Raw genomic sequence first — 190,695 nt, 5'->3', positions numbered from 1 at the left:
GTTCATAAGATCCATAGCAATTTTGAATTTATTAGGGGTTTGCCCTTTTAAATCACGCTTGGCTTTTGTTTAGTTTTCAAGGAACATTTCTTCGTGTTGCTCTCAACAGCAACTTTTATATATTACCATGCTGTTTCGAATCTGTCAACACTTTTTTAAATCGATTATTTCCGTCGTTTTTCAGCGACAAAAATTATTATATCTCAACTAATCTACCAAGTCAAGATGTTTTTAGTTTGCCAGATTTTGTACTCGTAAAATCGCGGCAATAAATACAATAACATCTCACAAACTACTCGTCAACACTTTCTGAAAAAAATTTCATCATCTCTTAAAATGAACCTTTACCACTGTTTGTTAGATATTTCTTTGAATCTACCTAAATATCTTGTCAGATTGTTTCTCTGTTGACAATCAGACCGGACTTCTCCCTCTTTTCAAAAGAAGTTATTGCAAGAACTGTTAATTTGGCAAAACAAAGCTCCTTTAATTGTCTCATTTAAATAAGACATTACCATAATAATTAATCTATCTTCATCTATACTGACACGTCATAACGATCCTGTTGAATCGTTCCAACCACAAGGGTAAGATGAAAGCATTAAACGGGTAAAGGATGATAGAACTGATGAACAACCTAACGAAAATAAAAATAGAGAAACCAACGAGTGAGGTTTTTGAAGCGTTTGTGGATCCGTCAAAGATCGGAAACTTCTGGTTTTCATCCAGTTCAGAGCGATGGGAACAAGGAAAAACGATCACACTGATTTACGAAGAATACAACGCGCAACTGGATATTCATGTATTAAAAGTTGAGAAAGACAAAGAAATCATATTCCAATGGGGTCCAATCGATGAAAACTATATCGTGACGATTACTCTAAGTGAATTGGATCACACGACGAGCATTGTTACGGTTAATGAAGAAGGATCAAAGAAACGGACAATCATTTTGTGCAAAGACTGATCGATGACAAAGAAGGCTGGGTATTTATGCTGACCTGTTTAAAAGCGTATCTAGAGTCGGGAGTAACAGATTTGCGAACTGGTTTGGTAAAAGATTAAGGTATTTGTTCACCTATTTTTGTGAGTATCACATAATCATTAGTAGGATAAAAAGGCAAGGAAAACTGATTGAGCCAACAATGGCTCTTTTTTTATAAGGGTGACATGTGCTTCGCAGATGGCGATGTCCGAACGACAGTGTTTTCCATGTTCATGTCCTCATTTTAAATAAGCAACTCAAGTGCCAATTTGTGTATTAAAAAAGATCCTTCAAAAAACCTTTCGCAAAAAGCTTTTTTCCTTCGTCTTTTAAAACATAATACACACTGTAAAAAAGCTGTCACTTCAAATAAAGCATTAATTCATCAGATGATTAAATAATAAAGCATTTAATAGATAGAGAACCCAAACCTGGAGAAGCGCTTATTGCAGAAATAATTTCTGACCAGGAAAGAATCTGATGGTGTCCTGATGATTTAATTTCTTATATTTCCATACTGTAATACCATGTTCCGACAGTATCGCCCATAGGGAATTTGTTTGAGCGTCGTAAATGTGAGTAGATGTACCTGTAGTGCGATGTTCAACCGATCGAGAAGCATGAGTATTCTTATCGAGAACGGCCTTAATCATTAAAGTTTTCTGTACTAATGGTGTTGCACTTCGATTTTTTTGTTGAGCGTGCCCTGCGTTAAACCGCAGCACTTGTCCTGCCTTGATCAGGTCATCTGAAATTCCATTAAGTGCTCTAAGTTCAGATACGGATACATGAACACGCAGGCTGATTTCAGAAAGAGTATCACCTTGATTGACTATATAATTTGTTTTTTGGTTCACAAGTTTTGTGTTTTGAGAGGAATAGGAAGATTCAGATGGATCGCCTAGCGACATTTTTCTGTACTTTTCCATGGAATAAGTTGACGAGGAATCTGGCGTGGTCTTTGTCGTCTTTTCATAATTCTCTACACCGTCTGAAGCATTACTATCTATACGGCGTCCGGTTACAAATCTTGGTTCCCAGTAACTAGCTGAACCTCCACCGAAAATCTGTGTTTCACGAACACCAGTTTCCTCATTCTCGGAACTAATCATCCAGCCACCACCAACGTATATACCAACATGAGAAATCCTACTGCCTGAAGTATTGAAGAAAACCAAATCTCCTGGAAGCAAGTTGTTTTTGCTAACCGGAATGCCAAACCTTGCCTGCTCCACCGAGTTATGCGGTAAATCAACCCCAAATTTTGCAAACACCTTTTTTGTGAATCCCGAACAATCATTCTGTCCCCATTGATAACGCGTATGCAGTTGTTCCTTTGCAACATCAGCCGGACTTGCAGCCATAGCCACATGAGTATTCATCGTGCCTGATAAAATTACGCCACCGGCAAGTGCAATGGGTATCATTGGTTTCTTCATGAGAACTACCTCCTTGGTGTTGTGCCCCCTAATGAACATGTACTCCTCACTCGTGTAGAAACTCACCGCCCAATGGATGAATCTATATTTTAATGAAATGACATTCCCGGCCTACATATCACAATTAGAAAAAAATGTTTTTTGTTGTTAAACTTTCTAAATAAAGGACATATACGTTATATCAAGATCTCTTCAACTAGTGTAAGAACGAAATTCTGTCTTAGTCTTGTTTTTCCCTGTACCCAAAACTACAAATATTTATATAGTTACTCAGAGGATTAAAATAGCCGAAATAAATTTCTCAACCAAAAAAAACACTCCAATAATTAGCTTTTGATGGCCAACATTCGGAGTGCGCGATAAGATTTATGGTTATATTTTTATTGACCTTTCCCGGATAAAAACGATTGAGTCTTATCAATCTCAATTGGATAAAGTGCGGGCTGACCCAGAGCTTTTAGGTAAACGAGATTTAGCCGACTGCCATGATTTTTTTTATCATTTTTTAATTTCTCGTAAAATGCCGATGTACCAATCAAAGAAGAAACCAAAGGCAACCCCACCGCCTTCAATCGCTGGGTCAACATGTTTGTTGTTCCGCGCGGGGACAGTCTGTAATTTTCAAAAATCTGGGTTAATCGAACCATTCCGATGCTAATTGCCTCGCCATGAGCCAATTGTCCGTCCGCCAATAGTTCAATCGCGTGGCCGATCGTGTGGCCGAAGTTGAGAATCTGCCGGCGTCCATGTTCTTTTTCATCATCCATGACAACACCTGCTTTAAACGCAACACTTTTTTGAATCAAATCGTTGGCGTGCTCTAGTATCTCCTTTGGTCGGTTAATCTGTTCAATCACCTGCCAAAACGTGCCGCCTTCGAGTGCGGCCATCTTGACAATCTCCGCGTAACCTTCTGCTACATAACGTTGTGGCAGGGTATTTAGAGTATCTGGATCAATGAGCACTGCGTCCGGCTGATAAAAAGTACCCACCAAATTTTTGCCTGTACCTAAATTAATCGCTGTTTTGCCACCGACGCTGCTGTCCACTTGTGCTAGTAAAGACGTTGGCATTTGAATGAGCGCGAGCCCCCGCATAAATGTGGAAGCGACAAATCCTGCTAGATCGCCGACGACACCTCCGCCTAGCGCCAGCACACCATCTGAACGCGTAAAGTGATCTTCCGCTAGTTTCTCGAATAGTTGAACGGCTGTTTGCCAACTCTTTGAGGATTCTCCCGCGTCTACTTGATAAGCTGTGACTTGGAAACCTGCTGCTATGAGTTGTTTAATCACTTTCTGCTCATAAAGCGGTGCAACGTTGCGATCACTGATTACGGCAATTTTACGCGGTGTCCAAAGTTCAGCTACTAAAGTGCCTACACGGCTGATTAATCCGGACTCAATGTGTATGCGATAATGTTTCTCTGGTAAATCTACCGGAACGGTTTCCACGATCAGTCCTCCCAGGAATCCATTAACTGCTTAAGTGCAAAAACATGTTTGGTCATCGTTAAGTAGGTATCCGGTTTTAACGATTGTGCACCGTCAGAAAAAGCGTGTGCAGGGTCGTCGTGTATTTCAACAATCATGCCGCTTGCACCACTTGCCGTACCGGCGTAAGCCATTGGGGCTACAAGATCCCAAGCACCAACCGCGTGACTCGGATCTACAATAATTGGGTAATGGGTCAGCTTTTGTAGTACCGGAACGGCAGCCAAATCAAATGTATTGCGCGTGTATTTGTTATCAAATGTACGTATGCCACGCTCAATCAACATAATGTTGTGGTTGCCGCCACTGGCAATGTACTCAGCAGCGTTGAGCAGATCATCAATCGTGCCGGCCAGCCCTCGCTTCAGTGCTACCGGAATCTGTGTTTTGCCCACTGCTTTTAATAGCGAAAAGTTCTGCATGTTGCGTGCACCGATTTGGATGACATCCGTGTACTTAGCTGCCATTGGGACATGAGTTTCATCCATTATTTCAGTAATGACATCCATCCCTAGTTCATCGGCTGCTTCTCGCATAAAGCGCAAACCTTCTTCGCCTAGGCCTTGGAAAGAGTACGGTGTGGTGCGTGGTTTGAATGCCCCACCGCGTAAAAGCGTTGCGCCGCCTTCTCTGGCTACCATGGCCATACGCTTAATGTGCTCTTCAGATTCGACAGAACATGGGCCAGCCATCATCGTAAATGTATTGCCTCCGATTTCCGAATGGGGGAGTTTAATAATTGTATCTTCAGGGTGAAATAAGCGGCTGCCCAGTACATAGGTTGGCGTTTTCGTAATGACTTCATCAATCGCCGAAGATTCCTGGTCGGAAAAATCAAAGTGATCCAGATCAATAACAGCCATATGGTTATCAATCACCAGAACCTGCTTTGGTATTTGCGCAAACTTTGTTTTTAATTCTTCGAGTATTTGGTTATTGACTGGTTTTTTAAATTGAATAATCATTATGGAATTTCCTCACTTTTTATATAATTTGTTTATTTCCGTTGCGATACTTACTATCTTCCGGTATTTCAGGTGCGAATTGTTGCTCATAAGCAGCCACCAAACGTTCTACAGTGAACCCATAGGCCGGAAGAAGATCATCAGCTGCACCGCTTGCACCGAATATGTCCACGCCTAAGCTGACACCATCTAACCCGACATAGCGTTCCCAACCAAGTGTTGCACCCATCTCAATGGACATTCTCTTGCGCACCGCAGTCGGTAATACAGATTCGCGGTACGTATAGCTTTGCCGGTTAAATCGGTCAAAACTTGGCATAGATACGACGGATACATCATGACCCTTGCTGCGTAATACATGTTGTGCTTTCACGGCTAAGTGAACTTCAGAACCTGTTGCAATTAAAATGCCTTCTGGAACTGTTCCACTTTGCGGGGAAAGAACATAACCTCCGCGATTAACACCGTCCTGAGCTGATTTTACAGTATTCTGTAAAACAGTCAAATTCTGCCTTGTCAAGATTAACACGGTTGGACGATCTTGTGTTTGTAACGCAACCGTCCATGCAGCAACGGTTTCATTCGGATCTGCCGGTCTGATCACTGAAACATTAGGCATTGCCCGCAGGCTCATTAACTGTTCAATCGGTTGATGGGTTGGTCCATCTTCACCTACAGCTATTGAATCATGTGTGAAAACATAAATCACTGGAAGTTTCTGCATGGCCGCAAGACGAATGGCGGCACGCATGTAATCGGAAAAGACGAGAAATGTTCCGCCGAATACCCTGCTACCTCCATGTAGCATGATGCCGTTCATGGCTGCTCCTTCAGCAAATTCACGAACACCAAACGCAATGTTGCGGCCGGATCGGTTGCTCGGACTAAATAATCCTTCATCTTCAATACTCGTTTTATTCGAACTCGACAAATCTGCGGAACCGCCCCACAGGAACGGAACACGCCGAGCAAGTTTCTGGATCACAGAATGACTTGTCGAACGGCCGGCTTCGCTCATGCCTTCGTGATACTTTGGTAAATCGCTTTGCCAATGATCCGGTAATTGATTTTCCAAAGATTGTTTCAGCTGCTGCGCGAGCTTAGGTTGACGAGACGCTAATTTCGTAAAGCTGCGGCACCAATTTTCTTCCGCTAATGCACCACGGTGAGCAAGCGTTTCTTCGAAACGATCATAAACTTCATGGGGAACAGTAAATTCCGGAAAGGTCCAATTTAAATGATTCCTCAGTTCTGCCATCCCTGATACACCAATCGGAGTTCCATGAACCTTACTTGTGCCCTGATCTGGGGCGCCAAAACCAATCACCGTTTTAACTTCAATAAGAGTCGGCTTATTTTCTTGTTGTTTTGCTTCAGTTATCGCTGCATCGATCGCATCGAGATCATTGCCATCCGCAACACATTCATAATGCCAGCCATAACCTTTAAATCGGCTGCCTACATCATCTGAGAATGCCATAGAGGCTGGTCCATCCAATGATACAGCATTAGAATCATACAGGACTATTAATTTGTTCAAGTTCAGATGCCCCGCCAAACTCGCTGCCTCATGGGAAATGCCTTCCATCAAGTCGCCATCACCACATAACACATAGGTATAGTGGCTGACTACTTCGGTCTGCTCCTGATTATATTTTGAACCTAAGTGACCCTCAGCCATAGCCATGCCAACAGCCATGCCTAACCCTTGACCCAGTGGTCCGGTTGACGCATCGACACCACTGACTACGCCCCATTCCGGATGTCCCGGTGTTTTACTGTGCAAACGGCGAAATTGTTTTAAATCGTCAATCGACACAGGATATCCTGCCAAATGCAGTAAACTGTATAACATAGCTGAGCCGTGACCTGCCGATAAAACAAATCGATCACGGTTAAACCACTCTGGATCCTTAGGATTGATGCATAAATGGTTGCGCCATAAAACATAAGCCATCGGACCCGCACCAAGCGGCAATCCTGGATGCCCAGACCCGGCGCATTCAATACTTTCACAGCTCAGCATCCGAATTGCATTCACACTTAACTGATCGATTTCGTCAAACTTCATGATGCCCACGCCCCTTTCTCTGGTTACCTGCATTCCCTTTTACCACATGGTTACCGCCATGCTATGGGCACGAAAAAAGAGTCCCACGGTTGTCAGTAAACCGCGGGACTCTTAGAGAAACTAACCTCACAAAAATTGAGGATATAAAAAAGCCACACAGTTTATTGACAATTTTTCATTGCAACATCTATGTGGCTTCGTTTTTAATGGATATGCAAAACGACTTTGGCCAGTATAGATGCAAACAGGTTAGTGTTTGCATCTACACTGTCTGTAGCTGCAAACACTACCTAAACCAACCAAAGTAATAATATCGATTCACTTGTGAATGGAAACATTGTTTTGCAAGTACCATTTTAATAACTCCTATAATTAAGGTAAAACTAGTGTATTCATTAATCATAAAATTGTCAACCTTTTTCAAAAGGTTTAATGCGTAAAAGGATAAAAGTCTTCTTTCAAAACGCTTAAGACGTAAGGATTAAGAGCCACTTTCATAAAATATCGGAAATATTTTTGGAAGGACGATTTTATGAATCTTACTAATTATCGTTACAAATACTGATTCTGCAACTTGATTTTATGAAATGATCTTTTTTGAACGTTTTACAATCAATCTGTTTTTGCTCCGCGTTATCTTCTGTCTTTCACTTAATTTGAATACCAAAACCCCACTCATAATAACCAGTACACCAATGAATTGCTTAAGTGTAAATGGAACTTCAACCAGACCGAACCAGCCTAATGAATCCCATAATAAGGCAAAGCCAAGCTGCGAGGTCATCACAAGTAAAATTGCAAAAGTCGGGCCAAGCAGTTTGATTCCATTCATGAGACAAACGACCACACCTACACCAATAAGTCCACTGAACCAACACCAGATTTGCATATTGTGAATGATGAAGAGATTTCTCCCGTCGTTAATCAGGCCGAGCGTCAGTGATGCGAGAAATCCCAAGCCTAAAACAAGGGTTGTCGTCACCCACGATCCTGCATGTTCATTGACCTTGCTGTTAAATATATTTTGCAAACCAACCAGCGACCCTGCGATAAAAGCAAAGAATAGTCCGGCAATCATTCTTTATCCCTCTTTTTATAACGTTGTTCATTCATAGATATTATCAATAGCCAACTTGCTTAATCGTTCTCTATCCTTCACATGGATGAAGCCATTTTTCCGCTCAATCAGTCCTTCTGTGCAGAGCTTCCGGATCACCCGATTCAGGTGCCGATAACTCGTTCCAATTAAATTCGCAGCGTCTTTTAAATGGGTAGTGCTGAGCTGGCCTTTAAATTGCGTGTTGGATTCATCGAACGAAACAGACAGCAAATAACTGGCGAGACGTACATCGACCGGGTACATCAAATTAAAACTCAGTGAATTGGATTTAATGCAAAACTTGTATGTAATAATTTTCAACAAAAAGTTCAGAAGAGGTGAATGATCGCTCCCGTATTTCTTCAACCAGCGATAGTGAACGCCAATCATAAGAACCGGAGATACAGCTTCAACCGTATTAATCAGGTCGTTGCCTTGCACGTATTCAATATCCCCAACCACTTCAAGCGGCGTTTTAAAAGAGAGAATCAGTGTTTTTCCTTCGGCAGAAGTGGTATAGATTTTCAATTTTCCCTGAACAAGGACGTATAAGTATTGCGAAGGCTCGCCTTGTGAACAAACCAGCTCGCCCTGATCGAAACTATACAAGGACAGATAGGGCATAAGTTCATCATTAAATATCGATTCGATTTGATGCTGATGCAAATATGTGTTTATAGGCTCTTTTTCTGTTATTTCTTTCATTTTCTTGTCTCTCCTCAGGTAACCAAGTTGTCAAAACCTTAAAATCACGACACCCGCAATCATCAAACCGATGCCGATACACTGGGAAAGACTCATTTTTTGCTTCAAGACACCGAACCATCCCTTGATATCAATAATAAAGGTCAGACAAAGCTGAGCAATCAAGACAATAGAGATAGCAAGCGTCGCACCAATATGATGAATTGCGGTAATATTGCTGAAGATAATGAATGCGCCTAAAGCGCCTCCACTTAAGTATAATGGATTGACTTGTTTTAGCTTTGTCCAGTTTCGATCCCGAACAAAAATCAGGATCAGTAATGCCGCTATAAATCCGGTGAATTGGGTGACGGTGGCAGTTTGCCAAGTGCCAATATCCTGGCTAATCCGAGAATTAGCAACACCCTGCAATGTAATCAATGCGCCGCCAAGCAATGCGAATAGGCTCCCTTTCATCATTTCTCTCCTTAAAACGTTCTCACCTTTATTAAAAGATAAAACCTAGTCCTTTGGAAAGGACATATGTCCTCAGCTCAAACCGTTTTTCTCCGTTACCTGCGGTGATTTACCTGTTGAATAATTAATAAATCTGTTTAGATCTCACTTTTTAATTTCCAATTTTCTTCATAAATTTTCTTAATTGACGCATTCTACAACTAAATGGCAAGTTGCAAGGAAAACCAGTTAACAAAGAGTTTTTCATCTACATTTATTAAGGAGCGATGTTATGGTTTACACGTCCGTTGAAGATCCGACAAAAGAATACACATCCGGCACTTATCCGAAACAAGAACAACCTGCTCCGGGGTTGCAGAAAAGAATGACCCCTGTTCCGGACTGCGGCGAAAAAACGTATAAGGGATCCGGAAAACTGCTAGGCAGAAAAGCACTTGTTACCGGCGGCGATTCCGGCATTGCGCGTGCGGCCGCAATTGCCTATGCACGCGAAGGCGCCGATGTAGCAATCAATTATTTACCTTATGAACAGTCTGACGCGGAAGATGTAAAAGCCTTAATCGAAGAAGCAGGGCGAAAAGCACTCCTGATTCCTGGCGATTTAACCGATGAAGGTTTCTGTAAGGAAATGGTGGATAGGGCCAATCAAGAACTTGGCGGGCTGGATATCTTGGCCTTGGTTGCCGGCATGCAGCAAGCCTATAAAAGCATTGCCGAGCTGCCGACAAATGTTTTGCGCAAGACTTTTGAAACGAATGTTTTTTCGTTATACTGGACGGTCAAAGCGGCATTGCCTCATTTACCAAAGGGTGCTTCGATTATCACAACATCGTCTGTCCAAGCCTTCAGTCCGAGCCCAGAACTGCTTTCGTATTCACCAACAAAAAGTGCGATTTCTGCATTTACAAAAGGCCTGGCTAAGGAACTAGCACCAAAAGGAATTCGGGTAAACTCAGTTGCACCGGGACCAATCTGGACACCCCTGCAAGTCTGCGGTGGACAAATCAAGTCAGATATTTCTAAGTTCGGACAAAATACGCCATTCAAACGCGCCGGCCAACCGGCAGAACTTGCCGGTGTTTATGTATACCTTGCGTCAAATGATTCGAGCTATGTCACCGGCCAGATTTACGGCGTTACCGGCGGTTTGCCGACTGCTTAATCACTGGGTAACACGATTGGATAATAAAGAATCAGTCTTCCCAATGCATTCCTATTTGGGAAGCTGATTCTTTTTCTTGAGCATGCTTTTCAGTAATCAAACACGTTTACACATTTTGAAGCGCTCTCTTGAAAAAAAGCAAAGCATAAAAGAGATAAGGACAGCTACAAAAAATGATCCAAGCAGCCAGATGAACCAAAACGTGAACACATACAACAACGTAAACATAATTAAGACAAGAATTAGAATGATCGCTATGATCACATCTTTCTTAAGAACGCTCTTCCCTTTATACGCATAATCTTCCAGCATATCTTTTGTGATATAGATTTCTTTTAAAAGTGGCATATAGTACATTTTATAGAGCGCACGCCCGATGAAGTAGCTCACAATTAGTTCAAAAACCAAAATTAATATCATGAGCAACGGCTGTTTAATTGCGAGATGTGCTGTATTCAATTCTCGTAACACTACTAAAGTCAAGAAAAAAGAAATCCAATAAAACGTTTGGTTTACTTTTCGATGATAAGCCTTGTAGATTCTTCCGGACTTTTGATCTAAGAAAAGAGTATAGCCCTGATCCTCATTTCGATCATTTCGATAGATCATGATCAATCGATGAAACATCTTTTCACTTCCTGTTACAATCAAGTCCTGCTGATAGAGAAGCAAAGATAATTATCTTAAAACATTATAAAAAAGTGTCAAAATTATGAACACGGTCATTCTACCTAAAAATCCCGCATTCAATTATTCTTCGTCTTTTTCTGACAAAAACATCCCCGACTAAATACTCAGTTCATAAAATGGTACCTTGCGTTCATCTTAAAAGAAAAAAACCTTTTATTTCTGCATTCCATTCATCAATGCAGTGGTAAAAGGTTTTTGAATACCTTCGTCTCTGTTTTGTATATCTGTATTAGCCTAAATTCTCTATTCGTACCCCCATACCTCACGAAGAGAGGCAACCGGCATGTATACCGTTCTCTATATGTTGTGTCTCATTTCATCTTTCTGATCAAGAATGAATCGCCATCGACAATCGCTCACCATGCCGTTCAACGACGACGTTTCCGCCGTAGAAATTAGTCATATTTTTTGGGCTCATCAGGTCTTCAGTACGACCAGATTGATAGACTTTGCCTGCTTTCAGCAAAAGGGTGTGCTCAAAGCACGGCAGAAGTTCGCCGACATGATGGGTTACAAAGATCATGGTTGGAGAATCTGATTGGGAAGCCAGTTTCTGAACGATAGTCAGAAGCCGCTCTCGCGCGAAAATGTCGAGCCCATTGCATGGTTCATCTAAAATGAGCAATTCTGGTGAAGCCATCAGCGCCCGCGCAATAAGTACGCGCTGCTTCTCCCCTTGTGAAAGAGTCCCAAATGGTCGGTCGGCAAAGGGATGACAATCGAGTAAATCAAGCAACGCTTTGGCCTGGTGGTGATCATCATTTGTGATTGAGTCATATAACCCAATGGATGCAAACTTCCCGCTGAGGACAATTGATTCCGGTTTTTCGACCGGTCTTAATTGCTCCGCCAAGGCAGAGCTGACCCAACCGATCCTCTTTCTCAATTCACGAAGATCTGTTTGTCCAAATGACTGATCGAGAACCGACAGCGTTCCGCTTGAGGGCCAAATATACCCGTTGATCATCTTCAGCAATGTCGTTTTCCCTGAGCCATTCAAGCCGACAAGTGACCAATGCTCGCCTTTTCTCACTTGCCACGTGACATCTTTGAGTACAACTTTATTTTCACGTCGCCAGCTGATCTGATCGGCATTGATGATCATTTGTTTAAGCCCCCTAATTGTGCGGTTTTATTCTGATAATTAAGCCTATGTCAAATTCTATAATACGGCGTCATTAGAAAGAGCCATCTGTTTCAGCACTGGAAGCTGCTCCGAATCTGTATTTCCTCCACTGATGATCAGGCCGGCATGCTTGCCCCGAACCGGAACCCGGCCGGAGAGCACTGCTGCCAAAGCCGCCGCTCCTGCTCCTTCCACGAGTAGTTTGCTCCGTTCAAGCATTAAGATCATTGCTTGAGCGATCTCTTGATCAGAAACGGTAACGACATCATCTAGATATTGGTCAATAATCGGAAACGTTTTTTGACCGGGTTTTTTAACGAGAATACCTTCTGCAATTCCTGAGATATGCTCTGGTATTGAATCCTCTCTTTGATGATAGCGATTATACACAGCTGGAGCACATTCGGACTGCACACCGATGACACGAATATCTCGATTTATATTTTTAAGATATGTGGCTACACCTGCTGCAAGACCGCCGCCGCCAATTGGCACAAAAACAGTCTGTAATTCGGGGCATTGCTTCAGCATTTCAACAGCAACGGTGCCTTGTCCGGCCATCACCTGATAGTCATCAAATGCGTGGATAAAGGTTGCACCGGTTTTCTGTTGATCCATCAAAGCGGCCTCGAAAGACTCTTGATAAGATTCTCCAGTTAGAACGACTTGTGCCCCGTAATCAGAGGTTGCTTGTACTTTAGCTTTCGGTGTGTTTTCAGGCATAAAGATTTTGGCTTTTATCTTTTGCTCCGCGGCGGAAAAGGCAACACCCTGGGCATGATTTCCCGCTGAAGCTGTCACAATTCCCTGTGCCGCCTGCTGCAAACTCAAGTGAGAAATCTTATTATAAGACCCCCGCAATTTAAATGAGCCTGTCCGCTGCAAATTCTCAAGCTTAAAGTGCAGATGTGATCCAGTCAAAGCATTAAACGTTGCCGATTCAGTCATAGGTGTCTGATGCACCACAGGCGCTAGACAGCGCATAGCTTCCAGTACGTCAGCTAATTGTAAGCAATCCCCAATGTTCCTCACACTCCTAGATATCTTCTTACGGATAATGAATTAATCGTCGAATGATGACATATTCGATCGAATTTAGTAATATATAGAGTGTTCAAAAAGTCTGAGAAAAGTCAGGCAGGAACTTCTGCTGATAAGAAGAGGATCTGCCTGACCTTGTTCCTTTTATCCTTTTTGAGCAAACACTAATTGTTGTTTTGTAGTTCACTGAGCTACATTTGCTGTGATGTCTTCGCTGTCTTGCTTCCCGGCTTTGACAAAAGGCATCAGCTTACGCAGTTCTCTTCCGACCTGTTCGAGTTGAGAATTGCTTTCTTTTTCCATCAGTGCATTGAACATCGGTCTGCCTACTTTATTTTCAAGCAGCCAACCCTTAGCGAATTCACCGGATTGGATTTTTTTCAGCACATTTTTCATGCGGACTTTTGTATCTTCATTGATGACGTATGGACCTTCTGTGAAATCGCCCCATTTTGATGTGTCAGAACATGAATAGCGCATACCTGTCAGTCCGTTTTCATACATCAGATCAGTGAGCATCTTCATTTCATGGAACGTTTCAAAATAGGCATTTTCCGGTTGGTAGCCTGCTTCTACCAGTGTTTCAAATCCAGCCTGGATCAGATGAGTCAGTCCACCCATCAGAACAGCTTGTTCGCCGAACAGGTCGGTTTCCGTCTCTTCCTTAAACGTCGTTACCAGAACACCGCCGCGGGCTGCTCCAAGACCTTTTGCCCATGCAAAGGCAAGTTTTTCACTGTCGCCGGTTGCATTCTGCTGTACGGCAACAAAAGCCGGGACGCCGCCGCCTTCGAGATAAGTACGCCTGCAGAAGTGGCCTGGACCTTTCGGTGCAACCATGAAGACGTCAACAAAATCCGGCGGAACGATCTGTTTGAAATGGATGTTGAAGCCGTGTGAAAAAGCAACCGCATTGCCTGGTTCCAGTCCTTGTTCAATTTCTTTGTAATAAACCTCCGGCTGTCTTTCATCTGGTAGTAAAATCATAACGATATCTGCTTCTGCAGCGGCTTCTTTGACGGACTTAACATCAAAACCGTCACGAACTGCTTTGTCCCATGACCTGCCTGGCCTTACACCGATTGCTACTGAAAATCCGCTGTCGCGTAAATTCTGAGCCTGAGAATGTCCTTGTGAACCATAGCCGATAACAGCTATTTTCTTGTTGCGAAGTACGCTGTCGTCAATATCCTTGTCATAAAAAATTGTTGCTGTCATTTCGTCTATCCCCTTTAACTATTTTTTTCGTAATCTCTCAATCTTCTAAACACCTAACTAATGCTTAGGTCATATCCGCCACAGAAATAACATCAACCAATCGGTCTAATTGATTAACATAACGTGCTGTTTGGCGTTCGTTTTCAACATCTACCAGCATACTGATTCTCGATATGTTTTCTTGTGTGTTGGATCGTTGCATATGCAGTGATTCAATTCGAATCGCGCTTTTGGCCATTAGTGCGGTCATACGTATCAACACATTCGATCCGCTGGAAACCGTGGCGACAATCGTTCGTAACATCCTCCCTCACACTCCTGTCATTTCTTTTAACCCTTTTCCCGGAGGAACCATTGGAAGAACGTTTTCCAACTGTTTCACACGGCAGTCAATCAGCATAGGCTCACCATTTTCCATTGCAGATTCAAGAACTGTGTCGAGTTCATTTGCCTTCTCGACAAGATGGGCAGATATACCATAGCTTTCAGCTAGTCTGACAAAGTCCGGTTGAACTGGTGGAAGGGAGTGGGAATATCTTTTCCCGTAGAACGCTTCCTGCCATTGACGTACCATACCCAAAGCTCCATTGTTTAAGATCATTATCTTGATCGGCAAATTTAACTCTCGAACGACAGCGAGTTCTTGCAGAGTCATTTGAAAACCGCCATCTCCTACGATTGCCACGACTCTTTTCTTCTGCTCAGCAATCTGTGCGCCAATCGCGGCAGGAAATCCAAAACCCATGGTGCCAAGCCCTCCAGAGCTGACCCAACGATTCGGACGCTCAAAATGATAATATTGAGCGGTCCACATTTGATGCTGCCCGACATCAGTTGTAATAATTGCATCCGATCCGGCAAAATGGCAAACGCGCTCGATTACAAATTGCGGCAGAAGCGATTGATTCTCAAGTGAACATTCATAATGGAGCGGATGCTTTTCCGCATAGCCATTTAATGTGTTCAGCCACTCGAGAGTATTTGGATTAGCGTCCATTACTTTTTCTAGCTGAGCAAGAACTGATTGGGCATCACCAACGACCGGATAATCCGCTTGAACGTTTTTGCCAATCTCTGAAGGATCAATATCCACGTGGGCAACCTTTGCTTCCGGTGCAAACTTGGCAAGATTACCTGTCAGCCGATCATCGAAACGTGCCCCAATATTAATTAACAAATCGCATTCTGATAATGCCATGTTGGCCGCATAGGTGCCATGCATTCCGCCCATTCCAAGAAAAAGCGGATCGGAAGCAGGAAAGCTGCCAAGTCCCAGTAATGTGCACACTACAGGAATGTGATGGATTTGGGCAAAAGAACGAAGCTGATCACTAGCATTCGCATGAAGGACTCCTGCTCCGGCCAATAAAACCGGTCGTTTTGCGTTTTTGATCGCTTCTGCAAAACGGTGAATATCTCCCTCATTCACCTGTGTAGGCACCCGATATCCGGGCAGGTTAATCTCAGAATGATGCGGCTCATTAACCAACTGTGCAGCACATATATCTTTCGGCAAGTCAACAAGCACTGGTCCTGGCCGCCCAGTTGTAGCAATGTAAAACGCCTCTCTCACCGTTCGTGATAAATCACGGACATGTCTGACCTGAAAATTATGCTTGGTGGCTGATGCCGTTATGCCAATAATATCTGCTTCCTGAAAGGCATCTGAGTTAATCACTGCTCTTGTAACTTGTCCGGTAAAAACGACTAGGGGTAGCGAGTCTATGAACGCGTCCATCAATCCCGTGACAATATTGGTTGCCCCTGGTCCGCTTGTCACAATGACAACCCCCGGTTTCCCGGACACTCGCGCATAACCTTCCGCAGCATGTATTGCACCTTGTTCATGGCGGGTCAAGACATGGTTGACCTTTTGCCTGTAAAGCGCGTCATAGATTGGCAATACCGCACCACCCGGATAACCGAAAATCACTTCGGTTCCCTCCTGGAGTATGGATTGAATAAGAACATCAGCACCGGTCACAAGATTCATCTTTAGTTCATGCTCAGTTTTTGCCGTCACGGTCACTTTTTTTCCTCCCTTCTTTGGAACCAGAGAGTGGCTATGCCTTTCTGCTCTCTAGTGAACACTATTTTTTCTGCTCTCCCTACTTGAATCCCAATCCTCACCGGAGCGAATGGATGAGAATGAGAATTTGTGGGGATTGCCAAACATATTAATCCTCGAAAAAAATTCAGTCAACCCCCATTTTCAGATTTTTTCCAATCATTTCACTTGGCACTTATTGAAGAAACTCGACCATTTTTTTATAAAAAAAATTAAATTTTGTTCCGAAAGACGAACAAAACAGCCTCATTGCAACATCTCCGATGATATTTTTGTAATCGTCTTAATTATCGATTAGGAAACGAATTGATCTAAAAGAAAAATTGCTCTACGTGTTGACATCCAATTTGACGCGTGATATATTTGACCATACCAAATTTTCAACCGATTCATACAAGGAGATCATATTATGTCTACTCCATTCAAAGTCCGCGTCTTGATTATTAGCTAGGGCCCTGGCAACCGTTAAAATTAAACGATTGTCTGGGTCCTCATTCGCGTTGGATGGGAGTCAGACAAAAAGCTCCCATTTTAAAAAATGGGAGCTTTTTCTATGGATCTGTAAAAAAGAAAGGATGAGTAACGGTGAAAAGTAGCGAATTAAAAACAGACGTTAATCAAGTTTCTTTTGAAAATTCAAAAAGCAATGGTTCAGAAGACAACGCAAGAACGAACTCGATAACGTACACGTTTCTTATGCCATTGCTTCATCCGTTAATGGCTCTAGAGCTGTTACTTTTTCTTGTCCCGTTCTTCAGCCGTGTAATGCTGATGGTCTGCGCACACGTACTTAGATTCACTATTTTAAGTGGTGAATATACTTATTCAAATCGCTTTGCCGACACCCAAATGCTCAAGCAGCACATCTACCTCCGGATCCGGCTGCGCTTTCTGCATGTCTCGTACTGCATCCATAAAACTTTGGTGCGAATGTCCGGTATGATCAATGGTCGTCTCGGCATGCAGCAGCGAGCTCAGTACGGACTCTTTAACAACGGAAACCGTGGCACGGAACAAGCGGTCAATCTGATTTTCACTAATCGTAGTTTTTGTACTTAGTTGACGATCGGAATAATGAGCGATCCGATTGGCGGTAGAAAAGGCGAGTGCGATCTCACCACTGCCATTTCCGATAAAAGCGCCTGTACGTGTGATGCCAACACTCGCTCGTTTGCAGATCCTAGTTAGCTGACGATGATCCAAAGGCAGGTCAGTTGCGATGATCACAATGATGCTTCCTTTTTCGCTTGCCTTCTCACTTTGTGCGAATGTGGCTAGCTTGGAGCCGATACGACATCCGTAAAACTCCAAATCGGGCAACGAACCGAAGTTCGAAAGGACTAACGCTCCTAACATGAACGTTTTGTCATCGACAACAATCTGCCGTGATGCTGAACCGACACCACCTTTTAACTGATAGCAGCACATACCGGTTCCAGCACCAACCGCACCTTCTGCAAAATTTGTTTTCGTGCCAGTCAGTGCTCGCTGCACATGGTCTTCAGTTATCGCCATTGCGCGGATATCATTTATTCTCCCGTCGTTGCATTCCATGACCACCGGATTAACCGTTCCGGTTGTGTCGCCAATGTCTTTATTCTGGTTGAGCATATACTTAACCAGCGCATTGAACCCAGTGCCGACGCCAAATGTATTAGTAAGCACGATTGGCGTCTCCAATGAACCGAGTTCATTGATCTGGATCAAACCGGTACTTTTGCCAAAGCCATTAATGACATGTGCGGCAGCTGGAAGCTTATGAAGAAACAAGTTATCCTGCTGAGGCAAAATAGCTGTGACACCGGTCTTCAAAGTCTCGGTCCGGATCGTACAGTGACCGACAGTCACACCAGGCACATCTGTGATCAGATTGTTTGTTCCACTTGGCATGTCACAGATGTCATCATAAAGTGGCTTGATTAATCCCATGGCTGTTACCTTCCTTTATATAAATTTTTACAAATCCAGCTGTATCTATAAATTAAACTTAAACATTGTTCTGATTATATCAATATTAACTCAGATAGACGTAAATTTTTATCCATTCTATCAATTAAAAGTCCTCATCCTCACAGGATATTTCATTTAGAAAAACTTGAATTTCATATTTATTTTTTACAAAGATAATGTTAGTTCAATTCAAAACTTTGTTAAGTAATAGACTCTGTCTTTTGTTTCCCTGAATAATTCGGATGGGTTGTTTGGAGCAAATATTTAAATGAGGAAGTGGAGTCTAGTTTAAGGAAATGTTTGCAGTCTTGGCCTGTGATTTTCGGGCCTAAGATAAGACGGCAATCACGTAAAACGCTGATATAGACTTTAGGATCTGTATGAAAACACGTTGGACATTTCCAATTTCGGTGTAGTCAAGTCATTGGAGTATGAGTACATGGGCAAAGGACACCTTTGATCAAATCATTGGCGATTACTCTTCCTGAGCTGATGAGACCAGAGTTTTGGGGTGGTGATCATTCAACGGATGGTGCGAAACAAGCTGAATAATTTTAGGTAAGACTGCTTTTGAAGGGTGATTTTTATTAAACTCCAAGAATCTATTTTTCATATGTGGACTTCGAATTACTTTTTGCGACCTAAAATTACGATCATTCAAAAAGCGAATAAATGTGGCTGGACCTGAATGACCTATACATATAGTTTTTCTATCTAGATTCAATGATTTAACTGTATGAACCAAACCTTTAATCTCGCTACTTAATTAGGAAGTGAGCTATTCAACAGGTCAGTTATTTATTCAGCAGGTTAGTTACTTTTCATTCATTAGATTTTATAACCTGGTCGATTGTTACATTTCTCAGGCATCTTCTTGGATGTTTTCTTCCTTACCCGTTACACTAATTTCATTAATACATCAAATTCAAAAAGGAGGACTTCTGATGTCAGTCTATGACTATGCGTTTCCAAAATTAACAGGAAATCAATCAATCTCGCTGGCTGATTATAAAGATCACGTACTCTTGATTGTGAATACTGCAAGCAAATGCGGGTTTACACCTCAATACGAAGGACTCGAACGGATCTACGAAAACTATAAGGATCAAGGATTTGTTGTTCTTGGATTCCCGAGTGACAGTTTTCTTAAGCAAGAATTTGCTGATGCTGAGAAAACAGCTGAATTCTGCAAATTGAATTACGGTGTCACCTTCCCGCTCTTCAAAAAATCGAAAATGAAGGGCAAGGAGATGAATCCGCTTTTTCAAGAGCTCATAAAGGAAGCAGATGAGAAAAAGATTACCTGGAACTTCAATAAGTTTCTCGTAAATCACGATGGAACGACTATTCGTCATTATGGTTCAAAAGTAAAGCCTGAAGAAATCGAAGATGACATCCAAGTTTTATTACAAGAAAAAGGAAATGAATAATAATACTTTCATAACATTAGAAAACTTGGCTTTGCCAAGCCTACGACTAAGGTGAAGTCATAGTTGCACTTATACTATAATCCTTAAAATTATATTCTTTCCTATAGTATAAAAAAGGCTTATCCCCCATTTTCTCAGGAGATAAGCCTTTTGAATTTCTGTTGATTGGGATCAGCCCATCAATTCGCAGATATTGTTTGAGAATGCGACCGGATCTTGGACCGGCAAGCCTTCAATGAGCAGAGCCTGATTGTAAAGCAGATTTGTGTAGAGCTCAACCTTTGGCTGGTCATCTAAATCAAACGCAGCCTTCAAAGCTTTAAACACGTTGTGATTTGTATTGATTTCAAGAATTTTGTCCGCTTTGACGTTTTCGTTGTTCGGCATCGCGTTCAGTACTTTTTCCATTTCAATCGACACTTCGCCTTCGGTAGCGAAGCAAACCGGATAAGATTTCAGACGTTTGGAAGCACGTACACCTTTGACTTTATCGGTGAGCACATCCTTCATCTTGCCGAACAAGCCTTCATTAGCCTTTTCTTCAGCTTCATCCTGTTTCTTGTCCTTTTCATCTTCGATGCCGAGATCACTGCTAGACACCGACTTGAATTCTTTCTCTTTATATTTTTGAAGCATCTTGATGGCGAATTCATCGATATCTTCAGTAAAGTAGAGAATTTCATAACCTTTGTCGGCAACCAACTCGGTTTGCGGCAGCTTGTCGATTTTCTCATTGGATTCGCCAACCGCATAATAAATGTACTTCTGTTCTTCAGGCATCTTTGACACATATTCGTCAAGTGTTACCATCTTCTTCTCTTTCGAAGAGTAGAACATCAAAAGATCCTGCAAGTCGTCTTTATGCTGGCCGTAATCCATGTAGACACCGTATTTCAGCTGACGGCCGAATGCTTTATAGAAGGTTTCGTATTTTTCACGGTCTTCTTTAAGCAGTTTTTCGAGTTCTTTTTTAATTTTGTGATTGATATTCTTAGCAATCAGTTTCAGTTGCTTGTCTTGCTGGAGAATTTCACGAGATATATTTAATGACAGATCCTCAGAATCTACCATACCTTTAACAAAACTGAAATAGTCCGGCAACAGGTCGGAGCATTTTTCCATGATCATGACTCCATTGGAGTACAGTTCCAAGCCTTTTTCGTATTCCTTGGAATAATAGTCGAATGGAATGCTTTCAGGAATATAAAGAATCGCGTGATAGCGGATCATCCCATCTGCCTGAATGTTGATGTAGCGCAGCGGTTTGTCGAAACCATAGTGCTTTTCCATATAAAAGTTTTCATAGTCTTCAGGCTTGAGCTCCGACTTGTTCTTACGCCAAATCGGTACCATGCTATTGATTGTCTGGACTTCCTTGACTTCTTCAAATTCTTTATCGTTGTCTTTCTTCGGACGACTTTCCGTTACTTCCATTTTAATTGGGTAGCGGATGAAGTCGGAGTACTTCTTGATAATTGAGCGCAGTCGGTATTCTTCAAGATAATCGCTGTACTTCTCGTCTTCCGTATCTTCCTTCAAGGTCAGGATGATTTCTGTTCCGACCGAGTCCTTTTCTGCCGGAGCAATTGTATAACCGTCTGCACCCTCCGATTCCCACTTATATGCTTGATCGCTGTCAAGTGCCTTGCTGATGACCGTTACTTTATCGGCCACCATGAAGGACGAATAAAAACCAACACCGAACTGGCCGATGATGTCGTGATCATCCTTAGATTCATTTTCAGTCTTAAATTTCAATGAACCGCTTTGAGCAATCGTTCCGAGGTTATCTTCAAGTTCCTCTTCAGTCATACCAATGCCTGTGTCAGAAATCGTCAGAGTTCGCTTGTCCTTATCAGGAGTGATCTGAATATAATAGTTGTCTTTTTCAAAATTCAGGTTATCGTCTGTCAGTGCCCGATAGTAAATTTTGTCCATCGCATCACTTGCGTTGGAAATAATTTCTCTCAGGAAGATCTCTTTCTGTGAATAGATGGAGTGAATCATCATATCCAGCAATTTTTTGGATTCTGCTTTAAATTCTTTCGTAGCCATCAGTAATCCCCTTTCGCTTACTCATCTATAAAAATTATCTTTTGTACGTAATGATTAGCACTCCAACATTAAGAGTGCTAACACTATTTTTATAGCGCATGCAGACTCATTTGTCAAATCTTTGATAAGAATTTACGCCTTTCAAAGTGATTCACAATTGCTTTTTTCACTATTTAGTTAACCGTTTACATTTAGGTAGCCTCATGTTACGATGAACTCATTGAAACGACATACATATAGGGTGAAAAACATGAAAACAATTTATGTTGTCCGTCATGGGGAGACGATGTTAAATCTCCTTAATCGTTCGCAGGGGTGGGCGGATTCTCCATTGACTCAAAAAGGTATTCAGCAAGCTAGTGATCTAGGAGAAAAATTGAAGAATCAGGCGATCACTTTTGACGCGGCTTTTTCTAGTGATACCGGTAGAGCGCGACAAACCGCACAAGTCATTCTTGATCATTCTGGAAACCGCGAAACACCAATTCAAGAACTCTTTGAATTAAGAGAAGCATCATTTGGGCTCTTTGAAGGCGCGGATAACGATGTGATGTGGGAAGAGGGAGGAAAAGCGGTCGGTGAACAGGGCATGAGCCGAAAATCTCCGATCGATCAGAAAATCAAAGCGTTAACCGGAATCAAAAATCTTGATACGATTAACTACGCAGAAGATTTTCAGGATCTGAAAAAACGCATTCTCGCACTCAAGGATACGCTCCTGCAAACTGAGGCTTCAAACATCCTCGTTGTTACCCACTCTCTCTATATTTGCTGCATGCTTTATGCATTGATTGCCGAAGACTTAACTATTGGCAAGGTGCCTAACTGTAGCGTTACAAAACTGAACGTAAACGAACAAAACTTCCAGCTTGATTACATCGGGCGGACAGAAGAACTTTGATCTAATCGAACAAGAATCCTAAACTTATAGAAAAACGCTCGGAACAACCGAGCGTTTTTCTTATATCATTTTGTTGGCAGTATTGAGTAAGCAATCGTATCATGCGCTACCCCATTTTGATAGATATAGTTCCTTAGGAGACCTTCTTTTTCGAAACCCAATTTGGTTAATAATCCATTCGATGCAGTATTTTCAGTAAAAACAACAGCACCGATACGTGTTAAATGAAGGTCGTTAAATCCATAGGATATAACTTTTAAAGCAGCCTCTTTCGCAAATCCATTATGCCAGTATTGAGGATGAAGTTCGTAGCCGATTTCTGCTCTTCGATGCTTGGAAGACCAGGCGTTAAAGCCAATCGTCCCGATAAGCCCTTCCTGACCTTTTCGTTCGATGCCCCATCTAATGCCGCGCTTTTCGCTGTAGTTTTTTGTAAAAAAAGTTACAAATTGCTGTGCCTGTTCGATACTTGTTAAGCTATCCTGTCCATAATAGCGCGTCACATCATCATTTGAAAAGCAGTCAAAGATACTTTGAGCATCCTCACTAACAATTTCCCTTAACAATAGTCTTTCAGTTTCTAAGATCGGAAACATTCGTCCACTCCTTTAATGATGATATTCAAAATCTCTATATGTAAAATAACCGTTCACAGATTTAACTGGAACGGCTCTTCTTACAATTTCTCCACAAAGCGACGCATTCGTGTCATTGCTTCCTGGAGCTGTGCCATGGAAGTGGCATAGGAACAGCGAACATGACCCTCTCCGCTTGCGCCGAAGGCGTTGCCAGGAACAACAACAACACGTTCAGCTTTCAGCAATCGGGTCGCAAACGTTTCTGAGTCCATTCCGGTTGATTCAATATTCGGAAATGTGTAGAATGCGCCTTCAGGCTTATAACACTTAAGCCCCATTTCATTCAGTGACTGCACAATGTAATTGCGGCGCTGGCGATAACTTTTGCGCATCTCCGCCACATCTCGGCGGCCATTCTTTAATCCTTCAAGACCGGCATGCTGCGCCATCGTAGAAGCACACATAATCGCGTATTGATGGATTTTCAACATGCCCTCCGTAATTTCCTTTGGCGCACACACAAAGCCAAGTCGCCATCCGGTCATTGCCAGATCTTTTGAGAATCCGCTGACGAGAATGGTCCGCTCTTGCATGCCTTCGATTGCAGCGAAGCTAGTATAAAGTTCATCATAGACAAGCTCCGCATAGATCTCATCAGAAAGCACGAGCAGATCATGCTTTTTAGCAATGTCAGCAATCCGCTCCATTTCCGCTTTGCTGAGCATTGAACCGGTAGGATTGTTCGGCGAGCAAATCATGATCGCTTTTGTTCGATCGGTAACCGCTGCTTCCAATTGTTCAGGCAACACTTTAAAATCGTTGTCTTTCATTGATTCAACGATAACCGGGACTCCGCCGGCCAAGGTAACAAGCGGTGCATAAGAAACAAAGCAAGGTTCAACGACCAACACTTCATCACCAGGATCTAGAATGGCGCGCAGTGCAATGTCGATCGCTTCGCTCGCCCCAACGGTGACTGTAATTTCTGATTCAGGATCATAGTTTACACAATAGTTATTATCGATATAGTTCGAGATTTCCACACGCAGCTCGAGCAGCCCAGCGTTCGCTGTATACGATGTATAGCCATCTTCCAGCGAAAGAATGGCGGCTTCACGCACATTCCAAGGCGTCACAAAGTCAGGCTCACCGACTCCAAGAGAGATCACGTCGGTCAGTCCTGCTGTCGCGTCAAAAAATTTGCGGATACCAGAAGGCTGAAGCGTTCGAACATGTTTAGCAAGATACGACGTTTTCAGTTCCATTACGGTGACACCACAATTCGCTTATCATGATCATCATTATCATAGACTGTACCGTCATGCTTGAATTTTTTTAAGACAAAGTGTGTTGTCGTTGAAATGACGCCTTCAATCGTCGACAATTTCTGGCTCACAAAATGAGCAACATCATTTACCGATTGCCCTTCCACCTGGACAGAAAGATCGTAAGTACCTGACATCAGGTAAACAGATTTTACTTCACTGTGACGATAAATACGTTCTGCAACATCATTAAACCCAACATCTCTTTTCGGTGTTACTTTAACATCAATCATCGCAGTTACGCCCTGGTGCCCATCAATTTTCGTCCAGTCAACAAGCGACACGTAGCGAACAATTACTTTTGTTTCTTCCAACTTGCGAACGATCTGATTGATTTGATCAATGCTCAGATTCGTCATTTTGGCAAGATCTTCATTGGTTAAGCGTGCATCTTTTTCTAGAATCTCTGCAATTTCAATCTCTGTTGCTGTCAGCTTCACTTAAATCATCCCTCTCTGAACGGTCTTGCGCCATCTTTTATTACAGACATTATATAACGGTACAAGATCAGTAACCACCAATTATGTAAAAAAATGCTTTAAAGCCTATAATAACACTCCTTTACTTAATAAGTTATTCGTATCTTTCTTGTCATACAAGACGGGCTACGTTTGGAAATTTAATTTCAATAAAGTATACTATCAATTAACAAGACTTTTCAATTGTGCGTGAAAATTAACTGAATGATCGCTTCGTACGGGGGTATGAAAGATGAAACTAGTTGTTGTGCGGCACGGTGAGAGCGAATTTAATGAATCCAATTTATTCTCAGGCTGGGAAGACGTTGAACTGACCGAAAATGGCATTGAAGAAGCCAAAAATGCGGGACAGAAACTTGCTCAGCAACAGATCACTTTTGATTACGCATTTACTTCTGTATTAAAACGCTCAATCAAATCTCTCAACTATATATTGGAAGAAATGAATCAAGAGTGGCTTCCCGTTAATAAAACCTGGCGCCTGAATGAGCGCAGTTACGGTGCATTGCAGCGGTTGAACAAAGCAGAAACAGCGGATAAACTGGGAAAAGAACTTGTGAGTCGGTGGCGGAAAAGCTATGACGCGCTTCCACCAATGCTTGAACTAACCGATCCAAGGCATCCGATCCATGACCGGCGCTACAGTAATGTCGATCCAAGATTTCTTCCTGGCGGCGAAAGTTTAAAAACTACTCTCGATCGCGTGCTTCCGTGCTGGGCGGATGAGATCGCCCCATTACTACTGAATGGGAAAAATGTGCTCGTTGTCAGCCATCGAAACACACTTCGCGCGCTTGTCAAATATCTTGAACAGATTTCCGATGAAGAAATCGTTCAGTTTGATGTCCCGACGGGTGTTCCGGTTGTGTATGAATTCGATCAAGAATTGAACATTGTTTCAAAACAGGAACTAGCAGGAGAATATAACGTTTAATCATGTTATATGACTTAGTTCGGACGAAATTGGCATCAGGAATCAGGTAAGGTTGTGTTTAGCTATTGGATGCATCGTTATGGAAGAAAAGCCGTCAAGTCCTATCACTGGCGATCCCCTCAATGGTGGAGAGCTTACTGCAGACCGTTGTCGGCTTTGTTGATACACTATTTGTTGCCCGTCTTGGGCTAGCGGAAGTGACGGCGGTTGGTGTCGCAAATACCCTGCTTGCCGTCTACATCGCTGTATTCATGGCAATCGGCATCGGAACTTCGTCAATTATCGCCAAGCATATTGGGGCTGAAGATCATGAAGCCGCTCAAAACGCAGCACGGCAATCCACTTGGATCACACTGATTGCTGGGCTGCTATTTGGGTTGCTCACCTTGTTTTTCGCAGAACCGCTTCTGAAGATGATGGGGGCAGGAGATGATGTATTGAGAGAAGGCGCTTTTTACTTTCGCATTGTCGGTATCCCATCTCTCGTCATCTCACTGATGATCAACTTCGGTAATGTGCTGCGCGCCTCAGGAAATACAGTTTCACCCATGTTGATCAGTTTCTGGATGAATTTGATCCATATTGCGCTCGATTATGTCCTGATCTTCGGCATCTTTAACTTTACTGGGTATGGCGTAGGCGGAGCCGCAGTCGCAACGGTACTGACACGAACGATAGGCGCAGCGATGCTCTTTATAGCGATCCGCCGCTCATCGATCAGTTTCTCATTCTGGCAGAAGAACCGCGCGAGCAGACTGCTTACATGGGAAATTATCCGACTATCCATACCGGCGACTGGTGAACGTCTCATTATGCGTCTTGGACAAGTTGTTTATTTAGGCATGATTGTCCATATGGGAACAGAAATTTATGCAGCCAATGCGATTGCTGAGAATATTGAAACCTTCGCCTATCTGCCCGGGCTTGGACTAGGTGTCGCCGCAACGATTTTGGTCGGAAAACAGCTTGGTGCGAAAAAGATCCATGAAGCTTATCAATACGGACTCTTATCTGCACTTATATCTGTCGCAATCATGAGCATCACAGGAATCCTGCTATTTTTCTTTACTCCATTCTTTGCCGACTGGTTTACCGATCAGCAGAGCACAGCAAATATGATTACTTTAGCCATGCGTATTGATGCCTTTTTCATGCCGCCTCTGGCAATTGGGCTCGTCCTTGCTGGAGCTCTGCAAGGAGCTGGCGACACAAAAACACCGATGTACAGTACTGCGATCGGCATGTGGGGCATCCGTGTTGTTTTTATTTATCTGCTCGGCATCAAATATACTATGGGTATTGCCAGTATTTGGATTGCACAAGGCATTGATCTGACCGTTAAAGCTGTATTTCTCTTTTATTGTTATAAAAGATTGTTCAAGCGTCATAAGGTTAACGCCATTCAGAAACAGTAATCGTCTACCCTTGCTCTCACATTGCTATCTGGCACCCCTTCTCTCAATTCTCTTTTTAACAAAGAGAATTGATCGCCTCGAAGCAAGACCTTTGTCCCTATTGGCTGTGTTTCCTTTGAAAATAAGCACATAAGTCCCTTTTTTCTCCGAGATAAACAATTATAATGGAATCAAATCATTGATCCGGGGTGGATATCGATGCAGGTTCCTCAAATTCGGACCGTCATTACGACCGGGCAGTCCATTAAGAATACATATAATCAGCTTGCAGCGCTTCAACAGGAAAAAAGAACGTTAGAATATGATGTGGATCAGATGCACTTTCATTCTAGTGACCATATAAGCCGAGATTCACTGGCTCATATCGAACAGAACATTAATGGACTGAATCGGCAGATCCGGCAAATTCAGTCAGAACAATCGTTCCAAGCATCATCTTCTTCCGATCACGTTACAATCAGTGATACAGCCTATAATCTTCTCAAGAATAACTCAAAATAAATAAAAAAAATAAATCCGAAAGTCATGATCTTCTGACTTTCGGATTTTTTTATGGACTTTAGTCCGTTGAGCACGCGTAGCGTGCGAAACAAAAAACCACCCGCTATGTGATCCGAACCCCAAAAGTTGGACATTTTTATTAAGCTGCTTGCTCGGTGGTTGAAATCCGATACTCAATCGGACTTAGACCACCGAGTTTTTCTTTGATTCGAGACGTATTGTAATACTCAATCCAGTCTCGCATAGCTGTTTCCAGCTCTTTTCGTGTCGTGTCTGATAATGATGGTTCCTTACCGTTTCAGCTTTCATGATGTGAAAGAACCTTTCCATTTGGGCATTATCCAAGCAGTTCGCTTTACGGGACATACTTTGACGGACGTGATGTACTTTTAACTCTTTGCGCCAAGCAGAACTCTGATATTGGAATCCCTGATCCGTATGAATATATGTAAGATAATGATGTTCCGGTATCTTTTCCAAAGCTTCATGAAGCGGTTTAAGCACAAATTCGATCGTCGGGTGATCACTTATATTGAATGCCAGAATCTCATCAGAGTAAAGATCCATAACCGGTGAGAGATAGATCCGTTCATGAATGGTCTGATGCCCCCAGCGAAATTCGGATACATCCGTCACGATCTTCTGATAAGGGCGATCCGTCATAAACCGGCGGTTTATGTGATTTTTGGCAATTTGTCCTATAGTTCCTTTATAGGAGTTGTATTTACGGAACGTTTTCCTATATGCTCTTGACTGCAGTCCTTCCCTTCTCATGAGATGCTGGATTTTTTTATGATTGACTTTTACGCCGTGACGGTGGAGCTTTAACACGACTCGGCGATAACCGTAATCTGGATTAGCCTGTTTTATTGCCTGAATTTCAGACACCAGTTGTGCATCCTGACTCTCATTATTTTGACGCTTGATCTGGTAGTAGTAAACGCTTTTAGGTAATTTCACTACCTGAAGAATAGAAGTCAGAGAGAATTTCTGCCTTAGTTCAGTAACTACTTGCGTTTGTTTCGCTCGCGTTGCTCTCTCTGGCGAACTAAGGCGTCCAATTTTTTTAAGTACTCATTCTCAATACGAAGCAGTTCATTTTCTTTCTCAAGTTCTTTCAGACGCTCTGCATCTGTTTGTAATTGGTCTTGATTAACCTTTATGGAGTTCTTTTGAATTTTTTCGTCTATCTTCTTGTGTTTCCCCATCGGCGGACGCCCTCTCTTACTGATCAGCCCATCAACTCCCTTGGATCTATAACGCTGATTCCATTGATAAATCGTGGAAGGAGAATAAATATTGAAATGACAGGCCGTATTTTCGAGTGATGAATGATTCTCCTCCATCCACTTTAATACTTTTAATTTGAAATGTAAGGTAAAACATTCTGCCCGTTGATCACGATTTTTAAATCCAGATAAACCGTTTGTCTGATAATGATGAACCCAATTTAAGACTGTTTTCTTTGAAGGAATGTGATATTTATGGCACAACGAAGTGCTTCCCAGTCCTCGAAGATACTCATTGATTACCTTAATTTTAAAATCGATTGAATACTTGGTCATAGTAAAACCCCCTGAATTGGATTCTGATCGTCCAACTTCAGGGGGTCAGTTCATTGAAGGGTGGTTTTGATTCAACTATGGGCGTGGCAAATAATGAATCATATTCTTTACAAATACATCCAACCACTGCTTATCCTCATCCGTACCATGGAAATTTGTACTAAATGTCATTTTCTTGCGAAATGTCGTTACCGCAATCTGAAAATAAGGCGCATACTTAATTGATCCGGAAATGAAAACATCTCGAATATACAGATCAGCGAATTTAAGATTTCGTTCATCTACTATTCCAATATTGGTCATACCATTCACGGGAATACTGTAAATAGTAGGAAAAATCTGTTTGGCTTTAGCAAGTGGATGGGTTTGGTAGGCTTCTTCCAAATCCCAATACACCCGCAATGGCTCGAGACTCCCTTTCTCTTCATCCATGACTTTCTTTACGCTTGTCAAAGCTTCATCAAAGGTTGCTCCAACGTGATTCGGCACAACACAAGTGATGTTAGACGTTAGGTTGCAAAAGCCCGGTTGCGCTCCAGATGGTAAGTACGCACGCAAATTAACCGGGCAATCGAGTACGATTGGATTTGCGCTCAGCGTATCAGTCAATGCACAAATATAAGCTGCAAACAGCGCGTCATTGATCGTAGCACCTTTTTCTTTGGCGTAATCTTTGATGCGATCAAATTGCAGGGCATCAATCTGTTGTGTCAAAACAAATGGATTCCGCTCATCTCCGGTTAATGGAAGCCAATCCTTCTCACTCTGCTCATACTTTGTCAATTGCGCGCTTTTAATCTGTTTCAGCTGCTGCTCATTCATCACATCGAACACTTGATGAATGCTCCGTGCCGAGGGATCTGCAATCAGTGGAACAGGAATAGGCAGATGCTCCGCAAGCTTTGAGTAACAATCACTGAGAAGATATAAATAATCCTTGAAACCTCCGCCGTCACAAATCATGTGATTGAGCACAATTGCTAACGTATCCTGATGATTCTCCCTGATGATGGTAATGCTTAATTGCGGTCCTGTTTTTTCATCTAATTTTACAGTTAGGTTTTTTTGAATAGAGACTTCCGCATCATCCGGAATGGTGACATGCACCATATCTTTTCCGGTCCACCCCGCTTCCTCCCAATACGCCTTTTCGTCAATTTCCACATAGCGGCAGGACAACAGCGGCAGTGCTGATAAAGTTGCCTCTACTGCTTGTGTTAATAACTGTTCATTGATTTGAGAATTAAAGCGAATGACGGCATGCAAATAGTGGTCATTTTTCTTTTTTTCGCCTGAGACAAAGTGCTTGATATCCGCGCTTTCAGCTGGATACACCTTATGTTGTATCGCCATTCATGATCATCCTCCTTAAACCAAACCCTTTTACTTATGGCATTTTCCTGAACGCTCTTCGTTCTGCATAGCTACTACATGAGGGGCAAATATAAATTATTTTTCCGTGGTCATCCATGTATTTTCTCAATCCCGCTGTGTGTCGATGACAAAGTGCGCATCGTTTTCCAACAAATAAAGAACGTAAAGGCTTGCCAATAGATCTTCGCAGCCAATTCATGGATTGGACAGCTCCCTCCAGATTAATGCTGATGTAATTATTATAAAGGTTGCGTGGATAGCCAATCAAATAAAAGCCCCTGTGTGTGTTGAGCAATAATGCGTCTCACCCTGTCTCTGTCATTTTTGGCAAAAAAACGCCAGAATAACCCGTAAGTGAGTTAATCTGGCGTTTGCAAAGCACCTGTGAAATTGACCTAATTATCGGAATGAATCAGGCAAGATAAGCTTCTCGAACTTGTTCATTTTTCATTAGATCGTCACCTTTTCCTTCAAGAACAATTTGACCGGTTTGGATGACATAGCCTCTGTCAGCAATTTGTAAAGCCTGATACGCATTTTGCTCAACAAGTAAGATTGTCATGCCCTCTTTATTCATTTCTTTAATGATATCAAAGATCTGCTCAACAATTATTGGTGCGAGCCCCATTGATGGTTCATCGAGCATCAACAATTTCGGTTTCATCATCAAAGCGCGACCAATAGCAAGCATTTGCTGTTCACCGCCACTCATCGTCCCACCTTTTTGACCTAATCGTTCTTTCAAACGTGGAAAATACGTGAATACACGTTCCATCCGTTCGGCAACAACACTTTTATCTTTGACTGAGAAAGCGCCTATTTGCAGATTTTCACGGACAGAAAGTCTCGGGAAAATCCGTCTGCCTTCAGGAACCTGAGCAATACCTAATAGTGCTGTTTGATGCGCCTGATTTTTCGTTATGTCCTGCCCATCGAAAATAATTGAACCGTTTTTTGGACGAACTTGTCCGCTAATCGACTTCAATGTTGTTGATTTACCGGCACCGTTGCTTCCAATCAAGGTCACAATTTCACCTTTATCAATAAACAAGTCAATACCGTTCAGGGCTTGAATCTGGCTGTAAAAGCTATCAATTTTATTCACTTCAAGAAAGTGCTTGGCTGCTACTGTTTCAGTCATTAGCGACCGCCCCCTTACCGAGATAGGCTTCGATTACTTTTTTGTTTGTTCTTATCTCGTCAGGTTCTCCAGAAGCAATAAGCTCACCATGATCAAGAACATAAATATAATCAGAAATTTTCATGACCAGCTTCATATCGTGTTCAATGAGAATGATGGTGACATCAAGCTTTGATCGCAAGTCATAAATCAAATTCGTTAACTTCTCTGTTTCCTTTGGATTCATGCCTGCCGCCGGTTCATCAAGAAGAAGAACCTTAGGTTTTGCTGCCATTGCGCGGCCAATCTCCAAACGACGTTGTGCGCCGTAAGCAAGGTTGCCTGCGTTTTCATTGACATAATCTTCAAGGCCAACGTACTTCAGGATATCATATGCTTCAACTTTCGCCGCTTCTTCCATTTTGCGGATATGCGGAAGCTGAAGTAGAGTCCCGACCCAGTGAGCTTTCAGATTTTGGTGCATACCCACCAATACGTTTTCAAGAACGGTCATTTCATTAAACAAACGAATGTTCTGAAAAGTACGAGCAATACCAAATTGCGAAACTTGATGCGGCTTTAATCCGACAAGCGACTTCCCATTCAAAAGAATATCACCTGACGTTGGTTTGTACACTGCCGTAATCATATTGAAAAAGGTTGTCTTACCTGCACCGTTGGGTCCGATGACCGCCGTAATCGAGTTCTTTTCAATATTCATTGATATGTCTGAGGTTGCCGTTAAACCTCCGAACTGTTTTGTAAGATTCTTTACTTCCAAAATGTTCACGAATCGGCACCTCCTGATGTCGATTTTTCACGTTCTAAAGCAGCCGCAGCTGATTCCTTCTTCAGAAGCTCTACATCAACCTTCCGGTTTTTATGTGGAATCAAGCCTTGTGTGCGGTAGAGTGCAAAAATAATGAGTAGCAATCCGAAAATCAGTAACTGCATCTTCTCAGGAGAAAGTGCAGGTGGAATCGGAATACCGTAGTTCGTACTCATCTGAGAGAGCCAATCTGAAATATTGGTTAGAACTTGCGTTCTTAAGATGATTACGACTGCTGCACCGAGAATAACGCCTGGAACACTGCCCATTCCACCCAGGATAACCATAACGAGTACCATTGTTGATTCGAGATAAGTAAAACTAGTCGCATCAACAAACATTTGCTTTGCAGCAAAAACAGCACCCATCATACCTGAGAAAGAAGCCCCAATCGCAAACGCTGCAAGCTTTGTTTTTACAAGCGGAATCCCCATTGCCTGAGCCGCGATTTCATTGTCACGAACCGCTTTCCAAGATCGTCCGAGCTTAGAATTTTCCAGTTTTCGCACGACATAGATTACAACGAGGAAGATACCAAGCGCGATATAGTAAAACTGACTTGCGTTTCCGATACTGATTCCGAAGAATTTAGGTGGGGTAATCGACGCAATCCCCATAGAACCATTGGTGATGTTTAACGGATGGTCCATGTTATTTAGTAGGATGCGAATAATTTCCCCGAACCCAAGGGTAACAATTGCCAGATAGTCACCACGGACACGCAAAACCGGAATACCAAGCAAAATACCAAACAGCGCTGCAACTAGTGCTCCAACAAAGATAAATATCCAAAATGTGTCGCCAGGGAGTGGGTAATGACCAAATGGCATAAATTTAGAGGCCTGGCCACTTGCAAAAATCGCATAGGTATATGCACCCACTGCAAAAAAAGCAATAAATCCAAGGTCGAGCAGCCCGGCAAATCCGACAACAATATTCAAACCTAAAGCCATGGCGCAATAAATGCCGACAAGCGTTCCTACTTCCATGTACGTTTGGTACGAATCACTGTGGCTAGCTATTAATGGCACAAGGACTGCGAGAATCGCAATTCCAGTTACCCATTTGGCTCTAAGATTGAAATTTAAATAATACAAAACTAATATCGAGAAAAGTAACAATAAGAACGCAATCGTTGAATCAGGTAACAAAAATAGTCCTAGTCCTGTTAAAACGACGTACGCAATAAATAAAATGACCTGATTTTTTTTATTCTGGGCGATCTTATCAAACAATGCACTCAAAATTTGTCACCTACACTTTCTCTACGACGGCTTTGCCAAACAAACCTTCTGGCTTAAAGATCAGTACCAGAATCAAAATAATGAAAGCAAACACGTCTTTGTATTCAGCACCCATCGCACCATGGGTGATAATCGAAAGGTTAGCAGCAGCGAACATTTCTAGGAGACCAAGCATAACACCGCCAAACATTGCACCACGAATGTTTCCAATGCCCCCTAAAACTGCTGCGGTAAAAGCTTTGATGCCGAGAATGAATCCGATATATGGATCAATTGTTCCATATTGAATCATAAACAGAACACCGGTCGCTCCACCAAGTGCCGACCCAATAAAGAAAGTAACAGAGATGACGCGGTTCACATTGATTGTCATCAGAGAAGCTGTATCACGGTCTTGTGCAACTGCACGCATTGCCATGCCCCATTTCGTCTTATTGACAAAGAGGTCCAATGAGACAAGCATTACAATCGTCACCGCAAGCACAAGCAGGAATGAACCTTGGAACGTCGCATTATCAAAGAATGGCATAATGTGATGCAGATTAAGATTAAATCTATGGTTGAACATTGAAGGTGCCGTAACAATATAGTTACCCGTCTTTAGCTCTGCGATAAAGCGGACAGCATCTTCAAGAACAAATGAGATACCAATTGACGTAATTAGAGCAATCAGTTTGGGCGCATTTTTACGGCGTAAAGGCCGATATGCCACACGTTCGATACCGACACCTAACAATCCGGTCGCTATCCCTGCTACAACGATCACGATCAGAAAAACGATTAGGGCAGGCATTGCTGCTAAAAATCCCATACCTAACATTAGAAAGAGAACGGTCGCTCCAATAAAAGCACCTGTCATGAACACATCGCCATGGGCGAAGTTAATCAATTCAAGAATGCCGTAAACCATTGTATAGCCAATCGCAACAACTGCGTAGACAACGCCAAGAGTAAGGCCATCAATGAGTACCTGAGGCAAGTTCTGAATGATTTGTGCGAGCATTATCTCACCACTTTCCTACAAGTTGTTAAATAAGTAGTTCAAAAATTCCAGTGATTTTGATCTCTGTTTTGAACAAACTCAAAATGGATGTATTTGCAATGAATGTACTTAAACATTCTGCTCTGTATTATGTGATTTAGTTCTAAAAAAATCCTAAAAGGGTATAGCTTGTTACTCCATACCCTTTTAGTGCACATCAGTTATTCATCAATGTCCTACACCAAATTCATAAGGTAATATGAATTATTGGCTGATTTCAGCTTTTTGAACCGGCGGATATTTCGCTTGTTCAAAGTTGTAGATATAAACTTTAGCGAATGTGTTGTCACCTTTGTCGTTAAAGCTTACTTTCGTTGTCACACCATCATAATCTTTGATGCCACGGATTGCTTTCTCGACTTGTGCACGAGTTGGCTTTTTGCCGTTGTTGTCATTGATCGCGTTCATGATGCCTTTCAGGATAACAGCTGCACTGTCATAGCCATATGCTGAATAAGACTCAACATCTTTACCGAATTTTTCTTTGTATTTCTTAGCAAATGCTTGACCTTTTTCAGTCTTTGATACATCTCCGGCTACAGATGTCAGGTAAACACCTTTGACTGCATCGCCAGCGATTTGTACAGTAGATGAAGAGTCAAGACCATCGCCACCCATGATCGGGCCGTTAAATCCTTTTTGACGCGCTTGCTTAATGATCAGACCACCTTCAGCATATACACCGCCAAAATAGATCAGATCTGGTTTTTTTGCAACTGCTTGGCTAAGCACGCCGCTGAAGTCTTTTTCACCAACAGTGATACCTTCATAACCTACGATATCCGCGCCAAGTTTTTTCGCTTGATCTCTGAATTGTTCAGCAAGACCTGAGCCATAAGCTGTTTTGTCTTGGATAATAAAGATTTTTTTCGCTTTGAGTGTCTTCACAGCAAAGTTCGCACCAGCAGGACCTTGGAAGTCGTCACGAGCACAGATACGGTTTACTGATTTAAGTCCGCGGTCAGTAACAACTGTTGCTGTTGTTGCCGGGGATACCATTGCTAGATTATTCTTTTCATATACTTCAGAAGAAGGAATAGCAACACCTGAGTTCAAGTGGCCAACAAGTGCCAGAACATTTTTATCAGCGGCAAGAATCTGGGCATTTGCTACACCTTTCTTTGGATCTCCTTGATCATCCATATCCTTCAATTGGATATCAAAACCTTTTTTAGCAAATGCAGCTTTTTGATCGTCAATGGCTAATTCAGCTCCGAGACGAATCGCATCGCCAAGCGTTGCGCTACCACCGGACAGTGGGGATTGGCTTCCGATTTCGATTACAGTCTTACCTTTAGAACCACCTGATTTTGAAGAGCAACCACCGATAACACCTAGCAATAATACCAGAACTGCCAATAATGGGATGATTTTCTTTAAACTCATTTTAACCCTCCTTTTTGTAAAAACGGAACAACTCTAAAAACTCAGATAGTTTTATGTAGGACTCACCCCCGCAATTTCTTTCTATTGTTTCTCTCTTTTTAATGCGGCTCTTTAGAAATCATAATAATTTATTATGCGACTATAGTCATTATCTATGTCAGATATTCTGACACTCTATTTGCTTCATCACTTTAATCTATGTTAGCAAAAATGCTATTATACCGCCAATAATAGCGTTTTCATTTATCTGTAATTTTCGACTAAAATTATTTGTAAAAATAATGATATTAATTAGAAAAATACATAATTTTGGTAAACTAATTTCATTAACTAGTAAAAGCCGCCCATATTAAAATGAGCGGCTTTTACCATTTTTTTGAAATTCATTAAACCTTTTAAATGACGATACCAGTCTTCAGGATGTAATTCGCCAATTTTCGGATCTGTAAGATGCTCAACTTCAGCATGGCGATCCCACTCAAATAATATAACGTCTCGCGTTACGTCTCTATTGTGTGATAGTATAATAAAATCGAGTGAAAATTAAGGTCATAAAAAGCATTTAGCTTCTTTCAAAATTAGCTTATCGAATAACAATGCCTAGTTCTCATTCTCTATTTTCGACATCTTTTTATAAAAATTCAATATTTTGCTAAATAAATGATGAACTGGTAGATCTAATTAAAACAGACTATAATAGAAACACCAAGTAAACCATGAGGAGAACTGATGTTATGCCTATTAAAATTCCAAAGTTGCTTCCAGCCAGGGAGGTGCTTGAGAATGAAAATATTTTCGTTATGGATGAAGATCGTGCGATTACACAGGACATCCGGCCTTTGAAAATATTAATTCTGAATCTCATGCCTGAAAAGCAGATGGAAGAGACTCAATTGCTACGTCTTCTAGGGAACACGCCTTTGCAAGTTAATGTCTCCTTCATGCGAACGGCAACCCATCAATCAAAAAATACAAGCCATCTTCATCTCGATCAGTTTTACACCGTCTTTGATGAAGTGAAACATAAAAAGTTTGATGGCATGATTATTACAGGAGCACCTGTTGAACGTCTTCCTTTTTCAGAAGTGGATTACTGGAATGAACTAAAAGAGATTATGGACTGGTCAAACAGCCATGTAACTTCTACACTGCATATCTGTTGGGGCGCGCAGGCAGCACTTTATTATCATTTTGGCATTGATAAGGTAATGCTTCCCGAAAAATTATCCGGTGTGTTCAGTCATACACTTAATGAACCTAGGGAAAAGCTTTTACGTGGTTTTGATGAAGTATTTTATGCACCGCATTCACGTTTTACCGATGTCGATCGTGAAGCATTAACCATGCATCCGGAAATTCATCTGCTCTCCGGATCTGAGGAGGCCGGCCCATTCGTTCTGATGGCTAATCACGGAAAACAGATTATGGTTACCGGTCATTTTGAGTACGACACAGGGACATTGGCTACTGAATATCAACGTGATCTAAAAAAAGGGATGAATCCGCACATACCGAATCATTATTTTCCAAATGATGATCCCCAAAAACAGCCCCTGAATCATTGGCGTTCCCATGCGCATCTTCTTTTTTCAAACTGGTTGAATTACTATGTGTATCAGGAAACCCCTTATCAGTGGGAGTAATGATTACCTAAATAGAATCTGTATGATGAATAAAGGAAACAAAAAAACTCGGGTCTCAGCACCCGAGTTTTTCATATATTTCATTAAGCTTTACTGTTCATCCAGTCGTATTGTTTGTCATGAAACGTTTTTTCGATTGTTCCGACAACATCCTCTTCGATGAGCAGCTGTGCTTGCTTGATTGCCGTGTAAACTGCTTCACTTTTAGCCGCACCATGCACTTTGATAATCGGTGCAGCGAGCCCGAAGAGCAGAGCTCCTCCGTAAGCAGATGTATCCATATGATTCTTGATGGATTTAAGCTTTCCATACATTAGACCAGTCAGTACTTTTGTATACAAGGAGCTGCCAAGTGTTTCTTTGAGGAGCTTCATCAGTGACATCGCTGTTCCTTCAATACTTTTAAGCACCATGTTTCCTGAAAAGCCATCGGCAACAATGACGTCAGCCGGTCCTTCGAGCAATTCGCGCGACTCAACATTACCTACAAAATTAATTGGAGCGCTGCTCAACAGTTTGTAAGCCTCTTTCACAAGTTCATTGCCCTTACCGGGTTCTTCACCGATGTTCAACAGGCCGATGCGCGGGTTTGGTCGATGCATAACCTTCTCAGCATAGATTGCTCCCATAATCGCATACTGAAGCATGTTTTCCGGCTTCGTTTCCGCATTTGCACCAACATCAAGGAATAAAAAGCCTTTATTTTGATGGATTGTTGGCAGTGTTGGTGCAAGTGCCGGTCGATCAATACCTTTAATCCGCCCGACGCCAAATAATCCTGAAGCCATTAGAGCACCGGTATTGCCTGCCGAAATAGCTGCCGCACATCGCTTTTCTCGTACTTCTTGGACGGCCAAAACCATTGATGCCTGTTTTTTCCGCCGTACGGCCTGAACCGGTGCATCTGTACCTTCGATTTTCTCAGTTGTGTGCAGAATGTCAATTCGATCCTGATCACCAATCAAAGTTACCAGCTTCTCCCGATCGCCTACAAGCGTGACCTGCAGTTCCGGAAACTCCTTTAACGCCTTCAGCGTGCCCTCTACCATTGCCTCCGGTGCATGATCTCCACCCATTGCATCAATCGCTAACCTCATTTTTATTCTCTCCTTTGAATAAACAACTTGCCCTTCTGTTCAGCAACTCAGTGTATCGTTTTGTTCATTGTTTTCATTGATTCTCGATTCACTTTATCACTTATTACGTCTTCTGTCCAAACTATGTTTCAAAAAAGATGCTTATGGATCTCAGTGACTGAATCGTGCTGGACGGCTGACAAAATAGTACACGGACAGCGGCCACCAGAAAACAGCGAACGCAGGGTACACCGCCCACAGTTGCTGAGGTGATGTCATAAAATTTACTAAGGAAAAATAAAGAATTGTCAATCCTGCCCCTACAGCTGAATAATAGAATGGTTTTTTTGCCAAATACATACTGATCGGCCACCAAAGGACAGCAAAAATTGGATGTATAGCCCAAAAAACTTCTGGTGAAGAGATACGATTTACAATTACAAAGAAAACAATGATCAAACCAGCGCTCAATACAGAAAACCGTCGCGGATAGCGTCCGAATGTTGTACAGAGCGGCCACCACAACAAGGTAAAAATAGGGAAAATGCACCAGAGAAATCTTGGTTCGAAATAAATATTCAGCAGCACATAATAACTAATCAATGAAAAGCTGACTAGATATGAAAAAGAGCGTTTTAGAGCAGCCTTTCCCAAGCAGACGATAAGCGGCCAAGAAACAGCAATTGGCAAGAGGTAAACAAACCAGAAGTAATCTGGAGTCTCCACTATATTCTGTATGATACAAAACGCCAAAAATAAACCTGAAGCGATGATTGATCCTTTTTTCTTATCTGCAGTCAGCAACCAAGCTAGTGGGCAGAGTAGTGAAGCAGCAGGATAAATAGCCCAGAAGCTCGCAATACCTGTAAATAGATTGACACCTAGGAGGAAGATGCCGGTCATGATGCAGCCCATTGCAATAAATTCGCGCAGTGCTCTACTCATCCTTTCCCCTCCAGTTTTTTTCGATGTAAATAATAGAACATGGAGAGCGGCCACCATGCGACAGCGAATGCCGGATAAATAAACCAGATGACATGCGGCGTGTAATAAAAATTGATAAATACTACTAATGCGATGATCAGACCGCTTCCCCATAAAGAGTATTCCAGACTTAGGCGTGCGAGTTCCTTCTTGCGGTTGTCCGGATATTTCGGCAAATCCATTTCTTGCTTTATTTCCTCGATATCTCCAAATTCGACAATGACTTTATTAATTGCATCTTCCTGTGATTTGCCTTCTTCGACTAAATCAGCCACTTTTTCTTCTAAATCACGGATAATCTCTTCCTTAACTTTCTTTGTTTGATCGCTCTCCGGCAGATCTTCAAAAAGTTTATTAATGTAGGCTGTCAAACGCTTCATTCACCAATCTCCTCCATAAATAGATCCATAATTTCTTTGACCTCTCGCCATTCTTTGACCATTTCATGAAAATATGCTTTCCCTAGTGCGGTGATCCGATAGTATTTTCTCTTCCCGCCATGCGACCGTTCCCCATAATACGATTCAATCAATTGCTTTTTTTCCAATCTTTGAAAAACAGCATAGAGTGTGGCTTCTTTTATTTCAAATCGTCCATCAGTCTGCTGGCTGATTTTCTTCGAAAGTTCATACCCGTAAGAATCCTCGTCTTTTAGCAGGCGAAGTATAATCGAGTCTAAATGACCTCTTAGAATATCGCTGCGAATAGGACCACCCCATTTCCATCAATTCATTACTCTATCTGATATAGTAATAATAGCATCAATTACTCTATCTGTCAAAGTAATTAAGAAAGACCAGGCTACGCCTGATCCTTTACTCTCACTCTATATGCGGCTTTGAATCATCTATCTTGTGCTTAACTGCTCACTTGCCGCGAGCGATCCGTGAGCCTCCTCAAACAAGCAGTCATCTGCGGGGTCTCACTTGGCTCGCATCAACAATGGCAGTCCCGCAGGCGTCTCGCGCTTCCGTGTTTGAATCAGAATTTTTTCCGAGCATTACATCGCTAAGATGAACCCTACCTTCTTTACAATTCAACACCAAAGCTTTATCTTGACAGCAGAATCGCTTGCTTTATTTTAGTGATAAAGGAACCATTGGTATATGTAAGTACTGATCCTCGGTAAAAGCGCAAGCTAAATACAAACATACCAATCACTGTTAGAATAAGAATTGCAATTGATAGAAAAGCCTCCCACAGACCCATATCGGTTGCCCCGATACGCATCGGCATGATCATCGAAGCAGTAAACGGAATATATGAAAAGATCTTAATAATCAAGGTATCCGGATTGCTCATCCCACTGATAGCGACAAAAAAACCAATCATTAAGAGAAAAGTGACTGGCATAATCGCTTGGCCGACATCTTGCACTTTATTCACCAGTGATCCGAGCACTGCTCCAATCAGTGTGTAGAGCACACAAGCCAGGAAGAAAAAGAGTATAGCGAAAATAACATATCCTGCAGATAGTGTTGAAAAGATACCACCCAGGAGATCCCAGTATTTTCCTTCTTGAAAGTAGTGGGCCATCAAGAGTGCGGCACCGATCATGACGGCAAATTGAGTCATTGCCAGGGCAAGCACTCCAGCGACTCTTGAAAGTAAATGTACAACAGGTGACGAACTGGATATAATGATTTCCATAATTCTCGAATCTTTCTCTGCAGCAATTTCCGAGGAGATAATCGACAGATAAGATAATACAAAAATATAAATGATGAAAGCTATAGCGTACGAAACTAACGTTGCAGTCGTTTTTTCCTTACTTGTTTTTCCTTTATCTGCCGAAGGCGCGATCACTTTTTGTTTGAGGTTAATACTTTGATTCATAATTCGTGCTGCCTGCACCGGTGTGAGTTTCAACTGTTGAATCGTAAACAACTGGCTTGCCGATTGAACATCTTGTTCCAGTAGTTGCTGATCGTTCAGCTGTAACGGCTTCTTCGTGCGTAGTTCAGCATTCAACCCGCCTTCTTTTTTCATATTAAGCACGAGAGCAGCATCTGCTTTCCCCTTCAGGATCTGTTTTCCGGCTTGCTCAGGCATATCAGAAGACGATTTGAAGACTAACCTTTTTCCACTTTTAAAATAGGTACCGGCATCCGCTTTCGTTTGATCAATGACGAGAATTTTCAATGGCTTGTCTGCTGAAGAGAACCAACTGCTTATTGTCGGCCACATAAAGAAGCCAAATACTGCCAATAACATTATGATCGTCGTAATATAGAAAGATTTTGCTTTTAATTTGCTTATGTAGGATTGAGAAAAGAGCAATGCAAATTTAGACATGGTCTCCCGCCACCTTTCGCTTAAATAATTCCTCCAGCGATAAGTAATCAAGGCTGAAACGTTCAATAAACCCATTCTTAGTCACTGTCTTAAAGATCGGTTGTGCGTCCTCTTCACGGCCAAGCAGCAGGCGGTACATTTCTTTTTCTTTAGAAACGGAAACAACACCGGGTAGTTTAGACAAGTCTTCTTCTGTAAAATTACCGCGTAAGGTTAAATTAATTTTCCCATACTGACGTTTTAGATTAACAATCGCTCCAGAAAATAAAGAAGTGCCGTGCTTCAGCAAACAGATATGATCACACAATTCTTCAACATGGTCCATTCGATGACTTGAGAAAATGATCGCTGTTCCATGTTGTTTCAGTTCCAGGATCGCATCTTTTAACAATGACGCGTTCACGGGATCTAGGCCGCTGAACGGCTCATCAAGAATTAATAACCGCGGTTTATGAATCAGACTAGCAATTAGTTGAACTTTTTGCTGGTTCCCTTTAGAGAGCGTTTCTGTAAGTGATTTCCGCTTATCGGTCAACTCAAAACGATCAAGCCAGTACTGAATATCCGTTTTCAACTCACGGGTTGACTTCCCCCTTAATTTTCCAAAAAACAGCAACTGTTCTTCAACAGGCATTTTCGGATACAAACCTCTTTCTTCCGGAAGATAGCCAATTCTGTCACGGTCAAGTGCATGAACCGGTTTATCATCCCATTTTATCAAGCCGGTTGTTGGCGTCAGTAAATTTAGGATCATCCGAAACGTCGTTGTTTTGCCGGCACCATTTTGGCCGATCAATCCGAATATTTCGCCTTTCTCAGCTGTGAACTGAAGATCATTCACTGCAGTGAATGACTGAAACTTTTTTGTTAGATGATCTATGGTCAGTGTCATGTTTCCCCTCATTTCTTTGGTCTGGTACCATTACACTTCGATTCTATTTTATTCTATCAATGTCTGCATGATCGACGCAATCCCTATCCTTTTCTTATCTACAAGCTATAATAGTAGAGAGTTATACATACTTATGGAGGACTGATTCATGAAAAAACTTTATTTTGCAGCATTGATCTATATGATTACGGGACTTCTGTCCGGAATCTACTATCGAGAACTGACAAAAGCGATGTCGTTCCATGGAACGACCATGTTATCTCTTTTGCACACACATTTGCTTATTCTCGGCATGTTTTTCTTTTTAATTTTAATCGTGATGGAAAAACTCTTTTCATTCACAAATAACAAGCTGTTTCCAATGTTCTTTTGGACTTATAATGTTGGCGTGATTTGGACCGTCACACTGATGGTCATTCATGGTACTCGCGATGTTCTTGGGGCATCATCAGGACCGGCGATTGCCGGAATGGCAGGTATGGGGCATATTATTCTGTCAATTGGCCTTGTTCTCTTCTTCATTATTTTAAAGGACGCATTATTTCCTAAGCCCTCGGAAAATTCATGATATCCTATATTTTCAACGCAAAAAAGGAGAGGTTGCCCTCTCCTTTTTGTATTGCCTATTGTCTAGTAGGCAAATTCAATTATTTGTCGTAAACCGGTGTGCAATCTTCAACATATTTTGGATTTTGTCCAAGTGTCAATCCGAAGAACAGTTCTTTGATTTTCTTGCATACTTCACCTTCATGACCGGTGCCAACCGTGCGGTGGTCAACTTCAACTACCGGCGTTACTTCCATTGCGGTACCGCTGAAGAAGACTTCATCAGCTGCATACAGTTCCGTTCTGGACACACTGCGTTCAACAACTTCAAGACCTAATTCTTCCTGTGCAAGCTTGATAACAAGTTCACGGGTAATACCTTCGAGGATGTTGTCCGAAGTTGATGGGGTAACGAGTTTGCCCTTCTTAAATAGGAAGATATTTTCACCAGAGCCTTCACATACATGATTCGCGTCAGTTAGGAAGATCGCTTCATCGAAGCCTGCACGTTTTGTTTCCAGTGCAGCTAGTGCGGAGTTGAGGTAAGCAGCAGTTGCTTTAGTACGTGGTGGAAGTTGGTTATCCGACAGACGACGCCATGAGGTAACGCCTACACTCAGTTCGGATTTTCCAGCATATTTATTCAGTGGTTGTGTGTAGATAACAACCTTGACATCGGCATTATCAAGAGTTGGTCCGATATCCTGTGAATCATTATAAACGATTGGGCGAAGATAAGTGGTTTGACGGCAATTGTTCTTTTTCAGAAGTTCAACTGTACCTTTACACAGATCTTCAACAGAGAGATCAAAATCCAGGTTAACCGTCTTCGCAGATTGCTTAAGCCTTTCGTAATGATCTTTCAGTTTAAATGCATACAGTTGTTCATTCTTGTCATCCCAGTACGCGCGGATGCCTTCGAATACACCGAGGCCATAATTAAAAGCCTTGCTGCGGACGCTGATCTTTACATCGTCCTCCTTAACAAGTTCTCCCTGGTAAAACACATAATTCTCTGACACTGCAAACTCCTCCTTGTGTTTCTGATATCAACAGAAGATTCAGTCTAACTGCAATGGGCTTAAGTATAAAGCCCAAACAATTCTCTCGAATCTTCTGCCTTTTTTTGTGTACGTATATAATAACATAAATAACTAGAGATATTTTCTAAAAATGAAATATTTTGTGGAAGAATTGATACTTAAAAAGACTTTAGCTTCGCTTTGATTCAATCTCCGATGATCCAATAGATTGTCCGTTAATTTTCATATGCTTATTCTTTGAGTTTTTTAATAGAAAAGTCCCAAGCCGCAATTTGCTCCCCATCAAATGATAAATCCTTCAGACTATTTCCGATCAACTCACCCTCTGTCTCATCAATACATTGAGACAGATCGACATTAGTTGTTTCATTGGACGGGTTAAAAATAATCGCAGTATAATCAGCTTTAGTTTGAAAACGGAGAAAGCCGAATAAATTGCCGATTGAAAAAGGGTAGAATAAACCTTTTTGAAGATTTTCATCTTGTCTTCGGGTCTGAATGGCTGATCGGAATGCAGCTAGGATTGATTGGTTTTCTTTTCCCCATGGATAAAACCGGCGATTATCAGGATCCTTTCCTCCAGCGACTCCAGCCTCATCGCCATAGTATACACACGGAACCCCCGGCAACGTCATCAACATCCATATCGCCAGCAGTACTTTCTTCTCATCATCGCCAAGCATCGTTAGGATCCGCTCTGTATCATGCGTGCCGATATTGTTCATATTTGCAAAAAAAGCATCCTGTGGATAATTGGATCTCAATGTGAAGCTTGCACGCGCAACCTGACGGGCGTTTTGTTTCCCAATGAGTAAATCAATAATGATCGATCTGAAAGGATAATTCATCACGCCATGAAGCATGCCACCTTCGAGGTAATGATGCCTTTTCCCGTAAGCAATTTTATTAGAAGCATCCTCCCAAACTTCGCCAATCAGCACTTTACGTTCTCCTTTTTCTATGTGCTGATCCAGTGTATGGCGAATCCCTTCAATAAAGTCATCACTCAGCTCATCCGCCACGTCAAGTCTCCATCCGCCAATTCCAGTGGCAGACCAGGTATTGATGACACTGTCTTCCGATTCATAGATAAAATCACGATAGCTTTTCTTTTCTTTATTAACTGTCGGCAAATCATCGATATTCCACCAGCAATTGTAATGATCATGGTCACCGTGAAACGTAAACCAATCGCAATAGGGAGAGCCAGGATCCAAATAAGCGCCGCCGTTTCCATAGTTTCCAAACCGATTAAAATAAATGCTATCAGCTCCGACGTGATTAAAGACACCGTCCAGAATAACATGCATCCCTAAGCGACGCGTTTTTGCAATGAGTCTATCAAAGGTTTTTTGATCACCAAACATCGGATCAATACGCAAATAATTGCCAGTATCATATTTATGATTGCTGCTTGCCTCAAAAATTGGACTGAGGTATAGGATCGTCACACCTAACTTATAGAGATCGTTTAATCTGGCAATGATCCCGTTTAAGTTTCCGCCATAAAAATCCCAGCGGACAATGTCTCCTTTGTTATCACGAATGTAATAGGGGAGGTCATCCTCTGTGGCGTATAAAAATGAATTTTTTTTAGGATTTAAAACCATTTTGTGATGATTACCGTTATTAAAACGATCGACAAAAACATGGTAAATAACACCATCCAAATACCAGTCAGGAGCTGGGTCCTGGTGGTCAAAACATGTGATCTGATATTGTTCAACGCGTGCAGAATCATAAAGGATACGTCCTACTCCACCATAATTATCTTCAGCCTTTGCATAATACAGTGTTTTCTCCTGCTGTTCATCCCTATATGTCACCTTAAAATGATAGAAATAGAGACCGCAGTTCCCTTCAGTTGTAAATTTCAAATAATAGAAATGCTCTTTTTCGGAAGACGGCAGCATATTCAACGCTTTTATTTGTTCGCCGTCCTTTTGGATCATTAAATCAACGGCTAAAATATTTACTCCGTCAACCTTAATCGAAAAATAGACACTGTTACCGATTCTGACCGCGCCGAAAGGACGCCTATATGTTTCAGACCATGAATTAAAATAAATATCTGGAAACGTCATGAAGCAACTCCCTCTTCCTCAAGGAGAACAAACATTCAGATGTTCCGTACTTTTGAAGAGACATCCCATATTTGACTCGCATATTGTTGCACCGTATAATCTGATGAAAAAACGCCTGCTCCTGCGATATTGATCAATGCCATTTTTTGCCATTGCAGCGTATCTCTGTACAATTGATCAATATGTTTCTGTGCATCCGCATACGCTTCAAAATCTCTCAGGACAAAATACTCATCTCCATATTGCACGAGTGAGTCGAAAACTGATCTTCCTTCTGCTTCTGCACCTGGAATTGTTCCATCAATTAATCCGTTCAACACGCGGTGCAGCACCGGATTGTTTTCGTAATAACTTCGTGATTGATAACTTCCATCATGATAGTATTGATAGACTTCATCTTCACGCAATCCGAAAATTACAATGTTCTTCTCGCCTACCCGGTCTCTGATTTCAACATTGGCACCGTCAAGTGTCGCCAATGTAATCGCACCGTTAAGCATCAACTTCATGTTACTCGTTCCCGATGCTTCTTTTGAAGCAAGCGATATTTGTTCGCTGACATCGGCAGCGGGAATGATCTTTTCTGCTAGAGATACTCCATAGTTTTCAACAAACACGATTTTCAGTTTATCAGCGATTGCCGCATCATGATTGATCAGATCTGCCACTGAGTTGATTAGCTTAATAATTTGTTTGGCATAAGTATAACTTGGCGCCGCTTTCGCACCAAAGATAAACACACGTGGATGAATATCCGCCTGTGGATCATCTTTCAGCTGAAAATACAGGCTTAAAATATGGAGCAGATTCAATAATTGCCGTTTATATGCATGAAGTCTTTTGATCTGAACATCAAATATGGCATCTGGATTAATGGTTAGATCCATAGTTTTTTTTATATGCTCCGCAAAACGTTCCTTATTAAGCCGTTTAATCTGAGCAAGTTCGAGCAATGTTTTCTCATCATCTCTGAATGCCTTCAGCATCTTTAATTCTGTTGGAGTTGTTTCCCATTCGTTGCCAATTTTACGATTTATTAAATCACACAGCGGCTCATTGGCGAGCATCAGCCAGCGGCGTTGTGTAATCCCATTCGTCTTATTATTGAACTTTGATGGATAGACAAGAAAAAAGTCGTGTAAAACCTTTTCTTTAAGAATGGTTGTGTGCAGCTGAGCTACTCCGTTAACACTGTGGCTTCCAATAATTGCCATATGAGCCATTTTGACATGGCCACCTTCGATAATTCGTGTTCTTTCAACAATTTCACGCTCAAATAGCGTGCTCATTTTCATTGTAAAACGGCGATCAATTTCACATATGATCTGGTAGATACGTGGAAGCAGGGTGCTGATCATCTCAATCGGCCATTTTTCAAGTGCCTCAGACATAATGGTATGATTGGTATAGCTCATTACGTTAACAGTCACATTCCAAGCATGTTCCCAGTCCATTTTTTCCTCATCCAGCAAAATGCGCATAAGCTCAGGTACACAAAGCGCAGGATGCGTATCATTGATGTGGATCGCGACTTTTTCCGCTAAATGATTCATAGACAAATCCATTTTCTTATAATGCCGAATGATGCTCTGGATACCCGCAGAAACAAAAAAGTACTCTTGCTTCAAACGCAGCAAACGGCCTTCATAATTTGAATCATCCGGATAAAGAACTTCAGAAATACTTTCTATCTGATTTCTCTGATGAATATAGGACCAATAATCCGTGATGTCATCCTGCGGAGGCACCTCTGCAGACCAAAGCCGAAGAGTATTAATTACATCATTGTTGAAACCTACCACTGGGGTGTCATAAGGTACGGCAAGTACCTCCTGAGTATCTTCATAGTGAGGTTCAAGGACTCCTGCCGACGTTTGCTCCAGCCACACTTTCCCGTAAAAGCGTACATTGACCGCTGCATGCATTTTTCTTGTTTCCCACACATTACCGTTCTGCAACCAATTCTCAGGAAGCTCGACTTGATAGCCATTCACAAATTTTTGCTTAAACAAACCGTATTTAAAACGAATCCCGTTACCATGCGCAGGGATTTCACTTGTCGCCATAGAGTCTATAAAACATGCTGCCAAACGGCCAAGACCACCATTACCCAAACCTGGATCCGGTTCAATTTGCGCAATTTCCTCAAGATCAATGCCCAGATCACGTAACCCATCGCGAACAGTGTCCAGAATTCCCAAATTCAGTAAATTGCTCTTCAGCATTCTGCCAAGCAGGAATTCCATAGAAAAATAATAAGCCTGCTTCTTTTTCTTTTCAATGTACCTTTGATTCGTCCGTCCCCAATTCTTGGACGAATAGGAACGGATAAGATTTCCCAGAGTGACGTATTGCTCGGTTGTCTCTGATTCAGAGATGTCCATTGAATATACTTCTGTCAACATTTTCTTAAAATCTTCTTTGAATTTTCGTTTTGAGAGATCCATATAGTTACCATCCTTAGTCCATAGATATTAGTTCTTCTATTAATTTGTCGGAAGCGAAAAATGGTAGTCAAAAACAGCCGAGAAAGAACTGCCCTTACTCGCACGTATTGTTAACCAAGTTGCGGTAAGGCATTATCATTCTTGTCCGGCTGTTTCTGATGTGTTGCTTCTTGATGATTGGCGGACGCAGCGTTAATGGCCAGCTATGAAACAATCATTGCCGAGAAACGTGGGATTTATAAGCCGCACCTGCCATTAAATTATTTTATGAAAATAATGTGTTGTAATTTTCTCTATCATTGCCTTGGTTGGCAGTACGGATCTCAGGAGATTGACTGTCTTCGGAAATACGGCTGATCACCGAATTCTTCTCAATGACAATAGGCTTATTCTTTGTTCCGATCAACTTCGTATTCGGTTCAATCCGGACTTGTTTATCAAGAATGACATAATGCAATTCCGCACCGCTTCCAATTGAACTTCCCTGCATAATGACTGAACTATTGACTACTGTATTCTTTTCAATGGTAACATTACGAAATACAACCGAATGCGCAACTTCACCATAAATCAAGCACCCGTTAGCTACGAGTGAGTCCTCAACTTCCGATGAACGGGCATAATAGGTTGGCGCCTCATTTTTCACTTTCGTATGAATAGTCTGGCTTCCCTTTAACAACGCCGTTAAGTTTGAATCCTGAAGCATATCCATGTTGGCCTGATAATAAGCGCCTACTGAATTGATCGTCTTCAAATATCCGGTATATTCAAATCCATTTGAAGGCAAATTAACAATTGCTTTGTGAAGCACATCGTTTAAATTGCAATGTTCATTCTCAGCCACAACATTGCGTATCAATTTCGTCAGTAAACGGGTCTTCATAATATATATTTCCATGTTAATAAACATCTTTCCTGCATTTTTATGCAGTTCGCAAGATTTTAATCCACGCACGCGGCCATCCTCATCAATTGTAAGACAAGAGACATGTTGATCACCGTCGTCAAATTGATCCACTGATTTATAGACAACGGTAATATCCGCACCTTGCTCAATATGATTGCGCAATATTGCCTGAACATCCACATTACATAGCATGCGTGTGCCCATGATGACGGTATACTCAGATTCGGATTTCTCAAAGAACTCAATGTTATTGAAGTAGTTATAAATATCTCCTTCAAGGTTCAGTCCACCTTGATTTCCGCGTCCGGAATCCAAACTCGGCTCGGAGAAGAAGAAGAGTCCTCCGTGAATACTGTCCAACCCCCATTCCTTGCCGCTGCGAACGTGATCGTAGATTGAGCGCAAGTTATCGTGGGTAAAGATGCCGATCGTTTCGACACCCGCTGTGGTTAAATTAGTTAACGGAAAGTCAATCAAACGATATCTGCTGCAAAAAGGCAAACTTGCAACTGGTCTATTCATTGTCAATGGATAGGTGGCCAACCTCGATTCCGTTATGTTGAGTATTCCGCAAATTTTATTCCTCCTCATCATTCAACCCTCCCACAATTTCATTGTATCCAACAACTTCAATTGACTTATCACCCACGACCTGTGCGTTATCGGCGAATACCGCATGTTCGCCAACAATGGCCCGGTCTATTGTGACATTCTTTCCGATCACCGTGTTCGCCATCACGATTGAGTCTTTGATGACACTGTTAGCGCCAATCTTTACATTTTGTGAAATAATAGAGTGATTGATTTCTCCGGAAATATAGCAACCATCAACAATCAACGATTCCTTAACTTTTGCACCTGTCGCCAAATAATGTGGTGGTGCGACAGGATTTTTGGAATAAATACGCCAGCTTTTGTCACGAATATTTAATTCATGATCCGGATTTATAAAAGCCATATTTGCTTCCCAAAGACTTTCAATTGTACCGACGTCTTTCCAGTATCCATTGAAGGAGTAAGCAAAAACATTTTCACCGTTTGCCAAGAATGATGGAATGACATTTTTCCCAAAATCATCCATATTTTGTCCTGTCGCATGACTCTCTGTTAAATAACGACGGAGAACTTCCCATGTAAAAATATAAATACCCATTGAAGCTAGATTGCTTTTTGGCTTCGCAGGTTTTTCTTCGAAGTCAATAATTCGATCCGTATTGTCCGTATTCATAATGCCAAATCGAGAGGCTTCCTCTAACGGCACATGAATCACCGCAACCGTTGCTGTCGCCTTTTTCCTCTTATGAAAATGAAGCATATGCTCATAATCCATTTTATAAATATGATCACCGGAAAGAATGAGCAAATAGGTTGGGTTATGGCTGTCAATATAGCTGATATTTTGGTAAATTGCGTGAGCGGTCCCTTCAAACCACTTTTCGCCGTCAAGACTTGAATGCGGCTGCAGAATGGTGACTCCACCGTCCTTATGGTCAAGTCCCCAGTGTGAACCGTTGCCAATATGACTGTTCAGCTCAAGCGGTTGATACTGAGTCACGACACCAATTGTTCGAATGCCTGAATTTGAGCAATTACTTAACGAAAAATCTATAATTCTGTACTTTCCACCAAAAGGAACTGCCGGTTTAGCAATTGTTCTCGTCAACTTTCCTAAACGGGAGCCTTGGCCACCTGCCAAAATCATTGCGATCATTTCATTTTTCATTTTCTCTGGAAAAAGAATGGGAGACCACCCTCTTCCTCACACCTCCTTCACTCGCTCAATAAGTTCTATACTCTATCGTATGAAAAGGAACGTAAAAACATATTCAGAAAGATCGTGCAGATTAAATAAAACGAAAAATAACCGAGACAGATAAATGTAACCGCTTACTTTTACTGTTTCAACAATAATGACAAGCCTTTTAAAGCAGCAAAAAAAATTTTTTTAGGTACCTAAAAGTACCTCATGCTCTCCTTGACTTCTCTGGTCTGTTATGAGTAGTTATTCATATTCCCCATAACTATTATATAACAGATTTAAGTGATTTCGGAGCTTTTTATTGATTAATTTCTGAATTTTTATATATTAAAATTTGGCATTAATTTTTCAGAAGTGAACGATACAATTCCAAGTAATCTTTAGCCGATTGCTCCCATCCGAAATCTAATTTCATTGCACTTTCAACAAGCTGCCTCCATTTTTCTTTATTGCCCTTAAATAAGTGAACAGCCCGCTTAATTGTGAAAAGCATGTCGTGGGCATTGTAATTCGTAAAACTGAATCCATTTCCTTCATCGGTGAACTCATTATAAGAGAGCACTGTATCTTTCAGACCCCCTGTTTCGCGAACAATCGGCAGGCTTCCATAGCGCATCGCCAGTAGTTGACCGATTCCGCACGGCTCAAAGCTTGAAGGCATTAAAAACAAATCTGAACCGGCATAAATTTTTCTGGCAAGTCCGTCATCAAAGAAGATATTTGCTGATGCAGCGTCCGGGTATTGTCCGGCTAGCCAACGGAAAGTTTCTTCATCATTTCTTTCTCCGGTCCCAAGCAGTACAAACTGAACGCCCAGATTCATGATTTCATGAAAAACGCGAAGCACTAAATCAATGCCCTTCTGACTGGTCAAGCGGGTAATCATTGCAATTATCGGAACATCTGGTTTCACAGGTAAATGTAAGTATTCCTGCAAACGCCTTTTGTTTTCGAGCTTTCCATCAGAAGTACTATAGGTCGAAAACAATTGCTTATCTGTTTCAGGATTATATAGTTCGTTGTCAATACCGTTGACAATACCGTGAAGTTTAGCACTATTCCAACGGAGGAAACCATCCAGATTTTCTCCGTAGTAAGGCATTTGTATTTCATTCGCATAGCTTTTGCTGACTGTTGTCAACAAATCTGAATAGGCAAGCCCGGCTTTCATATAACTCACATTCCCATAGAATTCAAGCCCGTCTTGATGGAAATAGTGGTCATCAAGTCCAAGCAGATCGCCCAAAACAGTTCTTGGGAACACGCCTTGATACCTCAGGTTATGGATGGTAAATACCGTTCGTATGTTCTCATAAAAAACTTGGCTACGAAAATGTGCTTTAAGCATTACGCTAATTGGTCCTGTCTGCCAATCATGACAGTGAATCACATCCGGTTTTTCTGCCAAATGCGGCAGTATTTCCAAAACAGCGCGAGAAAAGAAAGCAAAGCGTTCGCCGTCATCGTCATAACCATAACAGCCGGATCGTTTGAAATAATATTCATTATCAAGAAAATAGTAATGAACCCCTGCTTCTTCCAGCATAAAAAGTCCGCAATACTGGCGTCTCCAGCCAACAGGCACAAATATATATTTGATGAATGTCATCCGATCGGTAAACAAATGATTGAGATCTTGATATTTTGGAAGCACCACGCTTACCCGTACATTCTCTTTCTGCAATGCTTTCGGTAATGCACCGACAACATCGCCGAGTCCCCCCGTTTTTATAAACGGAACACATTCAGACGCGGCAAACAAGACATTCATCTCTCTCTCCCCTTTTCATTGGAAAACAGCATTTTCAACATTTTTTCGGTTACACTTGATCATAAGGCTCACTTAATTTTCTTTTTTTTGTCTCTTTCATAAGCACACTGATACCCAGTGGCGGAACAGTTATTTCCACACTGTGCGGCTGATTGTGGTAAGGCTCGTCAATCGAAGCCAGCGGCTCACGGTTGCATTGTCCGGAACCACCAAACGCCTCGGCATCACTGTTAAACATTTCAAGATAGTTGCCGTTGGCAGGCACGCCAAGCTTAAACTTGTGATAAACCGTTGGAGTGAAGTTGCAAACAACAATGCAATAGTCACCTTTTCGTTTTCCTTTTCTTATAAAGCTAATAATACTTTGATTTGAATTGTCGGCGTCTATCCACTCAAATCCTTCCCCCTCATGATCGAGACGCCACAAGCAGGAGGTTTCCTGATAGAAATGGTTGAACGCAACTGAATAATGATGAAACGCCTTGTGTGTCGGAAAATCAAGCAATTTCCAATCTAATTGTTCAAGATCTTTCCACTCATCAAACTGAGCAAATTCACTACCCATGAAAAGCAATTTCTTTCCAGGATGAGTCATAAAATAACCGTACAGTACCCGCAGATTCGCAAATCGCTGCCATTCATCGCCAGGCATCTTATTAAGCAATGATCGTTTACCATATACAAGTTCATCATGTGAAAAAGACAAAATAAAGTTTTCCGAATAAGCATAGAGCATCGAGAACGTAATTAAATTGTGGTGATAACGCCTGTCAGAAGGGTCGAGTTTCATATAACGGAGAATGTCATGGACCCAACCCATGTTCCACTTATAATTAAAGCCAAGACCGCCGGCATCTGTCGGTCCAGAAACCATTGGATAATCGGTAGCCTCCTCGGCAATCATTAATGCTGAAGGGTACCGGCTGAAAACGGCCTCATTCAACTTTTTTATGAAATCAATAGCTTCCAGATTCTCGTAGCCGCCAAACTTATTCTTTACGTCAAGTGGAAGATCGCCATTGTGATTCAGATAAATCATCGAAGATACTGCATCGATTCTAAATCCTTCAACGTGATACACGTCCATCCAGTAGCGTGCGTTTGATATTAAGAAACTAACAACTTCATTCTTGCTGAAATCAAAATTGTACGTACCCCACTGCGGCCGATCAGCCAGCTTAGGATCATTAGGCTCATAGAGGGGAGTGCCGTCGAATTTTCCAAGGCCATGAGTATCTCTGCAAAAATGTGCAGGTGTCCAATCTAAGATGACACCGATACCCCGTGCATGGCAAGTATCAACAAAATACATGAAGTCCTCAGGGCTGCCGAATCGGCTTGTCGGCGCAAAATATCCGGTGATTTGATAGCCCCATGAACGGTCATAAGGATGCTCCATAATCGGCATAAGTTCTATATGAGTAAAATCGTTTTCAACAACATAATCAACGAGCTCGTCCGCCAGTTCTCTGTAAGTGAATAATTTACCGTCTTCTTTCTTTTTCCAGGAACCTAGATGGCATTCATAAATAGCTAATGGCTGATGATAATCATCCCTCTTCTCTCTCTTTTTCATCCACTTGCTGTCCTTCCAAAGGTACTGATCGGTCCTGAATGTCAGTGAAGCGGTGTTCGGTCTCGTTTCGGCATAAATCGCATAGGGATCAGCTTTCAAAACCACCGTACCTGAAGGTGTTTTGATTGCGTATTTGTAACGTTCGCCAATACCGATACCTTTGATAAAGCTTGTCCATACTCCAGATTGCTTGATCCGAGTCATTACATGTGTCCCGGTATCCCAGTCGTTGAAGTCACCGACAACAGAAACCGACAGTGCATTGGGTGCCCATACAGTAAAACGAAAGCCATCTTTTCCCTCAACCTGATCAAAATGAGCACCAAAAACTTTGTAACCCTCATAAAGCGTGCCTTCGTGAAATAAATACAGATCAACATCATTTGGAGACCATTGCGGCTTATTTTCTACGGTCAACATTGCGCCACGTCCTTTTTTTAATGTAATCACTGGCAACAAATTCTATTTCACTTAAGTTTTGTTTTCTTCAAAGTTATTTATTTTTTTATCATACTTCTTTTATTAAAAGATTCAACGGAAATCGTGGAAATCCTTCACCGAAATTCGTCTTATTGTGTCAAAATAGAGAAAATATAAATAGTTTATTCTAAAAAAAGGCAGTCTTTCTCTAAAAAAGACTGTCTTCTTTTTGAAACCGTTTTATACTTATTACCATTGATTTTACATACCGCTGCCAGAATGATCAAGCTCCATTTGTTTCCAGCGCAACTGAACAAGATCGTACTTCACAAGTTTCATTCCAAGTGTATTAACTTTCTCTACAAATGAATCTTGGACGCCTTGATAAGACGCTTCGTCAAAATTTAGCGTCACCGGTGCATGACAATTAATTTTGGCGAGTTTGCGCGATAAGTGAAGCATGTCTAAATCTGTGCTGATCTTCATTTTCTGTCCTTTTGGAAGCAGCTCCAGATTGTCGAGCATCAACTCGATGCTTCCGAATTGCTTAATCAGTTTCATAGCTGTTTTTTCACCAATTCCATGCACACCTGGGTAGCCGTCACTAGAATCACCCATTAATGCTTTAACATCAATAAATTGTTGTGGTGACACGCCATAATGCTGACAAAAAGCTTGTTCCGTATAACTGCGATAGTTTCCGTAACCTTTCTGGAGCAGGTCCACATTAATCCGCTGATCCAGTAACTGCAGCAGATCTCTGTCTCCGGTTACAATTGATATATCGGCTTCTTGCTGCGCATGTTTTGCTAGTGTGCCGATGCAATCATCTGCCTCAAAGCCGGCTACACCTATATTAGGAATCCCAAAGGCATCAATCATTTCTTTTGCTAAATCGAATTGAGGGACCATTTCCACTGGTGGTGCCGAGCGGTTCGCCTTGTAGCCGTCAAATAGCTTGTGGCGAAACGTTTTATTCCCCATATCCCAACATACTGCGACATGCGTTGGCTTCCTGTTCTCAATCGCAAGCAGAAGATGCCGAAGAAAGCCTTGTACACCATTTGTAGGGATACCTTGGTCGTTAAACATAAACTGGCCGGATGGCGCTGTCGCATAAAATGCTCGAAACAGCAAAGCCATACCGTCCACAAGCAATAGTTGCGGTTGGTTTGCCAAAAAAACGCCCCTCTTCATGTAATCTTACTTCATTATACCATGAACGTTTTTAACTTATAGGAGCAAGAAACAGTTTTAAAGATGTTCTTTTTGCGCTATGCTAATAACATTCACTTAATTTGGAGTGTTATTAAATGAAAACAAAACGAATGCTCATCCTTTTTGGTGCCGTCGTGCTTATTGCGATCTCTTCTTACCTATTCTTCGGCAGGGTGCATGGAGATAAGGTGAGTAAAACCAGGATCGAACCGATTACGTCTGCAGAGCATGAGAGTAAGATAGAGGATCATTCAAAGCAGCACATCCCAACTGTTTTTATACATGGGTGGAAGGGTTCTGAACGTTCATTCCGCACCATGTTTCAGCGATTATCAAGCAATTACGATGGCCCGCAACGGGGGATGGTTGTCAAAGTTGCGCCAAATGGAGCGATTACTATTTCCGGCAAACTAACCAACGAAAAAATACCTTTAATTCAAGTATTGTTTATGGATAACCATGAATCAATGGAGAAACAGGCGAGTTGGTTAATCAATGTCTTTCGTACGCTCAAAAAAGAAGAGGGCATCAAGCGTGTGAATGTTGTTTCCCATTCAATGGGTGGAAAGGCGTTTACTTGCTATCTAGAACAGATTGATCACCCGGATAAATACCCAAAGGTTGAGAAATATGTAGCCATAGCAGCACCGTTTGATTGGATCAATGGCCCGCAGAATGAAGCGGATTATACTATAGACGAATTAAAACAAAGAAGCTCACTCTATCAGAATCGAAAACGTCTTCCGAAGGATTTGGTTGTCCTTGCGATAGCTGGTGAAATACATAATCCACAAGAAGGCGACGGTGTCGTGCCGCTGCAGAGTGCATTTTTTGGACGCTACTTCTTTAATCGGGCCCATTACTCTGAGAAGATCGTTTACGGGCCAAGTGCCCAACATAGCCAGCTCCATGAAAACCCTCAGGTGGACCGGCTGATCGCCGGTTTCTTGTGGCATATCAGTCCAAAATAAAAAAAGCATCCGCGGATGCTTTTTTTATTTCTTTCTGACTTATATCAATTTTTCAAACGAGACACGACGATTGATTGCATACATGATCGGCGCGCCAACGAGCATTACTGCGCACTCGCCAATCGCGACAGTCAGCCAAGTCCACAGGAACGGCATATGGAATACGATCGCCAATTCCCAGGCTATAATACACATGGTGACCGTAAAAATCCCCGTATTGATTATCATCCGAGCCCAGATATTTGTGACAAACTTCGATACAAACATCGTGATCAATAAAGCAAGCACCGATTGCCCCGTACCAAAAATCAAGTCATAAGGAAGCATTGGCGAAAAGAATAGATTGCCAATAAAGACACCGCAAATGATTCCCCAAAAATATTTCTTATTAAAAACAATGAGATGATTAAGCATCTCTGCGATCCGGAATTGAATAGCCGAAAAACTGATGGGCTGAAGGAAGAAAGTCAGCACAATATACAGCGCCGCTAAAATGGCATTGACCGCAAGCGATCTGAGTTTCATTAAAAAACTCCTCCTTAGTTTTTTGATAAACGTGGGATGGTTTCGAACCACGTAAGCAGTATGCTCAAACTATTTTATTGTAATCTAAAAAGAATTTTTGTCAATTTATTTTCTTTACACTGTTAGAAAAACCAGGTTACGCCTGGTCCATTCCTGTCACTCTATATGCGGCTTTGAATCATGAATCTTGTGCTTGAATGACACTTCAGCTGCTCGCTTGCCGCGGGCAGTCCGGGAGCCTCCTCGATCAACTTAGCATCTGCGGGTTCCCTTTGGTCTGCGATCAACGGGATCGCTCCGCAGGCGTCTCGCACTTTCGTGTTTGAATCAGAATTTTTTCCGCATTACGCCGCTGATATGAATTCTGAATTCATTCAAAATTTTATACACTTTCTTATCTTGTGAAAAAAACCGCTCCCCTATTACGGAAAACGGTTTTTTGATCGTTCTTCTTTTTGGGCTTACCTTATTCTTCACGATTGGACATTGTAATCATCAGGATAAAACGAACAAGTTCCATCACCGATACTAAAGCTGCAGCAACATAGGTCATGGCTGCTGCAGAGAGCACTTTTCTGGCCAATTTTTGTTCATCATCCTGAACAATACCAAGTGACACAATTTGTTTTAAAGCACGACCGGATGCGTCAAATTCAACAGGCAGTGTCACCAATTGAAACAGTACGGCTGCCGCGAAAAAAATCACGCCAAGCGTTGCAAGCTGCAAGGCACCAAACAACATACCTGCAATGATCAGAATGTAAGAAAGATTTGATCCAAGGTTGGCAACAGGAACAAGAGCGCTCCTGACACGCATGAATGTATAATCATTCGCATCCTGAATCGCGTGACCGACTTCGTGCGCCGCGACAGCAGTTCCGGCAATTGAGGCGCCGTGATAAATATCAGTTGACAAATTCACAGATTTGTCCCGTGGATCATAGTGGTCGGTTAATGACCCTGCCACTTCCTTCACGGTAACATCATACAAACCATTGGCATCCAGAATCTTCCTTGCTGTCTGGGCACCGTTCATTCCGGTTGAATTACTGACCTCTGAATACTGTGAATACGTAGAACGAACTCGCATTTGCGCCCAAAGAGGGATCAGCATTAACACGGCCAAATAAATCAGGTATTGGATCATGCACATTCCTCCAAGACTGCTCATATTGAAAATGTTCAAGTTCAAAGAAAATGACTCTGAATGATATGCCCATGCTAATAAGGCATATTGTGTTCGTCTGGCCATTAACCTATTCTCGAACAGTCTCCTATATAGTCAAGTTTAGTCAAACTTCGTATTTTTGTCAAAATTTCAAGAAAATATTTTTTTGTTTTACCGTGTTCTTCTGCGCACACGTTCAGCCAAAAATCTTCTCCAGGAAGCGTACGCAAGCACTGATAGAACGAGGCCTCCAATAATCGCCGCAAGTGTTATCAGATCTTCTTGTTGATTCGATGCTTGTTCAAACACTTGATTTAGTTCAGTTTCAATCGAGTTAAGCTGGCGTATTCTCGAGCTTGCTTTCACATCGAGCAGCCGTTTATCCGTGAAACTGGTGATTCGTTTATCCACAAGATTGATCGCATCCGGCTGACCGTCAATCATCATTGCAGGATAGATCATTGCGTACTCATCCAGAAAATGATTTAATGTACTTTGAAAGCGATCGTTATCTTTATCTTTCAGCGCATTTTTCATCTTAATCACTGGAGAAAGCACTTCTGAATGCAGACTTTTCCATAGAGGTTGACCGTCCGATTGCAACGCGTCAAAACACAGACGAAGTGAGACCGCCGCATCAACCTTCTCACTTTGATCTCCATCGGAATTCAGCAATAGCTTTAGCTTTATCATCGCAGCATCCACAACGTGCTTGTCTCTCTCCGAATAGTACGGTGCAGCAGTATTCCATTGTTTGTCCAGTTCATTAATAAGACTGGCTGCTGCTGTATCTTGATTCGCATCTGTATACTGGAACACCCGGTCAGACAGATTCACCAGATTCTCAGCTTGATCTTTCACGACATTCCGGTTATTTTCTGCATATCCTTGTGCAGGGAACACTAAAAAAAGAATAAAGCAGAATAAAATGGCAAATAGCTTGGCTTTCATCGTTTGTCCTCCCTTTTACTCCTTGATGAAACTATATGAAAAGAAGGACAAGAGTAGACCGGCCGCTATTTGCCATAAATTACTTGATTATAACGTGGGATTTGAGAACAAATATATGCAACACTGTAATTAATAACATTTGGTATTGACAGAGCTAGTTATTTGAGATTATTCTTCTTTACCTCATTCAACTGCTTAGTCAACGTATAAAATAATGTTTCATCTCCATTATCAAGTGCTTCATTGATCGCCTGATTCAAGCGTTCCGTGATGAAAATTCGCTCCGCTTCATTCGTTGCATGCTCCGCCATATGGCCGTATTTTTCATGAACATCAATGGCGCTGTTCGGGTTCTCCTCCAAAACAGAGAAATATATAGGTGATCGACGTACTGCTTCAATGTCTAGTTCCAGATAAACATCTTCCTGCTGATTCATCCGCAAATCATGAAACGCTTTTTCCGGATCATTTGTTTCAACAGTAGCCTTTATATAACGGAAAACGAGCCCATCATTTCGGGGGGCTGCAATCGTGATCAATCGATTGCAACGCGCTACATCATCAACTATATGAATTATGCCCAGTAGTTGGTCATTGCTCATCAAATAATGAAGCAGCCAGATTATTTCACGGTTAGTCAGCAGATGACGATCCAAAATCCAACGAAGAAACGTTTTCTTCTGCACATTTGATACCATCTGTTCCATCCTGCGATCCCTCCCCAAAAACCATCAAATCTTGGTAGTTATGTTATTCGCCGTTCATTCGTGTTCATCCTGCCTGATTCGTTCGACAAATGCAGCAAGATCCTGATTTTCGGGACTTAACTTAGCCGCTTGCTCCAGCAAGACGAGCCCCTCTTTCATTTTTCCAATCTCTCTTAGAAATTCACCATACTCCTGAAGAAAATCCGGATTAGAAGCAAAATGTCGGTGGCAAGTTTCATACAATTCTGCAGCTTTCGTCAATTCATCGGTTTGGTTATAAGCTGTGGCAAGGAACCAGAGCAGCATTGGATCATCAATCTCTAAAGTAGATAAAAGACTGATAACTGTATCATAGTCCTCATCCTGTACATATAATTCAACAAGTTGGGTCAAAGCCGCCATGTTTTCCGGATTTCGTTCTAAGCACTTTTTGAAATATTCGACTGCTTTTTTATTCTGATGCGTTTTAGCAGCTAATCTTCCGGCACTCTCATACAATCGCTCATTATATTCATCTTGTTCAAGTCCGGCTTCCACTGTTTCCAGTGCTTGATCAAACTGGCCTTCATGTTCATAAGCCTCTGCCAGCACATGATAAAGTGTACTATACCCAGGATCCATGTTTTTTAATGTTTCCAGAGCTTTTATTGCTTTCTTGTGATCGTGAACACGCATCGCCGTTACCGCATAACCAAACAGTGCGTCAAGAGTTTTTTCCTGCTTCAGTCCTTTTTCGTATTCCTGAAGCGCCGCTTCAAAGTTTCCGCTTAGGCTAAGAGCCTCTGCAAGTTTCAGGTTTATATTCTGACCAACAAGCTCTGGATCGTCTTTAACTTCCATCAAACAGTCAACAGCCTTGCTTGCTTCGCCTGTAGCCAGATAAAGCTCGCCAAGCGCGAGAATTAACACATGTTGATGAGGTGAAAGCTTAAGCGCGGCAATGAGTTTATGTTCAGCGACTTCATTCAGACCTTCCATTTGATAGAGATCCGCAAGCATTACCTGAGCACTCAGGTAATTCTCATCCAAAGGATGGATGCGCTGCAAATAGTTTATTGCGCGTGATTCCTCATTTTTATCAATCAGCAATTCGGATAACTGCAGAATGAGTTCACTTTCATTAGGAAAGCGTTTGATCAATGCATCATAAACCTTTTCTGCCTCATCAAGAAAACCGAATTGTTGATAGATGGATGCTACGCCAAACTGTTCGTGATCGTCACCCTTTTTCAGAATGTCCTGAAGAACTTTCACTCCTTCATCGGTCTGACCACTTTCAAGTAAAGCGTTTGCTGTCTCTAAATCATGCATGTCATCTATTCCTCCCAATATAAGCCGAACATTCATCTTCTCTTGACATCATAATCAACTTAGCTGATAACTTCAAGAACGACAACTGTCATTGATAAAATGAGATGAATCACCGAACGTGATAACCCTTTGTTAAGCCCGTATCAACAAACTACTGATTTTGGAGATTAAATCACGAAAAAAACCTTGCCGTCAGTGATAACAGGCAAGGCTGATTGTCACTATTAAAATGTTAAAGTAACTAAGCACATTCTTCGCTTCTTTTACTTAGACGATCGACTTAATAAGCAGCGATTTGCAAAGCACTTGCTTGATTTCGTTCAGGGCAGAATGGCGCGATTTGGGATCTGCCAGTTGGTCTGCTCTCTGTCCGATTTGCGAAACAATGGCACTTCCAACGATAAATCCGTCGGCATGGTGTTCAAGTTCCACGACTTGTTCTCTTGATGAGATACCGAACCCGACTGCAATCGGTAGATCGCACACCTTTCTGACACGCTCCAGAAAAGGAAAAACGTCTGGGTGAAACGTTTTCCTTACTCCTGTTACGCCGAGTGACGATACACAATATACAAAGCCTTGTGCCTCAGAACAGATTGCTTGAAGCCTGCGGTCTGATGTCGTCGGGGCAACAAGTGAAATCAAACTAATCGCCTGTTCATCACAAGTTTTGGCAAGCGCTCTGCTCTCTTCGTAAGGGAGATCAGGAACAAGCAAACCGTCGATTTCGTTCTCCTTTGCCTCTTGGAAAAAAGTATCCGTTCCTAACTGCAGCAAAAGATTTGCATAAGTAAATATAATAACAGGTATTTTCAGGCCATTGTCACGCATTTCTTTTACAAGCCGCATCGCTTGGCGCAAAGTCATGCCATGTTCAAGCGCTCTTTTCGATGCTTTCTGGATCACAGGACCATCGGCGAGAGGATCAGAATACGGAATGCCAAGCTCAAGCGCGTTTGCTCCGGCAGACTCAAGCATCAGAGCTAGTTCAATTGTTGCCTCTTTGTTCGGATCGCCTGCAGTGATAAAGGGTATAAACATCATATCTTTTTTCTTATTTACGTATTCGCTCATTCTGGCTGTCATTGTGCAATCCCTCCGTTCCTATCTTCCATCACGTGAAGTATGGTCTGCACATCTTTGTCGCCACGGCCCGACAAGCAAACGAGTACAGTCTGATTCGGGTTCATGGTCTTAGTCTTCTTCATTGCCAAAGCGAGTCCGTGTGCGCTTTCCAAAGCAGGTAAAATTCCTTCTAATTCGGATAACTCAATGAGTGCATCCACAGCTTCATCGTCGGTAATTGCTTCATAAATTGCTCGTCCTGAATCAGCAAGGTAGGCATGTTCCGGTCCGATTCCCGGATAGTCCAGCCCAGCTGAAATAGAATACGGTTCTATGATCTGACCGTTCTGATCTTGAAGTAGGTAGGTTTTCATACCGTGTACAATACCGACACTACCCTTTGTTAATGTAGCCGCATGTTCATCTGTATCCGTCCCTTTTCCGCCGGCTTCAGCGCCAAAGAGCTGAACAGGATCTTTGAGAAATGCAGTGAACAGTCCCATTGCGTTACTGCCTCCTCCGACACAGGCAAAAGCGGCATCCGGTAGCTTGCCGACTTTCTGTATCATTTGTTCTCTTGCCTCATCGCCGATAATGCGCTGAAAATCACGAACAATCATTGGATAAGGGTGCGGTCCAACCACGGAACCATCAATATAAGCAGTATCTTCAACATTTGCGGCCCAGTAACGAAGCACTTCATTAACTGCATCCTTTAAAGTACCATTACCGGAGTGCACCGGAACAACTTCGGCACCGAGCAGCTTCATTCGAAAAACATTCAGTGCCTGGCGCTCCACGTCAACAGCTCCCATGAACACTTTGCATGGCATGCCAAAGTATGCCGCTACGGTCGCCGAGGCTACACCGTGCTGACCGGCGCCAGTCTCAGCAATGATCCGCTTTTTTCCCATCCTACGAGCGAGCAGCGCCTGCCCAACGGCATTGTTGATCTTGTGGGCGCCGGTATGGTTCAAGTCTTCACGTTTCAAGTAAATTTGCGCGCCTCCGATCTTCGTGCTAAGCCGCTCGCAATGGGTAACCGGAGTCGGTCGGCCTGAATAATCATGAAGGATCTGGTGATATTCATGCAAAAATGATGGATCATTGATCGCGTCTTTAAAGCCCTGCTCAAGTTCCAGGAGCGCATGCATCAATGTTTCCGGAACATATCTTCCCCCAAATTTTCCGTATCTGCATTTTTCATCTATCCTGAATTTATCCTCCAGTTGAGGTTGTCTGATCACGATTCATCCACACCTTTTCTTCAATTTTCCGAATTTGTTCACTGTCTTTGTGAAATGCCCGTTCAATACCTGAAGCAAGATCTATGCCCATGGGCTGATAGTTGAGCAGTGCATCAATATTATCAGGCGTCACTCCACCGGCGATCAGGCAGGGAACGCGCTGGCGCTTAGCCTCGCGCATATAGTCCGGAACAGCTGTCCAATCAAAGGAAACACCCGTTCCGCCAAGCTGCCCGTTTACCTTAGTGTCAATGACAAAACCGTCTGCTAAGCCATCATACCGGCGCATCTGTTGAAGTGTATCTGCTCCATGATGGAGCGCCTTCCATACAGGCAAGCCTAACGACTGTTTTATTGCCGCGGTTTGTCGCGGTGTCTCGCTTCCGTGAAGCTGCACAATGTCAAGCGGCACTGTCTTGATCACGAGTTTAACCTGTTCAAGTGAATCGTTGGCAAATACACCGACCATTTTCTTTTTGAGGACTGTTCCAAGCTGTTCAAGCCAGCCTGCTGCTTGTGCAGCTGAGACTGTCCGACGGCTCTTTTCAGTAAAAATGAAGCCAATAAAATCTGCTTTGCTTGAAGCCGTTAATTTCAGATCCTCATAGGAATGATTGCCGCAAAATTTAAGCAAGGGACGCATTGTTTCTCACAACCTCACCAAACAATTCGCGAATTTTATGCTCTGGGGAATCCGAACAAATCAATGCTTCGCCGACAAGTGCTGCTCTTGCCCGATGATTACGAAGAAAACGAACATCTTCTGCCGTATGAACACCGGATTCACTAACCATGAGCACTTCCTCAGGTATTGATTTACCGACAGCTTCCGTGACAGCCAGACGCGTTTCAAATGTGTTAAGGTTCCGGTTGTTAATGCCCATTATTTCCGGAGTGAATACCCGTAGAACCCGCTCAGCTTCATCGGTACTATGCACCTCGACCAACGATTCAAGTCCTCTTGCTTTCGCCGCCAAGTACAGGTCATGCAGTTTCTGCGGATCAAGTGCTGCGGCAATCAGCAGGATAGCATCAGCACCGCAACGATTGGCTTCTTCAATTTGCCGTTCATCAATAATGAAGTCTTTTCGGAGTACAGGCAGTTGCACGTTGTTTGTAGCTTTTATCAGGTTTTCAATCGATCCGTGAAAATAAGTGCGATCGGTCAAAACGCTGATCGCGTCAGCACCGGCTCTTTCGTAAGATTGCGCAACACTCGTTGCATTGATGCTGCGGGCGAATACACCTTTCGATGGCGAAGCCTGCTTGATTTCAGCTATTAGCCCCAATTCATGATTCGAATTATCCAGTGCTTTTTTCAGAGAATAGTGTCCTTTTTCTCTGGTTATCTCCGGCATCTTAAAAACCGCCAACTCTTCCAATTTAGTCTGCAGAATGCGATTAAGTATGGACTCAGGCATGAGCAGCTTCCTTAGTTTGGCGGCGCATCAGATTGAGCTGATCAAGTCCCGCTCCTGTATTAATCGCTTCTCTCGCTTCATGGACACCTTCAGCGATCGAGCTTGTTCTTCCGGCAACAAACAGACCAGCGCCGGCATTCAGAAGTACGGCATTTATCGCCGTCGCATTTTTCGTATTTCCAGAGAAAACAGCCTCGATTAATTCGGCACTTTCTTTTGGGTTCTCGACTTGAATATCTTCCAGTCTGCCGGAGTTTAGACCGACTTCCTCAGGGGTAATGGTGAAGGTGGTTATCTTGCCATTTTCAATCAAAAAAGCGTCCGTGCGTCCGGCGATTGTCAGTTCATCCATTCCGTCTTCTCCGGTAACGACAAGCGTCCGCTCTGTCCCGAGCTTGACGATCGCCTGAGCATATATTTCAGCAAGCGGCTTGCTGTAAACGCCCAGTAACTGCCGCTGCGCTCCAGCCGGATTGGTCAGTGGGCCAAGCATATTAAATATAGTTCTGAATCCCAAAGCTTTTCGAGGCTCGATTGCGTATTTCATTGAGGCATGGTAAAGCGGTGCAAAGAGGAAACACATATGTGTACGGTCAAGCAAAGAAGCTGCAAGTTCCGGAGTCGACTGAATATCAATTTCCAAAGCTTCCAGCACGTCAGCAGCCCCGCTAGTAGAAGACACAGAGCGGTTGCCATGCTTTGCTACATTGACGCCAAGTGCGGAAAGAAGGATAGCTGAGGCTGTTGAAATATTGAATGTCGCGGTTCCATCCCCACCGGTACCGACAATGTCAAGCACAGGAAAGGCATAATGAAGCGGTTTGGCATGTGCGCGCATACTGCGTACAGATCCCGCCAATTCTTCTACTGTTTCACCCCTCATGCTTAAAAGGGATAGAAAAGCGGCGATCTGGCTTGAAGATGCCTTTCCTTCCATAATTTCATCCATCATCGCTGCGGCTTCTTGTTCCGACAATTTTTTTCCTGCTACTAAATCTTTTAACTTTTCTTGAAACATGGGCTCCACTCCTCATTTTGAGGAATGAGCGGGTGTGAGTGTCAAAAGAGGGGATATATCTCTATAAAAGGCCAGATACACAAAAACCACAGGTGAAGTCCTGTGGGTGTAATGGCAATAATTGTGGGTAACCCTCAGCTCTTCTCAACTCTGCTCATTCACTTTTCTCATCTCTAACTTTGGCCGATCGCACCCTGCGGTGCCATCCGACCAGCCATTAGCTAACAAACTAATAGCGTATTCTCATCATAATCAAGTCTGCAACTTCTGTCAATTGCGGTTGGTTGCTTTCAACAAATAAAATGAGCTGAACCACTTATGCGTGTCACTCATTATTTGTCTTTTCATAAAAAAAAGTTTCAGTCGATCGCAAATGATAAGTGGATGCGTTAAAGATCTGCTCCGTACTCCCAACAAACAGAATCCCATTTGGCTGTAATGCATCACTAAATTTGTGATAGATTTTCTTTTTTCCATCTTCGGTAAAGTAGATTAACACATTACGGCAAACAATCAAGTCGAAAGTTCCTGGACTTGGATCACGTAGGAGATCATGCTGAAGAAACTGAATCGTTTGCTTCAGTCGCGGATTTACATAATAAAGCATGCCTTTTTGCGTAAACTGCTGCCGTTCATCCGGATTCAGCGGTTCAATCGCTTTTTCTAAGTAAGCACCCGTTCTTGCTTGATCCAGAACTCTTCGATCGATGTCAGTTGCGACAATCGAAAAATTCAATTGCGGCATGTACTTGCTGAGCAGCAAAGCCAAGGAGTAAGGTTCTTCTCCCGTTGAACACGCTGCACTCCAAACATTCAACCGTTTTCCGGACGATGCTAATTCTTGAATTTTTCCCCCTAGGATATCCCATCTTGATCGATTTCGAAAAAATTCAGTCACGTTAATCGTCATTCTGCTTAAAAACTCGTCTAGCAAATGTTTATTATCTTTCAGCTGGTGAAAATAATCTACAAATGAAGGGATCTCTTTCCTCAATCTGAGCGAATTCAGGCGGCGTTTCATTTGTTCCTCTTTATATAAAGACAAATTAATGCCGGTAAGCTGAAAGAACAGTCGTTTAAATTGTTCATAGTCTTGATCGATTGTTTCGTTCATCTGCTTTTCCCCAACCCGCTATTCATAGTCTGAATCACTTATTAATTACAAATTCGCGCTCATCGAAAAACAAATGAATTTCGCGTTCTGCATTTTCAGGAGAGTCGGAACCATGAATAACGTTGCGGTTCATCCGGGTCGCATAATCCCCGCGAATAGTTCCTGGTGCCGCTTTTTCTGGATCCGTCGAGCCCATCATAAATCTTGAGAGTTTGATAACATCTTCGCCTTCCCAAACCATCGCGAAAACCGGTCCTGACGTCATAAAGGTAGTGAGATCTTGATAGTAGGGCCTGCCTTCATGCTCGTAATAGTGTTTCTTAACCAGTTCGTCAGAAATTTGCATCAGTTTTCCGGCAACCATTTTAAATCCTTTTGCTTCAAAACGTGCGATAATACTGCCGATCAAGCCTCTTCTCACAGCATCCGGTTTGACCATCAAGAATGTTCTCTCCATCTTCATCATGCCCCCCAAAGCCATGCTGACCGTCTGTTTGCAGTAACCAGGCAAGCCTACTTTCGTGAAGAAAGTTCGCATACAGCTTATTTAATAGTTTCTTGTTCCAATATAATTTGCTATCTCCTTCAATGAACGCGTAACCCTTTGTTGCGGTAGCCGATCCAAAATTTCCTGACCCTTGCGCAGATAGGCGTCACTTAAGCGTTCAGATGCTTGAATTGCCCCGGAATCGCGTATAGATTGTATCACTTGTGCCCAAGTCTCCGCGTCCGGATGATCTGTCTCAAGCACTTGAAGAATAGATTCACGCAAGCCGAATGTATTCAAGGCAAAAAACGTTGGCAAAGTGATATTCCCGTTTTTCAAGTCCCCGCCTGCCGGCTTGCCAAGCTGCTTTTCTGTCCCGACAAAATCAAGAATGTCATCAGTAATTTGGTAACTCATACCCATATAATAACCAAAATAGAAGAGTTTCATAGCTACATATGATGAACAGCCGGATGCGAGCGCCCCCAGCTGACAGCTGAGCGCCATTAGCAGTGCTGTTTTGCGCTTAATTCTCCTCAGATAGACGCGTAAATTCTGTTTCCAGTTATAAAGTTCCTTAATCTGGTCAATCTCACCTAAGCTAAGATCGCGAATCACTTTTGAAATACTGAGATGCACTTCCGGATTCTTAAAATCTGAGATCAGTTCAATTGCTTTCGCAAAAATATAATCGCCGGTAAACATGGCTACTCTATTATCCCATTTTGCCTTAACCGTCGGCTTGCCTCGTCGTAGCTCAGAATCATCAACAACATCGTCATGAACGAGCGAAGCCATGTGAATCAATTCAAGCATGACTGCAGAATCCATGACCTCTCTTCGATCAGGATCCCCATACTGAGCACAAAGCAGTGTCAGCAGCGGTCGAATTCGCTTTCCCCCTGCTTTAAGAAGTTCTAGTGACGCTTCGCTCAGGATTGGATGTGAGGTTTTAAGCACAGATTCCAATCTTTTTTCAATCATTTTTAAGTTTCTTTTTTGTTCACTATAAATTCTGGACAGGGTCATCTCTTTCACCTTTCGTTGCCATCCGTTATAACTGTTCATTCCACCTTGTTTCATTCATGGGCTTACTTATTAATAATGACCGGTTTCCTTGCCGAATGAATGGCTGCAATACCGCCCATCAAAGAATTGACTGAAACCTGTTCAAACCCTGCATTCACGAAAAGCCCTGTTAACGTTTCCTGATCTGGAAACTTAGAAGCAGACTCGTTGAGCCAAGCGTATTCCTTGTAACTCCCCGCAAAGAGTTTGCCAAGAAGTGGCATGATGATTCGAAAATAAAAAAGATAAAGTTGGCGGTACACAGGGATTTTTGTTTGTGAGGTTTCCATACAGACAAGCGTTCCCCCTGGCCGCAGCACTCGGTTGATTTCCTTCAAAACAGTTAAGTAGTCCGGAACATTTCTCAAACCGAAACCAATGGTCGCTCGATCGAATGATCCTTCTTCATAAGGAATGCTCATCGCGTCTCCATTAACCAGAATCACGTTTTCCAGTTGAGATGCTTCCTTTTTCGAATTGGCGATTTTCAGCATATTATCACTGAAATCCAAGCCGACCACGCTTCCCTCTGGACCAACCGCTTCTGCAAGCGAAATCGTCCAATCACCAGTGCCGCAACAAACATCGATCACATGGTCGCCTTTTTCAGCTGAAACAATCTGATTCGCTTTTCGACGCCAAGCTTTATGGCGGTTGAAACTGATCAGTGAATTCATCGCGTCGTATTTTCTATAAATTTTTTGGAAAACACGATGAACCTTCTCGTGTTTTTCTTCCTGATCCATCATCCTTGAAAATCCTTTCTTTAACGCAATTCAGCAATCTGTCCCATTCTCCCATTCAGGTATTCAAGAACCTGTGAAAGCAATTCAGAGTGTTTATCCGTTTTTTTCAATACTTCAAAAAAGCGCGACACGTTCATTTTGATTTCGCTATCAAGCTTTTCTACGAAATGAACAGATGTACCATTGGTATTTCGTGAAAAGTAACCCGAGTAATCTGGGGCATCTTGAATTTTTCTTTCAACAACAAGCCTTTTAATAAGAAAAAAATCACTCAGATACGGGATAAAATGTTCATGCCCTAATTGTACGGCAATTTTTGCCACTAGAGCGCTCTCAATTTTCTTAACAGCTTCTACAGTTTGAGTCCAATCCAGACTATATTTTGAATAAGAGAAATCGCATTTTCTAGCATTAAAAACTTGAATAGCCTGTGCAACCCATTTGACAACATCCAGCTTCGATTGTCGCGCGAGTGAATAATAGTAAAGAGCACTGTAAAAGTCTCCAGACAGTACAGTCAATTGCCTTTTCTTGACTGAATCTTTCTCGTCCAGCTTACGAACAGTCATTGTTTCATGAGTGCCCAGCCCTATTTCCGCAACCATAATACTCTTTGCGCAAGCACCGGCAACAACTCTTGATTCTATATTTCGAAACATTAAGTAATAGATCATGAGTTTATCCCGATCAATCGAGGGTTTTGGTAATATTTTATGAACATATGGGTGATTCAGCTCATCCAAAAGCTGATGATAGACCAACTCCACTTCTTCATTGATCGACAATACAGTACCTCCCATGCAAATAGTCAACAATCAACTTGTCCAAAGTCATGAAACGTTTCCATGGCAGTTACAGGACAGTGTACCTTCATTCTGATGTTATCGTACCATGCTTGGTCTGAATGGTTGCTTTCCCATGTACCTTTATTGCCGAGGTGTGTTCCGTGAACTGGGCAATCATCACTTCACCTTTATCCAGCTTTTCCGTGTGAAAGAAACGTGTTTCAGATCCTCGAGTCAAGCCGATCACATTAACTCCGTCCGCTTCTGCTTTAATCACAAAATAATCGCCCAATACCTCTTCGTTTCTCAATTCCATCAACAGCTCCCCGCTTTCCGATATGGATTAATGATTAATTAATGACATCGCTTCTGCTCTTGCTGTCGAATCCTTCTGGAAGACACCTCGAACTGCCGAAGTAATGGTTTTCGCACCGGGTTTTTTGACACCACGCATCGTCATACACATATGTTCCGCTTCAACAACAACGATTACGCCGTACGGCCGCAATGTCTCAACAATGCTATCCGCTACTTCGGTCGTTAGCCGTTCCTGAAGCTGCGGCCTTTTGGCGACCGCTTCGACGGCTCGTGCCAACTTACTAAGTCCGGTCACACGTCCGCCTCTAGGTATGTATCCCACATGAGCCTTTCCAAAAAAGGGAACCAGGTGATGCTCACACATTGAGTAGAATGGAATATCTTTAACGAGCACTAGTTCCTCGTGAGCTTCATCAAAAGTCTTCGACAAATATGCTTTCGGATCCTGCCGCATTCCTTGGAAAATCTCTTCATACATTCGCGCTACACGTTGAGGTGTCTCTAGAAGCCCGTTTCGGTCAGGATTTTCTCCAATCGCTTCGAGAATCATCCTAACGGCTTTCTCTATTTTCTCGTGATCCACATTCACAGATGCTGCCTCCCAATCTATCCTGCCCGCAAGAACAAATCGTTAACACACCTTTATACAAATATCATTTGTGTGCGCATTTATTCCCATGCTTTCTTAAAATAACTATGTAATCGCTGTTCACTTGTCCTAGTAAAAAATTCTAGCATAGGCCAACATAAAAATAAAGAAAAGTTGACCTTAACCAAATATTTATTCAAAAGTTACAGTGAGAGAGCGTTGATGATCATTCAAAAAGAGCCATCCCTATGGATGGCTCCCGCTTACGTACGTCCTATGTAATTGCAGATCATTGGACGGCTTCTTTCAATGCTTTACCAGGTTTAAATGCTGGAACTTTGCTTGCGCTGATTTCGATTTCTTCGCCCGTTTGAGGATTGCGACCTTTGCGAGCAGAACGTTCGCGAACTTCAAAGTTGCCAAATCCGATTAATTGAACTTTGCTTCCGCTCTTTAAAGCGTCGGCAATCGTTGACAGGACAGAATCAACCGCTTTTGTAGCATCTTTTTTTGACAGTTCAGCAGATTCCGCAACCGCAGTAATCAATTCAGTCTTATTCAACACTTTCACCTCCTTAAAAAAGGAATAACTCCCTTTTTGCGCTGGATGAAACATCAACAACGCTTATCATATACGATGTGATGGAAGATTTCAACAGCTTTTATAAAAATATTGCCATATCTACGGCTTTTTAACCCTATTTGGCCTAAAAATAATGGTCGTTGTCTTTATCTGTTGCAAAAACACGTCAACAGATTTTCCCCTGTTAAGTTATAGCTTTCATTTTTGGTTCCTGCTATCTTCATCAACATTTAACATCAACATTTAAGCCTAAGAAAAAAGACCCCTTAAGATGGGATCTTGTTCTTCAATGGCTGGCTGTACTAGCCTTATAGAATAATGGCGATTAAGCCTCCGGAACCTTCATTGATGATGCGCTCCAATGTCTCTTTCAGCTTATATCGCGCGTTCTCAGGCATCTGCGCGAGTTTTGCTGAAATGCCTTCGCGAACGATGGAGTTGAGTGACCTTCCGAAAATATCAGAGTTCCAAATGGATAACGGATCATCCTCAAAGTCTTGCATTAAATAACGGACAAGTTCTTCACTCTGTTTTTCTGTACCGATGATTGGTGCAAATTCCGACTCGACATCAACTTTGATCATATGAATCGATGGAGCGACAGCCTTCAAGCGAACACCGAAGCGCGAACCTTGCTTGATAATCTCAGGTTCATCAAGACTCATATCACTGATTGATGGAGCTGCGATACCATAGCCAGTCTGTTTGACCATCTTGAGGGCATCGGCGACCTGGTCGTACTCTCTTTTTGCATGAGCAAATTCCTGCATCAGTTGAAGCAGATGATCTTTACCTCGAATCTCAACACCAACCACTTCTTTGAGCACTTGATCATAGAGATTATCCGGCGCGAAGAGGTCAATTTCAGCGGTTCCTTTGCCCATCTCAATACCTGAGAGCTGTGCGTTTTCGATGAAATCGTATTGGCCAAAAGTGCCAACAACCCGGTCGACATCACGGAGACGCTTAATATCTTTCACCGTTTCTTTGACTGCATCTTCGTAACTCTTCCTCAGCCAGTGCTCATCCTTCAGCACCATGACCCAACTTGGCAGGTTAACATTCACTTCAAGAACAGGAAATTCAAACAACGCTTCCCGTAATATGTTATTGATGTCATGTTCCGTCATGTTCTCCACGCTTTGCGCGAGCACCGGAATATCATACTTCTCAGACATTTCCTTTCTCAGAGCTTCAGTCTCCGGATGATAAGGATGCGTGGAATTGATGATCAGGATGAACGGTTTTCCAACCTCTTTCAGTTCATCGACAATCCGTTCCTCCGCTTCCACATAATCATCACGGCCAATTTCACCGATGGATCCGTCGGTCGTAATGACAACACCCAGCGTTGAATGCTCTTGAATGACTTTGCGAGTCCCGATTTCCGCTGCTTCCTGGAACGGAATGGGTTCATCATACCATGGAGTGTGCACCATGCGCGGGCCATTCTCATCTTCAAAACCTTTTGCTCCTTTGACGGCATAGCCGACACAATCGACCACCCGGATATTGACATCAAGCCCCTCCTCTACGGTTACTTTTACCGCGTGATTGGGAATAAATTTGGGCTCTGTCGTCATAATCTGTTTGCCCGCTGCGCTTTGAGGCAATTCATCCTTCGCACGTACGCGATCTGCCTCATCTTCAATATTCGGCAAAACTACGAGTTCCATGAATTTCTTGATAAATGTCGATTTCCCGGTTCGGACGGCCCCGACAACGCCCAAATAAATATCTCCGCCGGTTCGTTCAGCAATGTCCTTAAAAATGTCCACTCGTTCAAGTTTTTCCAAAGTTGGCACCCTCCCGCTCCTCCTTCTGCACTAAATTACCTCGGTGATCGTTCTTAACATATGACTTTGTCCATTGAATATGCCAATAAAATTGGACTTTCCAAAGCGATCTATTCAAAACTGGACCAGCAGCCGATTTTTCAACCGCCTATCCCTATTAAAATATTGTCCAATTGTTTTTTTATGCCTGTAATATAAAAAAAAGCGGGGGAAAACATAAATGTTTTCTCCCGTTTGACTAAATCCTTCCACGCCTTTCAGCTCTTGCAGAATGATTGACGCACCTATAAATTATGCTATTCCTACTTCGTTTGTCGCTGACGACGGCCCAATACTAATGTTTTGGGCCAAAAATTTTTGACAAAGATGAGAAGCTGCTTGGCATATTGCCAGAGGTAATGGCTTTCACAATTGCCTCTTCCTTTTCTTTTGAAACCGGAACCCCCGCCGTGCTCCCAATCCTGGCAATCAGGTCCCTGACCACCTTAGGATCGCTGAAATCAGCGTTTGATACTGAATTGGCTATCTCAAGGATATCCTCTTTCTTCACGTTCGTCTTCTTTTCAATGTTATCAAAAAAAGGATTATTGGAATCCAATGAACGTCCTCCTTTTCCCTGCATTCCCTACATGGTATGCAGAAAAAAGAAACGGTGTGCCAAAGCTTACTGCTCTCGAACGATTTTTTCAGCAAGACTGTGTGAAAGCGGAGCAATCTCATCTTTCTTGTCACGATCCATCAGCTCATCAACTGCGTCTTTCGGGTGTTTTCCATCGAACAGCACCTGATAAATAGCCGCGGTAATCGGCATTTCAATGTTCATTTTAAGTGCGAGTGCATTTGCGGCCTCAGCAGTCCGGACACCTTCAACAACCATGCCCATCTGTTGTAATACAGCATCCAGCTTTTCACCTTTGCCAAGTAAATTACCGGCTCTCCAGTTCCTGCTGTGGATACTGGTACAGGTGACGATCAAATCGCCCATACCCGTTAAACCTATGAACGTTAAAGGATGCGCCCCCATTTTCGTTCCAAGTCTGGATATTTCAGCGAGACCTCTCGTAATGAGCGCTGCTTTAGCGTTGTCACCGTATCCAAGGCCGTCCAATATTCCTGCACCTAGCGCAATGATATTTTTCAATGCGCCGCCAATTTCGACACCAACCGTATCTTCATTGGTATAGACACGAAAATAGTGGTTGAAGAAGAGATCCTGCGCTTTTTTCGCAGCTTCAAGATTTGAGGATGCAACAGCGACTGTTGTTGGATGCCTAAGCGAGACTTCCTCAGCGTGACTTGGCCCTGAAAGGACAACCACAGCCGTTCTCAATGTCTCAGGTATCTCTTCCTCGATCACCTCAGACATCCTTTTAAACGATCCTGGCTCGATTCCCTTTACGCCATGAATAAACAGCACAGGCTGTTTCAAACTACTTTTTATTTGACGAAGAACATCCCTCATTGCCTTAGCGGGAACAACGAGCAATATCGCCGCAGCCTGATCAAGTGCGTTACCTAATTGGCTTGTTCCTTCGATCCGGTCAGAGAGAACGACACCGGGAAGATACTTCTCGTTCGTATGCTCATTCAGAATCTCATCTGCCTGTTCTTTTCTATGGCTCCAAAGTGAAACTTTGTAACCGTTATCCGCCAGAACCATTGAAAGTGCGGTACCCCAGCTTCCTGCGCCAATAACTGCTACTTTCTTCATCGCACTGCCTCCTTCAGCAAGACTTTCAATAAGTATCATTAAGCCTGTATTTTTTTATGTCCAAGCTTGTTTTCCTTGCCGTGAATTAGACGGACGATATTTGCCCGGTGTTGGTAATAAGCAAGAATCGAAATTAAAAAAGCAATGATTAGAACTCCGGCGGAATAGTCGTTAAAGAACCAACCAAGGACAGGTGTCAGTAAAAGGAAAAATAGCGATCCTAAGGAAACAAAACGAGTAATCGCAATGATCAGGATTGTCAATACACCGGCGATAAGCGCATATAGCGGCATAATCATAAAAAATACACCGATCGTCGTTGCAACGCCCTTGCCGCCTTTAAAACCAAAATATACGGGAAAATCGTGGCCAACAATCGCGGCCAACCCGGAAAAGGCAACAGCCCATTCAGGCAGACCTATCGCTCTGGCAATCAACACACAAACGATGCCTTTTATAACATCAAGAAGCAAGACACCGACAGCCCACTTCGTACCAAGGACTCGCATTGTATTCGTTGCTCCTGCGTTACCACTCCCAGTTTTGCGAATATCAATCTTTTTGATTTTTTTTGTGATTAAATAGCTGAAGCTAATTGAGCCAATCAAATAAGAAATTATTATCGAAAGTGCGATCAGCATTGTTCGAACATCCCCTCTTACTTCTCATTCTTCTTGCGTGATAAAATCTTGATTGGCGTTCCAACGAAACCAAACGTTTCCCGAATCCGGTTTTCGACATGCCGCACATAGGAAAAGTGCAAGAGTTCCGGATCATTGACAAACAGTACAAAGACAGGCGGTCGCACCGCGACCTGGGTGGTGTAGTATATTTTAAGCCGTTTTCCTTTGTCTGACGGAGGCGGCGTCATTGCAACCGTATCCATAATACAATCGTTGAGCAAGCTTGTCTGCACACGCAAGCTATGATTTTCCGCCACTTGCTGAATCACAGGCAAAATCTGGTCAACCCGACTGCCGGTTAAAGCGGATAGAAAAACAATCGGCGCATAGTCAATAAACTGAAATTGCTCGCGGATTTTCTTTTTGAATTTGTCCATTGTCTTCCCGTCTTTTTCAACGGCGTCCCATTTATTAACGACAATGACGATTGCTCTACCCGCATCATGGGCGTAACCGGCAATTTTTTTATCCTGTTCGATAATACCTTCTTCACCATTGATTAACACAAGTACGACATCCGACTCTTCAATCGAACGCTGTGCGCGCAAAACGCTGTATTTTTCCGTTTTCTCATAGACCCTGCCGCGCCTTCTTATGCCAGCCGTATCCACAATAACAAAATTCTGCCCATCTCTTGTAAACGGGGTATCAATTGCGTCACGCGTTGTCCCGGCAATATCACTGACAATCACCCGTTCTTTGCCTAAAATCGTATTGACTAGTGAAGATTTGCCGACGTTCGGTCGCCCAATTAAAGCGAAGCGGATGGCGCCATCATCTTCATCCTCCGTTTCGATGTATGGAAATTTTGCGGTTACCGCATCGAGCAGATCACCAATACCGAGCCCATGTGCGCAAGATATCGCATAAGGTTCGCCAAGACCTAGTGAATAAAACTCATACATTTGTTCGCGTTGTTTAAAATTATCCAGCTTATTGACCCCAAGGACAACGTGCTTCTTTGAACGTCTTAAAAGATGTGCAACTGCTTCATCTGCATCCGTCACCCCTGTTTTACCATCAACAATGAATAGAATGACGTCAGACTCATCTACAGCAATTTCGGCCTGAGCGCGCATCTGTGCCAACAGAGGCTCATCACCAATTTCGATACCACCTGTGTCAATCACATGAAATTCATAATTCAGCCATGATCCGTTCCCATATAAACGGTCACGGGTCACCCCTGGTTTGTCCTCTACAATGGCCATACGACCACCGACAATACGATTGAACAGGGTCGATTTGCCGACATTCGGCCTGCCGACAATAGCTATCGTGGGTTTAGACATATTGCTCCTCCTTCAACACTAATCCTGACAAAGCAGGCGATGTCTTATCATCCATTTTACACACTCCAGTGATCGTGCAAAATGTCTAATATTTTTAATGCCCTGCCTGTCAACGCTTATTCTTAGCATAAAGAAAAACTTGGCGAATCCAAGTCTTTGACTCCGGCTGAGCCTTAGTTTTTCTTATACTAGATACCGCTAATCTCTTGTCTTTTATACATTAGTATTTGCATAAAATAAACCTTTCCTTTAACAGGAGAGGTTCAAAGATGAAATCTTACATTGCGACTACTCATCTATCTCTGTTATTCCCGGCTTTACACGACCGCATACTGCCGAATGACAAGAGATTTTGACTGTAGCCTTGAAGAAGCGGAAAAGGAAGGAAGTAGAGTAGTTCTCCCATCATTTTCCGCTTCTATAATCACCAATCATTTTGTTATTTATACTTTTTCAATTGATCGCCAATCATATCGCCAAGTGAAAATCCGGATGTTGCTTCTTCAATTTCAGGTGTTTCTTGAGGCTGTTCCGTGTGTTTTTCCACTTTTGGTTCTTCGAGCGACTTAATGCTCAGTGATACGCGCTGTTCGTCGGCATTGACATCCAGCACCTTGACTTTGATCGATTGACCTTCAGTCAGCACTTCTTCAGGAGTACCAATGTGTTCATGAGATATTTCCGAAATGTGGACTAAGCCTTCAACACCTGGAATGAGCTCAACAAATGCGCCAAATGGAACAAGTCTCTTAACTGTTCCGTCAAGAACATCTCCACCGTGAATCTTCGTTTTCGCAGTTTCCCAAGGACCTGGTTGAGTTGCTTTAATGGAAAGTGAGATTCTTTCATTTTCAGGATCAACGGCGAGAACTTTGACCTTGACTTTATCGCCTTCCGATACAACCTCAGATGGAGTCTCAACGTGATAGTGGGCAAGTTGTGAAATATGAACAAGCCCATCAACCCCGCCGATGTCTACAAAAACGCCAAAGTCTGTCAGGCGTTGAACAGTGCCTTCAAGCACGGCACCTTCTTTAATGCCCTGCAGAGTCTCCACTTTCTTCTTATCCGCTTCTTCATCCAAAACCGCACGGTGAGACAAGATCACTTTTCGCTTCTCACGATCAAGTTCAACGATTTTTACATCAAGAGGTTTTCCTTTATAATCACTGAAGTCTTCAACAAAATGGCGTTCAACCAGTGAAGCCGGAATAAATCCGCGCACGCCTAAGTCGACCACTAGTCCACCCTTAACGACATCAGCAATTTCAACAGAGAACGTTGTCTTTTCGTTAAACTTTGTTTCCAAATCGCCCCAGGATCTGTCTGCATCGACTTCTCTCTTGGACAGAACGAGTTCGTCGTCTTCCAATTTCGTTACCTTCACACTGACTTCATCGCCTTCGTGAAGCAGGTCAGAGACTTTCTCAACATGTAGGCTTGAAAGTTCGCTAATAGGCAGTATGCCGTCTACTTTATATCCAACATCAACTAACGCATGTTTTTCTTCTACTTTAGTTACTTTACCACTGACTACATCTCCAACACTTAATGCATCGAAAGACGCCATTTCGTGATTTACTTCTTCAACCATTCTCCGGGACCTCCTTTAATTAACCAAACGAGAAAATATCCTACTCATAACTTCTTACAAATAGACGCTTTTGTCAAGCAGTTGGACCTGCGTGCTCATCGAGCAATGCCTGAATCCGCCTCATGATCACCGTGCTTGCCTCAGATGATTTCAGCTTCTGATTTTTCATAGCCATTGTATCCACAGGCTTACCGAAAACAATTTTCATCTTGCTTCTGAATTTGTATCGGCCAATAATTGCGCAAGGTACCACAACAGCATCCGTTTTTAATGCAAAAAAGCCTGCACCTGAGAGCCCTTGTTTAAGCGGAGCATCCTGATTTAAATTACGATGCCCTTCCGGAAAGAGCAGTAAAGCGTGTCCTTCCCGGATCAGTTTAAGTGCCATGCGGATCGCGCCTCTGTCACCCTCGCCTCGCCTAACTGGAAAAGAATTCAGATGCCTCAGAAGCACACCTAAAACAGGGACTTTAAAAAGTTCTGATTTAGCGATAAAGCTTAGCGCCCGGGTAATCGACACCCCAATGAATGGCGGATCGAAATTGGATAAGTGATTGCTGCAGATCAGCACGCCGCCCTGCTTGGGAATATTTTCGCTTCCGATTACAGTAATTCTGAAAAACAAATGATAAAAGATTTTTACAAGCGGCTTTCCAATTGGATAGAGATTCAAGATAACTGTTTCTCCTTTACAAGCTGAAGAATTTTTTTAACGACTTCTTCAATACTTAATGAAGTTGTATCAAGTGCAATCGCATCTTCTGCTTTGACAAGTGGAGAAACCTCACGTTCCATATCTTTCTTGTCTCTAAGAGCAATAGCTTCCCTTAATGATTCAATAGACGGATGTCTTCCCTTCAGTTCCTCTTCCTTATATCTTCGGATGGCTCGTTCATCAACTGACGCGATCAAAAATATTTTCACTTGAGCTTTCGGAAGTACATGCGTGCCGATGTCTCGCCCGTCCATAACAACACTGCATGATGCGGCTAGTTTTCTCTGACGGCTGACCATTTCCATTCTGACTTCCTCGAAAGAAGAAACGAGTGACACATGTTCAGATACGTCTGGATAGCGGATGCGGTCTGTGACGTCAGTGCCGTCTACGTAGACTTTCTGACCGTTACCCTCTTGAACAAGTTCAATTTCAGTCTGATCCAACAATTGTTTAAGTTGATGACCATCATTTATGTCTGTTCCTGTCATCAAGGCTTTATATGTGAGCGAGCGGTACATCGCTCCCGTATCAATATAAACAAACCCCAAAGTCTTTGCAGCAATCTTGGCCACTGTACTTTTCCCAGCTGCGGCAGGACCGTCGATTGCTACTTGAAATAACCTCTCCATGTACGTGCATACTCCCATCTATCTTATCTATTTCTTGAAAAAAAGATCCGTTCAGATTATATTCATTCAGCTTTATAGCCGACTAGAGTCATGTTGTCTTCGTGACTCCAAATCCAACAGCTTTTTCCTAGCCTCGAGCTGTTTTTCAAAGCAGAAACGGATAATCGGCTGCCGCTCTCTTTCCGTTTGCGGTAGAAACTGAATTGATGCTCGCTTGCTTGATGTGAGCCTGTCCATAAAAATACGAACGACAATTCCTCGTATCCTGATATATTGATAAGATCCGGTTGTCATAGGCAGGCTTATCCAGGATTCCACCATATCCTCCTCACTTACTTCTGCATGGTCTGGCAAAAGGATTAGTATCCCGCCGCCGCCAACATCACTGGTCAGTGTCGTGAATGGATGAAACGCTTCATTCAAAGAATGAATGGCGATATCAACATTTGCTTCCACTCTGACAAAATTTCTGCGCTGGATCTCTACCATATTTTCCTCGCCATCGAAGCTCATCAACATTAACGGAATCTGACCGGCAATCCGGTGAACAAAAGTCGTTTGGAAACGAAACGCTTGATTATCTACAATATATGTGGCCATAAAAGCCATACCGTTGATAAAAATTGGTGTTTTTCCTGTTTTTTCATCAATTGGATAATCAATTAACAGCGCGCTCTCTTTTACTTCGGCAATCTTGCACCGAAACCGCGTGATCTGATTCTGGTCATCTTTTTGTTCGAGAATCAGTGTTTCGCCGATTTTCAATTTCATGACCATTCCCCCGAACTGATCTTAAGTATCAAATCACGAATAGCAGGCTTGGCAGTTTGTGCCAAAAGTCTCACATCTAAACCTCATTATACATTAGAAGACTTGGTTCAGCAAAGTCATGTTCAAAGATGAACCTTAGTCGTGACGGTCAGGATGACCTAATGTCGGATATGCCACAGGACGTGGCGTTTTATCCGACCACTTACACTTGTTTCCTCCTTTCTTTATTCTTTTTTCTCTAATGACGAGTGTTAGAAGACTTGGTTCAGCAAAGTCATGTTCAAGATGAACCTTACTCTCTAAGCAGCTCGATTTTTTCCTGATCGCCATTATCAGCATTAAGCATGACACGATACGTATCGTGATCTCTGGTGGCAAAAAACTCATAGCAAAGTACATTTTTGAGCAGCGGATTTTGAAACACAGCGAGATTCATCTCTTGTATCTTTAAATTTGAGTTTAACTTTTTTCTGGCTTCGCGTTCTGAAAGTTTCGGTTTAAGCGGCACATTATCGTATTTATTAAATAGATAATCGGTCTGGTCAAATGCAATAATCTCGCCATTATCAAGAGCTACTTTTATTCGCATTGATGCTGGGTAGACACGTACATTATTTTTTCTAAATACATAAGTAAGAACAGCGACCCCATTATATTTGTTTCTTTTGGTTAACTCCATATTTTTCAAATCATGCCTTTTTAAAAACACAGCTGATTTTTGAGAAGCCTCATAGAGATTCAGATGTTCTTTGCGGATTGTTCGTTCAAATAGAAACCAAATCACATGCCCGCCCTTTTTTGTCACTGACGCATTTAATGTTCTCCCATGATCTTTCAGAGTTATTTCATAGGCAGGAGTATTCGATCCTTTGCCTGTCTCATTGATCTTAATTATCTTTGCTCTTGGGAGGGCCATCCATTTTTTTAAATTGGCAACTGCCTGCTGTCGAGAGACAATCGGCCCTTTCATGGGATTAATTTTCTTCTTTTCCAGCACAACGTTTTTTGGGTTTTCCGGGCTGAAGCTCTGTGTATAATCGGTTGCCTGCACATTGATACGTTTCATGCCGTCGACGACTTGATTGTCCTGATTCTCCTTCTTGCCTTTAAGTACCCATTCTACGTCCATCCAATGCAAATGTTGGGCCATCACCTTTGCCTGCACATCTCTTAATCCATCCCGTATAGACATGGACTCTTTATAGAGTTTCTGTAGACTTTTATATTCCTTTTTGCTGAGCGGGCGATCATTTGTTGTTTTCACGCCCGTATTATAGGTGAATTCCCCAACATGGGAGAGAAATTCGTTAGTCCGGTTAAATGGTAGCAAGGTTAAAGGCAATTCGTTTGCTGCAGCATGAGCGAGCGCACTTAGTCTCCATGTTTCCACAAGCTGCGGCCTCATGGTCTCACGTGATTGCATGGCAAGTGACATTCCCAAAGATTCTTCTAGTGAATCCACATAATAAGTCAATTCGTGAAATGCTTGCTGATAGTGATTTTCCGCAGAGATCATCACCGCTTTTTTCATTTGATGCTCCTGATAGCCCCAGACACCAAGACCAATCAGAAGTGCTGCCGCCACAACCGACAGTACAACAACCCACGTTCGGCGTTTCATGCGCGTCCCCCCTTATTTACAAAATATGTGCTTTCCGATCTTGCCGATTTGCGGTCTCGACCAAATCCAAGCCGAGGTTGCTGTTTCCGGATTAAAATAATAAAGCGCGCCATTCGACGGGTCCCAGCCATTGATTGCATCCATGACTGCTCTCTTAGCCACATCATTAGGTGTTAGCCAAATTTGTCCATCGGCAACCGCTGTAAAAGCTCCTGGCTGAAAGATAACATCTGAAATATTATTCGGAAAGCGCGGATCAGCAACACGATTAATAATGACAGCAGAGACAGCAACCTGACCGATATACGGCTCACCTCGCGACTCACCATAGACAGCATTTGCCATCAGGTTGACATCTGACTTTGAATAGCCCTGCGGAAGATTATCTATCGTGTAATTTCCCTTTCCTTGTTGTGGTGGTTTGCTGGTTCCACCTCCGCTACTGGAAGGATTTTTTGCTTTCTTTTTCACCTGTTGATTCAGAGGCACGCCTCCGTAATAAGTAAACTCGTTACCCTCTCGTAAATTACGTAGAACAAATTCACGATCATACTGAGAGGCTTTTGTTAGTTTTAGTTTGGTGAGACTTCCTGCCATACCATCCACCGGCAATCCAAACTGATACTGAAAATTTCGAAGCGCCCAGTATGTCCCATACCCAAACGCCCCATCAATTTTCCCCTTATAAAAACTCGAATATTGAAGACGCGCTTGAAGCTCGACAACATCCTCTCCGGTATCACCTCTCATAATTACCCGATTTGAAAATGCATCAGCCGCTCCGGCCTGAAAAAGCAAGACAGATGCGAGAATAGCAGTGCAAAAGTCTCGAATCAGTCGTTTTCTCAATGACTTAATCCTCCCTTGAGTACGCATAAAACCACTCAATAGTACATGTGGTTACGCTAAGCTCTGAAATCAGGTTTATGTTTCCAAGAAAAGTTCGGATTATACATTCCTGATCTTTAAGTTAGGTTGATGTCAAAAAATTATTATGATCGAAGATACAATACATCAGAGATGCGAAAAAAGTTCAAGAAAAAAAACGACTATGATCAAGTCATAGCCGCTTCAAATGATTCAATTTATAAAAATTATCCCTAACATAGGGTTCTAGAACCATCCTCGAATACGTGCGGATTCTGCCATTTTGTAAACGCCCGCAATGCAGGCGGCCGCTTTCATCGAGATTTGGCGTTCTTCGGCTATCTCGTGGATTCTTAAAAAAGCATCCGCCAATATTTGTCGAACCCTCATTTCGCCTTCCTCTTTGCTCCATATAAGCCCTTGCCTGTTTTGCGCCCACTCGATATAAGAAGAAGTCATATCGCCGGAACTTGTCAGAATTTCCGGAATGAACAAAATACCGTTCTGTATCATTCGATCTGCTGCTTCGTCCGATACCGCCCCATCTGCAGCTTCAATCACAATCTTGCTCTTAATCGTTGTCACGTTCTTCTCATCAATCTGATTTTCGACTGCAGCGAGTACCATAATGTCACATGGTTTTTCAATGAGTTCCTGACTTGTCAACGTATGTTTATAGAGCTTCGTAATCGTTCCAAAACTATCACGACATTCAATAAGCGAATCCATATCAAGACCGGAAGCATTATACACTGCTCCATAGGCATCGGAAAGTCCCGTAATGGTCACACCTGAATCGGACAAGGACTTTGCGACATAGCTGCCTAATGAACCGAATCCCTGCACGATCGCAGTTGCACCATTTAAATCAATTCCTTTTTTTCGGGCGGCTTCAGATATAAACAAGACAATGCCGCGACCTGCGGAATTTTCACGGCTTTTAAGTCCCCCAAGCACGATAGGCTTTCCTGTAATAAACCCGGCAGACTGATCAGGGCAAAGCTTGCTGTATTCGTCCATCATCCAGGCCATCACTTGTGAATTGGTAAAAACATCTGGAGCAGGTATGTCTTGATAAGGTCCAATCATAGAACTAATCGCTTGTATGTAACCTCTGCTTAGCAGTTCGAGTTCCCGAAATGACAATTCTCTAGGCTCACAAATCACGCCACCTTTCGCACCGCCAAAGGGAATGTTGAGCAATCCGTTTTTCAAGCCATTCATAATGGACAGTGCTTTCATCTGTGGCTCGGATACTTCAGGATGAAAAAGTACGCCGCCCTTTGTCGGTCCGACGGAAAAACTATGCTGGACGCGATATCCCGAAAAGACCCTGACATGTCCATTATCCATTTTGACTGGTATTCTGACAGCAAGTGTGCGTTGGGGCTCGATCAAAAGCTCAAAAACATCTTCTGAATAGCCCAGTTCTGATAAAGATTGCTGAATAAGTGAGCGAACTGAAGTCAGACATTGTTCGTGTTTCATCATATAGTCCTGATGATAAACCGACACAAAAATCGTCCTTTCTATTTTCTTTCCGAATACTTTTGACCATGTATTAATCTATTTTATCTCCTATTTCATTCATGTGGAGAGATGTTCATGCATAATAATTATTAAGAACAATTTGAGCCGTGCATTCGGACTCAGCGGCTGGCAATGAAAAGCCCCGCGTGATCAGGCATGCGGAGCTTTAATAAAGTATCTGTAGATTTCTGAAATCGCATTATCCTTCATCAGGAGTTTTCCATACTCCTCTAATCTATAAATAGTAATCGTGGATGTATTGCCAAACTCGGCAAGTACGGCGACAAGCGTTTCGAGATCAAGCTCATCGCTCAGATGATTTTCATCAAAGTGGATATAATATTTATTCTCATAAAGAAACAAGCTTCCTGTCTTAATGTTCAGATCGTGAAGCGTTTTCGACAAAGCAATCACATCATCAAACTGCTCAAACTGATAAAGAACGTCCTGGCTCTCATCCAATGTGACTTGCATCTGAATAAAATCATCGTCATCTTCAAATTCTTCATCTGAATCATCGTCACGATCGTTTCTACCCTTGGAAACGATAACGACCATTCCCTGTGCCGGGAGTGAAAAGACTTCAACATCAATCGGTCCAGACGCTTCAAAACCAAGCTCATCGTCCGCTTCTAGCATCATATCGCGGAAAAGTTTCTCAACCCTCGGCAAGTCGTGCCACATATCTTCTTTTGTAATGCCGCGTTCTTTGAGATCGTCAAAAGTCAGGAATATTTTGATCCTGTCACCATTTAAACGTTCCAATCGCATCGCAAATGTCCTCCTTGCCGTCCAGCCTAATCTTTTCTTTGCACCGCCGCAGACTTTTACTATAATTATATGATCTCGGCATATTTCGGTGTCTCCTGTCTAGAGTTTGTTTATCACTCAGACCACGAAAGACAAGCCGGTTTCGCTTAACAGCCAGCGAACAAAAGACTTGAGTGTAGTATACAACGCAATGTGAAAAATGTACATGCTTTTACACTTATCAAAGGCTTTACTTCTTTGTTAACCTAAGCATCAGCGCGTCAGGCTTCGCTCCTAAACGGAGCGGAAGCTTGGTTGTTCCATAACCGCTGCTGATGATTAGTGTTCCAAATCCATGTCTTTTTACCCCAGCTTTTTCTTTCAACGTATAGCCAAACACGTTGATTTGTCCACTATGTGTGTGTCCTGAAATAACATAATCGATATCCATCGATCTATTCAACTTCTTCTGGATATCAGGGTTGTGGCTTAAAAGGATAGTTGGAGCAAATAGCCTTCTCGAAGCAAGCGTCTTGGCAAGATCATCATAATGTCTTGTAGAATCGTTAACACCCGACAAATTTAGAAAGCTGTTGTTCTCCTCTAATACATGCGTGGAGTTGTTCAAAATAGTTACCTGAAATTCTTCTAAAATACGCGCAACTTGATCAGGACCTGCATCCCAGTCATGGTTACCCCATACAAAGAAAACCGGACCGCGCTCTGTAAGTCGTTTTACATTTTCACGCACTCTTGAAAACGACACACCTCTCTCAGTGAGATCTCCGCCAATTACGATATAATCTGCCTTTTGTTCAAAGGAGTCGAGCCATTGTTCGGAAATGAGACGACGATGAATATCTGAGATAAAAAAGATGGTTTTTCCATCAAAAGGATCAGGCAAACCGCTTATTTTCAATTCCAACGGAATCAAACGGTTCATTCGTCCTTCAAGAAACATATAGGTAAGCAGCACTAATGTAATCGGTACCAATATTAAGTAGAGAAAGGACAAATGAAATCACTCCACACTTTAAATTACATTGAACGATCCCGTCCCATTAAGAGACGTCATAAACAATTCGCATGAGTGTCGGATTATAAGACATTGAGAATCAAAAATTAAACGTATTTATAAGGTTTCGGTCTATGTACAAGCAGAACTGGCATATAAAAAGATGATGAATTCACATGAATGACTGAAAGGAGGTTTCTTCTTGGCTACATCTAGAAAATGGTATTCACCTTATGTCAGTCCTATGGATCCTTGCCCGCCACTCAGTCCTGTCTCCTATGAGACACCAGTACAGCTCTATCTAGGTTTCCAACCGAGGGGTATGGAACAATTTTCGCCTTTTGAAGCGCTCGCGCATGGCACCTTATGGCCGGGGCTCTATACCCCGTATACGAATCCATATTTGCTTAAGAAAAGAGGGATTGACACAAATGGCTGAGCCAAAACAAGTGCCAGAGAGTTATTATTCCGATCTGAAATCGCTCCAGGCCATTGACTTCACGCTTGTAGAACTGACTCTTTATCTTGATACACATCCCGATGACTTAGAAGCACTTAAACAATTTAATTCAGCGGCGAAGAAAAGTGCCGAACTTCGCGAAACTTTCGAAGCAAAATACGGCCCGCTCAGACAGTTTGGCCATAGTCTTTCTGCCTATCCGTGGCAATGGATAGACACACCTTGGCCGTGGCAAGTCTAACCTCTATTCCCTGACTGATAAACGAGGAGGCGGACATTTGTGTGGTATTATGAAAAGAAACTTCAATACCCTGTCCGAGTAGGAATCTGCAACCCTAAAATGGCAAAGTTCCTGATCGAACAGTACGGAGGCGCTGATGGCGAGCTTGCCGCTGCGCTCCGTTATTTGAATCAGCGTTACACGATACCTAGTCGAGTTATGGGCTTGCTTAATGATATCGGCACAGAAGAATTCGCACACTTGGAAATGATTGCCACAATGGTTTACAAGTTAACTAAGGATGCAACACCTGAACAACTAAAAGAAGCAGGCCTTGGCGAGCATTATGTCGATCATGGAAAATCAGTTTATTACCATAACGCAGCCGGTCAAAAGTTCGACATGCCCATTCAATCCAAAGGCGATCCGATTGCCGATTTGTATGAAGACATTGCGGCTGAAGAAAAAGCACGTTCCACCTATCAATGGATTATTAATATCTCCGATGACCCGCTGATTAATGATTCCCTTGGTTTCCTTCGTGAACGTGAAATCATTCACTCGCAACGGTTTCGCGAAGCCGTTGAGCTGCTCAAGGAAGAACAAAACAAAAAGAAAGTGTTCTGATTCTGACGAAAAAACAATTAATATTTGGCTGCTTCACGTCTCATCGCGAAGCAGCCATCTTTATGAATAGCAATTACTTATAAAACAGGTTAATATCAAATTCTTTTTTCAGGTAATTCATTATTACGTAGCGAGCAGAATCACCTTTGAAATCGACCTGTTCCTTAAGCCAAAGCTCATCTGTGCGATCAATTACCTCATCACGCAGATCATCAAAATCATCTTCAGCGTCTTCTCGTTCGCCCCGGCAGAATATAAAAACTATGATAAACAAAACAGAGAGAAACAGGATCAACAAAACTCCGGGTCGACTGATCAATGTATGAAAGCCCTTCATGGAGGAGAGACTTTCCGGATGAAAAAAGAAGACATAAAGGATCAAGCTGCCGCAGCAGGCGATCAAACTTAGACTAGCCACCGCCTCTCTTCGTTTCCATGTATTTTTCTTTTGTTTGCGCTTGATGAGTTCCGTCAAAATAGTATATGTGATACTAGGAATCTGCCCATTATCACGAAATGCCTGGAGCGACATCGCCGATCACCTCTCTCATAATAAGTTATGAGCGTGATGATCAAAATAGGACAATCCATTCCTTGATCCGATTATTCACGTCCTGGGTTCCTTTGACCGTTTCCCCGGTTGCCATTCCATTTATAGATTAGCGCAGGCAACGCATTAATTATGAAGTGGGCAATAACTGGTGCCGCGAGACTGCCTGTCCGGATATACAGCCAGCCAAGACAGAAACTGAAGAGCATTACTGTAGCGAGTAATAAAGGTTTTCTGACATACCTGAAATGAATTAAAGCGAAAAGAAGGCTTGCTGCGACATAGCCAACAAAGTGTTGCATTAAGCCTCGGAAAAGCACTTCTTCAATGATTGCCACTCCGATCATGACGAAAATTAAAACCGGCAAGCGAAAAGCTTGGAACAAACGTTCATTGATACCATCATCGTCCTGCCAATTTTCTGGTATCCAACGTTCGGCAAAGTTCTGAATCCAGACCATCGCGATGCCGGCACAAATACCTATAAGACATATCTTCCCATCAATTCGATACCAATTCATTAGTGGTAGTTCTTTTCCAAAAAAGATAATCAAGCCAACTGAGATGCTGAGAAGAAGTCCTTGTGACAAATATAGGGACTTGCGAATCTCATTATTGGTCAGATCTTTGTTTGTTTCATTCAAATATCTCGCTCACTTTCTCTAAAAATCGTTGCCAGCCTCTGATGCCAATCAAGAGTTTGTTCTGGATGCACGTCAGAAGTTTGCGGACACGCTCGCTCAAAAGCCTCAAGACTAAGTCCGCATTGATCACAGCAAAGATCCAGTTTCTCGCTTTGCGATTCATTATATACAGAAAGATAAAATGCTCTTCTGCATGTTGTACTGTTCAGATAACGCTTCATCATTGATAACTCATTCAATTGGACCGATCGGCGCTCAGTAATCTTCTTCCGGCACTCCTCAAAAATGGATGAATAATTCATTCCCCGTGTAACGAAGCGAACATTTTCAAAGATAAAACGGGCCGCTGTCTCACTTGCGCCTCGATCTTGGAGCGAAGTTAGAAATGTTTCTTTCTTTTCCAATTTCAACAATCCTTGATCCAACTCTCTCAGTACTTGTCGGAGCAGCGTGTCATCAGGAAAATTTGCGTCAATAAATCCGAGCGGATAGTGTTCATCTTGTTCAGCGTAGTATAGGATGGCGAGTCCTTGCTTGCCATCTCGGGAGGCACGTCCGATTTCCTGCAGGTAGGCATTCATTGTAGCTGGGAAATGAAAGTGAACAACTAAACGGATATCCGGTTTATTTATCCCCATTCCGAACGCATTTGTACAGCATAAAAGATCCAATTGGCCGTCAAGAAACTGATTTTGAATTTTTCTCCGGTCAACAGCTTCCATCCCGCCATGGTAGAAAGCTGTGCGTAAACCGAGTTTCTGGCGAATAATATCTGCAATTTTTTCTGTCCAGTCACGCCCTGCACAATAGACGATCCCAGGCAATTGCACCTTACTTAGTAGCTTGCACAGCTCCTCAATTTTCTCCTCACTACTTTTGACCTTGTGAACCGCTAAGGCGATGTTGCGGCGATCAACACTCATCAATACATAGTTGACTGCTCTCAAATCAAGTGAACGTACAATATCCTCTCTTACTCGTTCATCCGCCGTCGCTGTAACAGCCAGACAGGCGGGGTTCCCTAAATGCGACCTGATTTCGGCAAGATAGAGATAATCAGGTCGAAAGTCATGTCCCCATTGCGACACGCAATGTGCCTCATCCACGACAAACAATGACAACTTCACCCGACTTAATGCAGTAAGTACTGAGTGTTGCCGGAGCATTTCCGGAGAAATGAACAAGAATCGTATATCTCGTAGATGCGCCAGCACTCGTGAACGTTCCTCAGGATGCATCAACCCATTCAGTGCTCGTACATTCTTCTCACCAATCTCCCTTAATTGGTTGACCTGATCCTCCATTAAGGACAGCAATGGAGAAATGATCAGCACGATCCCTTCAAGAAGATAGCCCGGAACCTCATAACAAATCGACTTTCCGCTTCCCGTTGGCATCATCGCAAAGACATCATGGCCGCTCAGCACTTCTTGAATCACCTGCTGTTGACCGCTTCGAAACTGATCGTATCCAAACTTCTTTTTCAAAATGTCCCGTGCTTGGGCAATCAAGTCTGATTCATGGTCATTCATCAGTCGTCCCATTAGGATCTTCTCCTCTACGTACAGCTTCCTTCGCCAAAGCGAGACGAATTTGAAAATAGCTTGCCCGATCCAAAAGCAACTTCTTAATCGGTTTCAGTTGCTTTGTTTTCGCTTCACTCGCCGCCTCAAGAATCTGTTTTTCCAAACGATCAGAAAGGTAATTGGACATGTCAATCGTTCGATCTTTTAGTGCAATTTCAACGAGATGGTCTTCAACCGTACTTTGGGACAAACGCCTTTTCTTTGCCACTTCGTGAAGCGACAAACCGCTCCTTATCAGTTTCAATGTTTCCTCCGCGGATAAAGACAAGGCGCTTTTTTTAACAATCAGCAAACGTCCAGTGTATGGATAATAATTCGGAAATTCAGCGATTTCTCTCATCAATCGTCGCAGTGCAGATTTAAAGAGAATGCGACATTCATACTCATCTTTTCCCGTAAGCTCAGCTATCTGTTTGACGGTCAGTCCCGACATTTTATATCCGGTTAATTGTGCGGTCAAAAGTTCTGCTTCCGACGCAGGACACCGTTGCAAGAAATAAACGAGTTCGCGATAAAAATAAGCGGCCAATTTACTGCGGCCGAGTGAAGCCTCCATGATGCAGCGGCGAACACTTTCAGTAACTGATGGCTGTCGGGTAATCGGAAGAAAAGCCCTCTGGTGGTAAAGCAGCGCTGAAAGTGTTTGAACCATAAGTTGGAGCTTCAGCCAAAAACGGCTCTCCTCATTCACTTGTTCAGTGAAGTTGAGCCCTTCCGGAGTCAAAAGATGTCCATCCAGTCTGGAAAACACACGCTCTCCCTCTGAAGAAAGGACAAAACGTTGGCTGTCTTGTTCCGGAGAGCTTATCCATCTGCGGCTCATGCATTCGTCGATCAATGCTTTGAAGTCACGGCGATCCAAATCCTCACAGGAATGGAAGAAAGGTTCAACGTGAAAGAGAAAACTATCTTGAATGCTTTGTGATGATTTTTTGCCTTTCAAAAGGTGATAGATGCCGGAAATGGTGCGTTCACCTCGGAATTGATTGACAAGATATAAGATGATTGCGTAACGGTATTCCACGAGCCATCCATCCTCTGCTTCTTAACCTTATCTTTATTTTACCTTTTTTTAAGACATGTTTCGACAAATGTTAACGACTGGCCGCTTGATCCCTATTGAAAAAAATGAGCAGCTTCATTAAAATTAGGAGGCTAAGTTCGATGAATAACAAAATCATTTATGAATGGGAAGGAAATGAACATGACAGAAAAATATACAATTGTAGATAAAGATACATGTATCGCATGTGGCGCTTGCGCGGCAACTGCCCCAGATTTGTTTGATTATGATGATGAAGGGCTAGCTTTTGCTCTTCTCGACAAAAACAAAGGAAATGTTGCAGTTCCTGATGAATTGCTTGAAGATCTTGCAGATGCTTATGATGGCTGTCCGACCGAATCAATTCGTATCTCGGAATCTCCATTTAATGGCCATGCTGACCAACCTGTAGGCATGTAAGAATCTAAATTAAACCTCAACAAAGAGGATTGAAGCTTATCAAATGGCTTCAATCCTCTTTTTGTTCTGGATGATTGTGAAAAGGTCATCTATCTGACGCTTTATCCTGCGATAGCGTAAATTGAAATGTGGTTCCTTCGCCTTTTATACTGTTGACACTTATTTCTCCACCATGTGCTTCAACAATATGCTTCGCAATTGCCAGCCCAAGCCCGGTACCGGCCTTACCTCTTGTACGCGCTTTGTCTGCTTTATAGAAGCGTTCGAATACAAATGGGATGTCCTCCTGCGCGATGCCGACACCTGAGTCACGGACAAAAATATGAAGCAGTTCATCCTCAAAGCGTGCCTCAACGGCAACAACACCGTCCTTGCGTGTATGGCGAATGGCATTATCAATCAGATTGGTCATGACTTGCTCCACTCTGTCCGGGTCTAATAGGAATGTCTTTCCATCAACCAGATCAATGTTTGCCTGCAGCCGGATACCGGCATCATTCACCAAATTACTGAATTTCGTAACCACATGACGGAAGAAATCTCCAAGTTCTATGTTACGTCGATCAAGTTGAAAATGACCGGTTTCCAATTTTGCCAGATCAAGCAGCTCATTGACAAGTCGCCCCATCCGTTGAGACTCATCTAGAATGATTTGCGCCATGTCTTTTTTCTCTTGAGCACTCTCCGCAATATCGTCAATGATCGCTTCACTATATCCTTGCATCATTGAAATTGGAGTTCTCAGTTCATGGCTGACATTAGCGACAAAACTTTTAATCATTTGGTCGTTATGCCGTTCTTCAGTCATGTCCCGCAGTACAGCCACAGCGCCTCTGATCTTATTTTGATCATAGAGCGGTTTCATAATGACTACCCATATACGCCCCTGAACACTGATTTCCCGCATTTTCTGAACACCGTCCTCAGAGACTTCAAGCAGAAGGTCACGAAGATCATCTGGTGTCTGAATTTGAGCGGGGTCATGATCATGTTCATAGTTCCAAGAGTAAACAAAGTGCTCAGCTGGTGGATTACTGGCCACGATTTTTGCTTTTGTGTCAATCAAAAGCACGCCGTCTGCCATATTTTGTAGAATTCCCGCTAGCTGCTCTTTTTCTTGATTAAGCGCGGTCATATTCGCTTTGAGTTTTTCTCTCATATTATTAAAAGCGACAGCGAGATCACCCACCTCGTCGCGTGTGATTACCGGAACCGTGATGTCAAAATTGCCTAACGCCACTTGTAGTGCTGCTTTTCTCATTCTTCGCAGCGGCGATCCAATCCTTGTGGATAGAAAAAAAGCAAAAAAGGTAGTGAGCAATATCGACAAGCCCGCACAAAGATAGATCAATTTCTTCGATTGGTCTAATGCATTCTGAGCAATTTGGACAGGCTGGATGACGTACACTGCTCCATGTTCACCTGAAGAAGTTCGGACAGGAACGCCTACAATGAGCAGTCGCTGATTCTTTTTCACATGATTGGTGGTCATCTTAAAATTGCCAATTTTATTGGCTGTTCTATTATTTGTCAGAGCCTGCCGGAGTGTCGCATCCGTTTCAAAAAAACGGCGATTTAAGCCTGCCATAGCACTCTTTTTTGGGCCACTCCAAACTTGATCGTTCACGATCAAAACGTAATCAGCATCATAGACATCTGCAATGTCAGATATTGAGAGCAGTGTATCCTCTACGTTGCTACCCTTGGCATGTTCAAGCAAAAGCCCGGCTTTAACCCCAATTTTCTCCATCTGCTGATCTGCTTGCTGTATATTACTGTTTTCAAAGAATTGGAGAAGAAAAAGCGTTAGAAACAGCAGCACAATGGTCACAATCGCAATAATTGTTGCCCAAAGCTTGCCGATAATACTTCTCCAAATCATGTCGCGGAATCAACCTCAATTTTATAACCAACGCCCCACACAGTTACAATCATCTCTGCAGCTTCTTCCGAAACTCGATTCAGTTTCTCTCTAAGTCGTTTCACATGAGTGTCAACCGTTCTTAAATCGCCAAAAAATTCATAGTTCCAGACATCCTTGAGCAACTGTTCACGAGAAAAAACTTTATCAGGATTCTGAGCAAGGTAGTAAAGCAACTCATATTCCTTTGGAGTCAAGTTGACTTCGCGCTGATCGACCTTTACGCGGTGCGCATCATGATCAATCATCAGATGTGGGAACACGATAACGTTCTTCGTTGTCGTTTCTGTTTCCAAGAACTTCGTTTTTGACGAGCGGCGGAGCAGTGCTTTCACTCTAAGCACAACTTCACGCGGGCTAAACGGTTTCACAATGTAATCATCTGTACCTACTTCAAAGCCTTGAACGCGGTTGGCTTCCTCACCTTTCGCAGTCAACATGATCACTGGTGTTGCCTTTGCCTCTCGCAATTTCTCACAAACCTCAACGCCGTCCATTCCCGGCAGCATTAAGTCAAGCAGGATTAAATCATAATCTTTATCCAAAGCCATTTGGAGAGCTGTTTCTCCGTCTCCGGCTTCATCGATCACATAGTTTTCCCTTTCAAGATACATTTTAAGAAGTTTACGAATTCTTTCTTCATCATCAACAACCAAAACCGCCGCTTTCTTCTCTTCCATCCAGATCCTCCCTTTTCCGACCAAATCCTTTATAATCTCTCTTTCATTAATTCGATCTTTCTTCAAGATAAGTGATTTCAATCTTCTTGACGATCCCGCTTGCTGAAAACAAAACGCAGCGCGATTCTAAAACAAATAATTGCGTAAGTTCATTCTTTTTACAAAAGTTGTATTCGTAGAGGTGTTAAACGGATGATTTTTGAATTAACGTGTAAAATGCGTCTCGTATGCCCAACACCATGCTTCAAGGTACACGTTTCCCATAAAGCCACATGGAGCAAGTGCTTTTTCTCTCATAGGGCTTCGTGAATCATGTTTGATGGTCAAAAATCAGTAAAATCATTTAACAAAGCCTTTACAAAATACAACTTTCTTTTTATATGTGTCAATCCTATGTCTTATTTTAAACAATTTCTTTAAAAAATACAGCATAAATTATTAAGTTGACCGTGTATTGTGCATCAACGTTTTCACTTCATGCGGTTTCAACTCACGGCTCTCGCCAGGATGCAGTCCGTTAAGGCTTAGAAATCCGTAACGTTCTCGCTTTAGTTTACGCACATGAAGATGGAGCGCGGAGAACATGCGGCGCACTTGCCTGTTCCGCCCTTCGTGAATCGTCATCTGAACAGAAGCCGTCTTCTTCTCTTTATCCGAAGCGAGTAATTGCACACGAGCTTTTGCCGTCATGCCGTCCTCAAGCCGGATACCCATGGCAAGTTGACGCAATTGGTCATTTGTTGGAATTGGTGTAACATTTGCTATGTACGTTTTGTCAAATTCAAAACTTGGATGCATCAGTCGGTTAGCAAGCTCTCCATCATTCGTCAGCAAAAGCGCTCCTGACGTGTCATAATCCAGACGTCCGACTGGAAAAATTCGTTCCGGTACATGTTTGAAGAAATCGACAACCGTCGTTCTGTTGCGATCATCCTTCACACTCGAGATTACGCCCGTTGGTTTGTAAAACAAATAATAAACAAGCGGTTCTTTATCGATCGGGACGCCATTAACCGTTACCTTATCATTGTTTGAAACCTTCGTGCCAAGCTCTTTTACCGTCTGGCCGTTAACCTGAACTTTACCATCCAAAATGAGTTGCTCAGCTTTTCTTCGTGAAGCTAGCCCTGCCCGGGCAATGACTTTCTGTAATCGTTCCATCCTTCCACCTCAAAGTTATCATACCGCGACAAAAATGTTTTCTCAAGTTTCATTTTTTATTCACTTTCTGTACACAATATTTCTTCAACGACAACAAGCCGCCGGATGTGCAGCAGCCCACTTCACTTTACTTTCACTAAACTTTTCAACCGAAAACGAGAGTTACGATCCATACGGCGCAAATGACACCGCATAAATCCGCCAACAATCCAACTTTAAGAGCGTCACCAATGCGGTGAATACCAACAGCACCAAAATAGACGGTAACCACATAGAAAGTAGTGTCTGTACTGCCTTGCATGACCGATGCAAGTCTTCCAATAAAACTATCTGCACCGTATGTGCGAATTAGGTCTGCCATCAAGCCCAGAGCTCCTGTTCCAGATATTGGTCGAAGCAGTGCTAATGGCACAACCTGTGCAGGAAAACCAACAGCAGAGAGTAATGGCTGTAAAAGATGAACGAGTGCATCCATTGCCCCGGATGCTCGAAAAACGCCGACAGCAGCCAGCATCCCCACTAGAAACGGCATAATCGATACAGCAAGCGAAAAGCCTTCTTTTCCTCCCTCGACGAATGCCTCATATGATGGCACCTTCTTAATAGTTCCATACAGCAGAATAAAGGCGATCAGGCAGGGAACCAGCCAAGTGGAAATTGTGGTGACAGCAGCCATATTATTTTCTCCCCTTTCGTTTCCGCCGATGGTAAAAATAGCGGTCGATCACAAGTGCGGCCAGTGTCGTGCAGCACGTCGCAATTAATGTCGGTCCAACAATATCTGTTGGTGAACTGGCATGGTTCTGCATGCGGATCGCGATCACAGTCGTGGGAATCAGTGTCAGTCCGGATGTATTTAAAGCTAGCAATGTGATCATTGAGCGGCTCGGTGTATTTCGTCCGCCGTTCAGCTTTTTCAGCTCTTCCATCGCTTTAATACCCATTGGCGTTGCAGCATTGCCCAGTCCGAATAAATTGGAGATCGTATTGGACAAAATATAGCCCATTGCCGGATGATCCGGAGGCACTTCGGGAAAAATCCATTTCATGACTGGTTTAAATACATTGCTTAACTTCTCGAGCAAACCTGACTTCTCCGCAATCTTCATTAACCCAAGCCAAAAAATTAAAATACTGATCAGGCCGATACAGATCTGAATGCCTGCCGATGCCGAGTCAAATAGTTCTTTATTAACTTTGTCCATCGTTCCATTCACAGCTGCATAGCCCATACCGATCAGGAACAGCGCTACCCAAATAATATTAATCATAACGTCTACCGGCTTTCTTCTCCGGTTATGATGGCGTGTAGAAAGCCATTAAACCGCGACCAGAATCCTTTTTTCTGCTTCTTTTCCGGTTGATAATAGACAGGGATTGATGAAAGTCTTTGCTGATCCAGAGTAATATCCAAACGTCCAGCCGGTGTAGCTGGTTTCCAGTTATTTTCTTTTTTCGGTTTCAGCAAGATCAGTTTTTTTCGAATCGATTTTTGCTCGTCTTTGGAAAGTGGTAGCGTAATAGAATGATGTATGAATAAATGTCCCTGATAAAATGTGTTGACCTTGGCTTTTAATTTACCTTTTCGTGCCACTTGCACTGGCCTGAAATGAGCAAATGCCCATTCAAACATGCCTTGATGATCTTTCCAGTCATCCCCATCGTTCAGAGTCACCGCTATCAAATCCAGATTATTTTTGGAAGCAGTAGAAATCAGTGTTCGTCTAGCCTTTTTCGTAAATCCTGTTTTTCCGCCGGTCGCATATTTGTACAATCTGAGCATTTTATTTTTATTTTTCCAAACACGAATGCCCTCTTTGTTGGTTGCAGATACGCGGTGAAGCTTCGTCCCAACTACTTTCCGGAACTCGGCATTTCCCATCGCATAACGCATCAAGAGCGCCATGTCATATGCGGTCGAATAATGATTTGGATTTTCAAGGCCATTTGGGTTTGTAAAATGGGAATTCGTCATTCCGAGTTCATGCGCTTTTTCATTCATCATCAGGACAAAACCAGGTTCACTGCCTGCAACCGCCTCAGCAATGGCTCGCGATGCATCATTTCCGGAACGAAGTATTAATCCATACACCAAATCCTTGAGTTTTATCTTTTCTCCAGCCTTTAGATAAATCGAGGAACCTTCTGTGCGCAATGCTTCCGGGCTGACGGTAAATGTTTTATTAAGCTTTCCCGATTCAATGGCAAGAATGGCGGTCATAACTTTCGTAATGCTGGCAATCGGAAGCTTCTCGAGGCTATTATGATCAAATAATACGCGTCCAGATAACTGATCGATAAGCACTGCAGATTGTGCAGAAACCTCTGGTTCAGCAGCTTGAGACGCGCGTGGAAAAAAAGAAAAAACAAGTAACAGGCATAACAGCAAAAATAAAGCTCTCTTTATCAAGATCCCCACGAATTCCATCCCCTGTCCTGATCCAGATCAGACTATTTTAGCTAGGGGCAAAAAAGAACCGGGAGGATCAGGCAAAGAGAGCCTGGCCACCGAAAGAGTATTAATATACGGAGATCGAAATCACTTCGTTTCCCGGACTTTTTACACACCCTTAATAACAAGTTATGCCGGGACAAGCAGAATATGATTCCTTCGATCACCGCATCGGTTTAAAAATAGAATTTAGCTATTTGAAAAATAACACACCATAGAATGAAAAAGAAACCTGAGATCACCGCCCATGATATTCTAAATTTATGAGATCGATAAACAGATAGAAAAAGAAACATGACTGGCATGACTGCGAAAAGAATAAAGAACAGGAACAGGAGCAGAAAATTAGTGATTCCCGCGACGAATGAACCATGTACCATGATCACAGCCAGCAGTGAAGGTACAGCTACAAGCAGCGGGGCGAGTAAGCCAAACACAATGACTTGCTTTCTGTTGTCTTCAATAAAAGGGTTCCAATATTTTTTCAAATGCTCGTACATGTTCGATTCCTCCAGTACGAAGCCCCTGATGATCCAACAACGCTGCACGACACGGCCTCTTTTTATAAATCGTTAATCGTTTCCTTATAGTGGTCGTAGAACAGATCATATGCATCCATTTGCTCGTTCTGATGCTTCATCATCTCAGATAGCGGCGGCAGTTCACTAAGATCGTGCAGCCCAAAATAATCAAGAAAGACAGGCGTTATCCCATAGAGAATGGCTCGTCCGCTGCCCTCGGCGCGTCCGACTTCTTTGATAAGGCCTTTCACCATTAACGTTTGTAATGCACGCTCAGATTTGACACCGCGGATCTCTTCGATAGCAATTCGTGAAACAGGTTGCTTATAAGCGATGATCGCAACCGTTTCAAGAGCCGCCTGTGATAATGGGGCAGTCTTTGGAATGACAGCGAACTTTTCCGCGTAATCAGCCATAAACGGCTTTGTCGTCAATCTAAATCCGTTTGGTTGGTCGACAATCATCAATCCGCTCTCATCATTTTCTTCATAATCTTTTCTCATTTGTTCAACAAGATTCGTAATTTCCTGCCCGGTGCATTCAGGAAGGACCTTGCCAATTTGATCAAGCGTCAGCCCTTCCTCACCCGTAAGGTAAAGAAGTCCCTCAATAATCGAATGGATCTTCGCTGGCTTCAAATTCATCTGCTCCTTCTCCAAGATTGATCAGTATGTCATCAAAATTATCGCTTTGCCTGCAAATGACAGCGTTCATTTTCATTAGCTCAAGCAAGGCAAGAAACGTGACAATGAAATGTGTCCGATCAGGGTAGGAAAAAATGGATTGAAAAGACAGTGGATGGTCCGCCCTCTTTAATTCATTCATAACCTTATTCATCTGATGGCCGATCGGCAAAATCTGCCGGTCAATTTTTGTACTTAATGGCTGCTCTAGCTTCTTTTTCAGCATTAACCTTTGGAACGCACGCAGCATATCATGAACTGTAGCCCTGCCTGAAACAGGAATCGATGTAAGATCATTATTTTCAAATGAGCTCAGATCAGAAGGCGTCTTAGCAAATAGCTGCATCCGTTCTCCTTCATTGATTTTCAGTGTTTCTGCTGCTTCCTTAAACTGTCGGTAATCAATCAATTGCTGCATCAATGCTTCACGTGCCATTTCCGGATCTTCATACGGCTCATCACCGTCTTCATCGTCAAGTTCTGGTTTGGGAAGAAGCATTCTGCTTTTCATCGCAATTAATGTTGCAGCCATGAGCAGGTATTCACTCGCTATATTTAGTTCAATTTTTTGCATGTGATGAATAAAATCCAAATACTGATCTGTTATTTCAGCAACCGGTATGTCATAAATATCAATCTCAAGCTTTTTAATCAGATGCAGAAGTAAATCAAGAGGACCTTCAAAAGCATCGATTTTTACTTTGTATTCCAAGCTTTATCCCCCTGATTCCGAACTTAATGCCATTATCATAGCATAGAACATGTATTCCGTGAATTGATCTTTTTTTCGTCCACCTACCATGGGCAGAGCAAAAAAAAGAAACCATCTTTACGGATTGGTTTCCTTTTCCTCGTCTTCTTCAAAACATTTATCAAAGTAAGACTGAATGACCTGAGACGGGTTCAGCCGGATTTTTTCTCCAAGCATTTTGCCCAGTGCCAGAATCATGCGTTTGCCAACACCTTCGGCACGATAAGAAGGATTGACACTGATATGCTCAATAACTGCTTCATCGGCAGAAGTCATCTGAATACCGATTACACCCAGTATATCTTCATCATCCTTCCACAAGAACAGCTGCCAGCTATCATCGTCTTCGTATTTTTTTATCGTTTGCAGAAGCAGCTTTATCTCTTTCTCAGACGGGACAAAAGACAGCAGACCCATGGCTATCTTTTCATAACTCTTTTTATAGCGAATCAGCATTTTGAACCCCTCATAACTATGAGATAACGAAATCTTCACATATTGCGCACTGAATGAATAGTACAGTCTATATTATAACCAAAAGTAAGAAACCGTGCATCAATTCCATAAGAATAAATGGCAAAAAGGCGCTAGAAGCGCCGTAATAACTTTTATCTTAATATGAATCACGCTGAGAAAGTTTTTCAAGTGCTACATCCTGGCGAATCAAGTCATCATAGGTTTCTCTTCTGACAGCAAGTGCTGCTTCTCCGTCTTCAATGAATACAACCGCAGCATTTGGGATACGGTTATAGTGGCTCGCCATGGAATACCCATAAGCCCCGGTTGAAAAAACAGCGATCAAGTCCCCACTTGAACATGATTCGGGCAACACTGCTTCTTTAATCAAAATATCGCCTGATTCACAGCACTTTCCAGCAAGTGCCATCTGAGTATCAGCTGAATCCAAGGCTTTATTCGCACAGATCGCTTTATACTGCGCCTGGTAGAGTGACGGTCTGATATTATCAGACATTCCTCCGTCTACAGAAAGGTATTTTCTGATTCCCGGAATTGTCTTGAATGCCCCAGAAGTATACAGGGTCGTTCCCGCTTCACCGACAATTGAGCGCCCCGGCTCTACCCACAGCGCTGGCATGTGTAAATTAAGACGTGCTATCTCATCCTGTGCCGTACGGACAATCGTTTCAACATAACGCTTGATCGGCAACGGTCGGTCACTGTCTGTATAGCGGATACCAAAACCTCCACCAACGTTCAGCACTTCCAACTGAAAGCCAAAATTACGATGCCAAGCCTCAATATGACCAACCATAATTTTTATGGCCCGAGCAAATCCTTCAGTCTCAAAAATTTGTGAACCGATATGGGAATGAATGCCCTTCAAATCAAGATGTGGCGAAGATAATGCTTGTTTAACTGCCCGTTCTGCCATTCCGTCATCTAAATTAAAGCCGAATTTAGAATCATCCTGACCTGTCATAATAAATTCATGTGTATGCGCCTCAACACCCGGCGTGACCCGAAGCAATACAGCTATTTCCTGATTGCGTTCCGCACACATCGTTTCCAGTAAATCAAGCTCATAAAAATTATCAACAATCACAGCACCGATCTTCGCATCAAGCGCCATCGCAAGCTCGCTTACAGATTTGTTGTTGCCATGAAAATGAATACGGTCCGGTGAAAGGCCAGCCTTCAAAGCAGTATACAATTCGCCACCAGACACAACATCCAAAGACAATCCCTGTTCATCAATCAACTGGATCATTGCGATTGTAGAGAAGGCCTTGCTTGCGTAAGCCACTTGCCACTCCACGTGTTCAAATTGGCTGAATGCTTCTTTGAATTGATTAATTTTATCCTTGATTAATGCGGTATCATACACATAAAGCGGTGTGCCGAATTCTTTGGCAAGATCAGTTGTATCCACGCCGCCAATGCATAAATGCCCTTTTTCATTAATTGCCTGCGTTCCGTACAAAAAAACACCCCTCCCCCTCGAACAATAAAACGACCTCCGAACGCCCTACAAGCCGTCCAGTTAGGTCATTTTCAATGCTCTGTTTCTCTCTCTAACGGTCAAAATTTAGTGCTAGTGTATCATGATTATCTATCAATGACAAGTTTCATTTTGACTTGCTCTTGGGTGGCTGCCGATATTTATCAAGCGGACGAACGATGCTGGGCCGAATAACTGAAGTCGGTAAAGCACGCCGAATCAAAATGTTGTAGAGCCCGATTGGGTTAAACGGAATAAACGGCCATAAATAAGGTGTGTTCAAATTACGAACATGGGCTAGATAGATAATAAACAAAGTTGTAGTGATCATGAAACCTGGAACATGAAAAAGACCGACCGAAAGTATGAGCAAAATCCGTACCATTTTATTAGCAAGCTGCAGCTCATAACTAGGTGTCGCGAATCCCCCGATCGCCGCTACTGCTGTATACAGGATAACCTCGTTGACAAAAATACCTGCCGCTATGGCGATTTGGCCGACCAGCACTGCAGCAATAAGTCCAAGCGCAGTTGACAGAGATGTAGGCGTGTGAATCGCAGCGAGCCGTAGCGTCTCAATCCCGACCTCAGCGATCAGTATTTGAAGAAGTAAAGGAATGTGAAAATTTTTGTTGTTGGGCCCGATAAAATTCAGAAAATCCGGCAGCAAATGATCCTGTACAAGCAGCAGCCATAATGGCACGAGGAATACAGATGATAGGATCGCAATAAATCGAAACCATCTCAGCAATGCGCCTGACGCAGTGACTTGTCGGTATTCCTCCGCATGCTGTATATGGTGGAAGAGCGTGGTCGGCAAGATCATGACACTCGGCGAAGTGTCCGTAATGATCACCACATGACCTTCAAGCAGATGGGCTGCCGACACATCCGGGCGCCCTGTATAGCGAACCATCGGAAATGGATTCCAGCCTTGTTTTAAGATGAATTCCTCAATTGCATTATCTGCCATCGGGATGCCATCAATATTAATCGACTTTAGTTCTTTTCTGATTGTCTTAATCAACCCAGGATTAGCGACATCTTTCAAATAACATATACATACATCTGTTTTCGAACGCACACCGACTTGTGTTATTTCACAACGGAAGCGCGGATCCCGAATTCGTCTCCGGATCAGGCCCGAATTTTCAATAATATTCTCAGTGAAGCCGTCTTTTGATCCGCGGACGACTTTTTCAACATCAGGCTCTTGCGGCTGCCTGCCCGGATAGTGGCGAAGGTCGATACAAAGACCTTTCGTTTCACCATCAATTAAAATCACAATTCTGCCGGTTAGTACTTTATCTACGGCATCATCAATGGTCTCTATTTCCTCAACCTGTTCATGAACAAGATGCTGTTTTATATCATGAAAAACATGGTCCTGTCCTGAATTATTATTTGAGAGACGCATGAATTCTCGCATCATCTGGACGAGGATGCTTGTATCCACCAAACTATTTGTATAGTATATTCTGCTGTCTCGTCCAAGCAAACTTAATTCACGCACGCCAATATCAAAATTATGTGGCCCGAAATCAAGGATTTGCTGCATCGCATCTGAGTTTTCGAGAATATCAGCATTGATTGCTTTTTTTTCTTTTTGATTTTCCATGCATGTGTCTCCTCAATCTGTACTTATCCCTTGGGTTTGAAGAAAAGAGCAACAAGGAAGCCGAATAAAATTGCTGATGTGATCCCCGCGGACGTCAATTTAAAGATGCCCATCGCAATCCCGAGATAGCCGTGATCATGGCCTTCAGCCATCGCGCCGTGCAACAAAGAGTGGCCAAAGCTTGTAATCGGAACCGTCGCACCGGCCCCGGCAAACTCAATAAGACGGTCATAGATGCCAAAAACATCCAGTGCTGCACCAAGCACAACAAATGTGGCAACAACATGTGCAGGTGTTAATTTAAATACATCCATCAAAATCTGACCGACAACACAAATTGCCCCACCAACAAGAAAAGCATATAGAAATATCACCTCTGTCCCTCCTTAGCTGATTCCAATACAACCGCATGGGCAATACATGGAATGGTGTCTTTTTCTTTCGGAGTAGCGCTGTTTAACAATGCGCCTGTCGCAACAACGAGCACTCTTTTCAGTGAGCCTTCAGCTAGACGGTTATAAAGATACCCATATGTAACCACTGCGGAGCAGGCGCAGCCACTGCCTCCAGCGTTAACCGGTTGATCAGGCGTGTAGATCATGGTGCCGCAGTCCTGATGGACATTTGTAATATCTAATCCCTTTTCCAATAGGAGTTCGTTAAGGATCGGTGACCCAACGCTCGAAAGATCTCCGGTTACAACCATGTCATAATCTTCCGGCTTTCTCCCTGTATCCTGAAAGTGAGTCCAAATCGTATCGGCTGCGGCAGGCGCCATCGCCGTGCCAAGATTACTTGCATCATCAATGCCCCAGTCAATGACCCTTCCTATTGTCGCTTCTTTCACTCTGACCTTCCCGGGTTCTTTAGTCACGATCGTTGCACCGGCACCTGTTACAGTAAATGTCTGAGTCAGTTTGGATGGCCCGCCATACTCTGTCGGGTAGCGAAATTGCCGTTCCGCCGTCGCATTGTGGCTGCTGACCGCACAAAGAACATTGTCAGCAAATCCACTGTCAACCAGCTGTGCACCCGCCGCCAAGGTTTCCATAGACGACGAGCAGGCGCCGAACATACCGAGAAATGGAATTCGGTTCTCCCGAGCAAGAAAGTTGGATGTTACCGTCTGATCCATCAAATCCCCGGCCAGGAATAAGTCGATATCGCCTTCAGATTTTCCAGCTTTGGCCAGACAAAACGCAATGGCGCGTCGCATCAGTGCGCGTTCTGCTTCTGTCCAGCTCTTTTCTCCGCAATTGAGATGCTGATACTCTTTGTCAAAGTTTCCGGACAGCGGTCCCTTCGATTCCAGTGGACCGACAACAGTACCTGTAGCCGCGAGGAAAATCGGATGATCAAATCGCCAAGTCTGTTTTCTTACTTTACTCATATGATCACTCCTTTTCAGAAAATCTGTTCTATAAACAGGCGAAGGATTCCGAGAACGGCAGCTGATACAACACCAAACACAATGACTTCTCCGGCAAGTTGAAACAAGTTTGTAGCAATACCAAGCACAATACCCTCGCTTTTGTGTTCCAGCGCACTGCTCGTGATCGAATTAGCAAACCCGGTAACCGGAACAATAGTTCCCGCACCAGCGAATTTGGCGACCTTGTCATAGACACCAAAGCCAGTCATTAACGCAGAAATAAGAATCAAAGTCGCCACTGTTGGATTTCCCGCCGCTTGTTTCGAGAAGTGAAAGAAATACATGTAAAAAGTTTGAATTCCTTGTCCGATCAGACTAATCAATCCCCCAACCCAAAAGGCATTCAGGCAATTCATGAAATATGGGATTTTGGGTTGATAAGCAGTTACATTTTCTTTGTAATTTTTCGGGTCATTCAGCATCCAGATAAACTCCTTTCGCTTGCTATGCTGGAGTTTAGTATTTGCCAAGTGCTGTAAATTATGCTCAGTGAACGATTTAATCGACTTGGGAATGCTATGGAGGTAAACAAATGAAGTGCAGACAATATAGAGTTTTTCATTTCGAAGAGGTTTTAAACAGGTGAGAATGAAGCTGTGCTTATATGATGTCCATAAATTTTTTATACAGAACGGCTGGTACTAGCTCTATATATATGATCTATATGTCGTACTTTTTGATTCAATAATCGTTAAGTCGGCGCCTTCTCTTCATATAACCGTCATGAGAAAAACCAGGCTACGCCTGGTCCTTGGCTGTCACTCTATATGCAGCTTTGAATCATCAATCTTGTGCTTGAACGACACTTCAGCTGCTCGCTTGCCGCGGGCAGTCCGGGAGCCTCCTCGATCAACCGAGCATCTGCGGGGTCTCCCCTGGCCTGCACTGAGGCCACTGAAAAAGTCCAACATTTTAAAATCAAAAATTTGCAGATGAAAAACGAGCTCTCAGATTCGCTTCTAAGCGACGTTTTCTATATGGGGAGACATTTTTGACCCCCAAAAAAGTTCGTTTTTTTGAGAATCGACAGTTTTTCAGTGGCCTACCTGCACTCCCGCAGGCGTCTCGCACTTCCGTGTTTGAATATGAATCTTTTTGAACGTAATGCCGCTGATCCTAGTTTTGGTGCCAGAGTTTTATGCTTTCTTATCTTGTAACAAAACAAAGCCAGATGACCGATTATTCGGCCATCTGGCTTTTTATTTCTTCGAGTATTTTTTTCTCAAGCCTGGATACTTGCACTTGCGAAATGCCGAGTCTTTCGGCGACTTCTGTTTGTGTTTGGTCCTTGAAATAGCGTAAATACACAATTAATTTTTCACGATCGCTCAGTTGTTCAACAGCTTCGCGCACAACCATTTTATCAAACCATTTGCTGCTCTCGTTATCAGAGATCTGATCTAGAATTGTAATCGGATCTCCATCATTTTCAAATACAGTTTCGTGAATAGATGAAGGCGCGCGAATAGCTTCTTGTGAAAGAACAATATCTTCAGGAGACAGGTCGAGCGCATCGGCCAGTTCACTAACCGTTGGATTTCGTCCCAAGCTTTTCGACAGTTCGTCCTTCTTTTTTCTAACTTTTATCCCGGTTTCTTTCAATGAACGGCTGACTTTAACTGCGCCATCATCGCGGATAAACCTTTGAATTTCACCAATGATCATTGGTACAGCGTAGGTTGAAAAACGCACATCATAAGACAGATCAAATTTATCGACTGATTTTAGCAAACCAATGCAACCAATCTGAAAAAGATCATCTGGTTCGTAACCTCGGTTGATAAATCGCTGCACAACTGACCAGACCAACCGCATATTCTTCTGAACAAGCCGATCACGCGCGTCATGATCTCCCGACTGGCTCATTTTGATCAGTTGCTTTACTTCTTCATCATCAAGCAACGGTTCCTTAGACGCCATTTTGCGATCAAGCTCCATCTGCATGTCTCCCTATTTGCATACTGCTCGGTTACGGGCGATTTCCTTGGTCATGATGATCGTTGTCCCCTTGCCTTCCTCCGTTTCAATCGTTACATGATCCATGAAATTTTCCATAATGGTGAATCCCATGCCGGATCTTTCCAATTCCGGTTTCGTCGTAAAGAGCGGCTGTTTCGCTTGTTCAACATCCTTAATGCCAACGCCATGATCGCGGATGGTCAATGTGATCAGTCCATCCTCAATTGAGGCGTTTATTTCAACTTTTCCTGCCCCACTATTCTCATAACCATGAATGATGCAATTCGTTACTGCTTCAGATACTACGGTTTTAATTTCAGTCAGTTCATCCAGAGTTGGATCAAGCTGTGCGACAAATGCAGCAACCGTTACCCTGGCAAAAGACTCATTTTCACTTATCGCTGAAAAATTTAGCGACATTTCATTTCTCATTCAGGCCACCCCCAGAGTGTGAAGCGCATAGTCTTCATCCGTTTCCAGACGGATAATCTTAAACATGCCGCTTAGCTCAAACAATCTGCGTACAGCAGGAGAAATGGAACAAACCACCATCTCTCCTCCCAATCCTGAAATGCGCTTGTAACGGCCAAGAATGACTCCAAGCCCAGAACTGTCCATGAATGTTAATTTTCCTAAGTTCAGCAAAATATGTTGAACCATTTCTTCTTCCATAACCGTATTGACTCTTTCACGTAACTCATCTGCGGTATGATGATCAAGTTCGCCCTCAAGCCGGATACACAGCACGCCATACTTAACTTCAAGATCCATTTTCAAACTCAATGCTGCACTCTCCCTCCCTGAACGGAATCGTTAATTTCAAGATTCGCCCCAATTGTTCATTGAATCAATTAAAATCATCGTGATCTAATGATTCATGATACTAGTTTCTCTCTTTCTTACTGTGACTCCTGCCTACTGACAGAACTAGTGCTTATTCGGCAAAAGTTCTTTTTTGTTGCCAATAATTCAAGATCAGTGTGTCAGAATTGATCCTGCACTTCGTTTAAATAATTGCCACCATGAAGCCTGTTTCACAGATTCTTTAATGATTAACGGTGTCCGGGAAATGACTCGCCCCTTCTTTTTTACAATATAATAGCCAACAACCGTCCCTGACTTAATAGGTGCCTGAAGCCTGCCACTTAATTCTACTGATTTTTTTAATCCCTTCACATTTTCTCCTTTTTTCAAAAGAAGTACCGCAGGCTTTTCAGTTACGATCGGAACTTGACTGTGGTCACCTTTATTAACTTTGACCATTGCTACCATCTTATTTTTGCTTAAAAGTGGTTTGGTTGTGTAGGCCGCAAATGCGTGATCCATAAGTGCAGCGATTTCTTTGTTTCGCTCTTTAGGTGTTGGTGCACCCATGACAACAGCAACAACTCGCATACCATTTCTCTTAGCCGTGGCAGTTAGACAATATTTTGCTTCATTTGTAAAACCGGTTTTCAAACCATCCGCACCAGGATATGTTTTGATCAGTTTATTTGTGTTGACGAGCCAGAATTTTTTATCCGTATTTTCACGCAGATAATCTTCATATTTGGATGTGTAATGAAGAACTTTCTCATATTTCAAAAGTGCGCGCGCCATCACGGCCATATCATGTGCTGTTGTGTAATGATTAGATTGAGGAAGACCGGTCGGATTTTCAAAATGTGTACGCGTCATTCCAAGTGTCTTTGCTTCCTGATTCATTTTCTGAACGAACGCCTTATCGGATCCAGCAATATGCTCAGCCATAGCAACCGAAGCATCGTTCGCTGAGGCAATACAGATTGCTTTCAACATCTCGTCCACAGTCATTGTTTCACCGGGTTCAAGAAAGACTTGCGATCCACCCATGGACGCGGCATGCTCACTAACGTTCACTTTATCTTTCAGTGAAATCTGATGGTCTTGTAACGCTTTAAAAATTAAGAGAAGCGTCATGACTTTTGTCATACTTGCAGGAGGAAGCTCTTTATTTTCATTTTCCTTATAAAGAATCTTTCCCGTCTCCTCCTCTATGACAATTGCCGATTTCAGTTTGCCAGTCTCCTTGTCTGCTTTTCCTTCCGTTTCTGCAAATGCCGATGTTGCCGGAACAAACGCAGAAAAAAGAAGAGTTGCGCAGATCGCCCATACAAAAAAAGCCTTCATGCAATAACCTCCTCACTATGATCTTTACCATTCTGTCCACGCACAACTCTTTTATACGGTACTTTAAGAGAAAAAAGGGATTCATATCCTAAATAGGCAACTGTTCCGTTAACCTACCAAATTTTATATTGACAGCCTGATAGGCCAACACTATAATACTTAATAATTTTGCAAAATTATCCATTTGATTCGTTAAATAGCGAATCAAAAAAGAGGAGCATGGCCATGCACACTCTGAATCAATGGTTGAGAAAACATGTTCGGGCTGTCTATTCGCCTTACCGCGAATTACTGACGAGCCTGCACGTCTTAATGAATCCAGAGCATCATCTTACGCGGTTGAACTGGGCACAAGATGTGCTGCAAACGATGACACCTGAAATGTATGAGTTATTATTGTTTTTTGGAAAAGTTACGGATGATTGGTTCTTTGTGATGGATTGCGAGGAAGCGTTTGGTTTCGAGAATCGATTTGTCGAAGACTCGATTGAAAAGTGGAACTGCATCGATGAACGCACATTCACTCAGTTCATTCTTGGTCCGCGATATGCTCTTGATCACGGGCAGTTGAACCGCGATGAACGGGAAATCCTTCGCCGCCCCAAAAAATATCGGAGAGCGTTCTACCGTTTTCTTTACAGCTACCATACAACATTCTTCGCGCGTGAGGTCTACCATATCGAACCTTGGCTGATTCGTTCGGTCAATGAATTTAATGATGGCATTCAGAAAGATCCTGTAGGTACTCTGAGTGCGGTTCATCCGCGGTTCATTGTCGGCGATCACTCCATTCAATTTCTGAAAGCTAGGACCTACACATACGATTATGATGACCTGAATTCAATAAGAATCGTTCCGTCAACATTTATCGCGCCGCACCTGCTGATCGATGTCGACTCACCTGACATCATTGTGGCGAAACAGCTTTTCATCCCTGCTTCCGAAAAGCAGGATGGTGTACCCAAGGATTTGCTGGATAAGCTCAAAGCGCTTTCCGACCCGACACGGCTTCAAATGGTTCAGCTTATGCTCTACAACCCTTACTGCACACAACAGCTGGCCGAACAAATCGGACTCGCCAAAGCAACAGTTTCCAAGCATCTCCGGATTCTTGAAGAATCCGGACTAATTGAAAGTCAGCGCAGCAGCCACTACGTCTTTTATGAGACAAAAGCGCGCGAACTGGAAATGGTTCGCGTCGACATGGATCAGTTTTTTGATCGTCCAAAACTTGATAAAGGGGAGAATAATTAATGTGGACCGCTTTTTCAGCAACTTTTAAACGACAGCTCGTCACCATGCGCCGAGCTTATCCATGGTCATTTTTCATTGGACATATATTAGATGGTGTCTATATCACCATTTTTGCTTTTCTTTCCTATCACTTTATTTTTCAGGGAGAGTTGAACGAGCGATTCGTCAGCTATACGGGAACTTCTGATTATCTCTCCTATGTAATTATGGGCGGTGTTTTTAATTCGTTTACTGTCTCGTTACTGATGATTGTCAGCCGCATGCTGATCACGGAAATGAGAGAAGGTACATTAGAAGCACTGCTGCTCACCCCATCTTCCAGACTTGGCTATTTTTTAGGTGCAGCTGTTCAAGGACTAATGCGCTCTGGGATTGAATGGGTAACCATTATTTGTATTGGCCTGTTCTTTGGCCTTAATCTGGTTTCCGCACATCTTGCACTTCTCATTCCAATCCTGGCCGCCTTCTGCTTTGCTATTTTTGCCCAAGCACTTGTTCTCGGCAGTTTCATGCTTGCATTTCGTGATACATACATCACTCAGAACACGCTTTTTGTCGTCATGATGCTCGTGAGTGGTGTCAGTTTCCCGCCTGAATTCCTTCCTCAGTGGATGCAGTGCCTGAGCAGAATAATGCCACTCTATTATGGACTTGATCTCATGCGGGCTGTTATGACCAAGGCTCAGCTCTCCTTTGCAATTCTACAGAATCTATTACTTTTAGTTGCTCTAGGTATTCTTTACTTTTTTATTGGCATAATTTTCATAAAACAAATGGAGAAATCTGTGTTTGAAAAACATTTTGGCTGAGGAGGAGAAACGGACATGCTTGAAGCGAAAAAATTAGTTAAATATTACACAATGAAGGAGAAAAGTGGTTGGTTCGCCAGAAAAAAACAACAAATTAAAGCGGTAAACGGGCTTGACTTGACCATCAAAAGAGGAGAAATTGTCGGACTGCTTGGTGTGAACGGGGCTGGAAAAACGACCACGATTAAAATGCTCTCAACCTTGCTCGCGCCAACCTCCGGCACACTCTCGATTGACGGAATCGATGCACTCCAGCAACCAGAAGCGATTAAGCGACGCATTAATATGATTGCCGGTGGGGAACGAATGCTTTATTGGCGGCTCAGTGCCCGTGAAAATCTGATGTATTTTGGCAGACTGTATGGCCTGCGCGGATCCGCACTCAAAAACCAATGTGATGAATTAATCAAAAAAGTAGGATTGGCTGAATCTGCAGACCGGCCGGTTGAACGCTACTCAAAAGGGATGAAACAGCGGCTGCAGATTGCTCGCGGGCTAATTAATGATCCTGACTACTTGTTTCTCGATGAACCAACACTCGGTCTAGATGCGCCTGTCGCCCGCCAATTGCGAGGCATGGTCAAGGACCTCGCAAAGAAGAAAAATAAAGGCATTCTGCTGACGAGCCACTATTTGGAAGAGGTCGAAGAATTATGTGATCACGTCTATATTATAGAAAAAGGACACCTGCTCCTGCACGATACCCCAACTCGAATTATACAGACCATCGTTAAAGACCGCATTCTGCTTGTTGTTATGGATCGGCTGACGCAAGAAGATTGGACATGGCTCCGGCAGGAACTGGATAATCGCGGCATTCATACCCAAAAAAACGAAACGGATGAAGGAACCCAATTAGATATGACTGCGCCTTTTGATCTAACTGCACAATTTATTGCGCTCACGCACCAGCGAAACTTTCATCTACTTAGGCTTGAATCAAAGAAACCCAATTTGGAGGACGCAATCATTCGACTCGCGGAGGAGCGTGAGCTTCTATGAATCTCCTTAATGTGATTTGGGCAGAGATGAAAAAAAGCCATCGTCATAATTTTAATAATCGATTGATGTACTTTTCACTCTTCGTATGGCCGGTCATCCAATTTGTTGACTCCTATTACGCGTTCAAACCGTTTAATCTAGGCCAAGATAGTCCGCTTTCACGGTTTGTACCTGTTGAAAAGCTTGGTCTATTTTTAATTACAGGATGCCTCGCCTATATCTTTTTCTGGAGTCTTGTGCAATCGGCATGGATGATGGGTTATGAACGCGAGCAAGGAACCTTAGAAATAATTCTTCTGACACCAGCACCAAGAACCTTGGTCATGTTCAGCAGAGCAGCTGCCAATCTACTCGAAGCGGTTTGGTTGTTTTCAATTTTTGCAGTGCTGACAATCCTATTTATGGGTGGTCTTCATGTCGCTCATTGGTGGCTGATTCCTATTGCTGTAGTTATTTTAATGCTTTCGGCAATTGTTTGGGGCGGATTTTTGAACACAATCTTCCTCTTTTCACGTGATGCAGGTTTCCTTTATACAATCTTTGAGGCTCCGATGGCTTTTTTTTCAGGCGTGCGTATGCCGGTCATGGCCTTTCCATTATGGGCAAAGATGATTGCATACGCCTTTCCGTTGACTTTTGTTCTGAACATATTAAGGTCAATCGTTTTGGATGGCAAAAATTTGAGCGCTATTTTCCAGCCATTGCTTGAATTGTTTCTGATTCTTCTATGTCTCATCATCGCTTCCTTCATCCTTGTGCGTTATGCTGAAAAACATGCAAAAGAAACCGGCAATCTGACTCTGTTTTAAATTCAGGTACGTCTTTTCAAGAATCAGCTCATTGCTGGAAAACACACCATACAACACCTTAACCTTAGGATAGTGTAGATCAACGTGAAATTTCGCACCTCTAAATATGGACCATAATCAACAGTAGAATTGAACAGCACCTATTCATAGAAAAAAGAGCCCTGTAGGGGCTCTTTTTTCTATGTCTATGACTCTTATATTGAACGAATGATGGATTTGATCAGCGCTGTAAAATCTGCTTTCACACGATTTGCTGTTTCAATAACTTCTTTATGATTAAGTGGTTGATCGAGTATGCCGCATGCCATGTTGGTGATACAGGAAATACCAAGTACATTGAGACCCATGTGACTAGCTGCTGTGACTTCAGGGACAGTTGACATACCGACAGCATCTGCCCCCATCACTCGCATCATCCGGATCTCGGCAGGTGTTTCGTATTGTGGTCCGTGTGTTGCAAGATAAACGCCTTGACGAACATTAATGTTGAGCGCAGAAGCAGCATCCTTTGCCTTTTGAATCAATTCTGGATCGTAAGCCCGCGACATATCCGGAAAACGCGGACCGCACTCGTCGTCATTTGGCCCGATCAGCGGACTGTCACCAAGCATATTGATATGATCGGTAATCAGCATAAGATCGCCAGGATTGAAATCAACATTGATGCCACCGCACGCATTGGTAACGATCAGCTTTTGAATACCCATCGCCTTCATGACATAGGCGGGGAAAGCTACCTGTGCAAGCGAATAGCCCTCATAGTGATGATAACGTCCTTGCATGGCGACTACTGTCTTTCCTTCGAGTTTGCCGATCACGAACTGACCTTTGTGGCCCTTTACTGTCGGTTCGGGAAAGTGCGGAAGGGAACGGTAAGGAATGTTTACTGCGCCTTCAATATCTTCAGCGAGATCCCCCAGTCCGGAACCAAGTATTAGTCCGATAACCGGTGATTGATTCGTCTTTTTCTTAATTACTTCCATTACTTCTTCTATTGGCTTCATTTTTCATCTCTCCATTTATGTAATAGAGTCTGTTCAAAAAGGAGGACAAAAAGGGCCGAGAAGGACAAGGAAACGACGTTTCGAGCACCAGAGCGTACTTTCGACTTCGACGTTACTCACAGGACGTGAGTGTTGTTAGTCGAAGTTCCCCTGTTAATACGTGAGGAGCGGAGAAACAAGTTGACGCAGAACTTCCACAGGATGTGGTGACTTCTGCGTTGCGCACAGGACGTGCACGCTATTAGCAGAAGATCCTTCTTACCTTTTCCCGGACTTTTTGAACACCCTCTAATTTGATCCCCATCAATTGTACTATGAATGTGCACGAGGATGAAAGCGTGCATAAACTTCTTTCAGTGGCAGTCGATTAGGCCGAGGATACCTCATCGCTGCAGAATTATTGGCTCGTCCCATCAATTCATCAACAAATTCCAAATCCGCTCCATTTTGCAGTAAATGGGCAGTGAGGGAATGGCGAAGTGTCTCTGGAGACATCTGTATTGAAATATCAGCCAATTCTGCATAATGCTTGATGATCTTCCAAATGCCCTGTCTCGTCAAACGATTATCCAATCGGTTCATAAATAATGGCTGTCCCAAATGCGATTCCTTTGGTTCATCACTCAGTGATAAATAAGACTCAAGTGCTTGAATCGCCGGCTGATTGAGAGGCAAAATTCGCTCACTGCCCTTTTTACCAACACAACGGATAAATTCCAATTCAAGATTCAAATCTTCACGATTTAATTGGATACATTCTGAGACACGCATACCCGTTGCATACAGAACCTCCATCATCGCTTTATCGCGTCTTCCTAACGCGGTTTGTGTATCGGGTGCCGCCAAGAGCTGTTCCGTTTGTTTCACAGTAAGCATCGATGGCAAAGGTTTCTTCTCTGCTTTTGGCAAATCCATGCTAAAGGAAGGATCGTGATTCACCTGGTGACTGCGCAACAGGTATCGATGAAAACCGCGAACCGCGGCCGCTTTTCTCGCAAGTGTTGAAGCTGCATTGCCCTGATCTTTCAAATAATAAAGATACTTCATAACAGTCAAGTCGGTAACATCCGTCCATATTGTGCAATCCGTATTCTTTATTAAAAAATCAAGATATTGGTATAAGTCACCTCGATAGGCTTCAATGGTGTTCTCAGATAGACCACGTTCCTGAATCAGAACAGATAAAAAATCATCTAACTGTTTCTTCAATCTCTTATTCTCCGTCTCTTAAGAATTCAAATAAACGCGAAACGTCATGCCCATTCCAAGAATAGAGTCCTTCATGTCCATCGCTGACCTGACTCACTTTGACCGCTCCAGATCCCGGCTCATCATAACGATGAACCCTTTCTTGATAATGGTCCATCCAAGTCATCCCCAAATAAAAAGCAGCTGTCAGCACCGCAAAAAGAATCAGCACTCTGAAAAATTCAATACCTATTCTAATGTAATCATTCATTTTCACATTCCCGCCTGTCCATGAGTGAATATGTTATTAATCATTCATATGAGGCTTAGTAATGAAAACATGCTGCTTGTATACTTTTTTTTGAATGAATCTTACGATGTATGTTTGCGGGGAAGTGACCTAGTGATGGCGCCGGATGATCATTATGCAACCGACCGCATCTATCTAACTGCATGAATATACCGCTAGGCAATGAAAAAACAGTCTGATTAGCTCAGGCTGTTGGTTTCATAACGGTTACACTTTCTCTGTTTCCTGTTCATATTCTTTTTCTTTATTCAGGCGATTTTCTTCCTCATGTTTTTCCAGACAACGATGGCAAATGCCATGAAAAGTCAGTCTGTGATCCTTAACTTTAAAATGCCATTTTCGCTCAACAACTTTTTCCACTTCTCCAAGCAGGTCCTCCTGGATCTCATCCACAGAACCGCATTCAATACAGACAAGATGATGATGAAAGTGGCTCGCACCTTCACGGCGAAGGTCATAGCGTGATACGCCATCGCCAAAGTTGATTTTGTCAACAATTTTCAGTTCGGATAATAATTCAAGAGTTCTGTATACAGTCGCTAGTCCGATTTCAGGCGCTTTCTCCTTCACAAGGAGGTAAACATCTTCAGCACTGAGGTGATCCTGCTCATTCTCCAACAAGACCCTGACTGTCGCTTCCCGTTGGGGCGTCAATTTGTATTTTTGCGCATGAAGCTGCTTTTTGATCCGATTAATTCTGCCTTCCATACAAGCCCCTCCTTCGCAAAAACAAATCCATCAATAGACCGGCAACAATGATGTAAGGTTGCCGACAATGATATGAGATCATGAATGAAATTTGCCGAAGAAGCAACACATTATCAAACAGATCACTGGTTTTTACAGGAAAATTATAATCCTTATTGAGAATAGTGTCAATTGAATATAATTACTTTCAAATTATAATTATTTTATTTTTAAATAGGCACATTCATTCAGAAAGTCAAACAGTTATGAAATGAAAAGTCGGATTAATGCCGGTGATACATAGGCCTCATAACCAGAAGCAGCAGCTGCGATTAAGCTCGTACTTGCTAAAACAATGCCATAACTGATAAATTGCGGCAGCATTGGCTGCTTTCTTGTTTTCATCAATAACTGACGGATCATCTTCAATGAGAAAGCTACCGAAAGCACAGTCAAAAATAAATAATTAGGTATTGTAAGTAGGTTCTGCGGGAATACGCTGACAAGAACTGTCATTAACCCCTTCATTCCCATCTGGCTGACAAGAAAACCCACTGTAAAACCTAGAAACATTCCTTTGACAAAAATGAGCAGGAATATGAGCGGCAAACCGATAACGGATAGGCCAAGTACCCAGATCAGGATAAGGAATTGCAGATCATGAAAAAGACTCTCTTTGAATAGTGCTCTTGGATCTGCAATTTGATTCTTTGCTAACTCGCCGAAAAACTGTTGCAAATAATGAAGAAGATCACTTTTGGATTCATAGGAAAGACAGTTTACAACAACCGCTCCGAAAATGATCCCCATCAGCAACAATCCCGTAACAAATGTGTACAGTGATAGATAATCTCCAATATGCTGAGTCAAAGCCTTCTTCACCCGTTCTACGATCATCTCGCTGACCTCCCGACTACTCTATCATCTGAAATCTATAATCTTATTCTATGATTCATACAGATAACTATGACAGAGTCGGGCTGTTCTCTTTAATTATGCTTGTTCTGATTCTCTCGGAGCTGCATGTATTGAACCGCATACACAGTTTTAGCATCATAAATCCGATGATCCTCAACCATTTTGATCGCTTCGTTGAGATCAATCGCACAAACTTCTAAGAACTCGTCTTGATCAAGATGCTGCTTTCCTTCAATCAAACTATCGGTAAAATAAACATGCAGCAATTCATCGGAGAATCCAGGTGAAGAATAAAAGGAAGCAATTTTTTCTAATCGTTCACATTGACAGCCTGTTTCTTCTTCTAATTCTCGCAGTGCTGAGTCATCCGGATTTTCGCCAGGCTCTAGTTTGCCGGCGGGTATTTCGTAAATAATGCCATCCAGAGGGTATCGATATTGTCTCACCAGAAGTAATTTTCCTTCTTTATTAACTGCGATAACAGCAACTGCCCCAGGGTGCTTAACCACTTCTCGAGTAGATTCCTGCCCATTCGGAAGGAGAACGTTGTCAACGAACAAATGAACAATTCTCCCCTTAAATATTTCTTTCGAGCTCTTTTTCTTTTCGGTTAATCCGTCCATTAAGCACACATCCTTCATTGAAATAGTTATCATCACACTTAGCGCTCTCGCTGTTACACTGCAAATCATTCCGTTTTCATTCTATCACAGCCAGCATATACGTTTTATCGAAATTCCGTTTCTTTTTAACGTTTTTCTGTGAGCGTATTAGAAAAACTGCCTTTTAGAGTCTGTTCAAAAAGGAGGACAAAAAGGGCCGAGGTCAGGCAAAACGCCACGTTCTGTGGCATGCCTGACACTAGCCCGTCCTGGGCGTCGAAGATCAAGGAAACGCAGTTTCGAGCACCAGTTGTACTTCTACAGGATGTAGTGACTTCAACGTTGCGTACAGGACGTACGCGCTCTTAGTTGAAGTTCTCCTGTTAATACGCGAGGAGCGTAGAAACAAGTTGACACAGAACTTCCGCAGGATGCGGTGACTTCTGCGTTATGCACAGGACGTGCATGATTTTAGCAGAAGAACCTTCTNCAGGATGCGGTGACTTCTGCGTTATGCACAGGACGTGCATGATTTTAGCAGAAGAACCTTCTTACCTTTTTCCCGGACTTTTTGAACATCCTCTTTTAGGCTAATGATCGACAAGACATATCGTGACTATTCTCAGTATTTGCTTTATAGTGTTTAAAGTGCTGTAAAAAATGCTGAATCAGTCATTGAGGTGAAGGTCATGGTCAATCACGGACAAACACAAACGACTCATTTTAAAAGAAATGTGCCGCAGATTTTTTCTCCACTCTTTCAATCACGAGCTTTCAGAGCTTTATGGATTGGGAATACGCTATCGGTATTTGGTTCATCAATTACAGGTATCATCATTCCAATTCTCGTGTACTCGCTGACTCAATCAACAATGGCAATGGGTTTCATTATGACCGCCTATATGCTCCCCAATGTGATCATACTTCCGTTCGCAGGCGTGATCGTTGATAAGATCAATCGAGCGAAAATGATGCGTGTTGCTGATATTGTCCGCTGCATGATGGCTTTTATCATCATGGCTTTAGGCTTGAACGGATCACTGAACATCCATCTTTTTTCTGTCATCGCCATTGTTCTGGGAATCATGGATGGGCTTTTTCAACCCGCATTTTCCGCGATACGCGCTACAGTATTTACTCCTGACATACGTACATCCGCGAACGCACTAAATCAGTTGAGTGTTCAAGGAATGAGATTACTTGGTCCGGCGCTCGGCGGTGTTATTGTCAGTGTTTGGTCGGCGCCGATTGGTTTCGGCATTGACGGCTTGACATTCCTTATTTCTTTTGTTTGTCTGCTGTTTCTGACCAAGGAAGGGGAAATCAGAAAAGCAGTATCCGAAGCTAAGCAGACCTCATTTATTCGTGATTGTTTTGGCGGCATTCAAGTCATCAAACAAAATACATGGCTGTGGGTCACCATTCTCGCCTTTTGCTTCATCAATATCTGCACAACTGGTGTCACAGTGATTATTATTCCCTGGCTGATGAATGTACATCATCATTTTCCATCTTATGTTTATGGCCTTGTCATGTCTGGTGACGCGGTCGGTGCTGCGCTTGCTGCTTTTATATTCGGTATGCGCAAGACCTGGCGCCATCGCGGTCCGATTGCCTATCTTGGCATTGCGGCAGGCGGGTTAGCCTTTATCACGATGCCTTTTATTCAAAACATAGTGATACTTACTCTTCTCATGACCTTAGCAGGACTGGGAAGCATGACTTTTGGCTTAATCTGGGAAACAAGTCTTCAGGATCTCGTCGCTCCGGAAGCATTTGGACGCGTTGCCAGCATTGACATGCTCGGTTCTTTTGCACTGATTCCGGTCGGCTTTATGTTAACAGGATGGTTTGCCAACGCAATCGGCGGTGTTGCCGCAATGGTTATTCTGAGCAGCTTCACATTGCTGTTGATCGCGATCAGCCTCTGTATCCCTGCAATCCGCAACTTTGATTGACCTTCATTAATGATCCTTATTTAGTGCTTTTACAGTTCGCGCTCTAGTGTTCCGGATAATTCTTTATAACAAAAGCAGTTGGTTTCGTGATCGTTAACCATTCCGGTCGCCTGCATGAATGCGTAGCAAATCGTTTCACCGACAAATTTGAATCCTTTTTTCTTTAATGTTTTACTCATTTGCAGCGATTCTTTGCTTGAAGCGGGAATCGCTTTTATTTCTGTGTACTGATGAATAATCGGTTTGTCGCCGACAAATGACCAGATAAAATGATTGAACGGCTGCTCTTTCTCAATTGCCAGGTACGCTTTCGCGTTCGCAACAATAGCGTTAATTTTCAATCGGTTACGGATAATTCCTGCATTGGCCATGAGTTCTTCAACTTTTTCTTCTGTATAGTTTGCAATCACAACAGGATCAAATCGATCGAATGCTTCTCGATAGTTTTCGCGCCTTTTTAGTATGGTGATCCAGCTTAAACCGGCCTGCATTCCTTCCAAACAAAGCATTTCAAATAATTTGAGGGAATCATATTGCGGCCTTCCCCACTCATGATCATGATAGTCCAAATAAATTGGGTCGGAGGTGTGCCAATCACATCTCGCGACTCCATCATCGTACAGATTAGTCAAGCGATTCACCTCTTTTTTTAGTGTCAGTCTACAATTTCTGTCTTGAAAATTGCATTCATATGATTCAGGAATCGGTCATGCTGATCGGTAAATGTCGCCATGCCCTTCCTGTGCGCTATTGTCTGGTAGCCCCGCGAATAAGCGCCATACGCTGTCAAAAAATCACAGATATCCGTGCATACCCCTGTCAAATGAACCGTTTCGACATGGTATGCTTTCAGGATCGAATCAAGATCGGTGCGAATAAACGCGTCGTACTCAGGCTTTGGAACAAAATGAACCTTTGGATCTTTCTTGTGTGCATCGTACCACTTGCCAAGCTGTCCATAGAGTTCGGCGCCCCAAGTTTTCTTAATATTGTGAGGCGGCCAGAGCTTGAAATGCGGATCATTCTGCTCATGCGCATCCATGCAAAAAAGCACAGGCTTTCCCTCTTGATAAAATCGTTCGGCAAGCGATACAATGTAAGGAACAATATGTTGTGCCGGCTTTCCAGCGGTCAATCCTCCTTCGTCGTCCACGAAATCATTGCTCATATCAATGACTAGAAGCGCTTCGTTCGTCATGAACATATCTCCCTTTTCTTTGTTTAATTATACTCTATCACGTACTGTACTCTTGCAACAGCATTCTGCTGGAACGAAATGGTTTTCGCGAGTTATCAATTCTGCTAAAATAAATGAACAAACCATCTGAAAAGAGGAATTTTTGTGATGAAAGCAATTGAAACTACTGAACAATTTCAACAGCTCATTAGCAGCCCGAAAACGATTATGGTGAAATTCGAAACAAACTGGTGCCCGGACTGTAAAAGGCTGAATATGTATATCGACGATATTATTAAAGACTTTGATTTTGAATGGTATAGCAATGATCGCGATCAATTTCCAAAGCTTGGTGAAGATTACCAGGTTCTAGGTATTCCAAGTCTTCTCGCATTTAAAAATGGAGAAAAAATTGCACACCTACGGGCGGATGATCAGACACCGGACGACATTCGCGCCTATTTGAATACGATTGAAGCATAACTAAGCCATCTTAAACAGAAAGGAAACAGGAGCTTATGGAAAAGCAAACGCTCCTGTTTCTTTATATAAGCTCTGTTCATTTCTACTGTTGATTATTATGATCCATAGTTTAAAGTTGCAAAATTTGTAAGACTCCTACGGAGCGTTCCTTTTAATCAACAAAACCAAATAACAATGCCTTATTATAAAAATTATTGAGCATTAAGGTGATGCTGATACGCGCAATCGGAACGGCAGTTTGAAAAATGCATGCTTTCAATTTGAATGGTTGAATGTTCAAGATGATAGTCACTGAGCACCTCTTCCACTTCTCTCAGCATTTCGTCCCGATTCACGTGATCATCCACAGTTAAATGACAGCTAAGCGACAGAAAGCCAGAAGTGATTGTCCATACATGGAGATCATGAATGCCATGAATACCATCTAATTGTTTTATCCGATTTCGAATCTCATCAAGATCCAGATTGTCCGGCTTTGCTTCCATTAATATATTAATTGATGCTTTGGTGACTCCCCAGCCGCTTTTAAAAATAATGACAGAGACGACCATGCTGGCAATTGGATCAGCAATTTCCCAACCGAAAAACAAGATAAGCAGGGATGCCACGATCGCTCCAACAGAACTAAGCAGATCCCCTATAACGTGTAGAAAAGCACTTTTGACATTCAGGTTTTCTTCCTTTTCCCCATGCATCAGAATCCAGGCCACAACAATATTAACGATAAGGCCAATGGCGGCAATAACTAGCATCTCGCCACTCGCAACACTGACCGGTGCTGTAATCCGTGAAATGGCTTCTATAATAATCCACACTGAAATAATTAAAAGCAGTACACCGTTAAAAAGAGCAGCTAAGATTTCGAACCTTTTGTAACCGAATGTTTTACGGTTATTCACAGACACTTTTGTTCCAACTAATATCGCAATAAAACTTAATCCCAATGAAACCGCATCGCTAAGCATATGGCCCGCATCTGAAAGTAGAGCCAAGCTATGACTCATCCAACCTCCAATTGCCTCCACAAACAGAAAACCGGTGATAATCAAGAAGCTGATAAACAACGCTTTTTGATTGGCTGAATTAGGGTGATGTGCGTGGCTCTGAGTCATTCCATGATGATGGTCTTCATGAACTGCCATTTGTAAATCGCCTCTTTCATCAGAAAAGAATGCCATCATACGATTGAACATATGTTCAATCGTTCATATGTATAGTATTATTCTTTCATTAAAGACTGTCAAGATGATTTTGCCTATTTCATTAATAATTTACTCGTGTCAGAACTTGGATTTGTTATACTGGATTAAAATAGACTTTTGAAGAAGAAGGTTGATCATCATGGATATCTCCGGCATTCATCACTGCGCCATTATCAGTTCCGATTATGCACGATCCAAGCATTTTTATGTTGATCTTTTAGGTTTGAAAATCATTAATGAAACCTATCGAAATGAACGCCAGTCCTATAAACTGGATCTCTCGATCGGAAACGGTTCACAGATTGAATTATTTTCTTTTCCCAATCCCCCTTCCCGTCCTACACGTCCGGAAGCTTGCGGGTTAAGACATCTTGCTTTTGCTGTTCCTGATGTAGATGCAGCTGCCCGCGAGCTGAACGAGAAAGGGATCGACACCGAACCGATACGGATTGATGCCATCACTGGCAAACCATTCACTTTTTTTAGAGATCCTGACGATTTACCTCTGGAACTGTATCAAGGGTAATTAACTTCATTCAATAACCGTTCACGTGATAGAATAAAGTAGGACTCATACATAATTGAAGGAGGAAAAGCTTTGAGTATTCATATTGAAGCAAAAATTGGCGAAATCGCCGATCGCATCTTACTGCCTGGGGATCCTTTGCGCGCCAAATATATTGCAGAGACCTATCTTGAAGATGTTTCACAATACAACAATGTCCGCGGCATGCTCGGTTTTACTGGCACCTATAAAGGCCAGAGGGTTTCGGTTCAGGGAACCGGAATGGGTATTCCATCAATTTCTATTTATGTCAACGAATTAATTCGCGATTATGGTGTAAAAAAATTGATCAGGGTAGGCACCTGCGGAGGCATCCAAACAGGGATTCATGTCCGGGATGTCATTTTGGCGATGTCGGCCACAACCGACTCTTCAGTCAACCACAGCACCTTCCCAAATATAGACTTTGCACCTACGGCTGATTTTGACCTTTTGCAAAAAGCCTATACAATAGGCAGTGAACTCGGGGTATCGTTACGCGCAGGTAATATTCTTTCCGCGGATGTCTTCTATCGCGACAGCATGGACATCGTGAAAAAATTAGGTGAGTACGGTGTGCTGGCCGTTGAAATGGAAACATCAGCTCTGTACACACTTGCGGCAAAATACGGTGCTCAAGCATTGACCATTCTGACTGTGAGTGACCACATTTTCTCAGGTGAAGACACAACAGCAGCAGAACGTCAGACAACATTCAACGACATGATTAACATCGCGCTGGAAACAGCGATCAACTGATTACTACGCAAAAAAAATCCGACAACCGTGATCCGAACTCCAAAAGTTTGATTTTATTGTCCAACTTCTGGGGATCAGTTCAACAACCGCCGGATTTTTTTCTTCCTTCAAAAGGATTGTATTGATAAAAAATCGTTAAGGATTCTTTTGTGATTCCTTAAAATGTGCTCGGGCAGATTGTCACGGCTGCGGAATTCAAACGTCTCAGATTCTGCGGGATCAATAGCCCATTCTCCATCATAGGTCTTTGTTACATAAGAAATCGTCACCGGATAGTATTGGTCGCCATTTTCAGCAACCGACATTTTTTTCATTCCTGAATACACCCGAAAAAGCTTCAACTGGTTAATGTTGAGTCCCGTCTCTTCGAAAACTTCTCTCACAGCAGTATCCTCTGCAGACTCGCCAAGCTCCATCAGTCCACCCGGCAGTCCCCAATATCCCTTGGGAAATTTGCGTTTTTGCATCAACACTCTCCCTTGATTATCACAAATCAAGACAACTGATCCGACAAGTATTAATGGTCTGTGACCGACCAAAGAACGTAACTCTTCGATATATCCCATGCATCCGATCCCCCCGATCAGTATACCACATGATTGATTCGAACAAATTCATGTTATTCACTCGTTATACGTTTGTTTTGTACATTACCTATCCGTGAATCCTTAGCTCTATTCGTATTAAAGTATTTTGATTGCACGACCTTCCAAAGATTTGCGATCAGAACCCCAAACAATAAATAAGACAACTTGCTTATATATAGGAAGGAAAGTCCACTTACAACACCGGCAATAATCCCGAACAACACCTGATCACGATATTTTGCCGGGGAAGTCGGCGGATCGGTCAACATAAAAAAGCCGAGAAATAAAGCCGCATTAATGTACGGCATTCTAAATGCATCACCAACTGATGCAACACCGAGAATACCCATGATCAAGAAAAATAACATATACACGGAAAAGAAAGATAGGATAAGTGGAAATTTATTAATTCGATCCACAATAATAAAGCCACTGATCAACAATAAGATCGTCATCCAAGCAGGAAGCATGGATAGCCCGCCCCACCAGCTTTCGCCTGTGGAAAATAAAGTTGCACTAATAAGAAGCCCAAAAGCTGCCGGATTGAGCCAAGGTTTCCGCTTGTCCTTAAGAAGATGCTTGGACAACAAACCAATAACCGTAGTGAACATTACATTGTACCAAGATGTAGTAGGACTGAGAATGACACTTATGATCACTGCTGTGATTATTGCACCATCGGAAATTTTCAATGGGCGTCCTGTGATATAGGTGACTACAAAATCCACCATAAGACCGGTGCCAACCGCTAATAACACATTCTTGATTCCCCCGGAACCTCCAGTGTAAGAGAGCCCAGTCACTGCCAAAATCACGAGAATAAATAATACAATCCCTTTTGGCGTTCGTACGAATTTTTGAATCCCTGTTTTTTTCTTTGAAGGCGTGCCTTTTTTTCTTGATTCGGTGTTGTTTGAAACTGTTTCTTGAGCTGTATTTATTCGCTCCATTTCCATCTCTCCTAAATAAAGGATTAGCCTTTTGCTTTTTCCAGTGCATTCATAACCGCTGTTTTAAAAGTTTCCGTGCTAAACGTTGCGCCTGAAACATTGTCAACATCCGTACCTTGTCGATCAACTACTTCCTGAGGCAAGCCTTCAATTGCTGATTCCGGATAGGAGGTGGTGCAATCTGTAATTTCTACGGCATTAATTTTCCCTTGTTTGATCGTGACCTTTACAGCCACTGCTCCGAATTTGCATTCGCCTTGACCGGTATAGGTACCATTTTTATAATTTGATTGGCTTGTACTTGATGAACTGTTTGAATTTCCACTCTGGGTGCTGTTACTGTACGTTTTCTGATTGTTCTGCTGTATTGATGTTTGCGAATATCCCTTCACAGAAGCATTTGAAGCGTCTGTATTTGTTACCGCATAGCCCGCGGAATAGGTTAGTCCAATCGCTGCAGTACATAAAATGACCCATTTATTGTTGAGTTTACTCATTTGAATCCCCTCTAAGATTGAAGTTTTTTATTCCTGTGTTTGAGATTACATCCCAATTCTTAAAAATTGCTAAAAAAAACAGCTTCCCTCAACATTTTCGAGAGAAGCTGTTTCTCATTTGGAATGAATTAGACACACTTTACTGTCTGAAAAAATGCCACTTACTGTTTTCGCAGCTGAATCAGTTGATAGACACGGGTGACAATCACTTTGCAGACGGCATACACCGGGATAGCCAGCAGCATTCCGATAATCCCAGCTAAATTGCCTGCAACAAGCAGCAGGCAGATAATTGTCAGCGGATGAATATCAAGTTTTCTTCCCATCACAAGCGGTGAAATCACATTTCCTTCAATTTGCTGCACAACAGTGACACCGACGATGACATAAACCGCCAGAATCGGCGATTGAATAAAAGCCACGATGACTGCCGGAATTGTTGCGATAAATGAGCCGATGAATGGAATAACATTCGTGAACAGAATAACGAGAGCAAGGACTAGAGAATATTTAAGTCCAATAATTAAATACCAAATATAGATGAAAATGAAATCAAAAAGCAGTACGATCATTTGCCCTTGGATGTAGCCACTGAGTGTCTGGTCCATATCTTTCAGGATCGCTTGCGCTTTTTCGCGATGTTCATCGGGTATGAATTTCATCATGCCCCGCGACATTCGATCCCCATCTTTTAAGAAGTAAAAGAGAATAAAAGGAACCGTTGCGACAATGAGCACCGTACCGGTCACTGACTGGATAATGAACAACACATTGTTACCTAGTGTTGTCGCCATGGTAGACAACGATTTGGAGAATCGATTAGCAAGATCCAAGTATTGAATTTCATTTAAATGCATTTTCGAAAATAGTTCACTCTGTTGGAAATTAACCAATTGATCACCGAGCTGTTGTACCAATCCCGGCATACTCGTAATTAATGACAAGAATTGATTGTACAATAAAGGTCCGAATGAAACAATGAGCAAGGTAATCAGACCGATCACAATTAAGTAAATGATTACGATAGCAAGAACCTTGGGAATCTTCAGGCGTATCAACCCCCTGACCAGAGGTCTAAGTAAATAATAAATCAAGCCTGAAATGATCAAAGGAGCAGCAAGTGAGGTAAAGAGCACTCCGATCGGTCTTAATATGAATGTTAGCTTAGAACCTACCATTAATATTACTAGAATAAGCAATACCCAAACTGCGAAGCGAAAATATTTGGACTGTGGCATAACACTTCCCCTATCCTTCAAAGAACCGATTGTGGAGATTGACAACTACTCCTCACATTGTACCCTATTTTCCATTCATTAATCCAACTCTTGATCTACTTTTAGACCATTCAATAATTCTAGGATAATAGAAAACAGTTCCATCTTTAACGGACAGAACTGTTAACTAAAACCTTATTCTATTTATTTGAATTGTTTAATACTGCTTATAAGACTAGCTTGAAAGGTGCTTCAAGATTCGCTTTAACCTCTGCAAGGAATGCAGCTGCCGGCGCGCCATCAACCGCTCGATGATCAAAGGTCAGGCTGAGTGGAAGCACGCTCCGCTTTTTCAGCTCATCACCAAAATAAACCGGCTGCTCGCTGATGGTTCCCACACCCAGAATACCGACTTCCGGAGGATTAAGCACTGGGGTGAAGAAGCCAATGCCGTAAGTTCCTAGAGAAGTTATGGTAAAGGTTGATCCACTCAGCTGGAGCTGGTTCAATTCAGAGCCACGTGCTGATTTGCTCGCCTTTCGAATTTCTCTCGAAATCGCGCTTAATGATTTTTTGTCCGCGTCTTGAACAACCGGAACGACGAGACCTTCATCAAGCGCTACTGCCACGCCAAGATGAACAGCATCAAATGTTGTAATCATGTCTCCTTGATAATGACTGTTCATTCCCTTATGGCTGAGCAAAGCGTTAATTGCTGCCTTTGCAATAAAATCAGTAATTGTCAGACGTACTTCGTCATTAATTTGATAAGCTTCTCTGGCTTTCTTTTGGAAAGCGAGCAACTCTGTAACATCCGCAGTCGCCTGCAACGTGAGTTGTGCGGTTTGCTGAAGACTACTGAACATTCGCTCCGAAATGACTTTTCGCATCCCGGTAACCTTTTTCGCCTTCCCATCTGGAAACTGAACGGGAGCTACCGGAGCCGGTTCAGTCTGTGGCACAGTTTCTGTTTGAACAGCTGGCTGCGCCTGAGCAGCTTCTGCGACATCTACTTTCGTAATTCTGCCCATAGGTCCGGAACCAGTCACCGTTGACAGATCTACGTTCATTGTTTTAGCCAGTTTTCTTGCAGCCGGGGATACACGAAGTCTAGGTTCTTCGCCAATCACTGGTTCATCCGCTTGTTGAGCAACAGGTTCGGCCGAAAGTTCTTCCTTAATTGGCGCGACAGATGGAGCTGGGCCGGTACTTTCGCCTACACTTTCTCCAGGTATACCGATATATCCTAGGGGTTGGCCAATCGGCACGACATCATCAACTTCTGCTTCAATATCGATCAAAACGCCCTCTTCTGGAGCCTCGAGCTCTTTTTCGATTTTATCAGAACTGATGGAAACGACTGATTCACCTTTTTTTACAGAATCGCCTTTTTGTTTCAGCCATTCAACTACTGTTCCCTCTTCCATGCCCATGCCCATTTTTGGCATAATGATTTCTACCGCCATTTTCTTTTCGCTCCTTTCGGATAAAATCAAAAAGATGCCTATTAGCACTTATGCGGCATCATATGCATTCATAGAGCCGCTGAATTAAACTGCAGAAAACACCTTGTCTCCGACCATAACACTGAAGGCATCAATGATTTTCTGAGGTGTTGGCATATACAACTTTTCAAGTGGCGGAGAAAAAGGGACCGGTGCATGTGGAGCGGTAACTCTTTTGATCGGTGCATCCAAATAATCAAAAGCTTTGTCGCCTACAATTGCTGCGATGTCCGTGGCAGCACTGCATCGCGGATACGCTTCATCAACGATAATCAGACGGCCGGTCTTTTTCACCGAATTTATGATCGTGTCTTCATCTAGCGGAGACAATGTTCTCGGATCAATGACCTCAGTTTCAAATCCTTTTTTTGCCAATTGATCGGCAGCTTTCATTGCCGTGTGCACTTGTTTTCCAATCCCGACAATTGTCAGATCCTTGCCTGCACGTTTAATTTCTGCTTTTCCAAACGGAATCGTGTAAAAGCCTTCGCCGACTTCACCTTTCATTCCATAGAGCGTTTTATCTTCAAATACAATGACAGGATCATCATCAAAGATGGCGTTTAGCAGCAGACCTTTCATGTCGTATGGATTTGTCGGAACAACAACCTTAAGTCCCGGTATATGTGTGAACAGCGCGTACAAACTCTGTGAGTGCTGAGCCGCAGCATTAAATCCTGCCCCGTCAATTGTCCTTATTGTCAGCGGTACCTTTGCTTTTCCACCGAACATATAATGGAATTTGGCAGCTTGATTCATGACTTCATCAAGGCAGCTTCCTATAAAATCATTGAACATCAGTTCAGATATTGGTCGAAGACCGGTTGCTGCAGCTGAAACAGCAGCACCCATATAACCGGATTCAGCGATCGGTGTATCAATCACTCGATCACGCCCGAATTCTTCAACGATTCCTTTCGTAACACCAAAAACGCCGCCCCACGCGCCTTGATCCTGCAGATGATCGACTTCAGCGCCACCTGCAACGTCCTCGCCAATCAAGATAACGTTTTCATCTTTGCGCATTGCTTGACGAATTGCATCGTTTATCGCTTCTGAATAACTCATTTTGACTGCCATTGCGAGCACCTCCAGATTTATCCGATCAAATTAATAGGAAACATAAACGTCAGTCGTCACTTCGTTTTCATCAGGGAATGGGCTCTCCTCACTAAATCGAATCGCTTCTTCGACAGCAGCCTTCACTTGCTTGTCAATATCATGAATGTCTTCTTCCGACAAAATTTTATGCTTTTTCATATAGTTCTGGAATCGGAGAATGGCGTCATCTTCCGTGACCGCTTTTTGCTGAACTTCTTTATTTTTATATGACTGAGTATCACCTTCAAAATGTCCAAAGTCACGATAAGTCAGACACTCTAGAATTGTAGGCCCTTCACCTTTTCTTGCACGTTCTACCGCTTTTCCCGCCGCTTCATAAACGGATGGCAAGTCTTTCCCGTCCACTGTTTTACCGGCAATTTTATATACTTTGGCAAAGTCTGAGATGCGATCAGCAGCTGCCGCATAATCAAAAGTTGAAGCTTCGCCGAATCCATTATTTTCACACACAAAAATAACCGGCAGTTTCCAGATCGCAGCCATGTTTACAGCTTCATGGAATGTACCGTGGTTGCTTGCGCCATCACCGAAAAAACAGACAGCTACATCATTTGTCTTTTTTACTTTCGCAGTTAGACCAGCACCTATCGCTAGAGGAAGTCCGGCACCGACAATTCCGTTCGCACCGAGCATTCCTTTAGATACATCAGCAATATGCATCGAACCGCCTTTTCCTTTGCAAAGTCCGGTCGCACGGCCATAAATTTCTGCCATCATCCCATTAAGATCGCAACCTTTCGCAATGCAGTGCCCATGCCCGCGGTGTGTGCTGGTAATACTGTCCTTATCTGTTAAATGTGCACACACGCCAACAGCGACTGCTTCCTCACCTGCATAAAGATGAACGAATCCAGGAATCTCTCCTTTAGCAAAGATTTCATGTACAGCAGTTTCAAACTGACGAATCTCTTGCATTTTCGTATAAATCCATTTTGCTTTCTCAACGGTCATGTCTTTAGCGGATGCTTGTGTTTCTGTTTGCATTCTGACTCCTCCCGTCATTTACCGCACGCAAAAAGGAAAAACCATTCTTGTAAGCGGTTTCTTACGAATTAATAATAACTTATTTGCTCTTCATATGCAAAATAAATATATGTTCATTCACGTAATTATTTCATTTTGAGAAAGGTGCCAAACACTTTTTCAAAGAGGTCTGGGAAGATCTGATATAACTTTGCGCCAATCCCCATATACCGTGGAAGGTTGATTTCCCGCTTATTTTGTTCAACCGCTTTTAGAATTTTTTCAGCGACGCTGCGGGGATCAAGCATATAGCGCCCAGCTTTCTTCGCGTAGTTGCCGGAAGGATCAGCAAATTTTAGAAAAGGTGTGCGGATCGGACCAGGATTCACAACTGTTACTCGAATTCCTTCATGTTCAAGCTCCATCCTCAGACCATCTGAAAATCCAATGACCGCATGTTTCGTCGCACCATAGACCACAGACTTCGGTGTCGTAATTTTCCCAGCAATTGAAGCAATATTGACCAGATGCCCCTGTTTGCTTTGGAGCATTAACGGCAAAGCGGCACGCGTGCACGCGATTAACCCCATGACGTTTACTGCAAACATACGCTTCATGCTATCAAATTTCATCTCATTAAATAATTGAAAGTTTCCTAATCCCGCACAATTTATTAGAATGTCGATCTTTTCAAACCGTTTCTGAATCTCTCGAAATACTGAGTCGACAGCTTCTGGATGAGTAATGTCGAGTACAGTACTCCATGCGCTGCCTCCTTCAATGAGAATTTGACGCTCAAGTTCATCAAGTTTTTCTTTATTCCGTGCGAGCAAGACAACTGTTGCCCCTTTTTGGGCATACTGCCTTCCAAGTTCGCTGCCAAGCCCGCTTGACGCTCCAGTAATAACAACGATTTTATCTTTAATCATCAATTCGCAGCACCTTCTATGTCAGATCATCATTCATACACTACCTATTTATTATAGTGAAAATCCGTTTTCGTGAACATCACTTGTTGTCATAGATCGGACGCCAATCTAGCCTACCTGTGTATTTTGCCCCTTGCATCCTGTAGTTTCATCTTTATTTTCGCGAGTGGACACGATTCATGTCGGATCAAATCGAATAGTAGTCATATCGTCCAGAATCAAAGGAACTCTAAATTTGAATAATTTGTTGCAGATGTAAAGGCTTACACAAATAAAAGAATATTTTTAATATTTAGTTGTAACTTTTACTGACATGATATGTTATAATTACTTCATCATAAAAAAGGGGGCATCAATTTAATGAAAGCAACAGATGCAATAACATTAAGTTTGAACTCATTATGGGTATTGGTTGCAGCAATCTTAGTACTCCTCATGCAAGCCGGATTCGCCTTCCTCGAAGCCGGATCACTGCAAAGCAAGAACGCAGGACATATTACCGGGAAACAAATTATTACGCTTGCTATTTCTTCAATTGTTTTTTGGGCAGTTGGTTATGGAGTAGCGTTTGGCGATGGTAATGGATTCATTGGTTATTCTAAATTTTTCTTGAGCGGCATTCCTGCTGGTTATGATTCGATCTTCTTCCTTTTCCAACTCGCTTTTGCCGCTGTATCGTTAGCCATCGCATGGGGCGGTTTTGCAGAACGTGCCAAACTCGCTGTTTATTTCATTTTCGGTACTGTATTCGTCGCTATTATTTATCCTGTTGTTGGACACTGGGTATGGAATTCTGGTGGTTGGCTGTTTAAACTTGGAATGCAGGACTTCGCTGGATCAACTGTCGTACACCTTCAAGGTGCAACTGCAGCATTGATCGCCACCCTGCTCCTCGGACCTAGAATCGGCAAGTTCGTTGACGGTAAAGCAAAAACTTTTGCGGCTCACAACATTCCATTCGTATTCCTCGGTACCTTTATTCTTTGGATCGGCTGGTTCGGTTTCAACGCCGGAAGTACTGTTTCTACAGGTGTTGCAACATCTGGTTACGGCCAGTTCTTCGGCTATGTTGCTCTGACAACAAACCTCGCAGCTGCAGCCGGCGCACTTGGCGCATTGTTCGCAGCTATGATCATTTCGAAAACTGCAGATATCGGCGCAATGTGCAATGGTGTGCTTGCAGCACTCGTTGCCATCACAGCATCTTGTGCATTCGTTGAACCTTGGGCAGCAATCGTAATCGGTGCGGTTGCCGGCGCGTTTACGTACTGGACTTCAATCGCTCTTGAAGCTAAAGGCCTTGACGATCCGATCTATGCATTCTCTGTACACGGTATCTCAGGTGTGATTGGTACACTTTCCACTGGTTTCTTTGCAGCTCCGAAACTCGTTGCTATTGCCGGTGTTGGTAAAGCTGGTCTCTTCTACGGTGGCGGCTTCCATCAGTTGGGCGTTCAGGCGCTTGGTGTTATCACTGCGTTCGTTTTCGTTGCAGTAGCTTCTCTCATCGTTCTTTCAATTATCAAAGCAACGATCGGACTTCGCGTATCTGCTGAAGCTGAAAAAGCAGGTCTTGATATCAGCGAACATGGCGCTTACGGCTATGGCGAAACTGAAGGAAAATAATTAAATACTTAATGCTTTAAAAAAGTACATTAAAAAAGAGGTTCCCTTTTCGAAGGGAACCTCTTTTTGTCATACAATTAAAACGTAAATTAAGATGGAGAAACGTTTATCGATATACTTGCTCACACCATTTCTTTAAGACCTTGGTTGAAGCTTTAACTGATAGTCCCATAAGTCATGCGCCAGATATGTATGTGGGAATACCGCTTTAGCTTCATTGAGTAGGGCTGTTTGTTCCTTTTTCTGATAACGTGAACTCAAATGAGCTAAAATCAGCGTTTTTGCCAAGGCTTGTCGAGCTGTTTCTGCTGCTTGGAGCGAAGTTGAGTGATGATAATCATGAGCGAGCCTTTCGGAATCACCTCGAAAAGTCGCCTCATGTACCAACATATCCGCATCCCTTGCAAGCAATTCGGCTGCACTGCATGGCCGCGTATCACCTAAAATTGTGACGATGCGGCCTTTTCTCTTTTCACCAATAAATGGTGCTGTCTCAAGCATGGTTCCGTCCGGAAGCTGAACTTGATCCTGTTCCTTAATTAGTTTATAGATCGGGCCAGGGGGGATTCCGATTTCTTTAAGTTTATCAACGAGGAGCTCGCCTTTCTGGTCTTTTTCTGTAATTCTGTATCCATAGCTTTTAATGCCATGATCCAACTCGCTGGCTGTAACAACAAAGTGCGCATTCTCGTACACCTTGCCTTCTGTTTCGATTTCATTAATGGCTATTGGATAATACAGATGAGTACCAGATAGTCTTAGAGATGTTTCAACATACTCTTTTAAACCTTTTGGTCCCACCAACTGCAAAGTGCTTTCCGCCCCATGGAAGGATCGGCTACCAAGAATACCTGGCAAGCCAAAAAGATGGTCACCATGCAAATGTGTGATAAAAATAACGGTCAGTTTCGTCAATTTCACTGGAGTATAAAGGATTTGCCGTTGGGTGCCCTCGCCGCAATCAAATAGCCATAGATCTCCATCGTATTCTGGAAATCCCAAAGCCAGTGATGTGACATTTCTTTCTTTTGCCGGCATCCCTGCCCCCGTGCCTAAAAAAGTAAAGTTCATTCTATCCACCCTTTTTACTCATAAACACTATCTCTTTGATTCTCATCAATGATTATGAATTCATGCCATCTTGCCGAGCGGAACGTTTATCTTCAAGCAAACGTACTGCCGGGCTCAGGGCATGATCGCCAAATTTATTATTAAGCTCATCGATTAATCCTATTAAGCGCTCTGTTTTGGCATCCTGCTGATAAGTAAAGAGATCGAGCTGTTTCGTTGACTCGCTGATGGATTGAAAAGCTGCTAACGTAATACCGAGCAATCGAACAGCGATGCCGTTCCAATTTTCACGGAACATAGAAAAGGCAAGTCCTTCGATCTCGTCCCGATTTCGTATTGGTTGTGCAGTGGTTCGGTGTCGTGTTACTGTAGTCCAATTCTTATAGCGAATGGTCAACATGAGCTCATAGCTTGTTACATGTTCCTTTTTTAGCTGAAGCGTTAATTTTTCCGCCAGCTTGTGCAATGTATCGCGAATTACATCAATGGACCGTGTATCACGGGCCAAAGTCACTGAGTGTCCAATGCTTTTATAGCGGTCCCAAGCATCGGGATCAACCGGACGAGCATCTTCACCGTTTGCGAGTTCATAGAGCCTTTGACCGTTTGATCCATATTTTGCGGCGATGAAATGTGGATCTTGCCTAGCAAGATCACCAATCGTCAGTATCCCGGCTGTATGAAACTTTTGTTCCGTTTTTGGACCAACCCCATGCATTTTCCCAATCGGAAGCGGCCAAAGCTTCTCTTGAAGCTCGCGCTTTCGAATGATAATCATACCCATAGGCTTTTTCATATTTGAAGCCATCTTTGCTAGAAACTTATTAGGTGCAATACCAATACTGCACGGCAAATGGAGCTGACGTGCAATACGATTTTGAATATCCTCTGCAAGACTGAGCGGATGCGTTGGGTCGATCTGCGCGCTGACATCTAGATATCCCTCGTCAATCGACGCCTTTTCAACAAGCGGCGTATACCCCTTAAGCATTTCAAATAACTGTTCCGATGTGTGACGATACAAATAAAAATCAGGATGTCTGACAATTAGCCCAGGACAGAGTTTACGTGCTTCCTGAACAGTCATAGTCGTGCGGATTCCCATTTTTCTTGCCTCGTAACTGCTTGTCACAATGATGCCGTGACGCTCCTCCGGTTTCCCGGCAATAGCGAGTGGCTTACCTTTTAATTCAGGATGATTGGCGATTTCTACAGAAGCGTAAAAACTATTCATATCAATATGAAAAATGACTCTTGCGCTCACCATCGTTTAATCATCCTTCCAACGGATTAGTCCGGGTCATTGCTTGTTACTTTTCAATAGCTTGATTAATAAGCGCAAGAACAAGTTCGCTCGTCTTCACTAGCTCGTCAATCGCAATCTTTTCTTTAACTGTGTGAATGTTTTCGTAACCCACACCTAAATTGATCGTTGGAATGCCTTTACCGCAAATGACATTGGCGTCACTGCCTCCGCCACTCTGTAACAGGTGTGGTGTTCTGCCAACGGTTTCGATAGCTTTAGCTGCAAGTTGGACAACAGCATCGTCCGCACTGAAGCGGTAGCCTGGATACATAAAGTCCGCTTGAACATCCGCTTTTCCGCCCATTTCCTCAGCAGTGCTTTCAAAAGCTTCAGTCATTCGCTTCACTTGCTTGTCCATTTTATCTTTTGCAAGCGATCGTGTTTCTGCAAGTATTTTAACATGATCGCAAACGATGTTCGTGGCATTCCCGCCTTCAAAACGGCCAATATTCGCTGTCGTGTCCTTGTCAATTCTGCCAAGTGGCATTTTGGCGATCGCTTTCGCCGCCAACGTAATCGCAGAAACACCTTTCTCAGGCTCAATACCCGCATGCGCTGTCTTTCCATAGAGATCCACAATAAATTTTGTTTGATATGGAGCAGCAACAACAATATCACCAACCGGTCCGTCACTGTCAAGCGCAAAACCATAATCAGCGTGGACCAATGAAGTATCAAGCGCCTTAGCACCTAACAATCCGGATTCTTCACCGATGGTCACAATCACCTGTACATCTGCATGATCCAACTGTTCTTCACTAATAACACGAAGTGCTTCAAGAATCGCAGAAATACCCGCCTTATCATCGGATCCGAGAATTGTTGTACCGTCGGAAGTGATGTAACGATCTGCAATCATCGGTTTGACGTTTTGGCCAGGGAAGACCGTGTCCATATGAGTACCTAGAAAGATTGGCGTTCCTTTCTTTGTACCTGGTAATGTACAAATGAGATTATTTGCGCCATGTCCGGTTGCTTCCTTCGCCTTATCTTCCTTAACATCAAGGCCTAGCGCTTCAAATTTGCTCTTGAGCACTTGAAAAATTTGGGCTTCATTCCCTGTCTCAGAATCCACCTTGACTAATTCACAAAAACTGTCGACTAATCGCTTTTCATCTACCAATTCATTCACCCATTTCATTCGCGGTAAGAAAGATAAAGCTCTGTTCATTCTCACCCGATTCGATTGCTACCTATTCATTTTATCACACTGGCAGCGTCAATTTAGCGAATCATGATTGAAAATGGCCGTGATCTTCTACTATAATAAGTACATAATTCAAAAGGAAAGGACCTTCTCTCTCATGCCTAAAAAATTATTTAAATTGGTTATATATCTTGTAATAGGCGCACTCGTATTATCGACCGTATCTGTGTTTATTATAGCGATTGTCGGTCAGACACTCTAATAAGATGGACGCTGCAAGGTTACTCGACTCCGCTTTCCTCCAGCTTGATAGAAAAAGTAGTGCCTTTGCCATAGTCACTGCGGACATGAATCTCCCCTTGATGCACATCAATGATCTTTTTTACAATTGACAACCCCAGTCCGTTTCCGCCTTGCTTCCGATTGCGGGATCGATCTGCTTTATAAAACCGTTCAAATAGATGGACAAAATCTTCTTTCTTGATCCCAACGCCTGTATCTGACAAACGGAACCAAATCCCATCACTTTCTTTTTTCAGCTCTATTTTTATTTCACCATCTTCAGGTGTAAATTTAATGCTATTGTGAATCAAGTTCATCCAAACCTGATTCATTAATTCACTATCAGCATGAATTGTGATCGGATCAAGTTCAATGTTCATTCGTAAGTTTTTCTTGCTCCACTGAGGTTCAAGTGCCAGCAAGCATGACCTGATTTGTCGATCAGGACGATATTGGGTCATGTGCATCGGGTGTCTGCCATTTTCAAGAGCAGTCAATTTTAACAGGTTATCACTCAATTTCGAAAGACGGTCGGTTTCCGTTTGAATAATTCTTAAATAATGATCATGCTGTTCTTTGGAAAGGTTCTCATTTTCCAATGCTCTTGCGAAGCCTTTAATCGATGTCAGAGGTGATTGAATTTCGTGAGAGACATTAGAAATAAATTCTTGGCGCACCCGCTCGAGCTGGCCAAGCTCTTTTGCCATATAGTGGACACTATCGGCAAGCTGGATAAAAGGATTATGGCGATGCTTACCTTCCTCCGGGATCGGCATATCCAGCTTGATCTCAAAATTACCTTTTGCCATTTGCCTCATCGCCTGAATGATTGTTTGAAAATAGGTCATACGTTTTGGCCGCAGAAACTTGCCCACTTGAGTCATGACGAATCCGAACAGAACGATTCCAAGCAATGCGCTCACTATATGAAGAACAAGAGGGGACACACCGAAACCATACCATTTAAGCGCAAACCCGAGGATCATGTAAAAGAAAACCCAAAAAGCATTGAGTAACAGTAGAAGTAAAATAACTAATCCATATGCCCTCAATCGTCTCATTGCACTTTTCTGCATTATACTTCTTCCAATCGATATCCGAGTCCTCGGACAGTTTTAATTTCAAACCCAAACTTATCACTTATGAATCGTTCTCTAAGCCGCTTCACATGCACATCAACCGTACGTTCATCACCCTCATAGTCAAATCCCCAGATATTTTCGATCAGATCATCCCTGGTGAATGTTCTCCCTGGTGTTCCAGCAAGCATAAACAGCAATTCAAATTCCTTCATTGGGATCATGATTGATTCAGAACCGTTGAATATCGTATAGGATTTACGATCCAAACTTAATTTACCAACACGCACAGTTTGCGAAACAGAGACCTGATAACGCTTGAGCAAGGCTTTAACACGCATGACGAGTTCAATGGGTTCAAAGGGTTTAACGAGGTAATCATCTGCACCAAGTTTAAAACCTCTTACTTTCTGCATCGTCTCGCCTTTTGCCGTCAGCATCAGAATTGGTGTCTGCCATGTCTTTCGTACTTCACTGCAGAACGACCACCCGTCCATCTCCGGCATCATGATATCCAATACGATCAAACCGATTGATTCTTCCTCCAGTATTTCCAGTGCACGTTTTCCATTCTCTGCTTCAATGCAAGGCATCGCTTCATTCTCAAGAAAAACGGTAACCAGCTCGCGAATATGTGGATCATCATCAACGACGAGTATTTTGTTCATCACATCTAGCTCCTTTCTAGCTCCTTCTCATAGCGACTCTTTCATCTTTTTATTTTGCAGTGTAACTATGAACAGAAAATGAATCAACCCTTAACTGAACAGAAATAAATGTTCACATGCTCGAACTTCCCTCGTTCATGGTTCTCTCAAAGCTTGTCCGGGCCAGCAGAATACTTCCCAATAATAAAAAATGACACTGATTAAGTGCTCACACACTCAGTCAATGCCTTAGATCCTGCTTTCAATAATAGATCATTGTTATCCTTTCGACGCATTGAACACGATCCTGTAACAAAACCTAAATTTTCAAAAGACGCTTTAAGGTGCGGGTGGTCCTATTGTATTTTTCTGCTACACTTAAGCATACATTCCGCACACCGTTTATAAAGGATAACGTAAGTTTCTTAAAAAAAGCGCTACGAATTTCCGTTATTGCGATACTTACTAATACAAGAACAGCACCTGCATAACCTCTGGAAGAAAGCTGTTCCCCGGTAAGAAGATAAGCAAAAAATGCCGCAAATACCGGTTCCAGTGTGAAAATCATTCCTGCGTGAATTGACGTAGTGAATTTTTGCGCTATTGCCTGCATCATGTATCCGGCAGCACTGCAAAGAAGGCCTAGTCCTAATACAGAGATCCATGCGTCTGGGGTTTGCGGTAAACTAGGTTCTTCAATAAAGCTGGAAATGCTTAGTGCCAACACCCCGGCAAAACCCATTTGCCAAACCCCAAATGCGATCGCATTCACGCGTTTTGTAAATCGATCGGCAAATACGATATAGACTGCATTAAATAACGCGCCAAGGATGCAATACAGATCGCCTGCCTCAACATGCAATCCGCCTCCCCCTGTTAACAAGTAAATGCCTAACAAAGATAGAAAAGAGCCTGCAACCACTTTCCGTTCCGGCTTTCTGCGAACAATCAGCGCCTCAATAAGTGGAACAAAAACAACAGTAAGACTGACTAGAAAACCCGCTTTCGAGGCAGAAGTCGATCTCATACCAAACATAATAAATACAAAAACTCCTAAAAGGACCACACTAAGACATAAACTATAAAAAAGTGTGATCCAATCTGTTTTTCTAAGCCATTTATAAAAAATCGCTGCAGTAATTACAAAAGCAATCAAGAACCTGAGTGCAATCAGATTAAAAGTGTCTAGTGTATCAAGTCCTGTTTTCATAAATAAGTAAGAGGATCCCCAGAAGATCGTCACGATCACAAGCATTAAATCCGCTTTTTTCTGATTCATTTTTTACAGCCCTCACTCGCCGATTAATCAATTTCCATTTTTAGTATAAGGGGTATCCTGGTATTAATAAAATGAATGTTTATAATTATAACTATGAATATATTTCATTCGGAAATCGAGGTTAAAAATGAGCCTTATCAAATATCAAATTCTTGCTAAAGTAGTGGATGTGAACAGTTTTACAAAGGCGGCGGATCAACTTGGCCTGACGCAGTCCGCAGTGAGTCATGCCATCACAAGTCTGGAAAATAAATTTGGATTTCTACTAATTAACAGAGATCGTTCAGGGATTAGTTTGACACGCGAAGGTGATCTGCTGCTGCCATCCATTCGTACTGTGCTGCAAATGGATGAAAAAATACATCAGGAAGCTTCTGCCCTTCTAGGTGTGACGAAAGGGACCGTTTCAGTCGGTGTTTTCACCAGTGTATCCAGGCATCTGCTCCCACAAATTATTCAAACGATGGATGAAAAATATCCCTTTGTGAAAATTCGCTTATCAGAGGGCAATTATAAAGAAATTGAGGAAGCGTTGATCCGTGGTGAGCTGGATTGCGGTTTCATCAATAAGTTGGCTTTCAAGCCTTTTCATGTGACGCCACTAAAGAAAGACCGTATCCTTTGCATTGTATCTCCTGAAAGCAAGCTTTACACGCAATCCACCATCTCTTTCAGCCAGCTTGAGGAAGAGCCATTCATCATGCCGGCTTTCGGTGGTTATCATGAGGTCAAACGAATTTTAGCGGAGAATCATTGCAAACCAAATGTCCGGTTTGAACTGATGGAGGAAAACGCTATATTGGCAATGGTCGCCCACCATCTTGGTATCAGCATTTTGCCCGAATTAGTTCTCCCTGAAAATATCATGCCATTGAAAGCTATTCCACTCTCATCCGACAACTACAGAACAATCAGTTTTGCAACACGAAATCCTCCCTCACCTGCTGCAAAGTGTTTCGCGGAAGTTACCCAAGAAATTATCGAGTCAATGAACGAGTAAAAGCGCGGCTCTCACCGCGCTTTCGTTCTAAGAATAGTTAATGAATCACGTACATTTTTAAACTTATCCACACCAGGAAAGATCGATCTTTCATCGCATTTACCTTCTTATCCCATTATATAATCGATCAATTTCCGCATCAATTTGGGAACGTTCAATTCTCTGGAATAACGGGTGCACACTCACTGGTTTTGCTTCCAATCTGATAATGGGCTGCCAGGTTAAGTGTCCTAATCCTAGCATTTTCTGTACCTCTTGGCTTGAGAAAGGAAGGAAAGGCGCCAGCAGCTGGGCTAGATTTGCAATCATAATCTGACATGTATTTAGAATACGGCAACAGGTGTCCTTATCTTCTTCAAGCAGTTTCCATGGTTCATGAACATCAAAATATTTGTTGCAATAACGGACAAAATCAAAAATTTTCTCCAGCGCTTTCTTAATATGGGCGGATTCGATCAGCCGTCCTGTTTCAGCATACAAAAGGTTTATCTTGTCCTGAACCTCCTGATCAGCAATTGACGTACTTGATACAAAACCCTCAATTTTTTCAATAAATTTCAATGTTCGATTTACAAAATTACCATAGGCCCCTAGTAATTCACTGTTGTGGCTGTTAATAAATTCACGCCAGGAAAAATCGGCATCATGGGTTTCCGGCGCATTGATGGTCATGAAATAGCGAATTGTGTCCGGATGATAACGTGCAATGAGATCGGGTACCCAAACCGCCCAATTTTTGCTGGTTGATAATTTTTTCTTTTCCAGTGTCAAGTATTCATTCGATACAATATGCGTTGGGAGAGACCGGATGTCATTGCCAAGAAGTACAGCAGGCCAGATAATTGTGTGAAAAGGAATGTTATCTTTGCCCTGAACATAATACGAAACGGTATCCTCATTCCAAAAACGGGACACATCCTTACCCGTTTGCTTTTGCCACTGCTTTGATGCCGAATAATAACCAGATACCGCTTCAATCCAGACATATATTTTCTTATCCTCGAATCCTTTGATCGGCACAGGGACACCATTAGGCAAATCACGTGTCACAGCGCGATCCTGAAGACCTTCCTTGAGGTAGCGTTTCGTCAAATTTATCGCATTCTCCCGCCAGGCATGCTGTTTTTCAGCATCTCCCTCGTATTGTTCCAATGTTTCCTGAAAATGGCTCAGTGAAAAGTAAAGATGTTCTGTTTCACGTTCTGTTGGTGTTCTACCGCAAATTTTGCATTTTCGATCAATTAATTCAAGCGGATCCAAAATTGTTGAACAACGCTCGCACTGATCCCCCCTGGCATTGGCACCACAATGCGGACATTTCCCCTCTACATAACGGTCCGGCAAAAATCGGCTGCAATACTCACAATACGTTTGCTTCACCTTTTTATGATAAATATACTGGTGATCATAAAGCTTTTGAAAAAGGTGTTGAACGATTTCGTGATGCAGCGGCGTGTCCGTTCTTGTGTAGCAATCAAAAGTAAAACCCAGCTTATCGAAACATCGCTTAAATGATCGATGGTATCGATCTGCAATGATTTGAGTTGAAACAGCTTCTTGACGAGCGCGAATCGAAATCGGTGTGCCATTACAGTCGCTTCCCGACACGTACAGAACCTCCTCCCCTTTCTGACGAAAATATCTCGCTAAGATATCTCCCGGCAATAAACTCGACAAATGCCCCAGATGAAGCTCACCATTAGCATAAGGCCATGCACCCGCAATTAAAACAGCCATGATCATTCCTCCTTTTAATAAAAGCAAAAAACCCCCGTCCTAATGCAATTGCATCAGGACGAGGGTATAATCCACGTGGTACCACCTAATTTTACTAATAATTCACATCATTAGTCTCTGCAAGTACGGAGCTTCCAATAGCTCTTATACTGTGGTTTTTATAACGAGAACCATTACTCGTCATAGCCTAGCTGATTCGGTGCTGGGAATGGACTAGCAGAGTCCCTGCGAAAACTCAGTATGCCGCTCCAAGGCCATTTTTCGGATAGCATTTCTTTGCTTCTTTCACCGTATCGAAGCTCTCTGTGAAAAGATTCGCCACCTACTTTTTCTCTTCATCGCGTGTCACTTTATAAAATTTTACATTTATTATAATCATACGGAACGCAATTAACAAGATAAGAATGAGTTCTTAAACAAATATGTCCACCGGATTAAACGGTTAAACTTCTCAATTTCTTCGCAGGGTTGACAGGATGTGGCACAACAACTAGAATAGTTTTTAACTAATCGAGGGGGAACGACCATTGGATAAGAAGTATGCTGTATACTTTAGAAGCTTTACGAACTGGGGCTATTATTATTTCCAGGCTTCTTTGTATACAACAAAATACTTCAAGCCCTAATGAGTTTCCTATCGGACGATACAATCTGTACATGCCAAAAAGAGAGCTCATACGAGTTCTCTTTTTTTCATCTAGGATAGCAATTATTTTAGAAGGAAACCGTATAAGCGATTGGATAAAGCGCCAAGTTTTTAAAAATAAGAGGAGTTGACACTCAATGGATGATGCCTCCAGTACGTTTCAATCTGCAACAATCGGAGTGGTTGGACTTGGACTCATGGGTGGATCAATCATAAAAGCCCTAAAACGGCACGGCTGTTCCGATCTAATAGGAATAGATGCGAATCAACATATATTTCAGCAAGCACGTCAAGAAGGCCTTTTGCATAATGAACAGAATCAGGTTACTGATCTTTTGAAAGAGGCTACACTCATCATTCTTTGTCTTACTCCTAGTGAGACCATTAAGTTTGTGCAAACCAATCATGAAAAATTCCGAAGCGGTTCTGTTATTACCGATATTTGCGGGATTAAAACCTCCATGCTTGATCAGATACAAAAACATTTACGAAAAGATGTTGATTATGTACCGGCCCATCCAATGGCCGGTCGTGAAAAAGGTGGATTCGATTATTCACAGGAAACCCTTTTTGATGGATGCAATTACATCATTACGCCTTTGCAGACGAATCGAGAAGCATCCATTGATTTAGTGCGCCAACTCGCGCATGCACTAGGCAGCAGCAATGTTTTTCTCTCGTCTCCTGAGCAACATGATCACATGATAACGTATACGAGCCAGATCCCTCATGTACTCTCCGTGGTGTACATGAAGGAAGCATCAGGCAGACAGCCAAAATCATTTTCAGCGGGAAGCTACAAAGATGTTAGCCGAGTAGCATCAATTGACGGCAAGATGTGGTCTGAGCTGTTCATCAGTAATCGGAACTACTTAGTGCCTGAAATACAATTGTTTATAGAAAAATTATCTGAAGTGGAACAACTCATTCAGAATGGTGATCAAGCGAACTTAGAAAACTATTTAACAGAAGCAGCATCAATTAAGAAAGAACTTGGATGAGCTTTTGATTCTATTGTTTTGGAGGTTTTATCATGTTGTTGCAGATATCATCATCTGCTTATCAGGGGAACGCAACAATTCCCCCATCGAAAAGCTACACACATCGCGCCATCATTGCCGCATCTTTGTCACAGGGGACCAGCCGGATAGAACCGGTCATCCTTTCACAGGATATAAAAGCAACGATACAGGCAATGGAAGCACTTGGAGCAAAGATCACTATTAAAAAGGAAGTAGAATATGCATCCACTGTTTCACTAGAAGTAAGCGGAAGAGATCAATCAGTAAAGCCTTCCATTCCGCGCATAGATTGCAATGAATCTGGTTCCACATTACGATTCCTTATTCCGATTGTACTTGCGACTTGCGAGGAAGGTGTTTTTACAGGTACAAAGCGATTGGGACAGCGTTCTTTAGAACCTTACCGAATCCTGTTCGAATCAAAACATATCGAATGGGAGCAAGAGCCGAAACAATTTCCGCTGCATGTGAAAGGCAGGTTACATCCAGGAACTTTTCCTATTTCAGGAAAAATCAGTTCACAATTTATCACCGGTTTATTGTTCGCGCTTCCGCTTCTCAACGGAGATTCCACCATTTCCATCATTGATCAGCTGGAGTCGAGTGGATATGTCGAGATCACTCGTGAGGTGCTCAAAGATTTCGGAATTTCAGTGAGTCGAAAAGAAAACAACATTCACGTACAAGCCGCACAACCGCATTCAACAGATTATACAGTTGAAGGAGACTGGTCTCAGGCAGCCTTTCTTCTCTTAATGGGTGTACTTGGAGGCCACGTGGAAATCACAGGTCTTAAGCGAGATAGTTGTCAAGGAGACCGAGCGATTGAACATATATTATCAGCCATGGGCGGAAAGTTGAGCTGGCAAGGAAATCGTCTCGTTGCAGAACGCTCTCATCTTCAAGCACGTACAGTTGATGTATCACAAACGCCTGATCTGGCACCGGTAATCGCCGGAGCCATGGCACTTGCGAACGGACGAAGCGTGATCACAGGCGGTCGGCGCCTAAGGGACAAAGAATCTGATCGAATCACCTCTGTCGCAAGCAGCCTCACAGCATTAGGTGCGCGTGTAGAGGAAACGGAAGACGGAATGATCATTGACGGGGTCGCATCGCTCCATGGTGGCCGAGTGTCTGCTTGCAATGATCATCGGCTAGCCATGCTGTTATCAGCACTTTCAGTTTCCGCAAAAGAGCCGGTGCTTATAGATGATGCCGAATCGGTAGCCAAATCATGGCCTCAGTTTTACGAAGTGGTTAAACAATTAGGAGGCGTTTGCAATGAGTAGTTGTTGGGGAAGTCAAATCAAGTTATCTATTTTCGGCGAGTCGCATGGTACAGCAATTGGTGGAGTCATCGATGGCTTGCCTCCCGGTGTTGCTGTCGATTTCGATGCCATTGCCTTTCAAATGAAACGCCGAGCTCCAGGACAAAATCGTTGGTCGACACAAAGACATGAAGACGATTCGTGGGAAGTGCTGAGTGGACTGTTCGAAGGCCGAACAACTGGAACACCGCTCGCTTTTCTCATTCGAAACAAGGACCAAAAATCAAAGGCATACGCCAATTTGAATATCGTCCCACGGCCAGGTCATGCTGATTATACAGCACAAGCTCATTATCACGGATTTCAAGACTATCGCGGCGGCGGGCACTTCTCAGGCCGCCTGACCGCCCCCCTTGTGTTTGCAGGTGCAATTGCTCGTCAGATTTTAGAGAATAAAGGCATCCATGTAGGTGCACACATCCGATCCATCGGTCCTGTCGACGATGAACGTTTTGATCCCATCAAAGTGACCGCCGATCAGTTCGAGGCCATTGCCCAGAAAAATTTTCCGGTCATCACAGATGAGTCAGGTGAACAGATGAAGGAAATTATAGAAGCAGCTCGAATGGATCGCGATTCTGCTGGAGGGATCATCGAAGCAGCGGTGATCGGAACTCCTTCAGGCGTTGGGGCACCTATATTTGACGCCCTTGAAAGCAGCATAGCCTCGATGCTCTTTGCAGTGCCTGCTGTAAAAGGCGTTTCGTTTGGCGATGGTTTTGATCTTGCCGCGATGAGGGGCAGTCAAGCGAATGATGCGTACGATAAAATGGATGATGATGGGCGGCTCGTCACCCTATCAAACCACAATGGCGGTATTCTTGGTGGCATTACCAATGGCATGCCGATTGTGCTTAATGTTGTTATCAAACCCACTGCATCAATATCAAAACCGCAGCAATCAGTTAATATGCAAAATGGTGAAAAGACTGAGTTAATTGTTAAAGGAAGACATGATCCTTGTATCGTTCCGCGCGCAGTTCCTGTTATTGAAGCAGCTATTGCCTTCTCATTGCTTGATGCTTATTACCTCTATCAGGGATTGGAGCATGTATAATGGATGAATTGCACACCTATCGTCAAGAAATTGACGCGATTGATGAACAGCTGAGCACCCTTCTAAATCAAAGGATGGCTGTTTCACGGGCAGTTGCAAATTATAAGGCTGCACATGACAATCATGTTTTGGATAATCAGCGGGAACAAGAAGTCATAGACAAAGCGAAGGCACGATCAGACCGAGAAGATTTAAAGGATTATCATGAAACCTTCTTCAGGCAATTGATGGCACTGAGTCGAGCCTATCAGCACAGCTTAATAAATGTAGAGAATCCCATTAATAGCGAAAACAAAGAATACCCATCAACTGCTCAAGGCGTCGCCTATCTCGGTGAACAAGGATCTTTCTCAGATAAAGCAGCGGAAAACTATTTTGGGGACAAAATAAACCGAATTCCTGCCTCTAGTTTTCGATCTATCGTCGAAGGGGTGATCCAAGGCACATGGTTATATGGCATCTTGCCGGTTGAAAACTCTTTGAATGGCAGTATTGCGCAGGCATTAGATCTCTTCCGGGATCACCAGATTTTCATCGTTGGGGAAGTTGTGCTGCCCATTCGCCACTGCCTTCTCGGTTTGCCAGGCACAAACGTTGATGGGATCAAAAAGGTGATCTCTCATCCTCAGGCTCTGGAGCAGTGCAGCCTCTATATTGATCAAATTGGTTTTAGACGCGAACCGAGAACAAGTACAGCCAGTGCCGCTGCTGAGTTAGCCAAAACTGATGATCGCAGTATTGCAGCTATTGGTTCTCCGCAGCTTGCTGACTGCTACCCATTGATTATTTTGAAAGAAGACATTCAGAATCCCGGCAATAATTTTACACGATTTGCGGTCATTCGTTCACAACCCATTTATCAGCAAGATACAGATAAAATGAGTCTTTTTTGCCGAGTGCCTCATGTTTCCGGCAGCTTGTACCAGCTGCTGCATTGTTTTGCACAGCACAATTTGAACCTTCTTAATCTTACTGCTCGGCCAATGGAAAATAATCCATGGCATTATGATTTTTATATTGATCTTGAAGGCGGCTTACACCAAAGTTCGGTTCAATCGGCGCTAAAGGATGTCGGCCGGATCTGTGAAACATACAAAATATTAGGCAGCTATCGCCATGATCAGCTTTCTTAAGGGGAGAAATTTATGGTACATGTAAATGGGCCAAACAAGAACTCATTCACTGCGATGGCAAGCTTAAAACAAGCCTTTCAAAGCCATAATATCGTGCTCATCGGCATGCCAGGCAGTGGAAAAACGACTTTAGCTAAGCTGCTGTCAGAGCATATGACACGACAAGTTGTTGACACTGATGTCGTCATCACACAAAACTACGGAGACATCCCGAGTCTGTTCACTGTCAGTGAAGATCATTTTAGAAAAATTGAGACTGAGGTCATTCGTAAAGCCAGCCTTGCGCATGGAACCATTATTGCTACCGGAGGCGGTGCTGTTACTCGCCCGGAAAATATGGATTACCTAGCAAGGCGTGGTATTGTCTTTTTTATTGACCGTCCGATTGAACTCCTCTATCAGGAAGTCGAGATTAAAGATCGCCCGTTGCTCACCGACAATCGTGACCATATTCTCGAACTATACAATCAGCGGCTACCGCTCTATCGGCAATTTTCTCATCATACCATTAATAATTGTGGAACGAAGAAAGAAGCCGTCGATCAATTCGTGGCGATTCTAAAAGAAAAATACGGTTTGCAAAATAATCAATAGTTTCCTTGAAATGAATTACCCTTGACCTGTTATATGGCCAAGGGTCTTTATTTTGCAATCTATCTGTTTGCTAAAACATATCCAGTAAAGAACTATTATTCCATAATAAAAACGCCGGACTCTGGATCCGACGCTTGTATCATTGATAAGTATTTTATTAATAAATAGGAGTGTTCTCCGGATTGATGTTTTCCAGTAATTCTTTGACACGGGCTAAAAAACGACCGGTAATCAGCCCATCAAGCACACGGTGATCGATTGAAATACAGAGATTGACCATATCCCGAATAGCAATCATGTCGTTCACCACAACCGGACGTTTGACAATCGATTCGATGGATAAAATAGCCGCCTGAGGATAATTAATGATCGGCTGCGATTGAACAGAGCCAAAGGATCCAGTGTTGTTTACCGTGAATGTACCGCCTTGCATATCATTAGGTGACAAACGGTTTTCACGTACATTCGAGGCAAGTTCGTCAACCGCAAAAGCCAATCCTTTAATGCTTTTTTCATCCGCATTTTTGATGACAGGAACATAGAGCGCTTCATCAGCGGCAACAGCAAGCGAAATATTAACCGCTTTTTTCTCAATAATCTTGTCCCCTGCCCATGTACTGTTGATTCTAGGGAATTCTTTAAGTGCCGCAACAATTGCTTTGATGAAAAACGGCAAGTACGTGAGTTTATGCCCTTCTTTTTTAAGAAAGGTTCCCTTAATCTGATTTCTATAGTTCACAAGATTGGTGACATCAACTTCGATCATCGTCCAAGCATGAGGGATTTCATGCTTGCTGCGTACCATATTTGTCGCAATCGCACGGCGGACACCAGTCAGCGCCACGACATGATCGCCTGCTTCATTCTGATATTGCCTTGGTGCCGGTGTCGGCTTTGACGCTGCCTTAGCCACTGCCTCAGAGAAACAAGCCGCACCGGGCTGCTCTGATGTCGTCTCTTCCTTTTTCTGAATCTTATCTGTCGCTTGTCCGGAAGCAATGTATTGCTCCACATCTTTACGCGTAATGCGTCCGCTCCTACCTGTTCCTTCTAGAGTTTCAAGATCGATACTATGCTCCTGAGCAAGCCGAAGGACGGCCGGAGAATAGCGTTTTTTCATTGATGTATCTTGTTGCTCTGTCTCAGTAAGATTGCGCGCTGCAGATGTGCTCTTTGCCAACTTTTCAATCGCCGGTTCAGTACCTTCAACTTCAATTGCGCAGATGGGTTCGCCAACTGGCAGCGTGTCGCCTTCCCCAACGAGTAGCGCGGTGATTTTTCCGGAAAAACTAGATGGGATTTCAGCATTGACCTTGTCCGTTGTCACCTCGGCAATCGGATCATATTTCTTTACTTCATCGCCGACGGAAACCAGCCATTGGCTGATCGTTCCCTCGGTTACACTTTCGCCTAATTGCGGCATCGCCATTTGTTCCACACTCATGTTGCTGCCCCCGTCCTTATTAAAATTCAGCTAAATCGCGGATTTGATTTTCCACTTGTTCAGGTTTTACCATAAACGCGTGTTCCAGTGGACCGGCATATGGCATCGCCGGCGCATCCGGGGCTGCAAGTCTCCTGACGGGCGCATCTAGATCAAACAAACAATGCTCAGCGATGATTGCTGCCACCTCACTGATAACGCTGCCCTCTTTTGTATCTTCGGTCAAGAGCAATACTTTTCCTGTCTTTCGCGCTGCTTCAATAATTGCCTCTTTGTCCAGTGGATAAACTGTACGCAGATCAAGAATATGGGTCGAGATCCCTTCTTGTGCAAGCTTATCCGCTGCCTGAAGCGCATAATGCACCATAAGACCATATGTGATCACCGTTACATCTGTACCTTCGCGCTTAATATCTGCTTTGCCAAGCGGCACAACATAGTCTGTCTCCGGTACCTCGCCTTTAATTAATCGATAAGCTCGTTTATGCTCGAAAAAGATGACCGGATCATTGTCACGAATTGAGGCCTTAAGCAAGCCTTTAACATCATATGGCGTAGAAGGAATCACAATTTTCAAACCGGGTACATTGGCAAATATTGCTTCCATTGATTGAGAGTGATACAAACCGCCATGAACGCCACCTCCGAATGGCGCACGAATCGTCAATGGAACGGACCAATCGTTGTTAGAACGATACCGTGTTTTAGCCGCTTCCGAGATGATCTGGTTAGCTGCAGGTAGCATAAAATCGGAGAATTGCATTTCAGCGACTGGACGCATGCCATACATCGCCGCTCCGATGCCTACGCCAGCGATCGCCGATTCAGCGAGTGGTGTATCGATCACACGATTTTCTCCATATTTCTCATATAAACCTTTCGTTGCTTGGAAAACGCCTCCGCGCTTGCCAACGTCTTCCCCTAATACAAACACATTTTCATCACGATTCATTTCTTCATCAATTGCCTGAGTTACGGCTTCAATATACGAAATTACTGGCATATACTCTCCCCCTCAGTTCTTTTCCTCATAGACATAGCGGAGAACAGAATCGGGATCGGCAAACGGAGCCTTTTCTGCATAATCAGTCGCTTCATCAATTTCCTTGCGAATCCGTTCTTCCAAGTCTTTCTCTATTTCTTCTGAAAGGACGTCGACCGAACGCAAATAGCTTGCAAAAGTCAAAACACCGTCATGTTTTTTAGCTTCGTTAACTTCCTCTTTTGTTCGGTACGTCATATCATTGTCATCGCTTGTGTGCGGCATTATCCGGTAGCAATTCGCTTCAAGCAGGGTTGGTCCTTCCCCGCGGTGCGCGCGATCCGCAGCCTCTTTGACCGCTGCATAAGCGGCAAGTGGATCATTTCCATCAAACGATTTCCCATACATCCCATAACCTGTCGCGCGATCCGAAACATGTTCACAAGCAAGCTGATGGCTGAGCGAAACCGATATAGCATAGTGGTTATTTTCGCACAAGAAAATAACCGGGAGTTTATGAACCGCTGCGAAATTGGCGGCTTCATGAAAATCGCCTTGATTTGATGAACCTTCACCAAATGTAACGAAGCTGACAATGTCGTCACCCTTCAGCTTTGCAGCAAGCGCAATGCCGACCGCATGCGGATTTTGGGTCGTCACCGGTGATGAATGGCTAAGCATGCGTAGTTTTTTATAACCAAAATGCCCCGGCATCTGACGCCCTCCCGAATTGGGATCTTCAGCCTTTGCAAAATTGTTCAGCATCATTTCTTTAATTGTCATGCCCCATGCGAAAACAAAACCATAATCGCGGTAATACGGAGCGACATAATCCTTGTCTCGATTTAATGCGAGTGCGGCGCCGACCTGGGCCGCTTCCTGCCCCTGACAAGAGACAACAAATGGAATCTTGCCTGCACGATTTAGCAGCCAGAGTCGTTCATCTACACGTCGTGCTTTCAACATAAAGGTGTACATATCCAGTACATCCTGATCTGATAACCCTAGTTCCTCGTGACGATTTTTCACAATCGTTTCTGCCTTGTTTACTTTAATCATATATGAATCGCCCTCCCGTCTACCGCAAGTGCGGCTTCTCCGATGACCTCGGACAGCGTCGGATGCGGATGAATTGCTTCAGATAATTCCCATGGCGTCGCATCAAGCAATTTTGCGACCGCCGCTTCACCAATCAAGTCTGTCGCATGGGGTCCATAGAGATGAATACCTAAAATATCGCTAGTCGTTTTATCTGCCACAATTTTTGCAAACCCTTCAGATTCTCCATAAACAAGCGCCTTTCCGATCGCACCAAAAGGTACTTTTCCGACCTTGACGACATGTTCTTTCTTCGCCTCAGCCTCTGATAATCCGATTGATGCAACCTCGGGACGCGTGTAAATACATCTTGGCACAAGTTCGGGATGAAGCGGTTCAACCGGAAGTCCTGCCAAGTGCTCAACCGCTTTAATTCCTTCATGAGAAGCGACATGAGCAAGCTGCAATCCGCCAATCACGTCACCGATTGCATAAATATGTGACTCTTTTGTCTGACCGAATGGATTTGTCTTAATAAAACCATGATCGGTCTCAATCGATGTATTAATTAAGCCTATATCTTCTGTATTTGGCAACCTACCAACAGAAACAAGCATTTTCTCAGCAGTGAAGGTTTGCTGCTTATCGCCGATTTCTGCATCAATTGTGATTCCGTTCTCTTTCTTTAACGTTTCGGGAAGCACTTTTGCAGAGGTCACGATCTTAATACCTCTTTTCTTCAGGCTTCTTGCTAGAGTGATCGATAACGTCTTGTCTTCCGTCGGAATAATTCGGTCACTGTATTCAACGATTGTGACATCGGCACCGAAATCTGCCAGCATCGACGCCCATTCAACACCAATGACACCGCCACCGACAATTAAAATGGAAGCCGGACATTCCTCTAAACGCAATGCTTCATCTGATGTCAACACGAGTTTTCCGTCAATTTCAAGTCCGTTTAAAGAACGCGGTCTGGATCCCGTCGCGATGATCACATTTTTTGAGGTTAAAATTTCATTTTCTCTTCCATCCGCAAACTCTACCGAAATAGAACCGGGCAGCGGTGAAAAAATGGAAGGGCCTAGCATACGTCCCAACCCGTTATAAACATCTATTTTTCCTTTTTTCATCAGCTGCTGAATGCCATGATGCAGCTTTTCCACGATGGCCTGCTTGCGTTCCTGTATCTTTTGGAAGTGAAGTGATACTTCGGATACTTCGACTCCAAATGAGGCGCTCTTTTTTACTTCGTCGTACACCTCTGCGCTTCTGAGCAATGCTTTTGTCGGTATACAGCCTTTATGGAGGCATGTTCCGCCTAGCGCGTCTTTCTCAACGATAGCTGTTTTTAATCCAAGCTGGCTGGCACGAATTGCTGCCACATAACCGCCTGTTCCACCACCTAATAGGACCAGGTCATAATTATTGGCCATAAAAAAGTCACTCCTTATTCTTGCATGACTAAACTACGTTCTGTACAACAAAAAAGTTTCATTCATCATGACTTTACATAAACAGTGACAGTCAAATTACATGTTCACTTACTTGTCTACAACCTATCTTACTCCTGTTCCCCATGAGATACAAATGATTTATGCACCGACACCATTTCTTGCAGTCAATATAACCATCGGTTATAATATAACCAACGGTTATTAAAGATGAAAGGATAATAAGTTCATGCCAACTAAGTTCCATCAACACTCAGAAACCACAAAAAGAGAAATTTTATTGGCTGCGGCCAAGCTTTTCTCCCAGAAAGGTTATCAATCAGTCACCATCCGTGAAATCGCAAAAAAAGCAGGGTGCTCCCACACAACGCTTTATATCTACTTTAAGGATAAGGAAGCCTTGCTTCACGCTTTATCAGAACCGCCATTATTAGCATTGAAACAGCAAATGGAGGAAGTCCTACTTCCAGGTAATGTTCAATCGGAGCAAAAGCTGCATTCCATCTGTATACTTTTTGTCCGTTTTTGTCTTAAACATCGCAGTATGCATCGAATTTTCTTTGAAACAAAGTCCGTCCGAGTCGATGAACCGCAACCCGAACTAGAAATTAACAAATTACGCATTGACATTTTTCAGTTACTTAAGCTGGCACTAAAAGATTGCCTGCCGCCTACTATTGAAGACTCTGCCCTTCTTAGCAGTTCACGTATATTTTCTTATATGCTTCGGGGAATCATCGGGACATACATGGATTCAGAAGAACCTCTTGATGTATTGATGGAGCGTTTGACACCAACTTTTAATGAGGCATTCGATGTTTTACTCGCAGGGTTCATTCTAAAATTGAGATCGGAGTGAATTGAGATGAAGGTCAAACAGATTTCAGAACATATTTGGAGTTTACAGACATGGGTCCTGATCCCGATTACCGTTTGGGTTGTTGTTGATCAAAAAGGCGTCACATTAGTTGATGCCGGCATACCCGGCATGGCTAAAGGTATTCTGACGTTTATTGATAAACTTGATTGCGGGCCTTTGCAGCACATCGTTTTGACACATGGTCACAGTGATCATGTCGGAGCCATCAAAAGAATACTAGAACACGATCCAGTTCCTGTTTATGCAAACGCAAAGGAAATGCCCTATATGGAGGGAGATCTTCCCTACCCGCGGCGAAAAAAAGCGCAAGCATCTGTGGCAAAAGGATTGGCCAATCCACTATCCGAAGACGAACAGGGACGCTTCGAAAAGATCAGCGGGCTTACTCCCTACTTTGCCCCCGGTCACTCACCCGGCCATGTTGTGTATTATCATGAGGAAGACAAAGTACTGCTCTCAGGAGACTTGTTCACGTCCAAGAATGGTAAGCTGCGGCGTCCGATGGCGATGTTTACCGGTGATATGGCCGAAGCCGTACGAAGCGCGGCAATCGTTGATCGTTTGAAACCTGCCCGCCTTGAAGTTTGCCATGGGCAATCGGTCTTTCACCCGACCGATCAGCTTTCTGACTACTTAAAAACTAATCAGTCTGAAACCTAATTTTAGGAGTGAAGCAAATGACTGGTCTAAAGCTGTTCATACTTTCACTTGTCTTTTTATCGGAACTAACAGCTCTTGCAGCCCTTGGTTATTGGGGGTTCCATGTACCAAAGGGCATGCCCTTAAAATTAGTGCTGGGTATTGGTACACCACTAGTTGTCGCCGTTATCTGGGGATTATTTCTTGCTCCTAGAGCTGTTTTTCCGGTTGATCTGCCTAAAAATGCTGCTTAAACTGATGGTGTCCGCGATAAGTGCATGGGCGTTGCATGCTGCCGGGCATGCTCAAGTCGCACTCTATTTTTTCATCGCTGCAATTCTGCTTCTTTTCATTACAGAACCGTTCAAAATGTCTATTGAGTAACAAAGTGCCGTAACAATCGAATAATGAACGAGTCACTCAAAATGTGTCAAAAAAAGTAATTTTTAATTGCAAACATATGTTCTTTTTCGTATAATTTAATTGTGATTTTGCAAAACTAATCATAAAACAGAAGGAGCGGATCAACGATGGCATTGTCATTAGCACCCTATTTAATGATGAACGGTACTACAGAAGAAGCGATTAACTTTTATGAAGAAGCACTTGGAGCAAAAGTCGCATTCAAACAAACTTTTGGAGAAATGCCTGCGGATCCGAATTTTCCACTTCCAGAAGAAGCGAAAGGCCTTATATCTCATGCGATGGTAAAAATCGGCGATTCCGATCTGATGTTTTCCGATAACTTCCCTGGCCAGTCCAGCCAACAGGGAGATCAGATTACCATCTGTATCACTTCCGATGACAAGGAAAAATCAACGAAGATATTCGAATCACTTAGCCAGGGCGGACAAGTAAAAATGCCGCTTCAGGATACTTTTTTCAGTCCCGCTTACGGCATTGTTACTGACAAATTCGGGATCACGTTCCAGATTTTCACGGAAGGCAAGATGTGATTTTTATACGCTATAAAGCGGTTCGGTGACCTTTGGCACCCGAACCGCTTTTTCATATTTTTTTGATCTTATTTTTTTTCCATCCTCATTGCACTGCTTAGAAAGAAAATCGCAGAAAAGTAGAACAGAAATGCAAATCCATTCTTGTCGACCGTTTGCCAGATACCAATAGCAGCAAACAAAACAGCGATTGCATAATGATAGTATTTCTTTTGTCTGTCAGTCAACAGGCCTCACATCCTTATCAATAGTTCCGCTATTCACTTCTCAAGCTGATGAACTTGTGAAATGCTCGGATATAGTTAACATCAAATTTCTTTTTTTTGAAAAATACTATGTGAAACAACATACGAAGCGGTAACAATAACGAACGTTATAACAATAAGTGAAAACATGGGGTGTGATGCAACAAATTGAAAATGATCTATGGGAAGATTAGATCTCATAACCGCACCAAGACTTGCAGGAATTGCAAAAAAGATAGCCACACCTAAGAATGAAGCAACCCGATATCCAAATTTATATAAGAACGGATAAAAGAAGGCAGACAACAAATAGGTCACACATAACGATCCGACTATAGCTTGCGCGGACAACCATCCGAACCCACCATTTTTTTGCACGAGGTTTAATACAGTAATTAATACAAAACTAATCATAAAAGAGCAGAGCCACCAAACAGCAATCATTAGATATTTGGCGTTAATAACACTTCTGCGTGAAACAGGCATACTCAGAAGCAACTGATTTTGTGTCGTATCTCCTTCATTGGTATTGAAATTCGAATACATCATAATAAAATAGGCAATGAACCCAATACCTAAACTGAATTGCACGCTGACTAATGTGGTAACATCTTTGCCAACAGTTAAGAAATAAAAGAGTAGAAAGAATGGAGCAATAAACGCAACTTTTCGCTGGGTTAATATGTCCTTCATGATCAATTGATACATCACAAGCACCTCTTTTTCTTTTTTCTTGATTAAAGCATCTAAATGTCCTTTTTTTCGAAACATTGAACCGTACGCCAGTAAGTTATTGGGACGATGACGAGTACGAGTACCGCAATAAGCAAAATAATCTCTAGAGACATTTGATTAGAATCAAGATGTGGATTAAGTTTCATCCAAGGAACAAGAGCCATTAATGACGCCCATATGAACTGAGTCGTCATCTGCACACTTTTATTATTAAACCGATAGTAAGAAACGTAGTAGATTGATAATAGAATCAATGTAAGACAGAAACCGAACACGAATGTCCGAACATCGATGAAAGGATTGTCAACACTACTTTTTCTTTGAATGATAAATGTTGTGAGCAGATCGGTTATGCAAAAAAGTATATAGCCAATCAAATACCAGACACCAATCATCAAATACGTCGCTGCAATGATTTGTTTCCGTTTTATCGGCAGACTGAGCAATAAATTCAGTTGGTCGCCGTCACTTGTTTGGCGGCTATTGAAGTTTGCATTTATGCTCATCAAGCTTGCAATCAGAGCCAAAATTATACCTACTTTGATAAAAGAATCTCGCTCTATCGACATTTGCATAAAAATGGCCATAATCACTAATACAATCACTATTTTTTTATTCTGAATACGGAAATCTTTCATCATAAGCTGTAGCACAGTGATCTCCCCTTCATTTGCGAAGTCTTAAACATTTCTGCGTGATTTCACCATGTAATACATAATTTCATCAAGATTTGGACGCTCCAAATGGATGCCAGTTTTATTTGAGATTTTTTTAGCTTCGTCATCTCGCATGAACGCTTCAAATCCGAATGATGTTTCCTTATAAGCGATCGGGAGTGCCTGTTTGATATCAGATTCCATTGTTTTCGGTCCTTTAACAATCCTAAACATTTCTGAAAGCTCTTCCCTTTCTTTTGATAAAACAATTTTCCCGTCAAGAATAAACGTAATGTAGTCGGCGACCTTCTCCAAATCCGTTGTAATATGGGTTGAAAAGAAAATCGCTTTGTTCTCGTCTTGAATCACATCGAGAAGTACATCCAGGAGCTCTCTTCTGAAAACGGGGTCTAATCCGGAGGTCGGTTCATCCATAATGATTAGTTCTGCGTGATGAGAAAGCGCCACAGCAAGCGCAAACTTCATCTTCGTTCCTTTGGACAACGACTTCATTTTTTTGTTTAGCGGAACGCCGAATTCCTTAATATAACGGTAAAATTTCTGATCATCCCAATTCTTATAAAAAGGAGCAATCACTTTTTTATTTTTCTCAGCGGTTAAGTCCTGAAAAAACACATCCTGATCATAAACAAAGCCAATTTTCTGTTTTAATTCAGTGCAATCTCCCTGAAAGTTCTTGCCGAAAAAAAGAACTTCGCCGCTATCAACATGAATTAAATCCATTAGGCAGCGGATGGTTGTACTTTTTCCTGCCCCGTTCGGACCGATAAATCCCATAATGAACCCTTTTTTCAGTTCAAAACTAACATCTTCAAGCGCGAATCCTTTAAAGGTTTTCGTCACATGTCTTAGTTCTAGAATATTTTCCATTGCCGTCAGTCCTCCCCATACCACTTCTTGATCAAATGAATCATTTTGTCCATGCTCATATCGTACTTCTTGCCTTCTTCAACGATCAGCTTCAGCCTGTCCTGAATTTCCTGAAGCTGCCGTTCACGCAACATGTCTCTATCGCGTGATGAAACAAATGAACCTTTTCCGGGAACCGTATCAATAAAGCCTTCGTTTTCAAGTTCCTCATAAGCCCTTTTTGTTGTAATGACACTGATTTTCAGTTCTTTAGCCAAGCCCCGAATGGAAGGCAATTTCTCGCCTTCTGGCAACTGACCATTCAAAATTTGAGTGATCATCTGGCTTTTTATCTGCTGATATATCGGCTGATCGGCTGTATTCAAAAGAATAATATCCATGAGCAACATCCAATCGTTTATACTGTATATATTCATTATACACAATTGGATTTAAGTTTCAATAGCTGCTGAAATGTTTTCCTGTTTTTGAATGAAGTCAGACTATGCTTTCCATGCTATGATAGGAGTAAAATATTTTCGGAGTGAAAACCGTGGAACAATTTAACTGGATCCTAAAAATAACTTGGATGGACGGGTTAATTGCTGCAACAATTTTTATTGTCTTTTTTCTGGCCCGGAAACTGTTCTCCAAGTACTTCCTAACATTTATTACTCGTCTATCGAAATTCAGCAGCACACCGATTGATGATGCACTGATCTCTGCGTTCCGGCGACCGGTATCCTTCATTCTGCTGTTTACTGGCATTTATTTTGCATTACTTTATCTGCCAATGCCGCATCAATGGAAAACGATGATCACCCTTTTATATAAATCAGCAGCGATTTTTTCAATAGGATGGGGGTTCTACATCTTCTCAGATGCAATCGGCATTTTCTTCAATCGAATGGGCGACCGTTTTGATCTTCAATTCAATACAATTATTATCCCGTTCCTAGCGAAGATCATGAAATTCATCGTCGTCGTCATGTCGATCGCGATGATTCTTGATCAATGGAACTATCACGTAACCGGGTTAATTACAGGCCTTGGAATTGGAGGTCTCGCAATTGCGATGGCGGCAAAAGACACATTAAGCAATTTATTCGGCGGATTCGTAATCATCACCGATGCGCCTTTCACGATAGGTGATTTAATTCATACAGGTTCGATTGAGGGAATCGTCGAAGATATTAATTTTAGATCGACTCGAATTCGAACCCTGGATCAGGCATTGGTTACCGTACCGAATTCCACACTTGCCAACCAGCCAATTACAAATCTCTCAAAAATGGACAAAAGACGAGTGACGTTCAACCTGCCTCTTGATCTAGATACAACGAATGAACAAATCAAGCAATGTCTTGGAAAAATTAGACAAATGCTGGCTACAGATTCCGAGGTTTATGAGGAGCGCAAATATGTCTACTTGGACAAAATCACATCAGGCAGTATGAATCTAATCATTGATTTCTTTGTTAAAACGACTGATTTTGAGGAGTGGATGAAGGAAAAAGAAAAATATAACTATGCTGTTCTGGAAATCCTTCAAGATGAAGGTGTTGAACTCGCTAAAGCACGTTCTCTAATGGTTGTCCCAGCACAAGGGCAACCATTAGATGATGATTTGGCTGAAGATACAGCCATAGAACAGAAAGAATCTCAAAGGCAGCAGTCCAGGTAACGCATCTATAAGGTGAATGTTCGCTCTTAGTTTCAGAAATGATGCATGATGGTTAATTAAAGAAACAGTTTATCTTGTGAACCCAAAAATAAGAAGAGAGCGCTCATTGGGATGATGCACTCTCTTTTTGTTTATGGCAAGTTTTGTTTAATCTATGTGACGAGGTAAAAGCAGCACCGTATCGGATTTGTTTTTCACCATTTAATCTGACATTTGTTTGTTATTTTGAATCAATGGACCGTGATTCAGGGGATCAGGTTTTCCAGTAATTACAACAATACCGGCAATCACGATGATAATACCGACAGGAAGACCTGCCCCAAAAAGAATCAAGCAATTGGAACAGCCAGCAAGGAGAAATAAAAGACCCGGCAGTATCCGCTGTCCTTTCTTTAAGAAAAGGTATAGTGCCAATGCCGATACTACACAACAGAGGATGCCTGCAATAAAGGCATGCCCGCCAAAGGATAATAGGCTGTTGAGCGATCCGCCAGAGGTAATACGATCATTTTCAGTCCGCAGGTATCCGCCTGTTGTACTATCAACTCGTGCGCCGACATAAGAGAAAACGCCAAAGAGCAATTGAATAACAGCAGCTATGATACCCGCTAAGCTAATGATGATTCCAGCAATACGTTGAAACATAATGTTCTCTCCTTGTTTAAAGAGGGTGTTCGAAAAGTCAGAGAAAAAGTCAAAAGGATTCAATTGATAAAAAGGAACTTCTGCTAATAAGAAAAGGGCCTTTCACTAAACCGCAGGAACTTCCTGTGGAAGTATGTCCTGAGCAACATTTAAGTCATCGCATCCTATGGAAGTCCGCGATCAAAGCTTATGAAGAACGATGACCTGAAATCATTCTATGCTTGGCCCATCCATGTGATGCATCAGTGGGTACGCTATTTTCCGCCTATTTTTGTATTTGAAAAAACAGGACAGCGTTATGTGTCCTGTTTCCTCTGAATGGTTTGTTCGGTAAGATCAATTTGACATGTTCTAATCATCCATGCCGATAAAGCCCTGGATTTTCACGGGCATTTTGTTGCGCGAGTTGAATGCTCTCCATGATTTTTTGATGCAGAGATATCGCGTCCTCACCTTCGAGAACAAGCAAAATCTCCTTTTTTTTAACAGTGGATAAGAAAGTAATCGTCTGTGGCAAACTTTTAATCGGAAATGTTGATCCGTTATCGGAGAAGTAAGCTTTGCAGCGGCACTTTTTTATTCTTTCATATAATCGAATTGCTCGTTTTAAGGTTAAGCCGCCTGAAGATGTTAAAGGAACTTTGATGGATGCAATCTGTTTTGCCATGGTTAGAAATCACCTCTTGCTCAATTTCTCTAGGCACGCCTTCACTACTCTTATTATATGTCATCCTCCCACTCTTTCGGAAGTATAAACATACACGTTCGAAAAAATTGAAAAAGGGGCCTGGTTACCCAAGCCCCTTCTTAAATGACTCTTCATTTTGATCTGCTCAAGAATGGATCACTTAGCAGCGGACACATTCTCTAGACCCTTGCCATGCTGCAGCTGGTACATATTAAAATACAACCCGCCTTTTTGTAACAATTCTTGATGCGTGCCGCGCTCAACAATTTCTCCACGATGCAAAACAAGAATTTGATCTGCATCCTGAATGGTGGATAAACGGTGAGCGATCGCGATCGTTGTCCGTCCCCTTCTCATCTTGGACAGTGCAAGTTGAATTGCTTCTTCGGTCTCGGTATCCACGCTTGCTGTGGCTTCATCAAGGACAAGGATCTTTGGATTTTGTGCCATTGTTCGAGCAAATGAAAGCAATTGACGTTGCCCACTTGAGAACGTAGCGCCTCGTTCGCCAACTGGCTCATGGTATTGGTTCGGCAATTTTTCTATAAACTTGTCTGCCTGAACGAATTCAGCTGCTTCTTTTACTTGTTCTTCCGTGATTTGATTATGACTGAGCCGAATATTATCTGCGACATCCCCGACAAACATGAACGAGTCCTGGAGCACCAGTCCGATTCGATTTCGCAGCTCATCATCAGAGAATCCGGTGAGTGGCTCACCATCGATAAAGACACCGCCGCGTTCAATCGGATAAAAACGCATCAGTAGGTTAATAATCGAGCTCTTCCCGCTCCCGGTGTGGCCGACAAGCGCTACCGTTTCACCAGGATTCGCAGTAAAGGAAATATGCTTCAACACATCAGTTTTACCGTCATAAGAGAAGGTCACGTCACGGAATTCCACACGACCTTCTTTTACAGCTGGACTTGAGTCTCCCTGTTGAACCGGAGCCATCCGTTCATCATCAAGGAGCCCAAAAACACGTTCTGCTGATACCATAGCTTGTTGGAAAATGGTCAATTGTTGCATAATCTGGTTAATCGGATCAAAGAAACGATCAAGGTAATTAATGAACGCGTATAAAACACCAATTTTCACCACATTATCAAACGATTGAATGCCAAAGAAACTTAGAATCATCATCAAGCCGATTAAATAAACGGAATAAACAGCGGAACGAAGCATTAAGCTGTTTAACCGTACACTCTTAAGCATCGCCGTCTTATGATCATGATTGATTTGACCAAACTCATTTCTCAATCGTTTTTCCTGCCTCATCGCCTGGATCATAGCCATGCCTTGAAGCGATTCATTTAACTTTGCGTTTAATTGACTAAGCTTCACCCGGGTCACGCGATAAATTTTAGAACTGAGTGTACGATATACCCACATTAGAACGATAAGAAAAGGCATGAGAATAAAACAGATCAGAGCTAGCCGTACATCAAGGAAAAACATACCTGCAAAGATGCCAATCATCATGATTGTGCTGTTGACGATTGTTGATAGCACGGTAACATATAGATCTTTAATGGTTTCCGTATCGTTTGTAATTCTTGAAACAAGGCTCCCACCTGGTGTCTGATCAAAAAAGCGCAATCCTAAATGCTGAACCTTAGCGAAAACTTCGACACGCATGATCTGAATGATATTTAGAGCAATCTTTTGAAAAGAAAGCACTTGGTAATAATTAAATAGCGCCGAAATCGCATATAAGCCTACGAATGACACTGCCAGAAAGACAAGAGGCTGTACAGGGAACACACGTGGTGTCAAATAGTTATCAATGAACACCTTCATAACAATTGGACCGAGCACATCCGCCCCAGTGGCGATCAGCAAAACAATAAAAGTGATTGCGACCTTTCTCTTGAAATATTTCAGGTAGGACAGCAATCTTTTCATGACGTAGCTACCGGAAAGATGTGTTAAATTCTGTTCCTCGTTCATGCCTTACCTCCTCCTTCCGAAACCAGCGATTCAAGCTGCTGATGCGCGTACATCTCAGCGTACCATCCATGCTTTTGAATCAATTCTTCGTGTGTGCCTCGTTCAATGATTTTCCCCTCATCAAGTACGATAATAAGATCGGCATGCTCAACTGCACTTAAGCGATGCGCAGAAATCAATGTAGTCTTGTTCTGGCGTTCCTGTTTCAGCGCCTGTAGAATTGACACCTCGGTACGTGCGTCGACAGCAGAAAGCGAATCATCGAAGATCAGTATCTCCGGATCGGCAAGCAAAGCCCTGGCAATGGAAATGCGCTGCTTCTGTCCGCCGGAAAGTGTCACCCCGCGTTCACCAACAACCGTCTTATACCCTTCTTTAAAATGGAGAATATCTTCATGGATGCTTGCAAGCTTTGCGACACGCTCAACCTCTTCTTGTGTCGCCTCCGGCTTTGCAAATGCAATATTTTCAGCAATCGTCGCTGAGAACAAGATATGGTCCTGCGGCACATAACCGATTGCGCTTCGCAACGCTTCCATGGTCACATCACGGATAGCAGTTCCGCCAATGCGGATCTGGCCATCTTTGATATCAAATTCACGCAGAATCAGACGCAGCAAAGTGGTTTTGCCCGCTCCTGTTTTTCCAACGATGCCCAGCGTTTGGCCCTGTTCAATAGTGACATCAATGTTTGATAACACATTTGAACCACTCTCCGGATAATGAAAATTACTGATGTTATATTCAATTGCACCGCTTGGTACTTGAGTCGATGCCCCCTCAAGATCTGTGATTTCCGGTTTGACCGCAAGAAGCCGGCGAATTCGGTCATAAGACGCACTTCCACGTTCAACAATATTGAACAGAAAGCCAAACGCCAGCATTGGCCAAACCAGCTGTCCAAGGTACAAGGTGAAACTGGTCAGGCTACCAATCGTCATCGTGCCTTCGACAACATACTTGGATCCAAAGATAAGTGCAAGAAAATAGCAAAAAGCGACAATAAACGTAATGGTAGGATCAAAAAGTGAATCCACTTTCGCCACAGCAATATTTTTATCCACAACATCCTTCGAAGCTTTTCGGAATACATTGATCTGCGCATCTTCTTCGCCAAACGCTTTGATTACGCGGACCCCCGACACATTTTCCTGAACCTTGTCATTCAGATCGGAAAAAGCAGCCTGCGCTTTCCCAAAACGTTTATGCAAAAGCGATCCATAGTGCATGGTCAGCAGAACCATAATCGGCATCGGTAAGAGCGTGATTAAGGTAAGTTTCCAGCTTATAAATGCCGACATCGTTACGATGACCATGGCACCCATCGTCATGGAATCCACAAGAGTTAGAATTCCTTCGCCTGCCGCATTTTGAACTGCGCTGATATCATTCGTCGCATGCGCCATCAAGTCTCCAATGCGTCTTTTCTGAAAGAAGTTTGGTGACAGCTTCGTAAAATGCTTATATAAATCATTTCTCAGCTGATTTGCTAGAATAATTGAGGATCCGAAGATCAGCTGCCTCCACAAATAACCGGTACAATAATAAACAACGCCTATAATCACTAAAAACAAAATCCATTTGCCAAGAATAAATGATGATAAGCTTCTCGTTCTGATGTCATCCACGATGACTCCAACAACGTAAGGCGGAAGTAAGGAAATAAAGCTGGAAAGCATGAGAAAGACAATCCCAAAAAAGTATTTCAACCGCTCCTGCTTAAAAAACCACCATAAATCAATAAAAATGCGCACGCGACTACCTCCTTGTTAAAACAACAACTCTTTTTACGGCACAAAAAAGCCACAGGAGAACAGAATTGCTCTTCTCCAGTGGCTTATAAAGACATGAAAAACCGCTAAACTTCAGACGGTTAGATCGTCAAAAATGCCGAGGAAAAGAGGTGAACGCCAGGTGATCACCGGCGGGGTTAACAAACATCTTGCGTACTCCGAAAACCGCTGTATGTGATACTCTCATGACGTTCACCTCCATCCTATTTGAAATCAATGTAGCCATTATATAATTATTTCCAATTGAAGTAAACCCTGAATTGAAAGAATCTTATCAGAATTTAAATCAATTCTTTCCGAATCCTCACTCATTTTCGTGTCATCCGATGCATTTACAGGAAACACGCTGAACCCATATTTATTCTCACAACTGAAATTTTTGATACCGTCCGCTATAATAATTAGTGTTCTGTATCTATCCTAGCATGAAAAGAAAGGAATTCCGTTATGTCTAAATCACTTGTTTTGGCTGAAAAACCAAGTGTCGCTCGCGAAATTGCGCGTGTGCTCGGCTGCCGAAATGCAAATCGTTCATTTATTGAAGGCGATCGATATGTCGTCACTTGGGCGCTCGGCCATCTGATCGAATTAAAGATGCCTGAGGAATACGATAATAAATACAAAACCTGGCGTCTTGAAGACTTGCCAATCATTCCGGATCAAATGGAAATTAAGCCAATCAAACAGACTCGAGGACAGTTCCAGGCCATTCAGAAACTTGCGAAGCGTCAGGATCTCAGCGAATTGATTATCGCAACTGACGCAGGACGTGAAGGAGAACTGGTTGCCCGTTGGATCATTGAAAAAATTAACTGGCATAAACCCATTAAAAGACTGTGGATCTCATCACAGACAGATAAGGCAATTCGTACAGGATTTAACCAGTTAAAACCGGCAAAGGACTATGATAAACTGTATCATTCTGCAGTCTGTCGATCAGAGGCGGATTGGCTGATCGGATTAAATATTTCACGGGCACTGACAACAAAGTACAACGATTCGCTTTCTGCCGGCCGTGTACAAACGCCGACACTTTCCATGATTCTGAATAGAGAACAAGCAATCCAAGCATTCAGGCCTGAGCCGTACTGGACGCTACATATCGATCTGGGAGATTCACTGGCAACATGGCAGCGAGGAGATCAATCAAGGATCACATCGCTTAAAGAAGCTGAAGCAATAAAAACAAAGATAATCGGACAGGATGCGATTGTTCAAACGCTCTCAGTCAAAACGAAGCATGAAAAGCAGCCGCTCCCCTATGATCTGACTGAATTGCAGCGCGATGCCAATAGAAAATTCGGTTTTTCTGCCAAAAAAACATTGAACGTGCTTCAAAATCTCTATGAGCATTATAAAATCGTCACCTACCCGCGCACGGATTCACGCTATCTCACGCATGACATTGCCTCCACTATGCCTGAGCGTCTTAAAGCGATATCTTCCGCTTATGGCGATGTGACACGGCCGATCCTACATCGGCAAAATGGCAAAGTGCTGGCTGCTTACGTCTACAATGATGCGAAAGTCAGTGACCATCATGCACTAATTCCTACAGAAGAACCGGTGTTCATGAGTGACTTATCCGAAGATGAGCGCCAGCTTTATGATATGATCGTACGCCGGTTTCTTGCCCTTTTCTATCCCGAATACAGCTTTCAAAGCCTGCGCGCTGAATTAAACGTCAATGGAGAAACGTTTATTCTCAAAAAAAGCACACAGATTGAGGCTGGTTTTAAGCAGCTTACTGCTTCTGCCTCAGAAAAAGGTGTGGCAAACAGGACACACTTGGAGAAAGGACAGAAATTGCCGATCAAAAATGTTCGACTCGATGAGAAGATGACAGAACCGCCTGCACGTTATTCAGAAGCAGATCTGCTGACGAAAATGGAAAAATACGGGTTGGGTACTCCCGCGACTCGTGCAGATATTATTGAGAAGCTGCTGCAAGCTGAATCTATTGATCGTGTAAGCGGACACCTGCGTCCTACTGGAAAAGGCAAACAGCTGATTGACTTAGTGAACCAAGACCTCAAATCTCCTGAATTAACAGCACAGTGGGAACGCCAGCTGGAAGAAATCGCCAAAGGGCATGGGAATCCGAAACAGTTTATGGAGAACATTCGCAAACAAACGATTCAACTTGTTCGCGAAGTCAAAGAAAGCGAACAATCCTATAAGATCCAAAATCTCACTGGTTCTAAGTGTCCCGAATGCGGATCCCCGATGAAGGAAGTTCGTGATCGCGATGGCGGCCGCGTTCTCGTCTGCATCAATCGTGAGTGTGGCTTTCGAAAACGTAAAGATCCTAAACTCTCAAACAAACGCTGCCCGCACTGTCACAAGAAAATGGAGATGCACCATGGAAAAGCAGGTATCTACTTCCAGTGCCGAACATGCGGTATTATTGAAAAAGCGGACCAGACAAAGAAAAAAGCAGATAAAAGAGAAACGCGCCGATTACTGAATAAACTAAACAGCAGCAGCGAACCAATAGGAAACAGCCTGGCGGATGCGTTGAAGTCCGCAATGGACAAAAATAAAGACTAGAAAACTCGGCTTCATTAAGCCATTTAGACATGAGAAACATTCACTTTAAAAAAATTTAGTGGGCAATAAACCTAGATCATTAAATGTGGTTTTCCAAATGATCTGATAAGGTGGATATTATATGCTAAAGACCTGCTTTTCCAACGTCGATCCTTACCAAACAAAGATGTTGGCTTAACGGCCTTGATGACATTGCCCTTACAATGAAGTTTGAAAAACAAATCGCCGCTCGCGAAAAAAGCTAGGTCATCTTTTACTTTTGACTCCCCTATATAATCAAAACTGCACAAAAAAACAACAGGCAGCATCTCCAGATATATGGAGACGTTGCCTGTTGTCGTTTTACAAATACTTCGATCATCAATATTTATTCGTTTTCAGTATTGTTCTGTCGCATCGTATCTTCGCGCATCTTTAATTGCTCCGTCAGCCAGCCACTCTTAACACCCCAAATATAGAACACAAAGCTGAACACAGCGATAACTAGGAAGTCATAACCAAACGGAATAATATCTTGACCGCCAAACTTACTGCTTCCAATCCAGGACATGATAACCATAAATCCAAGATATGCCATCAGCCAGACACCGGCTTTGAAATCCTTAGCAAACCCTTTGAATTGAGCTTTTGCCTGATAATAGAAGTAAATAGGCAACCCAACGATAACGATGAACGTTACTTTTCCAGTAAGGGGCCAAGTCGCCCAATAATAGATCATGGAACCGGCAATAAATGCAAGCGGTGCAATAATATGCATCCCCTTAATGCGAAGCGGATTGTTGATGTCCTGACCGAAACGCCGGAAGACCATGACACAGATTGGGCCTGTAACGTAAGAGATAAGCGTCGCTACCGAAATAACACTTGCAAGCGAACCCCACCCACGGAATAGGAACAAGAATAGATAAGAGACACCAAGATTAAGCCACATAGCTGCACGTGGAACGCCAAATGCACGATTCACTTTGCCAAACACTTTAGGAAAATACCCATTTCTTTCCATACCGTAAATCATGCGTGCAGTCGTTGCTGTATACGTCATACCCGTTCCGGATGGTGACACAAACGCGTCAGCAAATAATAACAGAACAAGCCAGTTCAATCCAAGTGCCATAGCTAGATCTGCGAATGGTGAACTAAGGTTGAGATGTGACCAGCCATGCGCCAGCATATCTGGTGTCACGCCACCAATAAAAGAGATTTGTAACAAAACATAGATTACTCCGGCAATAAGTATCGAACTTATAACAGCAATCGGAATGGAACGTCCCGGATTTTTTGCTTCACCTGCTAAGTTAATCGGGCTTTGGAAGCCGTTAAACGCAAATACAATACCCGAAGTTGCAACTGCAGTCAATACACCGGACCAGCCGTTTGGCATAAATCCTCCATGCTGTACTTCGACAAAATTCTGACCGTGAAATCCTACAAATAGAATACCTACTATTGCGCAGGTAGGAATAATAAACTTAAAGACGGTAATCGCTGAGTTGACTCTCGCAAATAATTGAACTGTAAAATAGTTCACTAAAAAATAAATGAAGACGAGAAATCCCGCCACAAAAAGACCTGTTGCTGTCAATTCAGTACCATTGTACAGTCCATGTGCCCAATCAAATTTCCAGGAGCTTAGATATTGTGCAGAAGCAACCGCTTCGACTGGAATAACGGAAACAATGGCGATCCAGTTCGCCCATCCAGTAATAAATCCAACTAATGATCCGTGAGAAAATTGGCCATATCTGACCATGCCGCCTGTTGCCGGGAACAAAGATCCTAATTCAGCAAAAGTGAGTCCGATTAAAAGAATCAAAACCATGCCAATAACCCATGAGTAGATCGCTGCCGGTCCTGCCACACTTGCGGCTTTCCATGAACCAAAAAGCCAACCGGAACCGATGATCGAGCCTAGTCCAGTCATGGTTAAGGAAAAAGTACGCATTTCACGGCGCATTTTATTTTTCATTGTTCTTCACACCTTCTGTTTTCTTATATCTATTTGCGCCAAAAATATTTAGTTTTTCAATCTATATCTAAAAAAACAAAAAAGGCCTCTATTACCTTTGTTCAACATGTTCATAAACTTAGGCAAAAACGGACTCGTCTGAGATCAAAAGTGTCTCTCTAACCGGTTCAGTTTCAGTAGAAGACGGTAGCAAAAAAGTGATCTTTTTCACAATCAAATCAAACTAAAAAACAAGGTTCATTAGTTATCACTGCATAAATAGCCAAAATGGAATCTGAACTTCCCCATGTTCTTTTTAAAATAGACACACCCTAAATACAAATTTTTAAAGTCCTTTCCTGATATTCACGAATCCTAACGCACTAGAAGGGTAAAAGAAGAAATATCGTTATGTAACGATAGATCTTCTAATAACCTTCATGTCGTGCGATACTTTAGTTCATCATAGAGAAAATTTAACCTTAATTGATCTCATCATAGGATTGAAAAAGCCTAAATTTCCGCGCGCTTTTTAAGTTATGATTTACATTATAACGATTTCTTCACAATTCTTCAAAAAAATTTCGACAGCAAGAGAAGATTAAAAGGATAATTAAACCGAAAGAATCGCGAAAAAAACCGATCAATGTCGCACATTAGAATCTAATTTTTTGATTTAACCTGATCCACCTATTTCCAAATTAATTAAAAATAATACCCCCTTGAATAGATTACTCAATGGGGGTATTTTCATCAGTTTAATAATTATTGAACAGAACAACAATTGGGTCACACTGCGCTTTCAAGCTTTATTTATTATACGGTATGCATTTGTTGAACTGTTTTTTTCAGATCGGGTATGCAAGATAACACGATTTCGGCAAGCGCTTGATAACCCTTCGCGGTCGGATGCAGACCGTCCTCGTTGATCAATTCACTAAAATTTCCTTTTTTCTTAAACGCTGATCGCACATCGATCAATGACGCGCCGGTTCTGCTGCAGAGATCTTTCAATGCGCGGTTATACATGCCATGCCAATGCTCAATCCCACCGCACATACTGATCCAGTGACCGATGGAATGGTTATAGTGCTTCATCAGTGATTGATAATACCTCGCAGGATCAAGTGGAAGCAGGCTCAAAATAACAGGAACAGCACCTGAAGCAGAAATCCGACGAATCATTTCCGAAACATTTGCCAAATAACGGTCGAGAGGTACGATCGGTATATGCTCTGAGTCGGGAAGCTTTGCCACTTGATCCCAAGGAAAATTACAATCGTTTCCTCCGATATTTATCAAAACAAGATCGGGGTGCTGGTCGAGAACATCGCGATCTAATCTTTTTACGAGTAAATCGGAGTTATCATTGAAAACGCCTTTATTAACGACCTCATCCTCGTCACCAAGGAAACGCTGCAATAGTGCAGGATAATTTTCTCTAATAATCTTGAATCGTCCTCGTACGAATGTAATGCCTCGCGTTACACTGTCACCAAAGCAGATCATTTTCAAAACCGCTCACCTCTTAAAATTGCCGAATCAACACATATTCGAACATTCGGCATAGTTTTACTTGCCTACATACTAACAAATCAGCGGCGGATTTTACAGTAAATCATGAGAAATGATTCACTTTTTTGAAAAGAAAAGGTTGGTTGTGATTTTTCTTGATGATTTGTGCTTCATTTTCTCGAAAATCTGATAAAGCACTTCTGCAAAGATTAATCCCATTGCAATTGCCCCAGAAAGCACAAAGGCCTTTTCTGCAAAATAAATAGCAACATCGAAATGATTATCAACTGCCCTACTCATAACCGAATAAGTTAATCCTCCAGGAACAAGAGGAATGATCCCTGAAACACTGTACAAAATCACTGGGTTTTTGCATACTCTTGCAAAAATCTGACTCATGATTGCGATGACAAGTGATGCTGCAAAAGTAGCTGCAAAATCATTTCCACTGTATTGGAACAGAAAAAAATAGATCAGCCAAGCAATCATACCGATGAGACCGCCATGCAACAGTGGTTTCATCGGTATATTAAAGATAATTCCAAAGGCGCAAGTTGCCAAATAACTAGTGACAGCCTGAATGGTGATGACAATGAATAGATGCATCCCTTATCCACCTCAACCAAGCATAATGGCAGAGGTTACACCAATACCAATTGCAAAGGCAGTGAGCCCCGCTTCTGCGCTTTTTGAGAGTCCTGCTACTAAGTCACCTGACATAATATCGCGAACTGCATTCGTAATTGGAACACCAGGAACAAGAGGCATCACAGCACCGATGATGATTTTATTCATCTCTAAACCTATTCCTAGTTTTACACTGAATAATGCAATCAGGCCGATGATGATCGACGACATAAATTCCGAAAAGAATTTTACCTTTGCCAGTTTGTGGAAATAAATCATTCCCGCCTGTCCCGCTCCTCCGGCAAGAAAAGCAGGCAGCAAATCCTGCAATTGTCCGAGAAACATCAGCAAAAAACAGCTGCTCGCTATTGCAGCAGCCAAAATCTGCAGACTATTTGAGTAGGCTACCTCAGAATGATCGATCTGGCGCAACAGACGATGCAATTCTTTAATGGAGACTTCTCCTAAAGCAACTCTTCTTGATAAAGTGTTAACCTGCGTCACCTTACGTAAGTTTGTCCCTCTCTGGTTAATCCGCACCAGCTGCGTCACATCATGATCCTCAATGGAAAAAATGATGCCTGTCGGTGTCACAAAACTCTGCGCGTCGTGCACCGCGTAGCTTTTCGCGATTCGGTTCATCGTATCTTCAACTCGAAATGTTTCCGCTCCGTTTTGAAGTAAGATTTTCCCCGTCAGAACACAAACCGCCGCAACTTCATGCACAAACCCTTCCCTGCTTCCTCTCGTTTGAAACGAGCTTAAGAAACCATTCATTTTTCACGACTTCTCTCTCTTTTTTTGAGTATGCTCATTATAATATGAGCCTTCATCTATAACAAGACTTTCACATTGTTTTAAAAGATGAAAATGTCAAACAAACAAAACCATGCTATAATTAATTGATGTGAAAATCACTGTTTCGTCATTCTATGCCGCTTGACGCAAGTGATTTGAGTAAAATGGCTTCATCACGTCGATACTTTTAATGCATGTTCATCAGCAGAAAAATGTGACATGTTTTTCGTCCAGAAATGTTGATTGGGCAGACATTGGGACTATCGATTTGTTTTCAAATTTGAGAGGAGTGTTTTACACTAATGGTCAAACTCGTATTGATTAGGCACGGTCAAAGTGCTTGGAACCTTGAAAACCGGTTTACCGGCTGGACTGATGTAGACTTAACGGAACAAGGCGAAGCAGAAGCTACAGAAGCTGGAGAAATCCTGAAGAAGAACGGCTTTACTTTCGACCAAGCCTATACTTCTGTACTTACAAGAGCTAACCACACACTTTGGAATGTTCTTCATGCCCTAAACCTGACCTGGATTCCTGTTGAACACTCATGGCGTCTGAATGAACGTCACTACGGTGCTCTTCAAGGTCTGAACAAAGCAAAAACCGCTGAAAAATATGGTGCTGAACAGGTACATATCTGGAGACGTTCTGCTGACATTAAGCCGCCGGCTCTTGAAAAAGACGACGAACGCTTCGTTGCTCAGTTGAACGACCCAAGATACGCGAATCTTCCAGAATCCGAACAGCCATTAACTGAAGATCTTCTGGACACAGTTGATCGCGTACTCGTTTACTGGAATAACGAGATTGCACCGCAAATCAAGGCAGGCAAAAAAGTGATCATCGCCGCTCACGGCAACTCACTTCGCGCCCTTGTTAAGCACCTTGACAATGTCGATGCAGATACCATCGTTGGCTTGAACATTCCTACAGGCACACCGCTTGTTTATGAATTGGACGACGATCTTAAGCCGCTCAATCGCTACTATCTGACTGCAGACGGCCCAAGCGATAAAGAAGTGCTTCCTTCAGCAGAAACAAAATAAGGATGCTGTAAAAAAACACTCCAACGGAGTGTTTTTTTTGCCTTTAATTATTTTTATCTGAAGGTGTTAAAAAAAGATCCCCCGAATCTCAGGAGACCGATTATGGATTTGATAGCGAATAAAATCTCAAACAAATGTTGTTCACATTTACAGCCGTGATGGGCAATCCGGCTAACCCAAGATTTTATTAATCCATATCAATATAACTGGGTAACCATGCAAGGTGCAAAGTATTATGATGGGCATTTAACAACTCATAACATTGATATTGTAAACCCTTTCTTCATAAATGTAAAGGCTATCATTTTTTATTTTCCACATTATTGACCAATCCAAATGATCTGAACCAGAGCTATAGAGCGCGTCTACTCATTCGATAAGTGCCTTCATACTTTGTGAGACTGTACTGAATTGTTGTGCGGTATACGCTCTGCAGTCTGATTTTTGCCACTGATTTTCATGACGGTGTAGCCTGCTGCCGAAACTGCATCAAATAGAACGTCTTCAAGCAGGTTCTGTTGCATATGCACAACCGCCTCTCTTTTATCCGGATTCACTTTCGCATACACCCCCGGCACAGAATTCAGTTTATTTTCAATGTGTATGGCACAATTTTTGCAGGTCATCCCATCAATTTCTAAGACGGTTTCAAAAGGATAGTGATTTAGATTTCGATCATGTACTTTGATTTTTCTTACAGTTTTCTCATCGATACCACAGCATCCGGATTTTAATCTTTTACGCGTGCTGCGAAGCGCCAGAAAACTCAATATAATAAGGATTGCACAAATAAACACTGTCGCCATGTTCACAGATCCTTTCTTCTTACTCCGCTATTCTTTTCGTATCATCATTTTAAGTTCAGACAATGTAGGCTTTTGTTTTGCTTCAACCGCCACTGCGCACTGACGATTCATGGCATTCTTTCGTAAATCTTTTATCGGACATGCACCGCTTAGACCACAATCTGTGCACGCACTTTTATTTCTCCTGACGTAACGGATTGCCAACGCGTATAGAGAGATTAAGAGAAGTAAGACAAGTATTGTGGGTAAGTTCATACGCGCACCTCCTTATAAGCATGAATAAATTCATCGTTCATGAATCGAGAGCATTTCCTATGGATCAACTTAAATGTAGTGCTCCGCTACACTCGAGCACTTGTGTGAGTGAGTGATACCTTCCGTTCTCCTGGAGCAGGACGAACAAGTAAGAAAATAACGCCCGCAATAAGAATAATTGCAAGAATGGGGCCGAGACCAAAACCTTTTCCAAGGAAGAACACACTGCCTAATTGATAGACAACAAATGCGATGCTGTAACCGAGCAAGGTCTGGTAACCGAGAGCAATCATCGTCCATTTAAAGCCGCCCATTTCTCTGCTGGTCGCGCCAATAGCTGCAAAACAAGGCGGGTTAAAGAGATTGAATAACATAAATGAGAGTGCGCCGACGCTGGTAAACATTGAACCGACACCAGCAATTAATGCCTGAGTATTCGCTCCATCAGAAACGCCATTCAGTACTGCCAGAGTTCCGATCGCATTTTCCTTGGCAACCAGAGCACTGATCGTTGCTACTGCGCCTTTCCACGTCCCAAAACCTAGTGGTGCAAAGAACCAGCTAATTAATTGACCAACGGAAGCGAGCATGCTTTGATTGATATCATCAACCATGCGTAAGTTCCATCCAAAAGAAGAGAGGAACCAAATGATTCCGCACGCGATAAAAATAACCGTTCCCGCTTTGACAACAAAGTGTTTTCCACGTTCCCACATATGAATAAGCACGCCTCTTAGAGATGGCAGGCGATATGCCGGTAATTCCATTACAAAAGGTGCCGGATCACCCGCAAACAGCCTTGTCTTTTTAAGAATAATTCCTGAAATAGCGATCATTGCGATGCCGAGGAAGTACATTGCCGGCGCAATCCATGTTGACTTTGGGAAGAACGTTGTAACAATCATTGTGATAATTGTAAGCTTAGCCCCGCACGGGATAAATGTTGTTAGCATGATCGTCATCTTGCGATCCTTTTCATTTTCAATGGTACGTGTTGCCATTATTCCTGGTACTCCGCATCCGGAACTGATTAGAATTGGAATAAACGATTTCCCGGATAATCCAAAGCGACGGAATATCCGATCCATGATGAAAGCGACCCTAGCCATGTAGCCGGAGTCCTCTAATATTGAAAGGAAGAAAAAGAGAATAAGCATTTGGGGAACAAAGCCTAAAACAGTTCCCACCCCACCGATAATGCCATCCACGATTAAGCTCTGAAGCCAAGCTGCCGTGCCAATTGCTGATAATAGATAGGCCGCGCCTTCAGTAATCCATCCGCCAAATAAAGTATCATTTGTCCAATCGGTGACCATCGTTCCCAATGTTGTTACGGAGATATAATATACCAGCCATATGATGCCCGCGAAAATGGGAAGTGAAAAATAACGATTGGTGACAAACCGATCAATTTTGTCGGATGCCGTCATTGTTTTCTCCTTCTTATGTACCGTCTCATTCACAATACGTGAAATGTAATCATACCGTTCATTTGTGATGATTGATTCACTGTCGTCTTCAAATTCCTGCTCAATGCCAACAATGATATTTTCCAGGCGCTCCTGAATCTTCTGAGGCAGACGACAATCGGCTAACACCTTTTCATCGCGTTCAAAGAATTTAACAGTAAACCAACGCAAACGTTCTTGTGCTACATGATCTTTTATGAGATTGGTAATATTTAAAAGTGGAACTTCAACCTCTTTGCTGAATTCGTGCTTTAACACACTTGTTTTGTTGCTTTGAGCCAGCTCAATCGCTTTTTCTGCTGCTTCCATTAAGCCGATTCCCTTAACAGCGGACGTTTCAACTACTGCGCAGCCCAGCAGAGCACCTAACTTTCTCACATTGATTCGATCTCCGGACTTTTTCACGATGTCCATCATGTTCAAAGCAATCACAACAGGAATTCCCAGTTCCACTACCTGCGTCGTCAAGTAAAGGTTCCGTTCCAGATTTGTTCCGTCGACAAGATTAATAATGGCGTCCGGTCTCTCGTTAATCAAATAATTACGGCTGACAACTTCTTCAAGCGTATAAGGAGAAAGTGAATATATTCCTGGAAGATCAGTGATAATTATATCTTTATGTCCTTTCAACTTCCCTTCCTTTTTCTCAACTGTTACGCCTGGCCAGTTTCCGACATATTGGCTGCTTCCTGTCAAAGCATTGAACATTGTCGTCTTGCCGCAATTCGGATTCCCGACTAGCGCAATCCTATACTTCATTTCCATCTCTCCTCCCAGTGCATTGAGTCACAATTCATTAGGGTTTTTCAATCAGTTCAATACTATCTGCTTCGCTCTTGCGGATAGAAAGCTCGTATCCGCGCACAGTGATCTCTATTGGATCTCCAAGAGGCGCAATTTTACGGACAAAAATTTTCGTACCTTTTGTGATGCCCATATCCATAATTCTTCGTTTAAGAGCCCTCTCGCCCTTGAGGCGGCCAACAAAAACAGTTTCCCCAGGCTTTACTTCTCGAAGTGTTTTCATCCTATACCATCCTCTAATCCGATTAAAAGGTCATAACGCGCCTTGCCATGACTTTACTGACTGCTAATCTTGTTCCTTTAATGTTCACTATGACATTTCCATTCATCTCAGTAATGACAGCTATTTCCGCGTTCTCAACAAATCCTAAATTGCTCAGAAAACGACGTGTCTCATCCTTACCGCAAACACATTTCACCCGAACACGTTCACCAGCGTGGACCATGCTTAACGGAAGTTGCTGACTACACGATGATGCCTGAGTAGGCCGATGGCAATCTGATACATGTGAATTGTTTTGAACTACTGCATCTGTATTCTCCATTTAAGTTCTCTCCTCACTGTTTATGTAATCGAACACTTTTATCGTATCGAATAGACTGCTCGTTTTATGATTCATGGGGCAAGATAAGTATTTTCTCTGAAGAAAAGAAAACATCATATTTGATAATGATAATTGTTTTCAATTAAATTGTAGTTGATCTAGCAATCATTAACAATAAAAATTTATGAATTTATCGTGACAGTCAGTGACATGCTGATTATCTTCTACATTTTACGACGTAAAATCTCTTAAATACCGATAATTAAACAAAAAAGATGAAATAAGTAGATAAATTGCAACATATATATTTACAAACGTGTTTGATCAACCTATGATTTTCTTGGGAGGCTTGGAAATGTCAGGCAATAGCAAATCAACGGAATTTGATTTTAAGCGAATGATCGATCAGATACTTGACGCAATTATCATCCTAAATAGAGAAAAAATTGTATATTCAAATCGTGCTGCAAACAAACTTTTATCCTTTGATGAAAACACACCTCTTTGCGGTTTATCGCTTGGTCTTTTTATTGACCCATCGGATATGCCGATTTTTCGCCGCCATCTGGAAGAGATCTGTTCGAACAAGATGAGTACTGTAACTTTCGCACTCTCCATTCAGTCAAGTAAAAATAATAAAATCCCATCGGAAATCACATGCCATCCTTTTTGGGATCATGAACAACAAATGGTTCAGATTACGATCCGTGACATTAGCGATCGCAAAGCCGTTGAAGAGAGCATGAGACAATCAGAAAAACTCTCGGTTATCGGCGAACTATCAGCAGGCATTCTTCATGAAATAAGAAATCCGCTCACATCCATTAAAGGTTTTCTGCAATTAATGGAAAACAGTTCACAAGTCAATATGGATTATATGCGAATTATCATGCGAGAAATTGTACAAATTGAGAAAATCACCAATGAACTTCTCTACTTTACCAAACCGAAACGTGAACATTTTACTCAACTTGACCTGTCGGAAATTGCACAGGAAACAATCAGTTTATTCGAAACGCAGGCAATAAAACAGCAGACTGAAATGAAAATTTCCATGAACGGTGAGAACCATCTTTCTTTTGGAGACCGCACACAACTAAAGCAAGTATTTGTCAACCTAATTAAAAATGCTCTCGAGGCAATACCCGCCGGTGGAAATATTGTTATAAACCTCTGGTCAGCCGATCAAGAAGAACATGTAACAATTAGTGATACAGGCAAGGGTATACCTGAACAGGCCTTTCAAAACCTAGGAAAATCTTTCTTCACTACGAAAGCCACTGGAACGGGGCTAGGACTGATGGTCACGTACACCATCATTAAAAACCACAAAGGAAAGGTTACTGTTGAAAGCGAGGAAAACAAGGGTACAACCTTTCATTTAATCTTCCCAAAAGCACATAGATAAAAATCTCCCTTCGGCTTATGCCAAGGGAGATTTCTGTATATAGTCAGTTTTGATAATAAGCAACTATGCCCTGTTCATCATCACATTCTAACCGAAGTGAGGCTGCATAGGGATCCGCGCCCTTTTCTGTCTCAATCCAAAAGCGGATAGCTTCAATGATGTTTGCTTCAATCAAGATTTGCTTCCGTTCACCTAAATAGGCTTCGGCGGAGAACCCATAATCATCATCAAACATCAATTCTATCTGAATCTCATTTGGAGATAACCCTTTCTTACTTGCGAGATGAAGACATAATGCGTTTACAATATCCTGCTCAGAAATCGTTATCTCTTCCATGGATTAGAATCCTCAGATCTGTTTTTTCGTGAACGGTTCGTAAAGCTGGTGATGAGATATCGAATCAGAGCGAGCACAACCAGAATAGCAATAATATTGATCAGGAATCCGGCCATCATGCCAAATCCGCCAAAATGGGAAAGCAGACTGCCAAACAGAAGTCCGGATAATCCTCCGAAAATCATCCCGCGCATGAAACTGCCGCCCGTAAAATTTCTCGACGTAGTTGCTGTCCGGCTATTCTGAGTCCTATTCTGCCTGTTTCCAAAGAACGAGTTTGTGCCGCTTCCACGGTTCGACTGAAAGCTCTTTACACCGGATCGGTATCCTTTCGCGCTTACCTGTTGATCGGTTTGATGAAAAACAAAGTTGCCGGCAGGTGTAAAAATCAATGCCAGAGCAAGAAAAACTGCCATTATTTTTTTCATTGGATGACTAACGCCTCCTGTCCTCTTCTATAATCATTTATACGGATTCATGTACAAAAGGTTTCAAAACCAAAGCAAACGGTTACTTAGACTTATTGAAATTGCGTTCAACCCTTTCATTCTTGTTCCAAAGCTGTCTGCAATCGGTTTAGCGCATCCTTTAGCAGCCAGCGCGGACAAGCAAGGTTAATCCGTACAAACCCCTCACCTTCTACACCAAAAGTATACCCTTGATTAAGCGCGATCTTAGCATCGTGCAGAAAAAAACGCTGCAATTTTATTTTATCCCAACCCAAGTGACGGCAGTCAATCCATCCCAAATAAGTTCCTTCCAGTGGGACCATATTGAGATCGGGGATATGCTTCTGTAGATAATTCGATACGAAATCCGCGTTCTGTCTAATATACTCCAGGCATTGCTCCAGCCATTCACTTCCATAGGAATAAGCTGCTTCCGCCGCGACCGCTCCGAGCGAATTGGGTTCGCTCAAGCTGAACCTACTCACTTGTTTTTTGTAACGTTTTCTTAGGGCTGGATCTGGAATAATAATATTTGAAATCTGAAGTCCGGCAAGATTAAATGTCTTGCTCGGTGCAGTGCATACAATCGAATGAGCAGCTGCAGCTTCCGACAAGGTCGCGAAAGGCACATGTTGATGGCCTTGAAAAACAAGGTCACTATGAATTTCGTCAGAAATGACCAGCACATCGTATTTCAGAGCGAGCTCTGCTACGGTCGCAAGTTCTTGTTTCGTCCAAACACGACCAACAGGATTATGTGGTGAGCACAGGATCATTAAAGTAACCTTAGGATCCGATAGCTTATTCTCCAGATCCGAAAAATCCATAGTATAACGACCATTTGAATAAATGAGTGGATTTGTCACTAATTGACGATTTTGATTTAAAACCGCTTTTGAAAATGGAGGATATACCGGAGGCTGAATAAGCACCTTGTCTCCTTCTTCCGTAAAACCGTCAACAATCAGATTAAGCGCAGTGACAATTCCAGGACTGTGGCAAATCCCTTCCTTTTCAACAGGCCAATGATGTCGGTCTGACATCCATTTTTGCACGGATGAAAGATAGCTGTTTGAACTAGCCGTGTATCCATAAATACCATGGCTGATTCTTTTTTTTAGCGCTTCCGTAATTTCAATGGGCACTTGAAAATCCATATCGGCTACCCATAAAGGCATTAAATCTTTTCCTCCGAATATACGATCAGCTTCATCCCACTTAATTGATGCTGTTCCTTTCCGGTCAATAACTGAGTCAAAGTCGTATGTATGCGCCATTGATTCACACTCCTCAAAAATTTTGATTGTTCATTTGTTGGATTCCAGCGATTAATGTTTCAATAGCTTTCCTTTTTTTTCGGATCTTTGTTTCTTCAGCTTCAAGTGCTGCTTGTTGAATCAACAATTCTTTAGATACATGATCAATTAACATCTGGGACCCACAGCCATTTTCACTTTTCATCTCAAATAATTTTTTGACTGTTTTTAGCGATAAACCAAGCGATTGCATTTCTTTAATTGTTCGAAAATCATCGAGTTCTCTCTGACCGTAAATTTTATAAAAACTTGGTTTAATTGGATGAATCAGCGCCAAGTCTTCGTAATGACGAACGGTATCTTTAGTGGTTCCGCATACTTTCACAAACTCACCGATTTTCATTTTTGCAGCCCCTTTTCTACTTGACATGGGGTAAACCCCATCCTTTTAAATAATACCTGATAACAACTAAGGGGGAATTACAGATGATTTCAGGGAGTCTACTGATGATCTATTCAATACTTTGTATCCTAACAGGACTATACTATTTTAAAAAAAGAATCCGAAAATTTTCGCTCTATTTTTTTCTAGTTACCCACAGTAACTGCTTCATATTATCAGTGTTCATGTTACTTTATAAGGTACCATTTTGGTTGACAATTCCACTGTTTATACTTGTATTGGCAAGTCGCTTATTGAATGGCTTAGCGTTTTTTCATCGTGTGCATGTAAGCCACCATATTTTATCAGCTATTTTATTTATCACGATTGTCATGCTTCAAATAGTAAATATCTGAGGTATTCAAGTCACTTTAATACCACAGAAGGTCCCAGAGCTAATTTCATATATTCTTATTAAACGCTTTGGGACATAGAATAGCCCCCTCACCATGTTTATTCATTATTATTTTAGCACTGCTTCCTTTTTGATGAAAAAGATCTGCATCACCGATTGATCTCTTGACTTCAATTCGGTGCTTGAATATAATGGTGTTAATTATAACGAGCGTTGACAGGGAATAGTAAACAGTGAAAAGCGCAAGAGAACGGCACCCATCGGCTGCAAGGTGCCCCCGTATCTTTCACGTTGAACCTACCCTTGAGCTGTCTGGCCAAAACCAGATCGTCGTCTTCACGATACGAAGTTCTGAGAGAGCATGGCAATTAGGCTGTGCTAACAAAGGTGGTACCGCGGGTAAAGCCTCTCCCCGTCCTTTTATTAAGGATGGAGAGAGGCTTTTTTAGATGAGAGGGATTGCTTATGGAAACAAAAAGAATTGTCATTAAAATTGGCAGCAGTTCACTGACCGATGCCCATGGACAATTGGACCGTATGAAACTCCATGATCATGTCAATGCGATTGCTGAATTAAAGGCAAATGGCCATGAAGTCGTGATCGTTTCTTCAGGTGCGGTCGCAGCCGGTTATTCCGGATTGGGTTATCCTTCGAGACCGGTAACGATCGCTGGAAAACAAGCCGCAGCCGCTGTTGGTCAAGTAATGTTACTGAACAATTATGCGGATGCTTTCCGAAAACATGGATTAACGATTGCACAACTTCTACTCGCTCGTCAGGATTTTGAACGGCGTGAACAAATGAGCCATGCCTATTCTGCACTTAGTGAGTTACTGAAGCGTTCAGTTATTCCCATTATCAATGAAAATGATTCTGTTTCACTCGCAGAGTTGACATTCGGTGATAACGATATGCTTTCAGCATTGGTCAGTGGTTTAATTCATGCCGATTTTCTCGCCATTTTAACGGATGTAAATGGATTATACGACAAGAATCCCAACCAGTATGAAGATGCCGTACGCTATCACTTTCTTAAAGAGCTTCCTGATCACTTACTTCGCGAAACAAGCGATGCTTCCGGTTCAAAAGTTGGAACAGGTGGCATGAAATCGAAATTACGCGCTGCACGCACTGCACTATCACTCGGTGTACGTACATTTATTGGAACTGGCAACGGGGCAGACAAATTGGTGAAAATTATTAATGGCGAAGGCGATGGTACCTATATTGGCACTGAAAGCCTTAAGCCTGCGCTAAAAGTTTCCAAGCAGTGGATCGCGCTCCACTCACCAATATCTGGGAAGATTGAAATTGACGACGGGGCAGTGCATGCATTGATGAACGAAGGCAAAAGCCTGCTTCCAGCCGGTATAAAACAAATCAGTGGCCATTTTCTAGCTGGTGAAGTCATTCAAATCGTAGATCAACAAAACCACGTTCTTGGAAAAGGCCAAGTCAACTATTCATCAGAACAACTGGATGAAATTAAAAGTTTGCCAAGTATGCGCGCTATGGATCTGGTTAATGTCTGCCATCCCGAAGTCGTGCATCGCGATAATTGGGTTCCCTGGACGGCAGTACTTCGTCCGGTGCCAAACGAAAGGAGAAATGGATGATGAACGATATAATAAAAGAGAATGAACTTGTTTATAAAGCAAAACAGGCAAGGACAGCAGCACAATCTCTTGCCGCAAAATCAACCGAACAAAAAAACAATGCCCTACGAACCATTGCAGCGAATCTACGTGCAAAAACTGCAATGATTCTTTCAGCAAACCAGATTGATATTGAACGTGCGAAGAGAAACGGTATGAACGAGTCACTATTGGATCGCCTAATGCTGAATACGGATCGGATTGACTCAATGGCAAACGCTTTGGAACATCTCGCTGATTTGCCGGATCCGATCGGAGATGAATTGGAGAGTTGGGAGCGTCCAAATGGACTGCACATTAAAAAAATACGTGTACCGATTGGTGTTGTCGGAATGGTATATGAAGCGCGTCCAAACGTAACTGTCGATGCCGCCGGACTTTGCTTAAAAACAGGGAATGCGGTTTATTTAAGAGGCAGCGCATCCGCGTTGGATTCAAATAAGGCGATTGTTTCTGTTATTCGTGAAGCACTCAACAACTCTGATCTTCCAGAAAATAGTGTCCAGCTTCTGGAAGATACAAGTCACGAAACCGCAAATGAGTTTTTCAGGCTTAATGGTATGATCGATGTGTTGATTCCGCGTGGCAGCAGCCGGTTAATCAAGACGGTCATCCAACAAGCGAGCATCCCGGTTCTGGAAACCGGAGCCGGTAATTGCCATGTATTTATCGACGAAACGGCGAAGCCGGAGATGGCTATCAGTATCGTGTTGAATTCCAAAACGCAGCGTCCTTCTGTCTGCAATACAATTGAAACCGTCATTGTTCATGATCATTGGTTCAGTACCTATGGACATGCGCTGATTGATGCGCTACGCACGGCGCAAGTAGCATGTCGGATTGATCCGATTGTGGCTGATCTATTCCCTGATCTCCAGGTTGCGACAGAACAAGATTGGGCAACCGAATATCTTGATAAAATCATTGCTGTTAAAATCGTTAAGACTATCGATGAAGCGATTTCCCATATCAATAAATATGGCACACAGCATTCGGAATCAATTATTTCAGAAGACAAGCAGCATGTTGCGCGCTTTTTCCAGTTCGTTGACGCATCAACCCTTTATCATAACGCCTCAACGCGGTTCACTGACGGCGAAGAATTTGGTTTTGGGGCGGAAATCGGCATCAGCACTCAAAAGCTACATGCACGCGGCCCAATGGGGCTTGTCGCTCTAACAAGTATTAAGTATCTTGTCGAAGGCAACGGGCAGATACGAAAATAATCTATGCTTTATTTGAAAAGACAGCTTCTCCTTTAACGGGAGAAACTGTCTTTTTCAATACCTATCCATTAAAGATCAGAAACAATGAGATAAGCGACTTTAATAGGACCATGAACACCAACAACCAGACGCATTTCGATATCCGCGCTATTACTTGGTCCTGAAATAAAGTTGATATAGGATGAAAGGTTTTGCCCTTTTTGCACGCGATCTTCTACCATCTGCATCGCTTGGGTCAGCCTTGGCACAATCAGGCTTTGCGGAACAATCACAATAGATGTTTCAGGAAGAAGACTGACAGATCTTGCTTTGTTCTTGTCGGTAAAAAGTCCAGCTGATGCCGATTCTGCGAGCATGACGTCACAAATGGACAGCCCGATGTTTGCCTCTGCAGCTTTTTCAATAGTCACATGCCCATCCGTATAGTCCCAGGAGTAAATTTTGTACTTCTCTAATACCTCTGTGAGTCCAAATTCAGTAAACCTTGGGTCCTTCGTCGCCACAATTTTTCCTGCACCATAGTCGGTAATGATTTGATCCAGTTGTCTGGCTATGGCTTTCGAGGTTGTTTGATAGACTTTCGTATGAATCGATTCACACGCCTTTTTCATCATATCAACAAGTTGATCAGAGGAGTAGTCCTGGTATACCGATTCTTGAGGTGTGTGCAGCCAGTGCAGCTTTTCAGGCACTTCTTTCGGTGTATGATGTAACTTTTCTGCTATTTTCTTAAGAAATGCATCCCGATTTTCGATCGTACCATTCATAATGGTTCACTCATTCCTTTGTCCTGACTGGTTTTCTTTTCTTGGTGACGTTTCTTAAACCAGTCTCTGAAATTATCATGGCTAGGTTCCGGAAGATCTCTCCCATGTGTCCATGGTTTCATTGGACCAGGTCCCTTAGGAATTGATCCGTCATGAACAAGTGGTTTAAGCATGATCGGTGCCATTTTTACACCCGTTTTAAACATGAATGGTGAAGATGCGCCAATGCTGAACCCCTTCATGGCTATTTTTTCCATGATCGGTGGATGTCCCCCGCCTTCGACGTATTTCTCACGATGGCGAATCAGCAATTTATGAAGCGGGATTTTAACCGGACATGCTTCCGTGCAAGCCGCGCAAAGGCTGGACGCATATGGCAATTTGCCGTATTCTTCGTATCCACCAAGAATTGGAGAAAGTACCGCACCAATTGGACCAGGATAAATCGAACCATAAGCATGACCGCCGATATGACGATACACTGGACATACATTGATGCAAGCAGCACATCGAATACAATGTAAAGCAGACTGAAACTCCGTGCCTAAGGCGTTTGACCTTCCTGCATCAACAATCACCAGATGATAGTCTTTGGGACTGTCTACCGCCTCTTGATCTGGCTCTGGTGTAATGTCAGTCACATAGGTTGTTAAGCGCTGACCGACTGAGCTCCGGCAAAGCAAGGAGACAACAACATCCAACTCTTTCCATGTCGGAACAAGACGCTCCATCCCCATAACCGTTATTTGTGTTTCAGGAAAGGTAGTGACCATGTTGGCGTTGCCTTCATTGGTAACAAGGCAGATGCTGCCGGAATCAGCCACAGCAAAGTTGCATCCGGTAATGCCAACATCAGCCTGTAAAAACTTTTTTCTCAGCGTCTTCCGCGCAAATCCAGCAAGTTCTTTCGGATCATCTGAGCCTTCATAGCCCAATTTTTTAAATGCGTCGCGAACCTGCTGCCGGTTTTTATGCACTGATGGAACAACGATATGCGATGGCCGATCTTGGTCAACCTGAAGGATAAATTCTGCAAGGTCTGTTTCCAGTACCTCACATCCTTCTTCAGTGAGCGCTTCATTCAGACTGATCTCTTCTGTAACCATAGATTTTGCTTTAACAATATGCTTCGCATTTTTCTCTTTGACAACTTTTTTAATATACTCACGGGCTTGTTCCGCAGTTTCTGCGAAAAAGACGTGTCCTCCTCGAGCAGAAAAATTATCACTGAGCTGTTTCAAATAGTAATCAAGATGATTCAGTGTATGTGCTCTTATCTCTTCACCAGAACTGCGCCATTCTTCCCAATCACCAAGTGCTTCGTCACCAACTGTAGCGCTCAACTTTCTTCCTCGGAGGCCGTCTTGAGCTGAAGAAACTGCGTTTACCATGAAAGAATCATGAATCGCCTTATCAACACCTTCAAAGAACGGTTGATTTCCGACTTTCATCGGCATAGCGCTCATCTCCTTCCGTTTGATGACTGTTCAGCACTTGCGCAATATGTAATACTTTGACCGGTTTACCGAGTCTTTTCATCCGCCCGCCAATATTCATTAGGCAGCTTGCATCAGCGCCGATAAGTACCTCGGCATCTGTTTCTTCGATATGGCGAATTTTCTCATCTACCATCTGTTCTGAAATGGGAAACATCTTGACAGAAAATGTACCGCCGAACCCACAGCAATCATAATTGTTCGGCAGTGGGACTAGGTCAAGCCCTTTTACATGTTTCAGCAATGTGTAGTGGGAATCACGTTCACCAAGTAACCGTGTCATATGGCATGATGTATGCAGAGTCGCTCTTGCATGATATTCAGCGCCAACATCTACTACACCAAGCACACGCACAATAAATTGAGTAAATTCGTAGGTTTTTTCTGCAATATTCTTTGCGCGTTCCTGCCACTCTGGTTCATCCGCGAAAAAATCAGGGTACTCATGGAACATCGCCGCACAAGACCCTGACGGGCAGACAATGTATTCCGAGTTTTCAAATGCTTTGATCATTTGTTTTGCTGGCCCTTTTGTATCCTTTGCATAACCGCTATTGTACGCGGGTTGACCACAACAAATTTGTCCTTCAGGGACATCCACTTCGCAACCGAGTCGCTCAAGTATTTCTGTTACATCTTTTAATACATCGACGTAAAACATTTCTCCTAAACATGTCGTAAAAAGAGAAACTTTCATCAGTCTCATCTTCTTTCTATTATCTTGTGACCTTTACCTTTAATTTCCTATTGATCTCTTAAGCTACTCATAGGTTAAAACCGTCACAATTTGATCACTCATCAATCACATTTTATACATATTTTAAAAAAGATCAACCCAGTTTAGCTAATTATGATTATTAATAAGTTATAGTGAATATGCGTTTTTTCTATTCGAAAATTTTCTCAGTACCATTTGGGCTTCATGAAACCTGACCATTTTCCGTGATCTGTTGCAATAACTCTTCTATTGGCTATAATTTCTTTGTATTATAAGAAAAACCAAGCTGCGCCTGTCCTTGGCTGCCACTTTTTATACGGCTTTAATTCACCAAACTTGTGCTTCAATGCCACTTCAGTTGCTCGCATCAACAATACTAGTCCTGCAGGAGTCTCGCATTTTCGTGTTTGAACCTAAATCATGGCGAGGTAATACCGATCACCCTAGTGACTAAGTCCAAAATTTTGTACTTTCTTTTCTTGTAAAAAAGGGGAATCCCTCTGAACTAAGAAATTCCCTTGAAAACCTCGATGTGCCTTTAAAGAACATCAAACATGTATAAAAAATAATAAACCCGCACACCTCTCGTTTCCAAGAAGTACGCGGGTTTCATTTGCCTGGCAGTGACCTACTCTCACAGGGGACGCCCCCAATTACCATCGGCCCGCTGCGGCTTTCGCTTGCCGGCGCATCTCTTCGTCATCTGTGCTCGCTCACATCCTCATGTAGTCACTACATTCCGATGCTCGCTCCCTTGTTTCCTCGACCTGCTTGGCCATCGAAACCCTCGCTGTGTCCTTTAATCATAAAGTATTATAAATATAACAACCCCGCGTACCTCTCATTTCTGAAAAGTACGCGGGGTTCATTTGCCTGGCAGTGACCTACTCTCACAGGGGGACAGCCCCCAATTACCATCGGCACAGAAGAGCTTAACGGC

General features: G+C 42.7%; 186 protein-coding genes, 1 pseudogene and 1 riboswitch. Of the genes and pseudogenes, 40 read left to right on the top strand and 147 right to left on the bottom strand.

What is annotated here, in order from left to right; genetic code table 11:
- Window positions 1-628: 628 nt before the first annotated feature.
- Window positions 629-967, top strand: a complete 339-nt coding sequence (locus P343_RS29495) for an SRPBCC domain-containing protein (protein ID WP_317134707.1) — start codon at window positions 629-631, stop codon at window positions 965-967.
- A 461-nt stretch (window positions 968-1,428) separates the two neighbouring features.
- On the opposite strand, the gene P343_RS29490 is transcribed toward P343_RS29495, so the two are convergent.
- The 7 genes from P343_RS29490 to P343_RS29460 all read right to left on the bottom strand — a co-directional run bounded on the left by P343_RS29490 (window position 1,429) and on the right by P343_RS29460 (window position 9,213).
- Entirely contained in the window at window positions 1,429-2,424 is a 996-nt protein-coding gene (locus P343_RS29490) for a C40 family peptidase (RefSeq protein ID WP_023510449.1), read from the bottom strand.
- 380 nt (window positions 2,425-2,804) lie between these two features.
- On the bottom strand, window positions 2,805-3,878 hold the full coding sequence (aroB, locus tag P343_RS29485) for a 3-dehydroquinate synthase (protein WP_023510448.1): 1,074 nt from the start codon (window positions 3,876-3,878) through the stop codon (window positions 2,805-2,807).
- Between the two features lie 2 nt (window positions 3,879-3,880).
- Window positions 3,881-4,882, bottom strand: coding sequence for a 3-deoxy-7-phosphoheptulonate synthase (gene aroF, locus P343_RS29480; RefSeq protein WP_023510447.1), 1,002 nt, complete (start codon window positions 4,880-4,882; stop codon window positions 3,881-3,883).
- 19 nt (window positions 4,883-4,901) lie between these two features.
- A complete protein-coding gene (gene tkt / locus P343_RS29475; protein WP_023510446.1) occupies window positions 4,902-6,953 on the bottom strand; it encodes a transketolase in 2,052 nt (683 codons plus the stop codon).
- 580 nt (window positions 6,954-7,533) lie between these two features.
- A complete protein-coding gene (locus P343_RS29470) occupies window positions 7,534-8,031 on the bottom strand; it encodes a DMT family transporter (RefSeq protein WP_023510445.1) in 498 nt (165 codons plus the stop codon).
- A gap of 27 nt (window positions 8,032-8,058) precedes the next feature.
- Window positions 8,059-8,757, bottom strand: a complete 699-nt coding sequence (locus P343_RS29465) for a Crp/Fnr family transcriptional regulator (protein WP_023510444.1) — start codon at window positions 8,755-8,757, stop codon at window positions 8,059-8,061.
- A 30-nt stretch (window positions 8,758-8,787) separates the two neighbouring features.
- Window positions 8,788-9,213: a DMT family transporter gene (locus P343_RS29460; RefSeq protein WP_023510443.1), complete on the bottom strand. Its 426-nt coding sequence runs from the start codon at window positions 9,211-9,213 to the stop codon at window positions 8,788-8,790.
- 271 nt (window positions 9,214-9,484) lie between these two features.
- Between P343_RS29460 and P343_RS29455 the strand changes: the two genes are divergently transcribed.
- On the top strand, window positions 9,485-10,375 hold the full coding sequence (locus P343_RS29455) for an SDR family oxidoreductase (RefSeq protein WP_023510442.1): 891 nt from the start codon (window positions 9,485-9,487) through the stop codon (window positions 10,373-10,375).
- A 96-nt stretch (window positions 10,376-10,471) separates the two neighbouring features.
- Here the strand turns inward: P343_RS29455 and P343_RS29450 are convergent, their stop codons facing one another.
- The 7 genes from P343_RS29450 to P343_RS29420 all read right to left on the bottom strand — a co-directional run bounded on the left by P343_RS29450 (window position 10,472) and on the right by P343_RS29420 (window position 18,447).
- Window positions 10,472-11,002 carry a hypothetical protein gene (locus P343_RS29450; RefSeq protein ID WP_152525286.1) on the bottom strand — a complete coding sequence of 177 codons (531 nt, stop codon included), beginning with the start codon at window positions 11,000-11,002 and terminating at the stop codon, window positions 10,472-10,474.
- A 391-nt stretch (window positions 11,003-11,393) separates the two neighbouring features.
- The gene (locus tag P343_RS29445) at window positions 11,394-12,170 is read right to left on the bottom strand and encodes an ABC transporter ATP-binding protein (RefSeq protein ID WP_023510440.1); all 777 of its coding nucleotides are present in this window, start codon (window positions 12,168-12,170) and stop codon (window positions 11,394-11,396) included.
- A gap of 57 nt (window positions 12,171-12,227) precedes the next feature.
- The gene (gene ilvA / locus P343_RS29440; protein ID WP_023510439.1) at window positions 12,228-13,175 is read right to left on the bottom strand and encodes a threonine ammonia-lyase; all 948 of its coding nucleotides are present in this window, start codon (window positions 13,173-13,175) and stop codon (window positions 12,228-12,230) included.
- A 240-nt stretch (window positions 13,176-13,415) separates the two neighbouring features.
- A complete protein-coding gene (gene ilvC / locus P343_RS29435; protein ID WP_023510438.1) occupies window positions 13,416-14,450 on the bottom strand; it encodes a ketol-acid reductoisomerase in 1,035 nt (344 codons plus the stop codon).
- A gap of 64 nt (window positions 14,451-14,514) precedes the next feature.
- Complete coding sequence (locus P343_RS29430; protein WP_023510437.1) at window positions 14,515-14,754, bottom strand: ACT domain-containing protein; 240 nt, start codon at window positions 14,752-14,754, stop codon at window positions 14,515-14,517.
- A 6-nt stretch (window positions 14,755-14,760) separates the two neighbouring features.
- Window positions 14,761-16,479 (bottom strand): biosynthetic-type acetolactate synthase large subunit, encoded by a 1,719-nt coding sequence (gene ilvB / locus P343_RS29425; RefSeq protein WP_023510436.1) that lies wholly within the window; start codon window positions 16,477-16,479, stop codon window positions 14,761-14,763.
- Window positions 16,480-17,343: 864 nt separating this feature from the next.
- Window positions 17,344-18,447 (bottom strand): DmpA family aminopeptidase, encoded by a 1,104-nt coding sequence (locus P343_RS29420; RefSeq protein ID WP_023510434.1) that lies wholly within the window; start codon window positions 18,445-18,447, stop codon window positions 17,344-17,346.
- 965 nt (window positions 18,448-19,412) lie between these two features.
- Here P343_RS29420 and P343_RS29415 point away from each other — a divergent pair.
- Window positions 19,413-19,898: a glutathione peroxidase gene (locus tag P343_RS29415; RefSeq protein WP_023510433.1), complete on the top strand. Its 486-nt coding sequence runs from the start codon at window positions 19,413-19,415 to the stop codon at window positions 19,896-19,898.
- A gap of 171 nt (window positions 19,899-20,069) precedes the next feature.
- On the opposite strand, the gene htpG is transcribed toward P343_RS29415, so the two are convergent.
- Window positions 20,070-21,953: a molecular chaperone HtpG gene (gene htpG, locus P343_RS29410; protein ID WP_023510432.1), complete on the bottom strand. Its 1,884-nt coding sequence runs from the start codon at window positions 21,951-21,953 to the stop codon at window positions 20,070-20,072.
- A gap of 250 nt (window positions 21,954-22,203) precedes the next feature.
- Between htpG and P343_RS29405 the strand changes: the two genes are divergently transcribed.
- Window positions 22,204-22,854 (top strand): histidine phosphatase family protein, encoded by a 651-nt coding sequence (locus P343_RS29405; protein WP_023510431.1) that lies wholly within the window; start codon window positions 22,204-22,206, stop codon window positions 22,852-22,854.
- Window positions 22,855-22,919: 65 nt separating this feature from the next.
- On the opposite strand, the gene P343_RS29400 is transcribed toward P343_RS29405, so the two are convergent.
- The 3 genes from P343_RS29400 to P343_RS29390 all read right to left on the bottom strand — a co-directional run bounded on the left by P343_RS29400 (window position 22,920) and on the right by P343_RS29390 (window position 25,197).
- Window positions 22,920-23,450 carry a GNAT family N-acetyltransferase gene (locus P343_RS29400; RefSeq protein ID WP_023510430.1) on the bottom strand — a complete coding sequence of 177 codons (531 nt, stop codon included), beginning with the start codon at window positions 23,448-23,450 and terminating at the stop codon, window positions 22,920-22,922.
- Window positions 23,451-23,530: 80 nt separating this feature from the next.
- Window positions 23,531-24,697, bottom strand: coding sequence for an aminotransferase (locus P343_RS29395; protein ID WP_023510429.1), 1,167 nt, complete (start codon window positions 24,695-24,697; stop codon window positions 23,531-23,533).
- Window positions 24,697-25,197 carry an Lrp/AsnC family transcriptional regulator gene (locus tag P343_RS29390; protein ID WP_023510428.1) on the bottom strand — a complete coding sequence of 167 codons (501 nt, stop codon included), beginning with the start codon at window positions 25,195-25,197 and terminating at the stop codon, window positions 24,697-24,699. Before P343_RS29390 ends, P343_RS29395 begins: the two co-directional genes overlap by 1 nt.
- Window positions 25,198-25,468: 271 nt before the next feature.
- Between P343_RS29390 and gpmA (P343_RS29385) the strand changes: the two genes are divergently transcribed.
- From gpmA (P343_RS29385) to P343_RS29375, 3 genes are all read left to right on the top strand, one after another.
- On the top strand, window positions 25,469-26,170 hold the full coding sequence (gpmA, locus tag P343_RS29385; protein WP_023510427.1) for a 2,3-diphosphoglycerate-dependent phosphoglycerate mutase: 702 nt from the start codon (window positions 25,469-25,471) through the stop codon (window positions 26,168-26,170).
- Between the two features lie 65 nt (window positions 26,171-26,235).
- Entirely contained in the window at window positions 26,236-27,585 is a 1,350-nt protein-coding gene (locus tag P343_RS29380; RefSeq protein WP_023510426.1) for an MATE family efflux transporter, read from the top strand.
- A 198-nt stretch (window positions 27,586-27,783) separates the two neighbouring features.
- Window positions 27,784-28,086 (top strand): hypothetical protein, encoded by a 303-nt coding sequence (locus tag P343_RS29375; protein ID WP_023510425.1) that lies wholly within the window; start codon window positions 27,784-27,786, stop codon window positions 28,084-28,086.
- A 139-nt stretch (window positions 28,087-28,225) separates the two neighbouring features.
- Here P343_RS29375 and P343_RS36745 read toward each other — a convergent pair.
- The 7 genes and pseudogenes from P343_RS36745 to P343_RS29345 all read right to left on the bottom strand — a co-directional run bounded on the left by P343_RS36745 (window position 28,226) and on the right by P343_RS29345 (window position 36,646).
- Window positions 28,226-29,651 (bottom strand): annotated as a pseudogene (locus tag P343_RS36745) (IS3 family transposase).
- Between the two features lie 75 nt (window positions 29,652-29,726).
- Window positions 29,727-31,004, bottom strand: a complete 1,278-nt coding sequence (locus P343_RS29370) for a module of peptide synthetase (protein WP_023510424.1) — start codon at window positions 31,002-31,004, stop codon at window positions 29,727-29,729.
- A 433-nt stretch (window positions 31,005-31,437) separates the two neighbouring features.
- A complete protein-coding gene (locus tag P343_RS29365; RefSeq protein ID WP_023510423.1) occupies window positions 31,438-32,166 on the bottom strand; it encodes an ABC transporter ATP-binding protein in 729 nt (242 codons plus the stop codon).
- The gene (locus tag P343_RS29360; RefSeq protein ID WP_023510422.1) at window positions 32,159-32,935 is read right to left on the bottom strand and encodes an ABC transporter ATP-binding protein; all 777 of its coding nucleotides are present in this window, start codon (window positions 32,933-32,935) and stop codon (window positions 32,159-32,161) included. The genes P343_RS29365 and P343_RS29360 overlap by 8 nt, the downstream gene beginning before the upstream one ends.
- On the bottom strand, window positions 32,932-34,218 hold the full coding sequence (locus P343_RS29355) for a branched-chain amino acid ABC transporter permease (protein WP_023510421.1): 1,287 nt from the start codon (window positions 34,216-34,218) through the stop codon (window positions 32,932-32,934). The genes P343_RS29360 and P343_RS29355 overlap by 4 nt, the downstream gene beginning before the upstream one ends.
- A gap of 10 nt (window positions 34,219-34,228) precedes the next feature.
- Window positions 34,229-35,221: a branched-chain amino acid ABC transporter permease gene (locus P343_RS29350; protein ID WP_023510420.1), complete on the bottom strand. Its 993-nt coding sequence runs from the start codon at window positions 35,219-35,221 to the stop codon at window positions 34,229-34,231.
- A gap of 243 nt (window positions 35,222-35,464) precedes the next feature.
- Window positions 35,465-36,646, bottom strand: coding sequence for a branched-chain amino acid ABC transporter substrate-binding protein (locus tag P343_RS29345; RefSeq protein ID WP_023510419.1), 1,182 nt, complete (start codon window positions 36,644-36,646; stop codon window positions 35,465-35,467).
- Window positions 36,647-37,380: 734 nt separating this feature from the next.
- Between P343_RS29345 and metA the strand changes: the two genes are divergently transcribed.
- Window positions 37,381-38,289, top strand: coding sequence for a homoserine O-acetyltransferase MetA (gene metA / locus P343_RS29340; protein WP_023510418.1), 909 nt, complete (start codon window positions 37,381-37,383; stop codon window positions 38,287-38,289).
- Between the two features lie 83 nt (window positions 38,290-38,372).
- Here the strand turns inward: metA and plsX are convergent, their stop codons facing one another.
- From plsX to P343_RS29315, 6 genes are all read right to left on the bottom strand, one after another.
- Window positions 38,373-39,386, bottom strand: a complete 1,014-nt coding sequence (gene plsX / locus P343_RS29335) for a phosphate acyltransferase PlsX (protein WP_023510417.1) — start codon at window positions 39,384-39,386, stop codon at window positions 38,373-38,375.
- Between the two features lie 150 nt (window positions 39,387-39,536).
- Window positions 39,537-40,310: a hypothetical protein gene (locus P343_RS29330; protein WP_023510416.1), complete on the bottom strand. Its 774-nt coding sequence runs from the start codon at window positions 40,308-40,310 to the stop codon at window positions 39,537-39,539.
- Window positions 40,307-40,729, bottom strand: a complete 423-nt coding sequence (locus tag P343_RS29325) for a permease prefix domain 1-containing protein (protein ID WP_023510415.1) — start codon at window positions 40,727-40,729, stop codon at window positions 40,307-40,309. Before P343_RS29325 ends, P343_RS29330 begins: the two co-directional genes overlap by 4 nt.
- Window positions 40,726-41,055, bottom strand: a complete 330-nt coding sequence (locus P343_RS0118895; RefSeq protein WP_031264001.1) for a PadR family transcriptional regulator — start codon at window positions 41,053-41,055, stop codon at window positions 40,726-40,728. Before P343_RS0118895 ends, P343_RS29325 begins: the two co-directional genes overlap by 4 nt.
- 344 nt (window positions 41,056-41,399) lie before the next feature.
- Entirely contained in the window at window positions 41,400-42,644 is a 1,245-nt protein-coding gene (locus P343_RS29320) for an ABC transporter permease (RefSeq protein WP_023510413.1), read from the bottom strand.
- Window positions 42,637-43,536, bottom strand: coding sequence for an ABC transporter ATP-binding protein (locus tag P343_RS29315; RefSeq protein WP_023510412.1), 900 nt, complete (start codon window positions 43,534-43,536; stop codon window positions 42,637-42,639). The genes P343_RS29320 and P343_RS29315 overlap by 8 nt, the downstream gene beginning before the upstream one ends.
- A gap of 148 nt (window positions 43,537-43,684) precedes the next feature.
- On the opposite strand from P343_RS29315, the gene P343_RS29310 reads away from it, so the two are divergent.
- Window positions 43,685-44,104, top strand: a complete 420-nt coding sequence (locus tag P343_RS29310) for a DUF2871 domain-containing protein (RefSeq protein ID WP_023510411.1) — start codon at window positions 43,685-43,687, stop codon at window positions 44,102-44,104.
- Between the two features lie 79 nt (window positions 44,105-44,183).
- Here the strand turns inward: P343_RS29310 and P343_RS29305 are convergent, their stop codons facing one another.
- The 8 genes from P343_RS29305 to P343_RS29270 all read right to left on the bottom strand — a co-directional run bounded on the left by P343_RS29305 (window position 44,184) and on the right by P343_RS29270 (window position 57,232).
- On the bottom strand, window positions 44,184-45,104 hold the full coding sequence (locus P343_RS29305; protein WP_023510410.1) for a branched-chain amino acid transaminase: 921 nt from the start codon (window positions 45,102-45,104) through the stop codon (window positions 44,184-44,186).
- A 251-nt stretch (window positions 45,105-45,355) separates the two neighbouring features.
- Window positions 45,356-47,209 (bottom strand): glycoside hydrolase family 13 protein, encoded by a 1,854-nt coding sequence (locus P343_RS29300; RefSeq protein WP_023510409.1) that lies wholly within the window; start codon window positions 47,207-47,209, stop codon window positions 45,356-45,358.
- A 35-nt stretch (window positions 47,210-47,244) separates the two neighbouring features.
- Window positions 47,245-49,656: a glycogen/starch/alpha-glucan phosphorylase gene (locus P343_RS29295; RefSeq protein WP_023510408.1), complete on the bottom strand. Its 2,412-nt coding sequence runs from the start codon at window positions 49,654-49,656 to the stop codon at window positions 47,245-47,247.
- Window positions 49,657-49,921: 265 nt separating this feature from the next.
- Window positions 49,922-51,154 carry a glucose-1-phosphate adenylyltransferase subunit GlgD gene (glgD, locus tag P343_RS29290; RefSeq protein WP_023510407.1) on the bottom strand — a complete coding sequence of 411 codons (1,233 nt, stop codon included), beginning with the start codon at window positions 51,152-51,154 and terminating at the stop codon, window positions 49,922-49,924.
- Window positions 51,141-52,286, bottom strand: coding sequence for a glucose-1-phosphate adenylyltransferase (locus tag P343_RS29285; protein WP_023510406.1), 1,146 nt, complete (start codon window positions 52,284-52,286; stop codon window positions 51,141-51,143). The genes glgD and P343_RS29285 overlap by 14 nt, the downstream gene beginning before the upstream one ends.
- A 376-nt stretch (window positions 52,287-52,662) precedes the next feature.
- Window positions 52,663-54,093, bottom strand: coding sequence for a glycogen synthase GlgA (glgA, locus tag P343_RS29280; RefSeq protein ID WP_023510405.1), 1,431 nt, complete (start codon window positions 54,091-54,093; stop codon window positions 52,663-52,665).
- Between the two features lie 49 nt (window positions 54,094-54,142).
- Window positions 54,143-56,089: a 1,4-alpha-glucan branching protein GlgB gene (gene glgB, locus P343_RS29275; RefSeq protein ID WP_031263998.1), complete on the bottom strand. Its 1,947-nt coding sequence runs from the start codon at window positions 56,087-56,089 to the stop codon at window positions 54,143-54,145.
- A 261-nt stretch (window positions 56,090-56,350) separates the two neighbouring features.
- Entirely contained in the window at window positions 56,351-57,232 is an 882-nt protein-coding gene (locus P343_RS29270; protein ID WP_422784812.1) for a 5'-3' exonuclease, read from the bottom strand.
- Between the two features lie 170 nt (window positions 57,233-57,402).
- Here P343_RS29270 and P343_RS29265 point away from each other — a divergent pair, with 170 nt between their 5' ends.
- Window positions 57,403-58,278 carry an alpha/beta hydrolase gene (locus tag P343_RS29265; RefSeq protein ID WP_023510402.1) on the top strand — a complete coding sequence of 292 codons (876 nt, stop codon included), beginning with the start codon at window positions 57,403-57,405 and terminating at the stop codon, window positions 58,276-58,278.
- 39 nt (window positions 58,279-58,317) lie between these two features.
- Here the strand turns inward: P343_RS29265 and P343_RS29260 are convergent, their stop codons facing one another.
- The 32 genes from P343_RS29260 to P343_RS29110 all read right to left on the bottom strand — a co-directional run bounded on the left by P343_RS29260 (window position 58,318) and on the right by P343_RS29110 (window position 88,358).
- The gene (locus P343_RS29260; RefSeq protein WP_023510401.1) at window positions 58,318-58,803 is read right to left on the bottom strand and encodes a QueT transporter family protein; all 486 of its coding nucleotides are present in this window, start codon (window positions 58,801-58,803) and stop codon (window positions 58,318-58,320) included.
- A gap of 8 nt (window positions 58,804-58,811) precedes the next feature.
- Window positions 58,812-58,860: riboswitch (PreQ1 riboswitch) on the bottom strand.
- A gap of 409 nt (window positions 58,861-59,269) precedes the next feature.
- Window positions 59,270-59,950 carry a zinc metallopeptidase gene (locus P343_RS29255; RefSeq protein ID WP_023510400.1) on the bottom strand — a complete coding sequence of 227 codons (681 nt, stop codon included), beginning with the start codon at window positions 59,948-59,950 and terminating at the stop codon, window positions 59,270-59,272.
- Window positions 59,951-60,142: 192 nt separating this feature from the next.
- Window positions 60,143-60,922, bottom strand: coding sequence for a sporulation protein YpjB (locus tag P343_RS29250; protein ID WP_023510399.1), 780 nt, complete (start codon window positions 60,920-60,922; stop codon window positions 60,143-60,145).
- 158 nt (window positions 60,923-61,080) lie between these two features.
- Complete coding sequence (locus tag P343_RS29245) at window positions 61,081-61,629, bottom strand: YpiB family protein (RefSeq protein WP_023510398.1); 549 nt, start codon at window positions 61,627-61,629, stop codon at window positions 61,081-61,083.
- Between the two features lie 54 nt (window positions 61,630-61,683).
- On the bottom strand, window positions 61,684-62,940 hold the full coding sequence (locus P343_RS29240; RefSeq protein WP_031263996.1) for a tetratricopeptide repeat protein: 1,257 nt from the start codon (window positions 62,938-62,940) through the stop codon (window positions 61,684-61,686).
- A gap of 267 nt (window positions 62,941-63,207) precedes the next feature.
- Window positions 63,208-64,026, bottom strand: a complete 819-nt coding sequence (gene trpA / locus P343_RS29235) for a tryptophan synthase subunit alpha (RefSeq protein WP_023510396.1) — start codon at window positions 64,024-64,026, stop codon at window positions 63,208-63,210.
- Entirely contained in the window at window positions 64,023-65,252 is a 1,230-nt protein-coding gene (trpB, locus tag P343_RS29230) for a tryptophan synthase subunit beta (protein ID WP_023510395.1), read from the bottom strand. Before trpB ends, trpA begins: the two co-directional genes overlap by 4 nt.
- Window positions 65,224-65,895, bottom strand: coding sequence for a phosphoribosylanthranilate isomerase (locus P343_RS29225; protein ID WP_023510394.1), 672 nt, complete (start codon window positions 65,893-65,895; stop codon window positions 65,224-65,226). Before P343_RS29225 ends, trpB begins: the two co-directional genes overlap by 29 nt.
- Complete coding sequence (trpC, locus tag P343_RS29220) at window positions 65,879-66,661, bottom strand: indole-3-glycerol phosphate synthase TrpC (protein WP_031263994.1); 783 nt, start codon at window positions 66,659-66,661, stop codon at window positions 65,879-65,881. Before trpC ends, P343_RS29225 begins: the two co-directional genes overlap by 17 nt.
- A 4-nt stretch (window positions 66,662-66,665) precedes the next feature.
- The gene (gene trpD / locus P343_RS29215; RefSeq protein ID WP_023510392.1) at window positions 66,666-67,691 is read right to left on the bottom strand and encodes an anthranilate phosphoribosyltransferase; all 1,026 of its coding nucleotides are present in this window, start codon (window positions 67,689-67,691) and stop codon (window positions 66,666-66,668) included.
- Between the two features lie 325 nt (window positions 67,692-68,016).
- Window positions 68,017-68,805, bottom strand: a complete 789-nt coding sequence (locus tag P343_RS29210; RefSeq protein ID WP_023510391.1) for a CheR family methyltransferase — start codon at window positions 68,803-68,805, stop codon at window positions 68,017-68,019.
- 34 nt (window positions 68,806-68,839) lie between these two features.
- Window positions 68,840-69,262: a nucleoside-diphosphate kinase gene (ndk, locus tag P343_RS29205; protein ID WP_023510390.1), complete on the bottom strand. Its 423-nt coding sequence runs from the start codon at window positions 69,260-69,262 to the stop codon at window positions 68,840-68,842.
- A gap of 90 nt (window positions 69,263-69,352) precedes the next feature.
- Entirely contained in the window at window positions 69,353-70,321 is a 969-nt protein-coding gene (locus tag P343_RS29200; RefSeq protein WP_031263992.1) for a polyprenyl synthetase family protein, read from the bottom strand.
- Window positions 70,322-70,383: 62 nt separating this feature from the next.
- Window positions 70,384-71,106, bottom strand: a complete 723-nt coding sequence (locus P343_RS29195; RefSeq protein ID WP_084297780.1) for a demethylmenaquinone methyltransferase — start codon at window positions 71,104-71,106, stop codon at window positions 70,384-70,386.
- Between the two features lie 20 nt (window positions 71,107-71,126).
- On the bottom strand, window positions 71,127-71,891 hold the full coding sequence (locus P343_RS0118890) for a heptaprenyl diphosphate synthase component 1 (protein WP_023510387.1): 765 nt from the start codon (window positions 71,889-71,891) through the stop codon (window positions 71,127-71,129).
- 85 nt (window positions 71,892-71,976) lie between these two features.
- Window positions 71,977-72,207 carry a trp RNA-binding attenuation protein MtrB gene (mtrB, locus tag P343_RS29190; protein ID WP_023510386.1) on the bottom strand — a complete coding sequence of 77 codons (231 nt, stop codon included), beginning with the start codon at window positions 72,205-72,207 and terminating at the stop codon, window positions 71,977-71,979.
- Window positions 72,208-72,234: 27 nt separating this feature from the next.
- Window positions 72,235-72,798 (bottom strand): GTP cyclohydrolase I FolE, encoded by a 564-nt coding sequence (folE, locus tag P343_RS29185; protein ID WP_023510385.1) that lies wholly within the window; start codon window positions 72,796-72,798, stop codon window positions 72,235-72,237.
- Between the two features lie 289 nt (window positions 72,799-73,087).
- Window positions 73,088-73,360 (bottom strand): HU family DNA-binding protein, encoded by a 273-nt coding sequence (locus P343_RS29180; protein ID WP_023510384.1) that lies wholly within the window; start codon window positions 73,358-73,360, stop codon window positions 73,088-73,090.
- A gap of 329 nt (window positions 73,361-73,689) precedes the next feature.
- Window positions 73,690-75,177 (bottom strand): stage IV sporulation protein A, encoded by a 1,488-nt coding sequence (gene spoIVA, locus P343_RS29175; RefSeq protein WP_031263989.1) that lies wholly within the window; start codon window positions 75,175-75,177, stop codon window positions 73,690-73,692.
- 334 nt (window positions 75,178-75,511) lie between these two features.
- Window positions 75,512-75,775, bottom strand: a complete 264-nt coding sequence (locus P343_RS29170) for a stage VI sporulation protein F (protein WP_023510382.1) — start codon at window positions 75,773-75,775, stop codon at window positions 75,512-75,514.
- Between the two features lie 66 nt (window positions 75,776-75,841).
- Window positions 75,842-76,888, bottom strand: a complete 1,047-nt coding sequence (locus P343_RS29165) for an NAD(P)H-dependent glycerol-3-phosphate dehydrogenase (RefSeq protein WP_023510381.1) — start codon at window positions 76,886-76,888, stop codon at window positions 75,842-75,844.
- A gap of 38 nt (window positions 76,889-76,926) precedes the next feature.
- Entirely contained in the window at window positions 76,927-77,529 is a 603-nt protein-coding gene (gene plsY / locus P343_RS29160; RefSeq protein ID WP_023510380.1) for a glycerol-3-phosphate 1-O-acyltransferase PlsY, read from the bottom strand.
- 17 nt (window positions 77,530-77,546) lie between these two features.
- Window positions 77,547-78,863 carry a ribosome biogenesis GTPase Der gene (der, locus tag P343_RS29155; protein WP_023510379.1) on the bottom strand — a complete coding sequence of 439 codons (1,317 nt, stop codon included), beginning with the start codon at window positions 78,861-78,863 and terminating at the stop codon, window positions 77,547-77,549.
- Between the two features lie 439 nt (window positions 78,864-79,302).
- A complete protein-coding gene (gene rpsA, locus P343_RS29150) occupies window positions 79,303-80,457 on the bottom strand; it encodes a 30S ribosomal protein S1 (protein WP_023510378.1) in 1,155 nt (384 codons plus the stop codon).
- Window positions 80,458-80,530: 73 nt separating this feature from the next.
- Window positions 80,531-81,130, bottom strand: coding sequence for a lysophospholipid acyltransferase family protein (locus P343_RS29145; RefSeq protein WP_023510377.1), 600 nt, complete (start codon window positions 81,128-81,130; stop codon window positions 80,531-80,533).
- Entirely contained in the window at window positions 81,127-81,804 is a 678-nt protein-coding gene (gene cmk / locus P343_RS29140) for a (d)CMP kinase (RefSeq protein WP_023510376.1), read from the bottom strand. Before cmk ends, P343_RS29145 begins: the two co-directional genes overlap by 4 nt.
- A 72-nt stretch (window positions 81,805-81,876) precedes the next feature.
- Complete coding sequence (locus P343_RS29135) at window positions 81,877-82,575, bottom strand: flagellar brake protein (RefSeq protein WP_023510375.1); 699 nt, start codon at window positions 82,573-82,575, stop codon at window positions 81,877-81,879.
- Between the two features lie 292 nt (window positions 82,576-82,867).
- On the bottom strand, window positions 82,868-84,196 hold the full coding sequence (gene ypeB, locus P343_RS29130; RefSeq protein ID WP_023510374.1) for a germination protein YpeB: 1,329 nt from the start codon (window positions 84,194-84,196) through the stop codon (window positions 82,868-82,870).
- A gap of 12 nt (window positions 84,197-84,208) precedes the next feature.
- On the bottom strand, window positions 84,209-85,072 hold the full coding sequence (sleB, locus tag P343_RS29125; protein WP_084297773.1) for a spore cortex-lytic enzyme: 864 nt from the start codon (window positions 85,070-85,072) through the stop codon (window positions 84,209-84,211).
- Window positions 85,073-85,309: 237 nt separating this feature from the next.
- Window positions 85,310-86,554 carry a Glu/Leu/Phe/Val family dehydrogenase gene (locus P343_RS29120; RefSeq protein WP_031263987.1) on the bottom strand — a complete coding sequence of 415 codons (1,245 nt, stop codon included), beginning with the start codon at window positions 86,552-86,554 and terminating at the stop codon, window positions 85,310-85,312.
- 189 nt (window positions 86,555-86,743) lie between these two features.
- Window positions 86,744-87,364, bottom strand: a complete 621-nt coding sequence (locus P343_RS29115) for a genetic competence negative regulator (RefSeq protein WP_023510371.1) — start codon at window positions 87,362-87,364, stop codon at window positions 86,744-86,746.
- 229 nt (window positions 87,365-87,593) lie between these two features.
- Complete coding sequence (locus P343_RS29110; RefSeq protein WP_023510370.1) at window positions 87,594-88,358, bottom strand: metallophosphoesterase; 765 nt, start codon at window positions 88,356-88,358, stop codon at window positions 87,594-87,596.
- Window positions 88,359-88,560: 202 nt separating this feature from the next.
- On the opposite strand from P343_RS29110, the gene P343_RS29105 reads away from it, so the two are divergent.
- From P343_RS29105 to P343_RS29095, 3 genes are read left to right on the top strand one after another with little or no spacing between them, the layout of a single operon-like run.
- Complete coding sequence (locus P343_RS29105; protein ID WP_023510369.1) at window positions 88,561-88,797, top strand: spore coat associated protein CotJA; 237 nt, start codon at window positions 88,561-88,563, stop codon at window positions 88,795-88,797.
- Window positions 88,790-89,059: a spore coat protein CotJB gene (locus tag P343_RS29100; protein ID WP_023510368.1), complete on the top strand. Its 270-nt coding sequence runs from the start codon at window positions 88,790-88,792 to the stop codon at window positions 89,057-89,059. The genes P343_RS29105 and P343_RS29100 overlap by 8 nt, the downstream gene beginning before the upstream one ends.
- Before the next feature lie 39 nt (window positions 89,060-89,098).
- Complete coding sequence (locus P343_RS29095; protein ID WP_023510367.1) at window positions 89,099-89,665, top strand: manganese catalase family protein; 567 nt, start codon at window positions 89,099-89,101, stop codon at window positions 89,663-89,665.
- Window positions 89,666-89,738: 73 nt separating this feature from the next.
- Here the strand turns inward: P343_RS29095 and P343_RS29090 are convergent, their stop codons facing one another.
- From P343_RS29090 to P343_RS29075, 4 genes are all read right to left on the bottom strand, one after another.
- Entirely contained in the window at window positions 89,739-90,197 is a 459-nt protein-coding gene (locus tag P343_RS29090) for a DUF2663 family protein (protein WP_023510366.1), read from the bottom strand.
- Window positions 90,198-90,268: 71 nt separating this feature from the next.
- A complete protein-coding gene (locus tag P343_RS29085; RefSeq protein ID WP_023510365.1) occupies window positions 90,269-90,859 on the bottom strand; it encodes a CPBP family intramembrane glutamic endopeptidase in 591 nt (196 codons plus the stop codon).
- Window positions 90,856-92,403, bottom strand: coding sequence for a RecQ family ATP-dependent DNA helicase (locus tag P343_RS29080; RefSeq protein ID WP_023510364.1), 1,548 nt, complete (start codon window positions 92,401-92,403; stop codon window positions 90,856-90,858). Before P343_RS29080 ends, P343_RS29085 begins: the two co-directional genes overlap by 4 nt.
- The gene (locus P343_RS29075) at window positions 92,384-93,469 is read right to left on the bottom strand and encodes a YpbB family protein (protein WP_023510363.1); all 1,086 of its coding nucleotides are present in this window, start codon (window positions 93,467-93,469) and stop codon (window positions 92,384-92,386) included. Before P343_RS29075 ends, P343_RS29080 begins: the two co-directional genes overlap by 20 nt.
- Before the next feature lie 180 nt (window positions 93,470-93,649).
- Between P343_RS29075 and P343_RS29070 the strand changes: the two genes are divergently transcribed.
- On the top strand, window positions 93,650-93,907 hold the full coding sequence (locus tag P343_RS29070) for a ferredoxin (protein ID WP_031263984.1): 258 nt from the start codon (window positions 93,650-93,652) through the stop codon (window positions 93,905-93,907).
- Between the two features lie 85 nt (window positions 93,908-93,992).
- On the opposite strand, the gene P343_RS29065 is transcribed toward P343_RS29070, so the two are convergent.
- From P343_RS29065 to P343_RS28975, 19 genes are all read right to left on the bottom strand, one after another.
- Window positions 93,993-95,789 (bottom strand): ATP-binding protein, encoded by a 1,797-nt coding sequence (locus tag P343_RS29065; RefSeq protein WP_023510361.1) that lies wholly within the window; start codon window positions 95,787-95,789, stop codon window positions 93,993-93,995.
- The gene (locus P343_RS29060; RefSeq protein WP_023510360.1) at window positions 95,786-96,508 is read right to left on the bottom strand and encodes a response regulator transcription factor; all 723 of its coding nucleotides are present in this window, start codon (window positions 96,506-96,508) and stop codon (window positions 95,786-95,788) included. Before P343_RS29060 ends, P343_RS29065 begins: the two co-directional genes overlap by 4 nt.
- Before the next feature lie 438 nt (window positions 96,509-96,946).
- Entirely contained in the window at window positions 96,947-97,669 is a 723-nt protein-coding gene (locus P343_RS29055) for a pseudouridine synthase (protein WP_023510359.1), read from the bottom strand.
- 145 nt (window positions 97,670-97,814) lie between these two features.
- On the bottom strand, window positions 97,815-98,345 hold the full coding sequence (locus P343_RS29050) for a spore maturation protein (RefSeq protein WP_023510358.1): 531 nt from the start codon (window positions 98,343-98,345) through the stop codon (window positions 97,815-97,817).
- Window position 98,346: 1 nt separating this feature from the next.
- Window positions 98,347-98,940: a nucleoside recognition domain-containing protein gene (locus P343_RS29045; RefSeq protein ID WP_023510357.1), complete on the bottom strand. Its 594-nt coding sequence runs from the start codon at window positions 98,938-98,940 to the stop codon at window positions 98,347-98,349.
- Window positions 98,941-98,945: 5 nt separating this feature from the next.
- Window positions 98,946-100,088 carry a D-alanyl-D-alanine carboxypeptidase family protein gene (locus P343_RS29040; RefSeq protein WP_023510356.1) on the bottom strand — a complete coding sequence of 381 codons (1,143 nt, stop codon included), beginning with the start codon at window positions 100,086-100,088 and terminating at the stop codon, window positions 98,946-98,948.
- Window positions 100,089-100,297: 209 nt separating this feature from the next.
- Window positions 100,298-100,621: a hypothetical protein gene (locus P343_RS29035; RefSeq protein WP_023510355.1), complete on the bottom strand. Its 324-nt coding sequence runs from the start codon at window positions 100,619-100,621 to the stop codon at window positions 100,298-100,300.
- Window positions 100,622-100,683: 62 nt separating this feature from the next.
- Window positions 100,684-101,286, bottom strand: a complete 603-nt coding sequence (gene scpB / locus P343_RS29030; RefSeq protein WP_023510354.1) for an SMC-Scp complex subunit ScpB — start codon at window positions 101,284-101,286, stop codon at window positions 100,684-100,686.
- Window positions 101,249-102,037: a segregation/condensation protein A gene (locus P343_RS29025; protein WP_023510353.1), complete on the bottom strand. Its 789-nt coding sequence runs from the start codon at window positions 102,035-102,037 to the stop codon at window positions 101,249-101,251. The genes scpB and P343_RS29025 overlap by 38 nt, the downstream gene beginning before the upstream one ends.
- 117 nt (window positions 102,038-102,154) lie before the next feature.
- The gene (locus tag P343_RS29020; RefSeq protein ID WP_023510352.1) at window positions 102,155-102,532 is read right to left on the bottom strand and encodes a GNAT family N-acetyltransferase; all 378 of its coding nucleotides are present in this window, start codon (window positions 102,530-102,532) and stop codon (window positions 102,155-102,157) included.
- A gap of 157 nt (window positions 102,533-102,689) precedes the next feature.
- Window positions 102,690-104,018: a diaminopimelate decarboxylase gene (gene lysA, locus P343_RS29015; RefSeq protein ID WP_023510351.1), complete on the bottom strand. Its 1,329-nt coding sequence runs from the start codon at window positions 104,016-104,018 to the stop codon at window positions 102,690-102,692.
- Window positions 104,019-104,163: 145 nt separating this feature from the next.
- Complete coding sequence (locus P343_RS29010) at window positions 104,164-105,654, bottom strand: spore germination protein (RefSeq protein WP_023510350.1); 1,491 nt, start codon at window positions 105,652-105,654, stop codon at window positions 104,164-104,166.
- Between the two features lie 23 nt (window positions 105,655-105,677).
- Window positions 105,678-106,028, bottom strand: coding sequence for a stage V sporulation protein AE (gene spoVAE / locus P343_RS29005; protein ID WP_023510349.1), 351 nt, complete (start codon window positions 106,026-106,028; stop codon window positions 105,678-105,680).
- Complete coding sequence (gene spoVAD / locus P343_RS29000) at window positions 106,025-107,044, bottom strand: stage V sporulation protein AD (RefSeq protein ID WP_023510348.1); 1,020 nt, start codon at window positions 107,042-107,044, stop codon at window positions 106,025-106,027. Before spoVAD ends, spoVAE begins: the two co-directional genes overlap by 4 nt.
- 14 nt (window positions 107,045-107,058) lie before the next feature.
- The gene (spoVAC, locus tag P343_RS28995) at window positions 107,059-107,508 is read right to left on the bottom strand and encodes a stage V sporulation protein AC (RefSeq protein WP_023510347.1); all 450 of its coding nucleotides are present in this window, start codon (window positions 107,506-107,508) and stop codon (window positions 107,059-107,061) included.
- A gap of 757 nt (window positions 107,509-108,265) precedes the next feature.
- The gene (gene sigF / locus P343_RS28990) at window positions 108,266-109,024 is read right to left on the bottom strand and encodes an RNA polymerase sporulation sigma factor SigF (protein WP_023510346.1); all 759 of its coding nucleotides are present in this window, start codon (window positions 109,022-109,024) and stop codon (window positions 108,266-108,268) included.
- A gap of 12 nt (window positions 109,025-109,036) precedes the next feature.
- Window positions 109,037-109,477: an anti-sigma F factor gene (spoIIAB, locus tag P343_RS28985; protein WP_023510345.1), complete on the bottom strand. Its 441-nt coding sequence runs from the start codon at window positions 109,475-109,477 to the stop codon at window positions 109,037-109,039.
- Window positions 109,478-109,828 (bottom strand): anti-sigma F factor antagonist, encoded by a 351-nt coding sequence (gene spoIIAA, locus P343_RS28980; RefSeq protein WP_023510344.1) that lies wholly within the window; start codon window positions 109,826-109,828, stop codon window positions 109,478-109,480.
- Between the two features lie 192 nt (window positions 109,829-110,020).
- The gene (locus P343_RS28975; protein WP_023510343.1) at window positions 110,021-111,193 is read right to left on the bottom strand and encodes a D-alanyl-D-alanine carboxypeptidase family protein; all 1,173 of its coding nucleotides are present in this window, start codon (window positions 111,191-111,193) and stop codon (window positions 110,021-110,023) included.
- A gap of 225 nt (window positions 111,194-111,418) precedes the next feature.
- Between P343_RS28975 and P343_RS0118885 the strand changes: the two genes are divergently transcribed.
- Genes P343_RS0118885 through P343_RS28960 form a run of 4 tightly spaced genes read left to right on the top strand, consistent with a single transcriptional unit; the run spans window position 111,419 to window position 115,067 of the window.
- Window positions 111,419-112,447 (top strand): ArsR/SmtB family transcription factor, encoded by a 1,029-nt coding sequence (locus tag P343_RS0118885; protein ID WP_031263982.1) that lies wholly within the window; start codon window positions 111,419-111,421, stop codon window positions 112,445-112,447.
- Window positions 112,447-113,256: an ABC transporter permease gene (locus tag P343_RS28970; protein WP_031263981.1), complete on the top strand. Its 810-nt coding sequence runs from the start codon at window positions 112,447-112,449 to the stop codon at window positions 113,254-113,256. Before P343_RS0118885 ends, P343_RS28970 begins: the two co-directional genes overlap by 1 nt.
- A 15-nt stretch (window positions 113,257-113,271) precedes the next feature.
- Window positions 113,272-114,258, top strand: a complete 987-nt coding sequence (locus tag P343_RS28965) for an ABC transporter ATP-binding protein (RefSeq protein WP_023510341.1) — start codon at window positions 113,272-113,274, stop codon at window positions 114,256-114,258.
- The gene (locus P343_RS28960) at window positions 114,255-115,067 is read left to right on the top strand and encodes an ABC transporter permease (protein WP_023510340.1); all 813 of its coding nucleotides are present in this window, start codon (window positions 114,255-114,257) and stop codon (window positions 115,065-115,067) included. Before P343_RS28965 ends, P343_RS28960 begins: the two co-directional genes overlap by 4 nt.
- Before the next feature lie 194 nt (window positions 115,068-115,261).
- Here the strand turns inward: P343_RS28960 and P343_RS28955 are convergent, their stop codons facing one another.
- The 6 genes from P343_RS28955 to P343_RS28930 form a co-directional block, all read right to left on the bottom strand.
- Complete coding sequence (locus P343_RS28955) at window positions 115,262-116,071, bottom strand: purine-nucleoside phosphorylase (RefSeq protein ID WP_023510339.1); 810 nt, start codon at window positions 116,069-116,071, stop codon at window positions 115,262-115,264.
- A 312-nt stretch (window positions 116,072-116,383) separates the two neighbouring features.
- Window positions 116,384-117,280, bottom strand: a complete 897-nt coding sequence (locus tag P343_RS28950) for a tyrosine-type recombinase/integrase (protein WP_023510338.1) — start codon at window positions 117,278-117,280, stop codon at window positions 116,384-116,386.
- Between the two features lie 4 nt (window positions 117,281-117,284).
- A complete protein-coding gene (locus P343_RS28945; RefSeq protein ID WP_023510337.1) occupies window positions 117,285-117,530 on the bottom strand; it encodes a DUF4227 family protein in 246 nt (81 codons plus the stop codon).
- Between the two features lie 246 nt (window positions 117,531-117,776).
- Entirely contained in the window at window positions 117,777-118,277 is a 501-nt protein-coding gene (fur, locus tag P343_RS28940) for a ferric iron uptake transcriptional regulator (protein WP_023510336.1), read from the bottom strand.
- A gap of 243 nt (window positions 118,278-118,520) precedes the next feature.
- On the bottom strand, window positions 118,521-119,153 hold the full coding sequence (spoIIM, locus tag P343_RS28935) for a stage II sporulation protein M (protein ID WP_023510335.1): 633 nt from the start codon (window positions 119,151-119,153) through the stop codon (window positions 118,521-118,523).
- A gap of 92 nt (window positions 119,154-119,245) precedes the next feature.
- Window positions 119,246-119,797: an NUDIX hydrolase gene (locus tag P343_RS28930; protein WP_023510334.1), complete on the bottom strand. Its 552-nt coding sequence runs from the start codon at window positions 119,795-119,797 to the stop codon at window positions 119,246-119,248.
- 668 nt (window positions 119,798-120,465) lie between these two features.
- Here P343_RS28930 and P343_RS28925 point away from each other — a divergent pair.
- A complete protein-coding gene (locus tag P343_RS28925; protein ID WP_023510333.1) occupies window positions 120,466-121,734 on the top strand; it encodes an MFS transporter in 1,269 nt (422 codons plus the stop codon).
- Window positions 121,735-121,763: 29 nt separating this feature from the next.
- On the opposite strand, the gene P343_RS28920 is transcribed toward P343_RS28925, so the two are convergent.
- Together P343_RS28920 and P343_RS28915 are read right to left on the bottom strand one after the other, a co-directional pair.
- Window positions 121,764-122,366: a DNA-3-methyladenine glycosylase I gene (locus P343_RS28920; RefSeq protein WP_023510332.1), complete on the bottom strand. Its 603-nt coding sequence runs from the start codon at window positions 122,364-122,366 to the stop codon at window positions 121,764-121,766.
- Between the two features lie 23 nt (window positions 122,367-122,389).
- Entirely contained in the window at window positions 122,390-122,932 is a 543-nt protein-coding gene (locus P343_RS28915) for a cysteine hydrolase family protein (RefSeq protein ID WP_023510331.1), read from the bottom strand.
- Between the two features lie 147 nt (window positions 122,933-123,079).
- On the opposite strand from P343_RS28915, the gene P343_RS28910 reads away from it, so the two are divergent.
- Window positions 123,080-123,394 carry a thioredoxin family protein gene (locus tag P343_RS28910; protein WP_023510330.1) on the top strand — a complete coding sequence of 105 codons (315 nt, stop codon included), beginning with the start codon at window positions 123,080-123,082 and terminating at the stop codon, window positions 123,392-123,394.
- Window positions 123,395-123,585: 191 nt separating this feature from the next.
- Here the strand turns inward: P343_RS28910 and P343_RS28905 are convergent, their stop codons facing one another.
- Entirely contained in the window at window positions 123,586-124,536 is a 951-nt protein-coding gene (locus P343_RS28905) for a cation diffusion facilitator family transporter (RefSeq protein ID WP_023510329.1), read from the bottom strand.
- Window positions 124,537-124,735: 199 nt separating this feature from the next.
- On the opposite strand from P343_RS28905, the gene gloA2 reads away from it, so the two are divergent.
- Both gloA2 and deoD read left to right on the top strand, forming a co-directional pair.
- Window positions 124,736-125,122, top strand: a complete 387-nt coding sequence (gloA2, locus tag P343_RS28900; RefSeq protein WP_023510328.1) for an SMU1112c/YaeR family gloxylase I-like metalloprotein — start codon at window positions 124,736-124,738, stop codon at window positions 125,120-125,122.
- 72 nt (window positions 125,123-125,194) lie between these two features.
- Window positions 125,195-125,899 (top strand): purine-nucleoside phosphorylase, encoded by a 705-nt coding sequence (gene deoD, locus P343_RS28895; RefSeq protein ID WP_023510327.1) that lies wholly within the window; start codon window positions 125,195-125,197, stop codon window positions 125,897-125,899.
- Window positions 125,900-126,006: 107 nt separating this feature from the next.
- Here deoD and P343_RS28890 read toward each other — a convergent pair whose 3' ends face one another.
- From P343_RS28890 to P343_RS28860, 8 genes are all read right to left on the bottom strand, one after another.
- Window positions 126,007-126,465 carry an NUDIX hydrolase gene (locus P343_RS28890; RefSeq protein ID WP_023510326.1) on the bottom strand — a complete coding sequence of 153 codons (459 nt, stop codon included), beginning with the start codon at window positions 126,463-126,465 and terminating at the stop codon, window positions 126,007-126,009.
- Between the two features lie 53 nt (window positions 126,466-126,518).
- Complete coding sequence (locus tag P343_RS28885; protein ID WP_051384754.1) at window positions 126,519-127,436, bottom strand: RnfABCDGE type electron transport complex subunit D; 918 nt, start codon at window positions 127,434-127,436, stop codon at window positions 126,519-126,521.
- A gap of 23 nt (window positions 127,437-127,459) precedes the next feature.
- On the bottom strand, window positions 127,460-127,933 hold the full coding sequence (locus P343_RS0118875; protein WP_031263977.1) for an FMN-binding protein: 474 nt from the start codon (window positions 127,931-127,933) through the stop codon (window positions 127,460-127,462).
- A gap of 161 nt (window positions 127,934-128,094) precedes the next feature.
- A complete protein-coding gene (locus P343_RS28880) occupies window positions 128,095-129,171 on the bottom strand; it encodes an AI-2E family transporter (protein WP_023510324.1) in 1,077 nt (358 codons plus the stop codon).
- Between the two features lie 206 nt (window positions 129,172-129,377).
- Window positions 129,378-130,616 (bottom strand): dihydrolipoamide acetyltransferase family protein, encoded by a 1,239-nt coding sequence (locus P343_RS28875; RefSeq protein ID WP_023510323.1) that lies wholly within the window; start codon window positions 130,614-130,616, stop codon window positions 129,378-129,380.
- Between the two features lie 84 nt (window positions 130,617-130,700).
- Window positions 130,701-131,735 (bottom strand): alpha-ketoacid dehydrogenase subunit beta, encoded by a 1,035-nt coding sequence (locus tag P343_RS28870; RefSeq protein WP_023510322.1) that lies wholly within the window; start codon window positions 131,733-131,735, stop codon window positions 130,701-130,703.
- A 30-nt stretch (window positions 131,736-131,765) separates the two neighbouring features.
- Window positions 131,766-132,761: a thiamine pyrophosphate-dependent dehydrogenase E1 component subunit alpha gene (locus P343_RS28865; protein WP_023510321.1), complete on the bottom strand. Its 996-nt coding sequence runs from the start codon at window positions 132,759-132,761 to the stop codon at window positions 131,766-131,768.
- A 125-nt stretch (window positions 132,762-132,886) separates the two neighbouring features.
- Window positions 132,887-133,669 carry an SDR family NAD(P)-dependent oxidoreductase gene (locus tag P343_RS28860; RefSeq protein ID WP_023510320.1) on the bottom strand — a complete coding sequence of 261 codons (783 nt, stop codon included), beginning with the start codon at window positions 133,667-133,669 and terminating at the stop codon, window positions 132,887-132,889.
- A gap of 360 nt (window positions 133,670-134,029) precedes the next feature.
- Between P343_RS28860 and P343_RS28855 the strand changes: the two genes are divergently transcribed.
- Window positions 134,030-135,295: an ammonium transporter gene (locus P343_RS28855; protein WP_023510319.1), complete on the top strand. Its 1,266-nt coding sequence runs from the start codon at window positions 134,030-134,032 to the stop codon at window positions 135,293-135,295.
- 135 nt (window positions 135,296-135,430) lie between these two features.
- Here P343_RS28855 and rnz read toward each other — a convergent pair whose 3' ends face one another.
- From rnz to P343_RS28825, 6 genes are all read right to left on the bottom strand, one after another.
- The gene (rnz, locus tag P343_RS28850) at window positions 135,431-136,366 is read right to left on the bottom strand and encodes a ribonuclease Z (protein ID WP_023510318.1); all 936 of its coding nucleotides are present in this window, start codon (window positions 136,364-136,366) and stop codon (window positions 135,431-135,433) included.
- Window positions 136,367-136,418: 52 nt separating this feature from the next.
- Window positions 136,419-137,633, bottom strand: a complete 1,215-nt coding sequence (locus tag P343_RS28845; RefSeq protein WP_023510317.1) for a DNA polymerase IV — start codon at window positions 137,631-137,633, stop codon at window positions 136,419-136,421.
- A gap of 43 nt (window positions 137,634-137,676) precedes the next feature.
- Entirely contained in the window at window positions 137,677-138,795 is a 1,119-nt protein-coding gene (locus P343_RS28840; protein ID WP_031263975.1) for a M20/M25/M40 family metallo-hydrolase, read from the bottom strand.
- A gap of 305 nt (window positions 138,796-139,100) precedes the next feature.
- Window positions 139,101-140,177, bottom strand: a complete 1,077-nt coding sequence (locus P343_RS28835; protein WP_023510315.1) for a sensor histidine kinase — start codon at window positions 140,175-140,177, stop codon at window positions 139,101-139,103.
- Complete coding sequence (locus tag P343_RS28830) at window positions 140,177-140,848, bottom strand: response regulator transcription factor (protein ID WP_023510314.1); 672 nt, start codon at window positions 140,846-140,848, stop codon at window positions 140,177-140,179. Before P343_RS28830 ends, P343_RS28835 begins: the two co-directional genes overlap by 1 nt.
- Before the next feature lie 298 nt (window positions 140,849-141,146).
- A complete protein-coding gene (locus P343_RS28825; RefSeq protein WP_023510313.1) occupies window positions 141,147-142,106 on the bottom strand; it encodes a DMT family transporter in 960 nt (319 codons plus the stop codon).
- Between the two features lie 127 nt (window positions 142,107-142,233).
- Between P343_RS28825 and P343_RS28820 the strand changes: the two genes are divergently transcribed.
- Window positions 142,234-143,106: a LysR family transcriptional regulator gene (locus P343_RS28820; protein ID WP_023510312.1), complete on the top strand. Its 873-nt coding sequence runs from the start codon at window positions 142,234-142,236 to the stop codon at window positions 143,104-143,106.
- A 99-nt stretch (window positions 143,107-143,205) separates the two neighbouring features.
- On the opposite strand, the gene metG is transcribed toward P343_RS28820, so the two are convergent.
- A complete protein-coding gene (metG, locus tag P343_RS28815; protein WP_023510311.1) occupies window positions 143,206-144,843 on the bottom strand; it encodes a methionine--tRNA ligase in 1,638 nt (545 codons plus the stop codon).
- A 783-nt stretch (window positions 144,844-145,626) separates the two neighbouring features.
- Between metG and P343_RS28810 the strand changes: the two genes are divergently transcribed.
- The 5 genes from P343_RS28810 to P343_RS28790 are packed head-to-tail and all read left to right on the top strand — an operon-like array spanning window position 145,627 to window position 150,626.
- Window positions 145,627-146,490 carry a prephenate dehydrogenase gene (locus tag P343_RS28810; RefSeq protein WP_023510310.1) on the top strand — a complete coding sequence of 288 codons (864 nt, stop codon included), beginning with the start codon at window positions 145,627-145,629 and terminating at the stop codon, window positions 146,488-146,490.
- Between the two features lie 32 nt (window positions 146,491-146,522).
- Window positions 146,523-147,803 (top strand): 3-phosphoshikimate 1-carboxyvinyltransferase, encoded by a 1,281-nt coding sequence (aroA, locus tag P343_RS28805; protein ID WP_023510309.1) that lies wholly within the window; start codon window positions 146,523-146,525, stop codon window positions 147,801-147,803.
- Window positions 147,796-148,899, top strand: a complete 1,104-nt coding sequence (gene aroC, locus P343_RS28800; RefSeq protein WP_023510308.1) for a chorismate synthase — start codon at window positions 147,796-147,798, stop codon at window positions 148,897-148,899. Before aroA ends, aroC begins: the two co-directional genes overlap by 8 nt.
- Window positions 148,899-150,032: a bifunctional chorismate mutase/prephenate dehydratase gene (locus tag P343_RS28795; RefSeq protein WP_023510307.1), complete on the top strand. Its 1,134-nt coding sequence runs from the start codon at window positions 148,899-148,901 to the stop codon at window positions 150,030-150,032. Before aroC ends, P343_RS28795 begins: the two co-directional genes overlap by 1 nt.
- 12 nt (window positions 150,033-150,044) lie before the next feature.
- Window positions 150,045-150,626, top strand: coding sequence for a shikimate kinase (locus P343_RS28790; protein WP_023510306.1), 582 nt, complete (start codon window positions 150,045-150,047; stop codon window positions 150,624-150,626).
- A 157-nt stretch (window positions 150,627-150,783) separates the two neighbouring features.
- Here P343_RS28790 and P343_RS28785 read toward each other — a convergent pair whose 3' ends face one another.
- Genes P343_RS28785 through lpdA form a run of 4 tightly spaced genes read right to left on the bottom strand, consistent with a single transcriptional unit; the run spans window position 150,784 to window position 155,526 of the window.
- Entirely contained in the window at window positions 150,784-152,070 is a 1,287-nt protein-coding gene (locus tag P343_RS28785) for a dihydrolipoamide acetyltransferase family protein (protein WP_023510305.1), read from the bottom strand.
- 19 nt (window positions 152,071-152,089) lie between these two features.
- Window positions 152,090-153,073 carry an alpha-ketoacid dehydrogenase subunit beta gene (locus P343_RS28780; protein WP_023510304.1) on the bottom strand — a complete coding sequence of 328 codons (984 nt, stop codon included), beginning with the start codon at window positions 153,071-153,073 and terminating at the stop codon, window positions 152,090-152,092.
- 12 nt (window positions 153,074-153,085) lie between these two features.
- Window positions 153,086-154,084 carry a thiamine pyrophosphate-dependent dehydrogenase E1 component subunit alpha gene (locus P343_RS28775; protein WP_031263971.1) on the bottom strand — a complete coding sequence of 333 codons (999 nt, stop codon included), beginning with the start codon at window positions 154,082-154,084 and terminating at the stop codon, window positions 153,086-153,088.
- Window positions 154,085-154,107: 23 nt separating this feature from the next.
- On the bottom strand, window positions 154,108-155,526 hold the full coding sequence (gene lpdA / locus P343_RS28770) for a dihydrolipoyl dehydrogenase (RefSeq protein ID WP_023510302.1): 1,419 nt from the start codon (window positions 155,524-155,526) through the stop codon (window positions 154,108-154,110).
- A gap of 247 nt (window positions 155,527-155,773) precedes the next feature.
- Between lpdA and P343_RS28765 the strand changes: the two genes are divergently transcribed.
- From P343_RS28765 to P343_RS28750, 5 genes are all read left to right on the top strand, one after another.
- Window positions 155,774-156,403, top strand: a complete 630-nt coding sequence (locus P343_RS28765; protein WP_023510301.1) for a TetR/AcrR family transcriptional regulator — start codon at window positions 155,774-155,776, stop codon at window positions 156,401-156,403.
- A gap of 6 nt (window positions 156,404-156,409) precedes the next feature.
- Complete coding sequence (locus P343_RS28760; RefSeq protein ID WP_023510300.1) at window positions 156,410-157,084, top strand: MBL fold metallo-hydrolase; 675 nt, start codon at window positions 156,410-156,412, stop codon at window positions 157,082-157,084.
- A gap of 17 nt (window positions 157,085-157,101) precedes the next feature.
- Window positions 157,102-157,317, top strand: a complete 216-nt coding sequence (locus tag P343_RS28755) for a YrdB family protein (protein WP_051384753.1) — start codon at window positions 157,102-157,104, stop codon at window positions 157,315-157,317.
- Window positions 157,307-157,447, top strand: a complete 141-nt coding sequence (locus tag P343_RS37190; RefSeq protein ID WP_168371028.1) for a hypothetical protein — start codon at window positions 157,307-157,309, stop codon at window positions 157,445-157,447. Before P343_RS28755 ends, P343_RS37190 begins: the two co-directional genes overlap by 11 nt.
- A 146-nt stretch (window positions 157,448-157,593) precedes the next feature.
- A complete protein-coding gene (locus P343_RS28750; protein ID WP_023510299.1) occupies window positions 157,594-158,019 on the top strand; it encodes a VOC family protein in 426 nt (141 codons plus the stop codon).
- A 68-nt stretch (window positions 158,020-158,087) separates the two neighbouring features.
- Here the strand turns inward: P343_RS28750 and P343_RS37185 are convergent, their stop codons facing one another.
- The 5 genes from P343_RS37185 to P343_RS28730 form a co-directional block, all read right to left on the bottom strand.
- A complete protein-coding gene (locus tag P343_RS37185; RefSeq protein ID WP_023510298.1) occupies window positions 158,088-158,246 on the bottom strand; it encodes a hypothetical protein in 159 nt (52 codons plus the stop codon).
- An 81-nt stretch (window positions 158,247-158,327) separates the two neighbouring features.
- Window positions 158,328-159,035, bottom strand: coding sequence for an ABC-2 transporter permease (locus tag P343_RS28745; protein ID WP_023510297.1), 708 nt, complete (start codon window positions 159,033-159,035; stop codon window positions 158,328-158,330).
- Window positions 159,011-159,652, bottom strand: a complete 642-nt coding sequence (locus tag P343_RS28740) for an ABC-2 transporter permease (protein ID WP_023510296.1) — start codon at window positions 159,650-159,652, stop codon at window positions 159,011-159,013. Before P343_RS28740 ends, P343_RS28745 begins: the two co-directional genes overlap by 25 nt.
- Window positions 159,653-159,679: 27 nt before the next feature.
- Window positions 159,680-160,546 (bottom strand): ABC transporter ATP-binding protein, encoded by an 867-nt coding sequence (locus tag P343_RS28735; protein ID WP_023510295.1) that lies wholly within the window; start codon window positions 160,544-160,546, stop codon window positions 159,680-159,682.
- Window positions 160,547-160,551: 5 nt separating this feature from the next.
- Entirely contained in the window at window positions 160,552-160,926 is a 375-nt protein-coding gene (locus P343_RS28730; protein WP_023510294.1) for a GntR family transcriptional regulator, read from the bottom strand.
- A 152-nt stretch (window positions 160,927-161,078) separates the two neighbouring features.
- Between P343_RS28730 and P343_RS28725 the strand changes: the two genes are divergently transcribed.
- A complete protein-coding gene (locus tag P343_RS28725; protein ID WP_023510293.1) occupies window positions 161,079-162,209 on the top strand; it encodes a mechanosensitive ion channel family protein in 1,131 nt (376 codons plus the stop codon).
- 201 nt (window positions 162,210-162,410) lie between these two features.
- On the opposite strand, the gene P343_RS28720 is transcribed toward P343_RS28725, so the two are convergent.
- The 4 genes from P343_RS28720 to P343_RS28705 form a co-directional block, all read right to left on the bottom strand.
- A complete protein-coding gene (locus P343_RS28720) occupies window positions 162,411-162,854 on the bottom strand; it encodes a hypothetical protein (RefSeq protein WP_023510292.1) in 444 nt (147 codons plus the stop codon).
- 355 nt (window positions 162,855-163,209) lie between these two features.
- Entirely contained in the window at window positions 163,210-163,521 is a 312-nt protein-coding gene (locus P343_RS28715; protein WP_023510291.1) for a hypothetical protein, read from the bottom strand.
- A 177-nt stretch (window positions 163,522-163,698) separates the two neighbouring features.
- Window positions 163,699-165,492: an ABC transporter ATP-binding protein gene (locus tag P343_RS28710; protein ID WP_023510290.1), complete on the bottom strand. Its 1,794-nt coding sequence runs from the start codon at window positions 165,490-165,492 to the stop codon at window positions 163,699-163,701.
- On the bottom strand, window positions 165,489-167,246 hold the full coding sequence (locus P343_RS28705) for an ABC transporter transmembrane domain-containing protein (protein ID WP_023510289.1): 1,758 nt from the start codon (window positions 167,244-167,246) through the stop codon (window positions 165,489-165,491). Before P343_RS28705 ends, P343_RS28710 begins: the two co-directional genes overlap by 4 nt.
- Before the next feature lie 486 nt (window positions 167,247-167,732).
- Between P343_RS28705 and P343_RS28700 the strand changes: the two genes are divergently transcribed.
- Complete coding sequence (locus P343_RS28700) at window positions 167,733-169,835, top strand: DNA topoisomerase III (RefSeq protein ID WP_023510288.1); 2,103 nt, start codon at window positions 167,733-167,735, stop codon at window positions 169,833-169,835.
- A gap of 367 nt (window positions 169,836-170,202) precedes the next feature.
- On the opposite strand, the gene P343_RS28695 is transcribed toward P343_RS28700, so the two are convergent.
- From P343_RS28695 to P343_RS28680, 4 genes are all read right to left on the bottom strand, one after another.
- Window positions 170,203-171,801, bottom strand: a complete 1,599-nt coding sequence (locus tag P343_RS28695; protein WP_023510287.1) for an APC family permease — start codon at window positions 171,799-171,801, stop codon at window positions 170,203-170,205.
- 795 nt (window positions 171,802-172,596) lie between these two features.
- Window positions 172,597-173,289, bottom strand: a complete 693-nt coding sequence (locus P343_RS28690) for an SGNH/GDSL hydrolase family protein (protein ID WP_422784811.1) — start codon at window positions 173,287-173,289, stop codon at window positions 172,597-172,599.
- A gap of 123 nt (window positions 173,290-173,412) precedes the next feature.
- Complete coding sequence (locus tag P343_RS28685) at window positions 173,413-173,901, bottom strand: threonine/serine exporter family protein (RefSeq protein ID WP_023510285.1); 489 nt, start codon at window positions 173,899-173,901, stop codon at window positions 173,413-173,415.
- Window positions 173,902-173,913: 12 nt separating this feature from the next.
- Window positions 173,914-174,699 carry a threonine/serine exporter family protein gene (locus tag P343_RS28680; protein ID WP_023510284.1) on the bottom strand — a complete coding sequence of 262 codons (786 nt, stop codon included), beginning with the start codon at window positions 174,697-174,699 and terminating at the stop codon, window positions 173,914-173,916.
- A gap of 323 nt (window positions 174,700-175,022) precedes the next feature.
- Here P343_RS28680 and gpmA (P343_RS28675) point away from each other — a divergent pair, with 323 nt between their 5' ends.
- Window positions 175,023-175,766 carry a 2,3-diphosphoglycerate-dependent phosphoglycerate mutase gene (gene gpmA / locus P343_RS28675; protein WP_023510283.1) on the top strand — a complete coding sequence of 248 codons (744 nt, stop codon included), beginning with the start codon at window positions 175,023-175,025 and terminating at the stop codon, window positions 175,764-175,766.
- A gap of 386 nt (window positions 175,767-176,152) precedes the next feature.
- Here the strand turns inward: gpmA (P343_RS28675) and P343_RS28670 are convergent, their stop codons facing one another.
- The 5 genes from P343_RS28670 to P343_RS28650 form a co-directional block, all read right to left on the bottom strand.
- Window positions 176,153-176,572 (bottom strand): heavy-metal-associated domain-containing protein, encoded by a 420-nt coding sequence (locus tag P343_RS28670; RefSeq protein WP_023510282.1) that lies wholly within the window; start codon window positions 176,570-176,572, stop codon window positions 176,153-176,155.
- Window positions 176,573-176,599: 27 nt separating this feature from the next.
- The gene (locus P343_RS28665) at window positions 176,600-176,827 is read right to left on the bottom strand and encodes a hypothetical protein (RefSeq protein ID WP_023510281.1); all 228 of its coding nucleotides are present in this window, start codon (window positions 176,825-176,827) and stop codon (window positions 176,600-176,602) included.
- 86 nt (window positions 176,828-176,913) lie between these two features.
- Window positions 176,914-179,055, bottom strand: a complete 2,142-nt coding sequence (gene feoB, locus P343_RS28660; RefSeq protein WP_031263967.1) for a ferrous iron transport protein B — start codon at window positions 179,053-179,055, stop codon at window positions 176,914-176,916.
- Between the two features lie 37 nt (window positions 179,056-179,092).
- Window positions 179,093-179,323: a FeoA family protein gene (locus P343_RS28655; RefSeq protein WP_023510279.1), complete on the bottom strand. Its 231-nt coding sequence runs from the start codon at window positions 179,321-179,323 to the stop codon at window positions 179,093-179,095.
- A gap of 22 nt (window positions 179,324-179,345) precedes the next feature.
- Window positions 179,346-179,645 (bottom strand): FeoA family protein, encoded by a 300-nt coding sequence (locus tag P343_RS28650; protein ID WP_023510278.1) that lies wholly within the window; start codon window positions 179,643-179,645, stop codon window positions 179,346-179,348.
- 355 nt (window positions 179,646-180,000) lie between these two features.
- Between P343_RS28650 and P343_RS0118860 the strand changes: the two genes are divergently transcribed.
- Complete coding sequence (locus P343_RS0118860) at window positions 180,001-181,053, top strand: ATP-binding protein (protein ID WP_023510277.1); 1,053 nt, start codon at window positions 180,001-180,003, stop codon at window positions 181,051-181,053.
- 43 nt (window positions 181,054-181,096) lie between these two features.
- On the opposite strand, the gene P343_RS28645 is transcribed toward P343_RS0118860, so the two are convergent.
- From P343_RS28645 to P343_RS28630, 4 genes are all read right to left on the bottom strand, one after another.
- Window positions 181,097-181,390: a YxcD family protein gene (locus P343_RS28645; RefSeq protein ID WP_023510276.1), complete on the bottom strand. Its 294-nt coding sequence runs from the start codon at window positions 181,388-181,390 to the stop codon at window positions 181,097-181,099.
- A complete protein-coding gene (locus P343_RS28640; protein ID WP_023510275.1) occupies window positions 181,378-181,818 on the bottom strand; it encodes a hypothetical protein in 441 nt (146 codons plus the stop codon). The genes P343_RS28645 and P343_RS28640 overlap by 13 nt, the downstream gene beginning before the upstream one ends.
- 116 nt (window positions 181,819-181,934) lie before the next feature.
- On the bottom strand, window positions 181,935-183,116 hold the full coding sequence (locus P343_RS28635; protein WP_023510274.1) for a MalY/PatB family protein: 1,182 nt from the start codon (window positions 183,114-183,116) through the stop codon (window positions 181,935-181,937).
- A 13-nt stretch (window positions 183,117-183,129) separates the two neighbouring features.
- Window positions 183,130-183,498 carry a MerR family transcriptional regulator gene (locus P343_RS28630; protein ID WP_031263965.1) on the bottom strand — a complete coding sequence of 123 codons (369 nt, stop codon included), beginning with the start codon at window positions 183,496-183,498 and terminating at the stop codon, window positions 183,130-183,132.
- 859 nt (window positions 183,499-184,357) lie between these two features.
- Between P343_RS28630 and proB the strand changes: the two genes are divergently transcribed.
- Both proB and P343_RS28620 read left to right on the top strand, forming a co-directional pair.
- Window positions 184,358-185,509: a glutamate 5-kinase gene (gene proB, locus P343_RS28625; protein WP_023510272.1), complete on the top strand. Its 1,152-nt coding sequence runs from the start codon at window positions 184,358-184,360 to the stop codon at window positions 185,507-185,509.
- Entirely contained in the window at window positions 185,509-186,774 is a 1,266-nt protein-coding gene (locus P343_RS28620) for a glutamate-5-semialdehyde dehydrogenase (RefSeq protein ID WP_023510271.1), read from the top strand. The genes proB and P343_RS28620 overlap by 1 nt, the downstream gene beginning before the upstream one ends.
- A 68-nt stretch (window positions 186,775-186,842) precedes the next feature.
- Here the strand turns inward: P343_RS28620 and P343_RS28615 are convergent, their stop codons facing one another.
- Genes P343_RS28615 through P343_RS28605 form a run of 3 tightly spaced genes read right to left on the bottom strand, consistent with a single transcriptional unit; the run spans window position 186,843 to window position 189,734 of the window.
- Complete coding sequence (locus P343_RS28615) at window positions 186,843-187,541, bottom strand: LutC/YkgG family protein (RefSeq protein WP_023510270.1); 699 nt, start codon at window positions 187,539-187,541, stop codon at window positions 186,843-186,845.
- Window positions 187,538-188,998 (bottom strand): LutB/LldF family L-lactate oxidation iron-sulfur protein, encoded by a 1,461-nt coding sequence (locus P343_RS28610; protein WP_023510269.1) that lies wholly within the window; start codon window positions 188,996-188,998, stop codon window positions 187,538-187,540. Before P343_RS28610 ends, P343_RS28615 begins: the two co-directional genes overlap by 4 nt.
- Window positions 188,964-189,734: a (Fe-S)-binding protein gene (locus P343_RS28605; protein ID WP_023510268.1), complete on the bottom strand. Its 771-nt coding sequence runs from the start codon at window positions 189,732-189,734 to the stop codon at window positions 188,964-188,966. The genes P343_RS28610 and P343_RS28605 overlap by 35 nt, the downstream gene beginning before the upstream one ends.
- Window positions 189,735-190,695 lie beyond the last annotated feature (961 nt).

The organism is Sporolactobacillus laevolacticus DSM 442, assembly GCF_000497245.1.
In the GTDB taxonomy this organism is placed as follows: Bacteria; Bacillota; Bacilli; order Bacillales; family Sporolactobacillaceae; genus Sporolactobacillus; species Sporolactobacillus laevolacticus.
Note: the sequence above shows the minus strand (reverse complement) of the source record. Positions and strands in the feature narration are given on the sequence as shown.

Coding starts and splice junctions, on each gene's coding strand:
- P343_RS29495 (WP_317134707.1), top strand. CDS start 629: ATGAACAACCTAACGAAAATAAAAATAGAGAAACCAACGAGTGAGGTT.
- P343_RS29490 (WP_023510449.1), bottom strand. CDS start 2,424: ATGAAGAAACCAATGATACCCATTGCACTTGCCGGTGGCGTAATTTTA.
- aroF (WP_023510447.1), bottom strand. CDS start 4,882: ATGATTATTCAATTTAAAAAACCAGTCAATAACCAAATACTCGAAGAA.
- tkt (WP_023510446.1), bottom strand. CDS start 6,953: ATGAAGTTTGACGAAATCGATCAGTTAAGTGTGAATGCAATTCGGATG.
- P343_RS29470 (WP_023510445.1), bottom strand. CDS start 8,031: ATGATTGCCGGACTATTCTTTGCTTTTATCGCAGGGTCGCTGGTTGGT.
- P343_RS29465 (WP_023510444.1), bottom strand. CDS start 8,757: ATGAAAGAAATAACAGAAAAAGAGCCTATAAACACATATTTGCATCAG.
- P343_RS29460 (WP_023510443.1), bottom strand. CDS start 9,213: ATGAAAGGGAGCCTATTCGCATTGCTTGGCGGCGCATTGATTACATTG.
- P343_RS29455 (WP_023510442.1), top strand. CDS start 9,485: ATGGTTTACACGTCCGTTGAAGATCCGACAAAAGAATACACATCCGGC.
- P343_RS29450 (WP_152525286.1), bottom strand. CDS start 11,002: ATGTTTCATCGATTGATCATGATCTATCGAAATGATCGAAATGAGGAT.
- P343_RS29445 (WP_023510440.1), bottom strand. CDS start 12,170: ATGATCATCAATGCCGATCAGATCAGCTGGCGACGTGAAAATAAAGTT.
- ilvA (WP_023510439.1), bottom strand. CDS start 13,175: ATGCGCTGTCTAGCGCCTGTGGTGCATCAGACACCTATGACTGAATCG.
- ilvC (WP_023510438.1), bottom strand. CDS start 14,450: ATGACAGCAACAATTTTTTATGACAAGGATATTGACGACAGCGTACTT.
- P343_RS29430 (WP_023510437.1), bottom strand. CDS start 14,754: ATGTTACGAACGATTGTCGCCACGGTTTCCAGCGGATCGAATGTGTTG.
- P343_RS29420 (WP_023510434.1), bottom strand. CDS start 18,447: ATGGGATTAATCAAGCCACTTTATGATGACATCTGTGACATGCCAAGT.
- P343_RS29415 (WP_023510433.1), top strand. CDS start 19,413: ATGTCAGTCTATGACTATGCGTTTCCAAAATTAACAGGAAATCAATCA.
- htpG (WP_023510432.1), bottom strand. CDS start 21,953: ATGGCTACGAAAGAATTTAAAGCAGAATCCAAAAAATTGCTGGATATG.
- P343_RS29405 (WP_023510431.1), top strand. CDS start 22,204: ATGAAAACAATTTATGTTGTCCGTCATGGGGAGACGATGTTAAATCTC.
- P343_RS29400 (WP_023510430.1), bottom strand. CDS start 23,450: ATGTTTCCGATCTTAGAAACTGAAAGACTATTGTTAAGGGAAATTGTT.
- P343_RS29395 (WP_023510429.1), bottom strand. CDS start 24,697: ATGGAACTGAAAACGTCGTATCTTGCTAAACATGTTCGAACGCTTCAG.
- gpmA (WP_023510427.1), top strand. CDS start 25,469: ATGAAACTAGTTGTTGTGCGGCACGGTGAGAGCGAATTTAATGAATCC.
- P343_RS29375 (WP_023510425.1), top strand. CDS start 27,784: ATGCAGGTTCCTCAAATTCGGACCGTCATTACGACCGGGCAGTCCATT.
- P343_RS29370 (WP_023510424.1), bottom strand. CDS start 31,004: ATGGCGATACAACATAAGGTGTATCCAGCTGAAAGCGCGGATATCAAG.
- P343_RS29365 (WP_023510423.1), bottom strand. CDS start 32,166: ATGACTGAAACAGTAGCAGCCAAGCACTTTCTTGAAGTGAATAAAATT.
- P343_RS29350 (WP_023510420.1), bottom strand. CDS start 35,221: ATGCTCGCACAAATCATTCAGAACTTGCCTCAGGTACTCATTGATGGC.
- P343_RS29345 (WP_023510419.1), bottom strand. CDS start 36,646: ATGAGTTTAAAGAAAATCATCCCATTATTGGCAGTTCTGGTATTATTG.
- metA (WP_023510418.1), top strand. CDS start 37,381: ATGCCTATTAAAATTCCAAAGTTGCTTCCAGCCAGGGAGGTGCTTGAG.
- plsX (WP_023510417.1), bottom strand. CDS start 39,386: ATGAGGTTAGCGATTGATGCAATGGGTGGAGATCATGCACCGGAGGCA.
- P343_RS29330 (WP_023510416.1), bottom strand. CDS start 40,310: ATGAGTAGAGCACTGCGCGAATTTATTGCAATGGGCTGCATCATGACC.
- P343_RS29325 (WP_023510415.1), bottom strand. CDS start 40,729: ATGAAGCGTTTGACAGCCTACATTAATAAACTTTTTGAAGATCTGCCG.
- P343_RS29320 (WP_023510413.1), bottom strand. CDS start 42,644: ATGTCTAAATTTGCATTGCTCTTTTCTCAATCCTACATAAGCAAATTA.
- P343_RS29315 (WP_023510412.1), bottom strand. CDS start 43,536: ATGACACTGACCATAGATCATCTAACAAAAAAGTTTCAGTCATTCACT.
- P343_RS29310 (WP_023510411.1), top strand. CDS start 43,685: ATGAAAAAACTTTATTTTGCAGCATTGATCTATATGATTACGGGACTT.
- P343_RS29300 (WP_023510409.1), bottom strand. CDS start 47,209: ATGACGTTTCCAGATATTTATTTTAATTCATGGTCTGAAACATATAGG.
- P343_RS29295 (WP_023510408.1), bottom strand. CDS start 49,656: ATGGATCTCTCAAAACGAAAATTCAAAGAAGATTTTAAGAAAATGTTG.
- glgD (WP_023510407.1), bottom strand. CDS start 51,154: ATGAGGAGGAATAAAATTTGCGGAATACTCAACATAACGGAATCGAGG.
- P343_RS29285 (WP_023510406.1), bottom strand. CDS start 52,286: ATGAAAAATGAAATGATCGCAATGATTTTGGCAGGTGGCCAAGGCTCC.
- glgA (WP_023510405.1), bottom strand. CDS start 54,093: ATGAATGTCTTGTTTGCCGCGTCTGAATGTGTTCCGTTTATAAAAACG.
- glgB (WP_031263998.1), bottom strand. CDS start 56,089: ATGTTGACCGTAGAAAATAAGCCGCAATGGTCTCCAAATGATGTTGAT.
- P343_RS29270 (WP_422784812.1), bottom strand. CDS start 57,232: ATGGCTTTGCTGTTTCGAGCATTTTATGCGACAGCGCCATCCGGCCAG.
- P343_RS29265 (WP_023510402.1), top strand. CDS start 57,403: ATGAAAACAAAACGAATGCTCATCCTTTTTGGTGCCGTCGTGCTTATT.
- P343_RS29260 (WP_023510401.1), bottom strand. CDS start 58,803: ATGAAACTCAGATCGCTTGCGGTCAATGCCATTTTAGCGGCGCTGTAT.
- P343_RS29255 (WP_023510400.1), bottom strand. CDS start 59,950: ATGATCCAATACCTGATTTATTTGGCCGTGTTAATGCTGATCCCTCTT.
- P343_RS29250 (WP_023510399.1), bottom strand. CDS start 60,922: ATGAAAGCCAAGCTATTTGCCATTTTATTCTGCTTTATTCTTTTTTTA.
- P343_RS29245 (WP_023510398.1), bottom strand. CDS start 61,629: ATGGAACAGATGGTATCAAATGTGCAGAAGAAAACGTTTCTTCGTTGG.
- P343_RS29240 (WP_031263996.1), bottom strand. CDS start 62,940: ATGCATGATTTAGAGACAGCAAACGCTTTACTTGAAAGTGGTCAGACC.
- trpA (WP_023510396.1), bottom strand. CDS start 64,026: ATGACAGCCAGAATGAGCGAATACGTAAATAAGAAAAAAGATATGATG.
- P343_RS29225 (WP_023510394.1), bottom strand. CDS start 65,895: ATGCGTCCCTTGCTTAAATTTTGCGGCAATCATTCCTATGAGGATCTG.
- trpD (WP_023510392.1), bottom strand. CDS start 67,691: ATGTTTCAAGAAAAGTTAAAAGATTTAGTAGCAGGAAAAAAATTGTCG.
- P343_RS29210 (WP_023510391.1), bottom strand. CDS start 68,805: ATGAACGAAACAATCGATCAAGACTATGAACAATTTAAACGACTGTTC.
- ndk (WP_023510390.1), bottom strand. CDS start 69,262: ATGGAGAGAACATTCTTGATGGTCAAACCGGATGCTGTGAGAAGAGGC.
- P343_RS29200 (WP_031263992.1), bottom strand. CDS start 70,321: ATGACCCTGTCCAGAATTTATAGTGAACAAAAAAGAAACTTAAAAATG.
- P343_RS29195 (WP_084297780.1), bottom strand. CDS start 71,106: ATGGATCAGGAAGAAAAACACGAGAAGGTTCATCGTGTTTTCCAAAAA.
- mtrB (WP_023510386.1), bottom strand. CDS start 72,207: ATGGAATTGAGAAACGAAGAGGTATTGGGCGATTATTTTGTGATTAAA.
- P343_RS29165 (WP_023510381.1), bottom strand. CDS start 76,888: ATGAAGAAAGTAGCAGTTATTGGCGCAGGAAGCTGGGGTACCGCACTT.
- plsY (WP_023510380.1), bottom strand. CDS start 77,529: ATGCTGATCGCACTTTCGATAATAATTTCTTATTTGATTGGCTCAATT.
- der (WP_023510379.1), bottom strand. CDS start 78,863: ATGTCTAAACCCACGATAGCTATTGTCGGCAGGCCGAATGTCGGCAAA.
- rpsA (WP_023510378.1), bottom strand. CDS start 80,457: ATGGTTGAAGAAGTAAATCACGAAATGGCGTCTTTCGATGCATTAAGT.
- cmk (WP_023510376.1), bottom strand. CDS start 81,804: ATGGAGAGGTTATTTCAAGTAGCAATCGACGGTCCTGCCGCAGCTGGG.
- P343_RS29135 (WP_023510375.1), bottom strand. CDS start 82,575: ATGAAATTGAAAATCGGCGAAACACTGATTCTCGAACAAAAAGATGAC.
- ypeB (WP_023510374.1), bottom strand. CDS start 84,196: ATGAAACGCCGAACGTGGGTTGTTGTACTGTCGGTTGTGGCGGCAGCA.
- sleB (WP_084297773.1), bottom strand. CDS start 85,072: ATGCGTACTCAAGGGAGGATTAAGTCATTGAGAAAACGACTGATTCGA.
- P343_RS29120 (WP_031263987.1), bottom strand. CDS start 86,554: ATGATGAAACACGAACAATGTCTGACTTCAGTTCGCTCACTTATTCAG.
- P343_RS29115 (WP_023510371.1), bottom strand. CDS start 87,364: ATGCGATTGGAACGTTTAAATGGTGACAGGATCAAAATATTCCTGACT.
- P343_RS29100 (WP_023510368.1), top strand. CDS start 88,790: ATGGCTGAGCCAAAACAAGTGCCAGAGAGTTATTATTCCGATCTGAAA.
- P343_RS29090 (WP_023510366.1), bottom strand. CDS start 90,197: ATGTCGCTCCAGGCATTTCGTGATAATGGGCAGATTCCTAGTATCACA.
- P343_RS29080 (WP_023510364.1), bottom strand. CDS start 92,403: ATGGGACGACTGATGAATGACCATGAATCAGACTTGATTGCCCAAGCA.
- P343_RS29070 (WP_031263984.1), top strand. CDS start 93,650: ATGACAGAAAAATATACAATTGTAGATAAAGATACATGTATCGCATGT.
- P343_RS29065 (WP_023510361.1), bottom strand. CDS start 95,789: ATGATTTGGAGAAGTATTATCGGCAAGCTTTGGGCAACAATTATTGCG.
- P343_RS29060 (WP_023510360.1), bottom strand. CDS start 96,508: ATGGAAGAGAAGAAAGCGGCGGTTTTGGTTGTTGATGATGAAGAAAGA.
- P343_RS29055 (WP_023510359.1), bottom strand. CDS start 97,669: ATGGAACGATTACAGAAAGTCATTGCCCGGGCAGGGCTAGCTTCACGA.
- P343_RS29050 (WP_023510358.1), bottom strand. CDS start 98,345: ATGGCTGCTGTCACCACAATTTCCACTTGGCTGGTTCCCTGCCTGATC.
- P343_RS29045 (WP_023510357.1), bottom strand. CDS start 98,940: ATGATTAATATTATTTGGGTAGCGCTGTTCCTGATCGGTATGGGCTAT.
- P343_RS29035 (WP_023510355.1), bottom strand. CDS start 100,621: ATGTACGAGCATTTGAAAAAATATTGGAACCCTTTTATTGAAGACAAC.
- scpB (WP_023510354.1), bottom strand. CDS start 101,286: ATGAATTTGAAGCCAGCGAAGATCCATTCGATTATTGAGGGACTTCTT.
- P343_RS29020 (WP_023510352.1), bottom strand. CDS start 102,532: ATGCTGATTCGCTATAAAAAGAGTTATGAAAAGATAGCCATGGGTCTG.
- P343_RS29010 (WP_023510350.1), bottom strand. CDS start 105,654: ATGGAAAATCAAAAAGAAAAAAAAGCAATCAATGCTGATATTCTCGAA.
- spoVAD (WP_023510348.1), bottom strand. CDS start 107,044: ATGAGTAAAGTAAGAAAACAGACTTGGCGATTTGATCATCCGATTTTC.
- spoVAC (WP_023510347.1), bottom strand. CDS start 107,508: ATGCTGAATGACCCGAAAAATTACAAAGAAAATGTAACTGCTTATCAA.
- sigF (WP_023510346.1), bottom strand. CDS start 109,024: ATGGAGCTTGATCGCAAAATGGCGTCTAAGGAACCGTTGCTTGATGAT.
- spoIIAB (WP_023510345.1), bottom strand. CDS start 109,477: ATGAGAAATGAAATGTCGCTAAATTTTTCAGCGATAAGTGAAAATGAG.
- P343_RS28975 (WP_023510343.1), bottom strand. CDS start 111,193: ATGAAGGCTTTTTTTGTATGGGCGATCTGCGCAACTCTTCTTTTTTCT.
- P343_RS0118885 (WP_031263982.1), top strand. CDS start 111,419: ATGCACACTCTGAATCAATGGTTGAGAAAACATGTTCGGGCTGTCTAT.
- P343_RS28970 (WP_031263981.1), top strand. CDS start 112,447: ATGTGGACCGCTTTTTCAGCAACTTTTAAACGACAGCTCGTCACCATG.
- P343_RS28965 (WP_023510341.1), top strand. CDS start 113,272: ATGCTTGAAGCGAAAAAATTAGTTAAATATTACACAATGAAGGAGAAA.
- P343_RS28960 (WP_023510340.1), top strand. CDS start 114,255: ATGAATCTCCTTAATGTGATTTGGGCAGAGATGAAAAAAAGCCATCGT.
- P343_RS28955 (WP_023510339.1), bottom strand. CDS start 116,071: ATGAAGCCAATAGAAGAAGTAATGGAAGTAATTAAGAAAAAGACGAAT.
- P343_RS28945 (WP_023510337.1), bottom strand. CDS start 117,530: ATGAATGATTACATTAGAATAGGTATTGAATTTTTCAGAGTGCTGATT.
- fur (WP_023510336.1), bottom strand. CDS start 118,277: ATGGAAGGCAGAATTAATCGGATCAAAAAGCAGCTTCATGCGCAAAAA.
- spoIIM (WP_023510335.1), bottom strand. CDS start 119,153: ATGATCGTAGAACGGGTGAAGAAGGCTTTGACTCAGCATATTGGAGAT.
- P343_RS28930 (WP_023510334.1), bottom strand. CDS start 119,797: ATGGACGGATTAACCGAAAAGAAAAAGAGCTCGAAAGAAATATTTAAG.
- P343_RS28925 (WP_023510333.1), top strand. CDS start 120,466: ATGGTCAATCACGGACAAACACAAACGACTCATTTTAAAAGAAATGTG.
- P343_RS28915 (WP_023510331.1), bottom strand. CDS start 122,932: ATGACGAACGAAGCGCTTCTAGTCATTGATATGAGCAATGATTTCGTG.
- P343_RS28910 (WP_023510330.1), top strand. CDS start 123,080: ATGAAAGCAATTGAAACTACTGAACAATTTCAACAGCTCATTAGCAGC.
- P343_RS28905 (WP_023510329.1), bottom strand. CDS start 124,536: ATGGCAGTTCATGAAGACCATCATCATGGAATGACTCAGAGCCACGCA.
- gloA2 (WP_023510328.1), top strand. CDS start 124,736: ATGGATATCTCCGGCATTCATCACTGCGCCATTATCAGTTCCGATTAT.
- P343_RS28890 (WP_023510326.1), bottom strand. CDS start 126,465: ATGGGATATATCGAAGAGTTACGTTCTTTGGTCGGTCACAGACCATTA.
- P343_RS28885 (WP_051384754.1), bottom strand. CDS start 127,436: ATGGAGCGAATAAATACAGCTCAAGAAACAGTTTCAAACAACACCGAA.
- P343_RS0118875 (WP_031263977.1), bottom strand. CDS start 127,933: ATGAGTAAACTCAACAATAAATGGGTCATTTTATGTACTGCAGCGATT.
- P343_RS28880 (WP_023510324.1), bottom strand. CDS start 129,171: ATGCCACAGTCCAAATATTTTCGCTTCGCAGTTTGGGTATTGCTTATT.
- P343_RS28875 (WP_023510323.1), bottom strand. CDS start 130,616: ATGGCGGTAGAAATCATTATGCCAAAAATGGGCATGGGCATGGAAGAG.
- P343_RS28870 (WP_023510322.1), bottom strand. CDS start 131,735: ATGGCAGTCAAAATGAGTTATTCAGAAGCGATAAACGATGCAATTCGT.
- P343_RS28865 (WP_023510321.1), bottom strand. CDS start 132,761: ATGCAAACAGAAACACAAGCATCCGCTAAAGACATGACCGTTGAGAAA.
- P343_RS28860 (WP_023510320.1), bottom strand. CDS start 133,669: ATGATTAAAGATAAAATCGTTGTTATTACTGGAGCGTCAAGCGGGCTT.
- P343_RS28855 (WP_023510319.1), top strand. CDS start 134,030: ATGAAAGCAACAGATGCAATAACATTAAGTTTGAACTCATTATGGGTA.
- rnz (WP_023510318.1), bottom strand. CDS start 136,366: ATGAACTTTACTTTTTTAGGCACGGGGGCAGGGATGCCGGCAAAAGAA.
- P343_RS28845 (WP_023510317.1), bottom strand. CDS start 137,633: ATGGTGAGCGCAAGAGTCATTTTTCATATTGATATGAATAGTTTTTAC.
- P343_RS28835 (WP_023510315.1), bottom strand. CDS start 140,177: ATGCAGAAAAGTGCAATGAGACGATTGAGGGCATATGGATTAGTTATT.
- P343_RS28830 (WP_023510314.1), bottom strand. CDS start 140,848: ATGAACAAAATACTCGTCGTTGATGATGATCCACATATTCGCGAGCTG.
- P343_RS28825 (WP_023510313.1), bottom strand. CDS start 142,106: ATGAATCAGAAAAAAGCGGATTTAATGCTTGTGATCGTGACGATCTTC.
- P343_RS28820 (WP_023510312.1), top strand. CDS start 142,234: ATGAGCCTTATCAAATATCAAATTCTTGCTAAAGTAGTGGATGTGAAC.
- metG (WP_023510311.1), bottom strand. CDS start 144,843: ATGGCTGTTTTAATTGCGGGTGCATGGCCTTATGCTAATGGTGAGCTT.
- P343_RS28810 (WP_023510310.1), top strand. CDS start 145,627: ATGGATGATGCCTCCAGTACGTTTCAATCTGCAACAATCGGAGTGGTT.
- aroA (WP_023510309.1), top strand. CDS start 146,523: ATGTTGTTGCAGATATCATCATCTGCTTATCAGGGGAACGCAACAATT.
- aroC (WP_023510308.1), top strand. CDS start 147,796: ATGAGTAGTTGTTGGGGAAGTCAAATCAAGTTATCTATTTTCGGCGAG.
- P343_RS28795 (WP_023510307.1), top strand. CDS start 148,899: ATGGATGAATTGCACACCTATCGTCAAGAAATTGACGCGATTGATGAA.
- P343_RS28790 (WP_023510306.1), top strand. CDS start 150,045: ATGGTACATGTAAATGGGCCAAACAAGAACTCATTCACTGCGATGGCA.
- P343_RS28785 (WP_023510305.1), bottom strand. CDS start 152,070: ATGAGTGTGGAACAAATGGCGATGCCGCAATTAGGCGAAAGTGTAACC.
- P343_RS28780 (WP_023510304.1), bottom strand. CDS start 153,073: ATGCCAGTAATTTCGTATATTGAAGCCGTAACTCAGGCAATTGATGAA.
- lpdA (WP_023510302.1), bottom strand. CDS start 155,526: ATGGCCAATAATTATGACCTGGTCCTATTAGGTGGTGGAACAGGCGGT.
- P343_RS28765 (WP_023510301.1), top strand. CDS start 155,774: ATGCCAACTAAGTTCCATCAACACTCAGAAACCACAAAAAGAGAAATT.
- P343_RS28760 (WP_023510300.1), top strand. CDS start 156,410: ATGAAGGTCAAACAGATTTCAGAACATATTTGGAGTTTACAGACATGG.
- P343_RS28755 (WP_051384753.1), top strand. CDS start 157,102: ATGACTGGTCTAAAGCTGTTCATACTTTCACTTGTCTTTTTATCGGAA.
- P343_RS37190 (WP_168371028.1), top strand. CDS start 157,307: ATGCTGCTTAAACTGATGGTGTCCGCGATAAGTGCATGGGCGTTGCAT.
- P343_RS28750 (WP_023510299.1), top strand. CDS start 157,594: ATGGCATTGTCATTAGCACCCTATTTAATGATGAACGGTACTACAGAA.
- P343_RS28745 (WP_023510297.1), bottom strand. CDS start 159,035: ATGTTTCGAAAAAAAGGACATTTAGATGCTTTAATCAAGAAAAAAGAA.
- P343_RS28735 (WP_023510295.1), bottom strand. CDS start 160,546: ATGGAAAATATTCTAGAACTAAGACATGTGACGAAAACCTTTAAAGGA.
- P343_RS28730 (WP_023510294.1), bottom strand. CDS start 160,926: ATGGATATTATTCTTTTGAATACAGCCGATCAGCCGATATATCAGCAG.
- P343_RS28720 (WP_023510292.1), bottom strand. CDS start 162,854: ATGTTTCAACGTATTGCTGGAATCATCATTAGCTTAGCGGGTATCATA.
- P343_RS28715 (WP_023510291.1), bottom strand. CDS start 163,521: ATGGCAAAACAGATTGCATCCATCAAAGTTCCTTTAACATCTTCAGGC.
- P343_RS28710 (WP_023510290.1), bottom strand. CDS start 165,492: ATGAACGAGGAACAGAATTTAACACATCTTTCCGGTAGCTACGTCATG.
- P343_RS28700 (WP_023510288.1), top strand. CDS start 167,733: ATGTCTAAATCACTTGTTTTGGCTGAAAAACCAAGTGTCGCTCGCGAA.
- P343_RS28695 (WP_023510287.1), bottom strand. CDS start 171,801: ATGAAAAATAAAATGCGCCGTGAAATGCGTACTTTTTCCTTAACCATG.
- P343_RS28690 (WP_422784811.1), bottom strand. CDS start 173,289: ATGATCTGCTTTGGTGACAGTGTAACGCGAGGCATTACATTCGTACGA.
- P343_RS28685 (WP_023510285.1), bottom strand. CDS start 173,901: ATGCATCTATTCATTGTCATCACCATTCAGGCTGTCACTAGTTATTTG.
- P343_RS28680 (WP_023510284.1), bottom strand. CDS start 174,699: ATGAATGGTTTCTTAAGCTCGTTTCAAACGAGAGGAAGCAGGGAAGGG.
- gpmA (WP_023510283.1), top strand. CDS start 175,023: ATGGTCAAACTCGTATTGATTAGGCACGGTCAAAGTGCTTGGAACCTT.
- P343_RS28670 (WP_023510282.1), bottom strand. CDS start 176,572: ATGGCGACAGTGTTTATTTGTGCAATCCTTATTATATTGAGTTTTCTG.
- P343_RS28665 (WP_023510281.1), bottom strand. CDS start 176,827: ATGAACTTACCCACAATACTTGTCTTACTTCTCTTAATCTCTCTATAC.
- feoB (WP_031263967.1), bottom strand. CDS start 179,055: ATGAAGTATAGGATTGCGCTAGTCGGGAATCCGAATTGCGGCAAGACG.
- P343_RS28655 (WP_023510279.1), bottom strand. CDS start 179,323: ATGAAAACACTTCGAGAAGTAAAGCCTGGGGAAACTGTTTTTGTTGGC.
- P343_RS28650 (WP_023510278.1), bottom strand. CDS start 179,645: ATGGAGAATACAGATGCAGTAGTTCAAAACAATTCACATGTATCAGAT.
- P343_RS0118860 (WP_023510277.1), top strand. CDS start 180,001: ATGTCAGGCAATAGCAAATCAACGGAATTTGATTTTAAGCGAATGATC.
- P343_RS28645 (WP_023510276.1), bottom strand. CDS start 181,390: ATGGAAGAGATAACGATTTCTGAGCAGGATATTGTAAACGCATTATGT.
- P343_RS28640 (WP_023510275.1), bottom strand. CDS start 181,818: ATGAAAAAAATAATGGCAGTTTTTCTTGCTCTGGCATTGATTTTTACA.
- P343_RS28635 (WP_023510274.1), bottom strand. CDS start 183,116: ATGGCGCATACATACGACTTTGACTCAGTTATTGACCGGAAAGGAACA.
- P343_RS28630 (WP_031263965.1), bottom strand. CDS start 183,498: ATGAAAATCGGTGAGTTTGTGAAAGTATGCGGAACCACTAAAGATACC.
- proB (WP_023510272.1), top strand. CDS start 184,358: ATGGAAACAAAAAGAATTGTCATTAAAATTGGCAGCAGTTCACTGACC.
- P343_RS28620 (WP_023510271.1), top strand. CDS start 185,509: ATGAACGATATAATAAAAGAGAATGAACTTGTTTATAAAGCAAAACAG.
- P343_RS28615 (WP_023510270.1), bottom strand. CDS start 187,541: ATGAATGGTACGATCGAAAATCGGGATGCATTTCTTAAGAAAATAGCA.
- P343_RS28610 (WP_023510269.1), bottom strand. CDS start 188,998: ATGCCGATGAAAGTCGGAAATCAACCGTTCTTTGAAGGTGTTGATAAG.
- P343_RS28605 (WP_023510268.1), bottom strand. CDS start 189,734: ATGAAAGTTTCTCTTTTTACGACATGTTTAGGAGAAATGTTTTACGTC.